Annotated in this window: 199 protein-coding genes, 1 tRNA gene, 3 rRNA genes, 1 pseudogene, 1 riboswitch and 2 other annotated features (1 of these 207 running past the window's edge); of the genes and pseudogenes, 87 read left to right on the top strand and 117 right to left on the bottom strand. The window is 56.1% G+C overall.

Translation table 11 applies throughout. From position 1 onward, the window contains the following. The 9 genes from ACGHP1_RS03140 to ACGHP1_RS03100 all read left to right on the top strand — a co-directional run. Positions 1 to 669 carry the 3' portion of an LPD16 domain-containing protein gene (locus ACGHP1_RS03140; RefSeq protein WP_390507685.1) on the top strand. The gene continues 219 nt to the left of window position 1, outside the view, so only the last 669 of its 888 coding nucleotides appear in the window; the start codon falls outside the window, past its left edge; it ends in the stop codon at positions 667 to 669. 8 nt (positions 670 to 677) lie between these two features. Next, positions 678 to 1,193, top strand: a complete 516-nt coding sequence (locus ACGHP1_RS03135) for a YodL domain-containing protein (RefSeq protein WP_390507683.1) — start codon at positions 678 to 680, stop codon at positions 1,191 to 1,193. Then, on the top strand, positions 1,183 to 1,386 hold the full coding sequence (locus ACGHP1_RS03130; protein WP_097791221.1) for a transposon-transfer assisting family protein: 204 nt from the start codon (positions 1,183 to 1,185) through the stop codon (positions 1,384 to 1,386). Before ACGHP1_RS03135 ends, ACGHP1_RS03130 begins: the two co-directional genes overlap by 11 nt. Before the next feature lie 286 nt (positions 1,387 to 1,672). Further along, the gene (locus ACGHP1_RS03125; RefSeq protein WP_097840383.1) at positions 1,673 to 3,199 is read left to right on the top strand and encodes a hypothetical protein; all 1,527 of its coding nucleotides are present in this window, start codon (positions 1,673 to 1,675) and stop codon (positions 3,197 to 3,199) included. A gap of 980 nt (positions 3,200 to 4,179) precedes the next feature. After that, positions 4,180 to 4,536: a TnpV protein gene (locus ACGHP1_RS03120; protein WP_390507680.1), complete on the top strand. Its 357-nt coding sequence runs from the start codon at positions 4,180 to 4,182 to the stop codon at positions 4,534 to 4,536. Between the two features lie 368 nt (positions 4,537 to 4,904). Beyond that, a complete protein-coding gene (locus tag ACGHP1_RS03115) occupies positions 4,905 to 10,661 on the top strand; it encodes a DEAD/DEAH box helicase family protein (protein ID WP_390509802.1) in 5,757 nt (1,918 codons plus the stop codon). 1 nt (position 10,662) lies between these two features. After that, the gene (locus tag ACGHP1_RS03110) at positions 10,663 to 10,992 is read left to right on the top strand and encodes a plasmid mobilization protein (RefSeq protein WP_005924636.1); all 330 of its coding nucleotides are present in this window, start codon (positions 10,663 to 10,665) and stop codon (positions 10,990 to 10,992) included. A gap of 110 nt (positions 10,993 to 11,102) precedes the next feature. Then, entirely contained in the window at positions 11,103 to 11,381 is a 279-nt protein-coding gene (locus ACGHP1_RS03105) for a hypothetical protein (RefSeq protein ID WP_390507678.1), read from the top strand. A gap of 62 nt (positions 11,382 to 11,443) precedes the next feature. Further along, positions 11,444 to 12,826, top strand: coding sequence for a relaxase/mobilization nuclease domain-containing protein (locus tag ACGHP1_RS03100; RefSeq protein WP_390507676.1), 1,383 nt, complete (start codon positions 11,444 to 11,446; stop codon positions 12,824 to 12,826). A 56-nt stretch (positions 12,827 to 12,882) separates the two neighbouring features. On the opposite strand, the gene ACGHP1_RS03095 is transcribed toward ACGHP1_RS03100, so the two are convergent. The 17 genes from ACGHP1_RS03095 to ACGHP1_RS03015 form a co-directional block, all read right to left on the bottom strand. Next, positions 12,883 to 13,077, bottom strand: a complete 195-nt coding sequence (locus ACGHP1_RS03095) for a DUF3873 family protein (protein ID WP_005924624.1) — start codon at positions 13,075 to 13,077, stop codon at positions 12,883 to 12,885. Between the two features lie 283 nt (positions 13,078 to 13,360). Continuing rightward, complete coding sequence (locus ACGHP1_RS03090) at positions 13,361 to 16,168, bottom strand: S8 family serine peptidase (protein ID WP_390507674.1); 2,808 nt, start codon at positions 16,166 to 16,168, stop codon at positions 13,361 to 13,363. Between the two features lie 104 nt (positions 16,169 to 16,272). Next, entirely contained in the window at positions 16,273 to 16,596 is a 324-nt protein-coding gene (locus ACGHP1_RS03085; protein WP_097773953.1) for a hypothetical protein, read from the bottom strand. Between the two features lie 75 nt (positions 16,597 to 16,671). Continuing rightward, entirely contained in the window at positions 16,672 to 17,556 is an 885-nt protein-coding gene (locus tag ACGHP1_RS03080) for a PP2C family protein-serine/threonine phosphatase (RefSeq protein ID WP_390507671.1), read from the bottom strand. After that, a complete protein-coding gene (locus ACGHP1_RS03075; RefSeq protein WP_390507669.1) occupies positions 17,553 to 19,049 on the bottom strand; it encodes an FHA domain-containing serine/threonine-protein kinase in 1,497 nt (498 codons plus the stop codon). The genes ACGHP1_RS03080 and ACGHP1_RS03075 overlap by 4 nt, the downstream gene beginning before the upstream one ends. A 35-nt stretch (positions 19,050 to 19,084) precedes the next feature. After that, positions 19,085 to 20,164, bottom strand: coding sequence for an FHA domain-containing protein (locus ACGHP1_RS03070; protein WP_390507667.1), 1,080 nt, complete (start codon positions 20,162 to 20,164; stop codon positions 19,085 to 19,087). Between the two features lie 20 nt (positions 20,165 to 20,184). Then, positions 20,185 to 21,054, bottom strand: a complete 870-nt coding sequence (locus ACGHP1_RS03065) for a PP2C family protein-serine/threonine phosphatase (protein WP_390507665.1) — start codon at positions 21,052 to 21,054, stop codon at positions 20,185 to 20,187. Between the two features lie 18 nt (positions 21,055 to 21,072). Further along, positions 21,073 to 21,210, bottom strand: a complete 138-nt coding sequence (locus tag ACGHP1_RS03060; protein WP_154276498.1) for a hypothetical protein — start codon at positions 21,208 to 21,210, stop codon at positions 21,073 to 21,075. Between the two features lie 14 nt (positions 21,211 to 21,224). Further along, positions 21,225 to 23,381, bottom strand: a complete 2,157-nt coding sequence (locus tag ACGHP1_RS03055) for a protein kinase (RefSeq protein ID WP_390507662.1) — start codon at positions 23,379 to 23,381, stop codon at positions 21,225 to 21,227. 21 nt (positions 23,382 to 23,402) lie between these two features. Next, positions 23,403 to 24,428 (bottom strand): tetratricopeptide repeat protein, encoded by a 1,026-nt coding sequence (locus ACGHP1_RS03050; protein WP_390507659.1) that lies wholly within the window; start codon positions 24,426 to 24,428, stop codon positions 23,403 to 23,405. 18 nt (positions 24,429 to 24,446) lie between these two features. Beyond that, positions 24,447 to 25,205, bottom strand: coding sequence for a DUF4234 domain-containing protein (locus tag ACGHP1_RS03045; RefSeq protein WP_390507657.1), 759 nt, complete (start codon positions 25,203 to 25,205; stop codon positions 24,447 to 24,449). Positions 25,206 to 25,239: 34 nt separating this feature from the next. Continuing rightward, entirely contained in the window at positions 25,240 to 26,556 is a 1,317-nt protein-coding gene (locus tag ACGHP1_RS03040; protein WP_390507655.1) for a DUF975 family protein, read from the bottom strand. A 20-nt stretch (positions 26,557 to 26,576) separates the two neighbouring features. Then, on the bottom strand, positions 26,577 to 27,197 hold the full coding sequence (locus ACGHP1_RS03035; RefSeq protein ID WP_097780890.1) for an FHA domain-containing protein: 621 nt from the start codon (positions 27,195 to 27,197) through the stop codon (positions 26,577 to 26,579). Between the two features lie 81 nt (positions 27,198 to 27,278). Then, on the bottom strand, positions 27,279 to 29,003 hold the full coding sequence (locus tag ACGHP1_RS03030) for an FHA domain-containing protein (RefSeq protein ID WP_390507653.1): 1,725 nt from the start codon (positions 29,001 to 29,003) through the stop codon (positions 27,279 to 27,281). Next, positions 28,970 to 29,479 carry a hypothetical protein gene (locus ACGHP1_RS03025; protein WP_097773964.1) on the bottom strand — a complete coding sequence of 170 codons (510 nt, stop codon included), beginning with the start codon at positions 29,477 to 29,479 and terminating at the stop codon, positions 28,970 to 28,972. Before ACGHP1_RS03025 ends, ACGHP1_RS03030 begins: the two co-directional genes overlap by 34 nt. 98 nt (positions 29,480 to 29,577) lie before the next feature. Beyond that, a complete protein-coding gene (locus tag ACGHP1_RS03020) occupies positions 29,578 to 30,714 on the bottom strand; it encodes a site-specific integrase (RefSeq protein ID WP_097780892.1) in 1,137 nt (378 codons plus the stop codon). 243 nt (positions 30,715 to 30,957) lie between these two features. Beyond that, positions 30,958 to 31,182: a hypothetical protein gene (locus ACGHP1_RS03015; protein WP_097773966.1), complete on the bottom strand. Its 225-nt coding sequence runs from the start codon at positions 31,180 to 31,182 to the stop codon at positions 30,958 to 30,960. 159 nt (positions 31,183 to 31,341) lie between these two features. On the opposite strand from ACGHP1_RS03015, the gene ACGHP1_RS03010 reads away from it, so the two are divergent. The 8 genes from ACGHP1_RS03010 to ACGHP1_RS02975 all read left to right on the top strand — a co-directional run bounded on the left by ACGHP1_RS03010 (position 31,342) and on the right by ACGHP1_RS02975 (position 38,513). After that, the gene (locus ACGHP1_RS03010) at positions 31,342 to 31,653 is read left to right on the top strand and encodes a helix-turn-helix domain-containing protein (RefSeq protein WP_097780893.1); all 312 of its coding nucleotides are present in this window, start codon (positions 31,342 to 31,344) and stop codon (positions 31,651 to 31,653) included. A gap of 107 nt (positions 31,654 to 31,760) precedes the next feature. Beyond that, the gene (locus tag ACGHP1_RS03005; RefSeq protein WP_390507648.1) at positions 31,761 to 33,086 is read left to right on the top strand and encodes a BTAD domain-containing putative transcriptional regulator; all 1,326 of its coding nucleotides are present in this window, start codon (positions 31,761 to 31,763) and stop codon (positions 33,084 to 33,086) included. A 417-nt stretch (positions 33,087 to 33,503) separates the two neighbouring features. Beyond that, positions 33,504 to 33,788 carry a helix-turn-helix domain-containing protein gene (locus ACGHP1_RS03000; RefSeq protein WP_055192225.1) on the top strand — a complete coding sequence of 95 codons (285 nt, stop codon included), beginning with the start codon at positions 33,504 to 33,506 and terminating at the stop codon, positions 33,786 to 33,788. Positions 33,789 to 34,317: 529 nt separating this feature from the next. Further along, complete coding sequence (locus tag ACGHP1_RS02995) at positions 34,318 to 35,085, top strand: type II toxin-antitoxin system PemK/MazF family toxin (RefSeq protein ID WP_243114914.1); 768 nt, start codon at positions 34,318 to 34,320, stop codon at positions 35,083 to 35,085. Then, positions 35,082 to 35,867, top strand: a complete 786-nt coding sequence (locus tag ACGHP1_RS02990; protein WP_390507645.1) for a DUF6551 family protein — start codon at positions 35,082 to 35,084, stop codon at positions 35,865 to 35,867. Before ACGHP1_RS02995 ends, ACGHP1_RS02990 begins: the two co-directional genes overlap by 4 nt. A 30-nt stretch (positions 35,868 to 35,897) precedes the next feature. Next, on the top strand, positions 35,898 to 36,143 hold the full coding sequence (locus ACGHP1_RS02985) for a helix-turn-helix domain-containing protein (RefSeq protein ID WP_129872578.1): 246 nt from the start codon (positions 35,898 to 35,900) through the stop codon (positions 36,141 to 36,143). Positions 36,144 to 36,231: 88 nt separating this feature from the next. Next, positions 36,232 to 37,122 carry a helix-turn-helix domain-containing protein gene (locus ACGHP1_RS02980; protein ID WP_390507643.1) on the top strand — a complete coding sequence of 297 codons (891 nt, stop codon included), beginning with the start codon at positions 36,232 to 36,234 and terminating at the stop codon, positions 37,120 to 37,122. Beyond that, complete coding sequence (locus ACGHP1_RS02975) at positions 37,122 to 38,513, top strand: tyrosine-type recombinase/integrase (RefSeq protein ID WP_390507641.1); 1,392 nt, start codon at positions 37,122 to 37,124, stop codon at positions 38,511 to 38,513. The genes ACGHP1_RS02980 and ACGHP1_RS02975 overlap by 1 nt, the downstream gene beginning before the upstream one ends. A gap of 83 nt (positions 38,514 to 38,596) precedes the next feature. On the opposite strand, the gene ACGHP1_RS02970 is transcribed toward ACGHP1_RS02975, so the two are convergent. The 5 genes from ACGHP1_RS02970 to ACGHP1_RS02950 form a co-directional block, all read right to left on the bottom strand. After that, positions 38,597 to 38,764, bottom strand: coding sequence for a hypothetical protein (locus tag ACGHP1_RS02970; RefSeq protein ID WP_179858992.1), 168 nt, complete (start codon positions 38,762 to 38,764; stop codon positions 38,597 to 38,599). Positions 38,765 to 39,492: 728 nt separating this feature from the next. Next, the gene (locus ACGHP1_RS02965) at positions 39,493 to 40,866 is read right to left on the bottom strand and encodes a sodium-dependent transporter (RefSeq protein WP_390507638.1); all 1,374 of its coding nucleotides are present in this window, start codon (positions 40,864 to 40,866) and stop codon (positions 39,493 to 39,495) included. Between the two features lie 160 nt (positions 40,867 to 41,026). Next, entirely contained in the window at positions 41,027 to 42,319 is a 1,293-nt protein-coding gene (locus ACGHP1_RS02960) for a TRAP transporter large permease (RefSeq protein ID WP_005946462.1), read from the bottom strand. A gap of 24 nt (positions 42,320 to 42,343) precedes the next feature. Beyond that, entirely contained in the window at positions 42,344 to 42,799 is a 456-nt protein-coding gene (locus ACGHP1_RS02955; RefSeq protein WP_005946464.1) for a TRAP transporter small permease, read from the bottom strand. A 191-nt stretch (positions 42,800 to 42,990) separates the two neighbouring features. After that, a complete protein-coding gene (locus ACGHP1_RS02950; protein ID WP_223388112.1) occupies positions 42,991 to 44,091 on the bottom strand; it encodes a TRAP transporter substrate-binding protein in 1,101 nt (366 codons plus the stop codon). A 392-nt stretch (positions 44,092 to 44,483) separates the two neighbouring features. Between ACGHP1_RS02950 and ACGHP1_RS02945 the strand changes: the two genes are divergently transcribed. Continuing rightward, positions 44,484 to 45,173 (top strand): GntR family transcriptional regulator, encoded by a 690-nt coding sequence (locus tag ACGHP1_RS02945; RefSeq protein WP_390507635.1) that lies wholly within the window; start codon positions 44,484 to 44,486, stop codon positions 45,171 to 45,173. 70 nt (positions 45,174 to 45,243) lie between these two features. Here ACGHP1_RS02945 and ACGHP1_RS02940 read toward each other — a convergent pair whose 3' ends face one another. From ACGHP1_RS02940 to ACGHP1_RS02920, 5 genes are all read right to left on the bottom strand, one after another. Further along, positions 45,244 to 46,737 (bottom strand): DUF1846 domain-containing protein, encoded by a 1,494-nt coding sequence (locus ACGHP1_RS02940; protein ID WP_097776665.1) that lies wholly within the window; start codon positions 46,735 to 46,737, stop codon positions 45,244 to 45,246. Positions 46,738 to 47,100: 363 nt separating this feature from the next. Beyond that, on the bottom strand, positions 47,101 to 49,026 hold the full coding sequence (locus ACGHP1_RS02935) for a fructose-specific PTS transporter subunit EIIC (RefSeq protein ID WP_249235528.1): 1,926 nt from the start codon (positions 49,024 to 49,026) through the stop codon (positions 47,101 to 47,103). 48 nt (positions 49,027 to 49,074) lie between these two features. Then, entirely contained in the window at positions 49,075 to 49,980 is a 906-nt protein-coding gene (gene pfkB / locus ACGHP1_RS02930) for a 1-phosphofructokinase (RefSeq protein WP_005946476.1), read from the bottom strand. Beyond that, positions 49,977 to 50,732 carry a DeoR/GlpR family DNA-binding transcription regulator gene (locus ACGHP1_RS02925; RefSeq protein WP_390507632.1) on the bottom strand — a complete coding sequence of 252 codons (756 nt, stop codon included), beginning with the start codon at positions 50,730 to 50,732 and terminating at the stop codon, positions 49,977 to 49,979. Before ACGHP1_RS02925 ends, pfkB begins: the two co-directional genes overlap by 4 nt. A gap of 263 nt (positions 50,733 to 50,995) precedes the next feature. After that, complete coding sequence (locus ACGHP1_RS02920) at positions 50,996 to 52,060, bottom strand: ABC transporter substrate-binding protein (RefSeq protein ID WP_390507629.1); 1,065 nt, start codon at positions 52,058 to 52,060, stop codon at positions 50,996 to 50,998. A gap of 218 nt (positions 52,061 to 52,278) precedes the next feature. Here ACGHP1_RS02920 and ACGHP1_RS02915 point away from each other — a divergent pair, with 218 nt between their 5' ends. The 3 genes from ACGHP1_RS02915 (at position 52,279) to ACGHP1_RS02905 (ending at position 54,689) form a co-directional block, all read left to right on the top strand. Further along, a complete protein-coding gene (locus tag ACGHP1_RS02915; protein WP_097774005.1) occupies positions 52,279 to 52,959 on the top strand; it encodes a Crp/Fnr family transcriptional regulator in 681 nt (226 codons plus the stop codon). 168 nt (positions 52,960 to 53,127) lie between these two features. Beyond that, positions 53,128 to 54,108, top strand: coding sequence for a glycosyltransferase family 2 protein (locus tag ACGHP1_RS02910; RefSeq protein WP_371292173.1), 981 nt, complete (start codon positions 53,128 to 53,130; stop codon positions 54,106 to 54,108). Continuing rightward, a complete protein-coding gene (locus tag ACGHP1_RS02905; protein WP_390507625.1) occupies positions 54,105 to 54,689 on the top strand; it encodes a flavin reductase family protein in 585 nt (194 codons plus the stop codon). The genes ACGHP1_RS02910 and ACGHP1_RS02905 overlap by 4 nt, the downstream gene beginning before the upstream one ends. 349 nt (positions 54,690 to 55,038) lie before the next feature. Here ACGHP1_RS02905 and metA read toward each other — a convergent pair whose 3' ends face one another. From metA to ACGHP1_RS02880, 5 genes are all read right to left on the bottom strand, one after another. Further along, positions 55,039 to 55,971 (bottom strand): homoserine O-succinyltransferase, encoded by a 933-nt coding sequence (gene metA, locus ACGHP1_RS02900; RefSeq protein WP_390507623.1) that lies wholly within the window; start codon positions 55,969 to 55,971, stop codon positions 55,039 to 55,041. Between the two features lie 160 nt (positions 55,972 to 56,131). Beyond that, the gene (locus ACGHP1_RS02895; RefSeq protein WP_249237235.1) at positions 56,132 to 57,406 is read right to left on the bottom strand and encodes an O-acetylhomoserine aminocarboxypropyltransferase/cysteine synthase family protein; all 1,275 of its coding nucleotides are present in this window, start codon (positions 57,404 to 57,406) and stop codon (positions 56,132 to 56,134) included. 228 nt (positions 57,407 to 57,634) lie between these two features. Further along, positions 57,635 to 58,291, bottom strand: a complete 657-nt coding sequence (locus ACGHP1_RS02890; RefSeq protein WP_097773982.1) for a methionine ABC transporter permease — start codon at positions 58,289 to 58,291, stop codon at positions 57,635 to 57,637. Then, on the bottom strand, positions 58,288 to 59,301 hold the full coding sequence (locus ACGHP1_RS02885; protein ID WP_097780908.1) for a methionine ABC transporter ATP-binding protein: 1,014 nt from the start codon (positions 59,299 to 59,301) through the stop codon (positions 58,288 to 58,290). Before ACGHP1_RS02885 ends, ACGHP1_RS02890 begins: the two co-directional genes overlap by 4 nt. 150 nt (positions 59,302 to 59,451) lie before the next feature. Next, a complete protein-coding gene (locus tag ACGHP1_RS02880) occupies positions 59,452 to 60,372 on the bottom strand; it encodes a MetQ/NlpA family ABC transporter substrate-binding protein (protein WP_097773984.1) in 921 nt (306 codons plus the stop codon). Between the two features lie 537 nt (positions 60,373 to 60,909). On the opposite strand from ACGHP1_RS02880, the gene ACGHP1_RS02875 reads away from it, so the two are divergent. Next, positions 60,910 to 61,701: a threonine/serine exporter family protein gene (locus ACGHP1_RS02875; protein WP_390507619.1), complete on the top strand. Its 792-nt coding sequence runs from the start codon at positions 60,910 to 60,912 to the stop codon at positions 61,699 to 61,701. Then, positions 61,698 to 62,156, top strand: a complete 459-nt coding sequence (locus ACGHP1_RS02870; protein ID WP_207699135.1) for a threonine/serine exporter family protein — start codon at positions 61,698 to 61,700, stop codon at positions 62,154 to 62,156. Before ACGHP1_RS02875 ends, ACGHP1_RS02870 begins: the two co-directional genes overlap by 4 nt. A 181-nt stretch (positions 62,157 to 62,337) precedes the next feature. Here the strand turns inward: ACGHP1_RS02870 and ACGHP1_RS02865 are convergent, their stop codons facing one another. Continuing rightward, the gene (locus ACGHP1_RS02865; RefSeq protein WP_390507617.1) at positions 62,338 to 62,913 is read right to left on the bottom strand and encodes a twin-arginine translocation signal domain-containing protein; all 576 of its coding nucleotides are present in this window, start codon (positions 62,911 to 62,913) and stop codon (positions 62,338 to 62,340) included. 243 nt (positions 62,914 to 63,156) lie between these two features. Further along, positions 63,157 to 63,282 (bottom strand): hypothetical protein, encoded by a 126-nt coding sequence (locus ACGHP1_RS02860; RefSeq protein ID WP_291016486.1) that lies wholly within the window; start codon positions 63,280 to 63,282, stop codon positions 63,157 to 63,159. Positions 63,283 to 63,461: 179 nt separating this feature from the next. Here ACGHP1_RS02860 and ACGHP1_RS02855 point away from each other — a divergent pair, with 179 nt between their 5' ends. The 4 genes from ACGHP1_RS02855 (at position 63,462) to ACGHP1_RS02840 (ending at position 66,705) form a co-directional block, all read left to right on the top strand. After that, positions 63,462 to 64,037: a nitroreductase family protein gene (locus ACGHP1_RS02855; protein WP_207699133.1), complete on the top strand. Its 576-nt coding sequence runs from the start codon at positions 63,462 to 63,464 to the stop codon at positions 64,035 to 64,037. A gap of 196 nt (positions 64,038 to 64,233) precedes the next feature. Further along, on the top strand, positions 64,234 to 65,073 hold the full coding sequence (locus ACGHP1_RS02850; protein ID WP_390507615.1) for an amino acid ABC transporter substrate-binding protein: 840 nt from the start codon (positions 64,234 to 64,236) through the stop codon (positions 65,071 to 65,073). 113 nt (positions 65,074 to 65,186) lie between these two features. Then, positions 65,187 to 65,951, top strand: coding sequence for an amino acid ABC transporter permease (locus tag ACGHP1_RS02845; protein ID WP_390507613.1), 765 nt, complete (start codon positions 65,187 to 65,189; stop codon positions 65,949 to 65,951). Then, a complete protein-coding gene (locus ACGHP1_RS02840) occupies positions 65,941 to 66,705 on the top strand; it encodes an amino acid ABC transporter ATP-binding protein (RefSeq protein WP_390507611.1) in 765 nt (254 codons plus the stop codon). The genes ACGHP1_RS02845 and ACGHP1_RS02840 overlap by 11 nt, the downstream gene beginning before the upstream one ends. A 196-nt stretch (positions 66,706 to 66,901) precedes the next feature. On the opposite strand, the gene dnaK is transcribed toward ACGHP1_RS02840, so the two are convergent. From dnaK to ACGHP1_RS02825, 3 genes are all read right to left on the bottom strand, one after another. Next, positions 66,902 to 68,719, bottom strand: a complete 1,818-nt coding sequence (gene dnaK / locus ACGHP1_RS02835) for a molecular chaperone DnaK (RefSeq protein WP_154261099.1) — start codon at positions 68,717 to 68,719, stop codon at positions 66,902 to 66,904. Between the two features lie 91 nt (positions 68,720 to 68,810). Beyond that, the gene (locus ACGHP1_RS02830) at positions 68,811 to 69,911 is read right to left on the bottom strand and encodes an SseB family protein (protein ID WP_390507609.1); all 1,101 of its coding nucleotides are present in this window, start codon (positions 69,909 to 69,911) and stop codon (positions 68,811 to 68,813) included. A gap of 165 nt (positions 69,912 to 70,076) precedes the next feature. Beyond that, positions 70,077 to 71,027: a glycosyltransferase family 2 protein gene (locus tag ACGHP1_RS02825; protein WP_097776683.1), complete on the bottom strand. Its 951-nt coding sequence runs from the start codon at positions 71,025 to 71,027 to the stop codon at positions 70,077 to 70,079. A gap of 207 nt (positions 71,028 to 71,234) precedes the next feature. On the opposite strand from ACGHP1_RS02825, the gene ACGHP1_RS02820 reads away from it, so the two are divergent. Together ACGHP1_RS02820 and ACGHP1_RS02815 are read left to right on the top strand one after the other, a co-directional pair. Continuing rightward, positions 71,235 to 72,974 (top strand): ABC transporter ATP-binding protein, encoded by a 1,740-nt coding sequence (locus ACGHP1_RS02820; RefSeq protein ID WP_390507606.1) that lies wholly within the window; start codon positions 71,235 to 71,237, stop codon positions 72,972 to 72,974. Then, positions 72,971 to 74,746, top strand: a complete 1,776-nt coding sequence (locus tag ACGHP1_RS02815) for an ABC transporter ATP-binding protein (RefSeq protein ID WP_005946536.1) — start codon at positions 72,971 to 72,973, stop codon at positions 74,744 to 74,746. The genes ACGHP1_RS02820 and ACGHP1_RS02815 overlap by 4 nt, the downstream gene beginning before the upstream one ends. A gap of 57 nt (positions 74,747 to 74,803) precedes the next feature. On the opposite strand, the gene ACGHP1_RS02810 is transcribed toward ACGHP1_RS02815, so the two are convergent. After that, positions 74,804 to 75,757, bottom strand: coding sequence for an FKBP-type peptidylprolyl isomerase (locus tag ACGHP1_RS02810; RefSeq protein WP_390507603.1), 954 nt, complete (start codon positions 75,755 to 75,757; stop codon positions 74,804 to 74,806). A gap of 14 nt (positions 75,758 to 75,771) precedes the next feature. Further along, the gene (locus ACGHP1_RS02805; RefSeq protein WP_097773999.1) at positions 75,772 to 76,146 is read right to left on the bottom strand and encodes a DUF3592 domain-containing protein; all 375 of its coding nucleotides are present in this window, start codon (positions 76,144 to 76,146) and stop codon (positions 75,772 to 75,774) included. A gap of 230 nt (positions 76,147 to 76,376) precedes the next feature. Here ACGHP1_RS02805 and ACGHP1_RS02800 point away from each other — a divergent pair. After that, positions 76,377 to 76,463, top strand: a tRNA-Leu gene (locus tag ACGHP1_RS02800). A 330-nt stretch (positions 76,464 to 76,793) separates the two neighbouring features. Here ACGHP1_RS02800 and ACGHP1_RS02795 read toward each other — a convergent pair. Together ACGHP1_RS02795 and ACGHP1_RS02790 are read right to left on the bottom strand one after the other, a co-directional pair. Next, positions 76,794 to 79,229 carry a GH36-type glycosyl hydrolase domain-containing protein gene (locus ACGHP1_RS02795; RefSeq protein ID WP_390507601.1) on the bottom strand — a complete coding sequence of 812 codons (2,436 nt, stop codon included), beginning with the start codon at positions 79,227 to 79,229 and terminating at the stop codon, positions 76,794 to 76,796. 16 nt (positions 79,230 to 79,245) lie between these two features. Further along, the gene (locus tag ACGHP1_RS02790; RefSeq protein ID WP_390507599.1) at positions 79,246 to 79,434 is read right to left on the bottom strand and encodes a hypothetical protein; all 189 of its coding nucleotides are present in this window, start codon (positions 79,432 to 79,434) and stop codon (positions 79,246 to 79,248) included. Positions 79,435 to 79,748: 314 nt separating this feature from the next. Here ACGHP1_RS02790 and ACGHP1_RS02785 point away from each other — a divergent pair, with 314 nt between their 5' ends. The 4 genes from ACGHP1_RS02785 to ACGHP1_RS02770 all read left to right on the top strand — a co-directional run bounded on the left by ACGHP1_RS02785 (position 79,749) and on the right by ACGHP1_RS02770 (position 84,221). After that, positions 79,749 to 80,756 (top strand): LacI family DNA-binding transcriptional regulator, encoded by a 1,008-nt coding sequence (locus ACGHP1_RS02785; protein WP_390507597.1) that lies wholly within the window; start codon positions 79,749 to 79,751, stop codon positions 80,754 to 80,756. 85 nt (positions 80,757 to 80,841) lie between these two features. Further along, complete coding sequence (locus ACGHP1_RS02780; protein ID WP_005942293.1) at positions 80,842 to 82,278, top strand: twin-arginine translocation signal domain-containing protein; 1,437 nt, start codon at positions 80,842 to 80,844, stop codon at positions 82,276 to 82,278. A 102-nt stretch (positions 82,279 to 82,380) separates the two neighbouring features. Further along, positions 82,381 to 83,352 carry a sugar ABC transporter permease gene (locus tag ACGHP1_RS02775; RefSeq protein WP_337680099.1) on the top strand — a complete coding sequence of 324 codons (972 nt, stop codon included), beginning with the start codon at positions 82,381 to 82,383 and terminating at the stop codon, positions 83,350 to 83,352. Between the two features lie 2 nt (positions 83,353 to 83,354). After that, positions 83,355 to 84,221 (top strand): carbohydrate ABC transporter permease, encoded by an 867-nt coding sequence (locus ACGHP1_RS02770; protein WP_097774020.1) that lies wholly within the window; start codon positions 83,355 to 83,357, stop codon positions 84,219 to 84,221. A gap of 69 nt (positions 84,222 to 84,290) precedes the next feature. Here the strand turns inward: ACGHP1_RS02770 and ACGHP1_RS02765 are convergent, their stop codons facing one another. Next, the gene (locus ACGHP1_RS02765) at positions 84,291 to 86,315 is read right to left on the bottom strand and encodes an FAD-dependent oxidoreductase (RefSeq protein ID WP_390507594.1); all 2,025 of its coding nucleotides are present in this window, start codon (positions 86,313 to 86,315) and stop codon (positions 84,291 to 84,293) included. Positions 86,316 to 86,455: 140 nt separating this feature from the next. Between ACGHP1_RS02765 and ACGHP1_RS02760 the strand changes: the two genes are divergently transcribed. Continuing rightward, entirely contained in the window at positions 86,456 to 87,343 is an 888-nt protein-coding gene (locus ACGHP1_RS02760; protein ID WP_390507591.1) for a LysR family transcriptional regulator, read from the top strand. A gap of 129 nt (positions 87,344 to 87,472) precedes the next feature. Here ACGHP1_RS02760 and ACGHP1_RS02755 read toward each other — a convergent pair whose 3' ends face one another. Both ACGHP1_RS02755 and ACGHP1_RS02750 read right to left on the bottom strand, forming a co-directional pair. Further along, positions 87,473 to 88,762, bottom strand: a complete 1,290-nt coding sequence (locus ACGHP1_RS02755; RefSeq protein ID WP_005942283.1) for an O-acetylhomoserine aminocarboxypropyltransferase/cysteine synthase family protein — start codon at positions 88,760 to 88,762, stop codon at positions 87,473 to 87,475. A gap of 111 nt (positions 88,763 to 88,873) precedes the next feature. Further along, on the bottom strand, positions 88,874 to 89,005 hold the full coding sequence (locus ACGHP1_RS02750) for a hypothetical protein (protein ID WP_005942280.1): 132 nt from the start codon (positions 89,003 to 89,005) through the stop codon (positions 88,874 to 88,876). Positions 89,006 to 89,397: 392 nt separating this feature from the next. Between ACGHP1_RS02750 and ACGHP1_RS02745 the strand changes: the two genes are divergently transcribed. Continuing rightward, complete coding sequence (locus ACGHP1_RS02745) at positions 89,398 to 90,129, top strand: biosynthetic peptidoglycan transglycosylase (protein WP_294648530.1); 732 nt, start codon at positions 89,398 to 89,400, stop codon at positions 90,127 to 90,129. A 184-nt stretch (positions 90,130 to 90,313) separates the two neighbouring features. On the opposite strand, the gene ACGHP1_RS02740 is transcribed toward ACGHP1_RS02745, so the two are convergent. The 4 genes from ACGHP1_RS02740 to ftsH all read right to left on the bottom strand — a co-directional run bounded on the left by ACGHP1_RS02740 (position 90,314) and on the right by ftsH (position 97,106). Next, a complete protein-coding gene (locus ACGHP1_RS02740) occupies positions 90,314 to 93,586 on the bottom strand; it encodes an FtsX-like permease family protein (protein ID WP_390507587.1) in 3,273 nt (1,090 codons plus the stop codon). After that, the gene (locus ACGHP1_RS02735) at positions 93,583 to 94,287 is read right to left on the bottom strand and encodes an ABC transporter ATP-binding protein (RefSeq protein ID WP_005942271.1); all 705 of its coding nucleotides are present in this window, start codon (positions 94,285 to 94,287) and stop codon (positions 93,583 to 93,585) included. The genes ACGHP1_RS02740 and ACGHP1_RS02735 overlap by 4 nt, the downstream gene beginning before the upstream one ends. A gap of 173 nt (positions 94,288 to 94,460) precedes the next feature. Next, entirely contained in the window at positions 94,461 to 95,096 is a 636-nt protein-coding gene (locus ACGHP1_RS02730; RefSeq protein WP_044953740.1) for a hypothetical protein, read from the bottom strand. Positions 95,097 to 95,267: 171 nt separating this feature from the next. Next, positions 95,268 to 97,106 (bottom strand): ATP-dependent zinc metalloprotease FtsH, encoded by a 1,839-nt coding sequence (ftsH, locus tag ACGHP1_RS02725; RefSeq protein WP_154255886.1) that lies wholly within the window; start codon positions 97,104 to 97,106, stop codon positions 95,268 to 95,270. A gap of 235 nt (positions 97,107 to 97,341) precedes the next feature. Next, positions 97,342 to 97,609: a binding site (T-box leader), on the top strand. 249 nt (positions 97,610 to 97,858) lie between these two features. Here ftsH and ACGHP1_RS02720 point away from each other — a divergent pair. From ACGHP1_RS02720 to leuB, 4 genes are all read left to right on the top strand, one after another. Continuing rightward, positions 97,859 to 99,511, top strand: a complete 1,653-nt coding sequence (locus tag ACGHP1_RS02720; protein ID WP_223388166.1) for a 2-isopropylmalate synthase — start codon at positions 97,859 to 97,861, stop codon at positions 99,509 to 99,511. 32 nt (positions 99,512 to 99,543) lie between these two features. After that, the gene (gene leuC, locus ACGHP1_RS02715) at positions 99,544 to 100,803 is read left to right on the top strand and encodes a 3-isopropylmalate dehydratase large subunit (protein ID WP_005942255.1); all 1,260 of its coding nucleotides are present in this window, start codon (positions 99,544 to 99,546) and stop codon (positions 100,801 to 100,803) included. A gap of 18 nt (positions 100,804 to 100,821) precedes the next feature. Further along, complete coding sequence (leuD, locus tag ACGHP1_RS02710) at positions 100,822 to 101,313, top strand: 3-isopropylmalate dehydratase small subunit (protein ID WP_005942253.1); 492 nt, start codon at positions 100,822 to 100,824, stop codon at positions 101,311 to 101,313. A gap of 185 nt (positions 101,314 to 101,498) precedes the next feature. Continuing rightward, a complete protein-coding gene (leuB, locus tag ACGHP1_RS02705; RefSeq protein ID WP_390507582.1) occupies positions 101,499 to 102,572 on the top strand; it encodes a 3-isopropylmalate dehydrogenase in 1,074 nt (357 codons plus the stop codon). Positions 102,573 to 102,774: 202 nt separating this feature from the next. Here leuB and upp read toward each other — a convergent pair whose 3' ends face one another. From upp to ACGHP1_RS02680, 5 genes are all read right to left on the bottom strand, one after another. Further along, positions 102,775 to 103,401, bottom strand: a complete 627-nt coding sequence (upp, locus tag ACGHP1_RS02700) for a uracil phosphoribosyltransferase (RefSeq protein WP_005942246.1) — start codon at positions 103,399 to 103,401, stop codon at positions 102,775 to 102,777. A 364-nt stretch (positions 103,402 to 103,765) separates the two neighbouring features. After that, positions 103,766 to 104,212 (bottom strand): ribose 5-phosphate isomerase B, encoded by a 447-nt coding sequence (rpiB, locus tag ACGHP1_RS02695; RefSeq protein WP_005942243.1) that lies wholly within the window; start codon positions 104,210 to 104,212, stop codon positions 103,766 to 103,768. A gap of 33 nt (positions 104,213 to 104,245) precedes the next feature. Continuing rightward, positions 104,246 to 104,974 carry a tRNA (adenosine(37)-N6)-threonylcarbamoyltransferase complex dimerization subunit type 1 TsaB gene (gene tsaB / locus ACGHP1_RS02690; protein WP_390507579.1) on the bottom strand — a complete coding sequence of 243 codons (729 nt, stop codon included), beginning with the start codon at positions 104,972 to 104,974 and terminating at the stop codon, positions 104,246 to 104,248. After that, positions 104,971 to 105,396: a tRNA (adenosine(37)-N6)-threonylcarbamoyltransferase complex ATPase subunit type 1 TsaE gene (tsaE, locus tag ACGHP1_RS02685; RefSeq protein WP_005942237.1), complete on the bottom strand. Its 426-nt coding sequence runs from the start codon at positions 105,394 to 105,396 to the stop codon at positions 104,971 to 104,973. The genes tsaB and tsaE overlap by 4 nt, the downstream gene beginning before the upstream one ends. A 98-nt stretch (positions 105,397 to 105,494) precedes the next feature. Continuing rightward, complete coding sequence (locus tag ACGHP1_RS02680) at positions 105,495 to 106,670, bottom strand: hypothetical protein (protein WP_390507577.1); 1,176 nt, start codon at positions 106,668 to 106,670, stop codon at positions 105,495 to 105,497. A gap of 296 nt (positions 106,671 to 106,966) precedes the next feature. On the opposite strand from ACGHP1_RS02680, the gene ACGHP1_RS02675 reads away from it, so the two are divergent. Beyond that, positions 106,967 to 108,184 carry an FtsW/RodA/SpoVE family cell cycle protein gene (locus ACGHP1_RS02675; protein ID WP_223388173.1) on the top strand — a complete coding sequence of 406 codons (1,218 nt, stop codon included), beginning with the start codon at positions 106,967 to 106,969 and terminating at the stop codon, positions 108,182 to 108,184. A gap of 281 nt (positions 108,185 to 108,465) precedes the next feature. Further along, positions 108,466 to 109,146: pseudogene (locus tag ACGHP1_RS02670) on the top strand (sugar transferase). A gap of 124 nt (positions 109,147 to 109,270) precedes the next feature. Here ACGHP1_RS02670 and ilvD read toward each other — a convergent pair. The 4 genes from ilvD to ilvB all read right to left on the bottom strand — a co-directional run bounded on the left by ilvD (position 109,271) and on the right by ilvB (position 114,456). Beyond that, positions 109,271 to 110,929, bottom strand: a complete 1,659-nt coding sequence (ilvD, locus tag ACGHP1_RS02665; RefSeq protein WP_097774031.1) for a dihydroxy-acid dehydratase — start codon at positions 110,927 to 110,929, stop codon at positions 109,271 to 109,273. 168 nt (positions 110,930 to 111,097) lie between these two features. Then, positions 111,098 to 112,117, bottom strand: a complete 1,020-nt coding sequence (gene ilvC, locus ACGHP1_RS02660; RefSeq protein ID WP_097774032.1) for a ketol-acid reductoisomerase — start codon at positions 112,115 to 112,117, stop codon at positions 111,098 to 111,100. Positions 112,118 to 112,203: 86 nt separating this feature from the next. Then, a complete protein-coding gene (ilvN, locus tag ACGHP1_RS02655; protein ID WP_118529110.1) occupies positions 112,204 to 112,776 on the bottom strand; it encodes an acetolactate synthase small subunit in 573 nt (190 codons plus the stop codon). A gap of 15 nt (positions 112,777 to 112,791) precedes the next feature. Further along, positions 112,792 to 114,456: a biosynthetic-type acetolactate synthase large subunit gene (gene ilvB, locus ACGHP1_RS02650; protein ID WP_390507573.1), complete on the bottom strand. Its 1,665-nt coding sequence runs from the start codon at positions 114,454 to 114,456 to the stop codon at positions 112,792 to 112,794. Positions 114,457 to 114,548: 92 nt separating this feature from the next. After that, positions 114,549 to 114,807 (bottom strand) — a binding site (T-box leader). A 169-nt stretch (positions 114,808 to 114,976) separates the two neighbouring features. Here ilvB and ACGHP1_RS02645 point away from each other — a divergent pair. Then, positions 114,977 to 116,194, top strand: coding sequence for an ATP-binding protein (locus tag ACGHP1_RS02645; protein WP_207699117.1), 1,218 nt, complete (start codon positions 114,977 to 114,979; stop codon positions 116,192 to 116,194). Between the two features lie 192 nt (positions 116,195 to 116,386). Next, the gene (locus tag ACGHP1_RS02640) at positions 116,387 to 117,187 is read left to right on the top strand and encodes an SDR family NAD(P)-dependent oxidoreductase (protein WP_044953736.1); all 801 of its coding nucleotides are present in this window, start codon (positions 116,387 to 116,389) and stop codon (positions 117,185 to 117,187) included. A 76-nt stretch (positions 117,188 to 117,263) separates the two neighbouring features. Here ACGHP1_RS02640 and ACGHP1_RS02635 read toward each other — a convergent pair whose 3' ends face one another. The 13 genes from ACGHP1_RS02635 to ACGHP1_RS02575 form a co-directional block, all read right to left on the bottom strand. Beyond that, positions 117,264 to 117,638 carry a RidA family protein gene (locus ACGHP1_RS02635; protein ID WP_097774035.1) on the bottom strand — a complete coding sequence of 125 codons (375 nt, stop codon included), beginning with the start codon at positions 117,636 to 117,638 and terminating at the stop codon, positions 117,264 to 117,266. 29 nt (positions 117,639 to 117,667) lie between these two features. Continuing rightward, positions 117,668 to 118,873 (bottom strand): threonine ammonia-lyase, encoded by a 1,206-nt coding sequence (gene ilvA / locus ACGHP1_RS02630; protein WP_005942203.1) that lies wholly within the window; start codon positions 118,871 to 118,873, stop codon positions 117,668 to 117,670. 200 nt (positions 118,874 to 119,073) lie between these two features. Then, positions 119,074 to 120,084, bottom strand: a complete 1,011-nt coding sequence (locus tag ACGHP1_RS02625; protein WP_390507570.1) for a TPM domain-containing protein — start codon at positions 120,082 to 120,084, stop codon at positions 119,074 to 119,076. Continuing rightward, entirely contained in the window at positions 120,081 to 120,839 is a 759-nt protein-coding gene (locus ACGHP1_RS02620) for a LemA (RefSeq protein WP_390507568.1), read from the bottom strand. The genes ACGHP1_RS02625 and ACGHP1_RS02620 overlap by 4 nt, the downstream gene beginning before the upstream one ends. A gap of 1 nt (position 120,840) precedes the next feature. Further along, positions 120,841 to 121,998 (bottom strand): toxic anion resistance protein, encoded by a 1,158-nt coding sequence (locus tag ACGHP1_RS02615; RefSeq protein ID WP_097776719.1) that lies wholly within the window; start codon positions 121,996 to 121,998, stop codon positions 120,841 to 120,843. A gap of 40 nt (positions 121,999 to 122,038) precedes the next feature. Further along, on the bottom strand, positions 122,039 to 122,665 hold the full coding sequence (locus ACGHP1_RS02610; RefSeq protein ID WP_005941432.1) for a 5-bromo-4-chloroindolyl phosphate hydrolysis family protein: 627 nt from the start codon (positions 122,663 to 122,665) through the stop codon (positions 122,039 to 122,041). A gap of 99 nt (positions 122,666 to 122,764) precedes the next feature. Further along, a complete protein-coding gene (locus ACGHP1_RS02605) occupies positions 122,765 to 123,253 on the bottom strand; it encodes a DNA-deoxyinosine glycosylase (RefSeq protein WP_005941430.1) in 489 nt (162 codons plus the stop codon). Continuing rightward, positions 123,250 to 124,140, bottom strand: a complete 891-nt coding sequence (locus ACGHP1_RS02600; protein ID WP_390507565.1) for an HAD hydrolase family protein — start codon at positions 124,138 to 124,140, stop codon at positions 123,250 to 123,252. The genes ACGHP1_RS02605 and ACGHP1_RS02600 overlap by 4 nt, the downstream gene beginning before the upstream one ends. A 158-nt stretch (positions 124,141 to 124,298) precedes the next feature. Then, positions 124,299 to 125,186 (bottom strand): putative manganese transporter, encoded by an 888-nt coding sequence (locus tag ACGHP1_RS02595; protein ID WP_005941425.1) that lies wholly within the window; start codon positions 125,184 to 125,186, stop codon positions 124,299 to 124,301. Positions 125,187 to 125,770: 584 nt separating this feature from the next. Next, a complete protein-coding gene (locus ACGHP1_RS02590; protein WP_390507563.1) occupies positions 125,771 to 126,541 on the bottom strand; it encodes a ThiF family adenylyltransferase in 771 nt (256 codons plus the stop codon). 13 nt (positions 126,542 to 126,554) lie between these two features. Then, positions 126,555 to 127,658, bottom strand: coding sequence for a tRNA 2-thiouridine(34) synthase MnmA (gene mnmA / locus ACGHP1_RS02585; RefSeq protein ID WP_338427616.1), 1,104 nt, complete (start codon positions 127,656 to 127,658; stop codon positions 126,555 to 126,557). Between the two features lie 68 nt (positions 127,659 to 127,726). Beyond that, positions 127,727 to 129,160: a CCA tRNA nucleotidyltransferase gene (locus tag ACGHP1_RS02580; RefSeq protein WP_390507560.1), complete on the bottom strand. Its 1,434-nt coding sequence runs from the start codon at positions 129,158 to 129,160 to the stop codon at positions 127,727 to 127,729. After that, entirely contained in the window at positions 129,157 to 130,095 is a 939-nt protein-coding gene (locus ACGHP1_RS02575) for a ribonuclease Z (protein WP_390507557.1), read from the bottom strand. The genes ACGHP1_RS02580 and ACGHP1_RS02575 overlap by 4 nt, the downstream gene beginning before the upstream one ends. A gap of 119 nt (positions 130,096 to 130,214) precedes the next feature. On the opposite strand from ACGHP1_RS02575, the gene ACGHP1_RS02570 reads away from it, so the two are divergent. Further along, positions 130,215 to 130,388, top strand: coding sequence for a hypothetical protein (locus ACGHP1_RS02570; protein WP_154255902.1), 174 nt, complete (start codon positions 130,215 to 130,217; stop codon positions 130,386 to 130,388). 45 nt (positions 130,389 to 130,433) lie between these two features. Here ACGHP1_RS02570 and ACGHP1_RS02565 read toward each other — a convergent pair whose 3' ends face one another. From ACGHP1_RS02565 to rlmB, 4 genes are all read right to left on the bottom strand, one after another. Next, a complete protein-coding gene (locus tag ACGHP1_RS02565) occupies positions 130,434 to 131,375 on the bottom strand; it encodes an Ig domain-containing protein (RefSeq protein WP_390507554.1) in 942 nt (313 codons plus the stop codon). A gap of 227 nt (positions 131,376 to 131,602) precedes the next feature. Next, positions 131,603 to 132,142: a rubrerythrin gene (gene rbr, locus ACGHP1_RS02560; RefSeq protein WP_005941401.1), complete on the bottom strand. Its 540-nt coding sequence runs from the start codon at positions 132,140 to 132,142 to the stop codon at positions 131,603 to 131,605. A gap of 165 nt (positions 132,143 to 132,307) precedes the next feature. Beyond that, positions 132,308 to 135,040, bottom strand: coding sequence for a cell envelope biogenesis protein OmpA (locus ACGHP1_RS02555; RefSeq protein ID WP_390507552.1), 2,733 nt, complete (start codon positions 135,038 to 135,040; stop codon positions 132,308 to 132,310). Between the two features lie 48 nt (positions 135,041 to 135,088). After that, positions 135,089 to 136,021, bottom strand: coding sequence for a 23S rRNA (guanosine(2251)-2'-O)-methyltransferase RlmB (gene rlmB / locus ACGHP1_RS02550; RefSeq protein WP_120081351.1), 933 nt, complete (start codon positions 136,019 to 136,021; stop codon positions 135,089 to 135,091). A gap of 723 nt (positions 136,022 to 136,744) precedes the next feature. On the opposite strand from rlmB, the gene fba reads away from it, so the two are divergent. Further along, positions 136,745 to 137,608, top strand: coding sequence for a class II fructose-1,6-bisphosphate aldolase (gene fba, locus ACGHP1_RS02545; RefSeq protein ID WP_005941384.1), 864 nt, complete (start codon positions 136,745 to 136,747; stop codon positions 137,606 to 137,608). Positions 137,609 to 137,700: 92 nt separating this feature from the next. Here the strand turns inward: fba and ACGHP1_RS02540 are convergent, their stop codons facing one another. From ACGHP1_RS02540 to ACGHP1_RS02460, 17 genes are all read right to left on the bottom strand, one after another. Next, a complete protein-coding gene (locus ACGHP1_RS02540) occupies positions 137,701 to 138,333 on the bottom strand; it encodes a hypothetical protein (protein ID WP_390556602.1) in 633 nt (210 codons plus the stop codon). Positions 138,334 to 138,361: 28 nt separating this feature from the next. Then, positions 138,362 to 138,694, bottom strand: coding sequence for a PadR family transcriptional regulator (locus ACGHP1_RS02535; RefSeq protein WP_097776731.1), 333 nt, complete (start codon positions 138,692 to 138,694; stop codon positions 138,362 to 138,364). Positions 138,695 to 138,860: 166 nt separating this feature from the next. Next, positions 138,861 to 138,977, bottom strand: a 5S ribosomal RNA gene (gene rrf, locus ACGHP1_RS02530). Between the two features lie 127 nt (positions 138,978 to 139,104). After that, positions 139,105 to 141,939: ribosomal RNA gene (locus ACGHP1_RS02525) — 23S ribosomal RNA — on the bottom strand. A 266-nt stretch (positions 141,940 to 142,205) separates the two neighbouring features. Beyond that, a 16S ribosomal RNA gene (locus tag ACGHP1_RS02520) occupies positions 142,206 to 143,716 on the bottom strand. Together the 16S, 23S and 5S rRNA genes form the textbook arrangement of a ribosomal RNA operon. A 641-nt stretch (positions 143,717 to 144,357) precedes the next feature. Then, positions 144,358 to 145,248 (bottom strand): CPBP family intramembrane glutamic endopeptidase, encoded by an 891-nt coding sequence (locus ACGHP1_RS02515; protein ID WP_338427622.1) that lies wholly within the window; start codon positions 145,246 to 145,248, stop codon positions 144,358 to 144,360. Then, positions 145,245 to 145,556 (bottom strand): heavy metal-binding domain-containing protein, encoded by a 312-nt coding sequence (locus tag ACGHP1_RS02510; RefSeq protein ID WP_005944222.1) that lies wholly within the window; start codon positions 145,554 to 145,556, stop codon positions 145,245 to 145,247. The genes ACGHP1_RS02515 and ACGHP1_RS02510 overlap by 4 nt, the downstream gene beginning before the upstream one ends. Then, positions 145,537 to 146,190, bottom strand: a complete 654-nt coding sequence (locus tag ACGHP1_RS02505) for a MerR family transcriptional regulator (RefSeq protein WP_097774362.1) — start codon at positions 146,188 to 146,190, stop codon at positions 145,537 to 145,539. The genes ACGHP1_RS02510 and ACGHP1_RS02505 overlap by 20 nt, the downstream gene beginning before the upstream one ends. Before the next feature lie 216 nt (positions 146,191 to 146,406). Further along, on the bottom strand, positions 146,407 to 147,594 hold the full coding sequence (locus tag ACGHP1_RS02500) for a DEAD/DEAH box helicase (protein ID WP_005944218.1): 1,188 nt from the start codon (positions 147,592 to 147,594) through the stop codon (positions 146,407 to 146,409). 256 nt (positions 147,595 to 147,850) lie between these two features. Beyond that, a complete protein-coding gene (locus tag ACGHP1_RS02495) occupies positions 147,851 to 148,156 on the bottom strand; it encodes an HU family DNA-binding protein (protein ID WP_005944215.1) in 306 nt (101 codons plus the stop codon). A 219-nt stretch (positions 148,157 to 148,375) separates the two neighbouring features. Continuing rightward, a complete protein-coding gene (gene carB / locus ACGHP1_RS02490; protein WP_097781371.1) occupies positions 148,376 to 151,627 on the bottom strand; it encodes a carbamoyl-phosphate synthase large subunit in 3,252 nt (1,083 codons plus the stop codon). Between the two features lies 1 nt (position 151,628). Further along, positions 151,629 to 152,738, bottom strand: a complete 1,110-nt coding sequence (locus tag ACGHP1_RS02485) for a carbamoyl phosphate synthase small subunit (protein WP_005944209.1) — start codon at positions 152,736 to 152,738, stop codon at positions 151,629 to 151,631. 21 nt (positions 152,739 to 152,759) lie between these two features. Then, on the bottom strand, positions 152,760 to 153,353 hold the full coding sequence (pyrE, locus tag ACGHP1_RS02480) for an orotate phosphoribosyltransferase (RefSeq protein WP_005944207.1): 594 nt from the start codon (positions 153,351 to 153,353) through the stop codon (positions 152,760 to 152,762). Between the two features lie 133 nt (positions 153,354 to 153,486). Beyond that, positions 153,487 to 154,413 (bottom strand): dihydroorotate dehydrogenase, encoded by a 927-nt coding sequence (locus ACGHP1_RS02475; protein WP_294648827.1) that lies wholly within the window; start codon positions 154,411 to 154,413, stop codon positions 153,487 to 153,489. Next, on the bottom strand, positions 154,413 to 155,186 hold the full coding sequence (locus ACGHP1_RS02470) for a dihydroorotate dehydrogenase electron transfer subunit (protein ID WP_390507543.1): 774 nt from the start codon (positions 155,184 to 155,186) through the stop codon (positions 154,413 to 154,415). The genes ACGHP1_RS02475 and ACGHP1_RS02470 overlap by 1 nt, the downstream gene beginning before the upstream one ends. Then, the gene (pyrF, locus tag ACGHP1_RS02465; protein ID WP_097777455.1) at positions 155,167 to 156,033 is read right to left on the bottom strand and encodes an orotidine-5'-phosphate decarboxylase; all 867 of its coding nucleotides are present in this window, start codon (positions 156,031 to 156,033) and stop codon (positions 155,167 to 155,169) included. The genes ACGHP1_RS02470 and pyrF overlap by 20 nt, the downstream gene beginning before the upstream one ends. A gap of 57 nt (positions 156,034 to 156,090) precedes the next feature. Further along, positions 156,091 to 157,281: a dihydroorotase family protein gene (locus ACGHP1_RS02460; RefSeq protein ID WP_390507541.1), complete on the bottom strand. Its 1,191-nt coding sequence runs from the start codon at positions 157,279 to 157,281 to the stop codon at positions 156,091 to 156,093. Positions 157,282 to 157,776: 495 nt separating this feature from the next. Between ACGHP1_RS02460 and epsC the strand changes: the two genes are divergently transcribed. Further along, positions 157,777 to 158,448: a serine O-acetyltransferase EpsC gene (gene epsC, locus ACGHP1_RS02455; protein ID WP_005944190.1), complete on the top strand. Its 672-nt coding sequence runs from the start codon at positions 157,777 to 157,779 to the stop codon at positions 158,446 to 158,448. Between the two features lie 307 nt (positions 158,449 to 158,755). On the opposite strand, the gene ACGHP1_RS02450 is transcribed toward epsC, so the two are convergent. The 5 genes from ACGHP1_RS02450 to ACGHP1_RS02430 form a co-directional block, all read right to left on the bottom strand. Beyond that, positions 158,756 to 159,190 carry a DUF3842 family protein gene (locus tag ACGHP1_RS02450; RefSeq protein ID WP_044954000.1) on the bottom strand — a complete coding sequence of 145 codons (435 nt, stop codon included), beginning with the start codon at positions 159,188 to 159,190 and terminating at the stop codon, positions 158,756 to 158,758. An 8-nt stretch (positions 159,191 to 159,198) separates the two neighbouring features. Beyond that, complete coding sequence (locus ACGHP1_RS02445) at positions 159,199 to 160,587, bottom strand: Sapep family Mn(2+)-dependent dipeptidase (protein ID WP_291016399.1); 1,389 nt, start codon at positions 160,585 to 160,587, stop codon at positions 159,199 to 159,201. Between the two features lie 129 nt (positions 160,588 to 160,716). Continuing rightward, on the bottom strand, positions 160,717 to 161,202 hold the full coding sequence (locus tag ACGHP1_RS02440; protein WP_005944184.1) for a small multi-drug export protein: 486 nt from the start codon (positions 161,200 to 161,202) through the stop codon (positions 160,717 to 160,719). 50 nt (positions 161,203 to 161,252) lie between these two features. Beyond that, positions 161,253 to 162,005 carry an exodeoxyribonuclease III gene (locus tag ACGHP1_RS02435; RefSeq protein WP_005944181.1) on the bottom strand — a complete coding sequence of 251 codons (753 nt, stop codon included), beginning with the start codon at positions 162,003 to 162,005 and terminating at the stop codon, positions 161,253 to 161,255. A 19-nt stretch (positions 162,006 to 162,024) separates the two neighbouring features. Beyond that, positions 162,025 to 163,401: an MATE family efflux transporter gene (locus ACGHP1_RS02430; protein WP_223388192.1), complete on the bottom strand. Its 1,377-nt coding sequence runs from the start codon at positions 163,399 to 163,401 to the stop codon at positions 162,025 to 162,027. A 215-nt stretch (positions 163,402 to 163,616) separates the two neighbouring features. On the opposite strand from ACGHP1_RS02430, the gene ACGHP1_RS02425 reads away from it, so the two are divergent. Further along, positions 163,617 to 164,066, top strand: coding sequence for a hypothetical protein (locus tag ACGHP1_RS02425; RefSeq protein ID WP_390507537.1), 450 nt, complete (start codon positions 163,617 to 163,619; stop codon positions 164,064 to 164,066). 417 nt (positions 164,067 to 164,483) lie between these two features. Here the strand turns inward: ACGHP1_RS02425 and ACGHP1_RS02420 are convergent, their stop codons facing one another. Beyond that, positions 164,484 to 165,758: a bifunctional folylpolyglutamate synthase/dihydrofolate synthase gene (locus tag ACGHP1_RS02420; protein WP_390507535.1), complete on the bottom strand. Its 1,275-nt coding sequence runs from the start codon at positions 165,756 to 165,758 to the stop codon at positions 164,484 to 164,486. 14 nt (positions 165,759 to 165,772) lie between these two features. Continuing rightward, positions 165,773 to 166,285 (bottom strand): folate family ECF transporter S component, encoded by a 513-nt coding sequence (locus ACGHP1_RS02415; protein ID WP_223388194.1) that lies wholly within the window; start codon positions 166,283 to 166,285, stop codon positions 165,773 to 165,775. 155 nt (positions 166,286 to 166,440) lie between these two features. Continuing rightward, positions 166,441 to 166,536, bottom strand: a riboswitch (THF riboswitch). A 202-nt stretch (positions 166,537 to 166,738) separates the two neighbouring features. Here ACGHP1_RS02415 and ACGHP1_RS02410 point away from each other — a divergent pair. Together ACGHP1_RS02410 and ACGHP1_RS02405 are read left to right on the top strand one after the other, a co-directional pair. Next, positions 166,739 to 168,430 (top strand): M3 family oligoendopeptidase, encoded by a 1,692-nt coding sequence (locus ACGHP1_RS02410; protein WP_390507533.1) that lies wholly within the window; start codon positions 166,739 to 166,741, stop codon positions 168,428 to 168,430. A 149-nt stretch (positions 168,431 to 168,579) separates the two neighbouring features. Next, the gene (locus ACGHP1_RS02405; RefSeq protein ID WP_242961833.1) at positions 168,580 to 169,254 is read left to right on the top strand and encodes a hypothetical protein; all 675 of its coding nucleotides are present in this window, start codon (positions 168,580 to 168,582) and stop codon (positions 169,252 to 169,254) included. Between the two features lie 88 nt (positions 169,255 to 169,342). Here ACGHP1_RS02405 and uxaC read toward each other — a convergent pair whose 3' ends face one another. Next, on the bottom strand, positions 169,343 to 170,776 hold the full coding sequence (gene uxaC, locus ACGHP1_RS02400; protein WP_390507530.1) for a glucuronate isomerase: 1,434 nt from the start codon (positions 170,774 to 170,776) through the stop codon (positions 169,343 to 169,345). 326 nt (positions 170,777 to 171,102) lie between these two features. On the opposite strand from uxaC, the gene ACGHP1_RS02395 reads away from it, so the two are divergent. The 4 genes from ACGHP1_RS02395 to ACGHP1_RS02380 all read left to right on the top strand — a co-directional run bounded on the left by ACGHP1_RS02395 (position 171,103) and on the right by ACGHP1_RS02380 (position 175,320). Beyond that, entirely contained in the window at positions 171,103 to 172,617 is a 1,515-nt protein-coding gene (locus tag ACGHP1_RS02395; protein ID WP_390507528.1) for a tagaturonate reductase, read from the top strand. 85 nt (positions 172,618 to 172,702) lie between these two features. Next, on the top strand, positions 172,703 to 174,193 hold the full coding sequence (locus ACGHP1_RS02390) for a UxaA family hydrolase (protein WP_005944146.1): 1,491 nt from the start codon (positions 172,703 to 172,705) through the stop codon (positions 174,191 to 174,193). Between the two features lie 77 nt (positions 174,194 to 174,270). Further along, positions 174,271 to 174,435 carry a hypothetical protein gene (locus ACGHP1_RS02385; RefSeq protein WP_005944144.1) on the top strand — a complete coding sequence of 55 codons (165 nt, stop codon included), beginning with the start codon at positions 174,271 to 174,273 and terminating at the stop codon, positions 174,433 to 174,435. Between the two features lie 3 nt (positions 174,436 to 174,438). Further along, positions 174,439 to 175,320 (top strand): aldose 1-epimerase, encoded by an 882-nt coding sequence (locus tag ACGHP1_RS02380; protein ID WP_005944142.1) that lies wholly within the window; start codon positions 174,439 to 174,441, stop codon positions 175,318 to 175,320. 58 nt (positions 175,321 to 175,378) lie between these two features. Here ACGHP1_RS02380 and ACGHP1_RS02375 read toward each other — a convergent pair whose 3' ends face one another. The 3 genes from ACGHP1_RS02375 to ACGHP1_RS02365 all read right to left on the bottom strand — a co-directional run bounded on the left by ACGHP1_RS02375 (position 175,379) and on the right by ACGHP1_RS02365 (position 177,640). Beyond that, positions 175,379 to 175,894 (bottom strand): hypothetical protein, encoded by a 516-nt coding sequence (locus ACGHP1_RS02375; protein WP_120080611.1) that lies wholly within the window; start codon positions 175,892 to 175,894, stop codon positions 175,379 to 175,381. A 147-nt stretch (positions 175,895 to 176,041) separates the two neighbouring features. After that, positions 176,042 to 177,202, bottom strand: coding sequence for a 23S rRNA (uracil(1939)-C(5))-methyltransferase RlmD (gene rlmD, locus ACGHP1_RS02370; RefSeq protein ID WP_390507525.1), 1,161 nt, complete (start codon positions 177,200 to 177,202; stop codon positions 176,042 to 176,044). A gap of 15 nt (positions 177,203 to 177,217) precedes the next feature. Beyond that, complete coding sequence (locus ACGHP1_RS02365; protein ID WP_349137520.1) at positions 177,218 to 177,640, bottom strand: BlaI/MecI/CopY family transcriptional regulator; 423 nt, start codon at positions 177,638 to 177,640, stop codon at positions 177,218 to 177,220. Between the two features lie 331 nt (positions 177,641 to 177,971). On the opposite strand from ACGHP1_RS02365, the gene serC reads away from it, so the two are divergent. The 4 genes from serC (at position 177,972) to ACGHP1_RS02345 (ending at position 183,207) form a co-directional block, all read left to right on the top strand. Further along, positions 177,972 to 179,054, top strand: coding sequence for a 3-phosphoserine/phosphohydroxythreonine transaminase (gene serC, locus ACGHP1_RS02360; protein WP_390507523.1), 1,083 nt, complete (start codon positions 177,972 to 177,974; stop codon positions 179,052 to 179,054). A gap of 15 nt (positions 179,055 to 179,069) precedes the next feature. Then, positions 179,070 to 180,230: a phosphoglycerate dehydrogenase gene (locus ACGHP1_RS02355; RefSeq protein WP_390507521.1), complete on the top strand. Its 1,161-nt coding sequence runs from the start codon at positions 179,070 to 179,072 to the stop codon at positions 180,228 to 180,230. 448 nt (positions 180,231 to 180,678) lie between these two features. After that, entirely contained in the window at positions 180,679 to 180,960 is a 282-nt protein-coding gene (locus ACGHP1_RS02350) for a DUF6110 family protein (RefSeq protein ID WP_390507519.1), read from the top strand. A gap of 144 nt (positions 180,961 to 181,104) precedes the next feature. Beyond that, on the top strand, positions 181,105 to 183,207 hold the full coding sequence (locus ACGHP1_RS02345; RefSeq protein ID WP_390507517.1) for a heavy metal translocating P-type ATPase: 2,103 nt from the start codon (positions 181,105 to 181,107) through the stop codon (positions 183,205 to 183,207). 57 nt (positions 183,208 to 183,264) lie between these two features. On the opposite strand, the gene ACGHP1_RS02340 is transcribed toward ACGHP1_RS02345, so the two are convergent. From ACGHP1_RS02340 to rsmD, 11 genes are all read right to left on the bottom strand, one after another. Next, positions 183,265 to 184,743, bottom strand: coding sequence for a UDP-N-acetylmuramoyl-L-alanyl-D-glutamate--2,6-diaminopimelate ligase (locus ACGHP1_RS02340; protein WP_390507515.1), 1,479 nt, complete (start codon positions 184,741 to 184,743; stop codon positions 183,265 to 183,267). Between the two features lie 27 nt (positions 184,744 to 184,770). Then, complete coding sequence (locus ACGHP1_RS02335; protein WP_097774341.1) at positions 184,771 to 186,312, bottom strand: FtsQ-type POTRA domain-containing protein; 1,542 nt, start codon at positions 186,310 to 186,312, stop codon at positions 184,771 to 184,773. Between the two features lie 33 nt (positions 186,313 to 186,345). Further along, positions 186,346 to 187,470 (bottom strand): undecaprenyldiphospho-muramoylpentapeptide beta-N-acetylglucosaminyltransferase, encoded by a 1,125-nt coding sequence (gene murG, locus ACGHP1_RS02330; protein WP_097774340.1) that lies wholly within the window; start codon positions 187,468 to 187,470, stop codon positions 186,346 to 186,348. 80 nt (positions 187,471 to 187,550) lie between these two features. Further along, the gene (locus ACGHP1_RS02325) at positions 187,551 to 188,879 is read right to left on the bottom strand and encodes an FtsW/RodA/SpoVE family cell cycle protein (RefSeq protein ID WP_120120852.1); all 1,329 of its coding nucleotides are present in this window, start codon (positions 188,877 to 188,879) and stop codon (positions 187,551 to 187,553) included. Positions 188,880 to 188,911: 32 nt separating this feature from the next. After that, positions 188,912 to 189,922 (bottom strand): glycosyl transferase family 4, encoded by a 1,011-nt coding sequence (locus ACGHP1_RS02320; protein WP_390507513.1) that lies wholly within the window; start codon positions 189,920 to 189,922, stop codon positions 188,912 to 188,914. A gap of 29 nt (positions 189,923 to 189,951) precedes the next feature. Beyond that, positions 189,952 to 191,334, bottom strand: a complete 1,383-nt coding sequence (gene murF / locus ACGHP1_RS02315; RefSeq protein ID WP_338427642.1) for a UDP-N-acetylmuramoyl-tripeptide--D-alanyl-D-alanine ligase — start codon at positions 191,332 to 191,334, stop codon at positions 189,952 to 189,954. A 47-nt stretch (positions 191,335 to 191,381) separates the two neighbouring features. After that, the gene (locus ACGHP1_RS02310; RefSeq protein WP_390507510.1) at positions 191,382 to 193,865 is read right to left on the bottom strand and encodes a penicillin-binding transpeptidase domain-containing protein; all 2,484 of its coding nucleotides are present in this window, start codon (positions 193,863 to 193,865) and stop codon (positions 191,382 to 191,384) included. A gap of 127 nt (positions 193,866 to 193,992) precedes the next feature. Next, complete coding sequence (locus tag ACGHP1_RS02305; protein ID WP_005944079.1) at positions 193,993 to 194,472, bottom strand: hypothetical protein; 480 nt, start codon at positions 194,470 to 194,472, stop codon at positions 193,993 to 193,995. Between the two features lie 36 nt (positions 194,473 to 194,508). Continuing rightward, positions 194,509 to 195,474, bottom strand: coding sequence for a 16S rRNA (cytosine(1402)-N(4))-methyltransferase RsmH (rsmH, locus tag ACGHP1_RS02300; RefSeq protein WP_005944076.1), 966 nt, complete (start codon positions 195,472 to 195,474; stop codon positions 194,509 to 194,511). 239 nt (positions 195,475 to 195,713) lie between these two features. Next, positions 195,714 to 196,175 carry a hypothetical protein gene (locus tag ACGHP1_RS02295; RefSeq protein ID WP_005944071.1) on the bottom strand — a complete coding sequence of 154 codons (462 nt, stop codon included), beginning with the start codon at positions 196,173 to 196,175 and terminating at the stop codon, positions 195,714 to 195,716. Continuing rightward, positions 196,172 to 196,759 carry a 16S rRNA (guanine(966)-N(2))-methyltransferase RsmD gene (rsmD, locus tag ACGHP1_RS02290; RefSeq protein ID WP_044953972.1) on the bottom strand — a complete coding sequence of 196 codons (588 nt, stop codon included), beginning with the start codon at positions 196,757 to 196,759 and terminating at the stop codon, positions 196,172 to 196,174. The genes ACGHP1_RS02295 and rsmD overlap by 4 nt, the downstream gene beginning before the upstream one ends. A 188-nt stretch (positions 196,760 to 196,947) precedes the next feature. Here rsmD and ACGHP1_RS02285 point away from each other — a divergent pair, with 188 nt between their 5' ends. The 5 genes from ACGHP1_RS02285 (at position 196,948) to ACGHP1_RS02265 (ending at position 202,366) form a co-directional block, all read left to right on the top strand. Beyond that, positions 196,948 to 197,568, top strand: a complete 621-nt coding sequence (locus ACGHP1_RS02285; RefSeq protein ID WP_005944067.1) for a flavodoxin family protein — start codon at positions 196,948 to 196,950, stop codon at positions 197,566 to 197,568. A gap of 197 nt (positions 197,569 to 197,765) precedes the next feature. Next, complete coding sequence (locus ACGHP1_RS02280) at positions 197,766 to 200,153, top strand: glycoside hydrolase family 2 TIM barrel-domain containing protein (protein ID WP_390507507.1); 2,388 nt, start codon at positions 197,766 to 197,768, stop codon at positions 200,151 to 200,153. 126 nt (positions 200,154 to 200,279) lie between these two features. Continuing rightward, positions 200,280 to 200,675: a hypothetical protein gene (locus ACGHP1_RS02275; protein ID WP_005944061.1), complete on the top strand. Its 396-nt coding sequence runs from the start codon at positions 200,280 to 200,282 to the stop codon at positions 200,673 to 200,675. Between the two features lie 6 nt (positions 200,676 to 200,681). Further along, positions 200,682 to 201,521: a DUF5685 family protein gene (locus ACGHP1_RS02270; RefSeq protein ID WP_390507504.1), complete on the top strand. Its 840-nt coding sequence runs from the start codon at positions 200,682 to 200,684 to the stop codon at positions 201,519 to 201,521. Between the two features lie 98 nt (positions 201,522 to 201,619). Beyond that, entirely contained in the window at positions 201,620 to 202,366 is a 747-nt protein-coding gene (locus ACGHP1_RS02265) for a J domain-containing protein (RefSeq protein WP_118528665.1), read from the top strand. A gap of 72 nt (positions 202,367 to 202,438) precedes the next feature. On the opposite strand, the gene ACGHP1_RS02260 is transcribed toward ACGHP1_RS02265, so the two are convergent. From ACGHP1_RS02260 to ACGHP1_RS02250, 3 genes are all read right to left on the bottom strand, one after another. Then, positions 202,439 to 203,368 carry a hypothetical protein gene (locus ACGHP1_RS02260; RefSeq protein ID WP_120120856.1) on the bottom strand — a complete coding sequence of 310 codons (930 nt, stop codon included), beginning with the start codon at positions 203,366 to 203,368 and terminating at the stop codon, positions 202,439 to 202,441. 210 nt (positions 203,369 to 203,578) lie between these two features. Continuing rightward, positions 203,579 to 204,253, bottom strand: a complete 675-nt coding sequence (locus tag ACGHP1_RS02255; protein ID WP_154255517.1) for a GntR family transcriptional regulator — start codon at positions 204,251 to 204,253, stop codon at positions 203,579 to 203,581. A gap of 199 nt (positions 204,254 to 204,452) precedes the next feature. Continuing rightward, positions 204,453 to 205,088 carry a phosphatase PAP2 family protein gene (locus ACGHP1_RS02250; protein WP_390507501.1) on the bottom strand — a complete coding sequence of 212 codons (636 nt, stop codon included), beginning with the start codon at positions 205,086 to 205,088 and terminating at the stop codon, positions 204,453 to 204,455. A 147-nt stretch (positions 205,089 to 205,235) separates the two neighbouring features. Here ACGHP1_RS02250 and ACGHP1_RS02245 point away from each other — a divergent pair, with 147 nt between their 5' ends. The 7 genes from ACGHP1_RS02245 (at position 205,236) to mscL (ending at position 211,610) form a co-directional block, all read left to right on the top strand. Beyond that, entirely contained in the window at positions 205,236 to 206,147 is a 912-nt protein-coding gene (locus ACGHP1_RS02245) for an HAD-IIB family hydrolase (RefSeq protein ID WP_223388218.1), read from the top strand. 212 nt (positions 206,148 to 206,359) lie between these two features. Further along, positions 206,360 to 207,322 (top strand): bifunctional 4-hydroxy-2-oxoglutarate aldolase/2-dehydro-3-deoxy-phosphogluconate aldolase, encoded by a 963-nt coding sequence (gene eda / locus ACGHP1_RS02240; RefSeq protein WP_390507498.1) that lies wholly within the window; start codon positions 206,360 to 206,362, stop codon positions 207,320 to 207,322. Between the two features lie 93 nt (positions 207,323 to 207,415). Continuing rightward, the gene (locus tag ACGHP1_RS02235) at positions 207,416 to 208,441 is read left to right on the top strand and encodes a sugar kinase (RefSeq protein WP_005944043.1); all 1,026 of its coding nucleotides are present in this window, start codon (positions 207,416 to 207,418) and stop codon (positions 208,439 to 208,441) included. A 19-nt stretch (positions 208,442 to 208,460) separates the two neighbouring features. After that, on the top strand, positions 208,461 to 209,309 hold the full coding sequence (gene kduI / locus ACGHP1_RS02230; protein ID WP_349137510.1) for a 5-dehydro-4-deoxy-D-glucuronate isomerase: 849 nt from the start codon (positions 208,461 to 208,463) through the stop codon (positions 209,307 to 209,309). An 81-nt stretch (positions 209,310 to 209,390) separates the two neighbouring features. After that, positions 209,391 to 210,191 (top strand): gluconate 5-dehydrogenase, encoded by an 801-nt coding sequence (locus tag ACGHP1_RS02225; RefSeq protein WP_097774328.1) that lies wholly within the window; start codon positions 209,391 to 209,393, stop codon positions 210,189 to 210,191. A gap of 303 nt (positions 210,192 to 210,494) precedes the next feature. Next, positions 210,495 to 210,986, top strand: a complete 492-nt coding sequence (locus ACGHP1_RS02220) for a cytochrome C (protein WP_390507495.1) — start codon at positions 210,495 to 210,497, stop codon at positions 210,984 to 210,986. A 171-nt stretch (positions 210,987 to 211,157) separates the two neighbouring features. Beyond that, a complete protein-coding gene (gene mscL / locus ACGHP1_RS02215) occupies positions 211,158 to 211,610 on the top strand; it encodes a large conductance mechanosensitive channel protein MscL (protein WP_390507493.1) in 453 nt (150 codons plus the stop codon). Between the two features lie 230 nt (positions 211,611 to 211,840). Here the strand turns inward: mscL and ACGHP1_RS02210 are convergent, their stop codons facing one another. Next, a complete protein-coding gene (locus ACGHP1_RS02210; protein WP_390507491.1) occupies positions 211,841 to 213,388 on the bottom strand; it encodes an alkaline phosphatase in 1,548 nt (515 codons plus the stop codon). A gap of 311 nt (positions 213,389 to 213,699) precedes the next feature. On the opposite strand from ACGHP1_RS02210, the gene ACGHP1_RS02205 reads away from it, so the two are divergent. The 17 genes from ACGHP1_RS02205 (at position 213,700) to ACGHP1_RS02125 (ending at position 230,673) form a co-directional block, all read left to right on the top strand. Continuing rightward, complete coding sequence (locus ACGHP1_RS02205) at positions 213,700 to 214,515, top strand: Cof-type HAD-IIB family hydrolase (protein WP_390507489.1); 816 nt, start codon at positions 213,700 to 213,702, stop codon at positions 214,513 to 214,515. Positions 214,516 to 214,533: 18 nt separating this feature from the next. Then, on the top strand, positions 214,534 to 215,523 hold the full coding sequence (locus tag ACGHP1_RS02200) for a 3'-5' exonuclease (RefSeq protein ID WP_291017253.1): 990 nt from the start codon (positions 214,534 to 214,536) through the stop codon (positions 215,521 to 215,523). 155 nt (positions 215,524 to 215,678) lie between these two features. Beyond that, on the top strand, positions 215,679 to 216,269 hold the full coding sequence (locus ACGHP1_RS02195; protein WP_390507487.1) for a TVP38/TMEM64 family protein: 591 nt from the start codon (positions 215,679 to 215,681) through the stop codon (positions 216,267 to 216,269). Positions 216,270 to 216,686: 417 nt separating this feature from the next. Then, the gene (locus ACGHP1_RS02190; RefSeq protein ID WP_390507485.1) at positions 216,687 to 217,172 is read left to right on the top strand and encodes a MarR family winged helix-turn-helix transcriptional regulator; all 486 of its coding nucleotides are present in this window, start codon (positions 216,687 to 216,689) and stop codon (positions 217,170 to 217,172) included. 350 nt (positions 217,173 to 217,522) lie between these two features. Next, on the top strand, positions 217,523 to 218,668 hold the full coding sequence (locus ACGHP1_RS02185; RefSeq protein WP_008689698.1) for a DUF6017 domain-containing protein: 1,146 nt from the start codon (positions 217,523 to 217,525) through the stop codon (positions 218,666 to 218,668). 101 nt (positions 218,669 to 218,769) lie between these two features. Next, the gene (locus tag ACGHP1_RS02180) at positions 218,770 to 218,982 is read left to right on the top strand and encodes a DUF5348 domain-containing protein (protein ID WP_008689697.1); all 213 of its coding nucleotides are present in this window, start codon (positions 218,770 to 218,772) and stop codon (positions 218,980 to 218,982) included. A gap of 42 nt (positions 218,983 to 219,024) precedes the next feature. Then, positions 219,025 to 219,501 (top strand): PcfB family protein, encoded by a 477-nt coding sequence (locus ACGHP1_RS02175; RefSeq protein WP_390507483.1) that lies wholly within the window; start codon positions 219,025 to 219,027, stop codon positions 219,499 to 219,501. Then, positions 219,498 to 221,303 (top strand): VirD4-like conjugal transfer protein, CD1115 family, encoded by a 1,806-nt coding sequence (locus tag ACGHP1_RS02170; RefSeq protein WP_390507481.1) that lies wholly within the window; start codon positions 219,498 to 219,500, stop codon positions 221,301 to 221,303. Before ACGHP1_RS02175 ends, ACGHP1_RS02170 begins: the two co-directional genes overlap by 4 nt. Positions 221,304 to 221,331: 28 nt before the next feature. Continuing rightward, positions 221,332 to 221,559, top strand: a complete 228-nt coding sequence (locus ACGHP1_RS02165) for a hypothetical protein (RefSeq protein WP_008689695.1) — start codon at positions 221,332 to 221,334, stop codon at positions 221,557 to 221,559. A gap of 95 nt (positions 221,560 to 221,654) precedes the next feature. Further along, entirely contained in the window at positions 221,655 to 221,870 is a 216-nt protein-coding gene (locus tag ACGHP1_RS02160; protein ID WP_002566673.1) for a Maff2 family mobile element protein, read from the top strand. Between the two features lie 71 nt (positions 221,871 to 221,941). After that, positions 221,942 to 222,805: a VirB6/TrbL-like conjugal transfer protein, CD1112 family gene (locus ACGHP1_RS02155; protein WP_005946756.1), complete on the top strand. Its 864-nt coding sequence runs from the start codon at positions 221,942 to 221,944 to the stop codon at positions 222,803 to 222,805. Between the two features lie 19 nt (positions 222,806 to 222,824). Beyond that, on the top strand, positions 222,825 to 223,274 hold the full coding sequence (locus tag ACGHP1_RS02150; protein WP_390507478.1) for a PrgI family protein: 450 nt from the start codon (positions 222,825 to 222,827) through the stop codon (positions 223,272 to 223,274). Further along, positions 223,177 to 225,582, top strand: a complete 2,406-nt coding sequence (locus ACGHP1_RS02145) for a VirB4-like conjugal transfer ATPase, CD1110 family (RefSeq protein ID WP_390507476.1) — start codon at positions 223,177 to 223,179, stop codon at positions 225,580 to 225,582. Before ACGHP1_RS02150 ends, ACGHP1_RS02145 begins: the two co-directional genes overlap by 98 nt. A gap of 19 nt (positions 225,583 to 225,601) precedes the next feature. Then, entirely contained in the window at positions 225,602 to 227,557 is a 1,956-nt protein-coding gene (locus ACGHP1_RS02140) for a C40 family peptidase (protein ID WP_390507474.1), read from the top strand. A 23-nt stretch (positions 227,558 to 227,580) separates the two neighbouring features. After that, a complete protein-coding gene (locus tag ACGHP1_RS02135) occupies positions 227,581 to 227,838 on the top strand; it encodes a DUF4315 family protein (protein ID WP_003509287.1) in 258 nt (85 codons plus the stop codon). Next, positions 227,825 to 228,586 (top strand): DUF4366 domain-containing protein, encoded by a 762-nt coding sequence (locus ACGHP1_RS02130; protein ID WP_196905149.1) that lies wholly within the window; start codon positions 227,825 to 227,827, stop codon positions 228,584 to 228,586. The genes ACGHP1_RS02135 and ACGHP1_RS02130 overlap by 14 nt, the downstream gene beginning before the upstream one ends. Continuing rightward, complete coding sequence (locus tag ACGHP1_RS02125; RefSeq protein ID WP_390507472.1) at positions 228,583 to 230,673, top strand: DNA topoisomerase 3; 2,091 nt, start codon at positions 228,583 to 228,585, stop codon at positions 230,671 to 230,673. The genes ACGHP1_RS02130 and ACGHP1_RS02125 overlap by 4 nt, the downstream gene beginning before the upstream one ends. Positions 230,674 to 230,686: the final 13 nt, after the last annotated feature.

The raw sequence follows: 230,686 nt of genomic DNA, 5'->3' as shown, positions 1-230,686 counted from the left end.
AAGGCCATCCAACAGGAAAGCGTAAAGATCCTCGAAAACATCCCGCAGGCGGGCATCGGCAGACAGCGCATCTGGGAGCCGGAAACGCTGCCGAAGGATATTCGTCTCATCAACAGCCACTATGATGACCTCTATCGCATTCCCGATGGCGGCGTGATTCAGGTGGATTACCCGGATGGGCGCAGTTTTACGGCACGGGTGGAACATCTGGATGATTATCACTTTGACATGGGCGGTTTGGGCAATGTGTTCCACATCTGCCAGTTTGCCGAAGTCATGGAACGAAACCATGCCGACTTCTACCCGGAAATTCAGACACAAGACGAGCAGGCTACATGGGAACTGGGCGGCAAAGGCTATCTTGCCATCCAGTCCTGTGAGGATGGATGGGACTACACACTCTACCACAGCGATTATTCTGTGATGGACGGCGGGCAGTTGGATGCCCCGGAACTGACCATTCAGGAAGCCCGTGAGCAGATTCTGGAAGCGCACCACATGGAAAAGGGGCGGCGGCTGTTGCAGGACTACGATACCGTTATGGATAAAGTTGCGGAAGCCGAGGAACGGAGCGCAGACCATCGCTCTTCCACAATGGAAAAGCTGGCAGAACTGGCAAGTGATACGGCTGCGCCAAAATCCTCTGCACGTTCTGCGCCAGAACTGTGAGGTGGACGATGCAGCAAAAATGGAACCAGAATTTTGACGGTGAACCCATGACGGACATCCCGCAGAAGTTTCTGAGCGCAGGGTGCGATGTTTATATGGTGATGCAGCTGCGGCATGACGAAAAAATCTTCGATGAAAGATTTGCTTCTATGCGGGAGTTGAATCGTCGAGGCAAAACGCCCGACCCGGAGCATTACGAGGTCACCTACTATGCTGATTTGCCCGCCATGTGGCAGGATGTGCCGGACAACGAGGTTCTGGAAGAACTGTTTCAGATGTTCAACATCTCCCGTCCGCAGGATTTTGAGGGGCACAGCCTGTCGGTCAGCGATGTAATCGCACTCAAACGCAATGGCGAGGTGTCTGTGCATTATGTGGACAGCATCGGCTTCAAAGATTTACAGGGGTTTCTGGACAAGCAGCCGGAACGTCCTTCGGTGCTGCTGAATCTCAAAGAGAAGTGCGATGCCCCGGAGTGCAATCCCACCGTCTGCCGGAAAGCGAGGGATGAACATGAACTTTGACCACGAGGAATTGACCCTGATGATGCTTTACAACACCGGCACCCGACTGGGGCTTATCCACGAACTGCGGCTGATGCAGTGCTACCTGATGCCCGATGAAACTGCCCTGCGGGAACTGTCGGAGGGGGTTATCGAAAAGCTGAAACTGGTGACCGATGCAGAGTTTGCCGAGTTGGAATTTCCGCTCGACTGACTTTTGCCGCCTGCGGGCGGCATACATATTCTCTTTTACAATGCCATTTGGTGTGGTATACTGAACTCGACAACTCGGAAAGTTGCAGGGGTAACAGAAATGAAAAATAGAATAATCGGTATTATATTTTTAACTGTCTTTGTGTCAATCAACCTTTGGGCCATTCTGACAAAGAACTATTCCAATTCATTTCTGGCAGGAATTGCAGGAATGTGTCTTGTTACCGCAATTCTTTATCTCCGAAAAGGAAAAAAATAATCAAATTCCTGTTTAAGAGGATCAGCCGATGGACAAAACATTTCAGAAATTATTACAGACTGACATTGATCTTTCATCCTTAGGCGTAGAACGCCGTACAGATAACGAACCGTATTTTTGCACACCAAAGGGTGCGTCTGTATTTGGTTGGACCGGTGTGGATGGAATCCACTTCTGTTTTGTTCGTGGCTTTGGCGGTATGGTTTTTGCTGTCAGCCCGGCGAACACATTTCCAAACTATGTTCATCCGTTGGCAAAAAATTTCGCTGATTTTCTGCGGCTACTGCTTGCCTGCGGCGATGTGGCAGCATTGGAGCAGGCATGGATGTGGGATAAGGCACAATTTGAAACCTTCTTACAGGACAACCCTCCCACGCAGGAGCAGCAGGAAACCCTTGCGCTTGTCGCTACGAAATTAAAGCTGATGCCAATGGAGCGGCCATGGGCATATATCAAAGAGCTTCAGGCATCTTTTGATTACAGCAAAATCAAGTACACCAAAGAATATTACGATGTTGTGGACCAGAACGCAAAACCAGCTATCCCGGAGTGGAAAGTCTACTTTGAGGGAAACTTCTGGGGACATTCGGGAAAAGAACGTGCCGGAACAGAAGTCCCCTTGAATCAGCAATTTGAATGGGCCGGGCATCATTGGATCATTCCTGCGGCGTATTCGTGCAGCAAGGGGTTCGTTGTGGACTTTTGTATGCGTACCCCGGAGGAAGACATTCGCAAGTTCATGACTAAATGGGATTTACACCCCGAAAACGACTCTTGTGAATACTTCACGCAGGAGCAGCAACTGCAAATAGATTTAGAAAATCCACTTTGTCTTGACTTTATTCCTCGTTTGGAATTGAACGGGAAAACAATGCTGACCTCCCACGGTTGCTCGGTGGTCTTTAATCCATGTTTGCCAGACGGGATGATCAATGAAGCGGAAGCAAAGTGGGCATTGGAACACTATGATTTGGATACATCCTATGGGTGGATGATTTTTCGGGCGGCATTTCCGTGGACAAGCAAACGCCGTCCTGAAATAAAATCCCTCTCCCTTACGATGGAGCAACGGCCATGCCGTGTGCCGGGACCACATTTCCAGACACACGCTCCCGGTGATTCGTTTTCTTTCCTCCATCCGGTCAGCGGAACAAACTATACATTGACCGTGCAGGAAATAGAGCAACAAACAATTCCTCAAAAGTGTTTCGGTTCTGACCGCTGGGTTTATCCGACACATTTTACCGTCATGCGTTATACGCTTTTCCCTGAATCGGAGGAAGATATCTCGATTTGTGATTGCTGCGATGGAGATAAGCCTATGGAAATTGCTGTGGAGGGAGACTCCTTCACGCCGGAAACCCAAAATAATGCTTGCGTAGGCATTATCGGTGGAGCTGACGGACCAACAGTGATTATGACTGGAGAAAAATCACAAGGCAGGCTTTATGCTGCTTGCTCAGCACTGCACTTTGAGCCGGTTCGGGATGATGTAGAGTGGTGCACAATGTTCAGTATTAAGAATTTTGATGAAACGACGATCAACCTTATATAACAGGAATACGATGACGACTTTCAGTTTGTCGATGGTTGTCAACTGGGATAATGTCATAGGGCATTGTTCCGAAATTTTTTCATAACCCGCAAAAAGTGGGCTTGATAGAATGCTTCCATTCATGCTATAAACTACCATAGATTCCATAAGCGAGTGACCTGAAAAGGCCGCTCGCTTTTTTGTTTACAACGAGATTGAAGGGAGGAACGCTATGCCAAGCAAAACCGAAGAATATCTCGCCCTTGCCCAGCGCACGGCGAATGGTCTGACCCGGTACTGGGAAAGCTGGACGGACTATTTGACCACTGCATCCCGGCTGTACAAGTACCCCTTTGCAGACCAGCTGATGATCTACGCCCAGCGCCCCGATGCCACCGCCTGCGCCGACTTTGACATCTGGAACAACCGGATGAACCGTTATGTCAGGCGTGGCTCTAAGGGCATCGCTTTGCTGGACGAATCCAGCGGATTCCCGCGCCTGCACTACGTCTTTGACGTAAGCGACACCGGGGTGCGCCGCAATTCCCGTGACCCGGAGGTGTGGCAGCTCGGTCCCGATTTGGTGCAGCCGGTTTCAGAAATGCTCGCCGCCACCTACGGCATCAGCGGAGAACGTGTCAGCCAGCAGCTTGCAGATGTTGCCGGGAAACTGGTGGCGGATTACTGGGACAACAACGGTGGCGATATCCACGCCACCGTTGACGGTTCGCTGCTAATGGATTATGATGAAGCCGGGGTGGAGATGCAGTTCAAGTCCGCCGCCGCCATCAGCGTCACCTACACGCTGCTGGAACGCTGCGGATTTGAGCCAGCCGGGTGGTTCGACAAGGACGATTTTCGGGCAATCTACAATTTCTCAACCCCAGACAGTGTTTACGCCCTCGGTGCAGCCGTCAGCGACATGAGCCGGGAGGTGCTGCGGAACATCGAGCGCACCGTAAAAACAACCATTCGCCGCCGCAATGCAGAAAGGAGCCAATATGAATACGAACAGCAGGAACGTGACCTACTCGACCGTCGGGGACTACCAGCTCCCGAACCTGACCCTGAACCAGCCCCGGAAGCCGCTGGGCAAGTACGGCAGGATGCGCCTGAACTTTCTGAAACAGCAGCACCCGGTTCTGTACCACACGATGCTCCTGAACGGGAGCCTGTACCCGACCCTGACCGAACTGGAGCAGACCGCAGCAGCGATGAAGAAGCAACTGATGGCCGATCTGCTGGCGAAGAACCCGGCCCCGGACAAGGAGAAGAATCAGATGGCGTGGGTGCAGCACATGAACAGCCTGAAAGCGCAAGCCGAGGAACTGGTGCTGACGGAGCTGATCTACAGCTAAGTTTCTTCGATGCCCACATCCCTACCGAAGCTGAACAAATTGGAAAAATCGACCAAGCGGAGAGCGAAAAATTGCCCTCCGCTTTTGTTTTGTCGCAGGCTGAAATCGAAAACGAATTGCGTAAGCACGGTTCAGGGTTTGCAGGCGGTAAGCAGCGGATCATCGAACTGTACCAGACACAGCCCGACCGCAAACTCCGCGCTAAAGCATTGGCGAAAGAGTACGGCATCGGCGGACATTCGCAGGATTTTCTGGATGGCAGCAGCGGTTTTGTAAATCATGATGGAAAAGGACTTGAATTTGACCACTACCCGGATCATCAAAAGGTTACGTTAAGCTGGACACAGGTCGAGAAATACATCGACCTGATGATTCAGTCTGACCGCTACCTGACCGATAAGGAAAAAGAGCATCGTGCCGCCGTGCAGGAAGCGGAACGACAGCTCCCAATGCTGGATGGTGATGCCGCTGCCGAATACAATGCTCTGAAAGAGCAGTACCCCAATACCCTGATTGGCTTTGAACTGGGCGGATATTTTCTGTTCTATGACAAAGATGCAATCACTGTAAAGGAAGTTTTTCGTTCTAATTTGCTGTCACAGGAAAATGCGCTGGGAAAAGTCAAAGTGACCGGCTTTTTGCGCAGAGAGTGGGTAGCAAAATCGCAGAAGCTGTGGGCCGAGGGCAACAGCATCTATCTAGCCGGACAGGGCGGAGATGGTACCCACCATCAGACAAAATATCTGCGAGAGGAAGATTATCTGCCGATCGGCATCATCATCAAGCTAGATGGCCGGGATTTCCGTGTGGATCACGTCAACTTCATGTTCAAATCCGTCAGCTTGCAGGACATGGACTTGACCAACAGCGGACAGCCCATCTTCCGGGTTGAACGGTTGCCCAATATCCGGGAACTGTATGAACAGCAGCAGGATGAAATTATTGACGTTTCTCCTGAAAAGGCTGTTGATTACAAGGTCGGTGACGAAGTTGTTGTTGACCTTCCCACCCGAACCATCGAAGGCAAAATCGGCTATGTTGGCGAAACCGATGTGCGCATCGACACCAGCGCGCATGGGCAGTCGTGGGATAACGAGGTACTCAACAAGCAGCAATTCGAGGACGGTCTGCGGCGGGATGAACCTACACCTGATGAGGAACTGGACAAGTTGCCTATCTCTGTGGAGGTCAATGGCGAGTGGCAGACCTTTCCGGATGCTGCTGCCGCAGACGAAGCCCTGAACGCTGAACCGATGCCGGAAGCCGCAGGAAATTTTCACATCACGGATGATAATTTGGGTGTCGGAGGCCCCAAGCAGAAATTCGCCCGCAATATTGAAGCCATCCAGACCTTGCGCACTTTGGAGCAGGAGCATCGCGGTGCCACCGCCGAGGAGCAGCAGGTGCTTTCGCAGTATGTAGGCTGGGGCGGTCTTGCAGATGTCTTTGACCCCAACAAGGAAAACTGGTCTGCCGAGTACACCCAACTGAAAGGGTTGCTCACCGAAGAGGAGTATGCCGCCGCCCGCGCTTCCACTCTGAATGCCCACTATACCTCTCCAGTGGTAATTCGCGCCATCTATGATGCTGTGGAAAAGATGGGCTTCCAGTCTGGAAATATCTTGGAGCCTTCCTTGGGTATTGGCAACTTTTTCGGTATGCTGCCCTCTGGCATGGCTGACAGCCGTCTGTATGGTGTGGAACTGGATTCCATCACCGGACGCATCGCCCAAAAACTATATCCACAGGCCGACATTACGGTTGCTGGCTTTGAAACCACCGACCGCCGAGATTTTTACGACCTTGCCGTAGGTAATGTCCCTTTCGGTCAGTACAAAGTCAACGACAAGGCGTACAACAAACTGGGTTTTTCTATCCACAACTACTTTTTCGCCAAGACTATCGACCAGATCCGACCGGGCGGCGTGATTGCTTTCGTGACCAGCCGTTTCACGATGGACAGCAAAGACAGCAGTGCCCGCAAGTACATGGCGGAACGTGCTGATTTGCTGGGAGCCATCCGCTTACCCAACAACGCTTTTAAGGCAAATGCAAGCACCGAGGTTGTTTCGGATATCCTCTTTTTGCAGAAGCGTGACCGCCCTGCAGACATCGAACCTGCATGGGTGCAGCTGGGGCAGACCGAAGATGGCTTCAATATCAATCAGTATTTTGTAGACCATCCGGAAATGGTGCTGGGAAATTTGGAACTAGAAAGCACCCAGTACGGCCATGACCTGACCGTTGCACCAATCGAAGATGCAAACCTTGCAGACCAGCTTACCGAAGCGGTGCAGCACATCGAGGGCCAGTACACTGCGGTGGAGATTGCCGCTCCGGACGTTGCCGATGCGGAAGTGCAGCGCAAAACTCTGCCCGCAGACCCTACCGTGAAGAATTTCAGCTATACTGTGGTGGATGGTGAAATCTACTACCGCGAGAACTCCATCATGACACAGATTGAACTGTCCGACAACGCCAAAGGCCGTGTGGCTGGCATGGTGGAACTGCGGCAGATCGTCAACGAGTTGATCGACCAGCAGTTGAATGACTTCCCGGACGAGGATATCAAGGCATCGCAGGCAAAGCTGAATTATGCCTACGATGCGTTTACTGCAAAATACGGTCTGATCAACGACAAGAAAAATGCCCGCCTGTTCGATGATGACAGTTCCTACTATCTGCTCTGCTCACTGGAGAATCTGGACGAGAATAAAAATCTCAAATCCAAGGCAGATATGTTCACCAAACGGACGATTCGCCCGGAACGCATTGTTACCAGTGTGGACACCCCCAGCGAGGCACTGGCAGTGTCCATCGGGGAGCATGGCAAGGTTGATCTGCCTTATATGGCAGAACTGCTGGGCACTCCCGGCAACTATGAGCGCATCACCACCGAACTCTCCGGCGTGATCTTCAAAGATCCTGCCGCCGATGCAGACGACCCGGAAGCAGGCTGGCAGACTGCGGACGAATACCTTTCGGGTAATGTACGCGATAAGCTGCGGATGGCACAGCTTGCTGCGGAAAGTCACCCGGAGTTCAAGGTTAATGTGGACGCACTGACCAAGGCACAGCCCAAAGATTTGGAAGCTTCTGAAATTGATGTGCGGCTGGGTGCCACATGGCTTGCCCCCTCTATTGTGCAGCAGTTCATGATGGAAACTTTTCAGCCGCCCTATCGTATCCGCTACAACAATGCCATCACCGTTCGCTACTCCCCTTACACTTCCGAATGGCGGATCAGCAATAAATCTGCTACTGGCTTTGGTGACATTATGGCCACTGAAACCTACGGTACCCGCCGAGCCAACGCTTACAAGATTTTGGAGGATACCTTGAATTTGCGTGACAGCCGCGTTTATGATACCATCGAGGAGAATGGGAAAGAAAAGCGTGTGCTGAATCAAAACGAAACCACCCTCGCCCAGCAGAAACAGCAGGCCATCAAGGATGCTTTCGCTGGCTGGGTCTGGAAAGATCCGCAGCGGCGGACTCTGCTGGTGAAGAGGTACAATGAGCTTTTTAACAGCACCCGACCCCGTGAGTATGACGGAAGTCATATTCATTTTGTGGGCATGAACCCGGAGATCAATTTGCGAGAGCATCAGCGCAATGCGGTTGCCCATGTGCTGTATGGGTACAACACCCTTTTGGCGCACGAAGTCGGTGCCGGCAAGAGTTTTGAGATGGCGGCTTCCGCTATGGAACTGAAACGTCTGGGCTTGTGCCAGAAAAGTCTCTTTGTCGTGCCAAACCATTTGACGGAACAATGGGCCAGCGAATTTTTACGCCTGTACCCCAATGCAAAGCTGCTGGTCACCAGCAAAAAAGATTTTGAGCCCAGTAATCGCAAAAAATTCTGTGCGAGAATTGCGACCGGTGATTATGATGCGGTTATCATCGGACACAGCCAGTTTGAAAAGATACCCTTGTCCGCAGAACGACAGGAGCGTCTGATTCAGGAACAGATGGATGAAATCGAGGAGGCCATCGAAGAAGCGAAAGCGCAGGTTGGCGAGCATTTCACGGTAAAGCAGCTGGAAAAGCTGCGCAAGTCTTTGAAACAGAAATTGGAAAAGCTGCAAGGCACAGACCGTAAAGATGATGTGGTTACGTTTGAACAATTGGGCGTAGACAGGTTGTTTGTGGACGAGAGCCAAGCGTTTAAGAACCTCTACTTGTACACGAAAATGCGTAATGTCGCAGGTTTGAGCACGAGCGAGGCGCAAAAATCCAGCGATATGTTCGGCAAGTGCCGCTATCTGGATGAAATCACCGGAGGCCGTGGCGTGATTTTTGCAACGGGTACGCCCCTGAGCAACAGCATGACCGAGATGTACACCCTCATGCGCTATCTCCAGTACAACACCTTGCAGCAGAAAGGGCTGACCCATTTTGATGCGTGGGCTTCTACTTTTGGTGAAACTACTACTGCCATCGAACTTGCCCCAGAAGGCACCGGATACCGTGCACGCACTCGTTTTGCGAAGTTCTTCAACTTGCCTGAACTGATGGCGATGTTCAAAGAAGCAGCAGATATCAAGACCAGCGACCAGCTTCATCTCCCAGTGCCTGATGCAAAATTTGAGACGGTGGTGGTCAAACCTTCGGAAATCCAACAGGATATGGTGCAGGCGTTGAGCGAACGTGCAGCCGAAGTCCACAGCGGTTCTGTTGACCCTTCTGTGGATAATATGTTGAAAATTACGTCGGATGGCCGCAAAATCGGTCTTGATCAGCGGTTGATGAATTCCGCTCTGCCCGATGACCCCAACAGCAAGTTAAATGCCTGCGTCAACAACGTCCTGCGCATCTGGAACGACACCAAGGAGCAGAAGCTGACCCAGTTGATTTTCTGCGATATGTCTACTCCCAAGGGGGACGGTTCGTTCAACGTCTATGATGATATTCGCACCAAGCTGCTCAACGCCGGTGTGCCCGAACAGGAGATCGAGTTCATCCACAACGCAGATACGGAGAACAAGAAAGCAGAACTTTTCTCCAAGGTACGCAGCGGACAGGTGCGTGTGTTGCTGGGCAGCACTGCAAAGATGGGAGCTGGCACCAACGTCCAGACGCTGCTTGTGGCGGTGCATCATCTGGATGTGGGCTGGCGTCCGTCTGATATGACCCAGCGCAATGGCAGAATCATCCGTCAAGGCAATCAAAACAAACAAGTGTACGTCTATAATTACGTCACTGAATCGACATTTGACGCCTACTTGTACCAGACCTTAGAGAATAAGCAGAAGTTCATTTCGCAGATCATGACGAGCAAGTCGCCTATGCGCTCCTGCGATGATATTGATGAGCAGGCTCTGTCTTACGCTGAAATCAAGGCTCTGTGTGCTGGTGACCCGCGCATCCGGGAAAAGATGGATTTGGACGTGCAGGTGGCAAAATTGAAAGTTCTGCGCGGTGACTTCCAGAATCAGAAATATCGTCTGGAAGATAAGCTGCTCAAAACATTCCCAGAAGAAATCCAGAAACAGAAAACCCGCATTGCTGCTTTGCAGCAGGATTCACAGATTGCAGCAGCACACCCGCAAGACAAAGAAAACTTCTGCGGTATGACCATCAAAGGTATGGTGTACGATGACAAAAAGGCTGCGGGCGAACGGCTGCTGCTGGCTCGGCAGGAGATGCCCAATGCCGATATGATGCTGCTGGGCACCTACCGTGGCTTTGAACTGAACATCCGGTTCGACAGCTTCAAAAATGAGCATCAAGCCGTTCTCCGGGCAGAGTTGAGCTATCCGGTATCGCTGGGCGATGATGCGCGCGGCAATATCACTCGTCTGGACAATGCCATCGACAACTTTACGGACCGTATTGCAGACGCTGAAAATGCTCTGCAAAATCTGGAGCAGCAGAAACAGGCTGCAGAGGTTGAAGTGGCAAAGCCGTTTGCACAGGAGGAAGAACTGGCCGAAAAGTCTGCCCGACTTTCTGAATTGAACGCCTTGCTGAACATTGATCGCAGTTCGGCACAGGATTCTCCCGAAAAAACAGAAGAAACCCCCACAACTCGTCCGTCCGTGCTGGCTGCGCTGGAGGAAAAGGTCAACCAACCGGAACCAGTCAAGCCGTTCAAGAGTTATCTGGATAAGGAGGGGCGATAATGTGAAAAAGCGGGAACACCGTCTATTTATTCGTGTGACCGATGAAGAACGAAACCGCATTTTAGATAAGATGTATGGAATGGGCATCCACAGTCTGAGTGCCTATATCCGCAAAATGGCACTGGATGGCTACTGCCTGAACCTCGACCTTCCACAGCTGCGGCGAATGGCTTATCTGCTTCAGAATTGCAGTAACAATCTGAATCAGGTCGCCAAACGCGCTAACGAAAACGGCAAGATCTACTCTGCCGACCTTGCTGATCTGCGCACCCGGCTGGACGAACTGATTTCCATTGGCAAGCAGATTCTGACTAAACTGGCAAATCTCTAAGAAAATTCCCGCAGTTGGAGGACTGCGGGTGTACATATAATGCTTGACATCCTTGCAACGCAGTAGTCGATACCTTTATAATAAGGGCGAACAGGAAGGAAGTGCTTGATATGATGTCTATGCTGAAGAAAGTTGTTCTTTTCCCGATTTCTCTCTTTGTGGCGTTTTTGGCTCTGATGGCAAAGTGGCTGCTCACGTTGTCCAGTTATGTGGTCGCTCCGCTGATGCTCTACATCTTCGGCTGCGGCATCTACACCGCCTGCCGTCAAACTTGGGATCAGTTTCTTATCCTGCTAGTGTCCGAGTTCATCTGCTTCATCCTCTTTTTCGGTGCAACTGCCATCACCGAGGGTATCGGGCGTTTTAGTGAATGGCTTTCAGAACTGTAAGAAATAGTTTTAATCCTTTGCCGCCTTCGGGCGGCATTTTTCTTTTATGGGGGTGATTCAGGATGGCCGCGACACGGCTGATCGCGTTGCACAAAAACAAGGGCAAGTCGGTTGCGGCTTGTCTGAAAAGCCGCACAGACTATGTGCAGAATCCAGATAAGACCGAACAAGGTGAACTGGTAAGCTGCTACGAGTGTAGCCCTCTGACAGTCGATGAAGAATTTATGCTTTCCAAGCGGCAGTATGAACTTGCTACCGGGCGCAGACAGAAAAGCGACATCATCGCCTATCAAATTCGACAGTCTTTCAAACCCGGTGAGATCACCGCCGAGGAAGCCAATAAGGTGGGCTATGAACTTGCCATGCGGTTTACCAAGGGCAAATACGCTTTTATCGTTGCCACCCACACAGACCGTCACCACATCCATAACCATGTGATTTTCAACTCCACCGCATTGGACGGTTCAAAAAAGTTCCGGGATTTTTTCTTTTCGGCACTGGCCGTTCAGCGGTTGAGCGACTTGATTTGTCTGGAGCATCAGCTCTCTGTTATTGAAATAAAGCCCTACCGGGAACGGCAGAAACGTACCCTCTATCCACCCAAAGAAAGCAATCGTGATAGGCTGTGTGGCATCATCGACAGCATCCTTGCAGAAAAGCCCAAGGATTACGAAGATTTTCTGCAAAAACTGGAACAACAGGGTTATGAGGTCAAGCGTGGAAAATACACTTCCGTCAAGGGCGCACGGCAGAAGCGGTTCATCCGCTTCAAAACGCTGGGAGCTGGGTACAGTGAGGATGAACTGCAAGCGGTGATTGCGGGAAAAACCGAACACCGTCCGCGTCAGACACAGCCGTTCCAAGAGCCGCCGTTCCAATTGCTGGTTGACATTCAGGCAAAGCTCTCCGAGGGCAAAAGCGAAGGCTATGCACGATGGGCGAAAAAATATAATCTGAAAGAAATGTCCAAGACGCTGATTTTCTTGCAGGAGCACAAAATTGGCAGCGCAGATGAACTGAATGAACGCACAGCGGCGGCAACAGAAAAATACCACCAGCTGGGAGATTCCATCAAAGCCGCCGAAACACGGATGGCGGAAATTGCTGTGCTGAAAACGCACATCGTCAATTACGCCAAGACCCACCCAGTCTACGATGCCTACCGGAAAGCGGGATATAGCAAAAAGTTTCTGGATACTCACCGGGAAGAAATCACACTGCACAAAGCAGCCAAGGCCGCTTTCGATGAAACTGGCTTAAAAAAGCTGCCGAAGGTCAAAGCACTGAATGCAGAGTATTCCGATCTTCTGACCCAAAAGAAAGCAGCCTACCCGGACTATCGCAAGGCACGAGAAGAAATGCAGGAGTTGGTAAAGGCACAGAAAAATATTGAATTGTTCTTCGCAGAAGAAAAAGACGCACAGGAAAAGCAGCAGACCCGATAAACGAAAGTCGCCGAGGATTCTAACCCTTTCATGGGGCGGAATCCTCGGCGACTTTTTTAGTTTATGTAGCAGCGATCCTGCGTTACGAGCCAATCTTCACACAGCCGTTGGGCTTCATCTGTTGAGCGGCACACGCAATTGAACAGCTTGCCATGCAGGGAGCAGTAGGTGTAACGGATTTTGGGCACACCGTTCTCATCCCGAAACTTTGTGTAGCGTTCCTCACCGGGCATCAGATAAAGCTGCTCCATTTCTGCATCGTCCTTTCCGTTTTCATGTGTCAGGCACACAACGCACCTATTCTATCATGAACTTAGGAATTATGCCATTGACGCTTGCACCAAAAAGCGCCCCGGATTTTCGGAGAGAGTGTGCATTGACACATTCAATAGCGTTCGGAAAGAACGCGCAGCCTGCACCGGAACGGTGCAGATCAGAAAGGGTTTGGGATTTCCCAACAAGCATTTTGCAACGCAAAATTTGCATTTGTGCGCACGAATGCACTGCTTGCAGAAGCTTTGCAGAAAAAGAGTATCAGATAGGGGAGTAGATATAAATGTTGCGTCCCATCTCTCCTGTTTCCACGTCAAAACTTCCCGATGCTATAACTTTTCCGTCCAGAAGCACTTCAACATAGATATCCCAAAGCCCTGCTGCTTTCCAATATGTCTTTGGATACTGTTTGATTTCCACATTCAAGTCATCTGGGACCCCCAAATCTTTTGCAATGATTCGCAGTTGCTGATCTGTAAAGCTATCTCCTTGGGATATTTTATCTGTTGGGTCGTCCCATTCACAGATGTAGGCACATCCGGCATCAATTATTCCATCTGCATCATTCCACGTCCCATCCTGAAACTTTTCATAGAGCATGGCATAGTGCTCAATACCATCCTGATTGTTCGGCTCACCAGAATGCCAGTTTGTATAAGCTGTGCTGGTTCCATCGACCCATTTCCAGTTTCCTTCAGAGCTTTCATCGCTGAATCCAAAATAGGCATTCTCGTACCCTTTTGCTTTCATTGCACTGTAGAGAAGGAAATTTTCCGTTGACGATTCAATGACCGCCAGATGACCGCCTTTCCACTCGCAGCGTCTCTCTGCTTGCTGCCATGTGATTGGGCCGGACTCCCACTCCGATTCGGGCAATGTATAGAACTCATAGAGGTGTCCCGTGTAACCTTCGACCTGTGTTTCCTCGGCTGCATTGGATGCTTCCCATTCACAAATGTAGCCGCTCTGTTCATATGTATTGCTGTTTGCCAGATCGTTCCACTTTACCGGCCACACGGCCACACAACTCTCGTCTGCCACAACATTGCTGGAATTGTTCGGCTCTCCATCGCCCCAGTTCTGATATTCCCATGGTTCACCTGTCACCCAGCACCACTCACCGGCAGAATTTTTATAGCCGCCGATCCAGAGTTTGCTGTTTTGAGTATTCAGGCTTTCAATTAGTTTCTGTTCTTCCTGCGAGGTAATCGTTGCAAGGTGTCCACCCTTTGCTTCGCAGGCGGCTTTGGCTTCCTCCCATGTCAGGGTCTCACGGAAAATCTCGTACTTATGTCCGTCTGTTGGCTCAGCCACTGAGTTTTCTTTTTCATTTGCTTTCTGATCTCGCAGTTCAATGGCCTTTTCTACGGCGAGTTTCGCGTTCAACATTTTATATCCTTCCTCGCCATAGCTACCTGTCGCAGTACTTTTGATAATGTCCTTTACTTCCTTTGCCGTAAAGGTCGGGTCGATGCCAAAAATCATAGCAGCAACACCGGCAACGTGAGGAGTTGCCATTGAGGTGCCAACTTTATATCCATATCCTACTGCACCATCGGCAACTGTGCTATAAATCTTTGCATCCGGAAAAACATTATCAGAATCGCTTCCTCCCGGTGCCAGCACATCAACCCTGCTTCCTCGGTTGCTATATGAAGCAACCTGATATCCATTATGTTTACAGCCAAAATAGGAATGTGTTCCTGAAACAGCTGCCGCTCCAACTACAATAATCGAATCTTTTATTTCAGGTTCATCAATTCCGCTATATATATCCCATCTTGCATCCGTCCCACCTGACACCCATTCATCTTTCTTAAATCGATTTTTATATTTGTTATAATCGGGATCTTTTTTATAATCTCCCTGCCAAAAGTATTCAATTCCATTTTTTACATCTTCTTTATCTTTTTTATAAAACAATTTGTCATTGTCATTATCCGCTGATTTGCAAATAAGAAATGAGTTCCCTGTGTTTTTTTCTAAGTCATCTAAAAATTCCGTGAGATCAGCATTCAGAATATTGAAGTTTTCCTGAGCCTTTTTCCCTCCCTGACTTGCACTATACATCAGCCCATGTTCGCCTAAGCAGTAGCTGAGATTCAATACTCTGCAGCGCTTGATTTGAACAAGGTAACTCAATGCTGTTTTCTGAGAGAAATAAAACTGTTGTCTGGTCTCGCCCTTTTTATAAGTAGCACCATATAATTTTGCATTCGGTGCAACTCCGCAAACACCTTTTTCATTATCAAAATCCGCACCAATAATTCCTGCCACATGAGTCCCATGGCTTTGTTCCGATGTCCACCATCCAAGACCATTATACTTGTAAGGTCCCATCGCCGAAACATTTCCAAACGGCATCTCCTGAAAAGTCAGGTCTTCGTGATAGAAGTCAAAAATCTCCTCAATTACGCCAACATTGACTGGCTTCATCTGGTCACGGTATACCCATGCACCCGGCGCATCAATGGCCTTCATGTTCCAGTTGTTTCCAGAATTTCCGCTCCAATCATCCCATTTTTTATCATTGGGGTAATACGCCGAAGAACCCGAAATCGCGTCATTTTCCAGCTCAAAAGCATAATTCAGAGAAGAACGTCTCACATAGGGGAGTGCTTTGAGCTGTTCAATCATCTGCTCCAGTTCTTCCTGCGTGTGCGCAGCAGGGAGAAGAATCTGGTAATCCGCAGTGACTGGGATTTCACCAACGACCTCACCGCCGACACCCGCAAGGTATTCCTTCAGCGCAGGAAGACTGTCGGCGCTGTTCAATGTCACCAGAAGTTCATTGTTGACATAGCCGAATCCGCCCTGCATTACAACATTCTCTGCTGCCGGTTCGTGATAAATCAGATCGCCCATGTCCGTTTCAGGGATGTCTTTTTCTACATTCACCGCAGAGACTTCTTGAGCAGTTTCAGCAGGCTTAGACGACAAATCACTGAAAATCAAAAAAGCCAAAATCGTTCCCAGAAACAGTACAAGAATACCAAGCAGGGCAAAGAGCCATACCAAGTTATTCTTACGGCGTTTTCTGTGCATACGGTTCGCAGTAGATTTTTTCATAATGATATTCCTTTGCTTGAGTTACCGAAATTTGCGATGCAATAAAAAAACTGGAAGAATCGCTTTCGTTTCAGGAGCTGTGAGTTCTCACAGTTCCTTAGAATTTACAGATAGAACGCAGCAAACAGATCGCCGATGCCGTAGAAGAAATCGCCGAGGCTGGTAAAGCCCCAGTTGCTGCCGCCAGACATCGTGTGGGTATAACCGTCAGAGTAGGTGTAGACACCATTTTTCTTGGAAACAACAGCACCATGAGACTGTTCGAGGGTCTTAGACTCACTCTCCCAGTTATCATAGTAGGTGCTGCGGAACATCCGGCCAAAAGCATAGCAGATCTGCGAAACAATACCGCCGCCCTCAACACAAGACATTTCGTTTTCATTCAGAGCCACAAAATTTGCAGGCATCTGAATCTTGTTGTTTGTCATAAAGCAACACTCCTTTGATTTGCGTCTTCTTCCAGCTTTTTTATTGCACCCCTTTCTTTTTTATATTTTCTGACTTTAGCCTTTGTACTTTGTCAACAGCACCGATGTGTTATCGTGTGCTCCGGGAAATGTCAGAGCTGTTTCCACTAGCAGCTTGGAGGCCCGCTTCAAATCTTTTGTGGCATTCAAAATCTGGCAGATTGCATCATCCGATAAGCAACGATACAGCCCATCTGTACATTGAAGCAGTACATCATCCTTTTGCAGAGGTAACGGCATCCTATTTCCACTAATCAATGTTAGTTCCTGAATGCCAAGATAACTTGTCAGTGCTGCACGCTGCGGATGACGCAGTGCCTCCTCACTGCTAATGCTTCCCTCCTGCACCATTTGATCCAAATGCATGCCAAAATTGTGATCAATATTCAACTGCCGCAATTCACCCGCACGATACAGATAAATATGGCTGTCGCCGATCCCGCACCAGAATAGTTCCCCATTCCGAATAAATACAGCGGTCAATGTTGTTCCGGCTTCTATTTTGCGGTTTTCGCTGTCGCGGATGTCTTTAACTTTTTCATTCAGCCTCAGTGCCGCACGGCCCATCTCTGTAGAAATATCCGTCGCCTGTGCATTTTCGAGCAGATGCTGTGTCATTCCCTGCGCCGCCAGAGCACTGGCACGTTCACCGCCGGATAAGCCGCCCATGCCGTCACATACCACACAGACTGTGCTGAATTCGTTATGGTCGAAGCGAACTGAATCCTGCTGATTGTTTCTCGTTCCAATCGACATATAACCGGCAATTTCCGTTGTGTCGGTTTCACAGCTGTCAAAGCACAGTGTCTTTTCCGAATCATTTTCAGACGGGTACAAAAGCGTCTGTGTCACATCATCCATCGCCTGCATTTCGTCGGCAGCTTTCCCCTTTAACTTTTTTCTCTTAAAAAGAGAGATCACGTTTCAATCACCACCTTGAACGTATACTCTGGCGACAGGACATAAAAACTGTCTCCATCCCTCAATGTATACTGTTTTCCTTTTTTCATCGGTTCTCCGTTTGAAAGGAGCGTACCGAACTTTGAAAGATCCCGTATTGTAAAATCTTTTCGTTTTTCATTGTAAAAGATCTCACAATGGTTTCGGCTGATTCGATTGTTTGCGGGCATCATCACATCACTTGTAGCCGACCGGCCAATCTTTATCGTGCAATTCGGTTCAAGTAACCACCTGCGCTTGGAGAAGCATCCCGCTGTCTCTCTGTAATCGATCGTCAATTCCAGATAGGCCATCTTACGTTTCTTTGGGTGGAAGAATGCTGCAAGGCCTCTGGGTTCTTGCACATCCTGCTCTTCAACAGAGCACACCTTTTCAGAATCGTCATGCACAGCAGCCGTTTTCGGACGAACAACTGCCGTTCCGGAAGCTCTCGACTTTGGCATCAATGCTCCCAGATCAATATCATATTCTTCCGGCTCAACGACCTGCTCCAGCGCACTCAGAAAGTCCATCATGCTGCGATAGCGGTCATGGTAATCAAACGCCAATGCATGATCCATTACATCTGATAATGGTTTTGAAACAGCTGGAGCCAACTTCCATAGCGGAAGATACGCTCCTCCCTTTGCCCGGCTCAAAGCGTCCAGCATTTTCTGGCCAGACACAATAAAGTAAAAAGTTGATGCCAGTGCATAGATATCAGTCCACGGCCCCTGACAGGGTTTTAAGGTGTATTGTTCGTATGGTGCATAATTTGGCTTCAGATAGATCTTTCTGCCCTGCTTTGCGCTGCTCTGACGGAAGGAACGCGCCGCACCGAAGTCGATTAGTTTGATTTCTCCATTCTGTGTAACCAGGATATTTTCCGGACTGATATCCCCATGGATCATGCCAAAGCGGTGCACTTCGGCTAAAGCACTGCCGATCAGAAGCAGCATCTGAAGCGCCATCTTGAAAGTCTGCTCTTCGTTGTGTTCTTTCTTAAAGGTACGCAGATTGCAGCCTTCGATCAGTTCCATCACAAAATATGCCGTGCCGTTTTCTTCAAAAAAATCCTGAATATCAACAACAGAGACATTCCCGCGAAGTTCCTGCAGCGTTCGTGCTTCTTCAATAAAGCGTTGTTTCCCATCTTCAAACTCACAGCGATTTTCTTCGCCTGTCAGGGCAACCGTGCCATCAGGCATTCTGCCCTGAATCAAATTGGACGGAAAATACTCCTTGATGCAGCAGCGTGATCCATTCAACATATTTTTTGCCAGATAGGTAATGCCAAAACCGCCCTGTCCGAGACTTTTTCCCAGCAGATATTTTGTATTCAAAATTGAAAATGACCGCAGGTAGTTTTTCCCCACAGATGCTTCATCCGAAACATATCCACAATTTTGACATTTTCCGCCTTCCATCGCTTCCCGAAAGCAGACTGGACAAAGCTTTTCTTCCAATGTGGCCATCGTTTTATTTTACCTCATTCCAGCCTCTGCTGAAGTCAAACCTTGAACTGGAAGATCTCATTTCCTAGCGTGATGTACATACCATCCGTCAGAACCACGATATTGTTTCCAGAAATCTTCTGATCCCCAACGAACGTGCCATTTTTAGAGCCAAGATCCTGAATCGTGCAGGTACCGTTATGGCAGCTGATCTTTGCATGGGCACGGCTGATGATCGGGTTGGAGACGATCACATCTGCCTGAGAACCCTTACCAATGACCAACTCCGTATTGTTCATAATTGCAAAGCTCTTGCTCGTGTTCATCTGGATCAGAGTAGCAACTACAGTCGAGGCAGACGGGATGCTGCCGGTCACAGGGGCAGTATCATTATCATCAATCAGACCAGTCGGCGCATTCCGGTTTTCGTCATCGTCATCCCAGTAGGCATCACCCTCTGCATCCTCCTCGGAATGAACTGCATAGCTGACGATTACAGAGGCAACGGACAGGATGGCGGCAATTACCAAAAGCGCGATCAAAACTGCGGTCATTGCAGGAACAACTCGGCTCCCGGTCAAAAGGTTCGCACCGTTTTCATTGAATCTATTTTTAAACACGAGGAAGAACACCGCCAGCAGTTCAAGCACACCAACAAGGTTTGTTGTCAGCGTTACCCATCTCATGGTATACACTCCGGTAATTGCAGCAACAATGATCAAGACGAAAAATACGATCAGAAAGACCCATCCCGGCAAAGATTTTACGGTTTCTGTGCCAATAATATCTTCAACTGTCAGCAGCTTTGCATTCAGCAAACTCGAATCCGAAAGATAGGAAAACACGCTCGTCTTTCCATTTTCCAAAAAGCTATTCAGTTTTCCGGAGATTTTGCTGTTTCCCAGCTGAACATTAAGTTTCCACGCCTCTTTCGCCTGATTCAGTTCGTAGGTCTCCGTTGCCGGAATATTCTGATACTTACCGTTTTGATTCTGTGTCTGAAACTTCACCCGGAATCCCGGCACAAAAAGTGCAACGAGCAAAATTGCTGTGGCGATCCATGAAAGGACTGCACCGATTTTTTTACCTTTCGGTGCATCTGAAAAGAAGATTGCAAATTCTTGATTGTTTTCCATACTAGTTCTCCTTTGCTTTATTATGTTTGATCTGCCAGATCATAATATTTCAGTAAAACATCTTTTACGAGTTCTCCTGATGTTCCCGGCCTATCCTTTTTCCAGAACGGAACCAGCCGTTTTGGTTTATCGAAGGTGCTTATGAGAATCCCTGTAATATTATCCGTTTCTTTTCGTTTCTTGCATAATCGGGTCACTTCTTCCAGTGCATCATGCAGCTTCTTTTCCTTGGTAGAATATTTGCAGATTTCCTTGATTTCGCTTCCCGTTATTCTGCGGCGAAACCCATCACAGCAGAGCAGGAATACCTGATGCGGCTTGATATCGCCATAGAGATAATCCGGTTTTACCGCCTTGCCGGCTCCTACGCATTGCAGTAAAAGGCTCTGGCGTGGGTCTTTTGCCGCCTGCTGGGGCGTAAGCCTTCCTTCCGTTATCTCCCGCTGCACAACGGTATGATCCGTTGTCAGCTGATCAATCGTGTCCGAAAGGACATATGTTCTGCAGTCTCCAATATGGCAGATGTAGTACTGATTCTTCATAAGAAGCACAGCTTCCACCGTTGTCCCGCTGCGAAAGCCGGCATTTTCCGAGTGTTCCTTCAGCAATCCATGAAGTTCCTGAATGAGCTTGTCCCAATCATTAAAAAGCGCAGTCATCGGAATTTTCTGCTGGTACAGCCCTTCGATCTGGTTGTTGAACCAATCATGAAATGCTGTCACAACTTCTGCGCTGGCTTGCTCGCCCATTTTCAACCCGCCTACGCCGTCACAGATCACCGCAAATACAATTTCGTCCCCTTGAGGCTGTCTGCGCTGCATCAGAAGGAGGGAGTCCTGATTCGTTTCTTTTTTCCCGACATCCGAATAATATGCGGAACAAAATTTCATGGCTCTTTTCCTGCTTTCTCAGCGGTATTCATGTTCAATTTCAAGAAGAACCGCCTTTTTCCTTTTGTGTAGAAGAATGCTTCCAAATACGCCAAGCAGAGCAGCAGCCACAACCAGACAACTTCCACATATCACCATGATTTGTCCTACAGTCATCTTGTTCACCTCTTTTACTGCCAGTTATTTGCTGCAATTCGGTTCAACTCGTCCATCTGGGGGTCATACATACCGGAGGCCTGTACAGTACGGTACAGTTCAACCGCCGTTGTATAGTATTCAAGTGATTTGGTATAGGACGCACCATTTTTTAGGTCGATTTCCCCTTGAACAAATGCAAGCCATTTATATACGCGATAGTCCTTAGGATAATCGGTCTTTAATGCTTGAAGCGTCTCCATGGCATCTGTGAAATCCAGTAGCTGATACTGCAGCATTGCAATGTTTAATCGTACTTCCAATGTGGTATTCCCATTGTCTTCCATCTTTTGGTATGTTTGCAGTGCCTTTTCCTGATACGAGGAATCTCCAGTCACCTCGGCCTGACGGATATAGGAAGTCGCCAGCTGTCCTGCCAACGCATTGTAAAATCCACCGGGTAATCTTTCGATTCCATGCTCCAGCAGCTCGATCTCTTCGGAAATTTTGCTTTCTCCAATCTCTTCGCAGATCGACGCGGCAAGACGGTATGCTCGTGCCAGCAGATCATTGTCATCAGATATTTCTATCGCCTTATATGTAGCCTGCAGTGCACCTGACAAATCGCCCTGCTTTCTCAGCAGTTCACCTTGAACGATCTGATAGTCCCCGCTCTGCTCCGCCTGAGGGATTGCAGCCTTCATCTGTTCAAGCACATCATTTGCGCCTGAAAAGTTCCCCAGTTGGATCATTGCAGTGGCAGCCCCCTGATAATAGCTTGGTACCTCCGGTGCATACTCCAAAGCTTTTTGGTACATCTTGATCGCCGCTTCATAGTCTTCCAGCGCATAGTCCGCTTCCGCCGCAATATTGTAGAGATTTGCAACGCTTTGCTTACTGTAATACTTCAATGCGCGGGACTGTGTCGTTTCAACAGCATCGATGCACTCCTGATACTTACCCTGCCGATAGAGAAGCACCGCCTTTTCAATATACGCTTCCAGCTGATCATCATAGATTGCAATTGCCTGATTCAGATCCTGCTCAGCTTCGTCAAAGTGCATCTCTTCTGCCGCCGTGCGGCCTTTGCGCACAAGAGCATCATAAGCTGCATATCTTTCCACACCGATTCGCTGTGTTCCAAGCAAAATGGTGGCCGTTCCTGCGATTGCAAGCACGATTGAAGCCGCTGCCACGATTTTCTGAGAGCGAACGACCTTTTTATAGCGGCCATCGATCGCATGGATATCCTGCAGAGCACGGAGCATTTCCTGAGCATCGCAAAAACGTTCTTCCTGCCGTTTCTTCATTGCTCTGGAGATAATAAGCAAAAAACTTCGGCTGAATTTTAGCTTGTAGCTTGTGATGGGCCGGACGCTTTTCAACGAATGGCCGGGCTGCTGACCGGTAATAGCATAATACAATGTTGCACCGATGCCATAGACATCCGTTCGCTTGCTAATTGTACCATACCCACCGGCATTCGTTGCCTGTGCCGCTGTCACGGAAGCATTTGCATTGCTTCCAGAGGATGCCGTGTTTCGATAGGCAACTGCATTTCCGTATCCACGCAGTGGCATCGTTTCGGCCAGTGGAACCGTTTCAGCAGAATCCGGCGTCAGATGCGTTCCTTCCGGGCGTGTGTATTGCTCCGGTGCCGCATAACCCGGCGTTGCACCAATCGCCAGCACTCCCTTGGAAAAAACCAGCGAGGTGTTAAAATCGATCACGCAGATGTCCCCGGAAGGTGTAATCATAATATTGCTGGGCTTAATATCACAATGCAGGATCGGCGGGATCTGTGAATGAAGATAAGCGGTCACTTCACAAAGCTGACAAGCCCATCGATAGGCAAGCTTTTGATTGGCCGGGCCATGTGTTTCCACATATTTCTGCATATTTACGCCCGGTATCATATCCATGATCGTATAGACATAGCCGCTTTGGCTTTCAATCACGTCATAAATACGCGGCAGATACTTATGTTTGAGCGTTTTCAGAATGTTTGCCTCAGCGCGTTCATCCATCCGTCCCTTGAACTTTTGCTTCACACGCTTGATAACAACATCCACGTCCAAACTATCTTTGTGCGCACAGTAAAGTGTGCCCATTCCGCCTTCGCCCAGCGGATAGATCCGGCTGTATCCACTCCCCAGATCAGCGGCCCACTGGCTGACATCGTTATAATCCATACCCACACCTCCGTATAAATCTTAGGATGCCAGGTCATCACTGAACGCCGGAAATTCCGATTCGATCTCAGACCAGTCAAATTCCTCGTCTGTACCATCGTCCTGTGCGGGGTCGTATGCGGGAGCTGCACTGCTGCTGCTCGACGAACTTGTTCCGGGCGTGCTCCCAGTGCTCCCCAAGCCCTTTTTGAGTGCCTCCTGTGCCATCGAATTTGCGATGTTAGCGGCCTCACCAGTAAGGCCGCTATCCTTCACCACTTTGCTTGCGGCACTATCGGCTACCTTTTCTGCCACCTTTTGGGTCGCAGTTTTGGCATCGTCCTTTGAATCCAGTTCAACTTTTACAGAGGAGTTTTTCCCGTTTTCCTCCTGCATAAAATTCTCGATCTGTACCGTCAGTGTGCAGCTTCCATCCGAATTGACTTCGACCTTCTGATTGATCGCGTTAAAGTCCACACCATTCTCTTCTGCTTTTTTCAGCAGTTCTATAATTCCGTTTTTGTCATCCTGCGCAGAATAATATGCTCCCAGCAAGGCATACGGTTCTGCATTATCAGGTTCCGCCTCAAGCCATGCATGACTTACATTCTCTGCAAAGAGAGAGTCAACATCATTCCAGTACTGATCAGAAAGAACTTGGAACGGTCCGTTTCCACCGCCGTTTTTATAAATCAGATCTGCATCTTTTAAAAACTCCGGTAGAAACTCTGCGTCATCCTCAAAAACTTCCTGTGCCTTGTTAAGGACTTCGTTTGCCTCATCTGTTTTTCCCTGTGCGGCATAGGCTGCATAAAGTCCTGCGTATGCTTCTTTGTTTTTGGGGTCATGCTGAATAATATCGATATACTGTAAAATCGCATTCTCATAATCCAGCGAGACGAGATAATTCGTACCCAGATCCAAAACCTTCGTCAGGGAAAAGACTTCCGCTGTTTCCGAATCGGATTCAGTAGACAGCGTAGACATCGCATTTCTCGGGCTGCAGCCCATCAGGACTGCGGCACTCAGTACGATTGCCACTGCTGCAATAATTTTTGCTTTTTTCATTTTTTGCTCCCATTGACTTTACGTCAATTGAAATTTATTTGCACCATCTGCCAGAAAAAGAACGCTTTCCGATGGCACATAAGTCGGCACACTGTAGAGAATGCGCTTTCCATTAACAACGACTCCATTTCTGGAAAGATCTGTAACGGTATACCCTAGCTGGTTCCCATTATATTGGACCAGACAGTGTACCCTACTGATTTTTTCACTATTAACGATCACAGAAGCTTCCGCAGCACTTCTTCCAATCTTGATCCGTTGTCCCGGCTTCAATTCAATCGTCTGCCCGGCCAGACTCCCAACTAATCCAATAAGCGTTCCCCGCCCGGAAGACAGGGAACGCTGTGTAATAGGGCTAGTACATTTTACAAAATGCCGTCTTTTTTCATATTCAGCAGCTAATTGATTAACATCCGAAACGAATCGGTGCATTGCAATAAAATATCCAATGAATGGAACCAAAATCATCCAGATAAAGAAGCTTTCACTGTCCTGCCGAATCTCTACATCATATTCATCTGCACTATCATAGACCCGGTCTACAATTTCTGCGAGCCACAGATACTGATAAACGCCAAATGTCAGAATACTGAATCCGATCATCCTTCCGACCCCAACGGTATCCTGTCCGTCTTTCTTGCAGATTGCATTGACATCCTTTACCAGCGAATCCATGAACCAGTAGTGATATAAAGAACAGGTTACGACAGAAAGCAGGATGTATTGTAAAAAGCTTCGTTTTTGCTTGAGCAGTTGAATCTTTGGCTTTGAATCCATTCGATTCCCTTGTTTGGCTGGCATATCTTATTGCTTACAGCAGCTTCATAATGTTGTTGCTGTCTCCCAGAGAGATTTCCGTTCCACGCGCAAGCTTCACCGGAGCGTTCGCCGGCAGACGGCTTCCGTTCACATAAGTGCCATTGCTGGAAAAATCTGTGACTCGATACTGTTGGGTCTGGCTGTTAAACATGACTTCGCAGTGCCGGCGGCTGATTTTTTGTGCTCCCTGAGAGAACACAATCTGGGCTGCTGCGCTGTCTCTTCCTAGGATCACCGGCTGATCCGGCGTAAGTGGGAAGTTGGAGCCTGCATACATACCAGAAATACCCAAAAGTGCAGGCACATTCTTCTGCGCAGCAGACTGGCGCTGCTTTTTCTCCTGCTCAATTCTGTTTCCAAGGTCGTTGATTTTTTCTGCAACATCCTCCGGCTTGATTGCAATCGTCAGACCCGAACCCTCGGCGATACTGCTCTGGATGCCATCTAGAGCAATGGCACGGCCCTTCAGTTCTTCAAATACCAGAGCCTTTGTCATATTATAGTAGGGTGTCACATAGAGCAGGCCGACAATACCGCCGGTAATATCATTGAGAAGCCACCAGCCCAGATAGCTCAACTCAAAAATCAGAAGATCACCAATGTGTCCTGCGGTCATTTCTTTGCAGCGTGCGATCACCTGCTGTGCCGACAGCTGCGGATGATCCGCCTGAACCCATGCCATCGGCCAAAGCTGGAGACGTCTGTAAATGCTGATGACTGCCGCTGCGATCATACCAACCATCAGGATCAGAACTGCAAGCCAGATAACCCCGGACAGCAAAAATACGAACGTAAGGATCACCGTTGCAACAGCAATTACAATAGGAAGCCACTGAATGACAATTTCTCGTGTTCCAGTAACGATTGCAAACTGCACAAAGAAATCAAAGCTTTCAAAAATGCTGCTGGCACTTGTCCGTGTTCCATTTTTACGCAGATACAAATAATAGCGATACCGCGCAACTTCGAACGGTGCCTTGAGCATCTCTGTTACGATTCCCGTTGCTGCCACGAGCAGAACGAAAATCAGTGCCATCAGAATAAACTTGAATGGACTGAAGATCATGCTGGGGCTATAATACCCCCATCTGGAAACTCTACTCAGATCGTTAATGAAGGACACCACAAGCGAAACGAGTGTGGTACCATAGATACGAACTGCTGCTGCAGAAAATGCCGCCATCATACTTGTGACAGTTAGTGTGGAGATGATCGTGTATAAAATCTCCATACCAATCATTGCAGCCTGATTTCCGTTATGTTTTAAAATACTCTTGGCACTTTCTTTATCCGCAACTCGATTTACCATAATAACCCCATCCTTTCAGCTTACCAGTGAAACTGCTCTCCGCACAGAGGAACAAACATCAGCTTGGTGTCACCAATGTTCAACAGATCCATAGTCTTGAGTTCGACCGGGTTCAGCACCAGCTTGTCGTTCACATAGAACAGTTCCTTCGAGCTGCCCGGCTGCGCCAGATACACATTGCTACGGGGATCGTACACTACGATCGCATGCGAGCTGCGAGACACCGTATTATCTCCCAGAATGCAAACATCCATCTCAGGCGAACGACCAACAAAGTTGCGGCCCTGATGCAGGCGGTAATCCGTGCCCTTATTTACACCGTCGGTGCAAACCAGCCAGCCGACCACTGGTGCCGGCTTTTCTACCATACCGTCCAACATATCTGCGGTCACAGGCAGGGTGCGGTCATCATCGCTTACTGTCGGTGCAGTCACATTTGCAGGCTGAGAAACCACAGGCTGAGAAACAGTCAGCGGCTCCGTTACCTCATTGGCGGGCTGGGGCGCATCCGGAATATTCAGCGGCACAGTGGTCTGGTCTGCGCCGATACTAGCAGCTCCGCTCATGCCGCAGTGGGGGCAGTTGTTGCCAAAGCGGGAAGAATCATAATAGTGGCCATTCGGACATTTCACCAAAGTCATAATAGGGGCCTCCTCAAAATAAAAATGTTTTTATATCCTCGACAGACAAATTCTGCCGCTGAATCATCGGGTGTGCTCCATTCATCTTGCAAGTTGAATCACACGCAGAACGATATTTCCCAGTTGGAGCGTATCCCCAACATGAAGCAGATGTTCCGCTGGAATCTTTATTCCATTGACGTAAGTTCCATTGTGTGAGTTCAGGTCAGAAAGCACCACGCCGCATTCCCGCACCTCAAAGACACAGTGCTGCTTTGAGATCCGCGGGTCGTCAAAAGAAACATCACACATTTCTTTGCTGCGACCCCAAATCGCACTTTTATATATCGTGCATTCGATCTGCCGCCCAGCCTGTGCACCGCTTACAAGCTCCATAAGCATTTTAACCGAACTGGAGTTTTCTCCTGCAGATGAGATTACAGCCTTCGGTTCAGTAACAACATGCTGAATCTCATATTCAACTTTCTGCGTTTCAACAGGCTGTTCTACCCTGTTTTTCTTTCTTTTTATCCAAAGGAATATTACGATAAAAAGAAGAAGCAGAATTCCGCCGCCCAAGATATACCAGCCAGCATCCCTCAGCTCAAATGGCTTACAAAAATCAAGGCTGCTTTCTTTCAATGGATTTTTTTCCATCGAATCATCACAGATGCCATACATTTCCAAGGTATAGTCGCCCTGCGGGAGATCGTCCGGCAAAACCAGTTGATAGCAGCGCTTTTCTTTGACTACGACACCCTTGATCTCTTGCGTTTTCTCATTTCGCTTCAGTCTATAAGCATTTGCTTTGTCCGCGCCGAGAACAGGCTCCGAAAATTCGATTTCGATCGTATTTTTTTCATTGTCGTATCGGAACGATATGACCTCTGGTGCAACATCATCCACCAGCCAGTTTGTGATCCGAATCTGCCTTGTATCGCTTTGCGCTCCGGCTGTTTCTTTCAGGAGCAGTGTGTGCAGTTCCCCATCAGCATAATTTGCAGTGCTCTCAAATCCAAGACAAACGGTTTGATTCAGCCATTCTTTCCACTTTTGCCATACCTGAGCTGCATTCTGTGGGCCAAATACAAAAAGTTCGCCTCCCGTAGTGCGCGCAAATGTCCCCAGCCCATCCCGTGACTGCCGATCTGCCGTATCCACACAAAACGCATATACCGGCATACTTGCCTGTGTCAGCCGTGTTTCAAGTTCTTCCTGCGTGATGCCCGCATCCCCTGTATCCTGAATGCCGTCTGAGATGACCAGAACGATCTGACGCTCCTTCTGTGATTCAGCCTCTACATATTTCAGGCACTGATCAAACGCCCGGTAAAGGTTTGTTTTTTTATCTTTTGCCTGTAACAACGCCAGTATTTTCGAGATCTCATCCGCATTCTGGCTGTCCGAAACCTGCATTTTAACGGTATCTCCAAAGGTGATCAATGTGATTTTGTCCTTTGGTCCAAGATTCTGCGCAAGTTCCTCAACTTGTTTTTTGGCAGCTAGAAAGTATTCCGAAGTAATTGAACCCGATATATCCAGCATGATCAGATAGGAAGTGCCGTTTTCATCCAATGACTGGTTCCCTGTGCTAGTTAAAGCGTTTCCATCCAAATACGCTTCACAAGCCTCATTCGCATTCACGCCCCGCACATAAACCTGAATCTGCGGCATCTCTGCTCGGACCTGTTCGATTTGAAAAACTTCAAGTTCCCCGGTACCGGGTGACTGCGCTTTTGCACAAAGCGACATTCCGCTGAATGCCCCCAGCAAAAATATGACGCCAATGACCGCTACCGATATTCTCCGCAAAAACTTTGAAAACATAACTGTTCCTCTCCCACACACATCTGATCACCATCTGCTAATAGCTGTGGCTCCGAAAGCAGCTGCCCATTCAGATAAACCAGCGAAACCTCACCGGGAACCAGTATAAATTCTTTGTGTTTTCCATCATAAATGACTGAGCAGGCACATCCGCATTCCTGCCCTGTCAACTGAATCGGAACCTCTGCATTCACTGCTGTTCCAATATCGTTCCGCCCTTCGTGTAATCGCCAATCCCGTCCGCAGTTTTTTCCTTTTACACAAACGACCCATCCAACGGTTGGTTTTGCCACAACATCATCCTTCAGTGCCTGATAGCCGATTGTCTTGTCTGCCACATTATCGAGTGGTGTTGTATAAGCTACAGTCCTATCTTCGTTCTCATGGTTTTGGGAAGACAGCGAAAGACAAATCGGGCAGACCTTATACTTTTCATCATCATAGAAATGATGCCTTGTGCATTGCCTGATTGCCATCGTACATCTTCTCCTTTTCCGGATTTTCGCAGAGTACCCTACTCTGCGAATTGTTTTGCAAAAATACGATTATGCGCTGACTTTTTGAAATTGACGGATTATTTGACGGCGATGAAATCAGCAAGCTTCTCCATACTATTTCGCTTTAGACTCAATGAGGGATGAACATATCGATTCATCGTAATGCTAACAGATGAATGTCCTAAAATTTCACTTAGTGTTTTAATGTCGATATTAGCCTCAACGCAACGAGTAGCAAATGTATGACGTAAAACATGAAAATTCTTCCTATCTATGCCACATTTCTTAAGAATTTTATGAAAACGGTACTGGATACGACGAGGCTCGACTACTTCTGATAACGACCCGCTTAAAAAATATCCAGTTTTCTCCATTGGATATTGACTCAAAATCTTTAGTAAAGTGTTCGGAATGGGAATCACACGGTTTGCTGAGCTACTTTTAGGTGCAGCGATTATGATATGTGTCTTTTTGTTTTCTGAAGTACGCTTTTGTATACGCTGCATCGTTTGACAGATGCAGATTGTCTTATCAGAAAAAGAGATTTTCTCCCATGTCAGCGCACATAACTCACCAACTCGGATTCCTGTGTATAGACAGATGAGAATTCCAAGATTAAGAGAGTCAAGCTGATTCACTAGATATTCCTGTAAGGTTGTCTGCTCGGACAGACTTAAGATTTCCATTACCTTTGGAGTCTGTTTGACCCTTATGTTGAAAGCAGTCACATCGATAGAAATATTTTGATCCTGTGCATAATGCAGAATTCTCCTCAAAACAGAAAGAATATCTGAAATTGTTTTAGGGGACAGCCCTGTTCCATCTTTTTTTCCATGCTTTTCCAGCTCCTTACAAAAGGTACAGACTTGCTCACTTGTAATCTCTGATATCTCTAATTGCTGGAATGATGGCATAAGATAGCAATTTAGTAAAGTGCGGTAGCGAATATACGTTGATTCCTTCAAACTGGTCGATGAATTTTCAAGCCATATAGCAGAAAAGCCCATGAATTTACAATTTGTAGCAGGGACTTTTTCAGCATCATAAGTATTCATAGCTTGAATAACTCTTTGTAAATTGTTTCGAACTTCATGGTAAGAAGTCGCATATAGATAGCCATATCGCGGTTTCCCTTGCGTATTTCGTGATTTTATGTATCGAGCTTCCCATCGGCCATCCTTTCGTTTATAGATGTTCAATCCTTTTCTTGCCATGTGTTAATTCCTTTCGTTTGACGGTCTATTTGACGGAGTATACAATCAAATTGTAATGTTTTTGGCAAAACTGTCGATTGTTCCAAACATTATTTCCGAAATTTCTTGGCTTTTGGACTGATTTCCCTTGACCGATAGCTGAATTGGCAGTAAAATTTAAGAGAAAATATTGTCGTAGAGTAGGGTACTCTGCGATATGAAAAGCACAGCCATGAGCACCACGAACGCTCATGGCTGTTTTTCTTACTCATCTGAAATCTGTGGAATTTCGTTTAACAATCGCTCAAGAACATCTTGCAAAATCACAGCTGCTTGTGGCAATTCTCCATCTGCATTAGCTAAAGAAGTTATTTCATGGCGAGCATATTCCTGAAAATAAGGAGAGAGCCTTCCTAGACTGGCATCTACTATGCAATCTAAAATCTCTCTATAACTAACTTCACTTAAATCAATCATTTTCTGCTCCATTTTATTGAAAGTCTCTTAACTTACGGTCTCAATGGTTATCGGCCTTGTGTCCAGTCTATCACAAGCGATTGATTATATCAATCAAAAATTGTAGATTCAACCGCTCATTTTTGACTGTCCTCTAGACTACAATAGAGTAAAGAAGGATGGTGGTTGCTCATGTACGAAGAACAGTTTTCCAAGCGGCTCGCTGAACTGCGCACGAAAAAGGGAGTATCTGCGAGAGACATGAGTCTTTCCATTGGGCAAAATCCCGGATATATTCGTGCAATCGAATGTGGAACTACCTTTCCTACCATGTCGAACTTCTTTTATATATGTGAGTACCTCAACGTAACTCCACAGGAATTTTTCAATTTCAGTGAGGAACCTTCCAATGGAATGAATGCTCTTACCGATCAACTCCAGCAATTCGATTCCGAGCAGATAAATGCACTTGCTACATTTATCAAAACCATCGTAAAAAAGTAATTTCATTCAGCTCTTGCGGTTGCATGATAAAATACAGCACAGCATTTGACTTCACCGTATAGAGCGGATGAAGCTAAAATGCTGTGCTTTTTGTTGGAGGCATTATCATGTTGCAGTCTACATCGGAATACGAAGAACGCAGTTTTGATGATATTCAGCGTGCGCTTGACATTGAACACACTGTGAAGGCTTTGGAAGCTCAACTATGCTATGACCAACATTCGCCAGAAGAAGTTGCCCGACAGATTCTAAAGGCAGCGTGCAAATTCTACGATGCCGATTGGTGTGGTCTTATCCAAGTTGATTTGGACTTGAAAATCTGGACACCGTTCTGGTGGTATAATGATAGTTCTGAAGATAAAACAACCATCTTGACGGAGGAGTTTGAATCTGCTGAATTTCTTGACCGATGGGTACAGGCCGTGCGCCATGGGAAACCGATGATCGTTCCTGATGCAGAAGAAGTAAAAAACACCTATCCTGCGGAGTATAATCTCTATCAGCGTCTGGGAATCCGATCTGTCCTTGGTGCTTCTCTGGAGCCACGCCCTGTCGCTCTACTTGCGGTACGCAATCCCAAGCGGTACATTTCCGAAACGAGTATTCTGCGGCTGTTGGCGTATGTTCTTCTCGTTGCTTACAAAGACAAAAAGATGAATGACGGTCTGAACATGGCTTTCGCTCCAGAAAGCATCGAGAGCAGCCATGATGTTTTTGTCAGTCTCTTTGGCGAACTGAAGATTTACACCTCCCACGGCATCCTGCGAGAAGCCGATCTGAAATCCCCAAAAATCAGCCGCTTGCTAACCTATCTTTTGATTTCAGGTAAGAAAGCGCACTCATCGCTGGAAATTGCGCAAGCTCTTTGGCCTGATGATTCAACGAATCCTGCTAAGAATATGAGAAATCTGATTTATCGCCTCCGGCAAACATTTGGTCTTATTTCAGAAAAAGAACTTATTGTATCTACAGCTTCCGGTTATCAATTTAACCCCGATCTTCATATCATGACAGACTATCAGCAATTTGACGATCTTATCCAGTTGGCCTCGAAAGCATCTTCCGTTATCAACCGGGTAGAACTGTTAAAAAATGCAATCGACCTCTATTGTGGAAAAATTCTTTCTTCTGCTGACGGGGAGCATTGGCTTATTCAGTTTGCGGCAAAGTACCATATTGCTTATGTTGGCGCCGTGAATGAACTCCTGAAGCAACTGAATGCGCTGCATTCTTATGATTTGCTGAATCAGTATGCTGCAAGGTCTCTGGCAATCGTCCCTGAAAACTCCAGAGGATACTACTGGCTGATTCACTCCCTTAAAGTTCAAGGAATGGATGAATTGGCCTCAAACGAGTATCAATTAGCAAAGCAGCACCTCACCACCGAAGAATATAAAGAATTGTGTACTTCATTAGGTGATAGCTGCGAATAATTCTCATAAGACCTTCATGAGATGTTCAAGAGACTTTCATGTGACATAAAATTTTTCAGGAGATTCCCTAAATAGGATAAAAATGGCCCTATGTGACTTTTGTGAGATGTTCATAAGACTTTCGTAAGACCCTCGTGTGATATGCTTATACGGCACGAATCGCTGCCTTGTAAGCTACCACACGAGGTTTTTCTTTTTTGGCAATTTTCCAAGGCTTTCGATTCGTCCGAATAAAAACATATCGAAAGCCTGAGATGCATTAAAGGCCGAGGATACTTATACTGCTTTCCATTTTCGGATGGAAAGGTATCGGTAACCTTTTCTTTTAATGCGTCTTTTTTTCGCTGAGAAAAGCCCGTAAACTGCCCCACAGTGAAGTGTCCTCAACCTCCGCATCCGGCGGAAAGGATCTTCATTATGTTCAGTATGAAAGAATTTGGTCAGCGTGTCAGCAATCTTCGGAAAGTTCGCAATCTTACCCAAGATGAGCTTGCATATCGAGTAAATGTAAATAAAGGTCATATTAGCCGAATTGAGCGTGGCACAGTTGCTTGCTCCTTAGAACTTCTTATTGATCTCTCAAATGAGTTGCACACCAGCACGGACTTTCTTTTAACCGGTATTGGCCCTTCTAATGATTTTGCCAAAGAGGAAATCGACACTGCCATCAGCATTCTTTCTTCCATAAAGCAACTGCTGTAATTTCAGGGTTTGGAATTTTCTTCCAAAAATAGGCCTACTAAGCCTACAAGGTAGGCCTACGAGGCCCACGCATTTCACAATTTGAGCCGCTATACTATAAGCAAGCCAGACAACATCTGGCATCCGCCCCTTGAAAATTGAACACGCATTCTTCAGTCACATTCCTGTGATGATGAGCCACGTCCGTAACAAATGCGATGATCTCCCACTGAGGGAATGAGCGGTAGGTTGACGGTAAATGGATGACAGCTTCTCCATAGCTAAGAGCCATCACAGAATAATGATACTTCTGCCTTCGGGCAGCTCGGTGAGAACCACGGAGAGGTGAGAACCCTATGGATTCGGTACGCTGCCGGACGGCTGAAAGATTTCCCACACGAAAACTGAGTTTTCGTTTTCCGGGGATGTCGGGGACAAATACGGAAAGGTATAGAACTATAAATCACAGCATTTTTGCTGTTTGAGATAGTAGGGTGGGCTGTGCGAGCAGCCCACTGTTACATATACGGATAGAGAGGAGAAATCTAAATTGGCAACACGAGGCAAAAAAGAGAAAGAGTATCCGCCTATGCCCGCAAACTGGATGTACAAGCGCGGGGATGTCTACATGATGGATCTGAATCCTTACAGCGGTTCCGAGCAAGGCGGCATCCGACCTGCCATTGTTGTCCAGAACGATGACGGTAATTTTTATTCCAATGTTCTTCTGGTCGTTCCGCTGACAACACAGATCAAAAAGCGAAATATGCCAACGCATTTTATTCTGCACAATCGTTTTTTGAGTGCGCCATCTATGGCGATTTGCGAAAGCCCGCGCCCCGCAGATAAATCCAGAGTGTTAAGCTACATTGGGCACCTGTCCAAATATGAAATGCGGCAAGTGTCAGTGTGTCTGCAATACAGCTTTGGGTTCATTGGATACAAGTCATTCCGAAAATACCTTACGGCTCCTCCGCAGGAGGATGTCCTTGCTGCTGCAAAAGAACTGCTCTCTCAGCAGTTTCAAAATCTTCGGGTGCTGAACAGTCAGCCCCCTGCTCTCGCCAAGCACACAAAAGGCGATCTACATAGCATTGAGCAGATATCGGAAAGGATGCTCTCCACCCCGACGGAATCTTCTGTTGAGTTCATGGTTGCAGAACTGGATGATGCACTTCAATCGCTTATGTTCCGCTGGAATATCTGTTATGAACGGTATTCCAGTTTCCGCTTATCCGATAACGAAAAGAAGAAAATCGGTTCGATTATCCAATCAGGAATTGATTTTCTGCAAAAGAAGAAGGAGGTTCCTTTATGATGAACGCAGTTGTAAAACCTTACCATGAGATGTGCCTGAACAGCAGTGAGCTGATCGTTCCGCGCGATACTTACCAGCGCGCTCTTCACCCCGCTCGTGTTGCCCGCATCGCAAAAGAATTTGACGAGCGGGTTGCCAATGAGCCGAAAATCAGCTTCCGGGATGGTCACTACTATGTGATGGACGGGCAGAACACCATCGCTGCCCGGAAGTTCCTGAACGGTGGTGATGATTTGCAAATTCGTTGCAAGGTCTACTTTAACATGACCGAGCAGGAAGAAGCCCTCCTGTTTGCACAGCAGACAGGCATTTCGGAACGGCTGAGTGCCGGGCAGAAGCTCCGTGCCCTGATTTTTGCAGGCGAGCCTGCTGCCGTTGCATTCCAGCAGGCCACCGAATTGGCTGGCGTTCATCTTTCTTTTGAAGAAGGCCGAGGCAAACAGCGGATCAGCTGCATTGCAACCGCCTATCACGAATTCATCCGGCTGGGTCCGGAACTGTATATCGAATCCCTTGATATTTTGCTGAACGCTTGGAACGGCGAACCTGATTCCATGAGTTCCACAAACCTGCTCGGCATCTGCCGCTTTGTAGAACTGTATCACTCCGAATATAACAAAGGCCGCTTGATTGCCAAACTGCGGCAGGTCGATGCGTTCACGATTTTTCGCCTTGCTCGAACCGCAGGCGTAAGCCTTCCCGGCAAGACGAAGTACCTTCAGCAGGTCTATACTATTTATAATGGTGGAAGCCGCCGGGCCGCACTGCCGCTCAAGTTTTAACTTAATGTATAATCAAAGAGGTTTTATCCAATGAATAATTGCGAAGAAAAAATACCTACTGCATCTTCCACCCCCACGCCCGTAGTACAGGATACCCGCTGTTACACGATCGAAGATCTGATGGCAATGCTGATTTTAAGCCGCCCCACCGTCTGTCGTCTGCTGAAGCAGAATGAATTCCGCTGGTTCAAAGTTGGTGGTGCCTATCGTATCTCCAAAACCAGCTTCGATGCGTGGCTGAACGATGGCAGTATCGAACCCAATCCTGCTGTTTGACATCCTCAACATTTCAAGAGAAATCTGCTATTCTCTAGCCGGGACGAGAAATCCCGGCTAAATTTTTACATAGATGGAGGTGTCCTTCATGGATGATGTGCAGAATGTTTCGGCTCCCTTATACGGAAAAGCTGAACCTACCACCGCTAAAACAACCATGTCGGTTCGTGAGATGCAGCATCTTCTCGGTCTCGGCAAAACAGATAGCTATTGGCTGCTTCATAAGAATTTCTTTGAAGTCATTCTGATAAACGACAAAATGCGTATCGTTATTTCCAGTTTTGAAAAATGGTACGCCAATCAGGTCAAATACCATAAGGTCAATGGTCCTCCACCGGGCGAGGAACTTTGCAAGCGGTCATATTCTGTTTTGGAAGTTGCTGAAATATTAAAGGTAGACTCTGACACTGTCTATACACTCATCCGTCAGGGCAAGTTGAAAGCAGAAACGGTAGACTTCTGGATGCGGATTCCAAAAGAGGAATTTGAGCGTTGGTATCGGTCGCAAAGCCGCCACCGCACTGCGGCTGATCGAGAGCGTGACCGGGAGATTGAAGCACAAACCATCTCCATCCCAGAAATGGCAAAACTGCTCGGTATTCCAAGAGAAAAGGTCTACTGGATTCTCGACTGTAAAAAATACCGAGACTGTTTCGTTATCGAGCGCGTGGCCGACAGGCGGCGCATTACCAAAACAAGTTTTGAAATATGGCTCAACAGCCAATCTACATATCGACTTCAAGAACCGGTCATGGAAGCGCATGAAGAACCACCGCTGGAACTGAAATGCCCTAAAAGCGAAAAGTATTACAGTTTTCAGGAGATTCAGGATTTCTATGGTGTCAGCCGCACCACGCTTGTAACATGGATTCGTGAGGAAGGAATCCCCACAATTGATGTAGGGCGGGCAAAACGCGTCCGAAAAGATGTATTCGATGATGTTCTGAAATCCAAACGTAAAGTGGAAGGAGATACATAATGGCCAGCATTATCAAGCGCAACAATAATTTCTGTGTTGTCTATTCCTATAAGGATGCAAATGGCACCCCCAAGCAGAAGTGGGAAACCTTCACCGATCTTTCGGATGCCAAGAATCGCAAGAAAGAGGTCGAATACAAGGAATCAGTTGGAACCTTTGTAGTTCCGCAGTGCAAAACCCTTAACGACCTGCTTCCTGAATATGTTGCCCTCTATGGAAAAAGCAAATGGGCACTTTCAACCTATCAGGCAAACACTGCACTGATTGCCAATTACATAGCTCCGCTCATCGGCTCGATGAAGCTGCAGGATATCTCCACTCGTGTGATCGAGGGGTATTATCAGCGGCTGCTCAAATATGAGGCTGCTGACCCTATGTGTGGGAAGCGGAAGCACCAGTTTGTTTCCCCCGGTACAGTCCGTTCGGTTCATAAGATTCTGCGGAGTGCCTTTGAGCAGGCTGTAAAATGGGAACTCATGGAAAAGAATCCCTGCATTTACGCTACCCTGCCCAAGTACACTTCCAAGAAACGTGATATCTGGACAGCCGAAACGCTGTTCCGTGCTTTGAAAGTTTGTGATGATCCGAAGCTGCGGCTGTGCATCAACCTCTCGTTCTCTTGCTCCCTGCGTTTGGGCGAGCTGCTCGGTCTGACTTGGGATTGTGTAGATATCTCCCCTGAAAGTATCGAAGCCGGGCGAGCCTCCATTTACATAAATAAGGAATTGCAGCGTGTGGACGTTGCTTCACTGAACGCATTGGAAAACAAAAATGTTATCACCCGTTTTCCATCGCTGAGTTCCCGCTGCACTACGGTTCAGGTTCTGAAAAGTCCTAAAACGGATAGCAGTATCCGAACCATCTTCCTGCCCAAAACGGTCGCTGAAATGCTCGTTGAATTCAAAGCAGAGCAGGATATGACAAAGGAAGCACTGGGTGCAGAATATACCGACTACAATCTTGTGGTTGCCGGCCCATTGGGAATGCCAACCGAGCAGTCTACCATCAACGGTGCATTGAAGAAACTGATTGAGAAAAACGATCTTCCCAAAGTGGTCTTTCACAGCTTCCGACACTCCAGTATTACATACAAACTCAAACTGAACGGCGGTGATATCAAAGCTGTTCAGGGTGACTCCGGCCATGCACAGGCTTCGATGGTCACAGAGCAGTATGCACATATCTTGGATGATGATCGGCGTCTGAATGCACAGCGTTTTGATGATTTCTTCTACCAGCACCAAGGAGCCGAGCCTGAAATGCCCCCTCAAACAGCGCAGCCCATCCCTGAAAACAGCGCGGTCGATGCCGACGCGGCAGCAGCACTTACCAAATTGCTGGCTAACCCCTCTATGGCCGAACTCATCAAAAATCTTGCAAAGAACTTATAATCCTCTATACATAAACAGCGACAGCTTTCCGATTTGGAAAACTGCCGCTGTTTGTTTTTAAGAATATCTTGACTGAATTAAGATCAGGCGGGTTTCTTTGTATCCAGTGCCTTTACTTCTTCAACAGGAAGCTGAACCGACCGAGCAATTTCTTCATAGGTCATTTTTCCAACTTCTAGCAAAGATTTTGCAATTTCAATCGACTGCTCATGCTTTGTTTCTTCTCGTACTTCTTCAAATGCTCTGCACATCGTTGCCACTCCCTTACTTAAAGTAAGAATACCATAAGCCCCTTCCTTTTACAAGACAATGCGCATTTCCATTCGCACTGTTACATAGACCAGAGTTTTCTCGCAGAAAGCTCTGGTCTTTTTCTATTGAAAACATTTGTCCATCACACCAGCTACGGCTGTATGGTCTGGTTCACGAATGCTAAACAAGCAAATATCCGTAGGGAAACGTACACTTCCCAGCTAATGAAAGGTGGGCATTTTACAATGAACCTTCCACTTTTCATTAGCTCTGCTAATTTTCTGCTAATGAAAAGCCTTTTACTCGTTTTATTTCGGGGTTTGTGTTCTTTACTCAGATTGACAGCGCAACAAAAAATCAATTGATAAAACGTTACTTGTTTTACCTACTTTTGCCTAGGATTTATGGCTTCAGCCCCTACTCCTAAGCCTGAGGCCCCCGGTTCGAATCCGGGCGGGGACGCCATTTTAAGAAAATGCGAAGGTCATTTTTCCATGTGAAAAACGATCTTCGCATTTTTCATTTTGAACCGATCGCCAAAATTAGCCAGCGAATGCCATTAGCAGAATTTTCGGTTTCAGCTAATAAAATCAGGCTTCCAGCTAATTGAGGCCAAAATCGCCGTTTTCTATGCTTTATGCAACTTCACAGCATAAGAAAACCTTTTGGACATACAAAAAAGCGCAGAAGGCTTCCTTTGAGAAACACCTTCTGCGCTTTTCTGTTTTTACATTGCGATCCAGCCCAGAGCATTTGCCACAGAGCTGATCAGGATAATGGCCGCAAAGATGGGGCACAGATACTGGATCATGAAGTTGAAGATCTTTTTACGGCGGAAGGGCTTGCCGCCCAGCGTCACCTCTTCTTCGATCTTCTGCACGCCGATCACGCGGGACACCAGCAGGCAGATAGCAATGGCTGCAATGGGCATCATGACAGAGTTGGTGAGGAAATCGAAGAAATCCAGAAACTGCATTCCGAACACCGTCACGCCCGCCAGCGGGCCATAGCCCAGTGCCGAAAGGCTGCCCAGCGCCACCATGATCAGGCCGATCAGTGCCGTTGCGCGCTCGCGGCTCCAGCCCAGCTCGTCCTCAAAGGTGGAGACAGCGCTCTCGGTCAGGGCAATGGAGCTGGTCACGGCTGCAAACAGCACCAGCAAAAAGAACAGGATGCCCACCACATGGCCAAAGCCCATGCTCTCGAACACCTTGGGGATGGTAATGAACATCAGCGCCGGGCCGGCCTGCAGGGTGTCCGGGTCGCCGCCGGAGAAGGAGAACACCGCCGGAATGATCATCAGGCCCGCCATGATGGCAATGGCCGTGTCGAACAGTTCCACGTTCTCGGTGGAATCCTCAATGGAGACATCCTTCTTCATATAGGAGCCAAAGGTGACCAGAATGCCCATAGCGATGGACAGCGAATAGAACATCTGGCCCATGGCCGTGACCACCGTCATCCAGGAAAAATTTGCCACGTTCGGCACCAGAAAATATCTGACACCGGCCAGTGCGCCCGGGCGCGTGACCGAATAGCCTGCAATGACCACCGAAAGTACCACCAGCACCGGCATCATCACCTTGGAAACACGCTCCACGCCGTTGCGCACACCGGCAAAGATGATGGCCAGCGTAAAGGCCGTGAAGATCAGAAAGCACACCTCTGCCGACAGTCCGCTGGAAATGAAATTGGAAAAATAACCGTCCTGCGAAAGCTCACTGCCATGGCCGCTGATATACTCCGACAGATAGCGGATGACCCAGCCGCCGATGACCGAATAGTACGGCACGATCAGAATAGGGATGACCGCATTGATCCAGCCGCCGAACCGCAGGCCGCCCTTTTTGCCAAAGGCGCCAAAGGCACCCACCGGGCTTTTGTGGGTCATGCGGCCCAGTGCCGTTTCGGCCACGATCATCGTGTAGCCAAAGGTGACAGCCAGCACGATGTACACCAGCAGAAAAATGCCGCCGCCGTATTTCGCGGCGAGGTACGGAAACCGCCAGATGTTGCCCAGACCCACCGAAGCGCCTGCGGCCGACAGCACAAAGCCGATCTTGCCGGAAAAGGCGCTGCGCTTTTGTTTTTGCGTATCCATGATTTAATTCCTCTTTTCCTATATTCCTATACACAAGTGGCCTTAGTGTACCATATCTGTCCGTCAAATACAACGGTTCCGCCTGTTTGCGTGCAAAAAAACAAACAGCGCCCCGCAAGGGAGCGCTGCCTGTTTTTTATAAGAGGTATACGCGTTGCTCTCAGAAGATGCTGTAGCCCAGCAGCTGCGGCAGGGCGGTAGTAAGCGGGCCCCACAGGCTGATGGAGATCAGAACGATCACGTTGCAGATCACGTAGGGCGCTGCGCCCTTGAAGATCTCGATGATGGGCATACGGTTGATCTTGTTGCAGGCGTTCAGGCACATGCCGACCGGCGGAGTGACCAGACCGATGGCCAGACCGGTGATCATCATGGCACCGAACTGCAGCGGCGAGAAGCCGTACTGCACCATGACCGGCAGCAGGATGGGGGTGAGCAGCAGGATGGCCGGGCTGACATCGATGAAGGTGCCGATCATCAGGATCAGCACATCAAAGATCAGTGCAATGGCCCATGCGGGCATGTTCAGGGACATGAAGAAGGCACCCACCGTCTGCGGCACCTTCTGCATGGTCAGCACCCATGTAAAGATGGTGGTAAAGCCGATGATGAGCATGATGGAGGAAGAAGAGATCAGGGTCTTTTTCAAAGCCTCCCAGACACCCTTCCATGTCAGCTCCTTGTAGACGAAGAAGCCCACCAGCATGGAATACAGCACGGCCACACCGGCACTTTCGGATGCAGTGCACACGCCGAAGGAAACGCAGATGATGATGAACAGCGGCATGATGAGGGCAGGAATGCCGGAAAGCAGGCTCTTGGCGGCGCGCTTGCCGTCAAACTTGATCTTTTCCGGATGCCAGCCCTTCTTGGCGCTGATGATGTACACCAGCACCAGCTGGGTCAGGCCGATCAGGATGCCGGGCACGGCACCTGCCACGAACAGCGCACCCACCGATGCACCGGAGATCATGGAGTAAACGATCATGGGGGTGGAGGGCGGGATGATCATGCCCATGGTAGAGGATGCCACCGTGATACCGGCAGAAGCTTCCGGCGGGTAGCCTTCCTTCTCCATGGCGGGGATCAGGATGGAACCCAGAGCCGAGGTATCGGCCACAGAGGAGCCGGAAATACCGCCAAAGATCATGGAAGCCACGATGTTCACTTCGCCCAGACCGCCGCGGATGGGCCGCAGCAGCTCCATGCAGAAGTTGATGATGCGCTGGGTGATGCCGCCGGTGTTCATCAGTTCGCCAGCCAGCATGAACAGCGGCATAGCGATCATCAGCTCACTGTAGGCACCGTTCCACACGCGCTGCGGCAGCATGGTAATAAAGGTAGGTGCATAGATCAGAATGTAGGTCACACAGGAAGCGCCGATGGCGAAAGCCAGCGGGATGCCCAGCGCGGCAAAAAAGATCAGCAGCACCAGAAGGATGAGCATTGCCATAGTTGTGTATTCTCCCCTTTCCGCTTATGCGTCGTCACGGCTCAGCGCCTGATTCTTGGGCGCAAAGTAGGAAATATCGGCCTTGTACAGGGTGATGATCTTGATCACGACGCAGATGGCACAGATGATGCCGCACACCGGCATGATGCCGTACATATACATCATGGGGATTTCCATGCCCTGACTGATCTGCTTACCGGCAACGCCCACATACTTGAAGCCCTGATAGGTGAACACCAGCACCACAGCCAGCACGATGAGGTAATTGACGATAGCCAGCCAGCGCTTGCGGGCAGGCTTGACACCGTCGTAAAGGATGTCGATCATGACGTGCTCGTCCTTGATCACGTTGATGCCCATGCCCCAGAAAGTGGTAAAGGCAAACAGGGTGGTGTTGAACTCTGCCAGCTGCTTCCAGCTCAGGGAGAAGCAGTAGCGCGCAATAACGGTAAAGATCACAAGAGCTGCCAGCAGTGCCATGGCGATCACGCCGATGGTAAAGTATATGTCAAACAGCTTCTTGCCGATTTTTTTCAGCTTTTCGATGGTGCTCAGCCCCTTTCGGTTATTTTACAACTTTTTCCATTGGCCTGTTACAGCAGAGGGCAGCCCGCAGGCTGCCCTCTCGCCTTTACCGTAACATGGCCGTTTTTGCCTTTGGTCGTTTCTGCTTATGCCTTTGCGACGATATCCTGCATCTCCTTGATCTCGTCGGCGGTGCAGATGCCCTCGGTGACACACTGGTCGTACACGGACTGCACAGCGGTCTGGAAGGCCTTCAGCTCATCGGCAGAGGGCTCGTAGACTTCGCAGCCGGAATCCACGATGGTCTGCTTTGCGGCGCTGGAGTTCTTGTCGATCAGCTCGTCGTTGTACTCGCCCATCTTGGTGGCGCACTCGGTAATGATATCGCGGTACTCCTCGGGCAGGCCGTTCCACCATGCTGCGTTCACATAGAAGGGGTCCGGATGGAACTGGTAGTTGACCTCGGTGAAGTACTTCTGCACTTCATAGAACTTCATGCCCTCCACGTTGACCCAGGGGTTCTCCTGACCGTCTGCAACGCCGGTCTTCAGGCCCATGTACAGGTCGGAGTACGGGATGGTAGTGGTGGTAGCACCCATTGCCTGGAAGGTCATGTCAATGGTCTTCATACCGTTGGTGCGCATCTTCAGGCCCTTCAGGTCTGCGGGAGCCTTGATGGGGTGCTTGGAGTTGGAGAACTGGCGGTAGCCGCCTGCATCGCACAGGTTAATGATGACGGTGCCCGTCTCGCCTTCGGCCTCAGCGCACACCTTCTGTGCCAAATCGCTCTGCAGCAGAGCCGTGACCTGCGCACGGGTGTTGGTCAGGAAGGGCAGGGTGAACATCAGCAGACGGGGGCTGAAGTCGAACTGACCGCCGCGCATGCCCTGCACGGTGCCGGCCACGACCTGCTCCAGCATCTCCTTCTCGGTGCCCAGCTGGCCGTTGCCGTAAACCTCGATCTTCACATGGCCGTTGGTGGCCTCTGCCACATCGGCGGCAAACTGCTCCATGGAAACAAAGCGGGGGTTGCCTTCGGGCTGTGCATGACCCACGGTCATGGTGAAGTCGCCCAGAGATGCAAACTTGTCCTCACCGGCTGCTGCGGCACTTGCTGCAGTGCTGGTGGATGCTGCGCCGGAAGCAGCCGGAGTGGATGCACCGGAACCGCCGCAGGCTGCCAGAGCACCTGCAGCTGCCATTGCACCAGACACCTTCAGGAAATTGCGACGAGAGATCTTTTTCATAATCTTCTTCCTCCTTGTTTCAAGGGTGCCGTTTTGCCTTGTACTCTAGCAAAGTTTTTGGCAACCCCTGTATACAGCATTTTCATTGCACGCTAATCGTAACAGAAAATTCACATCCGCACAAGAGCCAAACTTCGCCAACTTCGTAAAGTTTCTTTGTGCATAACTAACAATCTTATCCGTTTCTCGTGAAAGATGTTACAATCTGATGACACAATCCCGTTCATTTTCATCTGATATATCAATTTTTGTCAGATATGATAAATTTTGGAGCTTTTCCTATACTTGTATACAGGCTATTGTATACTTCATTCTCATACGTTGACAATCTCTTTTTAGCAGGCTAAAATAGAAATATCTTATCATCAACTGTGTAAATGGAGTGTGAGCACATGGCTGAACAGCTGCATTCGGAGGACATCTACCAGACGCTGGAATATGAGATCGTTACGCTGAAGATCAAGCCCGGAGAGACCATCAGCGAAAATCAGCTGTGCAAGCGGTTCGGCATCTCGCGCACACCGGTGCGCGCTGCCCTGCAGCGGCTGGAACAGAACGGCTTTGTGCAGATCATTCCCTGCAAGGGCACCATCGTCACCCCCATCAATCTGGATATCGTGGATCAGATCGTATACCAGCGCACAGCCGTTGAAAGCACGGTGCTGCGCGATTTCATTCAGGTCTGTTCGCCCAAAGAGTACATCGAAATCAAGCACAAATATGACCTACTGGAAGAGATGGCCCAGACCATGACCGACCCAGACAATGTGGATATCAATGCCTTCCTGACGCTGGATCTGGAAATGCACGCCATCTGGTTTTGCAGCATGAACAAGTGGTATATCTGGCAGAACCTGACAAAGCCGCAGCCGGATTATTCCCGCTTTACCCGTCTGGATGTGGTGCGGGCCAACAATGTGCCGGATGTGCTGAGCGAGCACCGGGAAATTTTGCGGGTGATCCGGGAAAAAGACCTGGATGCCATTGAACCGCTGATCCGGCGGCACCTGTACGGCGGCCTGCGCCGCATGGGCACCCAGCTGTACGCAGAAAAGTACAGACCTTATTTTACCGGCATCTGAACCAATAAAAAACAGGCGCATCCGCCAGCCTTTCGGCCTTTGGATGCGCCTGTTTTGTTTTTTGTATAATTTACTGCTTGTGGTACTTGCGGTCCTCTTCCTCGTAAACAGGGTCACAGGTCAGGTACATTCCCAGCCGGTTCAGGGTGCTGGTATCCACACCCGAGAGCAGCACGGTGGAGTGCACATCACAGCCCTTGAGGTTGGGCAGCTGATGCATGGCCGCTGCAGCCTGCTCGTTGGAAGCAGCCGAGCTGGAAAGCGCGATCAGGATCTCGTCGGTGTGCAGGCGGGGATTCTTGCCGCCCAGATAGTTGGTCTTGAGGGTCTGGATGGGCTCAATGGAAGCCGCACTCACAAGGTCGGTCTCCTGCGGGATACCGGCCAGCACCTTGAGAGCATTCATCAGAGCAGATGCTGCTGCACCCAGCAGCGGACCGGTCTTGCCGGTAACAACGGTGCCGTCCGGCAGCTCAATGGCGGCAGCAGGGGCCCCGCCGGTGCTCTCGCTGCGGGCATGAGCCTGCTTTTCCACTTCGCGCTGGCCCACGGTCAGGTCGGCCTGATTCATCAGCAGTTCCAGCTTGTAGCGCTCGGTCTCCTTGACCGTGCCGGTGATCTTCTGCTCACACAGGCACTTGAAGTAGCGGCGCAGGATTTCCTTGCGGGAGGCTTCGCGGCAGACCGCATCGTCCACGATGCAGTTGCCTGCCATGTTCACGCCCATGTCCGTGGGGGACTTATACGGGCTTTTGCCGGCGATCAGCTCAAACATGGCGTTCACCACCGGGAAGATCTCAATATCGCGGTTGTAGTTGACGGTGGTCACGCCGTAGGCTTCCAGATGGAACGGGTCGATCATGTTCACATCGTTCAGGTCGGCTGTGGCGGCCTCGTAGGCCAGATTCACCGGGTGCTTGAGGGGAATGTTCCAGATGGGGAAGGTCTCGAACTTGGCGTAACCGGCCTTCACGCCGCGCTTGTACTCATGGTACAGCTGGGAAAGGCAGGTGGCCATTTTGCCGCTGCCGGGGCCGGGGGCCGTGATGACCACCAGCGGGCGCTGGGTCTCGATGTAATCGTTCTTGCCGTAGCCCTCGTCGCTGACGATGCGGGCCACATCGTTGGGATAGCCGGGAATTTTGTAGTGGCGGAAGGTGCGGATGCCCAGACCGTTCAGCCGCTTTTCAAAGGCCTCCACCTCCGGTGCAGCGGCGTACTTGGTCACGCACACGCTGCCCACATACAGGCCTACTTCCTGGAAGGCATCGATCAGGCGCAGCACATCCAGATCGTAGGTGATGCCGTAGTCGCCGCGGATCTTGTTGCTGATGATGTCCTCGGCGCTGATAACGATGACCACCTCGGCCTGATCCTTCAGCTGCAGCAGCATCTGCAGCTTGGAATCGGGCTGGAAGCCCGGCAGCACGCGGGACGCGTGGTAATCATCGAACAGCTTGCCGCCGAATTCCAGATAGAGCTTGTTGTCGAACTTCTTGATGCGCTCGCGGATATGTTCTGACTGCATCGAGAGATATTTGTCGTTGTCAAATCCAATTTTCATCGTTCGTTTCCTTTTCCTCTTTGCTGTGCCCGGCACACCGCACCGGAACTTTTCCATAACAGAAACAGTATACCACACTCAAAAACCGGGTGCAATCCAAAAGGGCGGCTGCAAAGCTTTTTCCAGCAAATGCGGTGTTTCGCGCTGTTCTTTGCTGCATTTTTTGTGAAAATGGTTCTTGCCGCGTTTTTGACAGCGGGTGTATCATGTTATATCTGATTGGATTGGAAGTCGTGGGCGGTTACTTTTTCTTTTTATCCTTCTGATCCTTCGCGCGATCCTGCGTAATACAGCAAGCCCCCGGGTCTCCCCGGAGGCTTGCTGCAGCTTTATGAAGTATCTCGAATATGGAGGGAATGGCGTTTATTCTGCGTCGGTACGGTTTTTCTTGAGCAGGCTCAGGATCACAGCACCCAGAACGCTGCCCACAGCCAGCGCCACACAGTACAGAGCGGTATGGTCCACGACTGGGAACACGAAGATGCCGCCGTGCGGTGCACGCAGAGCGCAGCCGAAGGTCATGGAGAGCGCACCGGCCACCGCTGCACCGGCCACACAGCTGGGCAGGACGCGCAGCGGATCTGCTGCTGCATAAGGGATTGCACCCTCGGTGACGAAGCACAGGCCCATGACGTAGTTCACGATGCCGTTGCGGCGCTCGTCGGCAGTCCACTTCTTGGGGCAGAAGGTGGTGGACAGGGCGATGGCGATGGGAGGAACCATGCCGCCCACCATGACAGCGGCCATCACCTCATAGTTGCCGGAGGCAAGGGCTGCCGTGCCAAAGACATAAGCTGCTTTGTTGAACGGGCCGCCCATATCAATGCTCATCATACCGGCCACGACGGCACCCAGCAGCACCTTGGAGGTGCCGCCCATGGCGTTCAGGCAATCGGTCATGGCCGTGTTGATCATGCCCATGACCGGGTTGATGCCGCACATCACCGCGCCGAGGATGAGCATACCGCCCAGCGGGTAGATGAGCATGGGACGGATGCCATTCAGGCTGGCAGGCAGCTTTTCGGTGATCTTTTTCAGCAGCTCGACGATGTAGCCTGCAGCAAAACCGGCCAGCAGTGCAGCAAGGAAGCCGCCGGAAACACCGGTGGTCTCACCCGCTGCAATGCCTGCAAAGTTGGTGCCGTTCATGGCCAGCACACCGCCCACAAAACCGACCGCCAGACCCGGACGGTCCGCGATGGACATGGCGATGAAGGCAGACAGGATGGGCAGCATGTAACCGAAGGCTGCGCTGCCCACCGTCTTAAAGAAGGCAGCGACCGGGGTGTTCATGCCAAAGTTGGAGGGATCGATGGTGTAATCGTCCAGCAGGAACGCCAGTGCGATCATGATGCCGCCGCCCACCACGAAGGGCAGCATGTGGGAGACACCGTTCATCAGGTTCTTGTACAGAGCGCGGCCAAAGCTGTCCTTGCCGGAAGCATCCTCGGCGGCCTGTGCGCCGCCCTCGGCGTGGTAAACAGGCACCTCGCCGTGCACGATCTTCTTGATGAGCTCCTCCGGCTTGTGGATGCCATCGTCCACCCGGGTGAACAGCACCGGCTTGCCGTCGAAGCGGGCGGTCTCCACCTTCTTTTCTGCTGCCACGATGATGCCGTCGCAGTTTGCGATCTCTTCTCTGGTGAGGATGTTCTTTGCTCCATCCGAGCCATTGGTCTCCACCTTGGTGGGCAGACCCAGCTTGTCACCGGCCTTGGTCAGGGCTTCCGCTGCCATATAGGTGTGGGCGATGCCGTTGACGCAGGCGGTCACGGCCAGAATGCGGTAGCCGCTCTGGGGGATCTCCTGCTGGGTGAAGCTCTCCGCGCCGAACTGAGCCTCCTCCTGTGCATCGATGCAGTCAAGGAACTCTGCCGGGGTCTTTGCGGCCTTCAGCTTTTCTACAAAGTCCTCGTTCATCAGCATCTGCATCATACGGGCCAGCATGTCCACATGCAGGCTGCCGTTTTCCGGAGCCGCAATGGCAAACAGCAGGTCGGTGGTACCGTCGTCCTCGGCATTGTACTGCACAGGGCTGCTCAGCCGCAGCGCCGCCAGACTGGGCCGGGTGACTACATTGGTCTTGGCGTGGGGCACCGTGATGCCGTTGTCCACATAGGTGGAGCCCTCCGCCTCACGGGCATAAAGGGCCTTTTTGTAGGCTTCCTTATCCGTGATGTTGCCATGGGTGGCCTGCAGCTCCACCAGACGGCTGATGATCTGCTCCTGATCGGTCAGAGCCTCATCCAGTGCGATGGACTGCGCGGTGAATAATTCCGTAATACGCATGATTTTTCTCCCTTCCTGTATAACTGCAACCCTCTCCGTCACAGAGGGTCAAATTTCCTTCATCAGTTCGTCGATTTTTTCTTTGGTGGCAAGGCCAAGGCTGAACGCCGTTGCACTGCCGCAGGCTGTGCCCAGACGCAGTGCAAAGGAATAGCTCCGGGTCTGCATCCAGCCAGCCACAAAGCCGGCCACCATGCTGTCGCCTGCGCCCACGCTGTTTACGACCTTGCCCTTGGGGCAGCCGATGCGGTGCACCTCGCCATTTTCGTCCACCAGCAGGGCACCGTCGCCCGCCATGCTTACCAGCACGTTGCGAGCGCCCTTTTGCTGTAGGGTGCGGGCCGCAGCAATGATCTCTTCGTCCGTAGTCAGCACCCTGCCCACGATCTCGCCCAGCTCGTGGTTATTGGGCTTGATGAGGAAGGGGTGGTACTGCAGCACGTTCACCAGCAGGTCGCGGGTGGCATCCACCACAGCACGCACGCCCCTGCCCTGCAGCCGGGCCAGCAGCCGCTCGTAGGTATCCTGCGAAAGGCTTGCCGGGATGCTGCCCGCCAGAATGAGGATATCATCCTCGTTCAGGCTGTCCAGCTTCTTTTCCAGCTCCTGCATGGCGCTCTCCGGGATGTCGGGTCCTGCGCCGTTCAGCTCGGTCTCCTGCCCTGCCTTGATCTTGACATTGATGCGGGTCATGCCCTGTTCCAGATGCACAAAATCGGTCTTTAAGCCCTGTGCAGCAAGACCGCGTTCCAGCCATGCGCCGGTCTCACCGGCCACAAAGCCCAGCGCCACGCTCTCGCAGCCCAGCTGTGCCAGCACACCGGACACATTGATGCCCTTGCCGCCCAGCACGCAGTCCTCGCCTTTGGCGCGGTTCACCTCGCCTACTTCCAGCGGTGCATCCAAACGCACCACATAGTCAATGGCCGGGTTGAATGTTACGGTATAAATCATACTTCCGTCTCCTTTACCAGCGTGAATTGTTTGTATTTAGGGTTGGGGCAGCGGTTGGTGAGAATGGCACCGCCCTGCAGGTCGGCAATGGCTGCCGGGTAGATGCGGGAAAACTTGGCATCATCCACAAGGAACCAGGCTTCCCGTGCACGGTGCACTGCCGCTGCTTTCACGGCAGCTTCCTCGGGGTCCGGCGTGGTAAAACCGGCATCCAGCGCCACACCGTTGGCACCCATGAACGCCTTGGTAAAATTGTAGCGCTGCAGGCTGGTGACTGTGGGTGCACCCACAATGGCTTCGGTCTCGGGCCGCAGCAGTCCTCCGGGCAGATACACCCGGCAGCCCTTTCGGGCCAGTGCCCGGGCATGGGCCACGCCGTTGGTCACATAGCTGGCTTTGAGGGCGTCCCCCGCCAGTGCACGCACCAGCTCCAGCGTGGTGGAACCGGCATCGATGAACACAAAATCGTTCGCGCTGATGAGCTGCGCCGCAGCCTGCGCGATGCTGCGCTTCTGCTCCACAGCCTGCGACTCCTTGGCCTCCATGGTGGGTTCATCCGCCAGAAAACGGCTGTCCGGCAGGGTGGCACCGCCGTGCACCTTGTTCAGCTTGCCCAGCCGGTCCAGTTCGGTCAGGTCGCGCCGGATGGTGGATTCACTGGTGTTCAGCGCCTCGCACAGTTCCTGCACCGTCACGGTGCGCTTGCGGTTCAGCTGTTCCATGATCAGGCTGAAGCGTTCTTCTGCCAGCATCGGCATCCTCTCCTTTGGTTTGATCTTATCTTTGACGGTTTATGACCGTTTGTGCGTTGTTTTGGTTGATTGCATCTTTATTATAGCAAATGCAGCGCCAAAATCAATCACCTTCAGTCAATTTCATTCATTTTCGTTCACAAAAAATTGTATTGAAATTTGTGCAGGGAGCACAAAAGCTGGGATACAAGCATTTTGTGCAAACAAAAAAGCCGCCGTGCGTACCAATCGCACAGCGGCCGGAGAGATAGCTTATTGAGGAATCACTCGGCAGTCCAGTAGAAATCGTCGCCGGGCATTGCGCCGCCCACTGCCTTGGGGTCGGCATCAAACAGCACCTGCAGATAAGCGGATGCGTTGGTCTTGAGCTCGTCGCCGGTCAGGCAGACGATGTTGCAGTTGGGCAGGGCCTTCTTGGCAATGGCAGCCTTGGCCACAACACCCTGCTCCTCGCACAGAGCGGCAGTGCCGTCCAGATCGGTGTTGGCAGCTTCTACGCTCTTGGCGTAGTCGGTAAGGAATGCGGCCACAACATCCGGGTGTTCCTCGGCATACTCCTTGCGCACCACGGTCACGCCGGTGATGAGCTGGGTATCCGCAACCTTGTTCCATTCCTCGGTCAGGTCGAGGGCCACACGCAGGGTGTCGTCCTGCAGGCCGGCTGCAGTCACATAGGGCTGGGGCAGAACTGCAATGGCATCCTCGGTATTGGCCATCTGGGCCGTGACCTCGGTGGCCTCGCTGTAGTATTCAATGGTCACGTCCTTGTCCGGGTCGATGCCGTTGGCGTTCAGAAGATAGCGCAGCACGTACTCCGGCGTGGTGCCCTTGCCGGTGGACAGGATGGTACGGCCTGCAAGGTCTGCCATGGACTGGATCGTATCGCCGCCTTTTTCCACTACGTACAGCACGCCCAGCGTGTTGACGGCCACAGCCTGAATGCCGCCCTCCGTCTTCTGATACAGGGTGGCGGCCAGATTTGCCGGGATGGCAACCATGTCCAGCTCGCCCTTCATCAGCAGCGGCACGATCTCATCGGCAGCGCCGTAAAGCTGCAGGTCGTAATCCATGGAAGCGGTGCCATCCTCTTCCATGCTCAGCAGGTTGACAAGGCCCATGGTGGTGGGGCCTTTCAGGCCGGCAATGCGCAGAGCATCGGTGGTGGACAGTTCCTTTGCTTCCTCACTGGAAGCGGCTTCCGAAGCAGCCTCGGGGACAGCTTCGCTGGAAGCTGCGCTGGATGCAACAGAGCTGGATGCCGCACCGCCGCAGGCGGCAAGGCTCAGCACAAGGGCCAGAGCCAGCAGCATGGATGTCAGTTTTTTCATGCGGGGTTCCCTCTTTCCTCACAAGACCGCGCCATTTTGTGCCTGAAAATTTTGCACAGAACCATGGGTCGGTCTTTTCATATTTTTTACAAGGCAAATTTGCAAAATCATTTGCTTTGCGGGTCTAAGTTTACTATAATAGAGTCAAAAATACCGTTGCGTGTGCAACGGAATTGCAGGAGGGCTGTGGGAAGCCGGATCTTTCCCACGGAATTGTGATGAAAAACTTTCTTCCGCTGTTATGCTCCACCTCTTTATTCAATGGTCTGACCCCTGAAGAGCTGCAGACTCTGCTGGCCCAGCTGGGTGCCGTTATGCGCAGCTACGGCAAAGGCGAAGCGCTTGTTCTGGCAGGCGAACCCAACCGCAGGGTGGGCATCGTACTGTCCGGTGAGCTGGAAGCCTACCGTCCCGGGCCGCAGGGTGCGCGCATTCCCATCACCCACATGGAACCGGGCGGCGTGTTCGGCGATGTGCTGAGCGGTTCCAGTCTGGCAAGCCCGGTCACGGTGATGGCTTCGGTGCCCTGCGAGGTGCTGCTGATTCCCTACGAGCGGCTGCTGCTTTCGGATGGCAGTCCGGCGCACCAGCAGACATTGCGCAATCTGGTGCGCACCATCAGCGATAAATATTTTTCCCTCTCCCGCCGCATCGACCTGCTGGTGCTCAAAAGCCTGCGGGCCAAAGTGTGCGCCTATCTGCTCAGTGAAGCCGAGCGGGCTGGCAGCCTGACCTTCAGCATCCCGTTCTCCCGCATCCAGCTGGCAGATTACCTGAACTGCGACCGCAGCGCCCTCAGCCGCGAGCTGAGCCAGATGCAGCGGGACGGCCTGCTGGACACCTACAAAAGCAGCTTCAAGCTGCTGGAGCCTGAGGTACTGAAGCAAATGGTGCAGTGACCATTTGAATAGCCGCCGCGTGCGCTTTGGCTGTATTCAGCTGAAATTTTATTTTTATATTTGAGTTTTAGAAAAATCTACAGATTTTTCTAAAACTCTTTTTCACTGGAAGGCCGTAACCGTCAGCGGCATCATCTTGTTATTTTTAATATAGGAGTATTTTTAAATATGTCAAAACCGATTTTATGGATTGTGATCCCCTGCTACAACGAGGAGCAGGTGCTGCCCATTACAGCTCCCATGTTTCTGGAAAAGATCAGCGGCCTTGCCGCACAGGGCCTTGTGAGCGAGAAGAGCCGGGTGCTGTTCGTGAACGACGGCTCCAAAGACAAGACATGGGAACTGATCCAGAGTTTTGCCGCACAGGACGAGCACTACATCGGCATTTCCCAGAGCCGCAACCGCGGCCACCAGAACGCCGTGCTGGCAGGCTTGATGGAGGCACTGCACAGCGGCACCTGCGATGTTACCATTTCCATCGACTGCGATGGTCAGGACGACATCAACGCCATGGACGAGATGGTTAAAAAGTATCTGGACGGTGCCGAGGTGGTCTACGGCGTGCGCAGCCGCCGCGATACAGACACCTTCTTCAAGCGCTTCACCGCCGAGGGCTTTTACCATGTGATGAACGCTCTGGGCGCAGACATCGTGTTCAACCACGCAGACTACCGCCTCATCAGCACCCGTGTGCTGGAAAGCTTTGCCGACTACAGGGAAGTGAACATTTTCCTGCGCGGCATGGTGCCGCTGGTTGGCTTCAAGAGCGAGGTAGTCACCTACGAGCGTCACGAACGCCTTGCCGGTGAGAGCCACTATCCGCTGAGCAAGATGCTGGCCCTTGCCTTTGACGGCATCACCAGTCTTTCCAACAAGCCCATCCGCCTTATTACCGGATCTGGCATCTTTGTGAGCCTGATCAGCTTTATCGGAGTCATCTGGGCCATCATCGAAGCTGCCATGGGCAGCGTGGTGGCCGGCTGGGCCTCCACTATCTGCATCGTCTGCTTCATGAGCGGCGTGCAGCTGGTGTGCTTAGGCGTGATTGGCGAGTATATCGGCAAAATTTATATGGAGACGAAAGCCCGCCCGCGCTACATCATCAGCGAGCGCACCTGGGCACCCTACGAAAGGAAGTATCACGGATGAGCAAACAGAGCTGGCGGGGCAGCACCCTGCTGAACCCGGAACCGCCGGTATTGGTGTCCTGCGGCGGGCTGGAAAAGCCCAATCTCATCACCATCGGCTGGACGGGCACCATCTGCACCCAGCCCAGCATGGTGTCCATCAGCGTTCGGCCGGAGCGCTACAGCCACCACCTCATTCAGGAAAGCGGACAGTTTGCCATCAATCTGCCCACCGAAGCGCTGGTGCGTTCGGTGGACTGGTGCGGCGTGAAAAGCGGCCGTGATGTGGATAAATTTGCCGCCTGCGGCCTGCATTCTGCCCCCGGCAGCGTGCTGACCGACTGCCCCATTCTGGAAGAAAGCCCGGTCAATCTGGAATGCAAGGTAACTCAGGTGATCCCGCTGGGCAGCCACGACCTGTTCCTTGCCGAAGTGGTGGTCTGTGATGTGGACGAAAGCCTGCTGGACGAAAACGGCAAGCTGTGTCTCGAAAAGGCAAAGCTCATCGTCTACAGCCACGGCGAATATCTGGCTCTGGGCCGGAAGCTGGGCACCTTTGGCTACAGTGTGCGCAAGAAAAAGCCGGTAAGGCGTAAAAAATAATTTGCATTTCATCGCTTGACTTTTGCCCAAAACTGCATATACTAAAGATAGGCAATGAGATGAAGGCCTGTTCCGTGGTTACCACGAAAAAACCAAAAGCCCCCCGGTACTGATACTACCGGGGGGCTTCTTGGGTTAGTGCTTACTGCCCTTGAAGAACAGGCTGTCAAGCCACTTGCACAGATAGTAGGCAACTACCTCTGCTCCGACAGTCTGTATAAATGAGACGAAGACTTCCATTGGTTACCACCTCCTTTCCGCGGTTAGGGGAATGGAGAAGGGCCGCAGGAACAGTATAGCACAAAAACCGGTATCGCGCAATTTTGACGCAATACCGGTTTTTGTGCATTTATTCGTGCTTTACGCGCTGGATCTCGCCCAGATCGTAGGGGGTGTTCTGGTAGACATAGTAGTTCAGCCAGTTCTCATACAGCAGGTGGGCGTGGGCACGCCAGCGGAACAGCGGCGGTTTAGACGGGTCATCGTCCGGGTAGTAATTCACCGGCACATGGATGGGCAGGCCCTTGTCCACATCGCGGCGGTACTCTGAATCCAGCGTGTATTTGTCATATTCCGGGTGGCCGGTGACAAAGATCTGCCGTCCGTTCTCGGTGCTCATGAGGAAAGGCCCGGCCGCATCGCTCTCGGCAAGGATGCGCAAAGCCTTACAGTTGTCCACATCCTCGCGGCTGATGCCGGTGTGGCGGCTGTGGGGCGCATAGAACACCTCGTCAAAGCCGCGCACCAAAGGGTTCGACGGGCGGGTGACCCGGTGCTCGAACACGCCGAACATCTTTTCCGGCAGCAGCTGCTTGTGCACGCCGTAGTGGTAGTACAGGCCAGCCTGTGCACCCCAGCACACATGCAGGGTGGAGTAGACATTCGTCTCGCTGAAGTCCATGATCTCGCACAGCTCCGGCCAGTAATCCACCTGCTCAAAGTCCATGGTCTCCACCGGCGCGCCGGTGATGATCATGCCGTCGTAGCGGTTGTTCTTCACCTCGTTGAAGTTCTTATAGAACGATTCAAGGTGTGCTGCCGAAACGTGGGTCGCCGCATGGCTGGCCGTCTGCAGCAGGGTCATGTGCACCTGCAGCGGGGTATTTGCCAGCAGACGGGCGATCTGGGTCTCGGTGGTGATCTTGGTGGGCATCAGGTTCAGGATCAGGATCTCCAGTGGGCGGATGTGCTGGGCAAGGGCGCGCTCACGATGCATGACGAAGATATTTTCGTTGTAGAGGGCATCGTAAGCAGGCAGGGTCTTGGGGATGATCAGCGGCATAGTTCGTACTCCTAACGATTTAGAATAGCCTCCGCTGACGCTCTGGCTATCTTCAGCGGAATTTATTTTTATATTTTGCGTTTGTCGCGCCCTGCGGGGCGCTCCAAACGCATTTTTACGAGAAGGGCCGGAACCGATTAGATGCTGCTGAACTCACCTTTTAGATCTTATCCAGCGCCTGTGCAATATCTGCGATGAGGTCTTCGCTGCTTTCCAGACCGCAGCTCATGCGCACCAGCTCTGCGGGCACACCGGCGGCTTTCAGCTGCTCATCGTTCATCTGGCGGTGGGTGCTGGATGCAGGATTCAGGCAACAGGTGCGGGCATCGGCCACATGGGTCTCGATGGCTGCCAGCTTCAGGTTCTTCATAAAGATGCTTGCAGCCTCACGGCCGCCGGCCAGACCAAAGCTGACCACGCCGCAGCTGCCGTTCGGCAGATACTTCTCCGCCAGTGCATGGTACGGGCTGGACTCCAGGCCGCAGTAGTTCACGTAGGCCACCTTGGGATGGCTCTCAAGGAACTCTGCCACGGCCATGCCGTTGGCGCAGTGGCGCTGCATCCGCACATGCAGGCTTTCCAGACCGAGGTTCAGCATGTAGGCGTTCATGGGCGACTGCATCGAGCCAAAGTCACGCATCAGCTGCGCGGTAGCCTTGGTGATAAAGGCACCCTCTTTGCCGAAACGCTCGGCGTAGGTGATGCCGTGGTAGCTGTCGTCCGGGGTGCACAGGCCGGGGAACTTGTCGGCGTGGGCCATCCAGTCGAACTTGCCGCCGTCCACGATGGCACCGCCCAGCACCGCGCCATGACCGTCCATGTACTTGGTGGTGGAGTGGGTCACGATATCCGCGCCCCACTCAAAGGGGCGGCAGTTGACCGGCGTGGGGAAGGTGTTGTCCACGATCAGCGGCACACCGTGGGCGTGAGCAGCCTTGGCAAACTTCTCAATGTCCAGCACGGTCAGGGCCGGGTTTGCGATGGTCTCGCCGAACACCACCTTGGTGTTGGGCCGGAATGCGGCGTTCAGCTCTTCCTCGGTGCACAGCGGGTCCACGAAGGTGGCTTCAATGCCCATTTTCTTCATGGTGACGGAGATCAGGTTGAAGGTGCCGCCGTAGATGGTACTGGATGCCACGATGTGGTCGCCTGCTTCGCAGAGATTGAACAGGGCAAAGAAGTTTGCAGCCTGACCGCTGCTGGTCAGCATTGCAGCCGTGCCGCCTTCCAGCTCGCAGATCTTCTTAGCCACAAGGTCGCAGGTGGGGTTCTGCAGACGAGAATAGAAGTAGCCGTCAGCTTCCAGATCAAACAGCTTGCCCATATCCTCGCTGGTTGCATACTTAAAGGTGGTGGACTGGATAATGGGGATCTGGCGGGGTTCGCCGTTGCCGGGGGTGTAACCGCCCTGCACACAGATGGTATCGCGATTCATACTACATACTCCTTTACTGGGTTTGTCCATATAGCACAATTCCCCGCAGGAGTGCTGCAGCCTCCGGCGGGGAATTGAAACGTTAAATTTTAGTTCCCGTTCGGGGGCAAAATGAGGAGAGGACTCCTTCCGTCAAAGCCTTTCGGCTTTGGCAATACCGGAAAGTTTTCCTCTTCGCCAGAGGCTCCCTCTCCGGGGGAGCTGGCGCACGAAGTGCGACTGAAGGAGTTACTTCCGCAGCCGCTTATCGCTTCTGGTGGCCCAAGCAGTGCCCAAAGTCTGGAACACCTGAACCATCAGCACCAGCAAAATGACACACACGATCATGATATCGGTCTGGTAGCGGTAATAGCCGTAGGACAAAGCGATCTTGCCCAGACCGCCGCCGCCAATGACACCGGACATGGCCGAGTAGCCCAGAATGGTGGTCAGTGCGGTGGTCATGCTGGAGATCAGGCCGGGCAGGCATTCCGGGATCATCACCTTGGTAATGATCTGGAACGGCGTTGCGCCCATGCTCTGGGCCGCTTCCACCACGCCCTCGTCCAGCTCGCGCAGACTGGTCTCCACCAGACGCGCCACGAACGGGAAGGCTGCCACCACCAGCGGAACGATGGTGGCTTTGGTACCCACCGTGGTGCCCACGATGGCACGGGTAAGCGGGAATACACAGATCATCAGGATCAGGAACGGAACACTGCGCAGGATGTTGATAACGATGTTGAGAATGTGCATCAGCCAGCCGGGCAGCGGCAGAATGCCGTCCTTATCACCGGCCACCAGCAGCACACCCAGCGGCAGGCCCAGCACCAGCGCAAACGCGGTGGAAAGGACCGTCACATAAAAGGTCTCCCAGATGGCAAAGCCGTAATCTGCAATACTCATTCGCCGGTCACCTCCTCTACCGTAATGCCGGGCTGGGCGCGCATATAGGCCGCAGCCTGCTTTGCCTGCTCCACATCAGCGGGCAGCTTGAGCAGCATGGAGCCGTAGCACTGGCCGCTCAGATCACGGGTATCGGCGCTGAGCACCGACACCAGAATGCCTTTTTCTGCGGCAAGGCTTGCCACCAGCGGCTTTGCCGTGGACGAACCGTTGAAGGTGACGCGCACCACATGGTCGTCCGGTGCAAAGCTGGACAGATCCCGTGCGGCGCTGCCGCCGTTGGGTGCCACCAGACGCTTTGCTGCGGGCGTTTTGGGGTTCGAGAAGATCTCCTGCACGGAGCCTTCCTCCACCACGACGCCGCCGTCCAGAATGGCAACGTGATCGCAGATCTCTTCCACAACACTCATCTGATGGGTGATGACCACCACCGTGATGCCCAGCTTCTTGTTGATGTCCTTGATCAGAGTCAGGATGGCATGGGTGGTGTTGGGGTCCAGCGCACTGGTGGCCTCGTCGCACAACAGGACCTTGGGGTCCGTTGCCAGTGCGCGGGCAATGGCAATGCGCTGCTTCTGGCCGCCGGACAGCTGTGCCGGGTAGGCGTTGGCCTTATCGGGCAGGCCCACCACTTCCAGCAGCTCTCTGGCACGCTTTTCGGCATCCGCCTTTTTCACACCGGCCAGCTCCATGGGGAAGCAGATGTTCTTCAGACAGCTGCGCTGCATCAGCAGGTTGAACTGCTGGAAGATCATGGTGATATCGCGGCGGCGCTCACGCAGCTGGGCTGCGTTTAAAGTCTCCATAGCGGTGCCGTCGATCACAACGCTGCCCTCGGTGGGGCGTTCCAGCAGGTTGATGCAGCGCACCAGCGTGGATTTGCCCGCACCGGACATGCCGATGATGCCATAAATGGAACCATCCGGGATGGTGAGGTTGATGTCCTTCAGCGCATTCACCGCGCCGTCCTTCATCTGGAAGGTCTTGGAAAGATGTTTGATCTCGATCACAGAAATTGCTCCTTGCTGTTGAATAAACTCCTTCAGTCAAACCCTTGCGGGTTTGCCAGCTCCCTCATGGAGGGAGCCTGAAACAGAACGGTCAGGCAAAGGCCCCCTCCCCGAGGGGGCTGTCACCGCAAGGTGACTGGGGGAGTTTGCTTAGCCTTCGATCGGTGCCAGACTGTCCTGCTTGCCGCCGTAGATGCCCATAGGCTCCACGTGGATGCCGGCAACCGTCACCAGATGGGTGCCGTGCTCTGCATTGAAGTCGTCCAGATACGGCTGATGCTGGAAATAGTTGGTATCGCACTGGCCGTCCTCAACGATGTTGTTGGGAATGATGTAGTCGTCGTACTCCTGAATATCCAGCGTGATGCCCTTTTCGGCCAGAATGTCCTTGCAGATCTCCAGAACCTCGCAGTGAGGAGCCGGAGTAGCAGCGCAGCTGACGGTCTCGCCGTTCAGTGCATCGTAGTCGATAGAGGAGTCATAGCCGTCGGTGGGGTTCTCCACAACGGACACCACAGCGCCCTTGTAGTTTTCATCCATGAAGTCCTTCACCTTCTGGCTCTGCAGAGCAGCGGCCAGAGCCTTGATCTTCGGCTCTTCCTGATTGCCGTCCTTGCAGACCAGAATATTGACGTAAGCAGAGGTGCCGTCCTCCATTGCCAGAGCATCGGTCATGGGGTCCAGACCAGCGGAGATGGCGTAGTTGGAGTTGATGACGGCGTAGTCCTCGTCCTGCAGGACGTTGGGCACCTGAGCAGCCTCGACCTCATCGACGGAAACATTCAGAGGGTTCTCCTCGATGTCCTTTGCGGTTGCGGTCAGGCCTGCATCAGCCTTCAGCTTAAAGAAGCCGTTCTTCTCCAGCAGGGTCAGGGCGCGTGCCTCGTTGGTGGTGTCGTTGGGCACAGCCACCTTCACCTTGTCCAGCTTAGCCACAGCAGAAGAAGCTGCGGAAGAAGCAGTGCCGGAAGCAGCGGAAGATGCGGTGGAAGAAGAACCGCCGCATGCGGTCAGGGCAGCTGCAGCAGCTGCAGCTCCGGTAACTTTCAGAAAATCACGACGAGTAATCATAGTTTTGTTCCCTCTCTATTTGCTTATTATAATGTACAGCGGCCCGCACGGCACAGTTCCGTGCTAAGGGCCTTTGACGGATGCATGAAAAAAGCTCCCGTCCTTGACCTTGAGCCAACGCTCAGACAAGGACGGGAGCATAACATACTTCCGTGGTACCACCTTGGTTTACCATACCCTTGCGGGCACAGCCTCAATGCTGCGGCAGCTTTGCTGCTTACAGCCGGACGCTGTAACGGGCGCATCCCGTTGCGAACTTAGCGCTCATGCACCTCGCCCGCACAGCTCCGAGACCATTTTCAGCTTCCTGTTTCCTGCCCTTTTCCATCGCCCGGGCTTTCTGGTAAGGATCAATGCGAAGGCCTACTCTTCTCTTCACAGCCATTTTTGTGATATTGCATTTATAATAATCCAATCGACCGGATTTGTCAACACCTACAACGAAGTTTTTTAGTAGGAAATTGCGTTTTTTTATCTTGTGCGCCAGCCGCGGACATGGTAGAATAAGACAGCATTATTTATAAAGGAGGTGCGGCAATGAACAGCCGCGAGGTTTTCCCGGATGAAGAACTGCGCCGCCGCATCATGGATTTTATCATGGCAGCGGGCCAGACATTGCTGGAAAACGGTGCCGAGGTGTTCCGGGTGGAGCAGACCATGGAGATCATGGCCCGGTCATTCCACCTGCGGGAGTTCCATGTTTACGTGCTGACCAACGGCATCTTTGCCAGTGCGGGCACCGCCGAGATCAGCGAGGTGCGCAATGTGCCTACCCGCACCACTCATCTGGGCCGGGTGGCGGCAGTGAACGCCCTCTCCCGCGAGATCGCAGAGGGCAACATGTCGCTGAACGAAGCCGAGAGCCGTCTGGTGCTGGCGCGGCGCATCCCTTTTCCCAAGAACTGGGTGCAGCTGGTCAGCGGCATGTGCGGTGCATTCTGCTTTGCGCTGATCTTCGGCGGCACACTGCGCAGTGCGCTGGCGGCGGCACTGGCAGGCTTTCTTGCCAGCGGCTATTTGCTGCTGTGTGAGCAGCACGAGCTGCCCGGCGGCTTTTGCAAGATCAGCTGTGCTGCGCTTATCACGCTGGTGTGCATTCTGGCCTGCCGAGTGCTGGGCACACCGGCCAGTCATTCTATTATCGGTTCGCTGATGATCCTGACCCCCGGCATCGCCTTTACCATGGGCATCCGCGACTTTGTGCACGGAGATTACCTCTCCGGCACCATCCGCATGATCGATGCGCTGCTCATTGCAGCCAGCATTGCCATTGGCACCGGCCTTGTGCTGAGCCTTTATACATTCTTTACGGGGGTGGTGGTCGCATGATGCTCACCAGTACACAGATCGGAGAGCTGGCCGCGCAGTTCTTTATTGCCGGCGCAGGCACCCTGAGTTTTGCCGTTCTGTTCGGCTGTCCGCGCAAAAGCCTGCCCTTCTGTGGGCTGGTGGGTGCCGTGGGCTGGTTTGTCTACGAGCTGGCCGTAATGCTGGGGGCAGACAGTGCCGCAGCCTCCCTGCTGGCGGTCATTCCGCTCACCCTGCTCACCCGCGTGTTTGCCATTGTGCTTAAAATGCCGGTAACGGTGTTCCTGCTGTCCGGCATCTTCCCGCTGGTGCCCGGTGCGGGCATCTACTACACCGCCTACTATTTTATACAGGGCAACAATGCGCTGGCCCTTTCCAACGGCATCAGCACCTTTAAAGTAGCCGTTGCGCTGGCCATCGGCATCACGCTGGTGCTCAGCGTGCCCATTCCAAAGCGGCACCGGAACAAAGTGTGATGTTTACGGATACAGCATATCTGCTACAAAATAAAAACGCATCGGCATCCTGCGTAAAAAAGCAGAAACCCGGAACCCTTCTGAGCCATTCAGGCCCCGAAAAGGTTCCGGGTTTTGTGTATGATCGATTCAGGGAGCTGTTTTGCGGCAGCTCTCTTTTTCATACTGCTTTATGAGAGATTTACTTCTTCTGAACGTAGACATCTGCGTAGAGCTTTGTACCTTCGGCTTTAATGATGCCGTTTGCCTCATTCTCAGCCAGCTTATAGTCAGTCTTCTCAAGTTCAAGCTTGCTCAGATCGATCTTCGTTGCATCCTCTTCAACATCCTGATAATTGATAAAATCAGTAAACTCACCGCTGTCGAGCTGCAGGGTGCCTTCGTGATACCTGATCATAACCTGCTTCGTAGGCTTTGCAGATGCCTTTTTCTGCAGATTGACAGTAACTGTGCCATCCTTTTCAATATCGTAGTTCTTCTTTGCGCAATCGTAGTCAGCAGCTACATTGGCAGGAATGTTTGCCTTGATGGTTTCGTAGGTGACATAGGTAGCCAGACCATTGACAGAGATCTCGACAGGCTCACCATTGACCGGCTGAACCCCGATCATGTAGTAGATATGCACAGTCTTATCCGGTACACCCGGGGTCGGCTTGTCAGGCACGTTGGAGCAGCCAGCCAGAACACCGGCAGCAGCAACAGCCAGAGTAGCGACACCTGCGCCCTTCAGGAACTGACGACGAGAGATATTAGACATAATAATCAACCTCACAATCTTTTCTGCATGCCCCCATCACTTTTTTGTGGAGCCTGCTTTTCCTATATAATACCCCCCCCCGTAACAGTTTGTCAAGTGGTTTTTGGCATCTTTTGCCGCCGGATGCAGAAAAACAGGAGCGACCAAGAGAAAATCGTAAGTTCCGTCAAGCCCGGCAAAAAGGGCCGCTGCACAGCATCCCGTACAGCGGCCCTTTTTGTTCTCCGTTATTTTCATTCATTCTCAACATGTCTTGTTTTCATCTTCTGTCTGCTCATGTTCCCCTTTTGCCGCCCGCATCAGCCCGGCAAACAAAAAACCCAAATTGACCCCCAGAATAAAACCCACGATGCCTGCCGCCAATACCATTGCGCCTCCTCCTTTCTTCTACCATATTTTACCATATATCATTTGTCGGATGCAATCGCAGCCTGTCGCAAAAGGCAAGATCACTGCCCAACGTGCAAGCTTTTTTGCGCCGGAGCGTTGCAAGACTCTGCCGCATCTGCTATACTTTTGACAACACTTATATAAAGGAGGTGCTCTTTATGTCTGTTATGGATACTCTTGTCAGCCGCCGCACCTACCGCCGCTTTGCACAGAAAGCTGTTCCGCAGGATGTGGTGGATGATATCGTCGAGGCCGTCCGCCTGTCCTCCTGCGGAGCCAACCGTCAGGCTGTGCGTCTGGTGGTGGTGAACAAGCCCGAGGCGGTGGCAAAGGTGCAGCCGCTGGTCAAGTGGGCTGCCTATCTGCCGCCGGAGCAGGGCACGCCCAAAGCCGACGAGCTGCCCACCCTGTATGTGGCCGTGGTGCAGGACACTTCCATCCCCGGCGACCTTGCCACCGATACCGGCATCGCCCTTGCCAACATGACCCTTGCCGCATGGGACAAAGGCGTGGGCAGCTGCATCATGGGCGCGATCAACAAGCCTGCCCTCACCGAACTGCTGGGCATTGAAGAACCGCAGAAGCTGGCATTCATGGTGGCGTTCGGCTACCCGACCCACAAGGCTCACATTGTGCCGCTGACGGCTGAGACCGGCGTAAAGTATTATCTGGACGAGAACCGGGATTACTGCGTGCCAAAGCGGAGCAAAGAAGAGATCGCAAAATATCTATAATTTGTATATATACATTTCTTCAACGCATTTTTTGTATAATTGTTTTCAATTCGGTTTCAATTGATGAGATTTTTTGCACAAGTATTGACTTTTCAATTTGTACAATCTATACTAAATTCGTTCGCCAGATGTTCGATGAATCGCATCGTTCCGGCGTACCGCAAAAACATACAGTACATTTGAGGAGTGTTTGAATATGAAAAAGATCTCTCGTCGCAGCTTTCTGGCAGCTGCCGGTCTGTCCGTTGCCGCTCTGGCTCTGACCGCCTGCGGTGGTTCTTCCGCAAGCACCGCTTCCTCCGTGGCAAGCTCTGCTGCTTCTTCTGAAGCTGCTTCCACCAGCGCTGCCGCTGGCGAGCTGGCCACCGTTGAGACCGGCAAGCTGACCATGGCCACCAACGCAGCCTTCCCTCCGTACGAGATGACCACCGATGCAGGCGAGTTCGAGGGCATCGACATTGAGACCGCTCAGGCCATTGCCGACAAGCTGGGTCTGGAGCTGCAGATCGACGACATGGACTTTGACGCTGCGCTGCTGAGCGTGCAGCAGGGCAAGGCCGACATCGTTATGGCCGGCGTTACCGTCACCGACGAGCGCAAGGCTGTGATGGACTTCTCCGACAGCTACGCTACCGGCATCCAGTCCATCATCGTGCCCGAGGGCTCCGACATTGCTTCCCCTGACGATCTGGCCGGCAAGAAGATCGGCACCCAGCGCGGCACCACCGGCTACATCTACTGCTCCGATGATTTCGGCGATGAAAACGTTGTGGCTTACGACGACGGTCTGACCGCTGTGCAGGCTCTGAACAATGGTCAGGTGGATGCAGTTGTCATCGACAACGCTCCCGCCCAGGAGTTCGTTGCTGCCAATCCCGGTCTGGTCATTCTGGATACCAGCTACGCCGAGGAAGATTACGCCATTGGTATGGCAAAGGGTTCTTCTCTGGAAGATGCCGTTAACTCCGTTCTGGAAGAGCTGAAGGCTGACGGCACCCTGCAGTCCATCGTGGACAAGTACATCACCGCTGAATAATCAGCTGGCTGATAACGGAACCACGGGGAGGCAGCCCCCAACTGGGGCACCTCCCCTTTTTTTGGAAAAATAAGGTTACAAAATTCTAACAAAACAGGAAAGTGAGGATGCGAATGGCTGCTCAATACGAACTGCTCAAAGAGCTGCTCAACAGCGGCACCAAGCTCAGCTTCGGGCAGGAGTTCTTCTTCAAATTTTATCAGGCCTTCATCCTGAAAGACCGCTGGACGCAGTACATCAAGGGCGTGAGCACCACCCTGCTGGTCACTGCCATTGCGCTGGCACTGGGCATCGTGCTGGGCAGCGTGGTGGCACTGGTGCGTGTGGCACACGACCAGCAGCGCCCCGGCCGCAGAAACCCGGTGCTGGGCTTCTTCAACATCATCTGCGAAATTTACACCACCATCATCCGCGGCACGCCTATGATGGTGCAGCTGCTCATCATGAGCATGGTCATCTTTGCCAACAGCCGCAACTTTACCATGGTGGGTGCGCTGGCACTGGGCATCAACTCCGGTGCCTATGTGTCCGAGATCATCCGCGGCGGCCTGATGGCCGTTGACCCCGGCCAGATGGAGGCCGGACGCAGCCTTGGTTTGAACTACATGACCACCATGGTGGTCATCATCATCCCGCAGGCCATCCGTGCGGTGCTGCCCGCACTGGGCAACGAGTTCATCGTCCTGCTGAAGGATACCTCCCTGATCACGGTCATCGGCGGCAAGGAACTGCTGTACGCCGCGCAGGGCATCATGAACCGCACCTACGAGGCCATGTTCCCGCTGCTGGGCGTTGCACTGATTTACCTTGTGCTGGTCATGCTATTCACCCGTCTGCTGGCAAAGTTTGAGAGGAGGCTGGCTCAAAGTGACCGATAAAATTCTGGAAGTCCGCGGCCTGACAAAAACCTACGGCGGCGAAAAGAAGCCGGGCGCAAAGCTGCCCACCCCCACTCTGGACGTGCTGAAGGGCATCGATATTGATATTTACCGCGGCGACGTGGTGTGCCTGATCGGACCCTCCGGCTGCGGCAAGTCCACCTTTCTGCGGTGCCTGAACCGGTTGGAGATTCCCTCCTCCGGCAGCATCAAATTTGAGGGCACCGAGGTGGACGAAGCCCACATCGACGGTGTGCGCCAGAAGATGGGCATGGTGTTCCAGCACTTCAACCTGTTCCCGCACCTGACCGTGAAGAAGAACCTTGAGCTGGCCCCCACCCTGCTCAAGCTCAAGGATAAGCAGGCCATTTCCGACAAGGCCGACGAACTGCTGGCCCGCGTAGGCCTGTCCGACAAGGCCGACGCCTACCCCAAGAGCCTTTCCGGCGGCCAGCAGCAGCGCATTGCCATTGCCCGTGCCCTTGCCATGGACCCGGACGTGATCCTGTTCGACGAGCCCACCAGCGCCCTCGACCCCGAAATGGTGGGCGAGGTTCTGGAACTGATGAAGGAGCTGGCCCACACCGGCATCACCATGCTGGTGGTCACCCACGAAATGGGCTTTGCCCGCGAGGTGTCCAACCGCGTCATCTTCATCGACGACGGCAAGATCCAGGAGGACGAGCCGCCGCAGGAACTGTTCACGAATCCGAAGCATCCCAGACTGAAAGCATTCCTTTCTAAGATGCTGTAATACTTTTCCACATAGAAAACCTCCGCTGTGCAAAAACACAGCGGAGGTTTTGTTGTTCTTATGATGCAGGCCATCAGATAGCTTTCCACGCAAATGCAACGGGCCGTTCCATCGCCCACCCTATTGCCTGCGGCAACAGGATCCCACCCCAGCGGATCATTTACTTAGGAAACTATCTGCCGTCCTGCTGGTAAAATTACAGATGATTTTCTCCGTTATCGCTGCTATCCTGCTCACTGGTATACAGCACCATCAGATGGTTGGCACTTTCTTCCAGCTGGGTCTTGGCCTGACGGAGATTGGCTTCCTCGTTTTCATTCATCTTTTCGGGCTTATCCTTGCGCAGGCAGCGGCGGAGGTTGGCGAGGTCGGTTTTGATGCGGTTCTTCTCGTCCTTGTCCAGCTCCTTTTTGCATTTGGAAAGAGCCTCGTCCACCTTGTAGGCCAGCACCTCGGCCTGATTGTGCAGGTCCAGCCGCTCCTTGCGGCGGCTGTCCTCGGCCTCGTAGGCGGCAGCGTCTGCCATGGCGCGCTGGATCTCATTTTCCGAAAGGTTGGTGCTGCCGGTGATGGTGATGTTCTGCTCCCGGCCGGTGCCAAGGTCTTTGGCAGACACCTTCACCACGCCGTTCACGTCGATATCGAAGGTAACTTCGATCTGCGGTTTGGAGGAGAAGCTTGCCCGGATGCCGGTGAGCTTGAATTTGCCCAGACTCTTGTTGTCGCGGGCAAAGTGGCGCTCGCCCTGCAGCACGTTGATCTCCACGCTGGTCTGCATGGGCCGTGCGGTGGTGAAGATCTGGCTCTTGCGGGTGGGGATCATGCTGTTGCGGGTGATCAGCGGGGTGGCCACGCCGCCCAGCGTCTCAATGGAGAGGGTCAGCGGGGTCACATCCATCAGCACAAGGCCCTGCGCCGCTGCGCCGGTGGCACCGGCCAGCTTGCCGCCGCCCTGCAGCAGACCGCCCTGCACAGCCGCACCCATGGCAACACACTCGTCCGGGTTCAGGCTGTGGCTGGGTTCGCAGCCCAGCAGCTCCTTCACCTGACGCTCCACCGCAGGCATCCGGGTGCTGCCGCCCACCAGCAGCACCTTGCCCAGCTGGCTGGCAGAAATGCCTGCATCCCGCAGCGCATTCTGCACAGGAGCCACTGTGCGGGCCAGCAGGTCGCCGGTCATCATCTCAAACTGCGGGCGGGAAAGCGAGATATCCAAGTGGTGAGGGCCGTCCTTGCCCACTGCGATAAAGGGCAGGTTCAGCTGTGCCGACGGCGCGGCAGAAAGCTCCTTCTTTGCCTTTTCGGCTTCCTCTTTCAGCCGGCCCATAGCTGCCGGGTCGCGGGAGAGGTCGATGCGATCCGACTTTTTGAACTCGGCCACGGCATATTCCACGATGCGCTGATCGAAGTCGTCACCGCCCAGATGGGTGTCGCCGCCGGTGGCAAGCACCGTAAAGGTCCCGTCCTCGATCTCGATGATGGACACATCAAAGGTGCCGCCGCCGAGGTCGTAGACGAGGATCTTCTGCGATGCTTCGTTATCCAAACCATAGGCCACAGCGGCAGCAGTAGGCTCGTTGATGATGCGCAGCACGTTCAGGCCTGCAATGCGGCCTGCATCCTGCGTAGCCTTGCGCTGGCTGTCGTCGAAGTAGGCGGGCACCGTGATGACCGCTTCGGTCACCGGCTCGCCCAGATAGCTCTCGGCATCGCGGCGGATCTTGGCCAAGATCATGGCGCTGATCTCCTGCGGGGTCAGGTCTTTGCCGTCGATGTGCACCCGGTAGTCACTGCCCATATGGCGCTTGATGCTGGAGATGGTGCGCCCGGAATTTGTGGCGATCTGGCGCTTGGCCGCACCGCCCACCAGACGTTCACCATCCTTCGTGAAGGCCACAACGCTGGGGGTGGTGCGCTCACCCTCCGCATTGGTGATGACCACGGGCTTGCCGCCCTCCACCACTGCCACGCAGGAATTGGTCGTGCCGAGATCGATGCCGATTACTTTGCTCATACTGTCTGTTTCCTCTCCGGTGCTGTGCATCTTGGGCGCAGCTCTTCAAATCATTTCCGAGTATATCTTACCGTCCCGATATGACGATTTTTTAGTCCAATTGTAAAGATTCCATGTCGTAAGCTGTGGCTCGGGCAGGCAGTTCACTGGTCAGTTCCCGGATGAGCTGGTCGGCTTCGGCCAGCCACTGCTCTGCGTCCGGCTCGTGCTCACGGGCCTTGATGGAAAAGCCCTGCCTTGCTTCTGCGGCCAGTGCCAGCGCCTTTTTGCGGCTGGTGTAGCGCGTTTCGGTCTGGGCCACACGCAGGCACACCTGCGGAGTGTACTCGATATCCGGCATATGGGCTGCGTTGGCGCGGGCACGGCGGTAATACAAAAGTGCCCGGCCATTGTCGCCCCTGGCAGCGCAGTCATCGCCCAGTGCAATGTTGGATAAGATCTCGCCGCTGTCCGCTGCTTCCTTCCACATGCGGCGGGCCTCGGCACGGTTCGTGCGGGTGCCGCGGCCCTTATAAATACAGTCTGCCAGCAGGGCAAGTCCCATGGTGCTGCCAAGCTCGGCTGCTTTTTCAAAGCATTCCACAGCCTGCGCCCAGTTGCCCTTGCGGGCGGCTTCCCTTCCGGCATCCGCTTTCTCATCACCGGGGTCTTCCGGCGTATGGCCCGCGTGCAGCAAACCGTTGAGCAGAGCGCCGTCCAGCGTAGCCGAGTGGCTCCACGGGTCCAGCACCACGCCGTCGATCCCCTCAGTGGAAAGGGCCAGCTCCATGGCATCCTGCAGGGTGTAATCCGCCATTGGCCGGGCAGAAGTGCTGCGGTCGGCGCAGGCCGCAGCTGCAGAGGTGAACATAGGCAGCCATGTGCGGCCCTTCTCGTTGCGCAGGGTCCACAGCTGCAGGTCCTTAGCCTTTGCCGTGGGCACCGGATGCTCCGTCCACGGTGCAGGCGTGTTGTGCACCGTCAGTGCCGTGCGCAGCGGCACCAGAACATGGGTCTCCATTTCCAGTGCATAGTTCAAAGCGCCCATCAGCGTCCAGAAGCTTTCTTCGTTCTGGCCTTTATATAAATTTTCCACTGCCTGCTCAAAGGCCGGGCAGCCGGTGCCCGCCGGGCTGTAGGCCGGAGCGTTCTGCCGATGCTTGCGGGTGCCCACCGGGCGCAGCCGGATGCCGCCGTCTTGTCTTTTTGCCATCTGCTCACCATTCTTCCAGTTTCTAGTCAATTTTTAGTATAGCAGGAAATGGCTTTGGGTACAACGCCTATCTGTATGTATCCATTTTTCCCTGCTCAAAAAAAGCGGGGTGCCAGATCAGCTTCTTCTGGCACCCCGTTAAAAATACATTTTTCCTGAAACGCCTTATTCCGCGTCCAGATCTTCTTCGGTCTCAGCAGCAATATAGATCGGTCTGTGCTTTGTTTCAAGATATGTTTTGGCAAGGTACTCGCCCGCAATGCCCGTACACAGCAGCTGCACACCACTGCACAAAAGGATAATGCAGACAAGGCTCGGCCAGCCGGAAGTAGGGTCGCCGAACATCAGTGCACGCACCACCACGATCATGATGCCTACAAACGCCAATACGCAAAAGGCAAGGCCAAGGCCCGCCGCCATCAGCAGCGGAGCTGTGGAAAAGCCCACAATGCCTTCGATCGAATATTTGAGCAGACCCCAGAAGTTCCACTTTGTTGTGCCCGCCACACGCTCTACGTTTTTGTAGTCGATCCACTTTGTTTTAAAGCCGACCCAGCTGAAAATGCCCTTGCTGAAGCGGTTATATTCCGCCATGCTCAGCACGGCATCAGTCATTTTGCGGCTCATCAGGCGGAAGTCTCTTGCTCCATCCACGATCTCTGTATCCGAAAGCTTATTGATGATCTGATAAAACTTTTTGGCAAACCAGCTGCGAACGGGCGGTTCACCCTCGCGTGTCGTGCGGCGGGTGGCCGCGCAGTCATATTCGCCGGAGAGCAGCAGCTCCAGCATTTCCGGCAGCAGCGAGGGCGGGTCCTGCAGATCCGCATCCATCGTTGCTACATAATCGCCCTTTGCCGCTTTTAATCCGGCATAAATGCCTGCTTCCTTGCCAAAGTTCCGGCTGAAGGAGATGTACCGCACACGGGCATCTTTCCGGTGCAATTCCCGCGCGATCTGCAGTGTGCGGTCTTTTGAGCCGTCATCCACAAAGATGAACTCAAAATCTGCTCCGTGGGATATTCCCATCTGCTGTGCGATCTTGCTGGCCTCTTTATAAAAAATGGGAAGTGATTCTTCCTCATTGTAGCACGGAACGACCAAACTTATCAGCATTCCTGTTTCCCCTTTTGTGCAATATTTAAAATCATTGTAGCATACCCCCACCCTGGTTTCAACCGTTTTCGGCATTTTGCCCGGCGGTTTTCAGCACACTTTTGCAATAAAAACATTTTCTATGGCTTTTTAAGTTTTTGTACGCTATAATAAGTAGGATTTCATAAACCTTATAATGCAAGAAAGCAAGAAAGAAGGAGTATCGCCTTGAACAAGATGCTAGGCTATCTGAAGGACTACAAGCGCGAGAGCGTGCTTGCGCCCCTTTTCAAGATGCTGGAAGCCACGTTCGACCTGTTCGTGCCGCTGGTCATGGCGGATATCGTGAACATCGGCATTGCCGCCCACGACTTCCACTATATTCTTGTGCGGTGCGGCATTTTGCTGCTGCTGGCCATGATCGGCCTTGCCTGCAGCCTGACGGCACAGTATTTTTCCGCAAAGGCGGCCGTGGGCTATTCCACAGCTCTGCGCCACGCCCTGTTTGAGCACATCCAGACCCTGAGCTTTACCGAGATGGACACCCTCGGCACCAGCACCCTGATCACCCGTATGACCAGCGACGTGAATCAGGTGCAGAGCGGCCTGAACCTGTTTTTACGCCTGTTCCTGCGCAGCCCGTTCGTGGTGATCGGTGCCATGGTCATGGCCTTTACGGTGAATTCCCGTGCAGCGCTGATCTTTGTAGTGACCATCCCGCTGCTGAGCGTGGTGGTGTTCGGCATCATGGCTGCTACCCGGCCCCTGTACAAGACGGTACAGAATCGCCTTGACCGGGTGCTGGGCCTGACCCGCGAAAACCTGACCGGCGTGCGCGTGGTACGCGCCTTTGATAAGGAAAAGAGCGAGGTAGAGCGCTTTGAGAATGCCAACGACCTGCTGACCAAGATGCAGCTCCATGTAGGCCATATCTCTGCCCTGATGAACCCGCTGACCTATGTGCTCATCAACATTGCCATTGTGGCACTGCTATATGTGGGCAGCATTGAGATCAATGTGGGTGGCATGGCTTCCGGCGACGTGATCGCGCTGGTGAACTACATGAACCAGATCCTTGTGGAGCTGGTCAAGCTGGCAAACCTGATCGTGCAGGTGAGCAAGGCGCTGGCCTGCGCAGGCCGCGTGCAGGCTGTGCTGGACACCACGCCCGGCATGGCCTTCCCGAAAAAGCTTCTGGGCGAGGTGCCCGCCGAAAAATCCGGCGATACCGTGCGCTTTGAGCACGTAAGCCTGACCTATGCGGGTGCCGGTGCACCCAGCCTTTCCGACATCAGCTTCACTGCAAAGCGCGGCCAGACCATTGGTGTCATCGGCGGTACCGGCAGCGGCAAATCCAGCCTTGTCAACCTGATTCCCCGCTTCTACGATGCCACCGAAGGCACGGTGGAGATCATGGGCCGCGATGCCCGGAACTATCCCCGCGAAGAACTGCGCGGCAAGGCAGCCATGGTCATGCAGAAGGCCCAGCTCTTTGGCGGCACCATCCGCTCCAACCTGCTGTGGGGCAACAAGAATGCCACCGATGCGGACCTGTGGGCTGCACTGGAAACAGCACAGGCTGCGGAGTTCGTCAAAGCCAAGCCCCTTGGGCTGGACGAGCCTGTGGAGCAGGGCGGTCGCAACCTGTCCGGCGGACAGAAGCAGCGCCTGACCATCGCCCGCGCCCTTGTGGGCAAGCCGGAAATTCTGATCCTTGACGACAGCGCCAGCGCACTGGACTACGCCACCGATGCTGCTCTGCGCAAGGCACTGGCTGCTCTGCCCGGCAGCCTGACCGTGTTCATCGTGAGCCAGCGCGCCGCCAGCCTGCAGTACGCGGATCAAATTCTGGTGCTGGACGACGGCCATCTGGTGGGCATCGGCACCCACGACCAGCTGCGCCAGACCTGCCCCGTCTACGAGGAGATCTACGAGAGCCAGTTCAAGAAAGGGGATGCGCAGAAATGAGTGCAAAAGCAAAAACAAAGCTGACCCCGCAGCAGCGCAAGGCCACCTTGACCCGTGTTCTGGGCAAAATCAAACCTTATTCCCTGTTTGTGGTGTGCAGCCTTGTGGTGGCCGCTGTGAGCGTGGGCGCGCAGCTGTATATCCCCATCCTCTGCGGCAGCGCCATTGATATGATGCTGGGCAAGGGTGCCGTAGATTTTGGCGGTGTGATGCGCATTATCATCGAGGTGCTGGTGGTTGCCGGTGTGGCCGCTCTTGCGCAGTGGCTGCTGAGCGTGTGCAACAACCGCATCACCTTCCTTGTCAGCCGCGACCTGCGCAACGAAGCCCTGCGCAAAATTCAGACCCTGCCGCTTTCCTACCTCGACAGCCACCCCTCCGGCGATATCGTCAGCCGCATGGTGGCCGATGTGGATACCTTTGCGGACGGCCTGCTGATGGGCTTTACACAGCTGTTCAGCGGCGTTCTGACCATCCTCGGCACCCTGCTGTTCATGCTCAGCGAGAATGTGCCCATCACGCTGGTGGTGGTGTGCATCACCCCGCTGAGCCTCGTGGTGGCAAGCTTCCTTGCCAAGCGCAGCTATGGTTACTTCCAGAGCCAGAGCGCCGTGCGCGGCGAGCAGACCGCGCTGGTCAACGAGATGATCGAGGGCCAGAAGGTGGTGCAGGCCTTCGGCCACGAGGCCGAGAGCCTTACCGCCTTTGACGAGGTGAATGGCCGTCTGCAGGACGTGAGCCTGAAGGCCATCTTCTTTTCCAGCCTGACCAACCCCGCCACCCGCTTTGTGAATAACATCGTGTACGCAGGCGTGGGCCTTGTGGGTGCCGTGTACGCGGTGCGGGGCGGCATCACCATCGGCCAGCTGAGCGTGTTTTTGAGCTACGCCAACCAGTACACCAAGCCCTTCAACGAAATCTCCGGCGTGGTGACGGAGCTGCAGAATGCCCTGGCCTGCGCCGCCCGCGTGTTCGAGCTGCTGGATGCCGACGATCAGGTGCCGGAAGTCGAGAACGCCCCCGTGCTGCAGCCGGACGGCCATGTGCAGCTGGAGGATGTTTCCTTCCGCTACCTGCCCGACCGCCCGCTGATCGAGGGCCTTTCCCTCGACGTAAAGCCCGGCCAGCGCATCGCCATCGTCGGCCCTACCGGCTGCGGCAAGACCACCCTCATCAACCTGCTCATGCGCTTCTATGATGTGAACGGCGGTTCCATCAAGGTGTCCGGCACCGACATCCGGGATGTGACCCGCGCTTCCCTGCGCGGCAGCTACGGCATGGTGCTGCAGGATACATGGCTGCGGGCCGGTACCGTGCGGGAAAACATTGCCTACGGCAAGCCGGATGCAAGCCTTGAAGAGATCGTGGCAGCAGCCAAAGCCGCCCATGCAGACAGCTTTATCCGCCGCCTGCCGGAGGGCTACGACACCGTTATCGCCGAGGACGGCGGCAACATCAGTCAGGGCCAGAAGCAGCTGCTGTGCATTGCCCGCGTGATGCTCTGCCTGCCGCCGATGCTGATCCTGGACGAAGCAACATCCTCCATCGATACCCGCACTGAGGTGCGTATCCAGAAAGCTTTTGCCCGCATGATGCAGGGCCGTACCAGCTTTATTGTGGCGCACCGCCTTTCCACCATCCGCGAGGCGGACGTGATCCTTGTGATGAAGGACGGCCACATTGTGGAGCAGGGCAGCCACGACGAGCTGCTTGCTGCAAACGGCTTCTACGCCAAGCTCTACAACAGCCAGTTCGAGGGCGTGGAGACCTGAGAGTTCCTGATAATAATAACAAAAAGGAGCGATGCGCTGCATCGCTCCTTTTTGTTATTATTTGCTTTCAACTTTCTGCACGATGGGTTCATCGGGCGGCGGCGTGAGGGTAGAGTGCTCCACAATGAACTGCTCCGCCCTCTCCCGGGCCAGACGCTGGCGCACCTTGCGTGCATCGTTGGCGGGGAAAGTGCGCTCACCGTCCAGCTTGGCATCCCAGTGGGCAGCAGCTGCTTCCACCTCGGCGTCCGTGGGTGCAAGGCCCTCCTTTTCTGCCACCAGCAGAAGCCCCAGCCAGCTGCGCAGCTTGCGCTCTGCCTGCGTGTGGAGCCATGCACGGAACTCTTCCACCGTCTGGCCGCGCACTTTAAGGAACTGGTCAAAGTTGATGCCATTGGCCTGCAGGCTCAGGTTGAACTGGCGCTGCTCGGCAAAATAGTTACCGCCCACCAGCTGCTTTGGCAGCGGGCCTTTCACTGCATCGCCCAGCTGCCATACCAGCTCCTTGCGTGCCCGCTGCTCAGCCTGGGCACAGCGCTGTGCCCAGATCTCGCGGGCCACCTGCTGCCGCAGCGCCGCCTTGCCCGCTGCATCGGCTGCACGTTCTTCGTCGCCGTGGTGACGGTTGATCTCCAGTTCAATGGTCAGCTGCCGGATGGGGTGCGGCTCAATGGGCTGCACGAAACCGGTGTATGCTCCCACTTCCAGCGGCGGCAACGCGTAGAACTGCGCCCCCGCCCGGAAGCCCTCGGCCCGGTTCACCGCCAGCAATTCAAAATCCGGGTCGGTCACCGGCACCACATGGTACTCCTGCACCAGCTGCTCATACAGCGCCGAAAAACCGCCAAGAATGGTGCGATTCACCGCCTCGGTCAGCAGACCATCCTCTTCCTGCGGCGCGTCCGGCTCCGCCTGCACCTGTGCAACGGCTGCCGCCAGTTCCTCGGCACCGGCTGTGAATACCAGACGGCAGTCGCCCGGCTCAGCCATGCCAAAATGTTCCAGTTTCATCTTCTTTTCCCCTTTCAGCGGGCAATGCCCACGGTCAGCACCAGCAGAGCCACACCTATCACGGTATACAACACCTCGGCTCCCAGCGTGGCCCGGTCGCCTTCCACGTACATCTTCTCCGGGTCGTCGGGGTCATAGTATAAGGTGACGGTATCCCCCACCGCAAAGCTCTTGCCCCGCGCAGGCTTCGGGTAGTGCAGCCGATGGCTGCCGCCTGCGGTGGTAAAGGCCAGCACATAGGCACCGCCATCCCGGCTCTGCACGGTGCCCTCCACCGTGGCCGTGACCTTCTGCCCCTGCGTGCACAGCCTGCGCCGTGCCAGCACACTGCGCAGAGCCATAAAGAACATAATGCCTGCTCCCAGCAGGAAAATAATGATATTGAACATTCTGCATTTCCCTCGTTTTCTCAGTCTGCGCGCAGGACACCCTCCCGGCGCGTCCTGTTTATTGTATCACACTTTGGCAAAAATTTCGCCCTGCAGCCGCCATTCAGAATGCATCAATTTTCAAGCAAAATTTTGTCGAGAAAAATTAAAAATAATGCTTGACAATTCTGCCATATCTGGTATAATAACTATCGTTCCGAGCGACACAGCTCACGAACAAAACAAAATATGCGGATATGGCGGAATTGGCAGACGCGTTAGATTCAGGTTCTAATCGGGGCAACTCGGTGGAGGTTCAAGTCCTCTTATCCGCACCAAGAAAAACCAGTACACAATGTGTACTGGTTTTTCTTTTTCGGTGCGGAAGAGGACTTGAACAGCAACGACGACGACCGCAGCCAGCGGCTGAAACAGGGAGGAATTGTTGGGGCCGCGTTCTGATTTTTCAAAGCCCTGCCAAGGGGTTGTAGAAAAATCAGCAAACGCAACCCGTAAGGCCCTGACCGCCAGATTCCGCCGCAGTTCCCAACCCGTAGGAATGTCTACCGGGAGGCTGCCGCTAAAATAGAAAATCCGAACCTTTTCTCGATAGGAGAAGGGTTCGGATTTTTTGTATTCTTCGGAAAATTGAACGAATGCAGTAAAGGTTATCCCATGGTCACCTGCACCTCTACCACAGCACCTTCTGGTGCCAGCGGCAGCAGGCTGCCCTCAATGGGCTTGCCATCCACAGCGACGCTCTTCACACCATACTGGACTGCAGCGGTATTATCCACTGCAATGTGATAGGTTGCGCCCCGGTAGCGGCGGGTAACGGTGAAGCCGCCCAGCGTGTGTGGGATACAGGGGTCTACCTTCAGGCCGTCCAGCGTGGGCTGGATGCCAAGGATATACTGGCTCACATTGAAGAAGGTCCATGCGGCAGTGCCGGTCAGCCAGCTGTTCTTTGCTTCGCCAAAGGTGGGGGCATCCTTACCGGCCACCATCTGGCTGTAAACATAGGGTTCGGTGCGGTGGATCTCGGAAATATCCTCGATGTAGGCCGGGCATGTCTTGCGGTACACCTCAAAGGCCCGGTCGCCATGCCCCAGAACGGCTTCGGCACAGCTAATCCACGGATTGTTGTGGCAGAAGATACCGGCGTTCTCCTTGTATCCCGGAGGATAGCTGGAAATTTCGCCCAGATTGAGCTGATAACTGGTGTATGCAGGTTGGTGCAGAACCACACCGTACTTGGTATCCAGCCGTTCCTCTACGCTCTTCAATGCCTGCGCGGCCTGACCGGTCTCCTTGCCAATGCCAGCCATGACGCACATGCCCTGCGGCTCAATGAAGATCTGGCCCTCGGTGCACTCCTTGCTGCCAACAGGCTTGCCAAAAGCATCGTAGGCGCGACGGAACCATGCGCCGTCCCAGCCAGAGGTCAGGGCCGCCTGTTCCACGCCGTCCACGGCCTTGCGGGCCGCAGCGGCTTCATCGGCAAGGTTCAGGTGGTCGCACAGTTCGGCGTACTCGTGGCCGTACTTGACGAACATGCCCGCAATGAACACGCTTTCGGCCACAGGGCCTTCGCTGGGACCGGTGATCTGGAAGCTCTCGCCCGGGTGCTCCGAGAAACAGTTCAGGTTCAGGCAGTCGTTCCAGTCGGCGCGGCCAATGAGCGGCAGGCCGTGGGGGCCAAGGTGGGTGACGGTAAAGTTGAAGCTGCGGCGCAGATGCTCCATCAGGCTCTGTGCCTTGCTGGCATCATTATCAAAGGGCACCTGCTCGTCCAGAATAGACCAGTCGCCGGTCTCGCGCAGATAGGCGGCAGTGCCGGCAATGAGCCACAGCGGGTCATCGTTGAAGCCGGTGCCGATATCGCGGTTGCCTTTCTTGGTCAGGGGCTGATACTGGTGGTATGCGCTGCCATCCTCAAACTGGGTGGCGGCGATATCCAGAATGCGCTCTCGTGCGCGGGACGGAATGATATGTACAAAGCCCAGCAGATCCTGACAGCTGTCGCGGAAGCCCATGCCGCGGCCGGTCCCGCTTTCAAAGTAGCTGGCCGAGCGGCTCATATTGAAGGTGACCATACACTGATACTGGTGCCAGATGTTCACCATACGGTCCAGCTTTTCCTCGCCGGATTCCAGATGGTAGGTGGAGAGCAGCGCTTCCCAGTGGTCGGCCAGCGCCTTGCGGGCCGCGTCCACCTGTGCATCGGTGGCATAGCGTGCGATCATTGCATGAGCACGCTCCTTGTTGATAACACCGGGAGCCGTGAACTTTTCTTCCTGTGGGTTCTCGATGTAGCCCAGACCGAAGAGGATCTTCTTTTCCTCACCCGGTGCAAGGGTGACATGGATGTGCAGCGCGCCCACCGGTGCCCAGCCGTGGGCAATGCTGCCGGAGCAGTGCCCGGCGCGGACGGCCTGCGGGTCTGCAGGGCCGCCATACACACCGCAGAAGGCATCGCGGGTGGTATCAAAGCTGGTAACGGGCGTATTGCTCCAGAATACCGCATAGTGATTGCGGCGCTCACGGTATTCCGTCTTATGGTAGATGATAGCCGGCTCCACCTCCACCTCGCCGGTGGAGAAGTTGCGCTGGAAGTTGGAGCTGTCGTCAATGGCATCCCACAGGCAGAACTCCACATAGCTGAACACATCCAGCTCTTTTACGACATCCGTCTTATTTTTCAAAGTCAGGCGGTCCAGCTCACAGGCATCGCCGGTGGGCACGAACAGCTCCTGCGCAGCGGAAACACCGTTCTTCTCACCCTCCAGAATGGTATAGCCCAGACCGTGGCGGCAGGCGTAGCTGTCCAGCTCTGTCTTGGTGGGCTGCCAGCCGGGGTTCCAGACGGTATCGCCATCCTTGATGTAAATGTGGTGGCCGTCCATATCCAGCGGGGAGCTGTTATAGCGGTAGCGGGTCAGGCGGCGCATCCGCGCATCGCGGTAAAAGCTGTAGCCGCCCGCCGTATTTGAGACAAGACTGAAGAAGTCCTCGCTGCCAAGGTAGTTGATCCAGGGCAGAGGCGTGCGCGGGGTGGTGATGACATATTCTTTGCGTGCGTCATCAAAATGGCCGAATTTCATAAATGCTTCCTCCTTATCAGCTGCCGGTAGCCCCGGCGGCATCGCTTTTGCGAAAACGATTAAGGCGGACGATCAAAGCATTCTCTTTGCTTCTAGCATAGCCCAAGCAGGCCAAAAAAGCAAGAGGATTTTCTAAAAAAATTCTGAAAGTATCTTTCATAAATACGTATGTTTTCATGATTTTCAGAAAATTTATTTCAAGCACGCTTTTTGTGCTTCCTGTAAGCGAAAACGCTGAAACACAATTTATAGGTAATATTATATACGGCGAAAATCATAACGAAACTGCAACGAAAATCTTTTGATTTTAACCGAAATGTAACGAAACCCATCCAAGATGCACAATTTCGGTTCTTCAGAAACGAACAAAACGCCAAAATTGAGCCAAAAGCAATGAAAGTTATTCTTTTGAGCTTGATTTTTCGTACAAAATACGCTATCATGAAATTGCGAAAACGATTAAGGACTTGACGGAGAACATCCCCCGTAAAACGTTCTTCGGAAGGAGGCAAACGAGCGATGCCGTCCCTGAAAGATCTGGCAAAGGAATGCGGCGTATCGGTGGCAACGGTCAGCAAGGCGCTGAACGACCAGCCGGATATCTCGCCTGCCACACGAGAACGGGTGCGGGCCGCAGCGCACCGTATGGGCTACCTGCCCAATGCTGCCGCCCGTTCCTTGAAAACAAACCGTACTTACAATCTGGGCGTTCTGTTCGTGGATGAACGGCAGAGCGGCCTGACCCACGAATACTTTTCCGCCGTGCTGGACAGCTTCAAGGTGGAAGCCGAGAAACACGGCTACGACATCACCTTTATCAACCACAATATCAGCGGCAAGAGCATGAGCTACCTTGAGCACTGCCGCTACCGCAATGTGGACGGCGTGGTGATCGCCTGCGTGAACTTCTACGAGCCGCAGGTGGTGGAGCTGGTGAACAGCGAGGTGCCGGTGGTCACGATCGATCATGTGTTCAACAACCGCATGGCGATCCTCTCGGATAACGTTTTCGGCCTGAAGGCACTGGTGCGGCAGGCATGGGCCTGCGGCCACCGCCGCATCGCCTTTATCCACGGCGAAAAAACCGCCGTTACCGAGAACCGCGTTGCAGGTTTCTATCAGGCCTGCGAAGAGCTGGGCCTGAAGATCCCGGAAGCTTATGTGCGGGAGGGCATCTACCATGATGCTGACCGCTGTGCCGCCGAGACCAAAGCGCTGCTGGAGCTTCCGCAGCCGCCCACCTGCATCATCTTCCCGGACGATTTCTCCGCGCTGGGCGGCTACAACGCCATCAGCGAAAAAGGGCTTTCGATCCCCGAGGACATCTCGGTGATGGGCTACGACGGCATCTACCTTTCCCGGGTGGTCAAGCCTCAGCTGGTGACTTACCAGCAGAACACCGCCGCGCTGGGCCGCACGGCTGCCGACAAGCTCATTGAGCTGATCGAGCATCCAAGAGTGACCCTGCCCGAACAGATCCGCGTTTCCGGCAAATTGCTGGACGGCGGGTCGGTCAGCATTCTTTAATATGTCTCTAAAGGCTCTTGCTACGGAACCTTTTATGAAGAACACTTTTGCAAATAATGGAAAACCATGAAGGAGGTTTACCCTTATGAAAAAGATCTCTCGCCGTAATTTCCTGCTCGCTTCCGGTGCCGTGACCATTGGTGCAGCTCTGGCTGCCTGTGGTGGTTCTTCTTCCACCAGCACCGCTTCTTCTGCTCCGGCTTCCTCTGCTGCTTCCGCTGCTCCCGCAGCACAGGGCAAGGTGCTGAACATCTGGTGCTGGAATGATGAGTTCCAGAGCCGCTTCAACGACTACTATCCGGAAGTTTCCGAGATCGCAGCCGACAAGTCCACCACCACCCTGAAGGATGGCACCGTTGTGAAGTGGACCATCAATGCCAACGAGAACAACAACTATCAGAACAAGCTGGACGAAGCCCTGCTGAGTCAGGACAGCGCTGCTGATGACGACAAGATCGACATCTTCCTGATCGAGGCTGACTATGCTCTGAAGTATGTGGATTCCGATTACGTTCTGGATGTCAAGGCAGACATCGGCCTGACCGACGACGATCTGGCTGGCCAGTACCAGTACACCAAGGACATCGTTAGTGTGGACGGCAGCCAGCGCGGCACCACCTGGCAGGCAACTCCCGGTCTGTTTGCATACCGCCGCAGCATTGCCAAGGATGTTCTGGGCACCGATGATCCCGCCGAAGTGCAGACCTACCTGTCCGACTGGGATAAGTTCAATGATGTAGCTGCACAGGCAGCCGCCAAGGGCTACAAGATGCTGTCCGGCTTTGATGATGCATACCGCACCTTCTCCAACAACGTGGCAGCTCCGTGGGTCACCGGCACTACCGTTACCGTTGATGAGAACATTATGAAGTGGGTCGATCAGACCAAGGAGTACACCGATAAGGGCTATAACAACAAGTCCAGCCTGTGGGACAGCCAGTGGGCAGCCGATCAGGGTCCCACCGGTAAGGTGTTCGGCTTCTTCTACTCCACCTGGGGCATCAACTTCACCCTGCTGGGCAACTCGCTGGAGACTCCTGTCGCTGAGGGCGGCAAGGAAGAAGTTGGCAACGGTATCTACGGCGATTACGCTGTGTGCGAAGGCCCTCAGCCCTACTACTGGGGCGGCACCTGGATCTGCGGCGCAGCCGGCAGCGACAACATCGAGACCATTAAGGATGTTATGCAGAAGCTGACCTGCGATGAAGCTATCATGAAGCAGATCACCATGGATACGCAGGACTACACCAACAACGAGAAGGCTATGAACGAGATCGCAAACAGCGATTACAGCTCCGCTTTCCTGGGCGGCCAGAACCACATCGCTCTGTTTGCAGAGGCTGCAGCCAAGATCGATATGTCCAACGCCGGTCCGTACGATCAGGGCCTGAATGAGAGCTTCCAGAATGCATTCAAGGATTACTTTACCGGCAACGTGGACGAAGATACCGCAAAGGCAAACTTCGAGACCGCTATCAAGGAGAAGTATCCTGAGCTGACCGACGTGGTGTGGCCCGCATAATAGCAGCCGACCCTAAAACGGAAAAGTGAATACGCAGGGGCGGGCCGGACGCTGTTCCCGCCCGCCCCTGTTCTTTCCGCAAATTTATCAGGAGGCGATCCTATGGGAGAAAAGAAAAAGAAAGGGTCGATCAGCTACGCGAAATGGGGCTACATCTTCATTGCGCCGTTCTTCATCATCTTCGCGGTATTCCAGCTGATCCCTCTGGCATCCACCATTTACTACAGCTTTTTTGAATATTACCGCAGCGGCCTGAAGATCATCGGCCCCAGCTTTGTGGGCCTGAAAAACTACATTACCCTGTTCGCCACCGATCTGCCCAAGTACTTTGGCAACACGCTGATCCTGTGGATCATCGGCTTTATCCCGCAGATCGCCATTTCCCTGTTGCTGGCAGCATGGTTCACCGATCTGCGCCTGAAGTTGAAGGGCCAGACCTTCTTCAAGACGGTCATCTACATGCCCAACCTGATTATGGCCTCCGCCTTTGCAATGCTGTTCTTCGCGCTGTTCTCGGACAACGGCCCGGTGAACGCCGTGCTGCAGAGCATGGGCTGGATTGATGCACCCATCAGCTTTCTGAACACCGTGTGGGGCAACCGCGGGCTGATCGGCCTGATGAACTTCCTGATGTGGTTCGGCAACACCACCATCATGCTGATGGCTGCGATCATGGGCGTGGATCCCACCCTGTACGAAGCGGCTGAACTAGACGGCTGCACCCCGAACCAGATGTTCTGGAAGATCACCATTCCGCTGATCCGTCCCATCCTTGTTTACGTCATGATCACCTCCATGATCGGCGGCTTGCAGATGTTCGATGTGCCGCAGATTTTGACCAACGGCAAGGGCGGCCCGGACCGCACCTCCACCACCATGATCATGTACCTGAACAACCACCTGTTCAGCAAGAACTACGGCATGGCCGGTGCAGTCTCGGTGGTGCTGTTCCTCGTGTGCGCAGTGCTGTGCGTTGTGGTCTACTTCTCCCTTACCAAGGAGGATGACGGCCTGACCCGCGCCCAGCGCAAAGAACTGAACGCCGCCAAAAAGGCAGCAAAAGGAGGGAAATGATTATGGCACACACTCCTAGAAATCAATCGGAAAAAGCAACACTGGCTGCACGCCGCGCATGGTGTTATCTGGTGCTGGTGCTCATCAGCTTTTTGTGCCTGTTCTTCTTCTATGTGCTGGTGATCAACTCCACCCGCACCCACTTCGAGATCCAGAAAGGCTTCTCGCTGCTGCCGGGCAAATCGCTCATCACCAACTTCCAGAACGTGCTGGCCGATGCTAACATCCCTGTCATCACCGGCATCCGCAACAGCCTGATCGTCTCCGCCTGCTCGGCGGCGTTCAGCGTGTACTTCTCGGCCCTGACGGCCTACGGCATCTACGCCTATAACTTCAAATTCAAAAAGGCCGCGTTCGCCATTATCCTGTTGATCATGACCATGCCCACGCAGGTGTCCGCTCTGGGCTTTTTGCAGCTCATCACCAAGATGGGCCTGAAGAACAGCTTTATCCCGCTGATTCTGCCCAGCATTGCAGCGCCCACCGTGTTCTTCTTCATGAAGCAGTATCTGGACGCTTCCCTTCCCATGGAGATCGTAGAGGCTGCCCGCATCGACGGTGCAGGCGAGTTCTACACCTTCAACAAGATCGTGCTGCCCATTATGAAGCCCGCTCTGGCAGTGCAGGCCATTTTCTCCTTCGTGGCCAGCTGGAACAACTACTTCATTCCCGCTCTGGTGCTGGACAGCGCCGACAAAAAGACCCTGCCCATCCTGATTGCACAGCTGCGCAGTGCAGACTTCCTCAAGTTTGATATGGGCAAGGTTTACATGATGGTGGCTATCGCCATTCTGCCCGTCATCATCGTGTACCTGCTGCTTTCCAAGTTCATCGTCCGCGGTGTTGCTTTGGGCGGCGTGAAAGGCTGACGGCATTTTGCCGCAAACAACAAGAGGGTCCCGGAGAAAATTCCGGGACCCTCTTGTTGTTTGTTATTTTCAGGCCTTTGCCAGCTCGTCGCCCAGCAGATAGCCCTCGGTCAGGGTGCGGCCAATGGCCACGCCCACGATGTACTCAGGGTAATTGTGGGCAAAGAAGCCGCCGCTGCAGTCACCTGCAGAGTACAGGCCCTCAATGGGGTTGCCCTCAGTATCCAGCACCTGCATCTTGGTGTTGATGCGCAGACCGTCCAGCGTGCACAGCACAGTAGCGCCCTGACGGCAGCCGTAATACGGCGGGTTCTCCAGCGGCAGCATACGGTAGCTCTCCTTGCCGAAGTCCTCGTCCTCGCCCTTGGCGCACAGCTCGTTGTAGCGCTCCACAGTAGCTACAAAGGCATCGGCGGGCATGTTCAGCTTTTCGGCCAACTCTTCCAGCGTGTCGGCCTTCTGGATCAGACCGCCCTGCTCCATGCCGGCCAGCAGGCCCTGCTCAGCTTCCCAGCTGAAGATCTGCAGCTTGCCGCCACTCTGGCTCGGCTCAATGCGGGCGCAGCCGATCTGCTGGAACTGCTTGACATGCTCCATCCAGTTGCTGTCGTAGATGGTGTTGTACAGATGGCCCGGCTCCATAAAGGCTGCGTGCAGGATAAAATCGTAGGGCACGCTCTCGTTGCTGAAGCGCTCACCGTTCAGGTTCACCTTCAGCCAAGGCTCACTGCCCAGATGCATGTAGCCGGACTTCTCCCAGTTGCCGTCCACAGTCTCGTTCGGGGCAATGATGCCGCGGTCGAACAGCATCACAGTGGGGTCGGGGTCCTTATCAGCACCCACCCACATAGCAGCACGGATGCCGTCGCCGGTGTCCAGTGCAGATGCATCCGAACCAACGATGCTCTGGTAAGCATCCGGGTTCAGGGTGGCCAGCATCTGCTTGTCGGCTGCGTAGCCGCCGCAGCACAGGGCCACGCCCTTGGCTGCCTTGATGCGGATATAGTGGCCGTCACCCGCCTTGGCGATCACGCCGGTCACCTTGCCGCCGTCCTGCTCCAGCTTGACCATGGCGACCTCGTACACGATCTCGCCGCCATTGTCGGTGACGCACTGCTGCAGGCTGGCAAAGCCGTATTCTGCAGTGGCAGAGCTGTAATCGTGCTCCGGGATATCATCTTGGAAGTTGTGCATGGTGGCGGGCACATAGTAGGTATCGTGGCCGCCCTTACCCACGTCCCACTCCATGTGGAACTTCACGTCCGGGTTGTACTGCTTGACCACCTCCTGGTACCAGTCCATGGCCTCGCCGCTGCGGTTCACCCACAGACGGATCAGGCGTTCGTCGCAGCGGTGGCTGGCGTAGCGGCACAGCTCTGCCACCAGCTTGTTCTTGTCCACTTCCACGCCGGCTTCCTTGGCAGCAGTGGTGCCCACAGCGCCGATCCAGTGGCGCTCGTTCATGCTGCTCATGCCCTTTTCGATCACCAGCACCTTTGCGCCCTGAGAAGCAGCGCGGGCAGCGGTCATCAGGCCGGCATTGCCTGCGCCCACCACCAGAACATCGGTCTCGATGGTCTCGGTGATGTCGCTTTCGGCCACTTCCGGAGCGGTGCCCAGCCAGTCGGTATTGCCGCCCACGGTCACATCGTCGGTCACGGCCACGTCGCCGCCCTCCACGATGGCACCGCCGCTGGCCTGACTGATGCAGTCGGCCACAGCCTGCTTGACAGCCTTGCTGGTCTTGGTGGCACCGGTCACGCCGTCAATGGCGCTGCTCTGTGCGCTGAGCACCTGGTCTGCCAGCTTTTCGGCGGCAGCAGCGCCCACGTTCTCAGTCTCGCCGGAGGAATCCACCACCACGTTGGTAATGCTGGTCTCGTCAAAGGTGACGGTAACGGTCACATCGCTGCCGTAACCCTCGGCGGAAGCGGTGTAGGTGCCGGGAGTGTACACAGCACCGGAAGTGCTGGCGGCAGAAGAAGATGCGGTCTCCTTGCTGCTGCAGCCGGTCATCACGCCCAGTGCGCCCATGCCCAGTGCACTGGCAGCCGCGTACTTCAAAAAGCCGCGGCGGTTCATGTCGTTTGCCATTTTTCTTTCTCCTTGTTCTGTTTGTGTGTTGGCCGGTCTTGTTTCGGCCCTTCGTTAATATTATAGCAAGCTTTCTCTTGTATTGATAATGCTTTTGCTGTATTATTGATAACAAGAAAATTATTACAGGAGGATTCGCCATGACCTTTACCCAGCTGCGCTGCTTTATTGAAGTCGCTCGTCAGCTCAACTTTGCCCGCGCTGCCGAGACCCTTTATATCTCACAGCCCGCTGTCTCCCGCCAGATCCATGCACTGGAAAACGAACTGGGCGTGCGCCTGTTTGACCGCACCCGCCATGTAGTGGCCCTGACCAGCGCCGGTGAGTCCTTTTACCACGACACCGTGGACATACTGGACCGGCTCACCCTTGCTGTGCAGCGTGCGCAGAACACGCAGGCCCTGTTCAGTGAAGAGCTGCATGTAGGCTACAGCGGCAGTATGCAGATTCAGAAACTGCCGCAGATCTACCAGCAGTACCAGAAGCGCTGCCCGCAGGTGCATATCCTCAACGATGCGCGCTCCGGGCCGCAGTGGTCCCGCTCCTTTGACAAAAGTGTACCGGACATCGTGTTTGACAGCCGGGACGACCTGCCTGCGGACAGTATTCTGGAATACCGCAGCCTGTATCACGGAAAAATGGTGTGCGTGATGTACGAGGAGCACCCGCTGGCAAAGCACAAAACTGTCACACTGGAACAGCTCAACGGCGAGGTGCTCATTCTGCTGGATATGGCCCACATTTCCGCCCGTATGACCACTGCGCAGGAGTTGATCCGTCAGAAATGCCCGCAGGCTGTGTACTACTTCAGCAGTTCATCGGAGCATGCCCTGCCTATGATCCAGGGCCATGTAGGCCTTGCTGTGATGCCGGATTTTGTATATGTACCGCTGCCGGGCCTTACCACTGTGCCGCTGGAGCCGGTGCTGGATACGGAGTTTGGCATTGCATGGCGCTCCGGCTGCACCGACCGCAAGGTACGCGAATTTATAAAGACCGCCTGTGCCGCATACGACGTAAAATGGTAACACAGCAAAAGGCTCCCGCCCAATGGGCAGGAGCCTTTTGCTGTGTCTAGGATATAAGGAATTTTTAGAAGAGATCAGGAGAAAAAACAAGGCATACACATTCTGTCGGAGGTTTTAAGGGGATAAGATTTACTCGCCGCGGACGGCTGCGAAACCTGCTTCCAGATCAGCAATGATATCGTCGATGTGCTCAGTGCCGATGGACAGGCGGATGGTGTTCTGATAGATCTGCTGCTCGGCCAGCTCTTCGTCATTCAGCTGGCTGTGGGTGGTGGAAGCCGGGTGGATGACCAGACTCTTCACATCAGCAACGTTTGCCAGCAGGGAGAAGATCTTCAGGTTATCGATGAACTTGAATGCTTCCTCGCGGCCGCCCTTGATGTTGAAGGTAAAGATGGATGCACCGCCATTGGGGAAGTACTTCTCGTACAGGGCGTGATCCGGGTGATCCGGCAGGGAGGGGTGGTTGACCTTCTCCACCTGCGGGTGGTTTGCCAGAAACTCGACTACCTTCTTGGTGTTCTCCACATGGCGCTCGATGCGCAGGCTCAGGGTCTCGGTACCCTGCAGCAGCAGGAAGGCGTTGAACGGCGAAATGGTGGCACCGGTATCACGCAGCAGGATCGCACGGATGTAGGTGACAAAAGCTGCGGGGCCTGCTGCATCGGCAAAGGAAACGCCGTGGTAGCTGGGGTTGGGGTCAGCAATGTTGCCGAACTTACCGCTTGCCTTCCAGTCGAACTTGCCGCTGTCCACGATGATGCCGCCCAGCGTGGTGCCGTGGCCGCCGATGAACTTGGTGGCGGAATGAACAACGATATCTGCGCCGTGCTCAATGGGACGGATCAGGTACGGGGTGCCGAAGGTATTATCGATGACCAGCGGCAGGCCGTGCTTGTGCGCAATGGCTGCAATGGCATCGATATCGGGGATATCGCTGTTGGGGTTGCCCAGAGTTTCCAGATAGACGGCCTTGGTGTTGGGCTGGATGGCATTCTCCACCTCAGCCAGATCGTGTGCATTGACAAAGGTAGTGGTGACACCGAACTGGGTCAGGGTGTGCTCCAGCAGATTGTAGCTGCCGCCGTAGATGGTCTTCTGAGCCACGATGTGGTCACCGGCCTGTGCCAGTGCTTCGATGGTGTAGGTGATGGCAGCGGCACCGGAGGCGGTTGCCAGAGCAGCCACGCCGCCCTCCAGAGCAGCGATGCGCTTCTCGAACACGTCCTGCGTGGAGTTGGTCAGGCGGCCGTAGATGTTGCCGGCATCTGCCAGACCAAAGCGGTCTGCTGCGTGCTGGCTGTTGCGGAACACATAGGAAGTGGTCTGGTAAATGGGCACTGCGCGGGAATCGGTTGCAGGATCGGCCTGCTCCTGGCCAACGTGAAGCTGCAGGGTCTCAAATTTATAGTTAGACATAGTATTTTACCTCTCTATTTGTACTTTTAGTATAATTTCCTGATACAAAAAACCCGATGCGTGATACATAAGCGCACCGGGCAAACACAATTCAAAGCTATTCTGTCAACGTCACATTCGGGTACACATTCGTGCACAGCAAGAGGGCATCGTACAGTTCACAGCCAGATGTTCTGCCCGGTCACCGCACATTCGCCCACAGCGGAAGTTTGCATGCAGCAGGTCGTTCCAAATCAGCTTCATATCCGTGCCCTCCTTTCCCGTAAAACTCTTTCCCACTCATCTACAAACCGGCACCTCTATCTGCTCTGTACCGGGAAGCAAAACCTTTGCTTTCTTTTTCCCACTAGGTTTGTGGATTTGTTGTTTGCATTATATTCCCTCTTACCCAGTTTGTCAATAGGTTAATTCCAGTTTTTTGCAAATTGAGTTTTCTGCACGATGCAAAGCCCGCATTTGCAGCATCCCGTTGTGCAGTTCCAACAGGAGCAACACTTCTGCTTCTTCGAAAATTTTTATTTTTCCATTGATAAAACCTTAAAATTTTGTTGTTATACTAAAGCTGTTCCTTGCAAACGCCCTGCAAATCGTTTATTATGGTAGCGTTCTTTTTTATCATCAAAGGAGTTTTTTCGATGCTGCATCGTTTCTTTCATTTTTTAAAGCAGAGCCTGCTCGTTGTTCTTTGCATCCTGCTGCTTGGCGGGCTGCTGGCAGGCGGCTGGTTCTTTTATCAGGGCAGGCAGCTGTACCGCAGTGCCGCCAGCAGTTACCCAGTGGCTTCCATGTACGACACCATCTGTGCCCGCGGGAGCTATACTTCCTACGATGCGCTGCCGCAGATCTATATTAACGCAGTCATCTGCACCGAGGACGAGCATTTTATGACCCACAAGGGCATCGACCCGGGGGCCATTGCCCGCGCCCTGCTGGCCGACCTGCGCACCCACTCGCTGGCCGAGGGTGGCAGCACCCTGACCCAGCAGCTTGCCAAGAACGAGCTGTTCACGCAGGACAAGCATCTGGCCCGCAAGGCTGCCGAGATGCTTGCTGCTTTTGATCTTGAAAAGACCTACTCCAAGCAGCAGATCTTTGAGATGTACGCCAACACCATCTATTTTGGCAGCGGGTATTATGGCATTGCAGAAGCTGCCGAGGGCTACTTTGGCAAGGAACCGGCCCAGCTGACCGATGCCGAAGCGATCTATCTGGCGGGTATGCCCAACGCGCCTTCCACCTACGCCAGCAGCCCGGAGCTTGCCTTCAAGCGGATGCAGGTGGTGCTCAAGCGGATGGTCAAATGCCGCGTGCTCACCAAGCAGCAGGCCGATGCCATTGCCGCAGATGCTGAAAACTTAACGGTTTAAACAAAACACCGCGCCCTGTCTGCTGCGGATCAGACAAGGCGCGGTGTTTTGTTTTGCGGTATTTGATTTGGTAAAGGAGGAATCATGTTACCCGTTCAGGCGGTTGCGGCCCCGCCTGTCGGTAGCATTATCATACCAAAGAATTTCTGCGAAACCATGTTCTTTTTATGAAGATTTTGTAAACTCACTCCGGCGCTTTCATGCTTTCCACCATGCTGATATGCCGCACATGCCGCCGCATGGCAAAGCACACCACAAAGGTGAACAGCATCGTCAATGCCACTGCCAGCAGATAACTGTGGGGTGCAATGGTGCGAATAAACATCAGCTGATCCATTTCCACGGTCAGGACGATGAACCGGTGCAGCGGCACGCCCAGCAGCAGGCCCACGCCGGAGCCGATGAGGGACAAAAGCTCGATCTCGCGGAAGATGTAGCGGTACACTTCTTTGTCATAGAAGCCCAGAACCTTGATGGTGGCAAGCTCCTTTTTTCGCTCGGCAAGGTTGACGCTGATCAGGTTGTACAGCACCACCGCCGCCAGCGCCGCCGCGCACACGATGATCAGCACCACCACGTAGTTCAGGCTGCCGATCAGGCTGCCGAACATGGAGGTGGTGTCCTCGGTGAAGCTGACGCTGCTCACATAGTTGCAGTCCAGCAGCTTTGTGCGCAGGGCGTTGTACTCCGCCTCGGTGGTACAGCCGGTCAGGCCGTACACAGTATTCCACTCCGGTGTGCCGCCCAGCAGGCTCTCCAGCTGTGCACCGGACAGATACAGCCGGGTGAACATGTAGTTCTCGGTAATGCCGGTCAGCACCAGCGGCACGCGGCTCCCGTCTGCTGCCTCCACATAGAACGTATCGCCTACGCTCAGCCCCAGATTCAGGGCCGTTTTTTCGGTCAGGATCACGCTGTCCTCTTCAAAGGGAATGGGGTCGTGGCCCACCCGAGTGCGGAAGGTGAAGTATTCGGTCATCCGGGCATCGTCCTCCGCGCCTACGATGCTGACATCGGCGCTCCCGCCCTCTTCATTATAAAGGGTGGTGGACTTTGTGTAGAACGCGCCCCAGCTGCGGACCGCACTGCTGCTGTCCAGCGTGTCGGCAAGGCCCTGCTCCATGGTCAGCGCCTTTTCATCGCTGAGCGAGATGGTGAGATCGTTGTGGGTCAGCTGCCCGGACTGCTTGTCCACGATGGGCAGGATGGAATCCTGAATGCCAAAACCGATCAGCAGCAGCGCCGTGCAGCCTGCCACGCCCAGCACTGTCATGAAGAAGCGCTTTTTGTAGCGGAACAGGTTGCGGGCTGTGGTCTTTTGGGAGAAGCTCATGTGCTGCCACAGCGGGGTGATGTACTCCAAAAAGATGCGCTTGCCTGCCACCGGGGCCCGGGGCAGCAGCAAAGCTGCAGTCTTTTCCTTCAGGCTGGCACGGCAGGCGTTCCATGTAGCAAAACCGATGACGGCCGCGCTGATGGCTACGCTGGCTGCCGCCATGCCGGGGTAAAAGTGCAGCGTAAAGGTGGACATGCTGAAGATCATCTGGTAAGCATACCAGATGATGAGCGGGAACACCACAAAACCGATGACCATGCCCACGATGCTGCCCAGCACGCTGGCGCTGAGGGCATAGAACAGATACTTTCCTGCGATCTTTGCGTTGGAGTAACCCAGAGCTTTCAGAGTACCCAGCTGCAGGCGGTTCTCGTCCACCATGCGGGTCATAGTAGTAGTGGCCACCAGCGCCGCCACCAGGAAGAAGAACACCGGGAACACCCGTGCAATGGCATCCATGCGATCGGCATACTGCTCAAAGGTGACAAAGCTCACGGTGGAGCTGCGGTCCAGCACATACCACTCGCCGCTCTTGATCTGGCTCACCTGCTCCTCGGCATCGTTCAGCTGGGCAAGGCCGTCGGCCAGCTGCTGTTCGGCTTCGGCCTTCCGGCTCTCGTACTCCGCGCGGGAATCGGCCAGTTGCTGCACGCCGTCGTTGTACTGCTGCCAGCCTTCGTCCAGCCGGGTGCGTGCCGCATCAAACTGGGTGTAGGCTGTGGCCGTGCCGGTGGTGAGCTGCAGCTGCCCCTGCAGAAGCTTTACCTTCATCTGGCGCAGTGCTGCCTTTGCCTCAGTCACCAGCTGCTCGTTGGAAAGGCTGGGCGAAGAGATCAGCCCCTGTGCATACATCTGGCGCTTGCCCTCGTCCAGCTGGGCCTGATAGCCGTTCAGCTGGCCGCTGATGTTGTCGTAAGCATCCTGCGCCTTCTGCAGGGCATCCCGCAGGTCGGTGTATTCCTCGTCGGCGGGTTCGGCCTCGTCCAGCGCCTTCTGCGCGTTGTGCAGAGCCGTTTCGGCATAGCCCAGCAGCGGGTCGGCCACCTTTTTCAGGTTCACCAGCATCTCGATCTGCTGCAGCTGATCCTCAAATTCCAGCAGTTGTTCCTCGCCGCTCACCAGCTCGTCCGCACCGCCCTGCATGGTGTCCGGCAGGGCCTTTTTGTTGGCGGCAAGCTCCGCTTCGCCCGCGTCCAGCTGGGCTTTGGCGCTGTCTAGCTGTGCCTGTGCATCGGCCAGCTGCTGCTCTGCCTCCGCAAACTGACGGTCTGCTTCGGCTTTTTTGTCGTTGTACTCGGCCCGGGCATCGGCCAGCTCTGCACTGGCATCCTCGATCAGCTCCGCCCGCCGGGCCGTGCACTGTGCGCCGCTGATGGCCTTTACCCTTGCGGCTGTGTCATCCACTGCTGCCTGATACGCGTCCGAGTAATTATCATACAGGCCGGCATTTTTTACTTTGAGATAGCACGCCGTATAATAATCCGTGGTCAGGCTGCCCTCCGGCAGGAACACAATATCATCCAGCTGGCCGTCACCGGCGGTGCTGCTCTCCTTGTCCGTGGAAAAATGCTGCGGGTCCTGCACGGTGCCCACTACCGTGAACTGCTTCCGGTTCACATGTTCGGTGTCCTCCGGCAGGGTGAGCACCGTGCCCGGCTCCACCGGGTCGCCGTAGCCCATCACATGCACCACGCACTCATCCGGGGCCTCAGGCATCCGGCCCGAGAGCAGCACCAGACGGTTCATATTTTCTGCCGTGTCGGCCCCGGGGTCGGCGGGCAGCTGCTGCAGGCGCACCACCGCCGTCTCGCTCTGGCCCTGCCACTGGGCCTCCACGTCCTGATATTTCACCGGCTGCACAGCCTCCACGCCGTCCACGGCGGCAATGGCGGCAATGTCCTCCTCCGAAAGGCCCAGCGTGGACAGCACCCGCAGGTCGAACACGTTCTGCTGCACGTAGTATTTCTGCCCAGCGATGCGCATGCTGGGCGCAAAACTCATCAGGCCGGTCAGCATCATCACGCCCAGCGCTACGATGCCGAACAGCGAGACCATGCGGCTCAGGTTGTCCTTCATTTCCCGCAGGATGTTTTTACGATAACTTTTCAGCACAGCTCTCACCACTCAATCTCCTGCACCGGCACAGGATGCTCGTTGACCTGATTGGAGACGATCTTACCGCTGCGCACCTGAATGATGCGGTCTGCCATCGCCGTCAGGGCGGTGTTGTGGGTAATAACGATCACCGTGCGGCCGGTGCGGCGGCAGGTATCCTGCAAAAGGGCCAGCACCTGCTTGCCGGTCTTGTAATCCAGTGCACCGGTGGGCTCGTCGCAGAGCAGAAGCTTGGGGTTTTTGGCCAGTGCGCGGGCAATGGACACCCGCTGCTGCTCGCCGCCGGAAAGCTGGGCCGGGAAGTTGTTCAGCCGCTCTCCCAGACCCACGCTGCGCAGGGTCTCTTTGGGGTCCAGCGGGTCGCGGCAGATCTCGCTGGCCAGCTCCACGTTCTCCAGTGCGGTCAGGTTCTGCACAAGGTTGTAGAACTGGAACACAAAGCCCACATCGTACCGGCGGTAAGTCGTCAGCTCTCTGGCGGTAAAGTGGCTCACATTCTGGCCGTCCAGCCAGACGTTGCCCTCGTCACAGCTGTCCATGCCGCCAAGGATGTTCAGCAGGGTGGTCTTGCCTGCGCCGGAAGGCCCCACGATGATGCAGAACTCGCCCTTATCCACATAGAAATTCAGGTGGTCTGCGGCGGCGATCTTCACACTGCCGGTCTGATAATATTTGCAAACGTCCTCAAACTCCACAAAATGCTCCATGGCGTTTTTTCCTTTCTATCGGGAATGCATACTGTTTCAATTTAACTATAACATCTCCCGGCAGACTTTGCAAAGACATCTGCGCAAATTTTCAAAAACTTAACAGAAAAGCGCAAAAAGGGCCGCTGCACATCCCTGCGTGCAGCAGCCCTTTCATCATTTGATCTCAGCGGTCAGCGCCCCACGATCAAATCGCGGCGGCAGCGCAGGCCCACGGTGAGGAAGGTGTTTTCGCCCAGTCGGCGCAGCACCACGCGGTCGGTGCCCTTCTGGCCCTCCACCAGCAGAGACAGGTTCAGGGTGGTGGAGCCCTTCTCGGTCTGGACCACCAGCGTGCTCACACCCTCGTTCAGCAGGGTCTGCATGTCCTGCACGGTGGTGCGGAAGGTGGCAGAACCGGCGGGCACATCCAGCGTCAGCACACTGTCCTTCTGGCGGGCAGTGTACAGCACCTCCCTGCCGAACAGGCCCTTGACGGTGTAACGGGCCTCGCTCTTTTTCGCCGCTGCATCTGCGGACGGGGCGGCCAGCTCATCGCCGGAGATCAGCATGATATTGCCCTGAATGGGGTTTCCCTCCGGTGCGCCGTAGCCGCCGTAGGTGGGGTCCTTTTCGCCGATCGCCACATCGGCGCTGTGCAGGGCGATATCCCCCTGCACCATCTGCTCCTGCGGGGGCAGATAGCCTGCGGCAGCAGGGTCGTTGATGTCTGCCTCTGCGGCAAATGCGCCCACGCTCAGCATGGCGGCAGCACCCAGCACTGCAGCGGTGGTGGTGACGGTACGGACAAATTTATGGTTCAGTTTCATTTGGAATACCTCCGTTGACGGCGGTTTTGCACCGCACATTTTTGTTTTGTGGAAAACCATGGTCTGCCATGCGGTGTAATACAAAACCGCCGCATCTGTCTTATAAACGGATGCGGCGGCGGGATTATTGCAGCAGGCTAAAAAAAATTTTTGGCAGCTCTGCCGCCGGGGTCACTGGGCCTGTGCCGGTTCCCGGTTCAGGATCTCCATGAACTCCTCGCCGGTGATAGTCTCTTTCTGGTACAAATACTGTGCCAGCTCATCCAGCTTGGCGCGGTTGTCGGTCAGGATGCGGACAGCCTTTTCGTGCTGGGCCCGGACCAGCTCCACCACCTTCTGGTCGATCTCGCGCTGGGTCTGCGCCGAGCAGGCCAGCGAGGTGTCACCGCCCAGATACTGGTTGTTCACGGTCTCCAGCGCCACCATGTCAAAGTCCTTGCTCATGCCGTAGCGGGTAAGCATGGCGCGGGCAAGCTTGGTGGCCTGCTCGATATCGTTGGAGGCACCGGTGGTGATGGATCGGAACACCACTTCCTCGGCGGCGCGTCCGCCGGTAAGGGTGGCGATCTTGTTTTCCAGCTCTTCCTTGCTCATCAGGTAGTGGTTGCCCTCGTCCACCTGCATGGTGTAACCCAGTGCGCCGGAGGTGCGGGGGATAATGGTGATCTTCTGCACAGGGGCAGAGTTGGATTGCTTGGCCGCCACCAGTGCATGGCCGATCTCGTGGTAGGCCACGATGCACTTTTCCTTGTCGGTGAGGATGGAGTTCTTCTTCTGGTAGCCTGCAATGACCACCTCGATGCTCTCCTCCAGATCGGCCTGCGTCACGCTCTTACGGCCTGCACGCACAGCGCGCAGAGCTGCTTCGTTGACAATGTTGGCAAGTTCCGCACCGGATGCACCGGAAGCCATGCGGGCCACAGTGTTGAAGTCGATGCCCGGGGCCAGCGCCACCTTTTTGGCGTGCACTTTCAAAATCTCTTCGCGGCCCTTAAGGTCGGGCAGCTCCACCGGCACACGGCGGTCAAAACGTCCGGGACGGGTCAGCGCCGGGTCCAGCGAATCCGGGCGGTTGGTAGCCGCCAGAATGATGACGCCGGTGTTGCTCTCAAAGCCGTCCATCTCGGTGAGCAGCTGGTTCAAAGTCTGCTCACGCTCGTCGTTGCCGCCGAGATTGCCGCTGTTGCGCTTCTGACCGATGGCATCGATCTCATCGATGAACACGATGCAGGGGGCCTTTTCCTTGGCCTGCCGGAACAGGTCGCGCACCTTGGATGCGCCCATGCCCACGAACATCTCCACGAATTCAGAGCCGGAAATGGAGAAGAACGGCACGTTGGATTCGCCTGCCACGGCCTTAGCCAGCATGGTCTTGCCGGTGCCCGGAGGGCCCACCAGCAGAATGCCCTTGGGCATGGATGCGCCAATGCTCTCGTACTTGCCGGGGTCGTGCAGGTAATCCACGATCTCCTGCAGGTTTTCCTTAGCTTCATCCTCACCGGCAACATCCGCAAAGCGGATGCCGTGGGTGGACTGCACATAGACCTTGGCATTGGATTTGCCCACGCCGCCGAACATCATGGACCCCGGGCCGCCGCCGGCCTTTTCCATCAGCTTTTTGTTCATCTGGTTGCCGATGAAGCTGAACAACAGGATGGGCAGCAGGAACCAGATCAGGAAATTGAGCATCGGCGACCCCTGCTCCACGATCTCGCTGGAAAACTGTGCTCCGGCATCATACAGGCGCTGGGTAAGCTCCGGGTCGTTCATCAGGCCGGTCTTGTAGACCTGCTTTTCCTCTTTATCGGTAAAAATGATCTGGTTGGATTCGATATCCACACGGCCGATGTTCTTTTCCTCGGTCATGGTCATAAAGGTACCGTAGTCCACTTCCTCCACCTGACGCTCGCTCATCCACGGCAGCAGCACAAGGTTGAGCAGCAGCAGGACCGCCAGCACAATGGCGTAGTAGATCGCCAGCGGCTTTTTGGAAGGTTTGACTTCTTTCATGTGGCAATTCCTCCTTTGGTTCCTGATGCAAGTAGTATAGCACAGTAAAACCGGGCGCAACAGCAATTCGAGCACAACTTTCCAAAAACTTAGCAAATTGTTAACATTAACGCCTCGTGCATAATTTTGGAAAATTCTGCCCCTTATTTTGTGAAATTGTTTCATTTTGAGAATGAGTCAGATTGCTTGACACTGCCCGCGAATCATGCTAAACTTAGTCCACTTTGAAAAAAGCACAAATGCGTTGACGGGGAAAAAACGATTTTCTTCTGCGTACAGAGAGCCGCCGGGTGGTGCAAGGCGGGTGCAGAGGGTTTCGGTTACTGGCCCCTGAGCGGCAGGGCTGAACACACAAGTAGGCTCTGACGGATGTCCACCGTTACAAGGACAGCGATTCGCCGCAAAAAGCCGATCGTGCAAAGCGGCTGTGCCCAAAGGCGCAGCAAAGAGAGTGGTACCACGGGTGCCCTGTAGTTTGAACTTTACAGGCTCTCGTCTCTCAAGGTTTTCGCCTTGAAAGACGAGAGCCTTTTCGTATATCTGCCTTTTGGAAGCAGGCTTGCCCTCTCCGTCACGGCTTACGCCGTGCCACCTCTCCCAAAGTGAGAGGCCTTGGCAGTACGGCAAAGTTTTCGGTTTTGCCAAGGGCTCCCCCCTTGGGGGAGCTGTCGAACGAATGTGAGACTGAGAGGGCAAGGACGCTCACAAAGAGCATGGAGCAAGAAGTGTAAATTGTTTGGGAGGACGCGCAAATGATGGACGCAACCAAGTACGCTCCGGGTTACTACCCGGTACCCGCAGGCTATGACAGCTGGGTAAAGAAGGATCACATTGAAAAAGCCCCCGCATGGTGCAGTGTGGACCTGCGCGACGGCAATCAGGCCCTGATCGTGCCCATGAGCCTTGAGGAAAAGCTGGAGTTCTTCCGGATGCTGGTCAAGATCGGCTTCAAGGAGATCGAGGTGGGCTTCCCTGCCGCCAGCGACACCGAGTACGAGTTCCTGCGCACCCTGATCGAGAAGAACATGATCCCCGAGGATGTCACCGTGCAGGTGCTGACCCAGTGCCGCGACCACATCATCCGCAAGACCTTCGAGGCCGTCAAGGGCGCTCCCCGCGCGGTGATCCACTTCTACAATTCCACCTCTGTGGCCCAGCGCGAGCAGGTGTTCCACAAGAGCAAGGAGGAGATCAAGAAGATCGCCACCGACGGCGCAAAGCTGGTCAAGCAGCTCAGTCAGGAGTACGAGGGTAACTTCCTGTTCGAGTACAGCCCTGAGAGCTTTACCGGCACCGAGGTGGACTACGCCGTGGATGTGTGCAACGCCGTGCTGGACATCATGCAGCCCACCCCGGACCGTCCCATGATCATCAACCTGCCCGTTACCGTGGAAATGAGCATGCCGCACGTCTATGCAAACCAGATCGAGTACTGCGACAAGCACCTGAAATACCGTGACAGCGTGATCATCTCCACCCATCCCCACAACGACCGCGGCACCGGCGTGGCCTGCGCAGAGCTGGCCGTGCTGGCGGGTGCACAGCGGGTGGAGTGCTGCCTGTTCGGCAACGGCGAGCGCACCGGCAACGTGGACGCGGTGACGCTGGCCATGAACATGTACAGCCACGGCGTGGACCCCAAGCTGGACTTCTCCGATATGCCGGACATCTGCGCCACCTACGAGCGGGTGACCCGGATGCACATTTACGAGCGCACCCCCTACGCCGGTCAGCTGGTGTTCGCCGCCTTCTCCGGCAGCCATCAGGACGCCATTGCAAAGGGCATGGCCTACCGCAAGGAGCATGGCGAACACCGCTGGACCTGCCCCTACATCCCGGTGGACCCCCACGACATCGGCCGCACCTACGATGCCGATGTTATCCGCATCAACAGCCAGAGCGGCAAGGGCGGCATCGGCTTTGTGTTGGAACAGAACTTCGGCTACAACCTGCCGCCCAAGATGCGCGAGGCGCTGGGCTACAAGGTCAAGAGCGTTTCCGACCACAGCCACAAGGAGCTGAGCGCAAACGAGGTGCTGCACATCTTCGAGGATGCCTTCCTCAATCGCTGCAAGCCGCTCAACGTTCTGGAAGCCCACTTTGCACAGGTGGGCGGCATCACCGCCACCGTCACGCTGGAGCTGAACGGTCAGCGCAAGGTGGTCACCTCGGTGGGCAATGGCCGTCTGGACGCTGTGGCAAACGCCATCCAGAGCGCCACCGGCATGGAGTTCCACCTCGAGACCTACTCCGAGCACAGTCTGGACGAAGGCTCCACCTCCCGCGCTGCCTCCTACGTCGGCCTTGTCTGGGGCGATAACACCGTCACATGGGGTGCCGGTACGGATACCGATATCATCGTGGCCGGCATCAAGGCACTGGTGAGCGCCATCAATAATAAGTAAAAGCATTTTTTCGATAAAAGGAGAGTACCATCATGGGAATGACCCTGACGCAGAAAATTCTTGCCGCACATGCCGGTCTTGCCGAGGTCAAGGCAGGCCAGCTCATCAATGCAAAGCTGGACATCGTACTGGGCAACGACATCACCACCCCGGTTGCCATCAACGAGTTTGAAAAGGCCGGTTTTGACGGTGTGTTCGACAAAGAGCACATTGCCATCGTGCTGGACCACTTTGTGCCCAACAAGGACATCAAGAGCGCCACCCAGTCCAAGCAGTGCCGCGAGTTCGCCAACAAATACGACATCCTTAACTTCTACGATGTGGGCCAGATGGGCATTGAGCACGCTCTGCTGCCGGAAAAAGGCATCGTGACCGCAGGCGACTGCGTCATCGGCGCGGACAGTCACACCTGCACCTATGGTGCACTGGGTGCCTTCTCCACCGGTGTCGGCTCCACTGATATGGCTGCCGGCATGGCCACCGGCATGGCATGGTTCAAGGTGCCCTCTGCCATCAAGTTCGTGCTCAAGGGCAAGTTCGGCCCCCGCGTCTCCGGCAAGGACCTGATCCTGCACATCATCGGCATGATCGGTGTGGACGGTGCCCTGTACAAATCCATGGAGTTCACCGGCCCGGGCGTTGCCAGCCTGACGATGGACGACCGCCTGTGCATCTGCAACATGGCCATCGAAGCCGGTGCCAAGAACGGCATCTTCCCTGTGGACGATGTGACCCGCAGCTACCTCAAGGGCCGCAGCCAGCGTGAGCCGGTGTTCTTTGAGGCCGACCCGGATGCCGAGTACGAAAAGACCATTGAGATCGATCTGGACAAGCTGGAACCCACCGTCAGCTACCCCCACCTGCCCGAGAACACCCACCTTGCCAGCGAGGGCAAGGACATCAAGATCGATCAGGTTGTGATCGGCAGCTGCACCAACGGCCGTCTGGAGGACATGGAAGCCGCCTACAACGTGCTCAAGGGCAAGCACATTGCCAAGGGCGTGCGCGGCATCATCATCCCCGCCACCATGGCCGTTTACAAGGAATGCATCCTGCGCGGCTGGACCACTGCCTTTATTGATGCAGGCTGCATCGTGTCCACCCCCACCTGCGGCCCCTGTCTGGGCGGCTACATGGGCATTCTGGCCGAGGGCGAGCGCTGCGTTTCCACCACAAACCGCAACTTTGTGGGCCGCATGGGCCATGTGAAGAGCGAGGTCTACCTTGCTTCTCCCGCCACCGCCGCCGCCAGCGCACTGACCGGCTGCATCACCGACCCCCGCACGGTCTGATCGGAAAGGAGCACAACAATGAACGCAAAAGGTTCTGTTTTCAAATACCCGGACAACGTGGATACCGATGTCATCATCCCGGCCCGCCACCTGAACACGCAGGATGCCAAAGAGCTGGCCAGCCACTGCATGGAGGACATCGACAAGGACTTCGTCAAGAAGGTGAAGGACGGCGACATCATGGTGGGCGGCTGGAACTTCGGCTGCGGCTCCTCCCGTGAGCACGCACCGCTGTGCATCAAGACCGCCGGCATCTCGGTCGTGATCGCCAAGAGCTTTGCCCGCATCTTCTACCGCAACAGCATCAACATCGGTCTGCCCATCATGGAGTGCCCGGAGGCTGTGGATGCCATCAATGCGGGCGACACCGTGAGCGTAGACTTTGACACCGGTGTCATTACCGACGAGACCAACGGCAAGGTGTTCCACGCCGAGCCCTTCCCGCCGTTCATTCAGGAGATCATCTCCGCCGGTGGACTGATGAAGTCCATCAAGGCGAAGCAGCAGTAACCCTCTCAGGCGCTTCGCGCCAGCTCTCCCAAAGGGCGAGCTTTTTGCCATCTTCCCGAATGTATTTTCTTCTAGGATAAACAACGAACAATATCTTACCCGCCTGAAAAGCTCCCCCTTCGGGGGAGCTGGCAATGCCGCAGGCATTGACTGAGAGGGTTCAAACCGATAGAAGGAGTTTCCCAATGGAAAAAAACATTGCTGTCATCTGGGGCGACTGCTCCAGCCCGGAGATCGTCAAGCAGACCATCCGCGTGCTTGACAAGGTGGCCGAAAAGTACGGCCACACCTTCCACTACACCGACGCTGCCATGGGCGGCGAAGCCATTGACAAATACGGTGACCCGCTGCCCCAGCACGAGCTGGACAAGTGCCTTGCTGCGGACAGCGTCCTGCTGGGTGCCGTGGGCGGCCCCAAGTGGGAGGGCCTGCCCGGTGAGCAGCGCCCGGAGAAGGGCCTGCTGCGCCTGCGTGCAGGCATGGGCCTGTACTCCAACAACCGTCCGGCCAAGATCTGGCCGCAGCTGGCTCCTGCCAGTCCCCTGAAGCCCGAGATCGTGGCACAGGGCATCGATTTCATCATCGTGCGTGAGCTGATCGGCGGCGTATACTTTGGCAATCACGAGACCCACACCCTCGCCAGCGGTGAGAAGCAGGCCATCGACTCCATGCCCTACTCGGAGCACGAGATCGAGCGCATCGGCCGCATCGGCTTCGAGACCGCACGCAAGCGCCGCAAAAAGCTGTGCTGCGTGGACAAGGCAAACGTTTTGGACACCAGCCGCCTGTGGAGAAGCGTGATGCACCGCCTGCAGGCCGAATACCCGGATGTGGAATACAGCGAGATGTTCGTGGACAACTGCGCCATGCAGATCGTCAAGAACCCCGCCCAGTTCGACGTGATCGTTACCGAGAACATGTTCGGCGACATCCTGTCGGACGAGGCTTCCATGATCACCGGCTCCATCGGCATGATCCCGTCCTCCTCTCTGGGCGACGGCACCCGCGGCCTGTATGAGCCCATCCACGGCTCGGCCCCAGATATTGCGGGCAAAGACATCGTGAACCCCACCGCCTGCATCCTGTCTGCCGCCATGATGCTGCGCTATTCCTTCGGCCTGACCGAGGAAGCCGACGCCATTGAGACCGCCGTGAACAAGGTGCTGGACAAGGGCCTGCGCACCGCCGACAACATGAGCGAGGGCTGCACCTGCCTTGGCTGCACCGCCATGGGCGATGCCATTCTGGCCGAGATCTGAAAAAGACGAACCCTCTCAGTCACCTTCGGTGACAGCTCCCCCGAAGGGGGAGCTTTATCGGTGCTTTCCGTCAGATGCAAAAAGCTCTCCCTTTCGGGAGAGCTGGCAAAGCCATCAGGCTTTGACTGAGAGGGTTTCATACAACACAAAAGGAGCGGCTCCGCGCGGAGCCGCTCCTTTTATGTTATGTGTGCAATCAAATTTACTTGGTGCCGTAGATGCGGTCGCCTGCGTCGCCCAGACCGGGAACGATATAGCCGTTCTCGTTCAGGTGGTCGTCCTGTGCGCCGAGGTAGATATCCACATCGGGGTGTGCCTCGTGCAGGGCCTTGATGCCTTCGGGAGCGGCGATCAGGCCGATGAACTTGATGCGCTTTGCGCCATGCTTCTTGATCTGGGTGATGGCATCAATGGCGCTGCCGCCGGTGGCCAGCATCGGGTCCAGAACCAGAACATCACGCTCTGCAATGTCCTGCGGCAGCTTGCAGAAGTACTCCACGGGCTGCAGGGTCTCCTCGTCGCGGTACAGGCCGATGAAGCCCACCTTTGCGGCGGGCAGCAGGGTCAGCATACCGTCCAGCATACCCATGCCTGCGCGCAGGATGGGCACCAGAGCCAGCTTGCGGCCAGCCAGCACCTTGGTCTTTGCCATGGTGATGGGTGTTTCGATCTCCACCTCTTCCAGCGGCAGGTCACGGGTAGCTTCGTAGCACAGCAGGGTCGCGATCTCGCCAACGAGGTCACGGAACTCCTTGGTGCCGGTCTGCTTGTTGCGCAGAATGCTCAGCTTGTGCTGCAGCAGCGGATGCTCAACGATCATCGGGGTCATAAAAACACGCTCCTTATTTTAAATAGATAACTCTATCGGGTCCAAGATTACGATTTAAAACAGCTCCGCATACGCTTCGCCATTGTCAGTGGAAATTTTATTTTTATATTTTGAGCATTCAAAAAATCTGCGGATTTTTTGAATGCTCTTTTTCACAGGAAGGGTCGTAACGAAAAGATTCATCTTCCCTTATGGCCTTTTCGTGAAAATGCGTTTGGAGCGGCCCTGCGGTTGCGCAGCAATGAAAGCCCCAGTGGGTCTTTCAAGCAGGCGAGCGATCTGCGATAGCAGATGGAAGGGCTTTGCCCTGACAAGCGTCGGGGCCGCGACAAACGCGAAATCCAAAAAATATTTTTCCTTAGAATCAGCGGTTCTCCAGTGCGGTCAGCTTGTCGATGCGGCGCTGATGGCGGCCGCCCTCAAACTCCGTATTCAGGAAGAGATCCACCAGCTGGCAGGCAAGGCCGGGGCCGACCACGCGGCCGCCCATGCACAGAGCATTGGCGTCGTTATGGCGGCGGGTATACTCGCAGCTGAAGCTGTCAGAGCAGCAGCAGGCACGAATGCCCTTGATCTTGTTTGCTGCCATGCTGATGCCCACGCCGGTGCCGCAGAACAGCAGTGCCTTGCTGCACTCGCCGCTCACAACTGCATCGCAGGCGGGCACGGCCATATCGGGGTAATCCACGCTGTCGGTGCTATGGGTGCCAAAATCGATGTATTCCAGCCCCAGCTCCTTCAGATGCGCCTTGACAGCTTCTTTCAGTTCAAATCCGCCGTGGTCAGCGGCCAGTGCAATGGGTTTTGCCATGGAAATGTTCCTTTCTCTCAGTCACGCAGGGTTTTATGCCTGCTCCTTGTTTTGGGCGGCATTGGCTGCAGCTTCTGCTGCAAGGCGCTCTGCGCGCTCCCGCTCGGCCTGACTCAGGCGGTGGTAGTCCGGCAGCAGAGCCTCCGGCAGCACAGCCTTTCCGGCTTCGGCCATCTGCTTTGCCACAAGGGCTACTGCAGCAGCACGCCCGCCGCGCAGGGCCGCAGGTGCCTGCAGCACGCCCGGCACACTGCCGTATTTATTATAGCACAGAGATGCGCCATCACCAACAAAAAACAGGGGCTTTTTGCAATTTTCTACAAAATCGGCCAGATCTGCCACCGCCCGGGCATCGTCTTCCAGCAGGCGGCCGTGGGTGGCAAGGTCGAACGCGGCACTGTATACCTGCGCACGGCGGGCATCCAGTGCACACAGCACGGTGCCCTCGCCCGTGTGGGCTGCGGCCAGTGCTTCCAGCGTAGACACCGGTGCGCACAGCGTCTCCCGCGGGAAGGCCAGACCCTTGACCGCCGCCAGACCGATGCGCAGCCCGGTAAAACTGCCGGGGCCTGCGTTGACACCGTACAAGTCAATATCTGCACAGGTCATGCCGCACATCTTCAGGCAGGTGTCGATCATGGGCATCAGCGTTTCGCTGTGGGTCATGCCTGCGTCCAGATACACCTCGTACAGCAGGCGGTCATCCTGCAAAAGAGCCACACCAGCCGTTTTGCCCGCTGTATCCACAGCTAAGATGTTCATAGCGTTACCCCCTCAATGGTGATCCTGCGGGTATTTTCGTCCACGCGCTGGATATCCACCCGGATGGGGTTTTCCAGTGCCAGCAGGTCTGCAAAGTTCTCGCTCCACTCTGCTGCTACAATGGCCCCCTGATCCAAATAATCGTAAAAGCCTGCAGCACACAGGTCGTTCTCAGTGGAAATACGGTACAGGTCAAAGTGCGCCAGCGGCTTTGGGCCGCGGTAGTAGTTCACAATGGCAAAGGTTGGGCTGGACACCGGGTCGGTGCAGCCAAGGCCCTCGGCAAGGCCCTCGGTAAAAGCGGTCTTGCCCGCGCCCAGCCCGCCGGTGAACGCAACCAGCGAACCCGGTGCCAGCACTGCGGCCATACGGGCACCCAGCGCCACCGTCTCGGCGCGGGAGTGGGTGATATATTCTGACATGAAGCTTACCTCATTTTATAAAGCAAAAGGGACGGCAGAATGCTCTGCCGTCCTTTAGTATAATATACTTTGTGCAAAAGTGCAATGCCGTGTGTTGCTTACGCCGCCGCATCCACATCCGCTGCCGTGTAGGGGTTGGGCAGTGCAGCGCTTCGGTCTCCGCTGAGCATCGCATAGGATGCCGCCACATGGGGCCGTCTGCCGCCCTGCTCGTTGTACCAGATGATATCATCGGTGCCGTAGATGCTCTTGGCATAGTCCACGGCCTGTTCCAGCGTTTCGCCCTCGATCATCCGGTTTACAGCGGCCCACAGCATACTGCGGGAATACACCGAGTAGACATTGTTCACATAGCCCATCACCGCCTTGGCACCGCCTGCCAGCAGGCCGTCTGCCATAGAGGTGTCCACATGGCCGTTCTTGCCGTAGAACTCGCAGGTCTCGCTGAGCACGATGCCATTGCCGCGGTAGGCACTGCGGAAGAAATCGCCGTTGACGGCATACATACCGTTCACCTTGACCACGCGGTGGGCCAGCAGGTCAAAGCCATAGCGCAGATCGCTCCAGAAATCCGATCTCTCGGTCAGCAGGATCAGCGGTTCCGTGGTGGTCTTTTTGAACAGCCAGCCGTATTCATAGGTGTAGTACGCGCCGTGGGTGCTCAGGATGCACAGGTCGTAACGGCCCATCCTGCGCAGGTCGGATACAGTAACGGTGGTATCCAGATCCGTCTGCAGGCCCACCGAATCCCAATAGGTCTGCATGTAGGCATAATACGGGTAGCGGGTGCTGTTGATCGTGTTGTCAAACGCATAATAAATCGCCGCCGTGCCCACCCGCTTGTTCTCTGCCAGCTCCTGCAGCTGGCTCTCGTCCAGCTCCGGCAGGGCTGCGGTGTTCTCCTCCTCCGGGTCGGTAAGCAAGATGCCGCCCAGCGCGCCGCAGCTGTAGGTAAAGCTGATTATGCCGTTTTCGGCATCGGTGTAGACAGACCCCTGCTTCACAAGGCCCTGTGCGGTCAGCGCATCCAGCTGCTGCAAAGCAGCATCTGTGCGCTCGCCCTCGGTCATCTGTGCATAGTCGCTGCCTCCGGTCAGTGCGGTCACAGCAGCATCTGCCTGCTGCATCTCGCGCACATCTGTGGCCGAAAGGCTCTGCTGCACAGCCGCCTGTTCTTCCGGCTGCTGTGCAAAAGCCGCTGTGGGCAGCGCTGTGAGCGCGAAAGCCAGAGCGCACAATGCACACCCAAAACGGCGGAGCATATCGTGTTCCATTCCCATTTCCTCCGGGCATATCTGCCGCCCAATGCGGCACGCCGCCCTTTTCCAGCAGGCATCTTCCTGCCATTTTCTTTGCGCGGCAGGCGCTCTGCAAAGGAGCTTTCTGCTGCACCTTCATTGTAGATGGTGCGGTCTGCTTTGTCAAGCATTCGTGCGGATTTTGCAAAGCTGTCACACCCGGTGGATTGCAAACGGTGTGCAGGCTGTGTATAATAGGATAAACTGGGTTGGTATTGCCCGCTGCAGCGGCAAAACCCGGTGTGCATCTGGGAACGAAAGGTGGTGCTTTCTTGGAAAGCATTCGACAATATTTTAAACGAACGGATAAGATCTATCTGCTGCTGTGCATCTTCAGCAGCACCATGGCGGTGGTGGCTCTTGCCTCCTGGGCCGCAAAGCAGGGCAACGGCTTTGCCACGGACGAGATCACTGGTGCCATTACCGGCATCGGCGATTACCGCCGCGCGCTGGTGCAGGCCGGTGCGGCGGTGCTTGGCATCGTGATCGCGCTGCTGCTCTCCTGCATCGACTACCGCAGCCTTGTCAAGGTGTGGCCGGTGCATGTAGCCCTGACATGGGGTCTGGTGCTGCCCACGCTGTTCATCCGCAATGTGGCCATCGGCCCGCTGACCATCGGCTTCAACGCCGGTGACACCGACAACTACTCCTGGTACAAGCTGGGCGGCTTTACCTTCCAGCCCACGGAGCTGGCAAAGATCAGCTTTATCCTTACCTTTGCCATGCACCTGAACAATGTGCGCAGCCGCATCAACGAGCCAAAGGAGCTGGTAAAGCTTCTGCTGCATCTGGCCGTGCCCATCCTTATCATCCACATTCAGGGCGACGACGGCACCGCCATCATCTACGCCATCATCGGCTGCTGCATGATGTTTGCAGCGGGCCTGAGCTGGAAGTATATCATCGGTGCCATTTCGGCAGCAGCTGTGGCCGTGGCGGCGGCGTTTGCCTTTTTCAGCGATAAGATCGGCAAGGGCTACCAGTGGTACCGCATTCTGGCCGTTATCGACCCGGAGAATTCCACCGGCTGGGCACCCAACGAAGCCACCTGGAAAAACATCATCTACCAGCAGCAGCGCGGCGAGATCGCCATCGGCTCCGGCGGCATCTTCGGCAACGGCCTGTTCAGCGGCCGGTACTACAGCGTGCCCAATGCCCACAACGACTTTATTCTCAGCTGGATGGGCAATGTCATTGGCTTTGTGGGCCTGTGCATCGTGCTGGGGGCACTGCTGGCACTGGTGATCAAGACCTTTGCCACCGGTGCGCGCAGCGAGGACCTGCTGGGCAGCTATATCTGCGCCGGCATCGGCGGTGCTCTGATGGCTCAGATCGCCGTGAATGTAGGCATGAACCTGCGGGTGCTGCCGGTCATCGGCGTTACCCTGCCCTTCTATTCTGCGGGCGGCAGCTCGGTGCTGATGCTGTATATCTGCGTCGGATTAGTCCTTTCCGTATATATGCACAATACAAAGAGCCTGTTCGGGTAAGGCTCTGGCGCACCGGTCTGTCTGTTCATCGTTTTCCACCTCTGTGATCCGGTTTTTTTCTGATATACCAGACAAAAAATGGTTCAACTCTCTTGCAATCCGCCTGTACACATGGTAAAATTGTACAGAAGTTTGCAGTTTTATTGTGCAATAGGTGCAATAACTGTGTGGGAGAGTTTGGGGCTCTCCTGTTTTCATGTTATAGGATCAATGGAGTGAATCTAAGTATGACAACTGTAACCACTGCGCCAGAAGCGGAATACTGGCTGCAGACCGGTTGGATGGAGGAGCCCGGCGCAGAGCTTGGCATCCGCAAGCCGATTACGATCGATCGTAAGACGAATCTTCACGAGCACCGCGCCTACTGGTGTGTGCGCCGCGCACAGGATATCTTCTTTTCTCTGCTGGCGCTGGTGGTGCTTTCGCCGCTGCTGCTCCTTACCTGCATTGCAGTCTGGATCGACAGCCCGGGTGCAAGCCCGGTGTTCAGCCAGCTGCGGGTGGGCCGCAACGGCAAGCTGTTCCGGCTGTACAAGTTCCGTTCCATGTGCCCGAACGCTGAGAGCAAGCTCAACGATCTGCTGCAGGACAACGAGATGGACGGCCCGGTGTTCTAGATGAAGGACGATCCCCGCATCACCCGGGTGGGCCATTTCATCCGCAAGACCAGCATCGACGAGCTGCCTCAGCTGGTGAACATCCTCATGGGCGATATGAGCATTGTGGGTCCGCGCCCGGCGCTGCCCCGTGAGGTGGCCCAGTACACGCCCTATGAATGGCAGCGGCTGTACGTGACACCGGGCCTGAGCTGCTACTGGCAGATCGCCCCGCACCGCAACCAGCTGAGCTTTGAGGAGTGGATGGCGCTGGATGTGAAGTATGTCAAGGAACGCAGCTTCCTGGTGGACTGGAAGATCATCTTTGCAACCTTCCGTGCGGTGCTGTTCGGCCACGGAGAATAAATTTTTGCCTGAGAAGTGACGAAGCCTGTCTGCTTTGTCGCTTTCTTTTTTATCTATAGGCCTGCAGGAAAAAAACAGAGGAACGACGCGGGGTCGTCCCTCTGTTTTTGCTTAAATCATCAAATTACTTCAGCACGGCGCCCAGATTTGCACTGGTGACCATGCGTGCATAGCGGCTGAGCCAGCCGGTCTTGATGTTGGGTTCGGGTGCAACATACTTTGCCTTGCGCTGGGCCAGAACTTCGTCGCTGACCTCCAGCGTGATGGAGGCATTGGGGATATCAATGTTGATGGTATCTCCCTCCTCGATCAGGCCGATGGGGCCGCCGGAAGCAGCCTCCGGGCTGACATGGCCAATGGCTGCGCCGCGGCTTGCGCCGGAGAAGCGGCCATCGGTGATGAGGGCCACGGTCTTGTCCAGCTTCATGCCGGCCAGTGCGGAGGTGGGGTTCAGCATCTCACGCATGCCGGGGCCTCCCTTGGGGCCTTCGTAGCGGATGACCACCACATCGCCCGGGACGATCTTACCTGCGTAGATGGCGGCAATAGCCTCATCCTCGCTGTTGAACACGCGGGCCGGGCCGGAATGCTGCTGCATCTCGGGGGCCACGGCGCTGCGCTTGACCACACAGCCGTCCGGTGCAATGTTGCCCCACAGGATCTGCAGACCGCCGGTCTGGGAGTAGGGGTTGTCGATGGGACGGATGGCCTTGTCGTTCAGGATGTGTGCGCCCTTGATGTTCTCGCCCAGCGTCTTGCCGGTAACGGTAGGCACATCCAGATCCAGCAGGCCCTTCTTGGCCAGCTCTGCCTGCACGGCGGGGATGCCGCCTGCGGCGTACAGGTCCGGCATGTGGGTGGGGCCGGCCGGTGCCAGATGGCACAGGTTCGGGGTCTTGGCGCTGATCTCATTGAACAGCTTCAGGTCGATGGGCACACCAGCCTCATAAGCGATGGCCAGCAGGTGCAGCACGGTGTTGGTGGAGCAGCCCAGAGCCATATCGCAGGTCAGAGCGTTGCGGATGGAGCGCTCGTTGATGATCTGGCGTGCGGTGATGCCCTTCTTGACCATATCCATAATGGCCATACCGGCGTGCTTTGCCAGCTGCAGACGCTTGGAGTAGACGGCAGGAATGGTGCCGTTGCCGGGCAGTGCGATGCCGATGGCCTCGCACAGGCAGTTCATGCTGTTGGCGGTGTACATGCCGGAGCAGCTGCCGCAGCTGGGGCAGCAGTTGCAGGTGCAGTCTTCCAGCTGATCCTCGGTGATCATACCGGCCTTGTAGGCACCCACAGCCTCGAACATCTTGGAAAGGCTGACCTCTTCGCCGCCGTAGGTACCGGCCAGCATGGGGCCGCCGGAGCAGACCACAGCGGGCACATCCATGCGCACCGCTGCCATCACCATGCCGGGCACGATCTTATCGCAGTTGGGCACCAGCACCAGACCGTCCAGCTGGTGGGCCATGAGCATGGTCTCAACGCTGTCGCAGATCAGCTCACGGGATGCAAGGCTGTACTTCATGCCCACATGGCCCATGGCGATGCCGTCGCACACGCCAATGGCGGGGATCAGGATGGGGGTGCCGCCTGCCATCTCAACGCCGGCCTTGACGGCATCGGCGATCTTGTCCAGATTCATATGGCCGGGCACGATCTCGCTGTAGGCGCTCACCACGCCGATCAGCGGGCGCTCCAGCTCTTCCTTGGTGTAGCCCAGTGCGTAGAACAGGCTTCGGTTCGGGGCGCGCTCCGAACCCTTGGTCACGTTGTCACTTCTCATTTCAAATCCTCTTTTCTGACAAAAACCCTCTCCGTCACGGCTGCGCCGTGTCACCTCTCCCGAAGGGGAGAGGTTTTTGCGGAGGATCTATAAGGTTCTCACTTTCAACAAAAGCTCCCCCTTTCGGGGGAGCTGGCCGCCGAAAGGCGGCCTGAGAGGGTTTTCCCCTTACTTCTTCAGCCAGCTCATCATGCCGCGCAGCTCTGCGCCGACCTTCTCGATGGGCAGCTCTGCTTCCATGCGGCGCTTTGCCAGAAAGTGCACCTTGCGGCCGCCGTTGGGGCTCATCTCGGTCAGGAACTCGGAAGCGAAGGTGCCGTCCTGGATCTCGGTCAGAACCTTCTTCATTTCCTTGCGGGTCTCGGCGGTGATCAGGCGCTTGCCGGTGCGGTAGTCGCCGTACTCAGCGGTGTTGGAGATGGAGTAACGCATCTTGGAGAAGCCGCCCTCGTTGATCAGGTCAACGATCAGCTTCATCTCGTGGCAGGTCTCAAAGTATGCCATCTCAGGCTCGTAGCCAGCTTCCACCAGCGTATCGAAACCGGCGTGGATCAGCTCGGAAACACCGCCGCACAGCACTGCCTGCTCGCCGAACAGGTCGGTCTCGGTCTCCTCCTTGAAGGTGGTCTGCAGGATGCCTGCACGGCCAGCGCCGATGCCGGAAGCGTATGCCAGAGCAATATCCTTAGCCTTGCCGGTGTAGTCCTGCTCCACGCAGATCAGAGAGGGGCAGCCCTCACCCTCGGTGTACAGGCGGCGGACGATGTGGCCGGGGCCCTTGGGAGCGATCATGATAACGTCCACATTCTTGGGAGCAGTGATGGTCTTGAAGTGGATGTTGAAGCCGTGTGCAAAGGCCAGTGCCTTGCCCTCGGTCATGTAGGGAGCCACCTGCTTGTTGTAGATGTCGGCGCACAGCTCGTCGGGCACCAGCATCATGACAACGTCGCCGGCCTTGGCAGCTTCTTCCACTTCCATGACCTTGAAGTTCTCGTGAGTTGCTGCGAACTCAGAAGCCTTCTCCCAGTGAGCAGAGCCCTTGCGCAGGCCGACGACGACGTTCACGCCGCTCTCGGCCAGGTTCTCGGAATGGGCGTGGCCCTGGCTGCCGAAGCCGATGACAGCGACGGTCTTGCCGTCCAGCACGCCGAGGTTGCAGTCGGAATCGTAGTATTTCTTGATAGCCATGGTAGTTGTTCTCCTTTTTTGTTTTGTGTTTATTCAGTGGCTGATTGTAAACATTTTATTTTTTCGCTCCTTGAGAGCGGAAAAGCTCAGGTCCGTTCCGGGCAGTGGGTCCCCGGCAGAGGCAGCTGTGCTTCGCGCACCTCCTGCGGAGGCTTCTGCATATGCTGATGCATCCCGCCGCGCTCCAGTGCGGTAACGCCGGTGCGGCACTGCTCCAAAATTTTGTAATCTGTAAACATTTTCAGGAAGGCATCGATCTTATCCGGCTTGCCGATCAGCTCGAACACCATGCTGTCCGGCGAAAGGTCGATGATCTTGGCCTTGTAGATGCTGGCGATTTCCCGCAGCTCGCTGCGGTTGTGCACATCGGATGCTACCTTCAGCAGCAGCAGTTCCCGTTCCAGAGATTTTTCGCCGTCCAGCACGAACACCTGACGGGTAACTTCCAGCCGTTCGGTCTGCAGGATCAGCTGCTTGAGGGCCTTGTCATCGCTGGTAATGGTCACGGTGATGCGGCTGACTGCCGGGTCGTTGGTGGCCGAGACCGTCAGGCTGTCGATGTTGAAGCCGCGGCGGCAGAACAGGTTGGACACACGGGCCAGAACACCGCTCTGGTTGTCCACCAGCAGGCTGATGACCCTGCGCTTGTTGGATTCCATATTGCTGTGCCCTCCTTATTCCATGATGATATCGTTGATGTCGCCGCCGCCGGGGATCATGGGCAGCACCTTTTCGTCCTTATCGATGATGCACTCGATCCAAGTAGGGCCTTTCTGCTTCATTGCATCGGCAAAGGCAGTCTGGAACTCCGGCAGGTTAGTGCAGCGGTAGCCCTTCAGGCCAAAGCCGTCTGCCAGCTTGACGAAGTCCGTCTTGCGGTGGGGGTCGGTCTGGCTGTAGCGCTTTTCGTAGAAGGTGGTCTGCCACTGGCGCACCATGCCCAGCACCGAGTTGTTAAAGATCACAGTGATGATGGGCAGCTCATAGCTCACGGCGGTGCAGGCCTCGTTCAGGTTCATGTGGAAAGAGCCGTCGCCGGTAAACATGACCACCCGCTGGTCGCGGCCCAGAGCCATCTGTGCGCCGATGGCGGCACCGTAGCCAAAGCCCATGGTACCCAGACCGCCGCTGGTGATAAAGCCGCGGCTCTTGGCGTGGCGCAGGTACTGTGCCGCCCACATCTGGTGCTGGCCCACATCGGTCACATACACGGCCTCCGGGCCGCACTGGTTGCACACCTCGCCGATCACCTGATGGGGCATCAGGCGGGTGGGGTCGGACACCGGGTGGTAATCCTGTGCCTGCCACTCATGGATCATCTTCATCCAGTCGGGATGCTTCTTTTCCTCGATCTGCGGCAGCATGGCGTTCAGCACGTAAGCGGCATCGCCCACGATGGAAAGATCGACCTCCACATTCTTGCCCAGCTCACTGGGGTCGATGTCGATCTGGATGATGGTGGCATTCTTTGCAAAGGTCTTGGGGTTCAGGGCCACACGGTCCGAGAAGCGGGTACCCACCGCGATCAGCACATCGCAGTCGGCCACGGCACGATTGGAGGTGTAACAGCCGTGCATACCCACCATGCCAATGTTCATCGGGTCGCCGTAGGGCACAACGCCTGCGGCCATCAGGGTGTAGGTGGCCGGGATCTCTGCCTTGTGCAGCAGATCACGCAGCGGCTGGCAGGAGGCTGCGCTGCGCACGCCGCCGCCAAAGTAGACCAGCGGTCGCTGGGCCGCATTGATAAGATCCGCTGCCCACTTGACCTGCTCCGCGTTGAAGGTGGTAACGGTGCGGATGGGCTCCGGCTTTTTGGGGGTGAACTCGCATACCGCCGCTGTCACGTCCTTGGGGATATCCACCAGCACCGGGCCCTTGCGGCCGCTCTGTGCAATACGGAAGGCAGAGCGCATGGTATCGGCCAGCTCTTCCACCCGGCGCACCGTGAAGTTGTGCTTGGTAATGGGCATCGTGATGCCCTCAATGTAGGCTTCCTGAAAGCCGTCCTTGCCAAGGCCCGCCGTGGCTACGTTGCCGGTGAAGGCCACCATGGGCACCGAGTCCATATAGGCTGTGGCTATGCCGGTGACCAGATTGGTGGCACCCGGGCCGCTGGTGGCCAGCACCACACCGGTGCGGCCGGTGGCACGGGCATAACCGTCTGCCGCGTGGGCCGCGCCCTGTTCATGTGCCGTCAGCACATGGGTGATGCGGTCCGAATTTTTGTACAGCTCATCGTAAAGGTTCAGCACTGCGCCGCCGGGATAACCAAAAAGGGTGTCCACGCCCTGCTCGCAGAGGACCTCCACAAAAATCTGAGAACCATTCAACTGCATGGTGAGTTTCTCCTGTTTTCCTAACCTTTTTCCACTTTTTACACGTTCCCGGGGAGCTTCTTTTTAAAAGAAAAGGCCTTTGTCCCCTGTTATCAAGAGACAAAGACCTTGTGATCATCAAGCTCTCTGCGGTACCACTCTCGTTGGCGTGCTGTGCACACCCTCTCACGGGCTTCCAACAAAGCCCTGCACGGTAACGGCTGCAACCGGCGCTGCTTACAAGGGTTTTGCACCCGTTGGGCAGGCTGCTCCGGGATGATTTTCCGCACGAAGCACTGACTGCCTTGCACCAGACGGCAGCTCTCTGAACAGTGGGGATCGTGTGGTACTTTTTCCCATCTGCGCATTTGTTGATGTAAATTATACTATAAATCGGCCTTTTGTCAATCGACAATTTGTAACCTGAATCACCCCAAACATGAAGTTAATTGAACACCTCTTGCGCCATAGCACAATGCGCTGTATACTTCTGATATGCGCGCCTGCGCGTTTAATTTAAGACCAACTAGAGGACAGGAATATGAAATTGAGAGAATGGAATGCCCGGCTGCACGGGCTTGTTGTTTTCCGCAGCCTGCTGGACGACCCCGTTGTGGCAAAGCTTGTGGACCTGACCGACCGCATGGAAGCCGGTGCGCCCGGCTATGGCCCGGTGTGCGACGCTGTGGCCCAATTTGAAGCCGCACTGTTCGAGCACACCACCAACTGGGGCAGCTACCTCAGCGCCGCTGTGCTGGAAGCCGAGACCGTCTGCGTACGTCAGGCTGCATCGGGCACCCTTGCCCCTGCACTGCAGACCGCGCTGGACAGTGAACTGGCTTTTCTGCAAGCTCTGTGCGGCCTGACGCTGGACGAGCTGCTGGCCGCTGCCGGTTCTGCCACAGGGCAGGCGCAGGAGCTGGCTTTCCTGCCCCGGTGGGAGACCTCCGGCATCGACCTGCCTGCCGCCTACGCCCAGCGCATGAGCGAGGTGGGAAAAAAGGGCTATGGCATGTTTGCCAAGCACCATGTGTTCACGGTGGAGAACGGCCATCTGGTGCCGGTGAAATACCCGGACCCCCAGCGCCTTTCCGAGCTGCCCGGCTACGAAAAGGAGCGGGAAAAGGTCATTGCCAACACCAAAGCCCTGCTGGCCGGAATGCCCGCCAACAATGTGCTGCTGTACGGTGACGCCGGCACCGGCAAATCCAGTGCGGTGAAAGCCATTGCCAATGAGTTTGCTCCTGAAGGCCTGCGGCTGGTGGAAGTGAAGAAGAACCAGCTCTACCAGATCCCGGATCTGATGGACAAGCTGGCCGCGAACCCGCTCAAATTCATCCTGTTCATCGACGACCTGAGCTTTACCGCCAACGACGACAACTTTGCCGCGCTCAAGGCCATTCTGGAGGGCAGCGTGGGCGGCCGGGCCAAGAACATTGCGGTATACGCCACCTCCAACCGCCGCCACCTTATTAAAGAAACACTGACCGACCGCACCGGCGACGACATCCATGAAGCCGATACCCGGCAGGAGCTGATGAGCCTTTCGGCCCGGTTCGGCCTGACGGTCACTTTCCAGCGGCCGGAGAAGGCCCGGTTTGAGACCATTCTGGCCGAACTGGCAAAGCAGCACGGCATCGACATGCCGATGGATCAGCTGCTGGTCAAAGCCGAAGCCTTTGCCATCCGCGCCGGCGGCCGCAGCCCCCGCGTGGCAAAGCAGTTTATTGAGCAGTGCGAGGCGGGCGTGCAGAAGTAATTAGTTTGTCTTTATTTTAACATCAAAGTCTCTGACAAATCTTTCACAAAATGCCGAGAAGTCGTGAATTTTTTCACCTTCTCGGCATTCTTTGTCTATTTTTTATTTATCGGTAAAAAGCCTTGCATTCTATTGAAATTCAGGCTATAATATGGCCAACATCAGCCAATTGAGCACTTCTGGAGGGCAACTATGGGCTTTTTAACGGGTAAGACCGCTATCATCACCGGCGCAGGCCGCGCCGTACTTTCCGATGGCAGCTGCGGCTCCATCGGCTATGGCATTGCCACCGCCTTTGCAAAAGAGGGCGCAAATCTGGTCATCACTGGCCGTAATGTGAAAAAACTGGAAGAGGCAAAAAACGAGCTGGAAGCCAAGTATGGCATCCGCGTTCTGCCGGTGCAGGCAGATGTGTGTGCAGGCACCGACAACGAAGCCACCGTGCAAAATGTCGTCAATCAGGCTGTGGATACCTTTGGCGGCATTCAAGTGCTGGTGAACAACGCACAGGCATCCGCTTCCGGCGTGCCGCTGGCAGAGCACACCACCGAGCAGTTTGATCTGGCCCTTTATTCCGGCCTGTACGCTGCATTTTACTATATGAAGGCCTGCTATCCCTATCTGGCCAAGTCCAAGGGCAGCGTGATCAACTTTGCATCCGGTGCAGGCTTGTTTGGCAACTTCGGCCAGTGCTCCTACGCTGCCGCCAAGGAGGGCATCCGCGGCCTGTCCCGCGTGGCCGCTACCGAGTGGGGCAAGGATGGCATCAATGTCAACGTGATCTGTCCGCTGGCCTGGACCGCCAAGCTGGAGCAGTTCCAGCAGGCATACCCGGATGCGTTCAAAGCCAACGTCAAGATGCCGCCCATGGGCCACTATGCCAACCCCGAGACCGAGATCGGCCGGGTATGCGTGCAGCTGGCCATGCCGGACTTCAAGTATCTGTCCGGCGAGACCCTCACGCTGGAGGGCGGCATGGGTCTGCGCCCGTAATTGCTGTTCTCATTCTTCCTCATACATGCAAAAGGGGCTGTGCCAGCGGCACAGCCCCTTTTATGTTTAGGCCTGATTATTCGCGCACGGCGATGCACTCGATCTCCAGCTTTGCGCCCTTGGGGATGGCCGCCACCTGCACACAGCTGCGGGCGGGGAACGGCTCTGCAAATGCTTTGGCATACACGGCGTTCACAGCGGCAAAATCGTTGATGTCAGCAAGGAAGATGACAGTCTTGACCACATTTGCCATGGAAAGGCCAGCCTCGGCCAGAATGGCCTTGAGGTTTGCAAGGCTCTGTGCAGCCTGCTCTTCAACCGTATCGGCCATCTTGCCGGTAGCAGGGTCTACCGGGATCTGGCCGGAAACAAACACCATATTGCCCAGATCGATCGCCTGGCTGTAAGGGCCGATGGCTGCGGGTGCGTTGGAAGTGGAAACGACTTTCATGATAAAACGTTCCTTTCTTTTTTCTTCTATTATACTCTTTCGCTCACAAGCTGGAAACCCTCTTTTGCAAGCTCTGCGCGGATCTGCTCGATCTGCTCGGCATCGCGGGTCTCAAGGGTGAGCTTGAGGAAGCAGCTGGAAATGGGCATGTTGGGATCGGAGCCATCGTGCTGCACCGACACCACATTGCTGCCGCAGCGGGACACGATCTCAGCCACCTTCTTGAGCTGGCCGGGCTTGTCCTCCAGCGCAATGGTCATGTTCGCCTTGCGGCCGCTCATGACCAGACCACGGGTGATCACGCGGTTGAGGATGTTCACATCGATGTTGCCGCCGGAGACGACGCAGGCCACCTTTTTGCCCTCGACCGGCAGCTTGTGGAACAGCACTGCAGCCACCGGCACGGCTCCGGCACCCTCGGCAACCAGCTTCTGGTTCTCCATCAGCGAGAGGATGGCGGCAGCGGTCTCATCCTCGCTCACGGTCACGATGTCGTCCACATACTGCTCACAGATCTGGTAGGTCAGCTCACCGGGAGTCTTGACCTGAATGCCGTCTGCAAAGGTAGAAACGGCTTTCAGGGTCTGGTACTTATGCTCGTGCAGGCTGCGGTACATGCTGGGTGCACCCTCGGCCTGTACGCCATAGACCTTCACCTCCGGGCGCAGACTCTTGATGGCAAAGGCCACGCCGGAGATCAGGCCGCCGCCGCCCACCGGCACAACGACCGCATCCACATCCGGCAGCTGATCCAGAATTTCCAGACCAATGGTTCCCTGCCCCGCGATGACCTGCTCATCGTCATAGGGGTGGATAAAGGTCATGCCGGTCTCTTCCTGCAGCTCCACAGCCTTGTCGTGGGCATCATCGTAGGTGCCGGGCACCAGACACACCTCTGCGCCCAGATTCTTGGTATTCTCCACCTTCATGATGGGGGCACCGTCCGGCATACAGACGATGCTCTTGATGCCGCGACGGGTAGCAGCCAGCGCCACGCCCTGTGCGTGGTTGCCGGCAGAGCAGGCGATCACGCCCTTGGCGCTCTCCTCCTCGGAAAGCTGGCTGATCTTATAGTAAGCACCGCGCACCTTAAAGCTGCCGGTGGCCTGCAGGTTTTCGGTTTTCAGGTACAGCTGGCAGTCCTTGGAGAGCTTGGGTGCCTCGATGAGGTCGGTCTTGCGGGCAACATCCTTGAGCACAAAGGCTGCATGGTAGATCTTATCCAGAGTCAGCATGGTTTTCTCCCTCTATTTTTATCGTTCCCTGCTCTGCGGCTTTTCCACCCTCAGAGCCTTTATTTCTGGCTTATTATGCATGTTTCTCAGTATAGGTTAACAAAGTTGATTTGTCAAATGAATTTCCTTCACACCTGAAACCGAAAAAGAGAACTGCCGCAGGCATACCGCCCACAGCAGTTCTCCGTGTTTTTGTGTTTTTAACGGCCGCGGCCACCGCCGCCGCCGTGGCTGCCGCCGCCGCCCATTCCACCGAAGGAGCCGCCGCCGAACGAGCCGCCCCCAAAGGAGCCACCTCCGCGGGAGCCACCGAAGGACCCGCCGCCAAAGCCGCCGCCCATGGGAGGACGGGGCGGACGCCGGTTGTTGTTCCGGGGCGGGCGGGGCCATAAGCCCGGGCCGTATCCGGGGCCGAAGCCGGGGCCCGGAGGGGGCGGCGGGCCGGGACGGTGCCGACGGGCCGAACCTGCCATGTAGCCCCATGCAAAGGGACCCCAGTTCCAGCCTGCTGCGTGGCCGATGGGTGCAATGAACACCCGGAACACGAACAGCACGATGATCAGCATCACCATCAGGGACATGAACAGGATCACGATACCCAGAACGATATCCCCAAAGGTGGTGGGGCCGTCGTCCGGCTGGGCATAGCTGCCGTCGTCGTAGCTGCCATTGTTCAGATTTACCCCATAAACACTTGCAATGGTGTCGGCCACATTGTTGGCACAGGTGATTACTGCATCGCTGTAATCGCGGTTAACAAAATCACCTTCCATGGTCTGAGCGAGGGCGCTGGCCTGACTTTCCAGCGTGGTGTTGCGGAAGCCGTCGCCGTAGGTCACGTAGTAATCGCCATCCTCGTAGATGGGCGACTCCATCACCAGCAGGATCAGCACGCCGTTGTTCTCGGAAGCCGAGCCGATGCCCCAGGCGTTGAAGGCCTGTGTTGCATAATCCTCAGTGGAATAATTACCCGTATAATCTACAGTCAGTACGCCGATCTGTGCCCCGCTGCAGCTTTGTTCCAGCTGGTTGTTCAGATCAACGATGGTCTGGGTAGTGCTGTCGCTCAGGATGTTGGCATCATCCACCACACATTCGTCTTTGGGCAGGTCCGGCAGACTGGCGGCGGCAAGGGCCGCCGGGCACAGGGCCGCTGCGCCCACCACAAGGGCCAGCACCAGAGCGCTTACGCGTTTTGCAAAATTTTTCATGCGAAGGGTTCAACCTCCTTTACACCGGCAATGGCTCCCAGCACGCTGGCCGGGAAGCCGCCGGTCTCTTTCTGGTAGTCGTAAACGGCATCGTTGTATTTCAGGGTGCCGATGATGGTAGCCGCACTGTTGAACTGGCCGTACTGGCCCTGCACCGCGCCCATCTTCATGGGGTCTGCGGCCTGCTCCTGCAGCTTTGCGTAGAGCTGATCGATCCGCGACCCCAGCACCTCGTTGGCCTGATACAGCGCATGCATCGTGCTGCCCTGATAATAGGGCAGCGAGGTGAGTGCCTGACTTTTGCCGCCGTTCTGCACGGCTTCCAGACAGGCGGTAAAATCGCTCAGCGCGCTCTGTGCGGCCTGCACCTCGGCACTGTCCGCTCCCAGCGTGCTGCTGGCGGTAGTGATGATGTTTGCCGCCGTGTTCATGCGGGTGGTCAGCTCCTCGTTGAGGTTATAGCCGTTGTCTGCCGCCACACCCACCGTGTACCATTTGCGGACTTCGTTGTACCGGCTGCGCAGCTTGGCGCTGCCAAAGCCCAAAAAGGCCGCCAGCATCACCACCACGCTCAGCGCCAGTGCAGCTGCGCGGGTGGAAAGGGCTGCGGGCAGCTTTGCTTCCAGCCCTGTCAGCTTCTGCTGCAGAGGTGTCAGCGGCACGGCCTGCTCCGGCTGCTTTTGTTCGCGGTAGCTGCCCGCGTCAAAACCGCCGGAAGTGCTGTTCTGTTTTTGCGAAAAATCTGCGTTTGCCATCTCAGCTCCGGATCTCCATCATTTTTGCTTTCAGTTCGTCCTCGATGCGGTTCAGCTCCTGCTCGGCGGCAGCGCGCTTTGCGCGGCCCTCGCTCTGGATCTTGTTCAGCTCGTCCAGCGTCTCGATCAGGCTCTTGTTGGTCTGCTGCAGGGTCTCGATGTCCACCACACCGCGCTGGCTCTCCTTTGCGGTCTCGATGGTACCCATCTTCAGGGCCTCGGCGTTCTTCTTGAGCAGGTCGTTGGTCATGTCGGTCACGGCACGCTCGGCCTGCATGGCCTGCTGGCTGTGGGCCAGACCCAGTGCCAGCACCATCTGGTTCTTCCACAGGGGGATGGTGTTGACGATGGTGGACTGGATCTTCTCTGCCATCATGGTGTCGTTGTTCTGCAGCAGGCGGATCTGCGGCCCCATCTGCAGGCTGATGTTGCGGGTCAGCTCCAGATCATAGAGCTTCTTCTCAAAGCGTTCGCACTGGTCGGCCAGATCACGAGCCGCCTGTGCATCCTCCGGCAGGCCGGAAACCTTGGCCTTATCCATGGCCTGCTGCAGCTCGTTTGCGCGCACATCGGCCAGCTTCTTTTTGCCGGCAAGGATATACATGCTCAGCTCCTTGAAGTAGGCCATGTTCAGATCATACATCTTATCCAGCATGGCGATGTCCTTGAGCAGCTGCACCTGATGGCCCTCCAGCATGGACTGGATCTTTTCCACGTTGGTCTCGGCCTTGTTGTACTTCATCTTCATGGCATCCAGCTGGTCGCCCTTCTTCTTGAAGAAGCCGAGGATGCCCTTTTTTTCTTCCTCGCCTGCATCAAAGCTCTTCAGCTCACCGATCAGGCTGGTGATCATATCGCCCACTTCGCCCAGATCCTTGGTGGCCACCTTGGAAAGGGCGGCCTCGGAGAAATCGCCGATCTTCTTCTGACAGGCGGAGCCGTACTGCAGCACCTGCTGGCTGTTGGTAATGTCGATCTTTTCAGCAAACTGATCCACCATGGCCTGTTCTTCCGGGGTCAGGTTCACCTGCGGCTGCTCCGGTGCGGCAGCTTCCTGCTGGGCGGGTGCTGCCTTTTCCTCTTCTGCCGGGGTGGGGTCCAGCGTCAGGGTGGGTACTGCGGGTGCATCGAGGTCAAAGTTGAATGTATTATCAGCCATAAGAGATTCCTTCCTTTCCAAATACCATTTACCTTTTTTCTTAGCTCAGGCCCTGCCCTTTGAGCATGTTCTGCAGCACCGTGATATCTGCAGAAAGGTCCATGCTCTCGGCGGCGTACAGGGCATCCAGCTGGTTTTCAAACGCCGTGGCAATGGAAGCAGCATTGTGCTCCACCTCGGTACGGATGGCTGCGGCATTCTCGCCGCGCACGCCCTGCTTTGCCAGCTTTGCATACTGCTGCAGAACGTTCACCGCATCCGGCAGGTAATAGTTTGCGAACCTGCGCACCTGCTTTGCCTTTTCCGGGTTTGCTTCCACCGCTTCCACAATGGAGCGGCCCGCCTTTTCCATGCGGGTCATGGCGGCAGAGAGCTGCGGGTCCGGCAGCTGCTCGTTGAGGGTGTGCAGGGTATCCAGTTTCTGCTGAATGTCGGTCAGCATCGCGTCCACATCCTCCACACCGGTGTGGAAAGGCACTTCGTGCTCCACCACCCGGGGCGGGCAGACCTTCTGTGCCGCACCAAAGGCCACAAATGCACCGCCCAGCGCCGCCAGCAGCGCCCACAGCTTATACACCGGCAGTACCGCGCACAATACCAAAAAGACCAGTGCCATTGCATAAAATGGCAGAACGCTGGGCTTTCTGGTGCGGATGATCTTGCTCATGTTTCTTCTCCTTGTCCGGGGCATTGCCCCTTATGTTACCCATAATACCGCGCCCCGCGAAAAACGCAAGGCTTTCACGGATAATTTACAACCTGGCCATCATTTGTTGATCCACGGCAAGAGGGCCGCGCCCCAGATTTCGCGCAGCTTTTCCGGGCGGCAGGCAGCGTTTGCCGGGCTGGTGCTGGGCAGCTTTACCGCTGCAATGCCGGACACCGGCTGCAGATACTTTGTATAGATCCGGTATGCGGTGGCTCCGTTGCAGAATACTGCTTCGATGGGTGCCTTTGCCAGCAGAGCGGCAATATCATTCGGCACTGCATCCTTGATGGAAGCGTCCGCTGCGCCGGTGATGGTGCAGCGTTCCAGCGTGTCCCAGAGGGCCAGCCCATGGCGCAGGATGATCTGCTTTTTGGCTTCAATGTCCTCACGGGCAGGCACCGGCTCACCGGTCAGCGCGGCCATCATGGGCCAGAAGCGGTTCTGCGGGTGGCCGTAGTAAAAGGCCATCTCCCGGCTTTTGGGGCTGGGCCATGTGCCAAGGATCAGCGCCCGGCTGTGTTCGTTATACACCGGTTCAAAGCTCATTGTCCGCCTGCACTTTCAATTTTATCCCAAGGCGAGCCAAGGTCGCGGCCGGACGGCTCTGCTCTGGGGCCGTCGAACCACAGCTCATCGATCAGGTCGGCAAGGCCGTCCTCCCGCACATCGCCAATGATGCGGTCAGCGGCAGCCTTTGCGTCCGGCGTGCCGTTTGCCATGCAGCAGCCAAGGCCCGCTGCCTTCAGCATAGCCACATCGTTGGCAGAATCGCCTGCCGCCACGGCATCGGCCAGTGTCAGACCCATTTTTTCGCACAGGTCGGCAAGGCCCACGCCCTTGTCCATTCCACCGCGCACGATGTCGTAATAGCACAGGCCATCGGCATTCTGCGCGCCCACCTGCATCCAGTGCAGGCCCAGATGGCCGTACTTTGCCGCAAAATCTGCCACGTGCTCCGGCGGCACTGCCGCAAAAGCGGCGTGGGGCATGTCGATCAGGTGGCGGTCCTGATCTTCGCCGTCCATACAGTCCAGCCCGATGCTGTTCATCTGCTGGTAGCCCCTGTGCAGATATTCATACTCGCAGTAGGCGTAGCAGGCATCCCTGAAATTGAACTGCAGCGGATAGTTATAATCCTCGCAGAAATCCACCAGCGCGTACATTTCCTCAGCGGTGAGCGGGTGCTCGGCCACGATGCGGCCCTCGCGGTCCACCACACAGGCACCGTTGCAGGTGATGGCATAATCGAACCGGATGCCGCCCAGCTGGCCTTTGAGGTTGACGCACGGATACGCACGTCCGGTGCTGAGCACAAATCTGCCGCCTGCGGCCTGCAGCTTTTTGATGGCTTTTACCACCTTCTGACGCGGCTTGCTCTCGCCAAAGGGCACCAGTGTGTTGTCGTAATCGCTTGCCAGAATCTTATATTGCATTCTATTCTCCCCTATGGAACTGAGTTTTGTACCAGTATACCATACTTTTTTAAAATTGGGGTGCATTTGGGCATAAAAATAAGGCTACTGCACAGAATTCCATGCAATAGCCTTATTTTGTTTCACGATGCCGTTTTCTTTGCAGCTTCTTCTCGGGATCACGCAAACACGGCCACGACCACCTGCATTGCCACGCCGAGGAATGCGCCTGCACCCCATGTCAGGCCGGTGATGAACAGGTTCTGCTTCCACGAAGGATTGGTGCGCCACAGCACCGCAAGGCCCACGCCTGCACCGGTGCAAAGGCCCGCCACCAGACTGGAAAAGCGCAGAGCACCTTCCACATACAGCTGGGTCAGCAGCACGCTGGCGGCGCAGTTGGGGATCAGGCCCACCAGCGCAGCCACTACCGGCTGGAAGAAGCCCATGCTGCCCAGAAGGTCTGCAAACACATCTTCGCCCACGCCTTCCACGATCAGGCCGAACACCAGACTGAACGCAAAGATGAACACAAAGATCTCCAGCGTATGGCGCAGGGCCGCTTTCCAGATGGGGGCGGGCTTGCCCTCTTCGTCGCTGTGCTCCTCGTGACAGTCCACCTCGTCGGCATGGCCGGTGTAGCCGCCGCGCAGCGATTTGGGCAGCACGCCGCGCAGCACAAAATCCAGCACAAAGCCCACCACAATGGCGTATACCACCTTGATGACCATGAGCACAGCCAGCTTATCCCAGTAGGCCGGCATGGATACCAGCAGCGGGATGGCTTCGTCGCTGGTGGCAAGGTAGACGGCCATCAGGGTGCCCAGCGTGATGACGCGGGAGGAGTAGAAGTTGGACGCAATGGCCGAAAAGCCACACTGCGGCACACAGCCCAGCACCGCGCCCGGAATCGCGCCCCAGCGCCCGCCGCCTGCCAGCAGTGCTTCAATGCGCTCACCGTGGCGGGTCTCGATATACTCGATCAGAAGATAAGCCAAAAACAGGAAGGGCAGCATCTTGGCGGTATCCACCAGAGATTCGCCCAGAACATCCAGAAACAGTTCCATATACGCTCCTAAAAACGACCGTTCGTCGCTTCATTTTAGTAAATTGCAAATTGGTTGCATTTTTGAACAGGGATGATTATACACGATATTCTCTCCAATTGCAATACCAAAATGCAAATTAGTTGCGAATTTATGTTATGGAACGCTGCATCGCAAAAAATACGATTTCAAATGGTCTCCGCTGATGCTCTGACCATTTTCAGCGGAATTATTATTTTATTTCGCAATTCTGGAAAATCTGCGGATTTTCCAGAATTGCCTTTTCACGGGAGGAGTCATAACCGAAAGCGGAAGCTGCCGCGCTGGTTTCCTGTGGAAACATTCGCGCGGCGGAGTTAACGTTCTGCTTGTTTTCAGCGGGCTGAACCCTCTCAGGAGCTGGCACGCCGCAGGCGTGACCGAGAGGGTTCTGCCCGCAAGCACAAGCCTATCCTCCACGACCCCCGCCCATGAAAATGGGGTCCAGAAACGCCCGCAGGCGTTTCTGGACCCCAAAATCAAAAATATAATTTCCTTAGCTTATGCGCAAAGCAACGCGGAGCGCATTTCAAATCGTCCCACACAGCAGGAGTCTGCAGTCTGTTTTACCCCTTCATCGGTACAAAGCCCACAAGGTCTTTTACCACCTCGCCGCCGATGATCAGGCCGGCCACCGAGGGTACAAAGGCATTGGAGCCCGGCACCGAACGGCGCTGGGTGCACTTGCGCTGGGTGCCCGGAGGGCAGATGCAGTGATACTTGCAGCTGATGGCGTCATCCTCGATGGGGGTCATGGCAGGCTCCTTGGAGTAGACCACCTTCAGGTGCTTGATCCTGCGCTTGCGGCACTCGGTGCGCATCACCTTGGCCAGCGGGCAGACCGAGGTCTTGTAGATATCGGTCACTTCAAAGCGGGTCGGGTCCATCTTGTTGCCTGCGCCCATGGAGCAGATGATGGGGGTGCCCACCTCCTTGCACTTCATCACCAGCGCCAGCTTGCCGGTGACAGTGTCAATGGCATCCACCACATAGTCGTACTGGGTAAAGTCGAACTGGTCCTGTGTTTCCGGGCCAAAGAAGCACCGGTGGGTGGTCACCCTGATGTCCGGGTCAATGTCGTGGATGCGCTGCGCAGCCACATCTACCTTATATTGCCCTACCGTGCTGCGGGTGGCGATGATCTGGCGGTTGAGGTTGGTCAGGCAGACCTTATCATCATCGATCAGATCCAGTGCCCCCACGCCGCTGCGCGCCAGCGCTTCCACCGTGTAGCCGCCCACGCCGCCGATGCCGAACACCGCCACGCGGGAATTGTGCAGTTTTTCCATAGCTTCCGCGCCCAGCAGCAACTGCGTGCGGGAATACTGATTTTGCATTTTGTTCTCCTTGTTACTTTTCCACTCTCGTAATGGTGCCGCCGCCCAGCACGGTGTCGCCCTGATACAGCACCACGGCCTGACCGGGCGTAGGGGCGCGCTGGGGCTGGTCAAATTCCAGCCGGAAGCCGCACTCCGCCGGGTAGACGGTGGCGGCCTGCTCCACCTGATGGTACCGGGTGCGGGCTGTGACCCGCAGCGGCCCGGTCAGCTCCGGAATGGCGATCCAGTTCACCTCGTCCGCATACACGATGCGGTCGAACAGCATCTCCTCCGGCCCTACCGTGACGGTGTTTGCCTGCATGTCCTTGCCGCAGACGTACACAGGTGCCCCCATGGCAAGGCCCAGCCCCTTGCGCTGGCCGATGGTGTACCGCACCGCGCCGTTGTGGGTGCCCACCACCCTGCCGCTCTCGTCCAGAAAATCACCTGCCGGGTAGTGTTTGCCGGTGAAGTCCTCCATAAAGCGGGCATAGTCGCCATCCGGCACGAAGCAGATGTCCTGACTGTCGTGCTTGTGGGCATTGACAAATTTGTGCTGCTCCGCGATCTCGCGCACCTCAGTCTTGTGCAGGCCGCCCAGCGGCAGACGGATATGCGCCAGCTGCTCCTGAGTGAGATTGTAGAGCACGTAGCTCTGGTCCTTGCCCTCGTCCAGCCCCTTTTTGAGCAGGAAACGGCCGGTGGCCTCGTCCTGCTCCACCCGGGCATAGTGGCCCGTGACCACATACCCCATGCCGTGTGCCCGGGCCCAGTCCAGCAGATGGCGGAACTTCATATATTTATTGCAGTCGATGCAGGGGTTCGGCGTGCCGCCCGCCTCATACACGCGGACGAATTTTTCAATGATCTGTTCCCGGAAGTCAGCCGTGAAATCCAGCACCTCGTACGGGATATCCATGGCATACGCCACCTCTGCCGCGTCCTCGATGTCCTTTTCCGAGCAGCAGGTGTGAAAGCCGGACTGTCCCAGCGTTTCGTTGCGGGTGAGCCGCATGGTGATGCCGGTGCAGTCATAGCCTGCCTGCTGCATGAGCCATGCCGCCACCGAGCTGTCCACGCCGCCGCTCATGGCAATGAGGGCACGCGGCTTTGAATCAGGGGTCTGTGTGGTCATAAGTTCTCCTTTGGTGCATTCAACACACTAAAACAGTAGTATAATAGTAACTCTGAAAAAAGAGCTTGTCAAGACGCAGCGAGCTGCTGCACTGCGGCCAGCAGGGCTTGCCGCTCGTTGGGATATTCTTCCCGGATCACACCGTCCAGCAGCGCTTCCAGCACTTTGCGGATGCCCGGCCCCGCCGGGACGCCTGCCGCCATCAGGTCGCGGCCATTCACAGCCAGCTGGCTGACGCGGCAGCATACGCCGTCCGCGTCCAATTGTTCGGCCAATTCGGAAAGTGCAGCAAAATCAGCCGCCCGTTCCGGCTGCAGGGCTGTGCCCAGTGCAGCAATGCGCTGCACGGTACACAAGTTATATTTGCCCAGTAGTCGGCGGGCGTAGATAGTAAAGCCGGGTGTGACGGTAGTTTCTCTGAGGACCGTCCGCTGGGGTGGGACCCTGTTGCCGAAGGCAATAGGGCGGGCGATGGAATGGCCTGCAACGGCAACGACTGCCGCCTGCGGCGGAAACAAGGAGTTGCTGTTGGAGCAGCGGCCAGCAGGATGCGAGTGCTGCTCAAAGCACGAAGCATCCGCTGGGTGCCGCAACCCGTACTCGTGTCCGAAGAGAAAGCTACCGTCACGCCTTCTGGCTTCCCGCACCAGCACCGCCGTTTCCTCAATACAGGCATTGGAGCAGCGCAGGCGCCTGAGGGTGCGGCGGGTGCCGTCCTCGCCAAGGCTCAGCAGCAGCGCCGCCAGCCGGATGGGCAGGGCCTGCTCCCCCGCCGGGCAGGCATCCACCACCGGCTTTGCCGCCGCCAGTGCCTCCGATGAAAGCTCCGGCAGAATAACAAGTAGTATTTTTTTGTCAAGATATGCCGCAGGGGCGGGTGCGTTCAGCAGTTTTGCAAGCTCTTCCTCGATGCGCTCCACCGATACGCAGTCCAGATGGGCACACAGCTCCTGTGCCGCCTGCGCCGTGGGCGGGTCGATGGCAAAGCCAAACCGCGCTGCGAACCGGTACAGCCTCAGGATGCGCAGCGCGTCCTCGGTGAACCGCTGGCGGGGCACGCCCACGGCCCGCAGGATGCCGCTTTGCAGATCGGCCTGACCGCCAAAGGGGTCAATGAGACCCTCTTTTTCATTGTAGGCCATGGCGTTGATGGTAAAATCCCGCCGGGCCAGGTCCTCCCGCACATCCGGCACAAAATGCACCTCATCCGGGTGGCGGCCATCGGTGTAGGCTCCCTCGGTGCGGAAGGTGGTGATCTCGTACAGCCCGCCGCCCTGCTTTACGGTCACGGTGCCGTGCTGCAGGCCGGTGGGAATGCATTTTTCTTCGCCGAACAGCTCCATTCCCTGCTGCGGCAGGGCGCTGGTGCAAAGATCCCAGTCATGGGGGGTAAGACCCAGCAGGCTGTCCCGCACGCAGCCGCCCACCACGTAGGCTGCATAGCCCGCCCTGTGCAGGGTGTCCAGCAGCTCTGCCGCACCCTCGTCCATCCGGATGGTCATGGCTGTGCCTCCTCGTACTGCAGGGTGATGCTTTTGCCGTCAAAGCCGCACTCCGCCGCCGGGAAGATGCTCTGTGCCTGCGCGGCATATTCCTCCGGGTCGGTGATCATGGGGGAATAATGGGTCAGCCAAAGCCGCTTTGCCCTCGCCTGCGCGGCAAGGGTCGCGCTCTGCCCAAAGGTGCTGTGCCCCCACTGACGGGCCTGGTTTTCCTGCTCCGGAAGGGCATAGGTGGCATCGCATATCAGCAGGTCTGCGTCATGCGCCGCCTGCAAATAATACGGGCAGGGGGCCGTATCGCCGGAAAATACCACGCTCAACCCCTTACGCGGGGCACCCAGCACCTGCGCAGGCTGCACCGTTCTGCCCTCCACGGCAACGCTCTGCCCTTTCTGCAGCAGCTTCCATTGCTGCACCGGCACCCCCAACACCTGGGCCTGCTCCGGCGAAAATTTGCCTGCACGGGGCAGCTCCAGCCGGTAGCCAAGGCTTTTTACCCGGTGCTTTGTGGCAAACGGCACCAGCCGCGCACCGGCAGGCCAGCCCTCGCTCAGCGCATCCAGCGCCAGCGGCTGGCCCGGCATAAGCACCTGCGGCTTCACCGGATAGGGCAGCGGGCCGGTCAGTGCCCACACCGCCGCCCAGATATCCGGCAGGCCCTCCGGACCCAGCAGCGCAAGCGGCCTTGTGCGGCCCTGCGCCCCCAGAGTCTGCAAAAGGCCCGGCAGACCAAAGATGTGGTCGCCATGGTAGTGGGTCAGGCAGATGGCATCTGCCCGCATCAGGTTCACGCCCGCACGGCGCGCTGCCGCCTGCGTGCCCTCGCCGCAGTCCCACAGCAGGCCGTGACCGCCGCAGGCAGCAAACGCCGCCGAGAGTGCCCGGTCCGGCAGTGGCATGGTAGCCGCAGTGCCCAGCAGTGTAATGGTCAGCATAAAATCGTTCTCCCTGCACAGTAGATTTCGATATTTTATTGTACCACAGCCCAGCACGTTGCACAATCACTGCTGGCCGCGCATAGCATGGGCCAGCACAGCAAAAAGGGGGCAGCGGGATGAGACGCAAAAAAGGGGATCCTTTTTCCGGCAGGCCGCACAGCGGCCTTGGATGGGTGCTGCTGCTCGCCGCACTGGCCCTGTTTCTGCTGGCCGGTGCGCCCGGCTGCATGGCCCAGCGGATGGCGTGGTCTGCCCGGGGAACGATGATCTTTCTGCCCAGCGGGTTTTGAAAAAATGGGAGCATCCTGCTGCACAGAACGCTCCCATTTTTCTTTTTATTTTCCATCCGAATAGGGCAGCTGGCCGGTCAGGGTCAGCGTTTCGGCAAGCTCGTCCTCCGAGCGGAACCGCCACGCCGCCGCTCCCACGGCCACATAGCAGGCATCGGCACGACCCTCCGGTGTAACGGCAAGGATCATCGTTTCACCGTCGCCCACCGCCGTTACCATGCCATCCGCACTCACAGTTGCCACGCCCGGATTACTGCTGAGCCATGTCATCGTTCCGTTTTTGGTGCCTGCAGCCTGCGCGGTCAGCTTCTGACTGGCTCCCACTGCCTGCAGCAGCATGGCGTTTTTGCTCATCTGCACCCGTCCGATCTCCGATGTGACCGTTACCGTGCAGCGCAGCACCTGCCCGGCTGTGGTCAGTGCGCTGATGACGGCCTTGCCGGACCCCTGCGCCTTTACGGTACCGTTTGTGCTTACCGATGCCACCGCCGGGTTGCTGCTGACCCACTGCCGCACATAGGTAAACCCGCCTTTGTTCTGTTCCAGCTTCAGCTGTTTCGTCGGGGCAGGCTCCTGCTCTGTAATGGTAAGCGTCAGATCGCTGGTGTTCAGCACCAGGCGGCTGGCTGTGCTTTTGCGCACCGTGATGGTACAGGTGGTCTTTTCGCCGCGCTCATTGCGGGCCGTGACGGCCGCAGTGCCCTCGGCATGGCCGGTCACCTTGCCAGTGCCGTCCACCGATGCCACTGCCGGATCACTGGAAGTCCAGATCAGAAAGAAGTAGTCGTTGGGTGCCTGCACATTCAGGTAGGCCACCGGGGCCGGGTCTCCTTCGGTGATATCCAGCGTCAGTTCGGCAGTGTCCAATGTCATGCCGCTGTCCGGCAGCGGCTGCTCCTGCGCAGCATAGGCCGACAAGGCCCCGGCTGCAAACAGTTCTGCGCACAGCACCACTGCACAAACACACGCTTTGAACCCCTGCTTCATGGGCTTTGCCCTCCCCGCCTGCTTTGCTGCAAGATCCTTTAAATATTCCTGTCTCCGTATTATTTTACACGCAGTGCAAAACCGGGTCAAGTTTTTTGCCCATTCTGCCGGGCAGCTGAGCCTTATTTTGTGGAGAATAATAAAATCCGCTTTTCAATTTTGTACAAAACGCCGCCGCACCCGGCAAACCGGATGCGGCGGCGCTGTTCTGCTTTTGAATTTTCAGCTTAGTAGTTGATCTTTTTCAGCTCAAAGTAGCTCTGCGGATGTGCGCACACCGGGCACTTGAGCGGTGCGGACTTGCCGATATAGGTGTAGCCGCAGTTCCGGCACTGCCATACCTGCTGCTCCTCGCGGGCAAAGACCTTGTTGTTTTTCAGGTTTTCGGCCAGCGCACGGTAGCGCTCCTCGTGCTCCTTCTCGATCTGTGCCACCATGGTGAACAGTGCTGCGATCTGAGGGAAGCCCTCTTCTTTGGCCTCCTTAGCCATGCGGGGGTACATCTCGGTCCACTCGTCGTGCTCACCGCCTGCTGCCATGTCCAGACAAGTCAGGGTATCGGGGATCGCGCCGCCGCACAGCAGCTTGAACCAGATCTTTGCGTGCTCCTTCTCATTGCCGGCGGTCTCCTCAAAGATCGCGGCCAGCTGCTCGTAGCCTTCTTTTTTTGCCATGCTGGCAAAGAAGGTGTACTTGTTGCGTGCCTGGCTCTCGCCTGCAAACGCTTCCATCAGATTTTTCTCGGTTTTGGTACCCTTCAGTTCCATGATGCTCTCCTTTCAAAAACGGATCTTCTGTCAGGATCGACCGATCCCGGCTCTATCATTCAGCCCGGCGGTAATTTTTTCGCCTGCGGCTCAGGTTCTGAACAGAGTATACCATATTTTTTGATGGAAATCAAGAACGATTCCTATTTATTCTGAGAATATTTCTCAGTTATGCTGCTTCAGTGCACACACAGCAATGCTCAGGGCGCTCCACGCTGCCTGGTACATCAGCACCGTTGCCACCGAAAGCTCCCAGATGCTGCCTGCACTGGTGAGCAGCGCTGCAATGATAATGGAGAACAGCACCGAGACCATCTGTACCGTGGTGGCGCTGCTCTCGGCGTTCTGGGCCTGATCCGCAGCCTGCAGACCGCCGGTCAGGCTGGCAAACGCCTTGAGATGGATCATGCAGCAGGTATCCTCCGGGTCTTTCGGTGCGGCCTTGATGGCGTTGCACTGCTCCTGATCCAGCACGGTGATCATGCCTTCCGGCAGGCGGTATGCTTCGGTAATGTGGTGTGCAGTCAGACTGGGGTCCTGGCATGTGACCAGCAGGCGGATGTTCTCCTTTTGCAGCACGGCAAGGCCGCGGGCCACATTGCGCCCGCCCACATATTTCAGCACGAACATAGCGTGCAGATTGCCGGACACAGCCAGATACAAAATTTGCAGCTCGCCGTTCTTCGAGTGCTGCATCTCGTATTCCTCGTCCGGCAGTGGCACGCCCTCCTGCTCCAGATAGCGGCGGGTACCAATGAGAATGCGGTTGTTATCGCACCAGGCGGAAAAGCCCAGCCCATGGTGCTGCTCCAGATCCTTGACCGGGAACAGGATGTCTGTGCGTTCCTCAACGATCTGGCGGAACAGCCCCTTCAGGGTGCCGTGGCTCTCGTTCAGCACGCTGGCCGCGTACAGGATGGCGCGGTCGATGCGGCCGCCCTTGAAGATGCGGATATCCTCCAGCTGTGCGCTGTCGGCGGTGAACAGGTCGTCTGCATCGATCTGCAGCGTATCAATGCCGCCCAGCTGCTCAATGGCCTGCCAACCGGGCACGACTGCGCCCACAGCCGCAGCCGCACGCTGCAGCCGTAGCGAGGCAACGCCCGCAATCAGGGTAGAAGAAAGCGGTGCGCCCATGCACAGCACAGCTGCCATGGCAGCCGCAGCTTTGTTCCAGCCGGCACCTGCCAGCAGGAACAGCACGCCGCTGAGCAGGGCAACGCCCAGCAGGATGTACGAAACTTTGCGTGCACGGCGCTCGCTTGCGCGCTCGCTCAAGCTCTGCTCCACAAAGCCGTCAGCTTCCTTCATCGGGCGGCTCAGCAGCACCCAGGGGTCCTTCTGTTCCAGATCCCGTGCAAGGGCGCGCAGCAGGTCTTTGTCCTTGGCGCGGTAGGCGCCCTCGAACTCCACACCATTGGTCACCAGCTCACAGCCGCCCTTGACAGCAGCCAGCATCACCCGGCTGCCCAGCAGCGCAAGGAACAGCCCCAGCGCGGCCATGCCGCTGAGCAGCGAGATGCCGGTGGTGCCGCGGTAAACATTTGCGTTCAGCATGGCTGTAACCGCCTGCACCAGCGCTGCTACTGCGGCCAGCGCCGGCATCGTCTCGGAAGAAGACCGTCCGCGCAGGCCGTTCAGGCCGTCGCGCAGCACCGGGAAGCCCACGCACAGGCTTGCAGCCAGCAGCAGCAGGTTTGCACCATAGAATGCCGCCGGGGCAGCGTCCGGGTCCAGCGCCGCCATGGCGGGCAGCAGCCCATCCGATACCAAACCAAAATGCAGCAGCACCACAGCCAGAATGCCGCCTAGCACGCAGCGCAGCGTCAGCTCTGCACTCATACGGTGCAGCTTATCCACCGTAGCCTCCGGCTCGGGCAGCTCCGTTTCGGCATGTTCCTCCGGAGACACCGCGTCCTCCGCCTCAGCTTTCAGTTCCGGCTGTGGCGCAGCGGATGCCTTCTCCGGTGCCTGCTGCGGCTCTTCGCCGTCCAGCGGCAGCAGCGGCAGGCTCATGGTGTCCTCTTTTGCGGCAGGCTCCTCTGCCGGGGCCAAAGGTGCCTGCGGTGCGTCCTCGCTCTGCGCCTTGCCAAAGAAATCGGCCACCGGCTGCTTTTCCGGCTGCTCCGTTTTTTTCGGCTGCGGCACAGGTTCCGGCTGCAGCTCCGGTGCCGTCTCCTTTACCGCTGCAAACACAGCCGCGGGCAGCGGTGCACCGGACGGTTTCTTTTTGCTTTCAGCCGGTTCAGTTTCTGCTGCCGGGGCTGCTTCGGCCCTCGGTGCAGGCTTTTCCGGCTTCTGGTCGCTCAGGCCGTTGATCATCGCCTTGAGCTGTGCCATCTCCTGCTGCTCCTGCTCTTCCTGCGGCAGCAGCACCTCCGGCGCATTCTTGGGGTGCCGGAGAGGCTTTGCCGTGCTATGCTGCTCTGCGGGTCTTGCCGCCGGGACAGCGCTCTGCCGGGGTGTTTCCGGCTTCACTGCCGCCGGGGGTTCCGCCGTTTGCGGTGCAGATTTTTCCTCCGGCTTTTTGGCGGGTGCTTCCGGCTGTGCATCCTCTGCTTCCTTCTCCAGAAAAGGCCACGGGGCCAGTTCCTGTTCCGGGTCTGCCTCCGGCCTCAGCATCAGTTCCAGATCCGCTTCCGGTTCCGGCTGCGCATCCTCACCCAGCCGCACCTCACCGGTAGGCATTTCCTGCGGCTGCTCTGCTGCAGCTTCGTCAGTCTCCTGCTTTTCCTTACCACGGCCAAACAGGCCAAACCGTTTCTGCGGCTTTTCCTCCGGCTGGTTTTCGTCCCTCCGGGTCATCTCCTCCGGGATATCCACCGCCGTGGTGCTGAAAAAGGAGCGGAACTTTTCATCCGGGGTCATTTCCCGGCCATTATTTTTATCTTTCGGCATTCTAGTCCCTCCTGTAATTCAAATTGAGGTTCCGGCCCGAATGCCGGATCATGCCTGCTGTGCTGCGCGCTGGGACTGGATCTCGTACAGAATAATGCCCGCAGCCACCGACACGTTGTAGCTGTCCACACCGGTGCCCGGTGCTGCCATATCCAGCCGCACCACGCCGTCGCACAGCTTTTTCACCAGCTGCGAAACACCGCTGCCCTCGCTGCCCAGCACCAGTGCAATGGGGCCGGTCAGGTTGTTCCTGCGCAGAGACACGCCGTCCATATCGGCGCAGTAGACGAACACACCCTGCTCCTTCAGGCGGCGGATGGTCTCGCCGATGTTGGCCACACGAGCCACCGGCAGGCGTTCTGCGGCACCTGCGCTGGACTTGATGACGGTAGGCGTGACCGATGCGCCGCCGCGCTTTGGGATCACGATGCCATGCGCACCGCACAGCAGAGCACTGCGCATCACGGCACCCAGATTGTGCGGGTCTTCAATGCCATCGCTCAGCACCAGAAAAGGTGCCTCGCCCTTGTCCTTGGCTGCTGCCATCAGGTCGTCTACCGTCACGTATTCGATCTCGCTGGCAAATGCCGCCACACCCTGATGGCTCTCGGTGCCGGTCATCAGGCGCAGCTTGTTAGGGTGCACCCGCTTCACCGTGGCACCCGCTTCCTTTGCCAATGCGGTATAGTAAGCCGCCACGGCCGGAGCCATGCCCTCAGCAATGAGCACGGTGTCCACGCCGGAACCGCTTTTCAGCAGTTCGGTCACCGGATTTTTGCCATAAACAAGGCTCTCGTTCTTCTGCAGCGGCTCTTCCGGGCTGCGGCGCGGACGGCGCGGCTGGTTCTTTTCTTCCATGATGATTTTCTCCTTCCGTTGTATCACCGGAAGGTGCTGTGCACACCCTCCAAAAGGCGCGCCGCACTCTGGGCCGCGCACCGGTATGATCTGAAGATGATAACTCATCTTGAAGTATAGCATAAGCCAACCTTGTTTGCCAGCAAATTACCGTTTTTTATCCGCGTCCTGCAAAAGTTTTTCTGTTCGTGGTGCCGGAGACCGTTTCCGCTTTTTTGCAGAAATGTTCTGCCGCCCTGCATCAGCTTTACCCGGCTGCTGGGTAGATATCCCTCTGTTTTGCCGGAGAAAAAAGTTTTCCACAAAAACGCGGTATACAATCCGTAGAAGAGCGATTATTTTTCCACATGTTGAAAACCCTGTGGAGAAAGTTCAAAAGTCCAGCTTTAAAGCCTGTTTTGCCTGTGGAATTCCACACTTTCCACAAGGTTTTCCACTTTTTGGTTCGACCTTTTTTGATTTTCTGCGTACAATTTGTAGAATACAAGTCGGAAATATGACAATTTTTTGAACTGCATCCTGTCCGCTTTTGCCAAATTGCCCAATATCATTTTGACGAATGTGGATCTGTGTTGAAAATCCGTCCTTCATCAAGCTTTCTGTCTTTCGGCCGCTTATTGCACATTATATGGAAATTTGTTGCATTCTATCGAATATACGCGCTTCTGGCAGTAACCCCCTGCACCCTGCCAGAAACAGAATCCCCGCATTGTTACAGGAAAAACACCGGTTTGGATTGATTTTGGCCGCTGTTTGGGGTATACTAATTCTGTAGGTTCGTTAAACCGTGCACAAAGCGGATACGAAACGAGCAAGACCCCAATGATTTTGTGGAGGTAATGAATAATGTTGGTAAATGCAACCGAAATGCTGATCAAAGCACGTGATGGCCACTACGGTGTGCCTCAGTTCAACATCAACAATCTGGAGTGGACCAAGTCCGTTCTGACCGCCTGCGAGGAAATGAAGAGCCCTGTGATTCTGGGTGTTTCCGAGGGTGCCGGCAAGTACATGACCGGTTTCAAGACCGTCGCTGCCATGGTCAGCGCAATGGTCGATTCCATGGGCATCACCGTTCCTGTTGCCCTGCATCTGGATCACGGCACCTATGAGGGCTGCAAGGCCTGCATCGAGGCCGGCTTCTCTTCCATCATGTTCGATGGCAGCCACTACTCCATCGAGGAGAATGTGGAAAAGACCAAGGAGCTGGTTGCTCTGGCACACGCTAAGGGCCTGAGCATCGAGGCCGAGGTCGGTTCCATCGGCGGTGTCGAGGACGGCGTTGTGGGTGCCGGCGAGATCGCAGACCCCGAGGAGTGCGCAAAGATCACCGCTCTGGGCATTGACTTCCTGGCTGCCGGCATCGGCAACATCCATGGTGTCTACCCGGCAAACTGGAAGGGTCTGGACTTCGAGGCTCTGGACCGCATCCACAAGGCCACCAATAATATTCCTCTGGTTCTGCACGGCGGCACCGGCATCCCCGACGAGATGATCGCAAAGGCAATCAGCCTGGGCGTTTCCAAGATCAACATCAACACCGAGTGCCAGCTGGTGTTTGCTGAGGCCACCCGCAAGTACATCGAAGAGGGCAAGGATCAGCAGGGCAAGGGCTTCGACCCCCGCAAGCTGCTGGCTCCCGGTGCAAAGGCCATCGAGGCCAAGTGCAAGGAGAAGATCGAGCTGTTCGGCTGCGCAGGCAAGGGCTAAGCAGAAGCTCGTATCGTAACCGGTACACCACCCAATAAAGTATGCGCCCCCGCTGCACCGTTATGCACAGTGCAGCGGGGGCGCTTTTTACTTTATATGCGAGCACTCAGACGCGGGTCTTTTCCATATCTCCAAAAATGTATTGCATACAGTCCTGCACCCAGAAGCAGGCAAAAAATCGAATAGCTAAGGATCGGAAGCCGCAGCAGTACGATCTTACCCGCGATCTGGGTAAAGAACCAGCCCGTTCCATACAGGGTCACGATATAAAGCACCAGCCATGTAGCATATTTCAGCCAATACTCTCGTGGCGGAAAGCCTACCTGCTCCATCATCCGGCGGAACAGTGCGCAAAAAACCGTCACTGCAACAACAAGCTGCATCAGATAGCCTACAGAAAGTTCAAAAACCCAATCACCAATTACCGGGTAAAGCAGCAGCCCTTCCACGCCCCACTCCAAAAAGAAATACAGCGGTGCAACAAACCAGAAGTAATCCCCAGCCCCCAGTGTTTTCAAGCTGGGCTTGACTTCCTCCACAAAGGTCTTTGCGTCCGGAATTGAATGAAACAGTTCCCGGTTCTCCGCATTTGCCTGGATGGCAATATCAAGTAGATCGCTGCGTACAAGCTCGATTCCGCAGAAATCCCAGCTGACCCGGCGAAGATACCGGATCACTTCTTTCAGCTGCTCCTGGCTTTTTTCGTTCAGCAGCTTTGTACGCATCCGATTTGCCTTTCGCAACGCAAAATACTTATTCATATGGCTCCTCCTTAAAAATTTTTTCCACCAGCTGGCATAGCTGGCTCCAATCTTGTCGGAATTCAAGAAGCGCCTGCCGCCCTTCTTCCGTTACAACGTAGTATTTCCGGCTCGGTCCCTTGGGGGAGGGTCTGCGTTCCACCGTGACCTTTCCCTGCTGTTCCAGCCGCAGTAGCAGCGGATAGAGTGTACTTTCACTCAAGTCAGAAAACCCGACCTGTTTTAGATGCATCACGATCTCATAGCCATAGGTCGGCTCTCTGCTGATGAGCTTCAGAACACAGAATTCCAAAACGCCCTTGAGCAATTGTGTGTTGTTTTCCACTGGATACCTCCTTTTGCCTATTATGTAATACATAGTAGCTTATCTATATTGTATTGCATAGTAGTATTTTTGTCAAGTCCTGTCCTGTTATCATTTCGACCAAAATCCGCTTCATATTTTTGTGCAACAAAAAAGCCCTGAGATTTCTCTCAGAGCTTTCTGTTCAAGTCGGCGACTACCTATTTTCACGCGCCGTTTCCAGCGAACTATCTTCGGCACAAGTGAGCTTAACTTCTGTGTTCGGAATGGGAACAGGTGGAACCTCACCGTCATCGACACCGACCGATCTGACTGAACCGGTATAACATGTTTGTTGTACTTTGTCCAGTATTTCTTAGAAGGACGTGCCTTCAAAACTGAATAATCACTGCTTACATTTTTTCGTTGACTCTCAGAGTCTCAAGCGAATTGTGGTCAAGCCCTCGACCTATTAGTACACGCTTGCTGAATGGATCGCTCCACTTACACATCGTGCCTATCAACCTTGTAGTCTTCAAGGGGTCTTACTTGTTTGAAACAATGGGATATCTTATCTTTGGGTCGGCTTCACGCTTAGATGCTTTCAGCGTTTATCCGATCCGTACATAGTTGCCCAGCTATGCTCTTGGCAGAACAACTGGTGCGCCAGAGGTACGTCCGCTCCGGTCCTCTCGTACTAGGAACAGCTCCCATCAAATATCCTGCGCCCACGACAGATAGGGACCGAACTGTCTCACGACGTTCTGAACCCAGCTCGCGTACCGCTTTAATTGGCGAACAGCCAAACCCTTGGGACCGAATACAGCCCCAGGATGCGATGAGCCGACATCGAGGTGCCAAACCTCCCCGTCGATGTGGACTCTTGGGGGAGATCAGCCTGTTATCCCCAGGGTAACTTTTATCCGTTGAGCGATGGCATTTCCACTCACATACCACCGGATCACTAACTCCAACTTTCGTTACTGCTCGACCCGTCAGTCTCGCAGTTAGGCTCGCTTCTGCGTTTGCACTCTTTTGCTTGATTTCCGTTCAAGCTGAGCGAACCTTTGAACGCCTCCGTTACTCTTTAGGAGGCGACCGCCCCAGTCAAACTGCCCACCTAACAATGTCCCCCGCCTTGATTCAAAGGCGCAGGTTAGAATTCCAATATCGCAAGGATGGTATCCCAACGGCCACTCCACAAGCGCCAAAGCACCTGCTTCCCAGTGTCCCATCTATCCTGTGCATGCAACATCGAAACCCAATATTAGGCTACAGTAAAGCTCCATGGGGTCTTTCCGTCTTGTCGCGGGTAACCGGCATCTTCACCGGTACTACAATTTCGCCGGGCGGGCTGTTGAGACAGTGCCCAAATCATTACGCCTTTCATGCGGGTCAGAACTTACCTGACAAGGAATTTCGCTACCTTAGGACCGTTATAGTTACGGCCGCCGTTCACTGGGGCTTCGATTCAATGCTTGCACATCTCCTCTTAACCTTCCAGCACCGGGCAGGCGTCAGCTCGTATACGTCATCTTTCGATTTAGCACAAACCTGTGTTTTTGGTAAACAGTTGCTTGGGCCGATTCTCTGCGGCTGCATTGCTGCAGCACCCCTTCTCCCGAAGTTACGGGGTCAATTTGCCGAGTTCCTTAACAACCCTTCTCCCGTTGGCCTTAGAATCTTCTTCCTACCTACCTGTGTCGGTTTGCGGTACGGGCACCGCAGAAATTCACACAGCTTTTCTCGCCATCTTCCATCCCGGACTTCGGTACTAACTTCCCTCGATCGCTACCGGAACCAACACCCGGCTCCGAGACTTCATATGTGTCCCTGTGCTTAACTCTTTTGGTGGTGACGGAATCTCTACCGTCTGTGCATCGGCTACGCCGTTAGGCCTCACCTTAGCTCCCGACTAACCTGGAGCGGACGAACCTTCCTCCAGAAACCTGAGGCTTTCGGCCATGCAGATTCTCACTGCATTCGCGCTACTCATTCCGGCATTCTCACTTCTATACACTCCACAGCCGCTTGCGCTACTGTTTCACCGCGTATACAACGCTCCCCTACCCAATACATTGCTGTATTGCCTAAGCTTCGGTGTCAGGTTTAGCCCCGTTAAATTCTCCGCGCAAAGACGCTCGACCAGTGAGCTATTACGCACTCTTTGAATGAGTGGCTGCTTCTGAGCCAACATCCTGGTTGTCTACGTATCTTCACATCGTTTTCCACTTAACCTGACTTTGGGACCTTAGCTGTAGATCTGGGCTGTTTCCCTTTTGACAATGACATTTATCTGACACTGTCTGACTCCCAAGCATCAATACTCTGGCATTCTGAGTTTGATAAGCTTCGCTAACCTCTCGGCCGCTAGGCTATTCAGTGCTTTACCTCCAGGTATCTAACTTGAGGCTAGTCCTAAAACTATTTCGGGGAGAACCAGCTATCTCCGGGTTCGATTGGAATTTCTCCGCTACCCACAGTTCATCCGCCGCCTTTTCAACGGAGGTCGGTTCGGTCCTCCATGGAATTTTACTTCCACTTCAACCTGACCATGGGTAGGTCACCCGGTTTCGGGCCCATTATATGCAACTTAACGCCCTTTTCAAACTCGCTTTCGCTTCGGCTCCAGACCTTAAGTCCTTAACCTTGCTGCATACAATCGCTCGCCGGACCGTTCTACAAAAAGTACCCTATCACGCATTGACGCGCTCTAGGTGCTTGTAGGCACAGGGTTTCAGGTTCTTTTTCACTCCCCTCCCGGGGTGCTTTTCACCTTTCCTTCACAGTACTATACGCTATCGGTCACTGGGTAGTATTTAGGGTTGGAGGGTGGTCCCCCCGTATTCCGACCAGGTTTCACGTGTCTGGCCGTACTCTGGAATTCGCTCGGCTCTTGTCGTTTTCACCTACGTGGTTCTCACACTCTCTGACCGGCCTTCCCATGCCGTTCGGTTAACAACTTAAGTCCTAAATGCGCTCCGTACCCCGAAAGTATTTCTACTCTCGGTTTGCCCTCTTCCGCGTTCGCTCGCCACTACTTACGGAATCTCGTTTGATGTCTCTTCCTCGCCCTACTTAGATGTTTCAGTTCAGGCGGTTCCCTCGATATACCTATTTTGAAGTTCAGTATAACGTACCTGAGTATGAACCCAGGTGAGTTTCCTCATTCAGAAATCTCCGGATCAATGCTTATTTGCAGCTCCCCGAAGCTTATCGCAGCTTATCACGTCTTTCATCGGCTCCCAGTGCCAAGGCATTCGCCCTGCGCCCTTGTTCGCTTGACCTTTCAAACGTTCTCTTGGAACATTTGGTATCCTCTTGATTCTCTCTTGCCAACGAAGATTATTGTTACCCTTCCTTTTGAAATTGCAATATTTCTTAAAAAGAACTTACTATAATCTTTGTTTCGCAGTTATTATTCAGTTTTCAAGGTACGTCTTTGAGTGTCCTTTTCAGGGCCCTCAAAATCGAACAATATCTACTCTTCTCGTTTGTTACCTGTCCAAGGACTGTCCATCTTTTGATGTCCTGTCCTTGCCTGACTCCTTAGAAAGGAGGTGATCCAGCCGCAGGTTCTCCTACGGCTACCTTGTTACGACTTCACCCCAATCACCAGTTTTACCTTCGGCGGCGTCCTCCTTGCGGTTAGACTACCGACTTCGGGTCCCCCCGGCTCTCATGGTGTGACGGGCGGTGTGTACAAGGCCCGGGAACGTATTCACCGTGGCATGCTGATCCACGATTACTAGCAATTCCGACTTCGTGCAGGCGAGTTGCAGCCTGCAGTCCGAACTGGGACGTTGTTTCTGAGTTTTGCTCCACCTCGCGGTCTTGCTTCTCTTTGTTTAACGCCATTGTAGTACGTGTGTAGCCCAAGTCATAAAGGGCATGATGATTTGACGTCATCCCCACCTTCCTCCGTTTTGTCAACGGCAGTCTGGCCAGAGTCCTCTTGCGTAGTAACTGACCATAAGGGTTGCGCTCGTTGCGGGACTTAACCCAACATCTCACGACACGAGCTGACGACAACCATGCACCACCTGTCTCCTTGCTCCGAAGAGAAAACACATTTCTATGTCTGTCAAGGGATGTCAAGACTTGGTAAGGTTCTTCGCGTTGCGTCGAATTAAACCACATACTCCACTGCTTGTGCGGGCCCCCGTCAATTCCTTTGAGTTTCAACCTTGCGGTCGTACTCCCCAGGTGGATTACTTATTGTGTTAACTGCGGCACTGAAGGGGTCAATCCTCCAACACCTAGTAATCATCGTTTACGGTGTGGACTACCAGGGTATCTAATCCTGTTTGCTACCCACACTTTCGAGCCTCAGCGTCAGTTGGTGCCCAGTAGGCCGCCTTCGCCACTGGTGTTCCTCCCGATATCTACGCATTCCACCGCTACACCGGGAATTCCGCCTACCTCTGCACTACTCAAGAAAAACAGTTTTGAAAGCAGTTTATGGGTTGAGCCCATAGATTTCACTTCCAACTTGTCTTCCCGCCTGCGCTCCCTTTACACCCAGTAATTCCGGACAACGCTTGTGACCTACGTTTTACCGCGGCTGCTGGCACGTAGTTAGCCGTCACTTCCTTGTTGGGTACCGTCATTATCTTCCCCAACAACAGGAGTTTACAATCCGAAGACCTTCTTCCTCCACGCGGCGTCGCTGCATCAGGGTTTCCCCCATTGTGCAATATTCCCCACTGCTGCCTCCCGTAGGAGTCTGGGCCGTGTCTCAGTCCCAATGTGGCCGTTCAACCTCTCAGTCCGGCTACCGATCGTTGCCTTGGTGGGCCATTACCTCACCAACTAGCTAATCGGACGCGAGGCCATCTCAAAGCGGATTGCTCCTTTTCCCTCTGGTCGATGCCGACCCGTGGGCTTATGCGGTATTAGCAGTCGTTTCCAACTGTTGTCCCCCTCTTTGAGGCAGGTTCCTCACGCGTTACTCACCCGTTCGCCACTCGCTCGAGAAAGCAAGCTCTCTCTCGCTCGTTCGACTTGCATGTGTTAGGCGCGCCGCCAGCGTTCGTCCTGAGCCAGGATCAAACTCTTTATAAATGATATTTATCACTTAAAAGTGTTAAATCTTGTTCGCTCAGCACGCAATCGCTTGCGTCCTGTGTGAATTACTTTTGGAATTGTTTTTAGTGTTTTTCCAAACACTTAAAAGGTTCCTTACAAGTTTTTCGATATTGTTCAATTTTCAAGGTCCTGTAGCGCCTCAGCCTTGCGGCTGACGACCTGTTTATTTTACCACCGAAGTGGCTTTTTGTCAAGCCTTATTTTTTAGAAGCTTTTGAACTTTCTGAACTTGGACATCCAAGAAGTTTCTCAGAACAAACCGTGAGCTTGTCGGGGTGAGTCCCCTCCATCTTGCTTTCGCAAGACCGCTCTGTTTGCTTGAACGCCCCACTGGGGCGATTCATTGCTTTCGCAACCGCAAAACTTTTCAGCGTCTATTGGTTCTTTTCAAGGGCTTTCTGCTGAGGCTTTGGAAGTCATTCTTTTGCCTCAGCGCTTGGCGCTCAAGTATAATACCACACCCCCGCCTCCTTGTCAACACTTTTTGACAGATTTTTTCCATTCTTTTTTGCGTGCACCCCAAAACAGCAGCAGGCCGCAGGAAAAACTGCGCCGCAGCTGCATTGCAGCTGCGGCGGCAAAAGCGGAAGAGTCCTCTCCCGGAACTATTCAGGTTTTCAGGATCTTCGCAGGGTCAGCCAGACTGCAGCAGCCAGCATGGGCAGCATTCCGATCAGGCCAATGGGTGCCGGACCCAATACATTGTAATAGCTGTCTGCCGGGTTCGTCAAAACCACAAACAGCGCTGCCACCGCATTGAATGCGCCGTGTGCGATGGACGGAACCCAGATGCACCCGGTCTTTTCATAGAGCCAGTCCAACAGGGTATTGAGCGCAAAGCAGACTATGCACCACACGAAAAGGCCCAGCACTGGCGCACCCAAGTAGTTGGTGCCGTATTCGTAGCCTACCAGCAGCATCAGCGGCCAGTGCCAGACACCCCAGATCACGCCGCCCAGCAGGCGGCCGTTGAGCAGGCCGAGCTGCGCCTTCAGGTGAGGCATCATATACCCGCGCCAGCCGGCTTCCTCACCCAAAGCTGCGAACATATTGATGACCGGAGCCAGCGTGACCGCGAACAGACCTGTTTCCAGCATGTAGCTGAAGTTGGATACGCCCAGCTCCCTGCGCAGGGTCTGAGCGTCCATCTCGCCGCCGTAGGCCGCTGCCAGCCAGCTGCCGGAGAGGTCCAGTCGATGCGGGAACACCGCAAAATAGAGCACTGCGGCCAGCACCGTAAATACCGCCGGGCCGAACCACGCCGCCAGCCAGTAGCGGCGCTTGCCCTGCACCTTCCAGCCGATGCCGGTGGGCTGGCGCAGAAAGACCTTTTGCACCAGCAGCACCGCCAGCAGCGGGCAGAGCATGGTGGCGACCAGCGCCAACTGATACAGCACGGCATTCTGCTTTTGCAGCAGCACCATGCAGCCGCCGACCTGACACAGCCATGCCAGACCAAATGCTAACAGGAAATAAAGGCCGAAGCCCTGCTTTTCTTTTGTGGTCATACGAACTTCACCGCCGTTCCATAAGCAATAACCTCTGCTGCGCCCTGCATGACGCTGGCGGAAGCGTAGCGCATCCCTACAACTGCATCCGCACCAAGGGCCTCTGCATCCTTGACCATGCGTCCTGTGGCGATCTGCCGGGCTTCGGTGAGCATATCCGCATAGTCGGTCACTTCACCGCCCACCAGCGTGCGGAACCCCGCCATCAGATCGTGGCCCAGATTGCGGCTCTGCACCGTGCTGCCGCGCACCACGCCCAGCGCTTCCAGCTTTTTGCCGGGCACCTCGTTAATAGTTACGATAAGCATCTTCTTCTCCCTTTCCGATCTCTTCAATGCGTTCCAGCAACACCTTCAGCGTGCCCACGATGCACCCCACCGGGATGCCGAACAATACGATGAGCAGCGGCAGCGGCGGCGCTTCCTGCGGGTCGCTGTAAAAGGCCCACGCCATCGTTGCGATCACAAAAGCCATCAGCGCCACAAAAAGGGCAGCGCCGATACAGGCACCGCGGATGCGCTCGCCTTTTCGGTCTGTGCGTTCAATGTTCACAAAGGTCACTCCCTGTTCCTCCCGTGCAGCAAGGCGCGCAAGCGTCTGCTCCACATCCAGTTCTTCAAGGTTTCCGGAAGCCTTTTCCAATACGGTACAGAAGCCGATGGCTTCGTCCAGATCCTTGCGGCGGGTGCTCAGACGTTCCAGCTGCTGGGCCATTCCCTCGGCCAGCGTCTTCTGCCCTTCCAGCATTTCCCGGATCTCGGCCAGCGGCACATCCAGCTTGCGCAGTAGCTTGATGCGGCGCAGGCGTTCCACGTCCGCCTGCGAGTAGCTGCGGTAGCCGTTGCCCGGCTCGCGGCTGGGGGTAATGAGCCCCTCCTCCTCGTAAAAGCGGATATTCTTTTTGGTCACGCCCACAACGGCTTCCACTTCGTTGATCTTCATGGTTCCGGTGCCTCCTTACGTGCCTATGTTACACCTTCCAGAAAGGGGAAGGTCAATAGATTTTAATAGAAAAGTGAGACTCCCCCAGTCTGCTTCGCAGACAGCCCCCTCGGAGATGGGGCCTTTGGCAAAACATAAAACTTTGCCGCACTGCCAAAGGCTCCCTCCTTGAGGGAGCTGGCGAGCGAATGCGAGACTGAAGGAGTTCTTATTTTATCAGAAGTAGCACTTGATCTGGAACCGGTCGGCGCTGTCCTGCTTTTTCTCCACCACAATGTGCTCATGGTTGAAGTCGAAGTGCACCGGGGTACACAGGTCGGTATTGCGGGTCAGGCGCAGCAGTTCCTGCACCCGCTTTTTCTCCTCCGGCACATAGAACAGGTAGCTCACGCCCTCCTTTTTGGCACGGCCGGTGCGGCCGATGCGGTGGGTGTAATGTTCGTTCTCACTGGGCACATCGTAGTTGATCACGGCATCCACATCCGAAACATCGATGCCGCGGGCGGCAACGTCGGTGGCTACCAGAATGGCCAGCTTGCCGTCCCGGAAGTTCTGCATGATCTGGTTGCGCTCCTTCTGGGAGAGGTCGCCGTGGAGGCAGTCCACCGAGAAGCCCAGCCGTGCCAGCTGGTTGGCCAGAGTGGCAGTGTTGAACTTGGTATCGCAGAACACCATCACCCGCTTGTAGTTCTCACCAATGATGATCTGTGCAAGGTCGGAAAGCTTGTTGCGGCCAGAGGTCTCCAGCATATACTGGGTGATCTTGGGCTGGCTTTCTTCCTTGGGCTGGACGGTGATCTCCTCGGCGTTGTGCTGGTACAGCCAGCCGATGTCCATTACCTCGCGGCTGATGGTGGCCGAGAACATGGAGAGGGACTTGCGGGCCTTCATCATTTCAATGATATGCCGCACATCCTTATAGAAGCCCATGTTCAGCATTTCGTCGGCCTCGTCCAGCACGATCTGGGTCACATGGGAGATATCAATGGAATGGTGCTTGTAGTGGTCCATCAGACGGCCCGGCGTTGCCACCACGATCTGGCAGCCCTCGGCAAGGCGCTTTGCCTGCTTTTCCATGTTGGCACCGCCGTACACGCAGGCCACCTGCACTTCGGGCATGAAATAGGTCAGCTCTTCCAGCTCCTGCGCGATCTGCTGGGCCAGCTCCCGGGTGGGGGCCATGATCACGGCCTGCGGGTACTTGTTTTCCGGTAAGATATGCTCCGCCACTGGGATGCCGAAGGCACAGGTCTTGCCGGTGCCGGTGGGGGCTTTTGCGATCACGTCATAGCCCGCCATCATGACGGGGATAGTCTTTTCCTGAATTTCGGTCATTTCGGCAAAGCCCATGCGCTCCACGGCCTTGTGGATGGCATCGCTGCACTGCAACTCACTGTAAAGCATCTGATTCTCCGTTCCTTTGTCATTTTATATTCTGAACCCAGTATAGCATGAAATGCCACACTTGTCAGCAGGTTCTTAACGAACTCCTTCCGTCATCGCTAATGCGATGCCACCTTCCTCCCAGAGGGAGACTTTTCCGCACGGCGAGGCTCCCTCTCCGAGGGAGCTGTTGAGCAAATGCGAAACTGAGGGAGTTACAAACAAAAAGAGCTGCGCCCCGAGTGGAGGGCACAGCTCTTTGCATTTGATTTGAGGATCAGACAGCTTCCTCAGTCTTGGCAGCCTTGCCTGCTTCCAGCTTCTGCTTGAAGCGGCCGCTGGCCTTGAAGCCGGGGATGGAGGTGGACTCCAGACGGCTGGAAACCTTGGTCTTGGGGTTGGTGTAGGCCTTGGGCTTGCGGGGACGCATCTCAAAACGGCCAAAGCCTGCGATGGTCACCTTCTCGTCTGCGCGCAGGCAGTCGGCGATCTGGTCAAACATTGCATCCATCGTGGTCTCGACCTGTGCTTCGGTGAAGCCGGTCTTGCGTGCCACAGTCTCGATCATCTGGGAACGGGTCATGTATCTATATCCTCCTGGAGTGTCCAAAAGTAACGTCTTTTGGCAAATTTTGCGTTGTTGAGTATAACATAATTCACACACTGTTTGCGACAGATTGCGCACAAAACGTCATTTATTGCGCACGAACTTATGTAATCTCTCTCCGTCCTTCACAAATACAGCGCCCGCTGTTTTGGCGGGCGCTGCAAAAAAGCATTTTACGGGTAATTCGTGAGGTAATTATTTGCGGTGATACAGGGTGGCAATATCCACCAGCGGGATATTTTCCAGACTGTGATCACTGCGCAGGCAGTCCACCAGAGCGTTGGCGGTATCCACTGCGGTGATGCAGGGGATGCTCAGCTCCACAGCCTTGCGGCGCAGGCGCACGGAGTCGCGCTTGGGGTCACGGCCCTTAGCGCTGGTAGAGAACACATAATCCACCAGACCGCTCTGCAGCAGGTCCACGATGTTGGGCGACTCGCCGGACATATTGCGCACCTCGTTGCAGGGCACCATGTGCTTGTTGAGCCATGCGCAGGTGCCGGAGGTACCGTACAGCTTGTAGCCCATGCTCTTGAGCTTCCATGCGATATCCACGAACTCCGGCTTGTCGCTGTCCTTCACGGTGAAGATGCAGCAGCTTGCAGGGCCGGGGGTCTTGAAGGTGTAGCCCGCGCCGATAAGGCCCTTGAGCAGGGCATCGTGGTAGTTGGGGGCAATGCCCAGCACTTCGCCGGTGGACTTCATCTCGGGGCCGAACTGGGTATCCACACCGTGCAGCTTTTCAAAGCTGAACACAGGCACCTTGACGGCCACATAAGGTGCGTTGGGGTGCAGGCCGGTGCCGTAGCCCATATCTGCCAGCTTTTCGCCCAGACAGCAGCGCACCGCCAGATCCACCATGGGCACGCCGGTGACCTTGGAGATATACGGCACGGTACGGGAGGAACGTGGGTTCACCTCAATGACGTACACCTTGCCGTTGGAAACTGCGTACTGCACGTTCACCAGACCGTTGACATGCAGCTCGCGGGCAAAGCGGCCGGTGTAATCCACCATGGTGTCGATCTCGGCCTGAGTCAGGTGCTGTGCCGGGTAGACACAGATGGAGTCGCCGGAGTGCACGCCGGTGCGCTCCACCTGCTCCATAATGCCGGGAATCAGGAAGTTTTCGCCGTCGCAGATGGCATCCACTTCGCACTCGGTGCCCAGAATATACTTATCCAGCAGCACAGGGTGATCCATGTCCACATGCTCGGTGATAACGCCCATGTACTCGATCACGTCCGCCTTGGTGTAGGCCACGATCATGTTCTGACCGCCCAGCACGTAGGAGGGACGCATCAGCACCGGCAGGCCGATCTCGTCGGCGGCAGCCAGAGCCTCGTCCAGATTAAAGACAGTGCGGCCCGGTGCGCGGGGGATCCTGCAGCGCTCCAGCAGCTCGTCGAAGCGCTCACGATCCTCTGCTTCGTCGATGGCATCTGCCGGGGTGCCCAGAATGGGCAGGCCGATCTCGTCCATGTGCTTTGCCAGCTTGATGGCAGTCTGGCCGCCGAACTGCACCACGCAGGCATCCGGCTTCTCGGTGGCAATGATGTTGTCCACGCTCTCCGGGTTCAGCGGGTCAAAGTACAGACGGTCGCCGGTGTCAAAGTCGGTAGAGACGGTCTCGGGGTTGTTGTTGACCAGAATGGCTTCGCAGCCGTGCTTCTTCAGGGTCCACACACAGTGCACCGAGCAGTAGTCGAACTCGATGCCCTGACCGATGCGGATGGGGCCGGAACCAAAGACCAGAACCTTCTTTTTCCTGGGTTCGCCCTTGGCAGATGCTTCGGCTTCCTTCTCGGCAATGAACTCAGCAGCTTCGTTGTCGCCGTCGTAGGTGGAGTAGAAATAGGGGGTGTTGGCCGAGAACTCGGCAGCACAGGTATCCACCATCTTGAAGCCGGCGCGGTAGTTCTCCACAGGCAGGGTGTCTACCTGTGCCAAACGCTTGATGGTCTTATCCTGGAAGCCGTATTTCTTGGCAGTCTTGTACTGCTCTTCGGTCAGCACGCCGTTGCACTTGGCAAGACCCTTTTCCAGATCTGCCAGATGCTGCATCTTGTCCAAAAACCACCAGTCGATCTTGGTGATCTTGTAAATGGTCTCGTGGTCGATGCCGCGCTTGAGGGCCTCGTACACGCAGAACACGCGTTCGGCATCCTGAACATGCATGTGGGCCACGATCTCGTCATCGGTCAGCTCCTCAAAGGGCTTGTGGGTCAGGGTGTCCATACCCAGCTCAATGGAGGAGACTGCCTTCATCATGGCAGCCTCGAAGCTGTTGCCAATGCTCATCACCTCGCCGGTGGCCATCATCTGGGTGCCCAGAGACTTGTCGGCGTAGACGAACTTATCAAAGGGCCACTTCGGGTACTTGACCACGATGTAGTCCAGCGCAGGCTCAAAGCAGGCGCAGGTCTTGCCGGTGACATCGTTGGTGATCTCGTCCAGCGTGTAGCCAATGGCGATCTTGGTGGCCACCTTGGCAATGGGATAGCCGGTGGCCTTGGAGGCCAGCGCGGAAGAGCGGGACACACGGGGGTTGACCTCGATGACCGCATAATCAAAGCTGTCCGGCTTCAGAGCAAACTGGCAGTTGCAGCCGCCCTCGATGCCCAGCTCGGTGATGATGTCCAGCGCAGCGGTGCGCAGCATCTGGTACTCGTGGTCGGTCAGGGTCTGGGAAGGAGCCACGACCACCGAGTCACCGGTGTGGATGCCCACGGGGTCGAGGTTTTCCATGTTACACACGGTGATCACATTGCCCTTGTGGTCGCGCATGACCTCGTACTCGATCTCTTTCCAGCCGGCAATGCACTTTTCCACAAGGATCTGATGGATGGGGGAAAGGCGCAGGCCGTTGGTGCCGATCTCGATGAGCTTTGCCTTGTTCTCGCAGATGCCGCCGCCGGTGCCGCCCATGGTAAAGGCCGGACGCACGATGACCGGGTAGCCAATGCGGTCTGCACAGGCCAGAGCGTCCTGCAGCGTTTCCACCACCTCAGAGGGGATGATGGGCTGGTGCAGCTTTTCCATGGTCTCCTTGAACAGCTCGCGGTCCTCGGCCCGGTCGATGGTCTCGGGCTTGCAGGCCAGCAGACGGATGCCGGTGCGGTCCAGATAGCCGGAGCGGGCCAGCTCCATGGACAGATTCAGGCCCATCTGACCGCCGAGGTTCGGCAGCACGGAGTCCGGCTTTTCGATGTCCAGAATGCGCTCCACGACTTCCAGCGTCATGGGCTCGATGTAAACATGGTCGGCCACATCCGGGTCGGTCATGATGGTTGCGGGGTTGGAGTTCAGCAGAACGGTCTCGATGCCCTCTGCCTTCAGGGCGCGGCAGGCCTGCGTGCCGGAGTAATCGAACTCCGCAGCCTGACCAATGATGATGGGGCCGGAGCCAATGACCAGCACCTTCTTGATTCTAGGGTCCTTCGGCATTTCAGCGTGCCTCCTTTTTTGCTGCTTTGACGTTGTTCAGGAAGCGGTCGAACAGAAACTCGGTATCCTTGGGGCCGCCGTTTGCTTCCGGGTGGAACTGCACGGTAAAGCAGTTCCACTTCTTGTACTTGATGCCCTCACAGGTGCCGTCGTTGGCGTTCACCTGTGCCACCTCGCCCATCTCGGCGGGCAGCTCGTCGCCCACCACAGCGTAGCCGTGGTTCTGGCTGGTGATGAAGGTGCGGCCGGACTCAAAGTCGGTCACGGGCTGGTTGGCACCGCGGTGGCCGTATTTGAGCTTCATGGTCTTGGCACCGGCTGCCAGAGCACTCAGCTGGTGGCCCAGACAGATGCCGAAGGTGGGGATGTTCAGCTCAAAGATGTGCTTGAGGTTCTCGATGACCTCCACGGGTTCCGCCGGGTCGCCGGGACCATTGGACAGCATGATGCCGTCCGGAGCAAGGGCCTTGATTTCCTCTGCCGTTGCAAAGGCGGGCATGACCGTCACCTTGCAGCCGCGCTTGACAAGGCAGCGCACGATGTTGCGCTTGCAGCCGTAGTGCATCAGCACGATATGGGTCTCGCCCTGCGGGTTGAACACCTCGGGCTTTTCACAGGTAACATTCTTCACCGCATCGGTGACGGCGTAGGCGCGGATCTGAGCCAGCAGAGCCTCGGTCTCGGCCTTGTTGGCCGGGTCGGCGGGGTCGAAGGTGGTCAGGATAGCACCGTTCATCACACCGCTCTCGCGGATGATGCGGGTCAGGTGGCGGGTGTCGATGCCCTCAATGCCGATGGTGTTGTTCTTTTTCAAAAAGCTGTCCAGCGTTTCCTCGCAGCGCCAGTTGGAGGGGGTGGTGCAGGCCTCGCGCACGATGTAGCCCTTTGCCCAGATGCGGTCGGACTCCATGTCGTCCTTATTCATGCCGTAGTTGCCGATAAGGGGGTAGGTCTGGGTGATGATCTGGCCATAGTAGCTGGGGTCGGTCAGGGTCTCCTGAAAGCCCACCATGCCGGTGGCAAAGACCACCTCGCCCACGGTGACACCCTCGGCACCCACCGACTGGCCGGCAAAGACCATGCCATTTGCCAAAAGAAGATATGCGTTCATAGTTTTCCTCGTTTCAACACATTACAGGGTCTGCTTTGCTTCCTGCTTCATCTTGCGGCTGCCCAGATGCACCAGCGGCAGCTTGCCCTCCTTGCAGATGGGGCACTCTTCCGGTGCGTAGTTGGGCAGGTCCAGCTTGAGGGCGCTTGCCACGATGGGAATGGGAGACGGAGCCTCGGGCTTGGTGCGGTCCACCACGCAGGTGATGCCCACGCAGATGCCGCCGTTCTCTTCGATCACGCGCTTGGTCTCCAGAGAGGAGATACCGGTGGTGACCACGTCCTCAGCAATGAGACACTTCTCACCCGGGTGGATGGCGAAGCGCTTCAGGGTCATCACATTGTCCACGCGCTCGGTAAAGATGGCGCGCTTGCCGGTCTGGCGGGCCAGCTCGTAGGCGTACACGATGCCGCCCATGGCCGGGCCGACGATCACATCCACGTCCATTTCCTTGACCTTATCTGCCACGGTCTTCATGACCTCGGCGCAGCGGTCGGGGTACTGCTGCAGGTAGGCCATCTGGCAGTATGCGCTGGAATGGCGGCCGGAGGACAGCAGGAAGTGACCTTCCAGGAACGCGTCACAGCTCTTCAGGATCTCAAGTGCTTCACTCATTGTACTTCTCCCTCTCTTTTATAAAAATGTCTTTTGAACGGTATTGTACCACGCTTTTGCGTGATTTGCAAATTTATGCAGCGACTTTGTTTTTATGCGTATAAATCAGCATTTTGCTGGTATATCAATTGGATTATTCAGCATTCCGGGCACATCCACGGATCTCGTCCAGCGTTTTCACGCCGTTCTTGTCCATCCATGCGGCCATCTCGTCGGCAATGGTCTCCATGGCGCGGGGGTTGGCAAAGTTTGCGGCACCCACCTGCACCGCCGCAGCACCGGCCATGATGAACTCCAGTGCGTCACGGCCCGTGGCGATGCCGCCCAGACCCACCACCGGGATGTTCACAGCGCCCACGGCCTGCCACACCATGCGCAGGGCAATGGGCCGCACCGCCGGGCCGGACAGGCCCGCAAAGATGTTGTTGAACACCGGGCGGCGCTTTTCCAGATCGATGGCGCAGGCCTGGAAGGTGTTGGTCAGGCTGATGGCATCCGCACCGGCGGCTTCCACGGCCTTGCACATCTCAGGGATGTTCTCGGCCTGCGGGCTCAGCTTGACCATCAGGGGCTTTTTGCAGGCAGCGCGCACCATGCGCACCACCTCACCGGCAGCTTCGGCTTTCACGCCGTAGGCCATGCCGCCCACCTTGACGTTGGGGCAGGAGATGTTCAGCTCCACGATGTCCACTGCGCTGTCGCTCAGCATCGAGGCACCTTCCACATACTCTTCCTCACTGTGGCCGCCAAGGTTAGCAATGGCCACCGTGCCGTACTTCTGCTTCAGTTCCAGCATCTCGGGCAGCTCCACGTCAATGAAGTGCTGCACGCCGGGGTTCTGCAGGCCGATGCTGTTGATGAGGCCGGAGGGGGTCTCCCACAGGCGCTCGCCCTTGTTGCCGTACTGGCCGTGCAGGGTCAGGCCCTTGCCGGAGATGCCGCCGATCTTGGCAAAGTCTGCCAGCTCTTCGTACTCCACACCGTAGCCCACAGTGCCGGATGCGCCGATGACCGGGCTGTTCATCACAAAGCCCAGCAGGTTGGTTTTCAGGTCAGCCATCAGAAGAACACCTCCGTTGCATCAAATACCGGGCCGTTCTTGCACACGCTCTTGCCCTCGCCGCCCCTGGTCTCGCAGGTGCAGCCAAGGCAGGCACCAATGCCGCAGGCCATCTTCTTTTCCATGCTCACAAAGCAGGGGGTGCCCTTTTCGGCACACAGGCGGGCGGCATTGCGCATCATGACCGTGGGGCCGCACACCAGCACCACATCGTAGTCGGCGGGGTCGTACAGCTGGGTGACAAAGCCGTGGAAGCCCACTGCGCCGGTGTCGGTGGACACCTTGACAAGGTTTGCGATCTCGCGGTACTCCTCCATGCAGTAGGGGGCATCCCGGAAGCCGAAGAACACATCCGGCTTCACACCTGCCGCTGCCAGTTCACGGGTGAGCTGGAACATGGGCGCGGTGCCGATGCCGCCGCCCACCACAGCGATCTTTTTGTACTTGCTCAGGATGTCCGGCACATCAAAGCCGTTGCCCATAGGGCCGGTGAGCTGGAAGGTATCCTTCATTTTGAGCTGCGCGATCTTTTCAGTGCCCTCGCCCACCACCTGATACAGAAACTCGATGGTGCTGCTGTCCGGGTTCCAGCGGTGCACGCTGATGGGCCGGGACAGGAAGGGGGCTTCGTCTGCGCCCCATGCACGCAGGGTAAAGAACTGGCCTGCGTGGGGTGCGTGATCGCGGTCCGGCCAGACCACCGTCAGCAGGCGGATGTCCGGGGCAATGACCTCATTGCGCAGAACAGTGGCTTCACAGCAGGCTGCACGCATGAGCAATGGCCTCCTTCATATTCACACATTCGTTGTAAGCGGCTTCGTCAAAGGCAGTGCCCGGCTGCTTCTTATAGGCCAGCAGGATGCCGCGGCTGGAGTTGACCACGCCGCCGTTGCCCTTGGTAAGGTACTGGGCAATGTCCTCGGCCTTGCCGCCTTGTGCGCCGTAGCCGGGGATCAGGAAGAAGCTGTCCTGATACTTTGCACGGATCTCGGTGGCCTCCTCGATGTGGGTGCCGCCGATAACCAGACCGATGGAGGAGTAGCCGTGCTCGCCCATGTAGTCCTTGCCCAGAGCGTTCAGCTTGTCGCCCACCAGATCGTAGACGTGGCGGCCGTCGGCCAGCTTCTCATACTCAAAGTCCTTGGCACCGCCGTTGGAGGTGCGGCAGAGCACGAACATGCCCTTGCCCTGCTTTTCGGCGTAGGGCAGGTAGGGGCTGATGGAGTCCAGACCCATATAGGGTGCCAGCGTGACGAAATCACTCTCGAAATCGCCGGTAAAGTGACCCATGGCGTACATCTCGGCGGTCTTGGCAATGTCGCCGCGCTTGATGTCGGCGATCACCGGCACACCGGCCTCGCGCACCGCCTTCAGGGTGTCGGCGTAGGCCTTCATGCCCTCAAGGCCCAGAGACTCGTAGTAAGCGATCTGCACCTTGTAGCAGCCTGCCACGGCCTTGGTGGCGTCGATGAGCTTCTTGTTGAAGCGCACGATGTTCTCACCGCGGGACAGGGTGCTGTCCACGAAGTCCTCGGGCAGGTAGCTGAAATCGGTATCCAGACCTACGCACACCGGGCCGCGGGCTTCCACTGCTTCGTAAAGCTTATCCATGTTGGTCATTGTGGGTTCCTCCTGTTTGCTCTCTTATCGATTCTTATCTTATATAGTATTGTTTTTTCAATCCTCTGCCTGATAGGTCAGCTTGCCGCCCTTGATGGTGGCGCACACCTTGCCGTACAGCTCAGCGCCGTCGAACGGGGTGTTGTGAGATTTGGAGTGCAGCTTGTCCTTGTCCACGGTGTAGAGGGTATCCAGATCCACCAGCACAAAGTCCGCGTCGTAGCCCGGCTCCAGCTGGCCCTTGGCAAGGCCCAGAATTTCTGCCGGGCGGGTGCTCATCAGGTGCACCAGCACTTCCAGCGGCAGGCCTTCCTGCTTGCAGAGCTTGGTGTAGCAGACGCCGAAAGCGGTCTCACTGCCCACCATACCGGCCATGCCCTTGAGCTTGTCCTCTTCGGAGTGGGGCGCGTGGTCGGTTGCAATGGCATCCACGATGCCGGTGCGGATGCCGTCCACCAGCGCCTGCACATCGTCGGCGGTGCGGATGGGCGGGTTCACACGGTAATCGCAGGTATCATTGGTGAACCACAGGTGGTGCGGGGTCACCTCGCAGGTGACGGGTGCCCCCCGCAGCTTTGCCATCTGGATGGCATCCAGCGCACCGCGGGTGGACACGTGGCACATGTGCAGCTTGGTCTGGTAGTATTCGCTCAGCCAGCAGTTGCGCACCGTCTCGATGTCCTCAGCCAGACGGTAGTCCCACGGGCTGATCTCCATATCCTCGGCGTGGCTCATCACGGTGATATCCTTCTGGGTGCAGATGGCGAAAGCCTTTGCCATGGTGGCATTGTCCTGCACGCCGTGGCCGTCCTCGGTGATGAACTTCACACCGGCAGGCAGGGTCTTGAGGTGGTCGATGCTCACACCGTCAAAGTTCTCGGTGATGGAGACGGTCTGGTTCACACCGCACAGGCCTACTTCGGCAGCCTTCTGCTCCACCATGAACGCCTGTGCCGCAGAAGAGCACACCGGCTTTGTGTTGGGCATCAGGTTCACGAAGGTGTAACCGCCGGCGGCTGCGGCGCGGCTGCCGGTCTCGATGTCCTCCTTGTACTCAAAGCCCGGGGTGCGCCAGTGGCAGTGCAGGTCCACAAAGGCGGGCAGCACGGTCAGCCCGCCGGCATCAATGACCGTTTCGTTCTCCCCGGCCAGTGCCTCCAGCTCCTGACCTACAGCAGCGATCCTGCCGTCCTTTACAAAAATCTCAAGCGGTCTTCCTTCGGTGTTCACAGCATTTACAAGCAGCATCGCAGTTCCCTCCTGATTTGCGTTTGTCTGGTTCGGCTTTCCGGCTTACGGGCAAAAAAAAACTTTTCCCCGCAAAGGGAAAAGCTCATTCCACAAAAAAAGGAAACAACGAACCCACGGCAAAACCGGATGCGAACTGCTTGTTCAGTTTGGTGCACATCGCGCTTTTCTGCATGGTGCTGTCTCCTTTTATAAGTCTGGAATCTTTTCATAATATTTTAGCATAGAAGCGCGAAATGTGTCAATGCTTCCGCATATATTTTGTTGCAAAAAGGTTTGCCGCTTCCCTCCCGGAATTTTAGCTACTCTACCCAAAAGCAGTTTTTCCCCGCCAGATTCAGGGTTAGTCATGTCAATTCCTAGCATATTGCTGTACATTCCCGTCCGGGTGTGCTATTATAATATGGTCAAAAGAGTCAGAGGCTGTTTTCATGGCAGAGGCGTGATTTTTATTCAGAGCAGCTTCATCGGAATCAGGAAAGAGAGGGTTTTCCCATGGGTTTGTTGGAGGACGCGCGGAACATCCAGCGCAAGGACCCCGCTGCACGCAACGTGCTGGAGGTCATTTTGCTGTATCCGGGCTTTCACATTCTGGTGTATCACCGCATTGCGCACTGGCTATACCAGCACAAGCGGTTCTTTCTGGCCCGGTGGGTCAGCCAGCATGGCCGCCGCCGCACCGGCATCGAGATCCACCCCGGTGCCACCATCGGCAGATGCCTGTTCATTGATCACGGCATGGGCATCGTGTTCGGCGAGACCTGCGAGATCGGGGACAACTGCACCATCTACCACGGTGTCACTCTGGGCGGCACCGGCAAGGACACCGGCAAGCGCCACCCCACTCTGGGCAACAACGTGCTGATCGGTGCAGGCACCAAGGTCCTTGGCCCGGTGTATATCGGGGACAACTCCCGCATCGGCGCAGGCAGCGTGGTGCTGCGCAATCTGCCTGCCAACTGCACCGCTGTGGGCGTGCCCGCCGAGGTGGTGCGCATCAACAACAAGGCCGTGAACCCGGCGGACGATCTGGACCAGCAGGATCTGCCGGATATCGTAGCCCAGCGCCTGACCGATCTGGACCGCCGTCTCGGCGCGCTGGAAAACGCTGCGCAGGGCGACACCCCGCCCACGGCAGCACAGATCGCCGCACGACAGAAGTCGTAACGATTCAGAATGCCCTCCGCTCTCGCTCTGGGCATTATTCAAGGAATTTATATTTTTTAGATGCAAGTCGGAAAATCCTGCGGGATTTTCCGACTTGCCTTTTCACTGGAGCGGGCACAATGAAGAAGTGGCCTGTTTCCCGGCTGTGCGGCTGTTTCCGCAGGAAACAAGCACAGACAGATCAAGTTTCCCTCTTGGACCCTTTCCGTGAAAATGCAACAGCGGACAGCCCGCAGGCTGTCCGCTGTTGCTCTATTATAAGATATTTTTCCGCTGAAGGTGCCCAGAGCGCAAGCGGAGGGCATTTTCAATAAACCCTTTTTCCGCAGCCTTCCCCGGCGCAGAGAGCTTTCACCTTCTGCACCGCAGCGGCCACCAGATCGCTGATGGGCTGCTCCGGCACACCCACGATATAGTTTTCGCAGTGGTTCACCGGGATGAGCACCCGCGTCGCATGGCTCTGGCACACGGCTGTGGCCATGGCGGGCGTGATCTCGCCCAGCAGTGCATCCGCAACGACGATGCCGATGGGCCCCACGATGATATCCGCGCTGCGGCAGTTCACCACCACGGCGTTCTCGCCGGTGGCGGCACGCGGGGCACCGGCCTTGCGCATGGCGTTTGCCGCCAGACTGTTGGTGCCCACCGCAGTGAGCCGGGCCTCCGGACACTGCGTGCTCAGAGCTGCCACCAACTGTTTGCCAAGGCCCCCGCCCTGCCCGTCGATGACGAGCACATTCATCGGCTGCATCAGAAGTCGATCTCCTCAAGGCGCAGCAGCGCGATGATATAGATCTTCACGGCTTCCAGCAGCTTGTCGATGGGTGCCGCTTCGTTTGCACCGTGCATCGGGCCGCCAAATTCCGGCAGCGGCAGGTCCACATGCTCGGGGCCAAAGCTGACCGCATAGGGGAAGTGGCGGGCATAGGTGCCGCCGCCCATGGTGAAGGGCTTAGCGTTCTCGCCGGTCACTTCGTTGTAGGTGTTGATGCAGGCCAGAATGGCAGGGCTGTCTGCTTCAATATAGAAGGGCTCGGCAGCGGTCACATCGCGCAGCTCAGCGCCATCGCCCAGTGCGGCACGGATCTGCTCGGTCATCTTTTTGCCGTTGGTGCAGGTGGGGAAGCGGCTGTCCATGGTCTGGAAAATGCGGCCATCTTCCATGTAGATGCGGCCGCCGATCACAGTCAGCGGGCCAAAGGGGCCGTCGGCGCAGTTGATGCCCAGACCCTCACCGGCAGTAGAAGCGTGCAGCTTGCGCACGGCCTCCAGATAGGCGCGCTCGGTCTCATTGCACAGGCCATTGTCCAGCAGGTAGTTCACCACCAGACCAATGGCGTTCACGGTGCCCTGCGGCATGGCTGCGTGGCCGGACTTGCCCCAGCCGCGGATGCGCACGCCGTCGCCTTCCGGCTCCAGCGTGATGTTGGGGGCATTCTTCAGCTTAGAGATGTCGGTCCTGACCAGCGCGCTTGCACGGTCGGGCACGGCGTTGTTTGCCACGCCGCCCTCGATCTCCACGATGACGCCGTTGCACACCGGGCTGACGATCTTGGCACCGAACAGGCCCTTCTCGCCGTTGCACACCGGGAACTCGGCATCCGGGGTAAAGCAGAAAGCGGGAGCCGGGTAGTTCTTGAGGTAGTAGTCCACATCCTGCATGTGGGTCTCCTCGTTGGTGCCTGCCAGTGCGCGGATGGGGTAGCGCAGCTCATAGCCCTGCTCCTTGAGGAACTTCAGGGCATACAGGGTAGCCACCATGGGGCCTTTGTCGTCGGCAACGCCGCGGCCCAGCAGCCAGCCGTCCTGAATGCGCATGGTGAAGGGGTCGGCCGTCCAGCCGTTGCCCACGGGCACCACGTCCACATGGCAGATGGTCGCCAGATACTTTTCAGGGTCCTTGCCGGCCAGCTCTGCATAGCCGATGTAGTTTTCACAGTTGCGGGTGGCAAGGCCCATGCCTGCAGCCAGCTCCAGCGTCTTGTCCAGTGCGGCGCGGGGGCCTGCGCCATAGGGTGCGCCCTCTTCCGGGGTGCCCTCTACGCTGTTGACTGCCACCAGAGCGGCAATATCCTTCAGCAGCTGTTCCTTGTTTTGCGCAATATATGCGTCGATTTTCTGATTCAGTGCCTGATCCATGATCTTATCGTTCCTTTCTGTCCGGCAGCTTTGCGCCGCCGGTTTCAAAACACCTTTTTATTTTAGCATACTCAGCGGCAAAATGCCATTGTCAATTGTTGTTCTTTGCCAGAACACAGTCTTTTTTTCTCAGCCCACCGAGAACAGGGTGCTCAGCGCACCCAGTAGGCCCGCGCTGGCCAGACCCATGATGATGCCCGCCAGCAGCACGCCGCCCATACAGGCCTTGACCACGTCCTTGAACTTCATATCCAGGATCGAGCCCGCCAGCGTCCCGGTCCACGCGCCGGTGCCCGGCAGCGGGATACCCACGAACAGCAGCAGCGCCACCACAAGGCCGCGGCCCGCCTTGGCTTCCAGTGCGCGGCCGCCTTTCTCGCCTTTGACGATGCAGAACTTGCAGATTGGCCCGATAAGGGGCTTGTGGTAGCCCCAGATCAGGAATTTGCGTGCAAACAGATAGATGAACGGCACCGGGATCATGTTGCCCACCACGCACACCAGATAGGTGGGCAGGATGGGCAGGCCCATGCCAAGCCCGATGGGGATGGCTCCGCGCAGTTCAATGAGCGGCACCATGGAAACAAAAAATACCAGCAGATAGCTTTTGAGCATAGAGTCTCCTTTTTCCTGCTCTTTCCGGGAGAGCAGGCATTTTTTACAGGTTACAGGTCAATGTCCAGCTCCACCGGGCAGTGGTCTGAGCCGAAGATCTCGTTGTGGATCTCCGCCGCGCGGATCTTATCGGCAATGCGGCGGGACACGATGAAGTAATCGATGCGCCAGCCCGCATTCTTCTCGCGGGCGTGGAAGCGGTAGCTCCACCAGCTGTACTTCACCTCATCCGGGTGCAGCACGCGGAAGCTGTCGGCAAAGCCTGCGTCCAGCAGTTCGGTCATTTTGCCGCGCTCCTGATCGGTAAAGCCTGCGCTCATGTGGTTGGTCTTGTCGTTCTTGATGTCGATCTCCCTATGGGCAACATTCAGATCGCCGCACAGGATCACCGGCTTTTTTGCGTCCAGTGCCAGCAGGTAGGCACGGAAGGCATCCTCCCACTCCATGCGGTAGTCCAGACGCTTCAGCCCGTCCTGACTGTTGGGGGTATAGCAGTTCACCAGCCAGAACCCCGGGTATTCCAGCGTGAGCACACGGCCCTCGTGGTCGTGCTGCTCAATGCCGATGCCGGTGGTCACGGACAGCGGCTGCTCACGGCACCAGCAGGCCGTGCCGGAGTAGCCCTTCTTCTCGGCAGAATAGGTATACTCGGTGTAGCCATCCGGCGCAAAATCCGCCTGACCGGGCTGCATCTTGGTCTCCTGCACCGAAAAGATATCGGCATCCAGAGCCGCAAAGCTCTCGGCAAAGCCATGGGTCAGGCAGGCGCGCAGGCCGTTGACGTTCCAGCTGATCAGTTTCATAGGTATACTCCTCTTTATGTTATGCCTGATATTTGGTTTTCCATACACCGCTGCGGAAGCGGAGCACAAAGCATGTCACGCGGCAAACCCAGTCAATGATCATTGCGATCCACACGCCCACAGCGCCCCAGCCCATGCGCACGCACAGCAGGTAGCTGAAGCCCAGCCGCCACACCGCCATGCTCAGGATGGACACGATCATGGTGAACTTCACATCGTTGGCTGCACGCAGGGCGTTGGGCAGCACGAAGGACAGGGTCCACAGCAGGATGGCAAAGCCTGCATGGATACGTACCAGCAGCTCAGAAAGCACCATCGTCTCACCGGACAGCGCGTAGATGCCGATGAGCTTGTGCAAAAACAGCAGGATGGCACCGTTGGAAAGACTCATTGCGATGTAAGACCACACCGTCAGCTTGCGGGTATAATAAACAGCCTGCTCGTCGTCCCGCGCACCGATGCAGCGGCCCACCACCGTGATCATGGCAAGGCTCAGGGCCTTGCCGGGGATAACGCCCATGCCGTCCAGATTGTTTGCCACGGCGTTTGCTGCGATCTGCACTGTGCCGAAGGTGGAGATCATGCTCACCACCAGAATGCGTCCAGCCTCGAACAGGCTGTTCTCAAAGGCGGACGGGATGCCGATGCCCAGAATGCGCTTTGTCATCTTTGCATCCAGCCGGGTGGTCTTTGGCACCGTGATGGCATTGCCCTTCTGGTAGCACTTGCGCAGGATAAGGGCCGCTGCCACCACACGGGACAGCACGCTGGGCCATGCAACGCCGTCTACACCCATTTTAAATCCGAAGATGCACACTGCGTTGCCCACAATGTTGATCACGTTCATCAAAAAGCTGATCTGCATGGAGATCTTGGAGTTGCCCATGCTGCGGAACAGTGCCGCACCGCCGTTATACAGTGCCAGAAACGGATAACTGATGGCGATGATACGCAGGTACAGCACGCTGGCATCCAGCACATCGGCATCGATGGCACCGTAGAACAGCCGGATCATCGGCCTTGCAAAAACAAAACAGAATGCCCCCACCAGCAAACCGAATACGCCGCTGAGCAAAAGCAGCTGGCCAGAGCTTGCATCGGCCTCCTTCTGCTCCCGCGCACCCAAAAACTGGCTTACCACCACTGCGCCGCCAGTGGCCAGCGCCGCAAACAGCACGATGATGAGGTTGTTGATCATGTCCACAAGGCTGACACCGGAAATGGCCGCTTCGCCGCAGCGGGACACCATCATGGTATCGGCCATACCCACGGTCACTTCCAGCAGCTGCTCCACCAGCAGCGGGCCGGTCAGCAGCAGCAGTTCCTTTTGTGTGAACAGCGGCTTCCGCCCTCCGAAGAGCGGCTTTTTTGTTCCGCTCACCGCCTGATTTTCCATTGATATGCTCCTTTCCCCGTGCCGGGCCATCCCGCTCGGACACATACGCCCACCCTTCGCAGGGCAGACTTCCCATTGAATGTATTCATCTTAGCACACGGACCGGTTCTTGTAAAGAACTGTCGCATTCTGCGTCTTTTTTGCCGCCGTTCCGGGCCGCACCGGCTCATTTTTATGCTTGTTCGTCAGTTTGCCGGGAACTTTTCGTTGAATTTGTGCGTTTCTCCAAAAATGCGATTTTTCGCACGTTTATCGGTGAAAAATCGAAAAAAGGGCTTGTAATTCTTCCAAAAAAGTGGTATGTTGTATCCAACAAAGGCACTACGTTGGATACATGGACTTCTACGAGCGGTTCTTCGCTCAGCACAAAACCTTTGTTCTTAAAATTGCTATTTTCTTCATTTACCTTCTTATCATTTACCCTGCCTGCCCCGCAAGGGGCAAGAAAAGCGATGACTCAACCTGCACGAGTCACCGCTTTTTCTTTTTGTCTGTGCTATCGCAGGCCTAACCATTTAAATGCCCTCCGTTTCACTCTGGGCATTTTTAGCGGAAAATTATTTTTTATTGCAAATAAGCCAGCCCTGCGGAGCTGGCTTGTTTGCTTTTTCACAGAAAAAGTTGCTTCTTGTGCAGAGAGCAGTCGCGTGGGACAGGCTTCATAGCTTTTATAAAAATCATCGCCGCCGGGGACGCTCCGCTGGGCCAGAGGCAGGGAGGGGTGTTTCGAGTCCCCCCTCCCTGCCTCTGGACTCCACCCACCCCGCAACGAGAAAGGGGCTGCTCGCCCCTAGTAACCCCAAAGCTGTTGGGCTCCATACAAAAAATCCAAGTCGCTTCGCTAAAGGATTTTTTGTGTTCCGCCGATTTAAAGTCGCTTACGCGACAAGCCGTGCGGGCAAGCTTTCGCTTTATCCGCTGCGCGACAGCCGCAGGCTGACAGCAGCAAGATGCCGTCAGCCGTTACGGCTCTTACCGTGAAAAAAGCAAATCAGGAAAATCCGCAGATTTTCCTGATTTGCAAATATAAAAATATTTTTCCGCTGATGATGGCGCAGCGCACGCGGAGCCATTTTAAATCTTCAGCCCTTCACAAGTTCCGCAAACGCCTTCCGCACATCGCCAGAGAAATACAGCGTGCCCAGTGCGCACACCGGGCCTTCGCCGCCCAGCTCCACCGCCCGGGCCACGCCCGCTTCAATGGAAGCTGCCGCTTCCGCCCTGCAGCCATAGGCCCGGATGTGTTCTGCCAGGGTTTCGGCAGGCATGGAGCGCGGCGTGTGCGCCGCCACCGTGACGAACCGCACCGCCAGCGGTGCCAGCAGGCTGAGCATCTGGTCCACATCCTTGTCTGCCATGATGCTGACCAGAAAAACGAACTTCTGCCCGGGGAAGCGGTCTCTCAGGCTCTGCACCGTGGCCCGCATTCCGTGGGCGTTGTGGCTGCCGTCCAGTAGAAACGCCGGTTCGTGCCGCAGCAGTTCAAAGCGGCCCGGCCAGCTCACCGTTTCAAGACCGGTACGGATGGCATTTTCCGGGATGTTCCAGCCATGGGTGCGCATCACCCGCAGAGCCGTGATAGCCAGCGCCGCATTTCGGGGCTGGTAGCTGCCGATCAGGGGCAGGTGCACATCCGTCAGGCCGTCAAAGTCGAACTCCACCGCGTCAAGGCTGCCGCCCTCGTATTTCAGCCTGCTGAAATCCACCTCAGTTAGCTCGGCATGCTTTTCAGCACAGACGCGGCGGATAACAATATCTGCCTCCGGCACGCCGCCGTAGCTCACCACCGGGCACTCTTCCTTGATGATCCCCGCCTTGGCGGCGGCAATGTCCGCAAGAGTGGGGCCAAGCTCCTTCACATGATCCATGCCCAGTGCCGTGATGACTGCGCACTCCGGGGCATCAATGACGTTGGTGGAATCCAGCGTGCCGCCAAGGCCCACCTCCAGCACCACGATCTCACATTTCTGCTGGGCAAAATAGAGCATCCCAAGCGCCGTGATGATCTCAAACTCGGTGGGCACATCTTCCATGGCATCGGCGGCGGGCTTTACCTGCTCCACTAGTTTCACCAGCTCTTCATCCGGGATCTGCACGCCGTTGATCTGGATGCGCTCGTTGAAGCGGTTGATGAAGGGCGAGGTGTACAGGCCCACCCGATAGCCCGCGGCCTGCAGGCAGGATGCCATCATGGAGGCGGTGCTGCCCTTGCCGTTGGTGCCTGCAACATGCACGAATCTGAGCTGTTTGTGCGGGTCGCCCAGTGCGGCCAGCAGGGTGCGGGTGCGCGTCAGGCCTGGCTTGTGGCCGGCCCACTGGACCGCATGGATGTATTCCATTGCCTGTTCGTAATTCATTGTAATGCCTCTTTTTACTTTTTCACCATCTTCATCAGGGTACGGTTCTCCAGCAGGATGCGCAACAGCACAGTGTTCACCGCAGCCAGGATCAGTGCATTGGGGATGCGCACTGCCAGCGTTGCCCACGGGTAGCCGTAGAAGATGCGCAGTGCCAGCGAGGTGATGACCATGGAACCCACAAAGTGTCCCAGCAGCACGCTGATCTGCAGCCGCAGGCCGGTGCGCAGCCCGGGCAGCTTCTGCCATGCAAGCCCCGTCACCAGACCAATGGCACCCGCGCCCAGCGTGATGAGCGGGTTGATGGCGTAGCCTGCCAGCACGCCGCCGATCATATCGGCCACAGCGCCCACGGCAAAGCCGGCACCGGGGCCGAACAGCAGCGCTGCCAGCAGCACCGGCAGGCTGCCCAGATTGAACCGCACAAAGCCGGTGGAGATGCTCAACACTCGGCTGAACACGATGCTCATTGCCACCAGCAAGGCCAGCATGGTGAGCGTGCGGACGGAATTTTTCGAGTTGTTCATATCAACTGTCCTCCTTGCAAAAGGAATACCGGGCGGGCGGTCTGCACAAACAAAAACGCCCTCCCTGTGACAAACCGCACAAAGGAGGGCGTGAATCCAACAACTTTCACTTCCGGGCGGGACGCAAGCCGTCTCGCCTGCACCCAAGTCCATGCAGCAGCGGGATGCAGACCATGCACCGCGGGTACACCTTCGTCCACAGCACAACTCCCCGTTGATGCGGCACTTAACGCACATGGTCTTACTCTGTTGATGGTTTTATTATAGTCCTTTTGCCGCAGCCATGCAACCGCCTGCACAGACAACTTTGCCAAACCACATCGTCAAATTTTAGCAGTTGTGCATAGCATCTGCCGGGTTTTGGCCTGTGTCCCCTTTTCATTTGCCGCATAACGTGGTAAGATGGGTTTAACCTTAAATATGGAGTCTTCTCCCGGAAAGGAATGTTTCCCAATGAAATTCAACGAAATGACCTATACCCGCCCGGACATCGGTGCCCTGCTGGCCCGGTGCAAAGAGCTGGCCGCAAAGGCCGCTGCCGCACCGGACGGCGATGCTCTTGTCCGGCTCTACTACGAGCAGAGCGAAGCCTTTGCGGAGTACAACACCGCCGCGAACCTTGCCAACATCCACTACACCTGCGACACCCGCGATGAATACTGGAAGGCTGAGCAGGACTTCTTTGATGCCAACGGCCCCGCCGTGACCAACGCCAGCGTAGAGATCAGCCGCTCTTTCCTTGCGAACCCGCATGTGGATGCCCTGACCGAAAAATTCGGCACCACCTGTGTGGCCGGTATGAAGAATGCCGTTCTGGGCATGGATGACCGCACCGTGGAGCTGCAGCAGCAGTTCAATGCTCTGGTGAGCCGCTACCAGCAGATCTACGGCGGCGCACTGGTGGAACTGGACGGCAAACAGCTCACCATCCCGCAGCTGGGCCCTTACAAGGAGGATCTGGACCCTGCCGTGCGCCGCGCCGCCTACGAGGCCGAGGCCGGTTATTTTGACGCCCACCGTGCCGAACTGGACGAGCTGTACGGCGAGATCGTGAAGAACCTGAATGCACAGGCCCGGGTGATGGGCTATCACGACTACAGTGAGCTTTCCTATGTGCGCATGAACCGCATCGGCTACGGCCCGGAGGAGATCCGGAAATTCCGCGATCAGGTGGCAAACGATGTGGTGCCCCAGCTGCAAAAGGTGATGGCCATGCGTGCAAAGCGCACCGGCATTGCCCGCCCCACCTTCACCGATCTGCCCATCATGTTCAAGGACGGCAATCCCAAGCCCATTCCCGGCTACAAAGCCCGTATGGATGCCGCCCGCACCATGTACCATGAGCTTAGCCCGGAAACCGCCGAGTTCATCGACTTTATGCAGGACAACGAGCTGTTCGATGTGGAGAGCCGCCCCGGCAAGATGTCCGGCGGCTACATGACCAGCCTGCCCAGCTACAAGGCCCCCTTCATTTTTGCCAACTGGAACAACACCTCCGGCGATGTGGACGTGCTGACCCACGAGTGCGGCCACGCCTTTGAGGGCTATGTAGCCGAGCGTGACCCCGCCATCCCCGCCGATCTGGAATGCCCCGGCATGGAGAGCGCCGAGATTCACTCCATGGCCATGGAGTTCCTGACCGCACCGTGGCATCATCTGCTCTTCGGCCAGGATACCGACAAATACGCCCTGCTCCACGCTGAGGACAGTTTTGTGTTCCTTGCTTACGGATGCGAAGTGGACGAGTTCCAGCACATCATGTACCAGAACCCGGATCTGACCCCCGATGAACGCAATGCCGAGTGGCTCAAGCTGGAAAAGAAGTACCGCCCGTGGATCGATTTTGCCGGTCTTCCCTTCTATGGCCGCGGTGCAGGCTGGCAGCGTCAGCTGCACATTTATGAGTGCCCCTTCTACTATATCGACTACTGCCTGTCCACCATGGCCGCACTGCAGTTCTTCCTGCTGAGCCTTGACGACCACAAGGATGCGTGGGAGCGCTACCTGCGCCTTGTGCGCCGTGCAGGCATGGCCAGCTACACCGAGCTGCTGGAGACCGCAGGGCTGAAAGTCCCCTTTGAGGAAGGCAGCATCAAGGGCATCGCCCAGCAGATGACCGACTGGCTGGAGACCCATCAGGTATAAGAAGCCGTTTTCATCCGCACCGCACCCCGTCTGAATGGTCGTTCTGATGCATCTGAGGGGCGATTCATGCCGTTTTGCTGTCAGGAGCCTTAAAATCTGTATGCTCTGGACAGAGAAAAAGCGTTTCTGTGAAGCGAAAGGAGATTCCTATGAAACTGACCGGACTGTTCAAGCGCGGTGCCGCCTGCCTGTGCACCGCCGCCATCCTGATGGGCGGCGTCTCCGCCTTTGCCCTGAGCCCTGCTCTTCCGGACGAGCCTGCCCCGGCAGAGCTTTCTGTGACCAATGCGGTGTCGGAGGCGCAGCTGCGCTCTGCCCTGTCCAAGCTCACTGTCACCTATGACAGCGAGGCCGAGGGCTGGCAGATCGACTCTCCCTACGAGGAGGCCAGCATGGAAAAGGCCTCCTGCGGTCTGTACCCCTACCTGTTCGTTACCAACGATGATCCCACCGTTTATCTCAGTCTGGGCATGACCTACTTCGGCAATAAAAAGCTGGACATGAAATCTGTTCGGGTAGAGACCGAGGATAACTACTACGACTTCACCTGTGATGAAGAGTTCATCGGCGGCTACGACAATGACCTCAAGGCATGGTTTGACTATGAGCTGTTCGATATGGACGACGAGACCAGCTGGCTGAACGAGTGGCTTGCCGCCAAGAGCGTCACTGCCACCTTTACCGGCAAGGACGGCTCCACCAAGACCTACACCCTGACCAAGGACAACCTGCAGGCCATCCGCGACATCCTGAATGCCTACGACACCCTGCTTGGTTCCGACGTTTCCACTGCCCGCGTTGTGCTGCGCAGCCTTGTAAAGTAAACATTATCTGCTTACAGCAAAAGCCCCCGGAACGGTAATCCGTTCCGGGGGCTTTGTGTTATGCCTTATTCAGGTTCAGGCACTTCTCTTACAGGTTGAAGTAGCGCTTTGCGTTGTCGAAGCAGATGCCCTTGACGATCTTCTCCAGAGCCTTCTCGTCGTTGGGATACTCGCCATCCTCGACCCACTGGCCGATGATGTTGCACAGGATGCGGCGGAAGTAGTCGTGACGGGTGTAGCTCAGGAAGCTGCGGCTGTCGGTCAGCATGCCAACGAAGTTGCCCAGCAGGCCCAGACTTGCCAGACGGGTCATCTGCTCTTCCATGCCGATCTTGTGGTCATTGAACCACCATGCGGATCCGTGCTGGATCTTGCCCGGCACCTCGCTGTTCTGGAAGCAGCCCAGAATGGTGCCGATCTGTGCGTCGTCGGCGGGGTTCAGGCTGTAGATGATGGTCTTGGGGCACTCGTCGGTGTCGTTCAGGGCGCTCAGCAGGCTTGCGATCTCGCCGCCGCAGGTAGCGGTGTTGATCATATCATAGCCGGTGTCGGGTCCCAGCAGAGCGTTCATCTTGCGGTTCACGCCGCGCAGGCAGTTGTAGTGGATCTGCATGGCGATGCCCAGACGGTGATACTGCTTGCCCAGATGGATCAGGATGTAGGTCTGGTACTTCTCAGCCTCTTCGGTGGTGCAGGTCTCGCCCTTCATCACCTTCTGGTAGATGGCGTTGACCTCTTCCTTGGTGGCCTCACGGTAGGGGATGTAATCCAGACCGTGGTCAGAAGCGCGGCAGCCCATCTCGGCAAAGAACTCGATGCGCTTGGTCAGGGCATCGGTGACGCAATCGATGCAGGCCAGCTTTTCCTCGCCCACAACAGCGGCCAGCTTGCCCATGTACTCGGCAAAGCCGGGCTTGTTGATGTTGATTGCCTTATCGGGGCGGAAGGAAGGAGCCACGGTGAACTTGATGGTGGGATCTTCCTTGATCTTCTTGTGCCAGTACAGATCATCGATGGGGTCATCGGTGGTGCCGATGAAGGCAACGTTGGACTGCTCGATCAGGCCGCGGACAGTCAGCTTGGGATCGTGCTGCAGCTTGTCGTTGCACAGGTTCCACACTTCCTCAGCGGTGTCGCCGTTCAGCACGCCGTCGTAGCCAAAGAACACATGCAGCTCGAGGTTGGTCCAGTGGTACATCGGGTTGCCGATGGCCATGGGCAGAGCCTCTGCAAACTTCTGGAAGCGCTCGCGGTCGGGCTTATCACCGGTGATGTACTCCTCGGGCACACCGTTGGAACGCATCACGCGCCACTTGTAGTGGTCGCCAAAGTAGCTGCCGTCCGGGTTGCGGCCGCCCAGCCATACCTGAGCGATGTTCTCAAAGCGGCGGTTCTCGTAGATCTCACGGGGAGGGATGTGGCAGTGGTAGTCGCAGATAGGCATATCCGCAGCGTAGTCATGGTACAGATGCTGAGCAGTGGGAGACTGGAGCATGAATTCCTTATCCATAAATGCTTTCATGGGTCGATAACTCCTTTTCTCTGATGGTTTTTGTTAAAAATCCGTCAAACCTTGTGTACAACGGGACGCCCGCCTGCACGGGCAGGTTTGTCTTACCTTTAGTATAACGGAAAAAGCGCATGTATACAACTGAAAAAGTGACAAATTTTCTAGCACACAATTGTGCTTTTCGCTGGAAATGCCCCAAATCGTCACCTTAAGGCTAAAAATATTGCACAAAGCTCTTGACTTATTTGTATACAACAGCATAAAATAGGGTAAGGAGCAGAGGGCAGACAAAGAGGCTCTCTGATAAGCAAAGCAAGTTTATAAAGGAGATCAACAAGATGGAAACTTTGAACTACAAGGTTCTGGAAGGCACCGGCTATAACGGCTACATCCTGAAGGATGCACCCGTCAAGGTCATGCAGTTTGGCGAGGGCAACTTCCTGCGTGCTTTCGTGGATTACTTCTATGACATCGCAAACGAGAAGGCCGGCTACAACGGCAAGGTCAAGCTGGTGCAGCCCATCAGCAACTTCCCCCAGATGGCAGACTGGATCAACGAGCAGGAGGGCCTGTACACCCTGTACCTGCGCGGCAGCGAGAAGGGCCAGAAGGTCGATGCAAAGCGCGTGATCTCCTGCGTGTCCGACTGTGTGTGCCCCTACATCGACGGCAAGTGGGACGAAGTGCTGGAGCTGGCACGTTCTGCCGATCTGGAGACCATCGTTTCCAACACCACTGAGGCCGGCATCGCCTACACGCAGGGCGACAGCCAGTTCGATCAGGTTCCTCCCAACAGCTTCCCCGCAAAGCTGACCCGCGTGCTGTTCGAGCGCTACAAGGCATTCAACGGTGCTGCTGACAAGGGTCTGGCCATCCTGTCCTGCGAGTTGATCGACAACAACGGCAAGGAGCTGCAGAAGTGCTGCAACAACTACGCCAAGGACTGGAATCTGGAGCCTGCCTTCATCGACTGGATGAACAACGCAAACACCTTCTGCTCCACTCTGGTGGACCGCATCGTTCCGGGCCGCATCCGCGATCCCAAGGAACTGGCTGCCATGGAAGAGGCCAACGGCTACCACGACGCCGTTCTGGATGTGGGCGAAGTGTTCGGCGTGTGGGTCATCGAAGGCCCCGCTGAGCTGGAGGACAAGCTGCCGTTCAAGAAGGCCGGCGTGAACGTCATGGTCGTGCCCGATGTTACCCCCTACAAGAAGCGCAAGGTCCGCATCCTGAACGGTGCACACACCGGCTTCGTTCTGGGCGCATATCTGGCCGGCTTCGACATTGTGCGTGACTGCATGCACAACGACACCATCCGCGGCTTCATGAACAAGATGCTGCACGAGGAGATCATCCCCACCCTGCCGCTGGACAAGAAGGATCTGGAAGAGTTTGCTTCCGCTGTTGAGGACCGCTTCAACAACCCCTTCGTCAACCACGAGCTGATGAGCATTTCCCTGAACTCCACCTCCAAGTGGAAGGCCCGCAACATGCCTTCCTTCCTGGCTTACATCGAGGAGCAGAAGCAGCTGCCCAAGTGTCTGACCATGTCTCTGGCAGCCTACATTGCCTTCTATTCGAGCGACATTCAGGAGCGCACCGCCGACGGCCTGATCTGCAAGCGTCCTGCCGGCAACACCTACAAGATCCAGGATGACGCATGGGCTCTGGACTTCTACTATGCACACAAGGACGACACCGCTGCTCAGCTGGTGAACGCCGTGCTGACCAACACCCAGATGTGGGATCAGGATCTGACCAAGATCGAGGGTCTCGAGGCCGCTGTTCTGGCTGATCTGGAAATGATCCGCACTCAGGGTGCCGAGGCTGCTTACAAGAGCTGCCTGTAAGCCTGAAAAATCAACCTACCCGCACAACAAAGGGCTGCTGCTTTGGGCAGCAGCCCTTTTGTGCGATACGATAAGGAGAACTACTATGCCGCAGGCAATTCATATCAGCCCCATCGACAACGTGGTCGTTGCCCTGCACCCCATTGCCAAGGGCACGCTGGTGGAAGTGGACGGTCTTTCTGTGACTGCTCTGGAGGACATTCCGCAGGGCCACAAGATGGCCGTGAAGCCCATCAAGAACGGTGAGAACGTGATCAAGTACGGCTTCCCCATCGGCCACGCCACCGCAGATGCCGCTCCCGGCAGCTGGATGCACACCCACAACGTGCACACCAACCTGTCCGGTGAGGTAGAGTACAGCTACAACCCCGCCCCGGATCTGGCTCCCCTGCCCAAGGTCGAGCCGGAGACCTTTATGGGCTTCCGCCGCAAGGACGGCCGTGCCGCCATCCGCAATGAGATCTGGATCATCCCCACCGTGGGCTGCGTCAACGACATCGCCAAGAAGATCGTTGCCGACAATCAGGATCTGGTCACCGGCTCCATTGAGGGCCTGTACACCTTCACCCATCCCTTCGGCTGCAGCCAGACCGGCCACGACCATGCACAGACCCGCAAGCTGCTGGCTGCGCTGGTGCGCCACCCCAATGCTGCCGCCGTTCTGGTGCTGCATCTGGGCTGCGAGAACCTGCAGCACGATCAGTTCGTGGAAGAGCTGGGCGAGTACGACCACGACCGTGTGAAGTTCCTCACCTGTCAGGAGGTGGACGACGAGTTCACCGCTGCCCGCGATATCCTCAAGGAGCTGGCTGCCTATGCCGGGCAGTTCAAGCGTGAGCCTATCCCCGTGTCCGATCTTGTGGTGGGCATGAAGTGCGGCGGCTCGGACGGCCTGTCCGGCATCACCGCCAACCCCACCATCGGCCGCTTCTCCGACATGATGGGCCAGCGCGGCGGTTCCACCGTGCTGACCGAGGTACCCGAGATGTTCGGTGCCGAGGGCTTCCTGATGGATCGCTGCATCAACCATGATGTTTTTGTCAAGGCTGAGCACATGATCAACGGCTTCAAGGATTACTTCATCAGCCACAACGAGGTGGTCTACGATAACCCCTCTCCGGGCAACAAGCAGGGCGGCATCACCACGCTGGAAGACAAGAGCTGCGGCTGCGTGCAGAAGGGCGGCACCGCCCCCATCATGGACGTGATCGGCTACGGTGATCCCGTTGTCACCAAGGGCCTGAACATGCTGTACGGCCCCGGCAACGATCTGGTTTCTGCCACGGCCATGACCGCCGCAGGCGCACACCTGATCCTGTTCTCCACCGGCCGCGGTACTCCGTTCTCAGCCCCGGCTCCCACCCTGAAGATCTCCACCAACACCCCGCTGGCCCAGAAGAAATCCGGCTGGATCGACTTCAACACCGGCGTGATCGCCGATGGCGAAAAGACCATCGACGAGGCTGCAAAGGACCTGCTGGATCTGGTCATCCGCGTTGCAAGCGGTGAGCAGACCAAGGCCGAGAAGCACGGCTTCCGCGAGATCTCCATCTTCAAGGACGGCGTCGTTCTGTAATCGTTTCGAGGCTGCTGTATGGCACTTTGGCTGTACGGCAGCCTCTTTGTGCATGAAAACGGAAGGGAAGTGTTTTTATGGCTATGACCACTCGCATGATGATCTATGCGTTTCTGCTTTACGGCGGCATTTTTGCCGCTATCGTGGCCGTTATTGCAAGGGTCATAAAATATCTCATTCGCTATGGCATTGATTATTATTTTGAAAAACTGGCACAGAACCAGAAACATAAGGAGGACTGAACTATGAATCAGATCACCACCCGTTATGTCACCGAAAACGGTGCCTGCTATGAGCAGTACGTTATCACCGATGCTGAGGCAAAGACCGAGCTGGTCATCACCCCGGAGCGCGGCGGCATGATCACCGGCTTCTCCCTGAACGGCGAGGAGTACATCTGGACCCGCCACCCCAATTTTTCCGAGTGCAACCGCCCCCGCTTCGGCGTGCCGGTGCTGTTCCCCAACTGCGGCCTGCCGGATAACGGCGTGCACATCTTTGACGGCAAGGCATACCCCATGGAGAACCACGGCTTTGCCGACCTGTGCGCATGGGATGTGGAAAGCGTCGGCCCGGACGGCGTGACCCTGATTTTGGAGTCCACCCCGCTGACCAAGTTCCTCTATCCCTTCGATTTCACCGTGCTGATGAACTATAACCTTGAGGGCAACACTGCCGCCATCAACATGACCGTGATCAACGAGGGCGACACCAACATGCCCTTCAGCTTCGGCTTCCACCCCTACTTCAAGGCTTCCAAGCTGGAGAATGTGGACTTCGATATCAAGTGCGCCACCTGTTCCGAGAGCGCCAAGGGCGAGCAGCCCGCTGCCCCGGAAAAGATCACCCTCACCCGCAAGGAAGGTGCCGATAACAGCGTGCGCCTGCTGACCGGCGTGCAGTTTCCCATGACCCTCACCGACAGCGGCAGCGGCCACAAGGTGACTGTGGATGCCGACGACAGCTTCGACCACGCTGTGCTGTGGCAGCAGGATGCCGAGAGCTTTGTGTGCATGGAGCCCTGGAACGGCTGGGCCAACAGCGTCAATGAGGAAGGCAAGCACGAAGTGCTGGAGCCGGACGAGGCCATGACCGCTGATTGGAGCATCACCATCGAGAAGGTCTAAGCTTCATATCGTATAACAAAAAGGACACACCGTTGTGGTGTGTCCTTTTTGTTATACTTCAGTTCTTTGCCGGAATCATAAAGCTCTTATTTTCCGCCGGGTCCCAATAAAGCAGTTCCACCCTGCCGCCCTGTGCCAGCAGTTTTTCCTTCGGCTCCTGCTTTTGCCAGCAGCGTTCCAGCAGCTTTTCCATGTCGGCATCGGCAGACACCTTCTCCGGGCAGAGAGCGCTGCCCTGCCACCTGCCGTCGGCATACAGGCTCAGCGCACCGGCATTGCCCGCCAGAATGGCTGCAATGTCCTTCTTCATGCGGTCGTAGTCGTACTCCACGGCCTTGTACTGCCCATGCCACAGGCCGAAGAAGAGCGAGAACTCACCGCCCAGTTCAATGAGCAAATTCTCATCATTGTGCGGGTTCTTGACCACAAAAGCCACATCCCCGTTTTCCATGTAGTCGAAGTCCGGCTCCTCATTCGTGTGCACGGTCACATGCTGGCTGCTCAGCGCCGCAAGCAGGTCCTCCTGCACGGCACTGGTATCCGGGATCTCATCATAATTGATATTTGCGTTCATGGGTAGATGCTCCTTTTCTCTGTACTATTTGTGTTGTTATTTTTCACCAGACCGCACAGGCCTTCTTATTTTCCTTCATATTGCCGGATCATTTTTATACGCTGTGTAACAGAATCCATAAAACGGTTCACCCTACTTCACATTAGATCAATGCTTTTTGAATCTAACCATCGAACACACAACCTCGATATGCTCACTGTGAGGGAACATATCCACCGGCGTGCTGCTCTCCACTTTGTATCCCTTCCGGGTCAGCAGCTCCAGATCCCGGGCCAGCGTGACCGGGTTGCAGCTCACGTAGACCACACGTTTCGGGGCCATGCGGGCCACGCTTTCGATAAACTGCGGCGTAGAGCCCTCTCGCGGCGGGTCCATAAAGATCACGTCTGCGCGTTCACCAGCCGCAGCGGCTTCGCCGATCCACCGGGTGGCATCTGCGGCAAAGAAGCGGGCGTTCTTCACGCCATTGTGCTTTGCATTGCCTATGGCATCGTGCACCGCTTCGCGGTTCACCTCCACGCCCACTACCTGCTTTGCATGGTCGGCGGCGGTCAGGCCGATGGTTCCGATGCCGCAGTAGGCATCCAGCACCACTTCTTTGCCGGTGAGATGCGCCGCGTCCACCGCAAGGCCGTACAGCACTTCGGTCTGGGCGTGGTTGATCTGGTAAAAGCTGCGTGGGCTGATGGCATAGGTCTTGCCGCAGAGGGTATCCAGAATGAAGCCCTTGCCGTACAGCACCTTTTCCGCTTCACCCAGCACTACGCTGGTTTTGCGGTCGTTCACGTTCTGGACGATGGTGGTGATGGCCACGCCCTGCTTTCCGGCTTCGGTCAGCAGGGCTTTGACAAAGTTCTTGGCACCCGGCAGCACCGGCTGAGCCGTCACCAGCACCACCATCACCTGCCCGGTCATAACACCCCGCCGCAGCAGGCAGTGACGCAGAAGGCCGGTGCCCTTATCCTCATTAAAAGGCTGGTAATGGCAGGTGCCCGCTGCCGCACGCACGGCCAGCATGGTCTTATCCAGCACTTCGTCCTGCAAAAGGCAGCTTTCCACCGGCAGCACCTTGTGGCTGTTTGCCGCATAGATGCCGGAGGTAAGTTTTCCACCCCAGCCGGTGGTAAAGGTGGAGATCACCTTGTTCCGATAGTGGTACGGCGTTTCCATGCCCCGGATGTGCTCCACCGGGCCGTACTTCCCCAGCAGCTTTTTCACGGTCTCTTCTTTCTGTTTCAGCTGTGCGGCGTAGTCCATGCCCAGCATCGGGCAGCCGCCGCAATTTTTGGCACGCAGTTTGCAATCCATCTTCTGCTCTCCTTTTTACCCATAAGGGTCATACAGATCATATTCTTCCGCTTCCAGATGCTTTTCCTCCAGCACCTTCATGGCCTGTTCCAGCTCGCTCTGGCCGCAGCCGCTCTCGCTGACCAGCGCGCGCACCGCCGCCGCAAGGTCGCCGCCAAAGAGGGTGTCCAGCCGTTCCCGCATACTCCACACGTTGTAGGCGCGCTGGGTGATGGCCGGAGTGTAGGTATTGCGGTTGCCATCCTTGCCGCTTTTCACCCAACCCTTTTCTTCCAGCCGGTAAAGAAAGTTGAGCACGGTAGCCGGTGCCCAGCCCTTTGCGCGCAGCTTTTCGTCGATGTCCCGCCGGGTCGCGGGCGCACGGCAGGCCCACACCGCCAGCATCACCTGCTCCTCTGCCGCCGAAAGCGGCTTTACACTGTCCGGGATGCCGTACATCCTGCTGTTCTCCCTCCTTTTGGCATCTTTTTTGCTTTTACGTTTGTCTTTGTTTTATTATTATACCAATTTCTGCGCCAAAGCGCAAGAGCCGGAAACGCCGATGAAATCAGGCTTTTTCAGCTCTATTTTACATTTGTCTTTGTTTTTGTTTTTCCATCAAGGACATTTGTGTGCTTTGTGCCCGCACAGGGGCTTTTGCGCCGTATCTTTGTGCAAAGATGCTCTTGTTTTCATCCCTGCAAAACCGGTATACTACGGCTACAGCAATCAATAGAACGCACCGCAGAAAACCGCGGTGCTGTGCGATACAGGAAAGGGAGAGTTCATTATGGCACGAGTTTACAACTTCAGCGCAGGCCCCAGCATGCTGCCCGAGAAGGTGCTCAAGCAGGCACAGGCAGAGCTGCTCGAGTATGGCGACAGCGGTCAGAGCGTGATGGAGATGAGCCACCGCAGCAAGTGGTTCGATGCCATCATCAAGGACACCGAGGCCACCCTGCGCCGGGTAATGAACATTCCCGACAACTACAAGGTCGGTTTCTTTCAGGGCGGTGCCACCCAGCAGTTTGCCATGGTCCCGCTGAATTTCATGACCACCGGCAAGGCAGATTACCTTGTCACCGGCAATTTCTCGAACCTTGCCGCCAAGGAAGCCGCCAAGTTCGGCGAGGTGAACATCGTTGCTTCCAGCAAGGATAAGAACTTCACCTACATCCCGGACGTGAACGCCATCAACTATGATAAGGATGCCAGCTACATCCACATCTGCCAGAACAACACCATCTTCGGCACTCAGTTTGTCGAGGTGCCGCAGGTGGAGGGTGTGCCTCTGGTAGCCGACATGAGCTCCATGATCCTCTCCAAGCCCGTGGATGTGACCAAGTACGGCTGCATCTACTTCGGCGTGCAGAAGAATGTAGCTCCCGCCGGCATGGCAATTGCCATCGTCCGCGACGACCTGCTGGGCCATGCCGCCGACAATGTGCCCACCATGATGAACTACACCACCCTGCTGGGCAAGGACAGCATGTACAACACGCCCCCCTGCTGGTGCATCTATATGACCGGTCTGGTGCTCAAGTATCTGGAAAACGACATCGGCGGTCTTGCCAACATGCAGAAGATCAACGAAGCCAAGGCCAAAGTGCTGTACGACTATCTGGACGGTCAGGACTTCTTCACGAATCCTGTGGAGCACCGCTACCGCAGCACCATGAATGTCACCTTCACCAGCCCCAATGCAGATCTGGACAAGAAGTTCTGCGCCGAAGCTGCAGAAGCAGGCTTCGTGAACCTGAAGGGCCATCGTCTGGTAGGCGGTATGCGCGCTTCCATTTACAACGCAATGCCCGCCGAGGGTGTGGACAAGCTGGTGGACTTCATGGAGAAGTTCCGCAAGGCAAATGCATAAGAGGGGAATTCAGATATGTATACGATCAAAACTTTGAACGCCATCAGCCCGGTGGGTCTGGCAAAGCTGAACAACAAGCAGTTTGACGTGGCTGTGGACACCGATGCCCCGGACGGCATCCTCGTTCGCAGCGCCGACATGCTGAATACCGCCTTCAACGACAATCTTCTGGCCATCGCCCGCGCCGGTGCCGGCGTGAACAACATCCCGCTGGACCGCTGCAGTGAGCAGGGCATCGTGGTGTTCAACACCCCCGGTGCCAACGCCAACGCTGTGGCCGAGCTGGTGATCGGTATGCTGATCGCCGGCAGCCGCAATGTGGCTGCTGCTGCCCAGTGGTGTCAGGGCCTGACCGGCGACCCCGCCATGGCAAAGACCGTGGAAAAGGGCAAGAAGCAGTTCGTGGGCAACGAGATCAAGGGCAAGACGCTGGGTGTCATCGGTCTGGGTGCCATCGGCTCCCGCGTGGCTAACTGCGCCATTGAGCTGGGCATGGAGGTCTACGGCTACGACCCCTACATCTCCATTGACGCCGCATGGAACCTGAGCAGTCAGGTACACCACTGCGTGAACCTGAACGACATGCTGCCGCTGTGCGACTACATCACCATCCATGTGCCCTACCTGCCCACCACCAAGGACACCATCAACGCCCAGACCCTTGCCCTGTGCAAGGACGGCGTGAAGATCCTGAACTACGCCCGCGGCGAACTGGTCAACACCGAAGCCCTGCTGGAAGCCATGGAGACCGGCAAGGTGTCCGGCTATATGACCGACTTCCCGTCCGAGGCCATTCTGGGCAAGCCCGGCATCGTGTGCACCCCGCATCTGGGCGCTTCCACCCCGGAAGCCGAGGACAACTGCGCCGTGATGGCTGCAAAGGAGCTGAGCGACTACCTGAAGAACGGCAACATCATCCACTCGGTGAACATGCCGGAGGTCAACCAGCCCCGCGCCGGCGGCAAGCGCATCTGCATCATCCACAAAAACGAGCCGGGCATGATCAGCCAGATCACCGCCCTGACCACCGAAGCCGGCCTGAACATCGAGAACATGGTGAACAAGAGCAAAAAGAACATGGCCTACACCATGCTGGATGCTACCGGTGCTGTGGACAAGACGCTGGCCGAAAAGCTGGCTGCCATCCCCGCCGTGATCCGGGTGCGCATCCTGTAAAGCAAAACGGTTTAAAATGTCCGCCGCGTCGCTCTTGGCATCTTCAGCGGAAAACGATTTTTATTTTAGCAACCCGGAAAAGTCTGCGGATTTTTCCGGGTTGCTTTTTCACAGAGAAGGGCCGTGGCGGCAACCTGCATTTCCAAACCAGGATTTTTTACAAACTGGAAATTCTTTCTCGTCCCATCTGCCGGTTAGTTTCCATTTACAAACTGTAGTTTGTCTTAAAAAACGCGTTAGAGATAGCTTTTTCTAACTACACATCGTAAAAAGTTTACATGTATTAACATTCAAGAAAAAGCTTGAAAATGGTAAATTCTGTGCTACAATAGGCTCGACAGAAGGGAAATGTCCACCCTGTTCTCCGGCTTTTGGGCCGGTATATTCATCTTACAGGTCCTGCGGTGCAGGGCCTCTGACAGGAAATAGAAAAGGTAGGGAAGTTACTATGGATATCAAGAAGATCGCACTGTTCGCCGCCGGTACTCTGTTCGGCTCTGCCGGTTTCAAGCTGCTGTCCAGCAAGGATGCCAAGAAGGTCTACACCCAGACCACCGCTGCTGTGCTGCGCATGAAGGACTCCACCATGGAGACCGTCAGCAAGGTCCAGGAGCAGGCCGGTGACATTCTGGCCGATGCAAAGGCCATCAACGAGGCTCGTGCTGTTGAAGCCGAGACTGCTGTGATCGAGGATGCTGCCGAGGAGACCACCGAAGAGACCGCTGAGTAATTTTCGGTTCGTAAAGCACTGAAAGCCCCAATGTGGCTTTCGAGCCGCCTTCGGGCGGCTCTTTTTTGTGAGAGTGGGGCCGCAGGCGTGCAGGGTATAGCAGCCTGACGCTGCGGTAAAAAGATAGAGAAGGATATTTGATATATGAAATGTACCATTCTGCATGAAGGCAAAGGTCGGATGCGCGTGCATGTGGAAAACGTCCGCATGACTTTGCACCGTGCCGATGTGCTGGAAGCATATCTGAACCACAAAGATGCCATCGTCCATGCCGCCGTTTACGAGCGCACCGGCGATGTGGTCATTACCTATACCGGCAGACGTTCCGCTGCCATCGCTGTACTGGCGGGCTACAAGTTCGATGTGGCCGAGTATGACGCTCTGGTCACCTCCGCCGACAGCCGCAGGCTGAACCGGGAATATCAGGATAAAATGTTCGATCTGATGGCAGGCCGCTGCCTGCGCAAGCTGTTCCTGCCCGCACCCCTTGACGCTGCCTACACCGCCTTCCGTTCCATCCGCTTTCTCTGGAAGGGTGTGCGCTGCGTGCTGAGCCGCAGGCTGGAAGTGGAGGTGCTGGACGCTTTGTCCATCGGCGTCTCGCTGCTGCGCGGCGACTTTGGCACCGCCGGTTCTGTCATGTTCCTGCTGAATCTGGGCTCTCTGCTGGAAGAGTGGACCCGCAAGAAGAGTCTGGACGATCTGGCCCGCAGCATGGCCCTGAACGTGGACAAGGTGTGGGTGCGCAGCCAAGGCACCGAAGTGCTGGTGCCTCTGACCAAAGTACGCTCCGGCGATGAGGTGGTCGTGCGCAGCGGCAACATGATCCCGCTGGACGGCACCGTGCTGGAAGGCGAAGCCATGGTGAATCAGGCTGCCCTGACCGGCGAAGCTATGCCGGTGCGCAAGGCAGAGGGGTCCACCCTCTATGCCGGCACCGTTGTGGAGGAGGGCGAGTGCGTCTTTATCGCCAAGGCCGAGGGCGGTTCCAACCGCTACGACAAGATCGTGGCCATGATCGAGGAATCCGAAAAGCTCAAGTCCAGCACCGAGAACCGTGCGCTGGTGCTGGCCGACAAGCTGGTGCCATGGTGTCTGGGCGCAACGGTGGTCACCTATCTGCTCACCCGCAACGCCACCCGCGCCATCTCCTGCCTGATGGTGGATTTCTCCTGCGCGCTCAAGCTCTCCATGCCGCTGGCCGTGCTTTCCGCCATGCGCGAGTGCGGCAGCTACCACATCACCGTCAAGGGCGGCAAGTATCTGGAAGCCCTGTCCAAGGCAGACACCATCGTGTTCGACAAGACCGGCACCCTCACCCGCGCTACCCCGCAGGTAGTGGAGGTCGTGCCCTTCTCCGGCTGCAACGAGCGCGAAGTTCTGCAGCTGGCCGCCTGTCTGGAGGAGCATTTCCCCCACTCCATGGCCAACGCCGTGGTGCGTGCCGCCAAAGAGCGCGGCATTTCCCATGAGGAGATGCACTCCGAGGTGGAATACATCGTGGCCCACGGCATTGCAAGCCGCGTGGGCGGCGAGCGCGTGGTCATTGGCAGTCACCACTTCGTCTTTGAGGATGAAAAGTGTACCATCCCCACAGCCGAGCAGCAGAAGTTCGATGCCCTCAAGCCCGCGTATTCGCACCTGTACATGGCTGCCAGCGGGCAGCTGGTGGGCGTGATCTGCATTTCCGACCCGCTGCGCCCGGAAGCCGCCGCTGTGCTGAACGGACTGCGTGCGCTGGGCATCCGGAACGCCGTCATGATGACCGGCGACAGCGAGCGCACCGCTGCCGCCATTGCAAAGCAGGTGGGCGTGGACCGCTTCTTTGCCGAGGTGCTGCCCGAGGACAAGGCAAACTTCGTCCAGCAGGCCAAGGCCGAGGGCCACACCGTGGTGATGATCGGCGACGGCATCAACGACTCCCCCGCCCTGTCTGCTGCCGACATTGGCATCGCCATCAACTCCGGCGCTGCCATCGCCCGCGAGATCGCAGACGTGACCATCAAAGCCGACAGTCTGGAGGAGCTGGTGGCCCTCAAGGCCATCGCCAACTCCCTGCAAAAGCGCGTGCACGCAAACTACCGCTTCGTGCTCACCTTCAACTCGGCCCTCATCGCGCTGGGTGCTCTGGGCATCCTGCAGCCGGCCTCCTCTGCCATGCTGCATAATCTCTCCACCATCGGCATCAGCCTGAAGAGCATGACCAATCTCCTGCCGGAGAACAAGGCTCCGCAGCTGAAAGCATAATTACCGCAAAAAATAACGCCGTGTCTGAACATTCGACACGGCGTTATTTTTTATCTGTTATTCCAGCCCGATCTGCTGTGCATACTCTTCCAACAGCTCCCGCTCCAGGAACGGGGTCTTGACACCCTCGCGGTCACGGTAGGTCTCGTGGCCCTTGCCAATGACGGCGATCAGGTCGCCCTCCTGCGCGTGATCCACTGCGTAGTGCAGTGCATCCAGGCGGTCGGGGATCTCCACGAACTTTGCGTCCGGGTTGCCCTTGTTCATGCCCACGCGGATATCAGCAAGGATGTCCTCCACCTTTTCAAAGCGGTTGTTGTCCTCGGTAAGGATGGAGAAATCGGCCATTTTGGCGCAGATCTCGCCCATGCCGTAGCGGCGCAGCTTGGAGCGGTTACCGCCGCAGCCGAACACCACCACCAGACGGTGGGGCTTGTAGGCCCGCAGAGTGGTGAGCAGGCTTTCGGTGGACACCTCGTTGTGGGCGTAGTCCAGCAGGATGGTGAACTTCTTGCTGATGGGCACCAGCTCCACGCGGCCCTTGACCACGCACTTGCCAAGGCCGTCGTGGATCGCCTGATCCGGCAGGCCCAGCACCTTGCCCACCGCCAGAGCTGCCAGCGCGTTGTACACGCTGAACTCACCGGGCATGTTCACCTTCACATCCATCTCGTCCTTGCCGGTCACATGGAACTTCACGCCCAGAAAATCGTGGGTGCGCAGCAGTTCAAAGCCGGTCTCGCGGTAGTCCGCCTGCTCAGCGCGGCCATAGGTGACCAATTTGCAGGTATGGCCTTCCAGCAGGGCTTCGGTGTTCTCATCGTCAATGTTCACCACGCCCACGTCGCAGCGCTTGAACAGCTGGCCCTTCCAGCTGCGGTACTCCTCAAAGGTCTTGTGCTCACCGGGGCCGATGTGATCCGGCGAAAGGTTGGTGAACACGCCCACATTGTAGTGCACACCGGCCACGCGGTCCATCATCAGGCCCTGGCTGGAAACCTCCATCAGCGCGGTGTCGCAGCCTGCATCCAGAAATTCTCGAAAGGTCTTTTGCAGCTCGTAGCTTTCCGGGGTGGTGTTGGCCGTCTCCTTGTGGCGGCCCATATAATAAATGCCGTTGGTGCCGATCATGCCCACCTTGCGGCCTGCAGCTTCCAGCACGCTCTTGATCATGTGGGTGGTAGTGGTCTTGCCCTTGGTGCCGGTCACACCGATCATGGTCATCTGGCGGGACGGGTTGCCGAAGAGGTTCGCGCTCATCAGAGCCATAGCATAGCGGCTGCTTTCCACCTTGACCACGGTCACGCCCGGCATGGCGGAAAGGTCGATGTCGTGCTGGATGACCAGTGCGCTGACACCCTTTGCCGCGCAGTCAGCGGCAAACTCATGGCTGTCACGCTGGGTGCCCACGATGCACACGAACAAAAGGCCCGGTGCCGCCTTGCGGCTGTCGTAGATGATATCCGAGATCTCGGTGTCCAGACTGCCCTGCGCAAGGGTAAAGGGCACGCCTTCCAGTAACTGTTCCAGTTTCATACTGCACACGCTCCTCAAAACATTTTGTCACATGGGGTTTTCTTCGTTATTTGCGGTCATGCGGGCGGGGTCGGTCAGCGGTGTTTCTTCCGCAGCTGCCGCCGTATCGTCCGCAGGCTGGGCCGCAGCGGCATCCTCTGCACCGTCTGCCGCAGTATCCTCGGCAGCAGAGGTGTCAGGCTCTTCCGGCACGGTCTTTTCCGGCACAACATAACCGGAGGGCAGGGTCGGCTGGCCCTGTGCAAAGTAAATTTTACGGGTGCTGCCCGCGCTGACATGGCTGAAATCCAGTCTGCCGGTGTCGGTAGGGGCACAACCCTTGCCGTCGGCATTGGTCAGCACATAGCGTGCGCGGTCCAGCTTATAATCCAGATCGTTCCGTGTACCCAGAAGCACACTGACACGATCCTGATACAAAAATGCCATCTGGTCGGTGTCCGCAAATTCCATGCGGGTCACATCGTCCAGCATCCCATACTCTTCCAGCTTTGCCTGCAGCTCATTCAGCGCATCCAGACGGTCGTCTGTCTGCACCGCTGCCGAAGCTGCTGCCGAACCGGATGCATCCGATGCCGCCGGGTCTGCCTGCGCTGCAAAGGTCAGCTGGTCGCCGGGTGTCACCGACACCGGCTCGCCGCCGTATAGGGTCTTGAGTTCTTCCGGCTGGGCAGACTCGCAGGCCAGGATCTTGAACTGATCCGAGAGGGTCAGCCAGCCGCTCTTCGTCTGCATGGCATAGGTAGGCACCGCCTCGGTCACCTGCACCACCACCGTGTTGGGGTAATCCCGAACCACCCTGATGGATTCCAGCAGCGGGAACTGCTTTTCCAGTTCCGCTTCCTTGGCGGCGGGGTCAAAGCTGAAAATGTTCTCTTCGGTCTGCACACCCAGTGCCTGCAGGATCTGGCTGCTGGAATAGCCGCCCACCTCCTGCACCACGGTGCCGTCCGCCATCTGCACCTGAATGGTGCCGATCTTAAACAGCATGGTCATGGTCAGGTAAACACCGGCGGCGATCACGGCCAGCAGGGTCACAAAGGCCATCAGCCGCCGCAGCATCCGCCGCCGTTTCAGCGCGGCGCGGGTCAGGCGGCGCTTCTTGCGTTTTTCCCGCTGTACCGGGTCGCGTGGCTGCTGTTGTGCCGGGCGCAGACGCTGGTTTTTGTAGCGTTGCTGCGCTGCCTGAGCCGCTGTCTTGCGCGGCTTCTGCCCCTGTGAACGGCGCTGCTGCGGCTTGCGGGCCGTGCCGGATGCACGCTGTTCCGGCTGGGCCGTGCGACTTCGCTGCGCGGTACGGTTCCGGTTCTGGCCGCTGGTGCGCCGGGTGCCGCTCTGTTCGGTGCGGCGCGGCTGCGAAGGGAACTCGATGCTGTTATCGGTACGGGTGCGGCGCACCGTACCATTGGCGGTGCGGTCCGGCGCAAAGCTCAGCGGTTCCCCGTTGAAGCCATAGCGCCCGTCCGCACTGCCGGAAGATCCTTTTTGTTGTGAAGGCGGCGGAGTATGCTGCAGGTCTTTCCGCAGGTCGTAGATATTGCCGTTGTTTCTGTTATTGCGGTATTGCTGCATGGCGCACACCTCCTTTCCGGTTTAGGTTTTGTTTTACTTCTGCACCAGTTTCATCAGAGCGTCTGCAATACGGTCAAGGCTGTCATCCACCGACAGGCTGCGGGCATTTTTGCCCATCTCAGCCAGCTTGCCGGGCTGTGCCAGCATGTCGGACACCGTGCTCACCAGCTTTTCGCCGGTCAGGTCTTTTTCCTCGATCACCACAGCGGCATCGGCCTTCTGCAGTTCCATGGCGTTGAAGTACTGGTGGTTCTCAGCCACATTGGGGCTGGGGATGAGCACGGCTGCACGGCCAACAGCTTCCAGCTCGGCCAGCGTCAGCGCACCGGCGCGGCTGATGACAAGGTCTGCCGCAGCCAGCAGTTCCGGCATATTGTTGATGTATTCCTTCACCACAAGGCCGTCGCCCTCCGCGAAGTTCTTTTCCTTTTCCAGATCCTTGAACAGCTGCACACCGTACTGGCCGGTAGCGTGGAGATGCAGCACCGGCTTCTTCTCGTGCTGTTCCCATGCGCACAGGTCAGCCACCACCTCGTTGACGCGGCGTGCGCCAAGGCTGCCGCCGAAGGAAAGGATCACCGTGCGGTCGCCCGCGCCCAGCTCAGCGCGGATGGCATCGCGGTCCTTTGCCTTGGTGAACACCTCCGGGCGCACCGGATTGCCCACCACGATGGTCTTATCAGGTGCGCCCAGCTTTTCCACAGCAGCAGGCACGGCGGCAAACACGAGATCCACATCCGGTGCCAGCAGCTTGTTGGTCACGCCGGGGAAGGCGTTCTGCTCATGAATGGCGGTGTGGATGCCCATTTTGGCGGCACAGCGCACCACCGGGCCGGACACATAGCCGCCGCAGCCGATCACAAGATCGGGTTTGACCTCCTTCATAATGGCCTTTGCCTTGGGGCCAGAGAGGGCCAGATTCCACAGCGTAACGATGTTGCGCTTGATGTTGTTCAGCGACAGCCTGCGCTGGAAACCGGTGATCTCGATATGGTGGAAGGGATAGCCCGCCTGTCCTACCAGGCGGTACTCCATGCCCTCCTTGCGGCCGGCAAAGTGGATCTCGGCAGAAGGGTCTGCCTTTTTGATAGCACCTGCAATGGCAAGTGCCGGGTTGATATGGCCGGCAGTGCCGCCGGCAGCGATCAGAACTCGCATGACGATTCCTCCTCTATTATTAGTGCATCTGGGCAGGTCATCGGGGAGCTCCCCACTGGCCTGCGCCCTCAAAACAGTCGTTACAGTTCATTGCGCGCACGGCGGGCATCGTCCAGATTGATGGTACGGTCCTTCAGCTCCGCATCACGCTGAGCCTTTGCAGCCTGCCGCTGTGCGTGGGCCGCTGCCCTCTGCTGCGCCGCCCGCTCTCCGTTGCGCCCAATGTTCACCATCACGCCCATTTCTGCCAGCAGCAAGATCAGACTGGTGCCGCCGGACGAGAAAAACGGCAGGCTGATGCCGGTATTCGGGATGGTGTTGGTAACCACGGCGATGTTGCAGAACACCTGCCAGGCGATCTGCGCCATAATGCCAATTCCCACCATGGTGCAGAACTGGTTCTCGGCCTTATAGGCGATCATCAGGCCCTGCGCTATGAGCAGTATGAACAGCACGATGATGAGCACCGCACCGATGAAGCCCAACTCTTCGCACACCACACTGAAGATGAAGTCGTTGGTGCTTTCCGGCAGCCAGAGCTGCTTTTCGACGCTGTTGCCAAGGCCAAGGCCCTTCAGTCCGCCGGAGCCGATGGCGTACAAGCTCTGCTTGGTCTGGTCGTTCAGCGCTTCCAGATCATCGGACCATGTGTTCAGGCGGTCCTGCAGATAGCCAATGGATTCCACCAGCGTCAGGGCCGGTTTCAGCAGCAGAGCCGCCGCTGCGGCCCCGCACCATGTCAATACACCGCCGCAGCCGGTCAGCATGAGGATGGTGCCCACGATGGCGGTGGTCAGCAGGATGCCGGACATGTGCGGCTCTAAAAACAGCAGCAGCACCACCGGCACCAGCGGCAGCACCGGCACGATCAGCTGCCTTACGATGCGGATGAACAGCCAATCCTTTGGCTTGATCTTTTCTCTCAGTGACGGGCTGAACCGGCCGATTTGCGGCGCACTTGCCGCCAGATGGGACGAGAGCAGGATCATCTCAAACTTTGCCACCTCAGAGGTTTGCAGAGTCAGTCCGCCCAGACGGATCCAGCGGCGGCAGCCGTTCAGCGGTGCAAAGGTCAGCGTGACGGCCAGCATAGCCAGCACCACCCAGTACAGCGGCTTGCTCGCCCAGCGCAGGAAGCGGTGATCCACATAGCTCATGACTACCATGCAGCCAATGCCAATGGCCATGCAGATAGCCTGTTGCTTGATGTAGTGCAGGCTGTCGCCCATGCGCAGGTAGCCGGTGGTGTAGCTTGCGCTGTACAGCATTACAAGGCCGAACACCATGATAATGGCCAGCGTTGCCAGCCAGTTGAGCAGCAGCCGGTTCCACGGTCCCGGGTCCCGCTGCAGCGGCGGCACCCATGCACTTTCTTTTTGGTTTTTATGTTGTCTGCGGGTGGCTGCCATTGCCACTCCCCCTTATTTTCAGAATCAGGCGCTCAGGCCCAGCGTGCCAGACGCACGGCCAGCGCCAGCCCGCACACGCTCAGTGCGCACAGGCTGTAAAAAATATTCACTGCACTCATGCCGCGCTTTTCCAGCCAGCGGTGCAGCGGTGCCGCCGCAAACAGCGGCCTGCCCTTCCGGCGGCAGAACAGGACCTGCAGCACCACCATGCCGCCCTCCACCCAGAAGGGCAGTGCCAGCGGGATGCTCAGCTCTGCGTAGCCAATGCACAGCGGGATGCAGCCAATGGCTCCCGCTGCATACAAGCAGCCGCACCGGCCGGGGTGCAGCTTTGCCGGTGGAAAATCCCACAGCAGAAAGGCCATCAGTGCACCGGCCAGTGCCGCCGGGAATACTGCCAGCGGAAACCAGCCCAGCTGCGTTTCCAGCATCATCAGGCCCAGCATAGCTACAAAGGCCGCGCCGCACACCGTGCCGTCGGCACCGTCGGCCACGCGGGCCGCCTCGGCCATCGCCACCAGCAGCACAGCCCACAGCAGCGGTGCCAGCGCACATTCCACATAGCCTGCTCCCGGCAGGATCAGCCCTGTGGGCAGGCACCCGTTCAGTGCCAGCAGGCCCAGCACCAGCGCTGCAGCGATGCATTCCAGTGCAAGGCGCTGTGTGCGGCGCAGGCCAAGGCCCAAACCGTTCGGGTAGCGGCCGCGGATGCGGGCCAGATCATCGGCCAGCCCCACTGCGCCAAAGGCCAGCGACCCCAGCAGTGCAATGAGCAGGCGGGAGGTCATCTGCCGGTCGCTGCCAAGCAGGGAAGGCTGTGCAGCACATGCGGCCAGCCAGCCCACGCCCACAGCGGCAAGGGTGCCCACCATCAGGCACAGCCCGCCCATGGTAGGCACCGGGCTGTCCGGGGCATCGCTGTCCGGCTGTGTACCGCGTGCCGCACGCTGCAGCTCCCGCAGCAGCGGCACCATCATATTGCCGAGCGCCGCAGTCAGCACAAAACCCAGCACCGACGCGACGACCAAGGCGAAACGAATCATTTTTCAATCTCCAAATTCATGCCAAAGGGTTATTTTTCGGCATCTTTCTGCTCTGCGTAGAAAATTTCCAGCACTTTTTCCAGCGCCATGCCGCGGCTTGCCTTCACCAGCAGGGCATCGCCCGGCTCTATCCGGTTCAGCAGAGCATCCGCTGCCTCGCGGTAGTTGTTGGCATGGAGGGTCTTGACCCCCTTGGCCGCAGCCACCACAGCCGTGCGCTTTGCGTTTTCGCCGTAGGTCACAAGGCAGTACAGATCACTCTCCGCAGCCAGACGGCCCAGCTCCTCGTGGGCTTCGCGGGACAGCTCGCCCAGCTCCAGCATATCGCCCAGCAGGGCAAAGCGGCGCTTGCAGGGGAATTCCTTGAACATGGCAAGCGCGGCCTTCATGCTGTCGGGGTTTGCATTGTAGCAATCCTCAATGACGGTAACGCCCTTGCTGTGCACCACCTTCTGGCGGCGGCCGGTCTGCTCAAAATTGGAAAGCCCCTTGATGACACCGCGCGGGTCGCAGCCCAAGCGGGTGGCGGCGCAGTAGGCAGCCAGAGCGTTTGCCACATTGTGCTTGCCCATGGCCGGGATCTTGACCACAAAGGTGCCCTCTTCCTGATCTTCCAGCACAAAGCTCATGCCGTCCTCTTCCTGCCGGATGGACAGTGCACACACATCAGCGTTCTCATCTGCCAGACTGAACCATACCGGCTTCACGTGGGCGGGCAGCTTTGCGGCGCGCAGGAACTTATCATCATAGTTCAGCACCAGCGGTGCACCCTCCGGCAGGCCGTTGCAGATCTCCAGCTTTGCCTTGCAGATGTTCTCCTGACTACCCAGATTGCCGATGTGGGACACACCGATGCAGGTAATGATGCCCACATCCGGGCGTGCGGCCCGGGCCAGACGGTCGATCTCGCCCGCATGGCTCATGCCCATCTCGATCACGGCATACTCAGTGCTGCTTTCCAGCCGCATCAAGGTGCGGGGCATGCCCAGTTCATTGTTCTGGTTGCCCTCGGTCTTGATGGTCTCGCCAAAGCCTGCAAGGGCGGCGTAGGTCATCTGCTTGGTGGTGGTCTTGCCCACGCTGCCGGTCACACCCACCATCTTGGGGTGATACTGGCTGCGGTAGTTCGCGCCCATCACCATCATGGCGTGGTAGCTGTCCGGGCAGAGGATGGCCTTTTCCGCAGGCACGCCCTCCACCGGGTGGTTCACCACCACATAAACAGCACCGTTCTCCAGTGCTTTGGCCGCAAAATCGTGGCCGTCAAATTTTTCACCCGGGAACGCTACAAAAATGCAGCCGGGCCGCACCTCGCGGCTGTCGGTGGTCACCAGTTCCACCTGCACCTCTTCCCGGATGAAGTCTGCGGGCACCAGCCCTGCCAGAAGCTTGCTTGCAGAAATTTTTTCCATTGTTCATGTCCCCTCTCTGTTTATTCAGGATCACAGGATACTCTCTCTTATCCACAGGTAATGGTCACGACGGTGCCGCGCTGCACACTGGAACCGGGGTCTGCACTCTGGGCCTGCACAGTGCCGTTCGCATTGCCCTCCACCACACAGTTCAATCCGGCGGCAGACAGCATCTGGCGGGCAAAGTCCGCGCTCTTGCCGGTCACATCCGGCACATCGGTATGGCTGCCCTCATAGGTATCGGTATACAGGTACACGGTGGTGCCGTAGGCCACCTTTGCACCCGCGTGCGGATACTGGTAGGTGACAGCTGCTGCCGCCTGACTGGTGGTGCTTTCGGCCAGCTGATGCCTGAGGCCCTTGATGTTCAGCTGCACCTGCGCACTGCTCCACTCGGTGCCCACCAGATTCGGCACAGTGACCACAGTCTGGCTGCGATCCTCGCCGTCGGCGGCAATGCCAAGGTAGGGTGCGATCTCGCTGATGATGTTGCCCACAACGGGCGCTGCCAGCAGGGACGAGTAGTCCGTTCTGGCGTTGTTGGGGTCATCCAGCATCACATAGACGATGATCTCCGGGTCGTCGGCGGGCAGGACAGCGGCAAAGGATGCCACCTTCTTGTAGTCGCCATCAGCGCGGCGGTCCATGTTCAACTGTTCGGAAGTGCCGGACTTGCCGCCGATACGGTAGCCGGACACATAGGCATACTTGCCGCCGCCGGTACCGGCGCCCACCTCATATTCCATGAACTGGCGGATCACATTGCTGGTGCTCTCGCTGATGACCTGACGGCGCACATTGGCACCGATCTCCTCGATCACGTTGCCATTTGCATCGGTGATCTTATCCACCACATGGGGCGTGACCAGATAGCCGCCGTTGACGGCTGCGGCCACAGCGGTGCACATCTGCAGCGGGGTGATGGCCATTGCCTGACCAAAGGCCGAGGAAGCCAGCTGCACTTCGCCCAGCTGGTTGGCCTTATAATACTGCATGAAGCCCGTCTCACTGGGCAGGTCCACGCCGGTGCGGCTGGTAAAGCCAAAGGCATCGAAGTAGTTATAGAAGGTCTGGGAGCCAACGCGCTGGCCCAGCTGGATATAGTAGATATTGCAGCTCTGGCGCAGAGCTTCGGCCAGTGTGATGGTGCCGTGGGCTTTGTGGCCTGCGCAGTGGTAGGTCTCCTTTGCCACGCCGTAAGCACCGGCGCAGGTAAAGGTGGTGTTGATGTTTGCAAGGCCGGAGTCCACGCCCATGGCCGAGGTGATCACCTTGAACACACTGCCGGGGTAGTACAACTCGGTGATGGCCTTGTTTTTCCACTGGATATCGCGGAAGTAGCCGGAGTAATCGCCCTCCTCGTCCAGAATGCGGTTGCCGTTTGCGTCCTTCAGCTCGTTGCCGTTCTCATCCTTTTTGTAGATGCCGTACAGCTCCGGCTCAGCGCGCACCAGCTCGTTGAGGTAATCCAGATTTGCGCTGTAGTCCAGCGGGTCGTTGGGGTCAAAATCCGGCTTGGAAGCCATGGCAAGGATGGCACCGGTCTTGACGTTCATCACGATGGCGCAGCCGCGGTTCTCCACCGTGTTGGCTGCAATGGCTTCGTTCAGATACCGTTCCACGATCTCCTGCACATTCACATCCAGCGAAAGCACCAGATTGGAGCCATCCTTGGCTGCAAAGGTGGTGGCATTCTCGTCCGCAATGGCGTTGCCGTAGGCATTGCGCTGGGTAATGGTGCGGCCATCCACACCGGCCAGCGTGGACTGATAGGATTTTTCCAGACCGTAAGTACCAATGCCGTCCGCATCGGTAAAGCCCAGCACTGCCGCTGCAAACGCTCCGTAGGGGTAATTGCGCTGGAAGCTCTTCTCGCTGCCGACCGAGATGTTGCCCTTGCGGGAGGTCTCAGTGGCACGCTTGTGTGCCTTGTTGAACTGGGAAACGTAGGATTCGATGGACAGCTTGACAGCGTTGTTCACCTTGGTGGCCAGCACCTGATACTTGGTGTCCATCTTGGAAAGTGCATCGTAAACCTTCTGGTACTGGGTCTGGTACGCTTCCGAGGAAGTGTCCACCGCGTCCAGACTTTCACCGTCGCCGGAAAGCAGGCGCAGGGTCAGTTCCCGGCTGACCTCGGCGCACATGGCCGTGTCCAGCGTGCGCACCGTCTCCTCATCCTTGCCGGTGGTGGTATATAAGATTTTGCTGTTGTCCGGGTCGGCCCAGATGGTCCACACCACGCTGGTGGAGGCCAGCGTGATGCCGGAGGTATCGTAGATCTCGCCGCGGGTGGCCTTGATGGTGGTATCCAGTAGCTGCTGCTTTGCGGCCAGCTGGCGGTAGGTGTCACCGTTTTTGATCTGGATATCATACAGGCTGTAGGTCACACGGGCCGCAGCAAGGCCCATGACCACAAGGGCCAGACCGCCGCAGATCAGACTGGTTCTGGGGTTCATGCGGGCACCGGTGCTGGTTTCCGGCCAGGGGCCTTTTATTTTTTTGATGAATTTTCGGAAGAATTTCCACATGGTATGCTCCTGCGGCAGCGGGCATTTGCCGCCTTCTGCCGCGCTTTTGTCAAATTTGGAACTGTCCTGCAAACAGGGTGTATAAACCGAAAAAGCGTGCGCTGCCGCACGCTTTCCCGTATTTGGTTCACTTTACAGTGCCAAGAATGTTCACGGCACCGTTGTAGATAAAGTCGGTCCACTGCCGCACAGCGGACTGGGTGCGCTCCAGCGTGTCGCTCTCGCCCAAACGGATGTAGGTGATCTGGCTCTGATCAATTTTCATCAGGCCCAGCCTGCCGGCCGTCTCTTCCACGCTGGTGATGTTGGTCTTGCTGTTCAGGGTGCTGTTATAGTAAGTATACTGGCTCTGCTCACTGACCAGCTGAGCCTTTGCGTCCTGAATCTGGTCGTTCAGCTCCACCAGCTTGGACTCGCTCCACAGCAGGCTGATGGCAAACCCCACCAGCAGTGCTGCTGCTACCAGATGCATGGCGTTGTGCACCGCTGCCTGCAGCGGCGAAAGCCGACGCTTGCCGCCCTTTGCTACCCGCAGATCTGCCTTGCGCTGTGTCTGCGGGGCTTTTCTGCGGCGTACCGCGTTATAATCATATGCTGCCTGACCCATGGTTTGCTCTCCTCCTCACACAACGGCTCCAGCCGTTCAGCATTTTTCCAAAACTCTCAGGTGGGCGGACCGGCTGCGCCGGTTCTCTTCCAATTCCTGACTGTTTGCTTCAATGGGTTTGCGGGTGATCAGCTTCGCTTTGGCTTTGCCGCCGCATACGCACACCGGAAACTCCGGCGGGCAGGTGCACGCGGTGGACCAGCGGCGAAATTTGTTCTTCACCAGCCGGTCCTCCAGCGAGTGGAAGGTGATCACGCACAGCCGGCCGCCCGGCGCAAGGTGATCAAAAATAGTATCCAAGCCTTCTTCCAGCGCATCCAGTTCATGGTTCACTGCAATGCGCAGCGCCTGAAAGGTGCGGCGGGAAGGGTTCTTGTTTTTGCGGCGTTCCGCCGGGGGCATGGCACTGGCCACGATGTCTGCCAGCTGCAGAGTCGTTTCGATGGGAGAATTCTCCCTTGCCTCCACGATCCTGCCCGCGATCTGCCATGCGAAAGGTTCTTCGCCGTAATCCCGCAGGATGCGTGCCAGCTCTTCGCGGCTCTCGGTGTTCACAAGGTCCGCTGCCGTTTCGCCCTGCTGGCTCATCCGCATGTCCAACGGTGCATCCGCACGGTAGGAAAAGCCGCGGGCCGCATCGTCCAGCTGATGGCTGGAAACGCCCAGATCCAGCAGCGCGCCGTTGACCTTGTCGATGCCAAGGCTTTCCAGAGCTTGTCCGGCATAGCGGAAGTTGATCTGCACCACCGTGGCAGGCAGGCCCGCAAGGCGGGCACGCGCGGTCTGCACCGCGTCCGGGTCCTGATCCAGCGAGATCAGCCTGCCGCCCTTTTCTGCATCCAGCCGCAAGGCGATCTGGCGGGAATGTCCCGCGCCGCCTGCGGTGCCGTCAAGGTAGGTGCCGGCCGGATCAATGGAAAGACCCTCCAGACACTCGTTCAGCAGAACGGGGATATGCTCAAACGAGGCCGGGTCAAAGGCTGCTTGTGTTTCAAGTTCCATCGCTGCGGCCTCCTTTCTCAGTTCATAAGCTTTCCGTGTTCCGGGCACTGTGCACACAGCGCACACTTTTACCCGATGACACAGTTTTATTTTAACAAATCAGGCCCCTGATTGCAAGGGTTTGTGCTCCCGTTTTTGCCGCAAAATGCAACAAAAAAAGTCCCTGTCGGCCGTCATTTCTGCCTGCAGGAACTTTGGTTTTTGCCGTATGTGTAATTTGTGTGTGAAAAAGGCTGTCTTCAGCCGTTTTTCTTGGCGTTCTGGCGCAGATTTGCGCGCACATTCTTTACCTGTGCCGCATTTTCCACCATTGTTTCCTCGGTGTTCTTGAGCATGTTGTCGCAATAGTCGGTCACGGTCTGGCGCAGGGTGCGGGCCTCGTTCTGGGCTGCAGTGGTGATTTCCCCGGCGCGCTGCTGTGCAGCCTTCACGATCTCGGCTTCGCTCACCAGAATGCGCGCCCGCTCCTCAGCCTTTTTCACAATGGCCTGCGCCTGTGCGTTGGCCGTCTCCACGATCTGAGCGCGGTCGTTCACGATCTGCTGGGCCTGCCGCAGCTCGCCGGGCAGGTTTGCGCGGATCTCGTCCAGATAATCCCGGATCTGCTCCACATCCACGATCTTTTTGCCGCCGGAAAGGGGCACATTGGCACCTTCCTCCAGAGCATCCTCAATGGTATCCAAAAGTTCGTTCACGTTCATAGTGCTTCTCCCTTCGGTTCGTTCTCGGCAGGGTCTGTGTTCTGCATGGGCTTTGTGTATTTCCACAGCAGCACCCTGCCGTACTTGTACTGTTTTTTCAGGGTCAGGCCGCCAGCCTCGGCCGGCAGCACGATGCCGGTCTCGCTCTCGCACAGCACGATGCCGCCGGGCGCGGTGCATTTATCCACCGCAGGCAGGATCTTTTCCAGTGTACCATTGCGGAAGGGCGGGTCCAGCAGTACGATGTCGAACTGCTCGCGGCAGGCGGAAAGATACCGCGCAGCTTCGCCGATATTGACACGGCTGCGGTCGAACACGCCGCAGGCCTTGCAGTTGCGCATGATGATGTTCACCGCCTCGCGGTTCTCGTCCAGAAACACGCAGCGCGCCGCGCCGCGGCTCAGTGCTTCAATGCCAAGCTGGCCGCTGCCCGCATACAGGTCCAGCACCCGTGCGCCGGGCAGGTCGAACTGGACGATGCTGAACATCGCCTCCTTTACCTGCGAAAGGGTGGGCCGGGTCACGTCGGTCCCCGGCAGGGCCTCCAGACTGCGGCCCCGGGCTTCTCCTGCGATCACGCGCATGTTCTTTCTCCTCCTCCTTGCAGCCGGAAGATGTGGCTGCAAACACGTTTTTTGTATCACTTTATTATCACCCAACTGCATATTCTTGTCAAGGGCCGCGCGTTGCGCCGTCTGGCGGTTTGTGCTACAATAAAACTGGCAGCGCCGGGCTTTTGCGGCGCATTCTGGCATAAAAGGAGAGTATTCCCATGAAAGTTCTGCTCATCAACGGCAGCCCGCACGAAAAAGGCTGCACCTATACCGCCCTTTCGCTCATTGCAAAGGAACTGAACGATGCCGGTGTGGACACTGAGATCCTGCATGTCGGCGGCAAACCCGTGGGCGGCTGCATCGGCTGCGGCGGCTGTGCCGCAGGCAACGGCTGCGTGTTTGGCGGCGTGGTCAACGAGGCCATCGAGAAGGCCAAAACTGCCGATGGCTTCGTGTTCGGCAGCCCGGTGCACTATGCATCCGCATCCGGCAACATGACCAGCTTCATGGACCGCCTTGCCTACGCGGGCGGCAGATATCTGGCCTACAAGCCCGCCGCCATCTGCTGCTCGGCCCGCCGTGCAGGCACCACCACCACGCTGGACCAGCTGGTAAAGTACCCGCAGTTCTTCCACATGCCGCTGGTGAACGGCTCCTACTGGGCCATGGTGCACGGCTCCAATGCCGAGCAAGTGCTGCAGGATGCCGAGGGCTGCGCCGTAATGCAGGAGCTGGGCCGCAACATGGCATGGCTGCTGCACTGCATCGAAGCAGGCAGGGCCGCAGGCTTTGAACACCCGCAGAACCCCAAGCGCCCCATGACTAATTTTATCCGCTGATCGGAAAATCAATTTCTGATCCAGAGGCTCAGAACAGTCCATAAGCTGCTCTGAGCCTCTTTTTCTTTGCAGTCCACGCCATTTCGTGCCAAAAGCGGCAAAAATCCTTTGGAAATGGGGCTGCAGCTTCTTTTTTCGTTCATAAGTTTGTGTTACTATAAGATGTAAAGTGATTTTAGCAGGATGGAGACCCTTGTATGGAACACTACGATTGGAACGAAGGCTGGCTGTTCACGCCCCGGTTCGACCCGGCACTGGTGCGGCCGGAGTGCGGACTGGAACTGGAACCGGTGCGCATCCCCCACACTGTGCGGGTGCTGCCCTACAATTACTGCAACGAAAATGAATACCAGTGCCTGTGCGGCTACCGGCGGGAGTTTTTTGCACCCAGAGAGTGGGCAGGCCGCACTGTTCTGCTCACCTTTGGTGCTGTTGCCCATGACACGACCGTGTTCTGCAACGGGCGGCGGCTGTTCCACCACGCCTGCGGCTACACCGCCTTCACGGTAGATCTGACCAGCGCTTTGCATCTGGGTCAGAAAAACGTGGTGGCTGTGCGCTGCGACAGCCGTGAGGATCTGAACATTCCTCCCTTTGGCGGGCAGATCGATCACCTGACCTACGGCGGCATCTACCGTGCCGTCAGTCTGGACATCAAGGAGCCCGCTTACCTGCGGGATGTGTTCATCGAGGCAAAGGCCGAGGGCGATTTCCGCATCTATACCTCCACCGTGGGTGAGACGGTAGGCTGCACACTGCAGGCCGAGATCTGCAGCCCTTCCGGCAGCCGCGCCGCCTACAGCGGCGAGCTTTCCCTGCCCATCACCGGCGTGCTGAACGGTGTGCACCCGTGGAGCATCGAGCATCCCACCCTGTACACCCTCACCGTACAGCTGATCCGCCCCGGCTCTGCCGGTCTGCCGGACCGTGTGCTGGACGAAAAGACCATCCGCTTCGGCTTCCGCACCGTGCAGTTCGTGGCAGGCGGGCTGTATCTGAACGGTCAGCGCGTGGAGCTGCGGGGCCTGAACCGCCACCAGAGCTACGCCTATCAGGGCTATGCCATGCCGGACAGCATCCAGCGGCTGGATGCTCAGATCCTGAAAAAAGACCTTGGCTGCAACGCGGTGCGCACCAGCCATTCCCCCCAGAGCCCGGCGTTTCTGGATGCCTGCGATGAGCTGGGCCTGCTGGTGTTCACCGAGATGCCCGGCTGGCGATACATCGGCGACGAGAGCTGGAAGGCGCAGGCCTTGCAGAACTGCCGCGAAATGGTATGCCAGTGCCGCAACCACCCCAGCATCTTTTTGTGGGGTGCCCGTGTAAACGGCAGCGCCGACGACGAAGCGTTTTATAAGCGCACCAACGAGGCCATCCACCGGCTGGACCCCACCCGCCCCACGGCAGGCGCGCGGAACCACCGCAAGAGCCAGCTGCTGGAGGATGTTTACGCCTACAACGATTACTCTTACCGTGGGCGCGGTGCCGCCTGCGAAGCCCGCGCCGCGGTGACTTCCGATCCCCGCAAGGGCTACCTCATCAGCGAATTCGGCGGGCAGCAGCTGCCCACCAAGCCCTTTGACGACGAGACTCACCGGCTGGTGCAGGCTCTGCGCTATGCCGCCGGGATCAACGATTCCATTGCGCAGCAGGGCGTGGCCGGCAGCTTTGGCTGGTGCATGGCCGATTACAACACCCACCGGGAATTTGGCAGCGGCGACCGCATCTGCTACCACGGTGTGATGGATATGTTCCGCAACCCGAAGCTTTCGGCGGCGGTATATGCAAGCCAGAAAACGCCGCGTTCCCCCTCGGACATCGTGCTGGAAGTCTCTTCCGGCATGGCACTGGGCGACCTACCCGGCGGCGTTCCCACGGCCTGCTGGGTGTTCACCAACGCCGAAAGCGTGCGGCTGTACCGCGGCAACGACTACATTGCCGAGTTCACGCCTGACCGGCACGGCCGTTTTGCCGCCATGACGCATCCGCCCATTGAGATCAACGATTTTGTGGGTTCTTTGTTGGAAAAGTACGAGGGCATGGACCAGGCCTCCGCCCAGATGACAGCCGCTATCCTGAACGAGATGCGCCGGGATGCCATGGAGCTTTCGCCGCTTTCCAAGGCGCGGATGCTTTCGCTGCGGCTGAGCTGGAACGAGGTAGCCCGCATGTATTACAAATACATCGGCGTGCTGGGCACACCGTGCGCAGCCTACCGTTTTGAAGCCGTGTGGCATGGCCGCACCGTGCGCACCGTGGTGCGGGAACCGGTGCAGAGCGTCCGGCTGGAATGCACCGTGCACAACCCCATCCTCACCGACGGCCCCACCTGGGACTGCGCCGCTGTCAGCCTGCGCGCCATCGACCAGAACGGCAACCTGCTGCCCTACTGCGGCGAAGCCGTTCAGCTGAGCGTGGACGGCCCGCTGAAGATCATTGGTCCCAGCGTGGTGCCGCTGCGCGGCGGCATGGCGGGCACCTACCTTGCCACCACCGGCGAAGCGGGCCGCGCCGTGCTGCACTGCCGCATGGAGGGTGCGCTGGATACCGATGCTGTGGTGACCATCCGTTGCCGGGAAGCTTAATTTCCGTCCCTTCATGATAGATTTGCACTCTGTTCAAAATTTCATCATGGTTGACTGGTATCCTAAGAACTGTAAAATAACGGCGGGCGCGCCCGCTTTGATTCCAAAACAAAGGATGCAGGAGTTATGAGAGAAAAATTCCGTCAGTTTATGATCGGCCGCTACGGTACCGATGGCCTGAACCAGTTTTTGAGCATCGCGTCCATCGTGCTGCTGCTGATCTCGCTGCTCACCCGCTTCAGCCTGTTCACATGGCTGGGTCTGGTGCTGCTGGTGCTGTGCTACTACCGCTCGCTCAGCCGCAACATTTCCAAGCGCACGGAGGAGAACTACCAGTACTATGCCCTGAAGGACCGCGTAGACCGTAAGTTCCGCGGTCTGAAGGATCAGTGGGCCAACCGCAAGCTCTACCACTACTACCGCTGCCCCAAGTGCCGCCAGAAGCTGCGTGTGCCCCGTGGCCGCGGCCGCATCCAGATCTCCTGCCCGCGCTGCGGCACCCAGTTCATCAAAAAGAGCTGAGCGGCCATGTTTGGTTATGTTGTGCCCAATCAGGCCGCGCTTTCGGACGAAGCACAAAAGCGCTACCGCACCGCCTACTGCGGGCTGTGCCGCCGCATCGACGCACTGCACGGCCTGCGGGGCCGCTTTACGCTGAGCTATGACCTCACCTTCCTGAACCTGCTGCTGTGCAGCCTGTACGAGGGCGAGACCGAAGCTTCTTCCGGCCACGACCGGTGCCCCATCCACCCCTTGGGCGGTGTGAAATGGCGGGCGGCCTCCCCCACCGATTACTGTGCAGATCTGAGCGTAGCCTTGCACTACTACAACGCCGAGGATAAGTGGAAGGACGACCGCAGCCTGCTGGGCCTTGGATATGAAAAGCTGCTTACCGGCTGTAAGCAGGCTGCCGAGAGCCGCTGGCCCCGTCAGTGCAGCGCCATCCGCACCTGTCTGGACAGGCTGGCAGAATATGAAGCTGCCGGGAGCGAAGATCTGGATGCCGTGTCCGGCTGCTTTGGCGAGCTGATGGCAGAGCTGTTCGACTACCGGCAGGATCACTGGTCGCCGGAGCTGCGCAGCATCGGCTTCCATCTGGGCAAGTTCATCTACCTGCTGGATGCCTATGACGATCTGGAGCACGACCAGCGCAAGGGGGCCTACAATCCGCTGAAAGCACTCAGCCAGCAGCCCGGCTATGAGGAAGAGATGAAAGAGATCTTTGAGCTGCTGCTGGCGCAGTGTGCCCAGAGCTTTGAACGCCTGCCCTGCGTGGAGGACGCAGACCTGCTGCGCAACATCCTTTACTCCGGCGTATGGCTCAAATACAACTGCAAAACAGCCAAGCAGGCCCGCAGCCGTGGCTGAATGGCGGCTTTGTCTTGATTTTTCCACGGCAATACGGTAGACTATAAACATTGCGCGGCACTGTGACTGCGCGAAATGAGACGTGAGGAAGTATATCCATGAGAGACCCCTATGAGGTGCTGGGCGTTTCGCGCGGCGCAAGCGATGACGAGATCAAAAAAGCATACCGCGCCAAGTGCAAGCGCTGGCACCCGGACCTGAACCCCAACGATCCTACCGCCGAGGAGCACTTCAAGGAAGTGCAGGCGGCTTACGATGCCATTACCAAGGGCGAGACCGGCCCCCAGATGGGCGGAAATCCCTACGGCAGCTACCAACAACAGGGTTACGGCCAGCAGAGCTACCAGCAGCAGGGTTATCAGAACGGTTACGGCGGTTTTGACGGATTCGATGGCTTTGACCCGTTCGGTTTCGGGTTTGGCTTTGGCGGCTACCAGCAGGGTTATGGCCAGCAGGGCGCAAGCTATTCCGGCTCCGACAGCCCGGAGATGCAGGCCGCCCGCAACTTTGTGGCCAATGGCCGCTATGCGGAGGCCCGCCGCGTGCTGGACGGCATGACCGGCCGCAATGCCCGGTGGTATTATCTTTCCTCCCTCGCAAATCAGGGCTTGGGCAACCGCATCGATGCGCTGCAGGATGCCCGCCGTGCCGTGCAGCTGGACCCGGGCAACACCGAGTACCAGATGCACCTGCGCCGGATGCAGAACCCCGGCCAGACCTACCGCACCACACAGGCCACCTACACCAGCCCCGGCGGCCTGATGCAGTGGTGCTGGAGCATGATCCTGCTGAACCTGCTTTGCAACTGCTGCTGCGGCGGCTGGGGCTTCCGGTTCCGCATGTGATCCCGTTTTTCTCATAAGATACAGCAAGACCCCGCACCTTCTGGTGCGGGGTCTTGTTTTTGCTTTACGACATCACTTTACAGTGATGTTGCGGCTGATCTTGCTGCAGGAGTAATTGCCGCCGATCTCTGCCGTCTGCACATAGGTGCCCGGCTCTGTGGGCAGCTCACTGGTGGCATCACAGCCCCAGCCGGACTTCTTGTAGCTGTAGCGGATCTTATCGGTGGGCACCACCTGACCATCCACTTCCAGCACAGCCGCTTCATTGAAGCTTTGCAGCTCTTCGGCGGTCATGGGCTTTTCGGCCTGCTGTGCCCAGTACATGCGCACGCCGTTTGTCTTGGGCTTGATCTTGAACATGGCAAAGCCTGCGGTGTTCATATCGCTGCTTTCCAGCGCCAGTGCACCGGCCACATAGTTGCCGGCATCCACCGGCTGCTCATCCAGATAAATGCGGCTGAACGCGCCCTCCGGCAGATACTTGCGGATCAGGTTCAGCGCAAGGCGCAGGCCGTTGGACACCTGATCGATGGTAGGCACATAGAAGTGCAGTACATCCATCACCGAGACGGCCTCATCGGCCACCCGCAGCAGCACACTGACATCGTTGCCGTCGATCAGCTGCTTGAGGTAGCTGTACACATTGAACTCCTCTGCCTGATCCGGTGTCTTGGACATCTTCTTGGGCAGCGGGATCATCTTGAGCAGCGTGCGGATCTTATCCGACAGCACCAGCGTCACATAGCCATTCGCTTCGCCGCCAACGCCCACCACAACACCGATATACTGGGTATCGGCAGGGTTGGTCTGCACCTCCAGCTTGTAGTTGGAGCCATAAACAAGGTCGCCCGTGGCTTTGAGCCGGATGGAAACCATATCATTCTGCTGCTCCAGCGCTGCATTTTCCTGCGGCAGAGCTGCTGCGGCAAACACCGGCGTTGCTGCCGCGCTGAGCATGAACACTGCTGCCAGTGCAAGAGCTATCAATCGTTTGGCCTTCATTGCTTAAGACCTCCTTATTCTATAAAGGGATCGCACAGCCGCGCCCCACGGCACACTGCGTCGGGAACCGGCATGATACCATGCCTGTTGCACCTCGATTTTACCGCAAAACGCTGTTTTGGTCAATAACGTGATTCAAGTAATTCAATTTTTTTATATTTTATGCAAAAAAGAGGAACCTGCCCTCTTCCAGTGGTTTCTCCCTCAAGTTCATTCATCGATAAAATATTCCGGGTGGACGCTGCGGGCCTGCGCCACCGACTGCTTATACCGGCTCAGGTGGCTTTCCAGCGCTTCGCTCACGTCGTCCGTGCTGCCGTGCAGCAGTGCTTCCAGAATTGCCGTGTGCGAGGAGCAGACCGACTTGTTTTCCTCGGTCTGCAGGCTGAACTTGCGGATGCGCTCCACATGCTGCAGGCTGGCCAGCATGTGGTCGTAGTGAGCTTCCATGCCGCACAACTCAAAGGATTTGCGGTGGAATGCATTATCCAGCTCCAGCATACGGGCAGTGCGGTCCGGCTGGCTCATATCCGCTTCCAGCACACGGTATGTCTCAATGTTGCTGCGGTATTCTTCCTCCTGCCGGGGTGTCACACGGCCGCGCAGCCGATTCAGGATCTCTTTTTCCAGTGTATAGCGGGCAAACTGCTCCATCTCCATCAACTTCAGGTTGATGGGTGCCACATGGGTGCCGCTCTGCGGTTTGATGTCCACCATGCGGGCCAGATTGAGCATCAGCAAAGCCTCCCGCATGGGCGTGCGGCTGATGCCCAGCTCTTCGGCCAGCTCCCGGTCATTCAGCGGATCACCGGGCTTCAGCTCCATCGTGATGATCCGGCTGCGGATCGTCTGGTATGCCGTTTCGCGCGCACTCAGTAATGACATGTGGTCTCTCTCCCTTCAACCTCCGGTGTAAAGCAAAAATTGATATACTAGTATTGAAGTTATCAAGACCATATTACCCAACCACAGGTCGGCTGTCAAGTGTGGCTGCAACTAAAAATCGCCAACATTTTTCTCTGTTTTGTCAAGACAGGCCCCATGGCAGCACAAAAGCCCTCCGGGTGAAGGGCTTTTGCTGCGTTTACTTTTTTGCGGAACGGTACACCACCGGCACCCACACAAAGGCCACGGCCAGACCGCACACCACATCAATGATGGAGTGCTGCTTGGTGAACACGGTGGACGCACAGATCAGTGCAGCCCACACCCAGGCCAGAATTTTCAGGGCCGGGCGCTTCTTTGCCAGCTTGCTGTGGCTGAACGCCAGTGCCATGCAGGCCGAGCTTTGGCAATGGATGGACGGGCACACATTGACCGAGGCATCCGCCCTCCAGATCAGCTGCATGATGCTCATTGCAATGTTGCTGCGGCCCACCGCATCCACTGTGGGGCGGATATCCAGACCGTTGGGCAGCAGCATGTACAGGATCAGGCAGAAGGTCATGCCGGAAAACATGGTCAGGCAGAGCTTATCGTAGCTTTGGGTGTCGCACCACCACAGCAGGGCCGTCACACCAGCCAGCAGCACAAACCAGCTGCAATACGGAAAGATGAACCACTCATTGAAGGGGATCAGATCATCAAGCGGGGCGTGGATGATATATTTGGGATCTTTGATGGTCAGATCCAGCCAGAAGAACCAGATCAGATACACCACCCAGTACAGCTGGAACCACAGGTGCGGGCGGCGTCGGCTCCACAATTGTTTTGGATTCATGGTATTTCTCCTATATTTTCAATGTGATGACGTATGATTATACCACATCACGCCATCTTGCGCAAACCTTTCCGGTGCGATAAAATAAAAAGAGTGTTGTAAACTTGCGCTCTGTTTTTGAGCGTACCTATTATAAAAGGAGCCATTATGTTGCAAAGCTTTCCCCTTGTCCGCCTTGCCGCGCTGGATCTGGACGGCACCCTGCTGAACCGGAACAACGAGGTCACCCTTGCCACCCGTCAAGCCATTGCCCGCGCTGTAGAGCATGGCGTGGTGGTGGTGCCCGCCACAGGCCGCCCGCTGGCCAGCCTGCCGCCTGTTGTGGCAAAGCTGCCCGGCATCCGGTATGCCATCACCTCCAACGGTGCCGCCGTGTGGGACCTTGGCGATGACCCCATGGGTGCTGTGCACAGCCGCTATGCCAACGCTGCCCAGCGCCACACCAGCGAACCCGCCTGCCTGCTGCACCGCCTGATGCCGACAGAAGTGGCACGGGAAGCTTTTGACCTGTTCCAGCAGTACGATGGCGAGCTGAGCGTATTCAGCGACGGCCTTGCCATCAAGACTCCGGAGGGCATTGCAAAGCTCACCTCCCGCACCGCCCGCTTTCTCTCCTCCGAGGCGCGGCAGAACCTGACCGACGGCCGCTTTACCGTCATTCCCGGCATCGAGAGCTGGATGTCCCGCCATGCGCACGAGATCGAAAAACTGTGCATGTTCTTCGACAGCACCGAAAAGACCGCCGCTGCCCTGCCAAAGTTTCAGGCTATCCCGGGCGTGGCCGTGGTGCAGGGTTCGCCGGATAACATTGAAGTGACCGCTGCCGGTGTGGATAAGGGCAGTGCCCTGCTGGCTCTGGCCGACCTGCTGGGCATCCCCCACGAGAACACCCTTGCCGTGGGCGACAGCGAGAACGACCGCGCCATGCTGGAAAAGGCAGGGATCGCCGCTGTTATGGCCAACGGAATGCCCCAGATCAAGGCCATTGGCAGCATTGTGAGCGAAGCCGACTGCGACCACGACGGCGTTGCAGAGCTGTTCGGCAGGCTTGGTATTTGAGCAAACAGGGGCAAAACGGCCCTGCTTTTCAGGTCATTCGTCATTTTTGTGCAATGTATACAAGCTCTTATGCAAAACATTGTGCTTGTTGAGCATTTCCAAACTCATTTCCGTCGTTTATACTAATAATATGAGCGCACAGTGGGTGCACCATGCCCAAACGGCAGCCCACGCGCACCAAGAGAGTTCAAACTAAAAGGAGAAATGCATTTATGAATCCCATCGTAGAAAAGGTCTATCAGATCGGCATTATCCCTGTTATCGCTTTTAACAGCGTTGATGAAGCCCTGCCCCTGTGCAAGGCTCTGGCTGACGGCGGTCTGCCCGCAGCTGAGGTCACCTTCCGTACCGCATGCGCTGAGGAGTGCATCCGCAAGATCCACGAGGAGATGCCCGAGATGCTGCTGGGCGCAGGCACTGTCCTGACCACCGAGCAGGCTGACCGTGCAATGGCAGCTGGTGCTTCCTTCATCGTTGCTCCCGGCTTCGATCCCGAAGTCTGCAAGCACGTTATCGACAAGGGCGGCATCATGATGCCCGGCACCTGCTCTGCAGGCGAGATGCAGCAGGCTATGAACATGGGCTGCGAGGCCCTGAAGTTCTTCCCCGCTGAGGCAAACGGCGGTGTCGGCATGCTGAAGAACATCGGCGCTGCCCTGAAGAGCGCACGCTGGATGTGCACCGGCGGTGTCAACGCAAAGAACGTCAACGATTATCTGGGCTATGACCAGATCTTCGCTGTGGGCGGCACCTGGATGTGCAAGAGCGACGTGATCAAGGCTGGCGACTGGGCAAAGATCACCGCTCAGAGCAAGGAAGCTGTTGACACCATGCTGGGCCTGAAGCTGATGCACATTGGCATCAACACCGAGAACGAGGAAGAGGCCATGAAGTTGGCAAACCTCATCGGCAGCCTGCTGAACATGAAGGTCGCTCCCGGCAACTCCAGCATCTTTGTCGGCAACAAGGAGTTCGAGATCATGAAGAAGGTCGGCCGCGGCACCAATGGCCACATCGCCATCGGCTGCAACAACGTGGATCGTGCCATCTATCACCTGTCTCAGCGCGGTGTCAAGTTCGATCTGGACAGCAAGGTCGTGAAGAACGGCAAGACCATCGCCTGCTACTTTGCAGACGAGATCGGCGGCTTCGCATTCCACCTGGTTCAGGCCTGAGCTCCGGCTCCCCTATCCGTGAAAGCCCTGCTGCGCCGGGGATGCCCCGCAGCAGAAGGTCATAAACACCTGTAAATAAAAGGAGAATAACCAATGAAAGTCGTTACTTTTGGCGAACTGATGGTTCGTCTGCAGCCGTTCAACTACGAGCGTTTCGTTCAGGCTAACAGCCTGGAGTTCAGCTTCGGCGGCGGCGAGGCAAACGTTGCTGTTTCTCTGGCCAACTACGGTCTGGACGCAGCTTTCGTCACTAAGCTCCCCGCACACGCAATCGGTCAGGCCGCTGTCAACAGCCTGCGCCGTTACGGCGTTGACACCAGCATGATCACCCGCGGCGGCGATCGCGTTGGCATCTACTACAACGAGAAGGGTGCTTCTCAGCGTGGTTCCGTCTGCATCTACGACCGTGCCAACAGCGCCATCCAGCTGGCTCAGCCCTCCGACTTTGATTGGGATAAGATTTTCGAGGGCGTGGATTGGTTCCACTTCACCGGCATCACCCCGGCTCTGGGCGAGAATGTCGTCGAGATCTGCCGCGAGGCCTGCAAGGCTGCTAAGGCTCACGGCGTGAAGATCAGCTGCGACCTGAACTACCGCGGCAAGCTGTGGACCCGTGAGCAGGCCCGCGCTGCCATGACCGATCTGTGCCAGTATGTTGACGTGTGCATCTCCAACGAGGAGGACGCAAAGGACGTGTTCGGCATCGAGGCCGAGGCTACCGATATCTACGGCGGCAAGCTGAATGCCGAGGGCTACAAGAGCGTGGCTAAGCAGCTGGCTGACAAGTTCCACTTTGAGAAGGTCGCTATCACCCTGCGTGAGAGCCACAACGCTTCCGAGAACGGCTGGAGCGCAATGCTGTACGATGTTGCTTCCAATGAGTACTGCTTCTCCAAGAAGTACGAGCTGAAGATCATCGACCGCGTTGGCGGCGGCGACTCCTTCGGCGGCGGCCTGATCTACAGCCTGCTGACCGGCAAGACCACTCAGGAAGCTGTTGAGTTCGCTGTTGCTGCTTCTGCTCTGAAGCACTCCATCGAGGGCGACTACAACATGATGACCGTGTCCGAGGTCGAGAAGCTGGCTGGCGGCGACGGTTCCGGCCGTATCCAGCGCTAATTGCAGGAAGGAGTCCAGAATGGATATCCGCTACTCCTGCAACCAGAAGGATTTCAAGCGCTATACCACTGAGGAAATGCGGAACGAAATGCTCATCACCGGCCTGTACAAGGCCGATGAGGTCGTTGCTGTGTACAGCCATGTGGACCGCATGGTCACGCTGGGCTGCATGCCGGTGCACGAGACCGTGTCCATCGACAAGGGCATCGACGTGTGGGCAAACTTCGGCACCCACTACTTTCTGGAGCGCCGCGAGATCGGCATGTTCAACATCGGCAAGGATTCCACCGGTATCGTGGTGGCCGACGGCGTGAAGTACGAACTGGGCTACAAGGACTGCCTGTACATCACCAAGGGCACCAAGGAAGTCACCTTTGCTTCCGCCGACCCGGAGCATCCCGCCAAGTTCTACATGGTATCCGCTCCCGCACATTGCTCTTACGAGACCCGCCTGATCAAGATGGCCGATGCAAACCATCGTCCTCTGGGCAGCGTCGAGACCTGCAATAAGCGCACCATCAATCAGTTCATCCACCCGGATGTGCTGAAGACCTGCCAGCTCAGCATGGGTATGACCGAACTGGAATCCGGTTCCAACTGGAACACGATGCCCAGCCACACCCACGAGCGGCGCATGGAAATTTATACCTACTTTGAACTGCCCGAGGGGCAGGTGGTGTTCCACATGTGCGGCGAGCCTACCCAGACCCGCCACATCGTGATGCACAACGAGGATGCTGTCATCAGCCCTTCTTGGAGCATTCACAGCGGCGTAGGCACCTCGAACTATACGTTTATCTGGGCAATGGGCGGCGAGAACATGGAGTTTGACGACATGGACAACATCGCTACCACTGACCTGCGCTAAAAAGCACCATACACAAGCCCCGTACCGGGTCCACCGGTACGGGGCTTTTTGCTAAAAATTTAACTTGAAAAGGAGAAAATCATGGATCTTTCCGCTTTCAACCTGCAGGGCAAGGTGGCTCTGATCACCGGCGGTGCCCACGGCATCGGTTTTTCCATCGCCGAAGGCATGGCCAAGTGCGGTGCCGCCATCTGCTTCAACTGCTCTTCCGAAGCAAGCCTTGAAAAGGGCCTTGCAGCATACAAGGCGGCCGGCATCGACGCACACGGCTATGTGGCCGACGTGTCCGATGAGGACGCTGTGAACGCCATGGTTGCAAAGATCAAGGCCGAGGTGGGTCCTGTGGACATTCTGGTAAACAATGCCGGTCTGATGAAGCGGGTGCCCATGATCGAGATGAGCCACGCCGACTTTATGCGGGTCATCGATGTACATGTAGGCGGTGCCTTCAACTGCTCCAAGGCCGTTCTGCCGGACATGATGGAAAAGCGCGAGGGCAAGATCATCAACATCTGCTCCATGATGAGCGAGCTGGGCCGCGAGACCGTCTCCGCCTACGCTGCCGCCAAGGGTGCACTGAAGATGCTCACCAAGAACATCGCTTCCGAGTACGGCGAGTACAACATCCAGTGCAACGGCATGGGCCCCGGCTACATTGCCACCGCCCAGACCGCACCTCTGCGGGAGGTGCAGCCGGACGGCAGCCGCCACCCTTTCGACCAGTTCATCACCGCCAAGACCCCCGCAGGCCGCTGGGGTGAGCCGGACGACATGGTGGGCCCCTGCGTGTTCCTTGCAAGCCACGCTTCCGACTTTGTGAACGGCCAGATCCTGTACGCCGACGGCGGCATTCTGGCTTACATCGGCCGCCAGCCCAAGTAAAGCCATTTGGGCACTGCGTCTTCTTCAACCTTCCGACCAGACAGCTCTGTGCAGGCCAAAGTCTGCATGGGGCTGTTTTTTACAAAGCGGCAAGCGGCCTTTCCTACAAAACTTTGCTTCATGTCAACTCATGTTAAAATGTTCCAATTTCATGTCAAATTGGTAACAGTTCCTGTTTCATCGTTCAAAATGCACATAGGCGTCTTGATTTTTTGTCGAAATTCCCGTATAATCGTCTTCATCATCCATCACACCCTGTTGGTTGATCTGAATACGAAGAAATTTCAAAGGAGTATATTTCACATGAAACTCAAGAACATTGCGATCGTTGCTGCCGCTGCAGCACTGGCTGTTGGCATGACCGCCTGCGGTTCTTCTGCATCCTCCACCGCCGCTTCCTCTTCTGTGGCTTCTTCTGCTGCCGCTTCTTCCGAGGCTGCAAGCTCTGAGGCTGCTTCCAGTGAAGCAGCTGAGCCCACCACCGCTGAGTACACTGTGTACAACACCACCGGTTCTACCGTCACCGAGCTGTACCTGTACGATGCAGGCAGCGACGAGAAGGGCGACAATCGGGCCGGCGAGAACGGTCTGGCTGACGGTGAGAACATCGTCATCACCCGCGATGTGGAGGCCGACAAGCAGTCCAACGTGACCTACATTCTGGAGTTCACCACCGAGGACGGCCAGACCCAGAGCTTTGAGACCCTGCACTACGAGGTCGCTCCCATCTCCCTGCTGAGTGTGGATGCCGCTGCAGGTGCTACCCCCATCGCTTTTACTGCACCGGAAAAGTAAAAACTGTTTCATCCTTGCAAAACGGGAAAGTCTGCGGGCTTTCCCGTTTTATTTTTTGCCAAAAGAGGGCTGAGGCTGTCATTTTCCCTTGCAATCACGCCAAAAATCCGCTATCATAGACGCAAATACGTTCCCTTGCGGCATAAAGGGAGTAAAGGAGTGGATTTTCTTATGGCAGAAAAAGAAGTGAAAGGCATCAAAAAGTTTTTTGAAGAGTTCAAGGCCTTTGCCATGCGCGGCAATGTGCTGGATATGGCAGTCGGCGTTGTCATCGGCGGTGCGTTCACGGCCATCGTCAACTCACTGGTGAACGACATCATCAACCCTGCCATCGGCCTGTTCTTTAACGCCGATTTCTCGGAAGTGGGCATCCATGTGGGCGATGTGATGATCGGCATTGGTTCCTTCATCAATGCCATCATTAACTTCCTGATCGTAGCATTTGTGCTGTTCGTGGTCATCAAGACCATCAACGCCCTGCACAAGAAGCCCGCAGAGCCTGCTGCACCGGAAGCCCCCACCACCAAGGTGTGCCCCTACTGCCAGAGCGAGATCTCTATCAAGGCGGTGCGCTGCCCCCACTGCACCAGCAAGCTGGAGGGCTTCCCGGAGATCAACAATTAAATTTTGAATGGCCTCCGCTTTGCTCTGGCCATATTCAGCGGAATCATTTTCTAAATTACAAATCGGGAAAGTCTGCGGACTTTCCCGATTTGTTTTTTCACCGGCGGAGCCGCAAAGGCAAACAGCATAATCAACGCAAAACCTCCCTGCCCGGCCGCAGTCGCTGCGGTTCCAGAGCGGGGAGGTTTTATTTTATCCGGGAAAATACGGAAAATCAGTCTGGTGAAGCTTTACTTGACCTTGGTCAGGTCGGCCAGCTTGTGGAAGATCTCGGTGTTGTCGAACACGCCGCCGAACTTCTCCGCACCCACGCCGTTGGCGTAGACGTTCACCATGGCACCGGTGTGAGCGTAGGTGGTATGATCCATGCCGGACTTGTGGTTGATGGTGTGGCAGATTGCCATGCTGAAGGGGATATAGGTACCGTACAACTCATAGTCCTGCTGAGACATGTCCTTCTGGCTGGCAGAGCCGACCTTCAGGGTGCGCTCGTAGGCGGTGCGCAGGTTCTGCACCTCGTAGTCGGTCAGCAGCAGCTTGCCGGCGTTGGCGGCATCCGGGTCGCTGGGCAGGGTCAGACCGAAGCTTGCCTTCACATCCTGCATGGCAGCCTCAAAGGGGGTCTTGTTGGCGATGTAGTTCTGCACATAGGTGGAATCAAACTTTGCGTAGGACATCTTCTGGTGGGTCAGGTTCGTCAGGAAGGTGTCGTAGTTGGTGGTCTTGTAGCCGATGGCCATACCGCCGGTCTCGTGGTCGGCAGTGACGAGGATCAGGGTCTCGTTGGGGTGCTTCTGCTGGAACTCCACGGCAGCCTGCACGGCGTTGCTCATTTCCAGCACATCGTGGATGGAAGCAGCGGCATCGTTTGCATGGCAGGCCCAGTCGATCTTACCGCTCTCGGTCATGAGGAAGAAGCCCTTGGGGTTATCCAGCAGCTCGATGCCCTTCTTGACGTAGTCGGTCAGCTGCCACTCGCCTGCGGCGGCATCCATGGCGTAGTTCATGGCCTTGCCGTCGGCCAGATTTTCGGCAATGATCAGGGTCTTGCCTGCACCTGCGGTCAGGGCAGCAGCGCCTGCCTGCGTGGTGACCACATTGTATCCGGCCTGAGCAGCCACCTCGTGGTTGTTGGGGCCGGTGCCGTCGCCGTTCACCTTCTGGAACTCGCCGCCGGCAAAGTATTCAAAGCCGGAGTTTGCCAGCTCTACGCCGATCTGGTAGTAGTTCTTGCGGGTCTTCTGATGAGCGTAGAAGGCGGCGGGAGTGGCGTGGTCGATATTGACCGAGGAGATGATGCCCACCTTGTAGCCCTTCTGGGCGTGCAGCTTTTCGGCAATGGTCTCATAGGGCACATCGCGGGTCCACGGGCACATATTTATGACACCGCTCTCGGTCTTGTGGCCAGTGGCGATGGCGGTTGCGGTGGAAGCGGAGTCCGGGCAGAAAGAAGTGCTGTCGTAGGTGGTCACGCTGCCCACGGTGGGGAAGCTGGTGAAGCTCAGGTCGGCCTCGGTCACAGCACCGTTGTTGTCCACGGTGCCCTTGTAGAAGCGGGCAGACTGGATCTGGGCAGTGCCCATGCCGTCGCCGATGAACAGGAAGATGTACTTGGGTTTCTGGAACAGGCCCAGCAGGCAGTTCTCCTCGTCGGCTGCGGCATCCGCATCCGGCTGTGCTGCGTTTGCGGCAACGGGTGCAGCAGCCATCATGCCGACGGCAGAAGCAGCTGCGCCAAACTTGAGAAAGCTGCGGCGGGAGATCTTGTTTTCTTTCATGACGTGATCCTCTCTTTTCATTCAATCAAACATTGCGGGCCTGCCTCAGGCCCCGTTTTTCTTCTTGTGGGAACGCTTTTATTGTAGCGCACCGCCTTGCGGGGAAAAACCATGCCGCCGCAAAGCTTTGGTAAAACCGGTGCGGCTGCATCCGCGCCAACGTAAAAAGCCGGAAAGGGATGTAAAATCCTGCTCAAGTGCCACCACTTTTTCCACAAACGTCTCTGCAAGGGTTGAAAGATGATGGCTTTTCATTGTACAATAAGAGGGTAAGTGCTTTTTTACCTTTATATAAATTGAGAGGATTTTATATGGCAGAGATCAAAGTTCTGGCACTGGATCTGGATGGCACCCTGACCAACAGCCAGAAAGAAGTTACACCCCGCACCCGCGCCGCACTGGATGCCGCAATTGCAAAGGGTGTCACCATCGTGCTGGCATCCGGCCGTCCCACCGCGGGCGTGCTGCCGCTGGCAAAGGAACTGGGGCTGGATAAAAAAGGCGGATGCATCCTTTCTTACAACGGCGGCAAGATCATCGACTGCCGCACCGGCGAGACTTTGTACCAGAAACAGCTGGATGCCCAGTACGTACCCGAGCTGTGCGCCTTTGCCGCCGCACAGAACGTGACCATTATCACCTATAATAAAGAGGGCGTTGTCACCGAGCACCCGGACGACAAGTGGGCACTGCGCGAGTGCTTTACCTGCAAACTGCCCATGACCGGCGTGGACGATCTGGCAAAGTATGTGGATTACCCCATCTGCAAAATGCTCATCACGCTGGACCCCGCCCGCCGGGACGAGGTGTGGGCCGCCGGCAGAAAACAGTTTGACGGCCGCATCGACCTGTACCCCTCCAGCCCGTTCTTTATTGAAGCCGTGCCGCTGGGCGTTGCCAAGGACGGCAGCCTTGCCGCCCTTTTGGAGCACATGGGCCTTGGACGCGAAAACCTGATGGCCTGCGGCGACGGCCTGAACGACCGCTCCATGATCGAGTACGCCGGTGTGGGCGTGGCCATGCAGAACGCCGAAGAGCCGGTAAAGGCCGTGGCCGACTATGTGACTGCCGCCGACAACGACCACGACGGTGTGGCCGAGGCTGTGGAGAAGTTTATTTTAAAGTAACGAGAGGAACACAAAACAATGCCGCGCAATCTGGTTTTATTTGATCTGGAATGGAATATCGGCTACCAGCCGTATACCTTTAATTACCATGGCGTGCAGCAGACCTTCCGGGGCGAGATCGTGGAGATCGGTGCCGTGAAGATCGACGAGGATGCCAACGTGCTGGACACCTTTTCCATCCATCTGCGGCCCCGCATCTTCCGTAAGCTGCAGCATCACATTGCCAAGGTCACCGGCCTGACGCAGGCCGATCTGGACAAGGGTGAGCCCATCGTGCAGGGCCTGCGCCGCTTTATGCAGTGGTGCGGCCCGGATGCCGAATTTGCCGAGTGGGGCATGGATGACGTACCGGTGCTCAAGCAGAACCTGTACCTGTGCAACATCGACGAATCAAAGCCCACCATCTGGTACGACCTGCAGCAGGTGTTCCTGCGGGAGCATCCCCGCAAAGAAGGCGAGGGCATGACGCTGGAAAGCGTCGTCACCCGCTTAGGGCTGCCCATGGAGCGGCAGTTCCACGATGCCCTTTCCGACACGCTGTACACCGCCGATGTCTGCCGGATGCTCGACCTGCGGGCCGGTCTTGCGGCCTACCCCACTGAGGAGGAATCCCTGCGGGCCAGCCTGTGCCCCACCCCCGGCGACTACCGGGATTTTGAGGTCTTCCGCGGCTATGTGGAGCAGTACACCTGGCGCACCGACCCCAAAATTTACATCATGAGCTGCCCGGAGTGCGGCGCACCACTGACTCCGGACGATGTGTGGCTGAAAAAGGGCAGCAACAGCTGGTACACCCTGAGCCAGTGCCCCCACTGCGCCGGCAGCAGCAATGCCGCAGGCAAGGGTGTGTTCCAGCGCTACAAGCTGGCCCGCCGCGACGGCCTGCACTGGAGCTACGCCCGCTGCCTGCAGATCCCGGACGATGCTTCTCTTGCCCGGTGGGAAAAGCAGCGCACCGCCCAGCTGGAGCGTATGAAGGCCCGCGCAGAAAAGCAGGCTGCGGAGTAAAACAGCACCGGCAGCTTCGTAGTATCCCAAGGAGGCTATGCACAGGGCAAAAAAATGTCGCTTTGTGTTCATGCTTGTGTCATACAATATGGATATACTACGGATAGAGGAACCTGCGGATGGGAAAGCGCAGGCGGAAGGGATGGATGTGCACAATGAACTTTTGTCTGCGCCAGCTGGGAACGCTGAAGTTCTGGGAAACTCTGCTGGACAGTTTTGGCAACCTTGGCCCCATTGCCCCCATCATGCTGGCCATGGTGGAGTCGTTTTTTCCGCCGCTTCCGCTCATTGCCATTGTGGCGCTGAATGTAGCGGCTCACGGCGGCATTCTGGGTTTTCTGTACAGCTGGGCCGGTGTGGCGCTGGGCGGCAGCATCATGTTCCTGTTCTGGCGGCGGGTGGTCAAGTGCTTCTTCTGGAAGTTTGCCTCCCGCTCGCCCAAGCTGGAAAAGGCTCAGCAGTGGGTGAACCGCTTTGACACTTCGTCGCTGTTCATGCTCACGCTGCTGCCCTTCGCACCAAGCTCTTTTATGCATCTGGCCTTTGGCATCTCGGACTTTGACGAAAAGCGCTATCTCATTACCATGCTGCTGGGCAAGGGTGTGATGATTGCCATGATGGCAGTGTTTGGGCAGTCGCTGGTCAGTTCCATGAAAAACCCGTTGTATCTGGTGCTGGCCGTTCTGCTGTGGGGCGGGATGTACTGGGTGAGCAAACAGTTCTGCAAAAAACACAATCTGGAATAATAATTTAGAATGCCCTCCGCTTCGCTCTGGGCATATTTAGCGGAAAAATATTTTTATAATAGGGCAACAGCAGACAGCCTGCGGGCTGTCTGCTGTTGCATTTTCACAGGAATGGCCCAAAAGGTAAACTCCATCTGTTGCGCTTATTTCCTTCGGAAATGACCGCGCAACCGGAAAATATGCCGCTTGCAACTACGGCCCCTTCCGTGAAAAAGCAAACCAGCCAAGCCCGCAGGCTTGGCTGGTTTGCAATATGAAAAATAATATTTCATTATTTTATGCCCAGAGCAAAGCGGAGGGCATTTAAAATCGTTCCCTTCCCCTTGACATTCACTTTGACTGCTGTATAATATGTATGCTATCAAACAGTTTTATTTAAAACTGTTTGATGCCAAAACAACCATGAAGGACAAAACCATGATGTGTGACGAAACCAAAAACGAGTGCTGCAATCACGCCGATCCCCCTTGGGAAAGCCCACAGGTCATCCCGGCGCAGATCCGCCGGGTGGACAACCTGATCTTCCGCAAGATCAACCAGTTTGCCCGCGAAAATGACGTGGAGCAGGCCACCCCCATGCACGGGTGGATCATTGGGTATCTCTACCGCCACCGGGACACCCCCGTGTTCCAGCGGGACATTGAGCGGGAGTTCTCTATCACCCGCTCCACCGTGACCAACATCCTGCAATTGATGGAGCGCAAGGGGTATATCGAGCGGCGCAGTGTTCCGCAAGACGCCCGGCTCAAGCAGCTGGTGCTCACCGAAGAGGGCATCTGCTTCCACGAAAAGACGATGCTCTGCTTCCACCAGACCGACGACTATGTGGCTGGGCTGCTGACAGCGGAGGAAAATACCGAGCTGCTGCGGCTTTTAAACAAGCTGCGGGATGCACTGCAGTGATGCAACCTGCCGAAAAAGTGTTCGTTAAATTAGTAATTATGAACATTTTTTGAAACGTCTTGACAATTAAAATGTTTTGTATAAAATTGTTATTATAACAACTCTGATTATCTCCAAAAAGCCCGGAAATACAGGCATTTCACGGGATATAAGAACTGAATTTACTACCGATTTACTACTTTCGGATTGAGCTTTGACACGCTTCTACTTTCCCGTGAAGCCCACCGCCCAAATAGTGACACATCGAAAATTGAATACGACACCGCAAACGGCGGCGTTCTCTTTTCCCCTTTGGGGAGATCAGGACGCCGCTTTTTTTGCGCCCAAAACCAGAAAGGAGGCGACCGCCTATGTACTTTACTTCCGGCAGCGACCGGGCCTTTGAACAGCTCATGCAGACGAGGCCGGGCGCAGATCATTTTGACAGCGGCGAGGCCGGAGCGCCGGAGGACTGCGGCACCTGCCGTTTCTACCGCCCGCACTGGAAGTACCAGTTTTGTGTGTATGAGGAATGTCCCTACCAGCCGGGCAAGCGCACCGCCCTTGACGGCGCGGTGAAATTTCAAGTGAAAGGAGTGGACGACGAGATGGCAGTTTTTCGAGTGGAGAAAAACCGGGGCTACACGGTGATGTCCAACCACCACCTGCGGAACAAGGACTTGTCCCTGAAAGCCAAGGGGCTGCTGTCGCAAATGCTGTCCTTGCCGGAGGATTGGGATTTTACGCTGAAAGGCTTGTCCCTTATCAACCGGGAACAGATCGACGCGATCCGGGCGGCTGTCCGGGAGCTGGAACAGGCGGGCTATATCGTGCGTTCCCGTGAGCGTGACAGCCAAGGCCGCCTGCGCGGGGCGGATTACATCATTTACGAACAGCCCCAGCCTGTGCCGGATTCACCTACATTGGAAAATCCAACATTGGATAATCCAACGCAGGAAAAGCCTACGCAGGAAAAACCAACGCAATTAAATAAAGATAGATCAAGTAAAGACAAATCAATTACAGATGGATCAAATACCGATTCCATTCCTATCCTTTCCCCTCCCTCTCCTTTGGGGGAAGAAGCGGCTGCGCCGCCGGAACGGAAAGGAACGGGAGCGAAATCACAGAGCGCCGTAGAGATTTATCGGGAGATCATCAAGGACAACATCGAGTATGAACACCTTTGCCAGTACGCCAAGGGGATTGACCGGGATATGCTGGACGAGATCGTGGACTTGCTGGTGGAAACCGTATGCAGCGCCCGAAAGACCATCCGCATTGCCGGGGACGATTACCCCGCCGAGCTGGTGAAATCCAAGCTGATGAAGCTGAACAGCTCTCACATTGAGTTTGTCTTTGACTGTATCAGCAAAAACACCACGGAAATACGGAACATCAAAAAATACCTGCTGGCGGTTCTGTTCAACGCCCCAAGCACCATCAACGGCTATTACACGGCGCTGGTGGCCCACGACATGAACACAGGCAGTTGGGGAACCCCGCAAAATCGGTGATTTTGTGGGGAGAGGAGGAACAGCGAAATGAGCGAGCTTTTCACGCTTGCGTGGAAACAAGCGATATGGAGCTTGTGACGACGAGAAAGGAGGACGGCCCTATGAAACAGGGTGCTTTGATTTTTGACGAGCAGACAGACCGCTACGACATCCGCTTTGACCTTGCGGACTATTACGGCGGCCTGCACTGCGGAGAAACTTTTGATGTGATGGTGGGCGGCAGATGGAAGCCGACCCGCATTGAAATGGCCGAGAACTGGTATCTGGTGGGAATCCATGCCGACGACCTCTCCGGCCTGCGGGTGCGGATTTAAGCCATCCGCCTGCCTGCTGACTTTCCAAAGGAGGGATAGCAGTTGCAGGAAGAAGTAGACCAGAAAACCATAGCGTTAGCGGTTAAGACGGGCAAGCTCACCGCCCAAGTGCTGCAAGCGGCCATCCGAAAATATCTGGCCGCCCGGCAGAAAGGGACGGGCAAGGCCCATCACGGACAGCAGAGCTTACGGCAGCTCAAAAAGGACGGTTCCGCCCTGTCCAACATTGAGATCACCGACGCCAACATTGGCTTATTTAAGCCCTGCGCCAAGAAATACGACATTGATTTTACCCTGCGGAAAGACCGCACTACCCATCCGCCCCGGTATATCGTGATCTTCAAATCCAAGCAGGCGGACAATCTGGAACAGGCGTTTAAGGAGTTTACAGCCAAGAAGCTCAAACAGCAGGAACGCCCCTCCATCCGAAAGACCCTTGCCGTCCTGAAAGAAAAGGCAGCGGCCAGAAGCAGCCAGCAGACCAAGGAGAAAATCAAGGAAAGGGGGCTGTCACGATGAAGCCGGAAATGAAAAAAATGATAATCGCCAACCTGCCCTACCTGCTGTTTGTGTACCTGTTCGGCAAGCTGGGACAGACCTACCGGCTGGCGGCTGGGGCGGACTTGTCGGAGAAGCTGCTGCACCTTGCGGATGGCTTTTCCCTTGCCTTTGAAAGCGCCGCCCCCAGCTTCCACCTGTTCGATCTGGCGGTGGGCGTGGTCGGTGCGGTGGCATTGCGGCTGATGGTGTACTGCAAAAGCAAGAACGCCAAGAAATACCGCCGGGGCGTCGAGTACGGCAGCGCCCGTTGGGGCGGGCCGAAAGATATAGCCCCGTACATCGACCCGGTGTTTGACAACAACATCCTCCTGACCCAGACGGAACGCCTTACCATGAACAACCGTCCCAAAGACCCCAAGACCGCCCGGAACAAAAATGTGCTGGTGATCGGCGGTTCCGGCAGCGGCAAGACGAGATTTTTTGTGAAGCCCAACCTTATGCAGTGCGTGTCCAAGGACTACCCGACCTCATTCGTGATTACTGACCCGAAAGGAAGTCTGATCGGCGAGGTGGGCCAGCTCCTTGTGCGGTGCGGCTACCGGGTAAAAGTGCTGAATACCATTAACTTTTCCAAGAGTATGCGCTATAACCCGTTTCGCTACATCCATTCGGAAAAAGACATTTTGAAGCTGGTAAACACGCTGATCTGCAACACCAAGGGCGAGGGCGAAAAGAGCGCCGAGGATTTTTGGATCAAATCGGAACGCCTGCTGTATTCGGCCCTCATTGGCTATATCTGGTACGAAGCGCCGGACGATGAAATGAATTTCACTACGCTGCTTGAAATGATAAATGCCAGTGAAGCCCGCGAGGACGACCCGGAATTTCAATCCCCGGTAGACCAGATGTTTGAACGGCTGGAAGAAAAAGACCCGGAACATTTTGCGGTGCGCCAGTACCGTAAATTCCTGCTGTCGGCAGGCAAGACCCGCAGCTCCATCTTGATAAGCTGCGGAGCCAGATTAGCGCCCTTTGACATCCGGGAGGTGCGGGAGCTGATGGAGGACGACGAACTGGAACTTGACACCATCGGGGATAAAAAAACGGCCCTGTTCCTGATTATGTCGGACACGGACACGACCTTTAATTTTATTCTGGCAATGGTGCAAAGCCAGCTTATCAACCTTTTGTGTGACCGGGCCGATGACAAATACGGCGGGCGGCTGCCCGTCCATGTGCGGCTGATTCTGGACGAGTTCGCCAACATCGGCCAAATTCCAAACTTTGACAAGCTGATCGCCACCATCCGAAGCCGGGAAATCTCGGCTTCTATTATTTTACAGAGCCAGTCGCAGCTAAAGGCCATTTACAAGGACGCGGCGGAAATCATTTCCGACAACTGCGACTGTACACTGTTCCTTAGTGGCAGGGGCAAGAACGCCAAGGAGATCGCGGAGGTGCTGGGCAAGGAAACCATTGACAGCTACAACCAGAGCGAGAACCGGGGCGCGCAGACCTCCCACGGACTGAACTACCAAAAACTCGGAAAGGAGCTGATGAGCCAAGACGAAATTGCAACGATGGACGGAGGCAAGTGTATTTTGCAGGTGCGCGGCGTAAGGCCGTTTTTCAGTGAGAAATACGACATCACCCGCCACCCCCGTTATAAATACCTCTCGGACGCCGACAAAAAGAACACCTTTGATGTGGACAGCTACCTGTCGTCTCTACGCCGGAAAAGGCGGCGCGTGGTAACGGAGGACGAACCCTTTGACCTCTACGACATTGAGCTGTCGGATGAAGATTTTGCCGCAGAATAAAGCGGCCATAGAGAAAGGAGCGTGACCGATGGGACACTCGGACGAATGGACATTTGCGGATTATTTCAGGTATGAGAAAGAAATCTACCGGGCAATCATTTCCGCTGCGGTGCTGTGCCAGTGGATCGCGGAACATGATACCCCGCCCACGGACGGGGAAGCCAAAGAACTTGCAAGGGAAATAGACCGCAGACTGTGTGAAGCATGGGGCGAAATTTTTTCGCTGGCTGTGCTGGAATGGCGGGACGGCCAGTAACTCCGGGCCGTCTGCGGATTGTGAGGCTGCCGCTATGTACGGCGGCTTTTTTGCACCCAAACACCATCACAATCTGAATTTATGGAGGTAAATTTATGGAATTTTTCAATAGTGCAGTTGATACTTTGCAGACCATCGTTGTGGGCCTCGGCGGAGCGCTTTGCGTATGGGGCGGCGTCAATCTTTTGGAGGGATACGGGGCGGACAACCCGGCAAGCAAGTCACAGGGAATCAAGCAGCTTGTCGCCGGAGGTGGCGTTGCCCTGATCGGCATGACCCTTGTTCCGCTGCTGTCCGGGCTGCTGGGATAACCCCATGTGTGTTAGAAAACCCTCCGCGCCCTCTCTGATCTGGGAGGGCGCGGGAAAGGAGGTGTCCCCACATGATCGGTGATTTAATCGGGGAATGGATCAAAGGAATCCTGATCGACGGTATCATGGGCAACCTGTCCGGCCTGTTTAACACAGTCAATACCAAAGTCGGGGAAATCGCGTCGGATGTGGGCAGTACCCCGCAGGACTGGAACGGCGGCATTTTTTCCATGCTGCAAAACCTGTCCGAAACGGTGATCGTCCCCATTGCGGCAGCCATTCTCGCCCTTGTGATGTGCTATGAGCTGATCGACATGATCGTGGAAAAGAACAATATGCACGACTTCGACAGCTCCATGTTCTTCCGCTGGATTTTCAAAAGCGCCTTTGCCATCCTCATTGTGACGAACACATGGAATATCGTCATGGGCGTATTTGACGCCACCCAGCAGGTCGTCAACCAGAGCGCCGGGGTGATTATCGGAGATACCAGCATTGATTTTGACACGCTGCTCCCCGATCTGGAAAGCCGCCTTGAAGCAATGGACATTGGGCCGCTGCTGGGCCTGTGGTTCCAGACCCTTGTTGTGGGGCTGACGATGAACATTCTTTCCATCTGTATTTTCCTTGTGACCTATGGAAGAATGATAGAAATTTACGCCGTGACCGCATTGGGGCCGATCCCCCTTGCCACGCTGGGCAATGCAGAGTGGCGCGGCATGGGACAGAACTACTTGAAATCCCTGCTTGCGCTGGGCTTCCAAGCCTTTTTAATCATGGTGGTTGTCGGGATTTATGCGGTGCTGATCCAGCAGATCGGAACCGCTGACGACATATCCGGCGCAATCTGGGGCTGTATGGGCTATACCGTTTTGCTTTGCTTCTGTCTGTTCAAGACGGGAAGTATCAGCAAGGCCGTATTTACCGCCCACTAAAGAAACGAGGTGACTTTTTATGGCTTATGTAACTGTCCCCAAGGATTTAACCAAGGTCAAATCCAAGGTAGTATTCGGGCTAACGAAACGCCAGCTCATTTGTTTTGGCGGTGCGCTGCTGGTAGGCGTCCCGCTTTTCTTTTTGATCCGGGGCCGCGTCCCGACCAGCGCGGCGGCGCTCATTATGGTGTTCGCCATGCTGCCGGGCTTTCTGCTGGCGCTTTACGAAAAACACGGCCAGCCCCTTGAAGTGGTGGTACGCCAGATCGTAGCGTGCTGCTTCATCCAGCCCAAGGAACGGCCCTACCAGACCAATAACGCTTATACCGCCCTTGTGCGGCAATCCCAAATGGAAAAGGAGGTCAACGCCATTGTCCAAAAAGCAAAAGAACGAAACAAGCGCAAAAGCGCCGGTCAAGCTCACCCGCGCCGAAAAGAAAGAGATTCAGGCCGTCATCCGAAAGTATAAAGGCGACGGCAAGCCCCATTCGGCGCAGGCCAGTATTCCCTATGAGGCCATGTATCAGGACGGCGTATGCCGGGTAACGCCCCGCACCTTTTCCAAGTGCATTGAGTTTACGGACATCAGCTACCAACTGGCGCAGGCGGACACCAAGACAGCCATCTTTGAAAACCTGTGCGACCTCTACAACTATCTGGACGCTTCCATTCATGTGCAGTTTTCCTTTATCAACCGCAAGATCGACCCCAAGCAGTACGCCAAGAGCTTTGAAATCCGGGCGCAGGGGGACGACTTTGACGACATCCGCAGCGAGTATTCCGACATTTTGCAAGACCAGCTTGTGAACGGGAACAACGGCCTGATGAAGCGGAAATTTATGACCTATACCATCGAGGCAGACAGCCTGAAAATGGCCCGCGCCAGACTGCGCCGGATCGAAACCGATCTTTTGGGCTATTTCAAGAGCATGGGGGCCTCCGCGTGGGGACTGGACGCAAAGGAACGGCTGGAAGTCATGCACAGCATTTTCCACCCGGACGGGGAACCGTTCTCCTTTGACTGGAAGTGGCTTGCTCCATCGGGGCTTTCTACCAAGGACTTTATCGCCCCGTCCTCGTTCCGCTTCGGCAATGCCCGGATGTTCGGGCTGGGCGGCAAATACGGGGCGGTGAGCTTTCTGCAAATCCTCTCCCCGGAGCTGTCGGATGAAATGCTGGCCGACTTCCTCAACACGGAAAACGGTATTGTGGTGAACCTCCATGTGCAGGCCATTGACCAGAGCGACGCTATTAAGACGGTCAAGCGCAAGATCACCGACCTTGACGCCATGAAGATTCAGGAACAGAAACGGGCTGTCCGCAGCGGCTACGACATGGATATACTTCCCAGCGACCTTGCCACCTACGGGCAGGACGCCAAGGAGCTGCTAAAGACCTTGCAGAGCCGGAATGAACGGATGTTCCAGCTTACCTTTTTGGTGCTGAACACCGCAGACACCCGGCAAAAGCTGGAAAACGATGTGTTCTGGGCTGCCGGGATCGCCCAGAAATACAACTGTTCCCTTGTGCGGCTGGACTACCAGCAGGAACAGGGGCTTATGAGCAGCCTGCCGCTGGGGGCCAGCCACATCCAGATTGAACGCTCCCTGACGACTTCCAGCGTGGCCGTGTTCGTCCCTTTTGTGACGCAGGAGCTTTTTCAGGGCGGCGACGCCATGTATTACGGGATCAACGCCAAGACCGGCAACATGATTATGCTCGACCGCAAACGGGCGAGGTGTCCCAACGGGCTAAAGCTGGGGACACCGGGAAGCGGCAAAAGTATGAGCTGTAAATCAGAAATTTTGAGCGTGTTCCTCTGCACCCCGGACGATGTGTATATCTGTGATCCAGAGGCCGAGTATTACCCCCTTGTGAAGCGGTTGCGTGGGCAGGTGGTGAAGCTGTCGCCTACCAGCAAAAACTATGTGAACCCGCTGGACATCAACCTGAACTACTCCGAGGATGAAAACCCGCTGGCCTTGAAATCCGACTTTGTGCTGTCGTTCTGTGAGCTTGTCATGGGCGGCAAGAACGGGCTGGAAGCCATTGAAAAGACGGTGATCGACCGGGCGGTACAGGTGATCTACCGGCCTTATCTGGCAGACCCCAAGCCGGAAAATATGCCCATCCTTGCAGACCTGCACAAAGCCCTTTTAGACCAGCATATCCCGGAGGCCGACCGGGTGGCGCAGGCCCTTGACCTGTATGTGTCCGGCAGCCTAAATGTGTTCAACCACAGAACCAACATCGACATTCAAAACCGCATTGTGGCCTTTGACATCAAGGAGCTGGGCAAGCAGCTAAAGAAAATCGGTATGCTCATTGTCCAAGACCAGATTTGGGGGCGCGTCACCCAAAACCGCAGCAAGGGCAAGGCGACATGGTATTTCTGTGATGAGTTCCACCTGCTTTTGCGTGAGGAACAGACGGCGGCCTTTTCCTGTGAGATTTGGAAGCGTTTTCGTAAGTGGGGCGGGATTCCCACAGGTGCGACACAGAATGTGAAAGACCTGCTTTCCTCCCCGGAAATTGAGAACATTTTGGAAAACAGCGACTTTATCTGCCTGCTCAATCAGGCCAGCGGCGACCGCAAAATCCTTGCGGAACGGCTGAACATTTCGCCCCAGCAATTACGGTATGTGGACAATTCCGAACCCGGCGAGGGGCTTCTCATTTACGAAAATGTGATCCTGCCCTTTAAGAACCCCATCCCGAAAAACACCCAGCTCTACCAGATCATGACGACCCGGTTAGGCGAGGGGGCGACGGTATGAGGCACAAGGAGGTGAAGTCATGGAACCCTTAAAACCCCGCGACAAGGTAACGCAGCACATGACCCGCGACGGCCTGACGCTGGATAACCAGACCACCGGCGAAAGCGTCAATGTGTCCAGCCGGGAGGCCGAGCAGGAATACACCGCCCAGCCGGAGGGCGCGGCGAAAAAAATACTGGAACGGGCGGACGAACTGCACGACCGCCACAAGGCAAAGAAAGCGGCCAAGGACGCCGGAAAAACCGTGGCGCAGGCCACCGGCCCTGTTTCCCGGTTGCAGTTTACCGCCGAGGAACGGGCCTCCCCGGAGCTGGCCCCGTATATCAAAAAGGCGGAAAAACGGGCGGATAAGCTGGAAGCGGCCAAAGAAGCCCTGCCGAAAAAGCGCGTCGTCACCAAGGAAACTGTCTATGACGATGCCAAGGGCAAGGCCAAAAGCAGGCTGTATTTTGACAAGGTGGAGAAAGCCCCTCCCCAGCTCAAACCAAACCCGGCCAGCCGCCCCATACAGGAAGCCGGGCTTTACCTCCACGGAAAAATCCATGAGGTAGAACACGAAAATGTGGGCGTGGAGGGCGGCCATAAGGGGGAAGAACTGGCGGAACGGCAGGCGGGCCGCATGATCCGCAGCGGCGTCCACCGGCACAAGCTCAAACCCTACCGGGCCGCCGCCAAGGCAGAGCGAAAGTCCATCGCCGCCAACGCCGAGTTTGCGTATCAAAAATCCCTGCGGGACAACCCGGAGCTGGCGCAGGCGGCCAAGAACCCCGTTTCCCGTTTCTGGCAGAAACAGCACATCAAGCGGGAATATGCCAAGGCAGCACGGGCGACGGGCCAGACCGCACAGGGGGCCGCAAGCACCGCCAAGACCACGGCTGCCGCAGCCAAGAAAGCCGCAGAGAAAAGCAGACAGGCCGCGTCCTTTGCCGCCCGGCACTGGAAAGGGGCGCTGATCGTCGGCGGCGTGGGCCTCATGCTCCTGCTGGTGATGGGCGGCCTGCAATCCTGCACCGCCATGTTTGGCAGCACCGGGACGGGCCTTGCCGCCACCTCCTATCTCTCCGAGGACAGCGATATGCTGGGAGCCGAAGCCGCCTATGCTGCGCTAGAAGCAGACTTGCAGCACGAACTTGACAACTACGAAAGCCTGCACCCCGGCTATGACGAATACCGTTTCGATCTGGATGAGATCAAGCATGACCCCTATGTGCTGACCTCCATCCTCTCCGCGCTGCATAACGGCGTGTTCACTTTGGGGGAGGTACAGGGCGACCTTGCCATGCTCTTTGAAAAGCAGTACATCCTGACCCAGACCATCGAAACGGAAACCCGCTACCGCACTGAAACGAGGACGGACAGCGAGGGAAACACCTACACCGTGGAAGTCCCCTACACCTACTACATCTGCAATGTGAAGCTGGAAAACTTCGACCTGTCCCACCTGCCCATCTACATTCTCACCGAGGAACAGATGGGCTTTTATGCTGCCTATATGCAGACTTTGGGCAACCGGCCAGACCTGTTCCCCAACGGCAGCTATCCCCACGCCTCCACCCCGAAAGAGCCGACCTACTATGAAATCCCCCCGGAGGCGCTAAAGGACGAGGCCTTTGCCGCCATAATCGCCGAGGCGGAAAAGTATGTGGGCTATCCCTATGTGTGGGGCGGCAGCTCCCCAAGCACCAGCTTTGATTGTTCCGGCTTCATTAGCTGGGTCATCAATCATTCCGGCTGGAATGTGGGACGCCAGACGGCGCAGGGGCTTTACAACATCTGCACCCCCGTTTCCCCGGAGCAGGCCAAGCCCGGCGACCTTGTATTTTTCGTCGGCACTTACGACACTGCCGGAATGTCCCATGTGGGACTGTATGTGGGTAATTCGGTCATGCTGCACTGCGGCGACCCCATTTCCTACACGAACCTCAATTCAAGCTACTGGCAGCAGCATTTTTATTGTTACGGGCGTTTGCCTTAAACGCCAGAAAGGAGTAAATCACTATGGCAATGAACAAATTGGAACGCATTGAAAAGGATATTGAGAAAACCAAGGGCAAGATCGCGGAGCTGCAAAAGCAGCTTCGGGAGCTGGAAGCGGCCAAGACCGAACAGGAAAACTTGCAGATCGTCCAGCTTGTGCGCGGCCTCAACATGACCCCGCAGGAGTTCGCCGCCTTTGTGCGCGGCGGCGCATTGCAGGCGGCCCCGGCCCCGATCCCGGACTTTGAACAGGAGGACAGCGCCCATGAAGAAATCTAAACTGTTCCGCACCTTGACGCTGGCTGTGGCCGCTGCGCTCTGCATGGCGACCACGACCGTTACCGCCTATGCCGGAGGCGCTGACCCTGACCCTGTGCCGCTGCCGGAAACCACCGAAGCCCCCGCAGAGGTGCCGGAGGAAACCGAAGAACCCACCACCGGCGGCATGGAGCCGGAGGGCGTACCTGTTACCCCGCAGGGCAACGCTGCGCTGGTGGATGATTTTTTCGGGGATAAACAGCTTATCACTGTCACTACCAAGGCCGGGAATTATTTTTACATCCTGATCGACCGGGCCAACGAGGACAAGGAAACAGCGGTGCATTTCCTCAACCAAGTGGACGACGCCGACCTGCAAGCCTTGTTGGAGGATGGAAAAAAAGAGCCGGAGGTCTGCACCTGTACGGCCAAATGTCAAGCTGGGGCCGTCAATACGGCCTGCCCGGTCTGTAAAAACAACCTGACCGCCTGCAACGGGCCGGAGCCGAAGCCCCAGCCGGAGGAAGAACAGCCGCAGGAGGAAAAGCCAAGCGGCATGGGCGGCCTTGTGGTGTTCTTTGTGGTGGTGCTGCTGGGCGGCGGCGCAGCCCTCTACTTCCTGAAATTCAAAAAGGAAAAAGCCGACACCACAGGCAATGACGATCTGGCCGAGTATGACTTTGGAGAGGACGAGGACGACGAGGACGAAGCCCCGGAGCCGGACGAGGATATGACAAGTGAGGATGGAAATAAGGAGGACGAAGTATGAGCTATCAGTTAGTAATTGCAGAGAAACCAAGCGTCGCCCGCAGCATTGCGGGCGTGATCGGCGCGGACAAGAAACAGGACGGCTACATGGAGGGAAACGGCTATCTGGTGAGCTGGTGTATCGGCCACCTTGTTTCCCTTGCCGACGCCGGGACTTATGACGAGCGTTTCAAAAAATGGCGCTATGACGACCTGCCGATTCTGCCGCAGGAATGGCAGTACATTATCCCTGACGATAAGAAAAAGCAGTTTGACACCCTGCGTTCTTTGATGGAGCGCACCGATGTCACCGGCCTTGTGTGCGCCACCGACGCCGGGCGCGAGGGCGAATTGATTTTCCGTTTTGTCTACCAGATGGCGGGCTGCAAGAAACCGTTTCAGCGCCTTTGGATTTCCAGCATGGAGGACGCGGCCATTCAAGACGGCTTCGCCCATCTGAAACCGGGAACCGATTATGATAACCTGTATCAGTCGGCCCTTTGCCGGGCGCAGGCGGATTGGCTGGTGGGGATCAACGCGACCCGGCTGTTCTCCATCCTCTACCACAAGACCCTGACCGTGGGCCGTGTCCAGACGCCGACCCTCAAAATGCTGGTTGACCGGGAGGCCAAGATCAGCAGCTTCCAGAAAGAGAAATACCACATCGTCCAGATCGCGGCGGGCGGCATGGAGGCGGCCAGTGAACGCATGGGAAACGCAGACGACGCCAAGGCCCTGAAAGCCGCCTGTGAAACGGCGCAGACCGTTTGTGTGTCGGTAACACGGGAGAAAAAGACGGAGCAGCCGCCCCGCCTCTATGACCTCACCACCTTGCAGCGGGAGGCAAACCGCCTGTTTGGATTTACCGCCAAGCAGACCCTTGACTATGCCCAGCAGCTTTATGAAAAGAAGCTGCTGACCTATCCCCGCACTGACAGCCAGTATTTGACCGATGATATGCTGCCAACGGCAGAAAGCCTTGTGTCCGGCCTGTGGCCTATGCTTTCCTTTGCGGCGGGGCTTGACCTGTCCCCGCAGTTTGGCCGGGTGCTGAACAGCAAAAAGGTGAGTGACCACCACGCCATTATCCCGACAATGGAATTTGTGCAGAAAGGCTTTGACGGGCTGGCCGAGGGCGAAAAGAAACTGCTGTCCCTTGTGTGCTGCAAGCTGCTGTGCGCCGTGGCCGCGCCCCATGTGTACGAGGCTGTCACCGCCACATTCACCTGTGCCGGGAACACCTTTACCGCCAAGGGCAAAACCATCCTCACTCCCGGCTGGAAAGAGCTTGACCGCCGCTTTAAGGCGTCGTTCAAAACAGACACCGACGACACTGCCCCGGAGCCTGCGCGGGAACTGCCGGAGATCACCGAGGGCCAAACCTTTGACAAGGTAACTGCCGCCGTCACCGAGCATTTCACAGCACCGCCAAAATCCTACACGGAAGATACCCTGCTTTCCGCTATGGAGCGCGCCGGTGCGGACAATCTGCCGGAGGACGCCGAACGGCAGGGATTGGGAACCCCGGCCACCCGCGCCTCCATTTTAGAAAAGCTGGTGCAGATGGGCTTTGTGGAGCGCAGGGGCAAACAGCTACTTCCCACCAAGGACGGCCACAACCTTGCCTGTGTGCTGCCGGAGATGCTGACCTCTCCCCAGCTTACAGCACAGTGGGAAACGGAGTTGACAGCCATTGCCAAGGGGCAGGCCGACCCGGAGGGCTTCATGGCTGGCATTGCAGAAATGACAAGGGGCCTGATTGCAAACTACTCCCAGATCAGCGAGGACGCGCAGAGGTTGTTTCAAACCGAGCGTGTGGTTATCGGCAAATGTCCACGCTGCGGGGAAAGCGTCTACGAGGGCAAAAAGAATTACTACTGCGGAAACCGAAGCTGCCAGTTTGTCATGTGGAAGAATGACCGATTTTTTGAGGAACGGGGCAAGGCGTTCATTCCGAAGATCGCCGCCGCGCTCCTTAAAGACGGAAAAGCAAAGGTAAAGGGCCTGCGCTCCATGAAAACCGGCAAGACCTATGACGGGACGGTGCTTTTGGCGGATACCGGCGGCAAGTATGTGAACTACCGCGTGGAACAGAGGGGCAAGAACTAAAGAAAAGCAAGCA

The organism is Faecalibacterium sp. i21-0019-B1 (genome assembly GCF_042852915.1).
Classification (GTDB): domain Bacteria; phylum Bacillota; class Clostridia; order Oscillospirales; family Ruminococcaceae; genus Faecalibacterium; species Faecalibacterium taiwanense.
Note: the sequence above shows the minus strand (reverse complement) of the source record. Positions and strands in the feature narration are given on the sequence as shown.

Excerpts from the sequence above, each read along its gene's own strand:
- ACGHP1_RS02845 (WP_390507613.1), top strand. The coding sequence starts at position 65,187 with ATGGCTGCTCAATACGAACTGCTCAAAGAGCTGCTCAACAGCGGCACC.
- ACGHP1_RS02615 (WP_097776719.1), bottom strand. The coding sequence starts at position 121,998 with ATGGCTGATAATACATTCAACTTTGACCTCGATGCACCCGCAGTACCC.
- ACGHP1_RS02610 (WP_005941432.1), bottom strand. The coding sequence starts at position 122,665 with ATGAGCAAGATCATCCGCACCAGAAAGCCCAGCGTTCTGCCATTTTAT.
- ACGHP1_RS02600 (WP_390507565.1), bottom strand. The coding sequence starts at position 124,140 with ATGCAATATAAGATTCTGGCAAGCGATTACGACAACACACTGGTGCCC.
- ACGHP1_RS02910 (WP_371292173.1), top strand. The coding sequence starts at position 53,128 with ATGTCAAAACCGATTTTATGGATTGTGATCCCCTGCTACAACGAGGAG.
- ACGHP1_RS02180 (WP_008689697.1), top strand. The coding sequence starts at position 218,770 with ATGAAACAGGGTGCTTTGATTTTTGACGAGCAGACAGACCGCTACGAC.
- ACGHP1_RS03010 (WP_097780893.1), top strand. The coding sequence starts at position 31,342 with ATGTACGAAGAACAGTTTTCCAAGCGGCTCGCTGAACTGCGCACGAAA.
- ACGHP1_RS02350 (WP_390507519.1), top strand. The coding sequence starts at position 180,679 with ATGGATATCAAGAAGATCGCACTGTTCGCCGCCGGTACTCTGTTCGGC.
- rpiB (WP_005942243.1), bottom strand. The coding sequence starts at position 104,212 with ATGGCAAAACCCATTGCACTGGCCGCTGACCACGGCGGATTTGAACTG.
- ACGHP1_RS02780 (WP_005942293.1), top strand. The coding sequence starts at position 80,842 with ATGAAAAAGATCTCTCGCCGTAATTTCCTGCTCGCTTCCGGTGCCGTG.
- ACGHP1_RS02460 (WP_390507541.1), bottom strand. The coding sequence starts at position 157,281 with ATGCTGCTTGTAAATGCTGTGAACACCGAAGGAAGACCGCTTGAGATT.
- rsmD (WP_044953972.1), bottom strand. The coding sequence starts at position 196,759 with ATGCGCGTGATCGCAGGAGAAGCCCGGGGCCGCAGTCTGGAGGCCCTG.
- ACGHP1_RS02915 (WP_097774005.1), top strand. The coding sequence starts at position 52,279 with ATGAAAAACTTTCTTCCGCTGTTATGCTCCACCTCTTTATTCAATGGT.
- ACGHP1_RS02205 (WP_390507489.1), top strand. The coding sequence starts at position 213,700 with ATGGCAGAGATCAAAGTTCTGGCACTGGATCTGGATGGCACCCTGACC.
- ACGHP1_RS02280 (WP_390507507.1), top strand. The coding sequence starts at position 197,766 with ATGGAACACTACGATTGGAACGAAGGCTGGCTGTTCACGCCCCGGTTC.
- ACGHP1_RS02775 (WP_337680099.1), top strand. The coding sequence starts at position 82,381 with ATGGGAGAAAAGAAAAAGAAAGGGTCGATCAGCTACGCGAAATGGGGC.
- ACGHP1_RS02720 (WP_223388166.1), top strand. The coding sequence starts at position 97,859 with ATGATGGACGCAACCAAGTACGCTCCGGGTTACTACCCGGTACCCGCA.
- ACGHP1_RS02500 (WP_005944218.1), bottom strand. The coding sequence starts at position 147,594 with ATGCTTTACAGTGAGTTGCAGTGCAGCGATGCCATCCACAAGGCCGTG.
- rsmH (WP_005944076.1), bottom strand. The coding sequence starts at position 195,474 with ATGGAACTTGAAACACAAGCAGCCTTTGACCCGGCCTCGTTTGAGCAT.
- ACGHP1_RS03085 (WP_097773953.1), bottom strand. The coding sequence starts at position 16,596 with ATGACAAACAACAAGATTCAGATGCCTGCAAATTTTGTGGCTCTGAAT.
- ACGHP1_RS02785 (WP_390507597.1), top strand. The coding sequence starts at position 79,749 with ATGCCGTCCCTGAAAGATCTGGCAAAGGAATGCGGCGTATCGGTGGCA.
- tsaE (WP_005942237.1), bottom strand. The coding sequence starts at position 105,396 with ATGTCAGAATATATCACCCACTCCCGCGCCGAGACGGTGGCGCTGGGT.
- ACGHP1_RS02125 (WP_390507472.1), top strand. The coding sequence starts at position 228,583 with ATGAGCTATCAGTTAGTAATTGCAGAGAAACCAAGCGTCGCCCGCAGC.
- ACGHP1_RS02190 (WP_390507485.1), top strand. The coding sequence starts at position 216,687 with ATGATGTGTGACGAAACCAAAAACGAGTGCTGCAATCACGCCGATCCC.
- ACGHP1_RS02815 (WP_005946536.1), top strand. The coding sequence starts at position 72,971 with ATGAGTGCAAAAGCAAAAACAAAGCTGACCCCGCAGCAGCGCAAGGCC.
- ACGHP1_RS03115 (WP_390509802.1), top strand. The coding sequence starts at position 4,905 with ATGATTCAGTCTGACCGCTACCTGACCGATAAGGAAAAAGAGCATCGT.
- eda (WP_390507498.1), top strand. The coding sequence starts at position 206,360 with ATGAATCCCATCGTAGAAAAGGTCTATCAGATCGGCATTATCCCTGTT.
- ACGHP1_RS03100 (WP_390507676.1), top strand. The coding sequence starts at position 11,444 with ATGGCCGCGACACGGCTGATCGCGTTGCACAAAAACAAGGGCAAGTCG.
- murG (WP_097774340.1), bottom strand. The coding sequence starts at position 187,470 with ATGCGAGTTCTGATCGCTGCCGGCGGCACTGCCGGCCATATCAACCCG.
- ACGHP1_RS02980 (WP_390507643.1), top strand. The coding sequence starts at position 36,232 with ATGGATGATGTGCAGAATGTTTCGGCTCCCTTATACGGAAAAGCTGAA.
- ACGHP1_RS02555 (WP_390507552.1), bottom strand. The coding sequence starts at position 135,040 with ATGCCGAAAGATAAAAATAATGGCCGGGAAATGACCCCGGATGAAAAG.
- ACGHP1_RS03045 (WP_390507657.1), bottom strand. The coding sequence starts at position 25,205 with ATGGATTCAAAGCCAAAGATTCAACTGCTCAAGCAAAAACGAAGCTTT.
- epsC (WP_005944190.1), top strand. The coding sequence starts at position 157,777 with ATGGGTTTGTTGGAGGACGCGCGGAACATCCAGCGCAAGGACCCCGCT.
- ilvD (WP_097774031.1), bottom strand. The coding sequence starts at position 110,929 with ATGAGAAGTGACAACGTGACCAAGGGTTCGGAGCGCGCCCCGAACCGA.
- ACGHP1_RS02275 (WP_005944061.1), top strand. The coding sequence starts at position 200,280 with ATGAGAGAAAAATTCCGTCAGTTTATGATCGGCCGCTACGGTACCGAT.
- ACGHP1_RS02285 (WP_005944067.1), top strand. The coding sequence starts at position 196,948 with ATGAAAGTTCTGCTCATCAACGGCAGCCCGCACGAAAAAGGCTGCACC.
- ACGHP1_RS02640 (WP_044953736.1), top strand. The coding sequence starts at position 116,387 with ATGGGCTTTTTAACGGGTAAGACCGCTATCATCACCGGCGCAGGCCGC.
- ACGHP1_RS02870 (WP_207699135.1), top strand. The coding sequence starts at position 61,698 with ATGATGCTCACCAGTACACAGATCGGAGAGCTGGCCGCGCAGTTCTTT.
- ACGHP1_RS03040 (WP_390507655.1), bottom strand. The coding sequence starts at position 26,556 with ATGGTAAATCGAGTTGCGGATAAAGAAAGTGCCAAGAGTATTTTAAAA.
- ACGHP1_RS02475 (WP_294648827.1), bottom strand. The coding sequence starts at position 154,413 with ATGGCTGACCTGAAAACCAACCTGCTGGGCTTTGTGATGAACAGCCCG.
- rlmD (WP_390507525.1), bottom strand. The coding sequence starts at position 177,202 with ATGGATTGCAAACTGCGTGCCAAAAATTGCGGCGGCTGCCCGATGCTG.
- ACGHP1_RS02185 (WP_008689698.1), top strand. The coding sequence starts at position 217,523 with ATGTACTTTACTTCCGGCAGCGACCGGGCCTTTGAACAGCTCATGCAG.
- rbr (WP_005941401.1), bottom strand. The coding sequence starts at position 132,142 with ATGGAACTGAAGGGTACCAAAACCGAGAAAAATCTGATGGAAGCGTTT.
- ACGHP1_RS02645 (WP_207699117.1), top strand. The coding sequence starts at position 114,977 with ATGAAATTGAGAGAATGGAATGCCCGGCTGCACGGGCTTGTTGTTTTC.
- leuC (WP_005942255.1), top strand. The coding sequence starts at position 99,544 with ATGGGAATGACCCTGACGCAGAAAATTCTTGCCGCACATGCCGGTCTT.
- ACGHP1_RS02635 (WP_097774035.1), bottom strand. The coding sequence starts at position 117,638 with ATGAAAGTCGTTTCCACTTCCAACGCACCCGCAGCCATCGGCCCTTAC.
- ACGHP1_RS02965 (WP_390507638.1), bottom strand. The coding sequence starts at position 40,866 with ATGGATACGCAAAAACAAAAGCGCAGCGCCTTTTCCGGCAAGATCGGC.
- kduI (WP_349137510.1), top strand. The coding sequence starts at position 208,461 with ATGGATATCCGCTACTCCTGCAACCAGAAGGATTTCAAGCGCTATACC.
- ACGHP1_RS02750 (WP_005942280.1), bottom strand. The coding sequence starts at position 89,005 with ATGAAGCTGATTTGGAACGACCTGCTGCATGCAAACTTCCGCTGTGGG.
- ACGHP1_RS02340 (WP_390507515.1), bottom strand. The coding sequence starts at position 184,743 with ATGAAACTGGAACAGTTACTGGAAGGCGTGCCCTTTACCCTTGCGCAG.
- ACGHP1_RS02515 (WP_338427622.1), bottom strand. The coding sequence starts at position 145,248 with ATGACCACAAAAGAAAAGCAGGGCTTCGGCCTTTATTTCCTGTTAGCA.
- ACGHP1_RS02975 (WP_390507641.1), top strand. The coding sequence starts at position 37,122 with ATGGCCAGCATTATCAAGCGCAACAATAATTTCTGTGTTGTCTATTCC.
- ACGHP1_RS02825 (WP_097776683.1), bottom strand. The coding sequence starts at position 71,027 with ATGCTGATAAGTTTGGTCGTTCCGTGCTACAATGAGGAAGAATCACTT.
- ACGHP1_RS02365 (WP_349137520.1), bottom strand. The coding sequence starts at position 177,640 with ATGTACGGCATCCCGGACAGTGTAAAGCCGCTTTCGGCGGCAGAGGAG.
- ACGHP1_RS02940 (WP_097776665.1), bottom strand. The coding sequence starts at position 46,737 with ATGAAAATTGGATTTGACAACGACAAATATCTCTCGATGCAGTCAGAA.
- ACGHP1_RS03000 (WP_055192225.1), top strand. The coding sequence starts at position 33,504 with ATGTTCAGTATGAAAGAATTTGGTCAGCGTGTCAGCAATCTTCGGAAA.
- ilvC (WP_097774032.1), bottom strand. The coding sequence starts at position 112,117 with ATGGCTATCAAGAAATACTACGATTCCGACTGCAACCTCGGCGTGCTG.
- carB (WP_097781371.1), bottom strand. The coding sequence starts at position 151,627 with ATGCCGAAGGACCCTAGAATCAAGAAGGTGCTGGTCATTGGCTCCGGC.
- ACGHP1_RS02920 (WP_390507629.1), bottom strand. The coding sequence starts at position 52,060 with ATGAAAAAACTGACATCCATGCTGCTGGCTCTGGCCCTTGTGCTGAGC.
- ACGHP1_RS02265 (WP_118528665.1), top strand. The coding sequence starts at position 201,620 with ATGAGAGACCCCTATGAGGTGCTGGGCGTTTCGCGCGGCGCAAGCGAT.
- serC (WP_390507523.1), top strand. The coding sequence starts at position 177,972 with ATGGCACGAGTTTACAACTTCAGCGCAGGCCCCAGCATGCTGCCCGAG.
- ACGHP1_RS02450 (WP_044954000.1), bottom strand. The coding sequence starts at position 159,190 with ATGAATGTGCTCGTCATCGACGGGCAGGGCGGGGGCCTTGGCAAACAG.
- ACGHP1_RS02355 (WP_390507521.1), top strand. The coding sequence starts at position 179,070 with ATGTATACGATCAAAACTTTGAACGCCATCAGCCCGGTGGGTCTGGCA.
- ACGHP1_RS02335 (WP_097774341.1), bottom strand. The coding sequence starts at position 186,312 with ATGCAGCAATACCGCAATAACAGAAACAACGGCAATATCTACGACCTG.
- ACGHP1_RS02945 (WP_390507635.1), top strand. The coding sequence starts at position 44,484 with ATGGCTGAACAGCTGCATTCGGAGGACATCTACCAGACGCTGGAATAT.
- ACGHP1_RS02405 (WP_242961833.1), top strand. The coding sequence starts at position 168,580 with ATGAAACTGACCGGACTGTTCAAGCGCGGTGCCGCCTGCCTGTGCACC.
- ACGHP1_RS02805 (WP_097773999.1), bottom strand. The coding sequence starts at position 76,146 with ATGTTCAATATCATTATTTTCCTGCTGGGAGCAGGCATTATGTTCTTT.
- metA (WP_390507623.1), bottom strand. The coding sequence starts at position 55,971 with ATGCCGCTGATCATCCCCAAGACCCTGCCTGCTTACGATGCCCTCTAC.
- ilvA (WP_005942203.1), bottom strand. The coding sequence starts at position 118,873 with ATGCTGACTCTGGATAAGATCTACCATGCAGCCTTTGTGCTCAAGGAT.
- pyrF (WP_097777455.1), bottom strand. The coding sequence starts at position 156,033 with ATGACCAACATGGATAAGCTTTACGAAGCAGTGGAAGCCCGCGGCCCG.
- ACGHP1_RS02325 (WP_120120852.1), bottom strand. The coding sequence starts at position 188,879 with ATGGCAGCCACCCGCAGACAACATAAAAACCAAAAAGAAAGTGCATGG.
- ACGHP1_RS02880 (WP_097773984.1), bottom strand. The coding sequence starts at position 60,372 with ATGATTACTCGTCGTGATTTTCTGAAAGTTACCGGAGCTGCAGCTGCT.
- ACGHP1_RS03055 (WP_390507662.1), bottom strand. The coding sequence starts at position 23,381 with ATGGATTATAACGATGTCAGCCAGTGGGCCGCTGATCTGGGGAGTGGA.
- ACGHP1_RS02390 (WP_005944146.1), top strand. The coding sequence starts at position 172,703 with ATGCCGCAGGCAATTCATATCAGCCCCATCGACAACGTGGTCGTTGCC.
- ACGHP1_RS02950 (WP_223388112.1), bottom strand. The coding sequence starts at position 44,091 with ATGAAAAAGATCTCTCGTCGCAATTTCCTGAAGGTGTCTGGTGCAATG.
- ACGHP1_RS02395 (WP_390507528.1), top strand. The coding sequence starts at position 171,103 with ATGGAAACTTTGAACTACAAGGTTCTGGAAGGCACCGGCTATAACGGC.
- murF (WP_338427642.1), bottom strand. The coding sequence starts at position 191,334 with ATGGAAAAAATTTCTGCAAGCAAGCTTCTGGCAGGGCTGGTGCCCGCA.
- ACGHP1_RS02730 (WP_044953740.1), bottom strand. The coding sequence starts at position 95,096 with ATGAAACTGAACCATAAATTTGTCCGTACCGTCACCACCACCGCTGCA.
- ACGHP1_RS03135 (WP_390507683.1), top strand. The coding sequence starts at position 678 with ATGCAGCAAAAATGGAACCAGAATTTTGACGGTGAACCCATGACGGAC.
- ACGHP1_RS02170 (WP_390507481.1), top strand. The coding sequence starts at position 219,498 with ATGAAGCCGGAAATGAAAAAAATGATAATCGCCAACCTGCCCTACCTG.
- ACGHP1_RS02890 (WP_097773982.1), bottom strand. The coding sequence starts at position 58,291 with ATGAGTATTGCAGATTACGGCTTTGCCATCTGGGAGACCTTTTATGTG.
- ACGHP1_RS02130 (WP_196905149.1), top strand. The coding sequence starts at position 227,825 with ATGAAGAAATCTAAACTGTTCCGCACCTTGACGCTGGCTGTGGCCGCT.
- rlmB (WP_120081351.1), bottom strand. The coding sequence starts at position 136,021 with ATGCTATACTTCAAGATGAGTTATCATCTTCAGATCATACCGGTGCGC.
- ACGHP1_RS02295 (WP_005944071.1), bottom strand. The coding sequence starts at position 196,175 with ATGAACGTGAACGAACTTTTGGATACCATTGAGGATGCTCTGGAGGAA.
- ACGHP1_RS02990 (WP_390507645.1), top strand. The coding sequence starts at position 35,082 with ATGATGAACGCAGTTGTAAAACCTTACCATGAGATGTGCCTGAACAGC.
- ACGHP1_RS02140 (WP_390507474.1), top strand. The coding sequence starts at position 225,602 with ATGGAACCCTTAAAACCCCGCGACAAGGTAACGCAGCACATGACCCGC.
- mnmA (WP_338427616.1), bottom strand. The coding sequence starts at position 127,658 with ATGACCACACAGACCCCTGATTCAAAGCCGCGTGCCCTCATTGCCATG.
- ACGHP1_RS02590 (WP_390507563.1), bottom strand. The coding sequence starts at position 126,541 with ATGCAAAATCAGTATTCCCGCACGCAGTTGCTGCTGGGCGCGGAAGCT.
- ACGHP1_RS03050 (WP_390507659.1), bottom strand. The coding sequence starts at position 24,428 with ATGAAAAAAGCAAAAATTATTGCAGCAGTGGCAATCGTACTGAGTGCC.
- ACGHP1_RS02865 (WP_390507617.1), bottom strand. The coding sequence starts at position 62,913 with ATGTCTAATATCTCTCGTCGTCAGTTCCTGAAGGGCGCAGGTGTCGCT.
- ACGHP1_RS02595 (WP_005941425.1), bottom strand. The coding sequence starts at position 125,186 with ATGGAACTGTTTCTGGATGTTCTGGGCGAATCTCTGGTGGATACCGCC.
- ACGHP1_RS02755 (WP_005942283.1), bottom strand. The coding sequence starts at position 88,762 with ATGTCTAACTATAAATTTGAGACCCTGCAGCTTCACGTTGGCCAGGAG.
- ACGHP1_RS02345 (WP_390507517.1), top strand. The coding sequence starts at position 181,105 with ATGAAATGTACCATTCTGCATGAAGGCAAAGGTCGGATGCGCGTGCAT.
- ACGHP1_RS02760 (WP_390507591.1), top strand. The coding sequence starts at position 86,456 with ATGACCTTTACCCAGCTGCGCTGCTTTATTGAAGTCGCTCGTCAGCTC.
- ACGHP1_RS02225 (WP_097774328.1), top strand. The coding sequence starts at position 209,391 with ATGGATCTTTCCGCTTTCAACCTGCAGGGCAAGGTGGCTCTGATCACC.
- ACGHP1_RS02505 (WP_097774362.1), bottom strand. The coding sequence starts at position 146,190 with ATGAAGATCAACGAAGTGGAAGCCGTTGTGGGCGTGACCAAAAAGAAT.
- ACGHP1_RS02195 (WP_390507487.1), top strand. The coding sequence starts at position 215,679 with ATGAACTTTTGTCTGCGCCAGCTGGGAACGCTGAAGTTCTGGGAAACT.
- ACGHP1_RS02415 (WP_223388194.1), bottom strand. The coding sequence starts at position 166,285 with ATGAACAACTCGAAAAATTCCGTCCGCACGCTCACCATGCTGGCCTTG.
- ACGHP1_RS03075 (WP_390507669.1), bottom strand. The coding sequence starts at position 19,049 with ATGGCCACATTGGAAGAAAAGCTTTGTCCAGTCTGCTTTCGGGAAGCG.
- ACGHP1_RS03020 (WP_097780892.1), bottom strand. The coding sequence starts at position 30,714 with ATGGCAAGAAAAGGATTGAACATCTATAAACGAAAGGATGGCCGATGG.
- leuD (WP_005942253.1), top strand. The coding sequence starts at position 100,822 with ATGAACGCAAAAGGTTCTGTTTTCAAATACCCGGACAACGTGGATACC.
- ACGHP1_RS02375 (WP_120080611.1), bottom strand. The coding sequence starts at position 175,894 with ATGAACGCAAATATCAATTATGATGAGATCCCGGATACCAGTGCCGTG.
- ACGHP1_RS02250 (WP_390507501.1), bottom strand. The coding sequence starts at position 205,088 with ATGAATCCAAAACAATTGTGGAGCCGACGCCGCCCGCACCTGTGGTTC.
- ACGHP1_RS02235 (WP_005944043.1), top strand. The coding sequence starts at position 207,416 with ATGAAAGTCGTTACTTTTGGCGAACTGATGGTTCGTCTGCAGCCGTTC.
- ACGHP1_RS03120 (WP_390507680.1), top strand. The coding sequence starts at position 4,180 with ATGAATACGAACAGCAGGAACGTGACCTACTCGACCGTCGGGGACTAC.
- ACGHP1_RS02855 (WP_207699133.1), top strand. The coding sequence starts at position 63,462 with ATGTCTGTTATGGATACTCTTGTCAGCCGCCGCACCTACCGCCGCTTT.
- ACGHP1_RS02625 (WP_390507570.1), bottom strand. The coding sequence starts at position 120,084 with ATGAAAAATTTTGCAAAACGCGTAAGCGCTCTGGTGCTGGCCCTTGTG.
- ACGHP1_RS02495 (WP_005944215.1), bottom strand. The coding sequence starts at position 148,156 with ATGACCCGTTCCCAGATGATCGAGACTGTGGCACGCAAGACCGGCTTC.
- dnaK (WP_154261099.1), bottom strand. The coding sequence starts at position 68,719 with ATGAGCAAAGTAATCGGCATCGATCTCGGCACGACCAATTCCTGCGTG.
- ACGHP1_RS02510 (WP_005944222.1), bottom strand. The coding sequence starts at position 145,556 with ATGCTTATCGTAACTATTAACGAGGTGCCCGGCAAAAAGCTGGAAGCG.
- ACGHP1_RS02220 (WP_390507495.1), top strand. The coding sequence starts at position 210,495 with ATGAAACTCAAGAACATTGCGATCGTTGCTGCCGCTGCAGCACTGGCT.
- ACGHP1_RS03095 (WP_005924624.1), bottom strand. The coding sequence starts at position 13,077 with ATGGAGCAGCTTTATCTGATGCCCGGTGAGGAACGCTACACAAAGTTT.
- ACGHP1_RS02430 (WP_223388192.1), bottom strand. The coding sequence starts at position 163,401 with ATGGAAAATCAGGCGGTGAGCGGAACAAAAAAGCCGCTCTTCGGAGGG.
- ACGHP1_RS02960 (WP_005946462.1), bottom strand. The coding sequence starts at position 42,319 with ATGGCAATGCTCATCCTTCTGGTGCTGCTGATCTTTTTTGCCGCGCTG.
- mscL (WP_390507493.1), top strand. The coding sequence starts at position 211,158 with ATGGCAGAAAAAGAAGTGAAAGGCATCAAAAAGTTTTTTGAAGAGTTC.
- ilvN (WP_118529110.1), bottom strand. The coding sequence starts at position 112,776 with ATGGAATCCAACAAGCGCAGGGTCATCAGCCTGCTGGTGGACAACCAG.
- ACGHP1_RS02580 (WP_390507560.1), bottom strand. The coding sequence starts at position 129,160 with ATGACCATCCGGATGGACGAGGGTGCGGCAGAGCTGCTGGACACCCTG.
- ACGHP1_RS02270 (WP_390507504.1), top strand. The coding sequence starts at position 200,682 with ATGTTTGGTTATGTTGTGCCCAATCAGGCCGCGCTTTCGGACGAAGCA.
- ACGHP1_RS03005 (WP_390507648.1), top strand. The coding sequence starts at position 31,761 with ATGTTGCAGTCTACATCGGAATACGAAGAACGCAGTTTTGATGATATT.
- ACGHP1_RS03030 (WP_390507653.1), bottom strand. The coding sequence starts at position 29,003 with ATGTTTTCAAAGTTTTTGCGGAGAATATCGGTAGCGGTCATTGGCGTC.
- ACGHP1_RS02310 (WP_390507510.1), bottom strand. The coding sequence starts at position 193,865 with ATGTGGAAATTCTTCCGAAAATTCATCAAAAAAATAAAAGGCCCCTGG.
- ACGHP1_RS02160 (WP_002566673.1), top strand. The coding sequence starts at position 221,655 with ATGGAATTTTTCAATAGTGCAGTTGATACTTTGCAGACCATCGTTGTG.
- ACGHP1_RS02970 (WP_179858992.1), bottom strand. The coding sequence starts at position 38,764 with ATGTGCAGAGCATTTGAAGAAGTACGAGAAGAAACAAAGCATGAGCAG.
- ACGHP1_RS02245 (WP_223388218.1), top strand. The coding sequence starts at position 205,236 with ATGTTGCAAAGCTTTCCCCTTGTCCGCCTTGCCGCGCTGGATCTGGAC.
- ACGHP1_RS02765 (WP_390507594.1), bottom strand. The coding sequence starts at position 86,315 with ATGGCAAACGACATGAACCGCCGCGGCTTTTTGAAGTACGCGGCTGCC.
- ACGHP1_RS02305 (WP_005944079.1), bottom strand. The coding sequence starts at position 194,472 with ATGGGTCAGGCAGCATATGATTATAACGCGGTACGCCGCAGAAAAGCC.
- ACGHP1_RS02485 (WP_005944209.1), bottom strand. The coding sequence starts at position 152,738 with ATGAACGCATATCTTCTTTTGGCAAATGGCATGGTCTTTGCCGGCCAG.
- ACGHP1_RS03125 (WP_097840383.1), top strand. The coding sequence starts at position 1,673 with ATGGACAAAACATTTCAGAAATTATTACAGACTGACATTGATCTTTCA.
- pyrE (WP_005944207.1), bottom strand. The coding sequence starts at position 153,353 with ATGAGTGAAGCACTTGAGATCCTGAAGAGCTGTGACGCGTTCCTGGAA.
- ACGHP1_RS03090 (WP_390507674.1), bottom strand. The coding sequence starts at position 16,168 with ATGAAAAAATCTACTGCGAACCGTATGCACAGAAAACGCCGTAAGAAT.
- ACGHP1_RS02445 (WP_291016399.1), bottom strand. The coding sequence starts at position 160,587 with ATGGATCAGGCACTGAATCAGAAAATCGACGCATATATTGCGCAAAAC.
- ACGHP1_RS02810 (WP_390507603.1), bottom strand. The coding sequence starts at position 75,757 with ATGAAACTGGAACATTTTGGCATGGCTGAGCCGGGCGACTGCCGTCTG.
- ACGHP1_RS02540 (WP_390556602.1), bottom strand. The coding sequence starts at position 138,333 with ATGCGTACAAAGCTGCTGAACGAAAAAAGCCAGGAGCAGCTGAAAGAA.
- ACGHP1_RS03015 (WP_097773966.1), bottom strand. The coding sequence starts at position 31,182 with ATGGAGCAGAAAATGATTGATTTAAGTGAAGTTAGTTATAGAGAGATT.
- ACGHP1_RS03060 (WP_154276498.1), bottom strand. The coding sequence starts at position 21,210 with ATGACTGTAGGACAAATCATGGTGATATGTGGAAGTTGTCTGGTTGTG.
- ACGHP1_RS02770 (WP_097774020.1), top strand. The coding sequence starts at position 83,355 with ATGGCACACACTCCTAGAAATCAATCGGAAAAAGCAACACTGGCTGCA.
- ACGHP1_RS02985 (WP_129872578.1), top strand. The coding sequence starts at position 35,898 with ATGAATAATTGCGAAGAAAAAATACCTACTGCATCTTCCACCCCCACG.
- ACGHP1_RS02150 (WP_390507478.1), top strand. The coding sequence starts at position 222,825 with ATGGCTTATGTAACTGTCCCCAAGGATTTAACCAAGGTCAAATCCAAG.
- pfkB (WP_005946476.1), bottom strand. The coding sequence starts at position 49,980 with ATGATTTATACCGTAACATTCAACCCGGCCATTGACTATGTGGTGCGT.
- ACGHP1_RS02470 (WP_390507543.1), bottom strand. The coding sequence starts at position 155,186 with ATGCGTGCAGCCTGCTGTGAAGCCACTGTTCTGCGCAATGAGGTCATT.
- ACGHP1_RS03105 (WP_390507678.1), top strand. The coding sequence starts at position 11,103 with ATGATGTCTATGCTGAAGAAAGTTGTTCTTTTCCCGATTTCTCTCTTT.
- ACGHP1_RS02905 (WP_390507625.1), top strand. The coding sequence starts at position 54,105 with ATGAGCAAACAGAGCTGGCGGGGCAGCACCCTGCTGAACCCGGAACCG.
- ACGHP1_RS02410 (WP_390507533.1), top strand. The coding sequence starts at position 166,739 with ATGAAATTCAACGAAATGACCTATACCCGCCCGGACATCGGTGCCCTG.
- ACGHP1_RS02955 (WP_005946464.1), bottom strand. The coding sequence starts at position 42,799 with ATGGCACTGCTGGCAGCTCTTGTGATCTTTACCGTTATTGCGCGCTAC.
- ACGHP1_RS02260 (WP_120120856.1), bottom strand. The coding sequence starts at position 203,368 with ATGAAGGCCAAACGATTGATAGCTCTTGCACTGGCAGCAGTGTTCATG.
- leuB (WP_390507582.1), top strand. The coding sequence starts at position 101,499 with ATGGAAAAAAACATTGCTGTCATCTGGGGCGACTGCTCCAGCCCGGAG.
- ACGHP1_RS02380 (WP_005944142.1), top strand. The coding sequence starts at position 174,439 with ATGAATCAGATCACCACCCGTTATGTCACCGAAAACGGTGCCTGCTAT.
- uxaC (WP_390507530.1), bottom strand. The coding sequence starts at position 170,776 with ATGAAAGCATTTATGGATAAGGAATTCATGCTCCAGTCTCCCACTGCT.
- ACGHP1_RS03130 (WP_097791221.1), top strand. The coding sequence starts at position 1,183 with ATGAACTTTGACCACGAGGAATTGACCCTGATGATGCTTTACAACACC.
- ACGHP1_RS02385 (WP_005944144.1), top strand. The coding sequence starts at position 174,271 with ATGGCTATGACCACTCGCATGATGATCTATGCGTTTCTGCTTTACGGC.
- ilvB (WP_390507573.1), bottom strand. The coding sequence starts at position 114,456 with ATGCAGTTGAATGGTTCTCAGATTTTTGTGGAGGTCCTCTGCGAGCAG.
- upp (WP_005942246.1), bottom strand. The coding sequence starts at position 103,401 with ATGACCCCGATGATCGTTGAGCATCCGCTGCTGCAGCACAAGCTGAGC.
- ACGHP1_RS02605 (WP_005941430.1), bottom strand. The coding sequence starts at position 123,253 with ATGAGCTTTGAACCGGTGTATAACGAACACAGCCGGGCGCTGATCCTT.
- ACGHP1_RS02440 (WP_005944184.1), bottom strand. The coding sequence starts at position 161,202 with ATGCTCAAAAGCTATCTGCTGGTATTTTTTGTTTCCATGGTGCCGCTC.
- ACGHP1_RS02435 (WP_005944181.1), bottom strand. The coding sequence starts at position 162,005 with ATGAAACTGATCAGCTGGAACGTCAACGGCCTGCGCGCCTGCCTGACC.
- ACGHP1_RS02135 (WP_003509287.1), top strand. The coding sequence starts at position 227,581 with ATGGCAATGAACAAATTGGAACGCATTGAAAAGGATATTGAGAAAACC.
- ACGHP1_RS02320 (WP_390507513.1), bottom strand. The coding sequence starts at position 189,922 with ATGATTCGTTTCGCCTTGGTCGTCGCGTCGGTGCTGGGTTTTGTGCTG.
- tsaB (WP_390507579.1), bottom strand. The coding sequence starts at position 104,974 with ATGAACATCTTAGCTGTGGATACAGCGGGCAAAACGGCTGGTGTGGCT.
- ACGHP1_RS02565 (WP_390507554.1), bottom strand. The coding sequence starts at position 131,375 with ATGAAGCAGGGGTTCAAAGCGTGTGTTTGTGCAGTGGTGCTGTGCGCA.
- ACGHP1_RS03070 (WP_390507667.1), bottom strand. The coding sequence starts at position 20,164 with ATGGAAAACAATCAAGAATTTGCAATCTTCTTTTCAGATGCACCGAAA.
- ACGHP1_RS02155 (WP_005946756.1), top strand. The coding sequence starts at position 221,942 with ATGATCGGTGATTTAATCGGGGAATGGATCAAAGGAATCCTGATCGAC.
- ACGHP1_RS02735 (WP_005942271.1), bottom strand. The coding sequence starts at position 94,287 with ATGGAGCATTTTGTGGAGTTTGAGGACGTTTGCAAATATTATCAGACC.
- ACGHP1_RS03025 (WP_097773964.1), bottom strand. The coding sequence starts at position 29,479 with ATGGCAATCAGGCAATGCACAAGGCATCATTTCTATGATGATGAAAAG.
- ACGHP1_RS03035 (WP_097780890.1), bottom strand. The coding sequence starts at position 27,197 with ATGACTTTGGTGAAATGTCCGAATGGCCACTATTATGATTCTTCCCGC.
- ACGHP1_RS02745 (WP_294648530.1), top strand. The coding sequence starts at position 89,398 with ATGCTGCATCGTTTCTTTCATTTTTTAAAGCAGAGCCTGCTCGTTGTT.
- ACGHP1_RS02570 (WP_154255902.1), top strand. The coding sequence starts at position 130,215 with ATGAGACGCAAAAAAGGGGATCCTTTTTCCGGCAGGCCGCACAGCGGC.
- ACGHP1_RS02860 (WP_291016486.1), bottom strand. The coding sequence starts at position 63,282 with ATGGTATTGGCGGCAGGCATCGTGGGTTTTATTCTGGGGGTCAATTTG.
- ACGHP1_RS02895 (WP_249237235.1), bottom strand. The coding sequence starts at position 57,406 with ATGAATCGCGATACCATCTGTGTGCAGGGCGGTTACACCCCCGGCAAC.
- ACGHP1_RS02935 (WP_249235528.1), bottom strand. The coding sequence starts at position 49,026 with ATGCGTATTACGGAATTATTCACCGCGCAGTCCATCGCACTGGATGAG.
- ACGHP1_RS02830 (WP_390507609.1), bottom strand. The coding sequence starts at position 69,911 with ATGGCAAAAAGACAAGACGGCGGCATCCGGCTGCGCCCGGTGGGCACC.
- ACGHP1_RS02925 (WP_390507632.1), bottom strand. The coding sequence starts at position 50,732 with ATGCTGGCAGAAGAACGCTTCAGCCTGATCATGGAACAGCTGAACCGC.
- fba (WP_005941384.1), top strand. The coding sequence starts at position 136,745 with ATGTTGGTAAATGCAACCGAAATGCTGATCAAAGCACGTGATGGCCAC.
- ACGHP1_RS02200 (WP_291017253.1), top strand. The coding sequence starts at position 214,534 with ATGCCGCGCAATCTGGTTTTATTTGATCTGGAATGGAATATCGGCTAC.
- ACGHP1_RS02620 (WP_390507568.1), bottom strand. The coding sequence starts at position 120,839 with ATGGCAAACGCAGATTTTTCGCAAAAACAGAACAGCACTTCCGGCGGT.
- ACGHP1_RS02875 (WP_390507619.1), top strand. The coding sequence starts at position 60,910 with ATGAACAGCCGCGAGGTTTTCCCGGATGAAGAACTGCGCCGCCGCATC.
- ACGHP1_RS03065 (WP_390507665.1), bottom strand. The coding sequence starts at position 21,054 with ATGAAATTTTGTTCCGCATATTATTCGGATGTCGGGAAAAAAGAAACG.
- ACGHP1_RS02575 (WP_390507557.1), bottom strand. The coding sequence starts at position 130,095 with ATGCTGACCATTACACTGCTGGGCACTGCGGCTACCATGCCACTGCCG.
- ACGHP1_RS02210 (WP_390507491.1), bottom strand. The coding sequence starts at position 213,388 with ATGAAAGAAAACAAGATCTCCCGCCGCAGCTTTCTCAAGTTTGGCGCA.
- ACGHP1_RS02680 (WP_390507577.1), bottom strand. The coding sequence starts at position 106,670 with ATGGAACACGATATGCTCCGCCGTTTTGGGTGTGCATTGTGCGCTCTG.
- ACGHP1_RS02420 (WP_390507535.1), bottom strand. The coding sequence starts at position 165,758 with ATGAATTACGAACAGGCAATGGAATACATCCATGCGGTCCAGTGGGCC.
- ACGHP1_RS02795 (WP_390507601.1), bottom strand. The coding sequence starts at position 79,229 with ATGAAATTCGGCCATTTTGATGACGCACGCAAAGAATATGTCATCACC.
- ftsH (WP_154255886.1), bottom strand. The coding sequence starts at position 97,106 with ATGAAAGAAGTCAAACCTTCCAAAAAGCCGCTGGCGATCTACTACGCC.
- ACGHP1_RS02165 (WP_008689695.1), top strand. The coding sequence starts at position 221,332 with ATGGGACACTCGGACGAATGGACATTTGCGGATTATTTCAGGTATGAG.
- ACGHP1_RS02255 (WP_154255517.1), bottom strand. The coding sequence starts at position 204,253 with ATGTCATTACTGAGTGCGCGCGAAACGGCATACCAGACGATCCGCAGC.
- ACGHP1_RS02850 (WP_390507615.1), top strand. The coding sequence starts at position 64,234 with ATGAAAAAGATCTCTCGTCGCAGCTTTCTGGCAGCTGCCGGTCTGTCC.